Genomic DNA, 230,686 nt, shown 5'->3' with positions numbered 1-230,686 from the left:
AAAATTAACGAGTAGAAGAAATGAATATTAGGGGGATAAAGATAAAAATGCAAATTAAAGATCGAAGTTCGATTCATGAAAATAAAGAAGTAGAAGCGTTTTGGAAGGAGCAATTATCTTCCGAGATTCTCGATTTTTCTGTATTTAAATTTAATAGCGATTACCGACTAAATAAAGAAACACCTTGTGAATACGTTCAAGTCATAGTGAATGTAGAATTTAGTAAAAGTATACAAAAAATAAGTAAGTCTCAAGATTTATTATTATTTAGCTGGTTTCAAGCCGCTTTAAGGGTTTGTTTGGCACATTATACAGATCAAGAAAGAATTACTATTGGTATTCCTATAATTGAAAAGAATCTTGAACAAAGTGATAATCTTAATAAGTTGATTCCTTTAGGAAGTGAAATCCAGCCGCATCACACCTTTAAACAATTAGTAAATGAGATTGAACAAACGACTTTATTCGGGTATGAAAATCAGGAGTATCCGCTCTCTGAATTATTAGTTAAACACAATTTAACTCCTTTTCAAATTGTAATCGGGATGGAAGGATTACATAATGAAAATTCGCTAGAAGAATACGCAGAGAATAATTTAGCCCTATGGATACGAAGAAAATGGAATGAAATACATAATGAATTTGAATTTCAAATTTCTTGCAAGTCCCGTTCATTCTCTTCTTTGCAACATTTTGCCAATTCGTATTGTTATGTTTTAAAGCAAGTTTCACAAAATCCGAATTTGGCATTGAAAGATATTTGTATTATTGCAGAAGAAGAAAAAGAGTTGTTAGAAGGATTGAATACTTTTCAAACGGGCATAGACTTGTTTCAATCATTTCAAGATTTGTTTGAAGCGCAAGTATTAAAAACTCCAGATCAAATTGCTGTTGTTTGTAATGATCAATCTTTGACATATAGAGAATTGAATAAGAAAGCGAATCAATTGGCTTCGATTCTTCAAAGTAAAGGTGTTTCAAAAGAAAGTATTATTGGCGTTATGGTAGATCGGTCATTAGAAATGATTATTGGTATGATGGGGATTTTAAAAGCAGGAGCAGCGTATTTACCAATCGACCCTAACTACCCAACTGAACGAATTGAATATATGTTACAAGATAGTCAAGCAAAATATTTACTTAGTAAGCGAACAGAGGAAGTATTGCCACAATTTGCAGGTGAAGTACTGTATCTTGATAAAGAATATCTTTTTCAAGGTGAAGAAAGTAATTTAGTACGAGAACATAATCCTAATGATTTAGCTTATGTTATTTACACATCAGGATCGACAGGAAATCCAAAAGGGGTAATGATAGAACAAAAATCGCTAGTTCATTTTTTAAATGTAATGAGAGAAAAAGTAAAAGCTAATCAATCATTCTTGTTTCTTGCTAGTGTATCTTTTGATATTTCCTTGTTAGAAATATGTCTTCCTTTAACGCAAGGTTCAAAAGTAGTAATTGCTACAGAGGACCAGTTTGCAACAAAAGAATTGGCTCATTTGGTCAAAAAACATAAGGTGGATTTATGGGAATCAACGCCATCGCGAATGGAAGTGATTTTGAGTGATCCAGAAGGGGCGATTTTTCTAAAAGATTTAAAATCTATTTTATTAGCAGGAGAATCATTTTCCATTGATTTGGTTGAAAAAATTCGTTGTATCAGTGAAGCAACAATTTTAAATATTTATGGTCCCACAGAAACAACCATTTGCGCAACAGTAAAAGACTTGAGCACTTCCAAAGAAGTTACGATTGGCAAACCTAACCCGAATTATCATTCCTATATATTGAATAAGTATGGCCAATTAAAACCATTTGGAATTCCCGGTGAACTCTGCATTGCTGGCGTAGCGGTAGCACGAGGGTATCTTGGTAAAAATAAACTGACAGATGAAAAGTTTGTACCGAGTCCTTTTGCGGCAGGGGAAATGATGTATCATACAGGTGATCTCGTTCGTTGGTTGCCTAATGGAGAACTTGAATATTTAGGTAGAATGGATCATCAAGTGAAAATTCGGGGGTATCGGATTGAATTAAGAGAAATCGAAACTCAATTAAGGGAATATCCAGAAATAAACCAGGCTATCGTTGTTGATCAAGTGTATGGAAATAGGAAATTATTAGCTGCCTACTATGTATCGGATAACAAGGTGTCTTTTGATGAAATCAGAAAATATTTAAGTGATAAATTACCTGAGTTTATGATTCCTGAAAAAATGATTCAGGTAGAAGAGATTCCATTGAATCCAAATGGAAAAGTGGATAGAAAAAGATTGTTGGATATAACACAAACGGATTATGTATCAATTCCATACCTTGCTCCGCGCAATGAAATTGAACAAAAATTAGTGCGTGCATGGGAAAAAGTTATGGAGATCGAGGGAATCGGTATTCATGATAATTTTTTTGCATTAAAAGGAGAATCTATTAAAGCACTTCAGGTAATTAATTTATTAAGAAAAGACGGCTTAAAAATAAGTACAACAGATTTTTTTAAGCACCCCACAATCGCTCAACTGAGTTCTTGTGTAAAGCTAGAGCATAAAGAGGAAAACTTTGAAAGTAGACCAACTCATGTTAAAGATTTGTCTAAGCCATTTTCCTTAACAGAAGTTCAGACAGCGTATATGATAGGACGGAATTCACAGTTTGAATTAAGTGGTATTTCCCCTCAAACATATTTTGAATATGAAACAGCTTTGGATATCAATCGTCTTTCAAAAAGTTTTCAAAAGGTAATTCATCGTCATCCAATGTTGCGAGCTGTAATTTTACCAGAGGGAAAACAGCAAATATTACAAAGCGTTCCTGATTACGAGATTGAAATAGTGAGTCTCATAGATTTAGATGATAGGAATCAACATGCTCGCTTACAAGAAGAGCGTTCTCGAATGACTAACCATGTATTCCCTTTGGGGCAATGGCCTTTGTTTGAATTGAAAGCTTTTCTTTTAAAAGAAGACACGTATTTATTATGTTTTCGATACGATGCTTTATTAATGGACGGAGCAAGCATGAACATTGTTGGACAGGATTTGTTGCATTATTATTATAAACCAAATCAAAAATTAGAATCTTTATCTTTTGATTTTCAAGATTATATGTTTATCTATGATGAAATGGAACAAAGCGAAGAATATAAAACAGCAAAAGATTATTGGACAAGTAAGCTTCCTGACTTTCCGTTTGCACCATCTTTGCTGTTAAAAAAGGATCCAGCAGAGATTGCTACTCCTAAATTCCAATCACTTACAAAAATCCTGGATAATAAAAAATGGACAAAGCTACGAAAGTTAGCACAAGAGAAAGAGGTAACGCCTTCCGCTCTACTTTGTACAATATATGGTGATGTGTTGGCACATTGGAGTAATCAACGTCGATTAGCAATTAACTTGACTGTATTTAACCGTTATCCTGTTCATGATGAAGTAGAACAGATTGTTGGAGATTTCACATCACTTATTTTATTGGATGTTGATGTAAAACCAGAGCAAACTTTCTTTACTAGAGTAAAAGAAACGCAAGCTACTTTATTAGATGGCCTTGAACATCGTCATTACGATGGAGTTAACTTTATTCGAGATTTTACTCGATATCATCAAATGACGCCAAAAGCAGTTATGCCAATCGTTTTCACCTCGATGTTAGCAGGTGCAGGTGCTTTCTCTTGGGAACAACTTGGTTCTCTTCGCTATATTCATGCTCGGACTCCACAAGTGTATTTGGATAATGTAGTAATTGAAAAAAATGGAGAGTTATTAATTAGCTGGAACTATGTTGAAGAGTTGTTTGATGTTGATGTAATAGAAGCAATGTTTTCCCAATTTGTTGACTTATTGGAACAATTGGTGAAACAAAGCGATATAACATCTTTGCAGATGAAAGAATCGGATCAAACTTTAATTAAGCAATACAATGAAACAACAGAAAAAATACCTTCAACTACTCTGTATCAATTATTTACAGACCAAGTAAAACGTACACCGGATGAAGTAGCAGTGGTATTTGAACAAGAATGGTTAACATACTCGGAACTTCATAAACGTTCTAATCAAATTGCCCACTTCTTAAAAGAGCAAGGTATTGGTCTAGGTGACAAAGTGGGTCTTTTAGCAAAAAGGCGAGTTGACACAATTGTTAATATGTTAGGTGTTTTAAAATCAGGTGCCGCTTATGTTCCGATTGATCCCGATCATCCTTTAGATCGCCAAACATATATTTTAAAAAATAGCTCATGCAAGCTTTTATTAGAACCTAGTCTTTATGAAGAAAATCATTTGTCATTTTATACAACAGAAGATATGCCCGCTATTGCTGGTCCAGAAGATATTGCCTATATTATATACACTTCAGGAAGTACAGGAAAACCAAAAGGAGTAATTATTACTCACCAAGCGGTTACAAATACTATTCAAGACATAAATCAAAAATATGAGGTGAATGAAGATGATCGTATTATTGGTATCTCTTCCATGTGTTTTGACCTATCTGTATACGATATTTTCGGAGCTTTAAGCACAGGTGCAATGTTAGTAATGATTCGTGATCCGAGAGACATGCAAGAATTAATCCGCACTGTCGAACGTAGAGGGATTACAATTTGGAATACAGTGCCTGCAATCATGGATTTGGCATTGGAGCAAGTAGGTTCTCATTTTGAATATCCTTCTTTACGTTTAGTTTTACATAGTGGAGATTGGATTCCGCTTTCTTTACCAGAAAAAATAAAACGACATTTTCCGATTGCAGAAGTAGTCTCACTAGGAGGGGCAACAGAAGCATCGATTTGGTCAATTTATTATCCGGTCAAACAGGTGGAATCACATTGGAATAGTATTCCATACGGGATGCCCTTGGCAAACCAAACGTATTATGTGTTGAACTATGAAAAGAAAATGTGCCCTGTTGGTGTAATTGGAGATTTATATATCGGGGGAGTGGGCCTTGCTAAAGGATATTTAAATGATGAAAAGAAAACAAATGAAGCGTTTGTGTCACATCCTGATTTTGGTCTTATATATAAAACAGGGGATTGTGGAAAAATGCATTCTGAGGGATATATTGAATTTTTAGGCCGCCAAGATTACCAAGTGAAAATTCAGGGATATCGAGTAGAGTTAGAAGAAATCTCTCATTGTCTTCTAACTTATAAACAAGTCGAACATGCTGTCGTAATTGATCAAACAGATGAGAACGGAATAAAATTTTTAGTTGCATATGTGGTAACTGAGCAAAATATTAGTACAACAGAACTACGAAAGCATTTGCAAGATCACTTGCCAGATTATATGATTCCTTCTTATTTTGTTTATTTGGACCAATTACCCCTGACTCCAAACGGGAAATTAGATAGAAAAGCGCTCCCTACTCCGGAGAAACAAAAAAATGAAGTATTTATTGCCCCAAAAACTGAAATGGAAAAAATATTAACTAGTATTTGGCAAGAAGTACTCAAAATAGATCAAGTTGGAGTAAATGATCATTTCTTCGCCTTAGGTGGAGATTCGATAAAAGCGATTCAAGTGTCCGTCAGACTGTATCGACAAGGATTCGAGCTTGAACCAAAAAATATATTTTCATTTCCTATATTAAGGGACATGGTTCAATTTGTTAAAAAGCTAGACCAGTTTTCAAGTTCACAAACAAATGATGTAAACATAATGAACGATAATAAAGCTACATTACTAAATGTTAAAGATAAACAACTTAATCAACATACACTTAACAAAATACAAGAAAAAATGCCGGATATAAAAATAGAACGTATTTACCCGTTAGCACCTTTCCAGGAAGTTATTTATGAGCATGCTACGAATGAACCTGATACAAATGCATATTTTGAACAAACAATTTGGGCACTTGAGGGGGAGCTGGATATTAAACTCTTTATTCAGTGTTTCCAACAATTAGTTGATCGTCATGATTCTTTAAGAACAATAATTGTGCAAGATGAACAAGCAAAACCTTGGCAAGCTGTTCTATATGATGTTCAAATAAATTCAGAAATAAAAAACTTGATTGAGATGACGAAACAAGAACAGCAAGAATTCCTAAAACAGTGGATGAATGAAAATTTAAGTCGAGGATTTAAAAATGATGAACTTATGACACGTCTCTGTATATTCCAACTAGGTAATAACGAGCATAAAGTAATTTGGAGTTCCCATCATCTATTATGTGATGGTTGGAGCGTCAGCATTTTGATAGACGAATTATTCCAGCTCTACGAAACTACAAATGCCGGAACTACGGCGGGGTTACCCATGGTAAAACCTTTTGAAACATTTATAGATTGGACTTTGGCACAAGATCATGAGAAAGCACGTCATTTTTGGCGAGATTATTTATCAGGATACAATCAGAAAATTAGTATTCCTAAAAAGAAAGTCCCATCTAAAAGTGAAGGGTTAAACTTCACTTTTATGGATTTAACATTAGACAAGGATTTGACTGATCAGTTACAAACATTTGTAACTAAAAATAATATAACTATGAATACGGCATTACTAGCTGTATGGGGAATATTGCTTGGCAAATTCAACGGAACGAGAGAAGTAGTATTGCCTAACCTAGTATCAGTCAGACCTCCCGAAGTAGAAGGAATTGAAAATATGTTCGGTCTGTTCACAAATGTTTTGCCTATCCGATTAGCATGGACAGAAACGCAATCTTTTGTGGACTTCCTGCAAAAGGTACAACTAGAGACATTGAAATGTAATGAGTATGCATACTATTCATTTGTTGATATACAAAAGCAAAGTGAATTAAAAACTGAGTTGACTGACCATCTTTGGGTTTTTGAAAACTATCCAACTAATCCAGCAATCTTTTCTTCAAATGAAAACAGACATTTTGCTATCACGGATTACGAAGTTGTTGATGAGCCACATGTAAAGTATGGAATTATGTGCTTCCCTGAAGAAAGACTTACAATAAAGTTTGGATATGATCAAACGGTATATGAAACAGAGAAAATACAGGAAATATTAAATCACATCCAGGGGTTAATCAACACGATTCTTCAAAATCCAATACAAACAATTTGTGATTACAAATTATAAAAAATGAAAAGGCGAGCAAGAACTCGCCTTTTTAAATAGAATAGGAGTAAATCAAATGACAAAAAAATTACAGTTATCAGCCGAAGAAATGCGTCAGTTAGGATATCAAGCGGTTGACTTAATTGTTGATCATATGAATCATTTAAAAAGTAAACCAGTTTCAGAAACGATTGATAGTAATATTTTTAGAGACAAGCTAATTGAAACGATTCCGGAAAACGGATCTAATCCAAAAGAATTACTTCATTTTCTTAATAACAATGTGTTTAATCAAATTACTCATGTGGATCATCCTCATTTTATGGCTTTTGTGCCAGGTCCTAATAATTATGTTGGTGTATTAGCAGATTTTTTAGCAAGTGGGTTTAATGTATTTCCTACAGCTTGGATAGTAGGTGCAGGTGCCGAACAAATTGAATTAACGACAATTAACTGGTTAAAATCAATGCTAGGATTCCCTGATTCAGCTGAAGGATTATTTGTCAGTGGTGGTTCCATGGCTAATTTGACTGCACTTACTGTAGCGAGACAGGTCAAGCTGAATAATGACATAGAAAATGCGATTGTTTATTTTTCTAACCAAACTCATTTTTCTGTAGATCGAGCACTTAAAGTATTAGGTTTTAAACAGCATCAAATTTGCCGAATTGAGACAGATGAAGACTTAAAAATTTCAGTTAATACTTTAAGAAAACAAATAAAAGAAGATCGATTAAAAGGGAAAAAACCATTCTGTGTTATTGCTAATGCAGGGACAACGAATTGCGGAGCGGTGGACTCCCTCGATGAATTGGCTGATGTATGTGGTGATGAAGATATATGGCTACACGTGGATGGGGCTTATGGGGCTGCAGCAATTCTCAGTGAAAAAGGAAGGGAGTTATTAAGTGGAATTCATCGTGCCGATTCTTTAACGTTAGACCCGCATAAATGGCTTTTTCAGCCTTATGATGTTGGTTGTGTACTTATTCGAAATAGCCAATATTTAAGTGAAACATTCCGTATGATCCCAGAGTATATTAAGGATACAGAAACTAATATAGAAGAAAAAGTGAATTTTGGGGAGCGTGGAATTGAACTTTCTCGTAGATTTAGAGCATTAAAGGTATGGCTTTCTTTTAAAGCATTCGGAGTTACAGCTTTTCGTGAGGCAATTGATCAGGGCATTATGCTAGCTGAACAAGTTGAAGAGTTTTTAAGGAAAGAAAAAGATTGGGAAGTAGTAACACCTGCCCAATTAGGAATTGTTACTTTTCGTTATATTCCATGTGAGCTAACATCTACAGATACAATTCATGAAATAAACAAAAAATTGGTGGAAGAAATTAATCAAAGAGGATTTGCTATGCTAAGTACGACTAAATTAAAAGAAAAAGTAGTAATTCGACTTTGCTCTATCAACCCAAGGACAACAAAAGAAGAAATACTTCAAATCATGATGAACATAAAAGCATTGGTAGAGGAAATAAATACATCGTCTAAACATCTTATATCTGTTTCTCAACCTTGATATATTAGGCGGATTTTAAATATAATAGCCGATTTCAAATGAGAATCGGCTATTATATTTAAATGATAATAACACTCACAAATGTATACTATTTATGAGTGTTTCTCTTGTAATGGGATTAAGCCTCAACCTTAGATACTCGTTTGAACCCAGTTTTTATTGCTTGTACTATTTCGTTCACAGCATAAATAGACACATCGGCATTTGGATTTAACCCTTCAAACCAGTGATAGGCATTTGGATATAAATGAAACTCGACATCAACACCAGCTTGCGCTAGTTTGCTTATATAGGTTAATGTTTCGCTTCGGAATGGATCTAATTGACCTACAAATGTGTAAGTATACGGTAAGTCACTATAATCCTCAGCTCGAGAAGGCGCTGCATATGCAGGGATTTGATCCATTCCATACATTTCTCCTAAATACATTTTCCAGCCAGCTTCATTTGCCTTTTGGTTCCAAACAAATCCTTCTTTAATTTCATTCGCTGAAGGTGTATTATTTCGGTCATCAATCATTGGATATAGTGGCATTTGTAAACAAATTGAAGGATATTTTCGATCTCGTGCTAATAATGATAATGCTGCTGTTAGTCCACCGCCAGCGCTTACTCCTGCAACTCCAATTCGATTCGAATCAATGTTTAATGACTTTGCATTATCAGCAATCCATTTTAAAGCTGAATAACAATCCTCAATTGGTGCTGGGTAAGGGTGTTCAGGTGCTAAGCGGTAGTCTACAGACACGACCACACAGCTAGCTTCTTTTGCAAACCTCATACAAGTATCATCGTTATCATCTATAGACCCTAAGATATAACCTCCACCATGTATCCATAATAAGACAGGTAAAGATTCATGATTTGATTTTGGACGATAAATTCGTAATGGTAACGGATTATCATCAGGCCCAACAATGACTTTATCTATTAAAGAAAGGGAGTCATCAACAACGGTAGGTGGTCTCATTTGAGCTATTCCTTCTCTGATTGATTGCAAATTTTCTGGGCGTAAATCGAGATCCGGAAACATCTCTAATCCTTGTAATAATTCTGGATTTACTCTAGTTTTCATTTTAGCACCTCTATTTGTAATTGTTTTCAAATAAATGAAGTGTATTCTAAGTAGTTTAATTGTGAAAGAACACCACAATTAAATTGTAAATTGGATATGTTATAACGGTCAACAGAATATTCAGAAATTAAAACCTTTCTCAAGAAGGAGTTTCATGCAATTAATAATACAAGTAGCGGATTTAAGAGCAAAGTGTTTTAATGTCGTTGTAATTATGTACATTAGAAAAATTTCTTTTCTAGACTCATGAAGAATTATAAAAAGCAAAATTTTATAGATAGTTATTTTAAAAATAAACAAAAAGAGAAGAACTAACCAATGTTCTTCTCTCTTTTTCATATGTAATTAGGGTATCCATAAATGTAAATACGGATGGTATAGATTAATGGATGAATAATTTATTTTTAAATTAATAACGTAATAAATAAAGATTTTTGTATGTAATATTGCATATACAGGGACCACTGGTGAAAATGCTGACCAATGCTTTTCCACATGGTAAATTAGTTCCTTAGTTATTTATTTTATTTCATTTTCAATCGTGTAAGGCTTGGGGCTAAGATTTACAAAGGTGACTAGTAAAAAATATAACAATATAAGTATAAGATTTTGTACTTAGTAATGTCACAATTTAAGACCTGTCATTGGATAAGTGCGGGGAGTTCAATCGATTTTGAATAAAATTAATAGTATCAGCTGCAATTTTTTTACGTTTAAGAACTATCCCAGCATGCCCACATGTATAAATATATCGTGTAGGTCTTTCCCAAGATTCCCACAAGTAGTCTGTATCCTCAGAATGCACATATAGATCATGCTTACCTGAAATTAATAAAATATTTTCTTTTTTTACTTTTGGCAATGCTTGACTCGGTTCAGTGATTTTCCAATAATCTATTAAATCATCATACGTAACACCATGATGTTCCAAGTCTTCTCTAATAAATTTACCCGGAATTGTATTCCAAATAGAATAAGAAAGTCGATTTGCATAGAAAATGGATGCTAACACATCAATTTCTTCTTCAACAAGAGAGGTTAAGTTAGTAATAAATCCACCTAAACTAATTCCTATTAGAATCAGGGGACCATTTTTATTTGCTTTAATCCATTTAATCAAAGCTCGTAAATCAGCTACCGCTTGTCTAGTTGCTTGTACTGTTCGTTCAATATTTGCACTTACCATATACTCTCCACTGAAAAAGGATTGATCGGGTTTTCTTTCAAAATGATAGGGTAGAGTGAAATAATACATATTCCACTTCAGGCTGGTCATATGATCGTGGAATATTCTTTTCACACGTTCGTTAGAATCCATTCTCCAACCGTGAACAAAGATAACATGAGGTGCATTTTCATTTTTATGTAAGAATAATTCCCCAGTTACAGAGTCGTTGCGTGAATCACCGGATTGAACTGAGCTTTTATATTTGAATTGCCCAGCCATGTATTCCTTTTCCTGTTTTGAATGCTTAATGTCAAAATGAATATGTGATGGTTTTACTTTATAAAAAGATTCTATGTCCTTTATATTTAATGAAGTGTTAGAAAGGGAAGTATACTGAAACGCTACACTTCTTTTTTTGTGTAAATCATATAAGGCGTACCGATCAATGAGTTTTGAAAAAATCAAATTAACCTCCTCCAAAATACATATTGTTTAAAACATGGACAAAATTTATGTTGTAAATTAATTATAAAATATTCTCTTTTCCTAATAGTAGGTGATAAATTTGTATATCATATTATAAAGCTTGCAATAAAATAAAACTATAAATAAATTATACTAAAATCTAAAAAGCAAGTTAATATTCTTATTCATATAAGAGAATATTAACTTGCTTATTTTCGTATTAAAAGATGCACCTTTTAAAGCGACGTGATTTGTATGAGATACAGTAACTATATTAAATCCCTATATTATAGCTATCCAAATAAGTTTCTCTATATTTATTGTATAGAAATTACACAGTAAATATTTTTTGTGCTACATACATTAAATTAATCTTAACCTTTATATAAATTTATTAAACGGAATAACTCCTTACCAATATTCAAAAACGGCTGCGTTTTTGAATTTGTGTTCTAGCTTTTCTGAAACAGGTAAATAACTACACATAAACTCCTTATATCTCTAGTTAAACTACCGATTAGCTCCATATAAACTCTAGATAACCTATATAGAATACAAGATATCAAGGAGGTAAGAAAAAATGAATTTTATGAAACGAGCAATTCTCAGTATGAAAAAAAGGATAGGAACATCATTAATTTTGATGGCAGTTTTTCTGATTGTTACAAATTTGGTTCTTTCAGGTTTTACAATCCAAAATGCGTCAAAAAAAGCAGCGGATGCTGCGAGAAAAAAACTTGGTGCAGATGTTACTTTAGGTCTTGATTTCGACAAATTAGGTCAAAAAGCTAAGGAAACTGGAGAAATGCCAAATCCACCGCAGCTCGATACAAAAGAAACAGATCAATTAGCGAAATCCAAGTATGTAAAAGACTATAATTACATAGCTAACACTTTTGGTATTTCTGATGGACTTAAACTAGTAGGAGCTTCAGAAGAAGAAGGAAAAGGTAAAGCCGGAATGGCGGCTGTGCGAGGCGGTTCAAGCTCTGGTACAGAAATAGATATGAATGCTTCTTTTATGATTGAGGGAGTTCGCAAGATTGCATTACAAGAAAGCTTTAAAAACAGAAAAAGTAAAATCATTGATGGAAAGCCAATAACAGAGCAAATGAAGGATCAGAATGTAGCTTTAATGGAAAAACGATTAGCGGAATTAAACAATTTGAAAGTAGGAGACAAAGTTAAAGTGCAATCAGGGGATAAGAAGGAAACCCTTGAGGTTGAAATTATTGGTATTTACGAAACAAATGAGCAAGCAATGGGTCAACAGGCTCCTCCTATTATGGATCCGGCTAATAAACTATATATGCCGCATTCAACTATGAAAAAATTAGAAGTAGACCAAGGTATAAGTAGTGTTCAAGTCGTGTATTTCTTGAATGATCCACAATATATTGATGCATTTAAAAAAGAAGCAAAAAAATCTAATATTGATTTTAATTATTATAAATTAGATGCGCATGATTCATTGTACAAGCAAATGATTGGTCCTATTGAAAATATCTCTTCGACTTCTCAAATGATCATTTATATTGTATCGATTGCAGGTGCGATCATTTTAGGATTAATCATTATGCTATCAATTAAAGGGCGTCGTAAAGAAATGGGAATTCTATTGTCTATTGGAGAGAAAAAGTGGAAACTGATGGCGCAATTCGTAGTAGAAGTAGTGTGTGTCGCTATTTTAGCATTTGGATTATCCATAACAACAGGAGCTAAAGTTTCTCAATATATCGGGGATAATTTACTTTCGAATGAAATTGCTACTGCGAGCGAAGAAACAGATACCTCGCAACATGGTACTGTAATGATGGCTGGACCTGGTGGTACTCTACAAAATCAAAAAGAAGATCCAATTGATAAAATTGATGTAAGTGTAACAGGAGAAGATGTAGGAAAAATGGGGGGGATTGGACTAGGTATTGCTATAATAGCAACGCTTCTTCCAGCATTATCTATTCTACGTTTAAACCCAAAACAAATTCTTTTAAAAGATGAATGAGGAGGCTCGATATGGAGACGATTTTACAGTTTAAAAATTTGGATTATTATTATGAAAGTAATGGGAAAAATGTAGCGATACTAGATAATGTTAACTTTTCTTTTCAAAAAGGACATTTCTACACGATTTTAGGACCATCTGGATCTGGTAAAACCACAACTCTGAGCTTAGGTTGTGGACTGGATGTCCCTAAAAATGGTTATGTACTGTATAATGGCAAAGATATTAGAAAGATTGGTTTGGATCGATACCGTAATCAAAATGTATCTGTAATTTTCCAATCTTATAACTTAATTACCTATATGACCGCTCTTCAAAATGTCTTAACAGCAATGGAAATTACAGGTGTTAAAGTGCAAAATAAAACAGCAAGAGCATTAGAATTATTAAAGAGGGTAGGACTCACAGAACTTGAAGCGAAACGAAACGTATTGCAACTAAGCGGTGGACAACAACAGCGTGTAGCAATTGCTCGAGCACTATCTTGTAATGTTGATTTACTGATTGCAGATGAGCCGACAGGAAACCTCGACGAGGAAACCGCAATGGATATAATAGAACTGTTTCAAGAACTTGCACATAAAGAGAATAAATGCATTATTGTTGTGACTCACTCACAGGAGGTTGCTAAAAAATCAGATCGTGCAGTGTATTTAAGTAAGAAGAAGTTAGTCATAAATGAAATCTAATATAAACATCGTAGCTGTTTAATTCACATATTTTTCAAAAACTAGACCTTTCAAAAGCTTATATTTGATTTATAATAAAATCAAGCCATAATCAAAATGGTCTCCCTGTACTGAATGTTAAAATAGTTTGTCGTTCCCGTTTTAATAATATTTTTAAAAGAACTTGTAGGATATTCTACAAGTTCTTTTTATTATAATTGGTTACCTATCATGGGATAATTACACATAAAAAGCGGGACAATACCTAGATATATAATCTAAATGCTGTCCCATTTACCTGTGTATCTGTATAGTTATTGTAGAATCAAACCTACAATCATAATTAAACTAAATACTATCATCCAACCAAAGGCACAATAGCCAAAAATACTAATCCATTTAGGTAATTGATTCATGTTAATTTTATTTGTGGGAACTCCTTGCATAGAAAACATCATTTTTTGATCTCTATCTCTATTATTTTGTTGTTCATACATAATATCATCACCTTTCCAGAACTATTGTGCTTATAGTATATCAGCCTAAATAAAATTATGTACAGAATAAGAGGGGATAACATATATATTATGTGGTGAATTTTATAAATAAAGACATTTAATTGCCATGGTTCTAAGCGCTAATCCGTTATAAATTCTGAAAAAGAGCCCTACATAAATAGGACTCTTTTTCTTCAAATATTAAGTTGCTAGATATACATCAGAACCAAGGTAACGTTCTTTTATAATTTGAAGATGATGAAGCTCATGACCAGCAATGATGTATGCTAATGCACGAACTGTAACTTCAGAATTATTCGCATTTCCTCTTTGTGACCAAGCTTCTTTATCTAAGCTTCTAAGTAAATACAGGGTAGATTGGCGAACAACTATTAAATTCTCAAGAAGATCTTGCATAGATTGCTTATCAAAAGCAGCTCTAAGAACATACATATCATCATTATAGCCTGGAAGTTCTGCTGTCTCGCCTCGAGCGATAGATAGCAATCGATACGCCATAATCCGTTCTGTATCTGCTATATGACCCATTACTTCTTTTATACTCCATTTAGTAGGAGCATACCGGAAAAGTCCCTCACTATCAGAAATTTCCTTTAATAAGAGATTCGTTTCCTTCATTTGTTGTTCTAGAATATGTATGATATTTCCGTCTGATACCAAGTTGGTATACGTTGCATAATAGGAGTTATATTCACTTACTTGTGGTCTTATTTGCATACGAATCATCCTTTATGTTTTATGTTTAATCTTTACATATAGCTTACCATAAAAGAATTTTAAATTAATCTGAAAAATGGAGGGAAATATGCATTTTTCATCTTCCTTTTCAGTTTCATAGATGAAATGCATCTCAAATAAGAGAATCTAATTTGCTGCTAAGCGGAATTTCGTTTTTGCTGTTATAGTAAAAGATAAATATGTAAATTGAATACAGTTTGTCACCACTTATGATAATTACCATTTAAGAAGCAATATATATCATTAAACGAAAAGCCTGTTAATAAGTTTATACTTACCACAAAAACAAACAAACTCGTCCTATTTAAAGGAGAGTTTGTTTGTTTTTGTGTTTAGATAATGGAATACTCATGCAAAATTGTACACTATGTTCCATATTTTTTATTGAATACTTTATATCTAGCGTTTCAAGAATTTGTTTAACAATATATAGCCCCAAACCATTTCCTCCAGTATTTCGATTCCTTGATTTTTCAATTCGATAAAATGGTTTGAAAATTTGTTGTATCTCTTCATCTTTAATATTGACACCTGTATTTATAATTTGCATTTCGATTTGACTTTGTTTAGAATCCTCACTTAACTTTATATAGACTTTTTCATTATGTGGTGAATACATAACCGCATTATGGACAATATTTTTACATGCTTTTTCTAAAAGGGCACAATCTGTATAAATAGCAAGGCCAAAGTCAATTTCTTTTATTATTTCGATGTTTTTTTGAGAAGCAAAAAATTCGAGATCTTTTGTAATTGTCCCTATTAATTTTGAAAGATTAACTTTCTCTACTTTTAGTTTGAAGGTGTGTTGTTCTAATTTCGATACGCTTAAAATTTCACGAACTAATTGTTCCATACTTTCAATAATTTGATGATTCTTCTTTAAATATTGATCGCGATTTTGATAAGGGCCAATATTGTATATCATTCCTTCTAAGTATCCTTTCATTACAGTAAGAGGGGACTTTAATTCATGTGCTACAATCGCAAAAAACTCTCTGCGTTTTGTTTCTATTTCTCTTTCTTTTTCAATATCATTTTTTAATTGTTCATTTGCTTTTTTTAAATCAAACATAGCTTGTTGCAAGTTAATAGACATGTCATTCAAACTATTAGATAATTCTCCTAACTCATCTGTAGAGCGAACCTCAATTTTTTCGGAGAAATCTAAATTTGCCATCTTTTGTGCACCTTCATTAATATAAATAAGTGGCTTTGTAATAAACCTGGAATAAAAATAAGCACTCCCTATACCAATAACGAGCACAATGATACTAATATAGGGGAGAAAGCGTACTAAAACCTGTGAAGCTTCATCAATCGGTTGAAATGTAGCAAACACTACAAGCGTTAAACTACCATCTTGAAATTGAATTGGTTTCGTAGCGTTATATGAATTGCTAAGGGTACTTGCATTCTCGAATCGTGTTGCTTTAGTAACTACTGTTTTTTGCGTACCACTTTGAATAAAAGAAAATGAAGGAGAGTAAATAATTACTCCTTCTTTATTTTGAAGATAAAGCATCGCATTATTTTTTTTTGCGTATTCATCAAAAAGTGGTATCGCATCTTGAAACGTAAGATTTTTAGATTTATCAATGATTTCGTTTATCCCTGTTTGAAGTTGATCTGTTTTATATTGCTCATAAAACGTAGGGAGAAAGAAGTATAAAGTTAAATAAATCAATACTGCAAAGGATAACAAAATGAGAGATGTAGTCATAAAGAGTTTGTAAGTAATTTGCTTCATCTTCATGAGTTTCACAATACTATTCATCAATTTTATAACCAATACCCTTTATTGTTTTAATATAAGGGATAGCTAATTTTTTACGTAGATTTTTAATATGTGTATCAATTATTCGTGTTTCTCCAAAATAATCGTACCCCCAAACCTTCTCTACGATATTTTCTCTTGTAAGTACTTTTCTCTCATTTTGAAATAGTAGTTGTAGAATTTCAAACTCTTTTGTCGTTAATATAATTTCAACGTCATTTACATATACTCTATATGCATCCACATCGATACGCACTTCTTTAAATATCAAATGATTATTTACATTTTTATCATAACTTCTTCTAAGTACAGCTTCGACTCGTCTAATCAAAACATGAAATGAAAAGGGCTTTGTTATATAATCATCGATCCCAAGGTCGAATCCTTTCATTTGATCTTCCTCTTCTTCCAACGCAGTTAGCATAATAATTGGTACGTTTGACTGACTTCGAATCATTTTAGAAACTTCAAACCCATTAAGATTGGGCATCATGACATCTAGAAGAATTAAATCAAATGATTGCTTATTAAATTGTGTCATACCCTCTAGTCCATCTGAAGCGACTACCACTGTATAATGCTGTGTCATTAAAAATTGTTTAATTAATTCCTGAATTTCTTGATCGTCCTCTACCACGAGAATATGATAGTTTTTCATAATATCACCTCTGGTAGTCATTATAGCCGTACTATCTGGAGTTTATGTGGAGATACAGTAGTAAACTTCATAGGACGTTTACTACTAAAAAATATTATTAGCTATATTACTTTTTTATGGAGAAATAATTGTTTTAAAAAACTTATCGTATGAATTGATGTACGATTAATATTTACGAAAAACTAATGTATAATAACGTGAATTGTATGTAGTTTCTTAAAATTCGCGAAAATATACTTTTGCTTCTTTACCAAAAGAGGAAAAGGAATTTCAATATAGAAGAAGCTACCGTAATACTAGAGTGTGTGCCAAGAACTTTGGATTTCTTTCATCTAGTTTCTATTTAATCGTTAATCACTACATAACAATGTTCTTGCTAAACCAAAAGTTTAAAGGTACAAACTTGGAGAGATTTATATAATGCTAGAAAGGTTGTGAAATGATTTGATGGGTTATAAAGCGATGCTGTTTGATTTAGATGATACATTACTTGATAGGGATAAAGCAGTAGAGGCATTATTTTTAATTGTTTTAGAAAAGTGTTATGAAAATGTAGATGGTGCGGCTAAAAGCAACATGTTACAGAAATTCAAAGAATACGATAAAAGAGAATATGGCATAAGTAATAAAACGACAGTTTTAGAATCATTGTTTGATGAATTCACGCCAAGGTATAGATTGCCACGCAATTACATCCAAGATTTTTGGAATAATAATTTCCCTAGATGTTTTTCAATAGACCAAAATACTATTCATTTCTTAAATCAAATAAAGAAGCACTGTAAAGTTGGAATTATAACAAATGGCTCAACTCAGAGGCAAAAAGCTAAAATATTTAACACGAATTTAAATAAGTATTTTGAAACAATCATTATTTCTGAAGAAGTGGGATTTAGTAAACCTGATAAACGTATATTCGAACTAGCATTAAATAAGTTAAATTTACAACCGGAAAATACTTTATTTGTTGGGGATGACTTAGAAAAGGATATTGCTGGTCCTCAAAATGCAAATATAAAAGGTGTGTGGTTTAACCCTCAGAAAATCAAGAATACTACCAAAATACAACCATATGCCGAGATTAACACTTTGGATAGTTTGTTAAGTTATGTTACTCCACAATATTTTTATAACAAGTAAAAGTAATCCCATATATATATTAAAAAATATAAAAAAGAGAAACTATCATTAATTTCATTGACCGTATTAGTAAGAAAAAATAGATATTTACAACAAAAAATAGAAGCGATTTTAATAGCTGTGGCTAATTTAATCTATGATTAATACGAAGTTTTGTAAAACAATTTTACTCATACTGTGTAAATTATAAAGGGGTGGTGTATAGTGATAATAAAGTTATTGAATTTTGATTAAAAAAGATAAGAGCCTTACTACATTCTATATGCAGCAAGGCTCTTTAAAGTTGTTTCAAATTATATCCATCTGCTTATGTAATGCTTAAAAAATGAATAATAAAGTTGTTTACTTCTTATTAAACTAACGCCCCCGTTAGTTTAAGTGTAACTCTTCACAATTATTTGATATTATATAGATAAATAGAAATATAAATCAGAATTTAGTTTATAGTTATAAAAATAAGTTATTTATACCCTTATAATTCTTCAGAAAGGAGAGTGTATGAAAAAGACTATTGTTTTTGTATTAACGATATTTATATTATTCTCAGGATTCGCAACACAAAGTTATGCGTTGTCAGATTCGAAATCTGTGGCAATACAAGCATTGCTAGATGATGCCTGTCGTACGTCAGGTGTGCCTGGAATGTCACTCTCAATACTTGCTGATGGTGAAGTGTTCTACTTTTCTTCTGGGTATGCAGATCTTGAAAAGGGACTGTCTGCAAGTGAAAATACACTCTATGAGTTGGCCTCGGTGAGTAAAGCTTTTACTGGTATGGGGATTTTGCTATTGGAAGAGCAAGGGCTGCTATCAATGACTGACCCTATCCAAAAATATTTACCTTGGTTTACGTTAAAGTATCAAGGTAAACCTGTTGATATGCAAAACCTTACACTAAATAACTTTCTTCACCATACCAGCGGCCTAACAAATATTAGACATCTTCAAAATATTCCACAAGGTAATACGCCTGATATGTTGCAAAAGACTGTGGAAACGCTGGTAGATGCAGAATTGGCGTTCTCTCCTGGTGAACAATATAACTATGGAACCGTTAATTATGACGTATTGGGTTTGGTTATTGAGATTGTATCACGACAAAGCTATGAAGACTTTATGAAGGAGCAAGTATTTCTACCCTTAGGTCTTCACCAGACGTATGTTTATAAAGAAGATGCTCAAGCCACTGGACAGTTAGCACAGGGTTACCGTTCTTCCTTTTTTATAACAACTCCATTTAACGCTCCGTATTATACCGGGAATAAACCTGCCGGCTATATCATTTCTAATACAAAAGATATGGCGCGTTGGATGGGCATACAGATGGGTATCGTGCAGGACATACCCGAAATATTTCACAGGGCCATCGAAAAATCACATAGAGGTGATATGTCTGTTTCGGCTGTCAATGATATGTATTATGCGGCAGGTTGGTCGGTAAACGCCGAACAAACGTTTATAGAACACACTGGGGGTAATCCAAATTTTAGTACCAAAGTAGCCATACTGCCAAATGAAAGAACAGCCATCTGCTTACTGAGCAACGGCGCAAATACCAATATAAACCTGGTACTACAAGTTAAAAATATATTAAACGGCAATCTAACTCAGTCATATGAGATAAGTGGCACACAGCTTTTGGACATCATTTTGTCGTCTACCACAATTATTCTTTGCCTATTAGCCGTTCTGTTATTTTTCTTAGGATTAAGAAAAGGGAAAACGAATGAGCAGCAGCCAATGACAAAAAAGAGAACAATCGTAACAATTATTTTCCTAATCGCTACTATTGCCCAGTGTATAATGTTTTTTGCCTTCGATTGGTCAACGATACTTATTTGGCAAACATATAGTGTTCTTACAGCTTTAATTTCGTCAACATTATTAACAGCAAGCATTACTTGGTTTGTATATACTCACCGATTAGATGCCTCGGTCCGAAAATAAGTACAATGTTAAGTAAATAAATCTTAATTTATCGATATCCTTAATTTAAAAAACAGAAGACACCTCGGTATCTTCTGTAATGTCATCGACACTTCTCCTAGTTAAACCCACTTGCTATTTCTTCCACTAACCTGCCTCGTTAGTAGAAGAAGGATTTTTAAACTACTATATTATTTTTTAAATGACTTTATTGTAAATTAAACAACTTTATTATCTCTGTACAGGTGGGACTATGGAAATAAAGAAAGTAGTAATCGATGGAATCAATATTGCGGTCATTAGAAACGATAAGGTATTAATATCGGATGTTCAGTCTGCATTAGATACTATGGCAACAGTTCAAAATGAGGTAGATGCGAAACATATTATTATCCATAAATCTTTAATAAGTGAAGATTTCTTTGACCTAAAAACACGGCTTGCGGGTGATATCCTTCAAAAGTTTATAAACTATAAGGTAAAGATTGCTATTGTTGGAGATTTCTCTATGTATACTAGTAAAAGCTTAAAAGATTTTATTTATGAATGTAATAAAGGAAATGACATTTTTTACTTAGCAACTGAACAACAAGCAATTGAAAAACTAAGTACATTAAAGTAATAATTATATCCTGCTAAATTCCCCCATTTCACTTAGTTCATAATTATATACGATATAGAAGAACTGATGTTTGTGGTAAACTAAGAGATGAATAAAGGGGGAGTTTTTTTGAACAATTTTAATATTATAATCCAAAATTTAAATAATATAGTTTACAAACCTAACAACTTAATGATTACGAATCTAAAAGAAGAAAAGCAAAACGCAGAATATGCCGGATGTTTATTCCACTTAAATAACAAAACCATTCGTTTTAGAAAATCAAAAGTTACACCTAATAAAATTGGTCAATTTGTTTCTTTTTGGGAGAAAGATGAAAATATGCGAAATAGAGCTTTCTCTTATGAAGCTGCTCCTGATTTATTAGTAATCACTTGTATTGCTGATAATAAACTAGGGCAATTTATTTTTCCTAAAGAGATTCTTCTTAAAGAAAAAATATTGAAAACACAAAGTCAAACAGGGAAAATGGCAATGAGGATTTATCCTGTTTGGGATACCACTGTTAGTAATCAAGCTAAAAAGAGCCAAACGTGGCAACTTCAATATTTTGTTGATTTAAGTGATAGTAATAATTTGCCTATAGATAAACTATTAAATTTATATTCGTAGCTTTTGATTTGCCCCAAAAAGAAGTGATTACAAAAAACATGTGTAATGACACCTCCTATGTGAATCGTAATTTTTGTACCGGTACAGTTAAATGAAATGTACATTGTTACAGTGCCCCTTAAAATTTACAATCAGCATATATTATTTAAACTTATAAATTTTTAAGGGGTGCTAAATATGACAAGTTTACAAGATCAGCTTTTCACAAGATTAAATCTTAAAAAACGTAATGATGTAACGTTTGAAGAATTACCTACCATACTCTTTTCGTTTGCGCATACTATACCATTTGAGAATTTAGATGTTATAGCACGAAATACGAATCAAATCTCTCTGGAAAACTTACGAGAGAAAATTTTAACTAGTTCCCGTGGTGGACTTTGCTACGAATTAAATACTCTTTTTTACTATTTCTTAAGAGACTGTGGCTATGATGTACAACTGGCATTAGGTACGGTGTATAAAAACGATATAAATGCATGGGCACTTGAGGATGGCCATATAACAATTATTTTAACTTATGATAATGTACAGTATTTAATTGATATAGGTATAGCTTCGTTAGTACCTCTTGTTCCTGTACCTTTTACTGGCGAGTCGGTTTCTTCAAAAAATGGTTCGTACCGGGTGAGACGGAAAGATACGAATAAAGGAAATTATGTTTTAGAAAGAATAGATGCTGCTGGAGAATGGAAAGTTTGTCATGCTTTTTATAAACATATTATTGATGAGATAGTAGTAAATGATGTTCAAAGAAGAGTGATAGAAGATGAGAAGTCTATTTTTAATAAAGGACCAATTGCAGTAAAGTTGACGAACTCTGGCCATATTTCATTAACGAATACAAGTTTAACCGAAATTATTCATGGGGAAAAAACTAAGCGTGAAATTACAGAAGATCAATATAAAGAGTTTTTATATACTTTATTTGCTATTAAGTTATGAATAATAAAGATAGCCGGTTCTTATTCAGAAGCGGCTATCTTTATTATTTTTGGTGTAAATGGTTTTCTTCTAATATGTTTCGGAAACTGCGGTATAGTTAATGTTTTTAATGTTTCCTCAGCTTCTTCATATGTATGAAAAATTGGTTCTTTTCCATCATCCCCTTGTAAAACTAGCCCTTCATCTCGGATTACATATGGCATAAAACCACCCCATCTAGTAAAGAATTATGTTCTTTTGCAGCAGAATAATACGATTTAAAGTTTGATTTTCTTAATACATATAATACACTAGAACAGTACGAAAAAGTATGTACAATGAATTTTGAATGTAAAGGAAGATTATTATGTCAGTTATTGATAAATTGAAACTTAATAAGTATACAAATATGGTCGTTATTAACGAACCAAGTGATTATGACATTTTTACAGGTAAAGAAACTGCATTCTCAAAAGAACACGATGCTATCTTTATATTTGTAGAAACGCTTGATGAAATGGTGAAACAAACGAATTTTATTATTAGTAATGAAGAATTACTAATTGAAAAAGGTTACGTATTCTTCGCATATCCGAAAAAAGGTAATGCTCGTTATAGTACGTTTATTCACCGTGATGAGATGTTTCCGGCATTAAACGTTGGAGAAGATGGTTATGTGGGAGAAAGCGATATTAAATTTGCACGAATGGTAAGTATGGATGAAGTCTTTACTGTTGTTGGTTTAAAACGTGAAAAGAAAAAAACAACAAAAACATCTGCTATGAGTCAATGTGTTGCCGATTATGCAGATCGAATTAAAGATGTTGAAGCATTATTAGCTAATCATCCGAATGAACTTAAGTTTTATCAAAGTTTAACGCCTGGATACCAAAAAGATTGGGCACGTAATCTTTTTTCTGTGAAACAAGAAAAAACACGTGAAAAACGTCTAGAGAAAATGATAGAAATCCTTTCACAAGGCTACAAAACAATTGAATTATTCCGTAAGAAGAAAAAATAATGATTAAGGAAGTCACAATGCTGCAACAATTAATTGTGATGAGTACATTGAAAAAAGCATTCCTTCCATTATACTAAGGAATGTTCTTATATTTATATAATTAGCAAAAGAGAAAAGGTGTTTGAAATGAAATCGTATATTGTAGTTGGATCAGGAATTTTAGGAGCGTCTACTGCTTATCATCTTGCTAAGGCAGGTGCGAATGTTACTATCGTGGATCGCCAACAATTAGGGCAAGCAACCGATGCAGGAGCAGGTATTGTATGTCCATGGCTATCACAGCGCCGTAATAAAGCATGGTATAAAATCGTTAAAGGCGGTGCACGTTACTATTCTTCGTTAATTCAGCAATTAGAAGAAGACGGTGAAACTGACACAGGATATAATCGTGTAGGTGCAATTAGTTTACATACTGACGAGAAAAAGTTAGATCAAATGGAAGAGCGAGCTTATAAACGACGTGAAGATGCCCCGGAGATTGGTGAAATAACTCGCTTATCAGCTGAAGAAACAAAAAAATTATTCCCAGCATTATCAGACGAATATAGTTCTGTTCATATTAGTGGTGCTGCACGAGTAAATGGAAGATTATTACGCAATGCATTAATAAGTGCTGCGAAAAAACATGGTGCAACTTTCATAAAAGGCGATGCTATATTAGTCCGTGAAGGAAATCATATTACGGGAGTTACAGTAAACGATGAAACAATTTTAGCGGAAAAGGTTATTGTAACTGCAGGCGCATGGGCGAATGAAATCTTGAAACCATTAGGAATTAATTTCTTAGTTACATTCCAAAAAGGACAAATTGTTCATCTGCAAATTGAAAATACAGCAACAGAAAATATGCCAGTTGTTATGCCACCAAACGATCAATATATTTTAACGTTTGACAATGGTCATGTCGTAATTGGTGCAACACATGAGAATGATACTGGTTTCGATCATCGTGTAACAGCAGGTGGTTTACATGAAGTATTCCATAAGGCATTAGCAGTTGCACCTGGCTTAGAAAATGCTACAATGCTTGAAACGAGAGTTGGATTCAGACCATTCACACCAGGATTCTTACCTGTTATCGGACCGCTACCTAACTTTGAAGGAATTCTCGTTGCGAACGGATTAGGAGCTTCGGGTTTAACAGCTGGTCCATATCTAGGAGCGGAACTTGCTAAACTAGCGCTCGGACAAACGATTGAATTAGATTTAAATGATTATGATGTTGCTGGCGCAATTGAATAATATAGGGTACTGCTAACATTTAGGAAAAACCATGCTAAACAAATTCGACAAGAAATAATCAGTTTTTCCTCTGTTAAGAGTAAGCCTGTTTATGAAAAATAAAATTATTTAAAAATAGAGGGCCGACATTATAAACCTGCATTAATAATGTAGAATTGTGATGGCGGCTCTTTATTCATATTGATTTAAAACTTATTTTCGAGAGGAGGTTAAGTAATGAGAGCGCCATATCAAGTATTGATATTTCCTTATATAAAAACTGCCGATTCTATTCAATATGCCATTTTTAACCGAAGTGATTATGGTTATTGGCAAGGAATAGCTGGTGGCGGAGAAGACGGTGAGATTCCTATTGAATCAGCAAAACGGGAAGTGTTTGAAGAGGCTCGTATTACAAGAGAATGTCCATATATACAATTAGATTCTGTGTCTTCACTATCAGTAGAAGATGTAGTTGGAGGATTCCTTTGGGGAGAAGAGGTTTATGTAATAAAAGAATTTTCTTTTGGAGTTAAAGTCCCTACAAAAAACATATCATTATCTAAAGAACACTTCAATTATAAATGGTTATGCTTTGAGGAAGCAGTAACGTTTTTGAAATGGGATAGCAACAAAACAGCATTGTGGGAATTAAACAAAAGACTATTAAAACAATAAAAGTTTTAGCTAACAAAGATAGTAGTGGAACAAGAATTGAACCATTAACAAACCTTTGCTACACTTCTAAACAATGTTTTATAGATTTGGCATGGGTAATGAACGAAGAGAACTTGTACTAAGAAAAGCCCTATACAGTTGACTCTGAAAAAATGAAAATAATTAGAAATATTTTTATATCGTACGGTTTTTGGCTATGAATAACGGAATAAATATTAAGTATTCAACAGTTTAAATAAAACGAGTTAGCTTTTTATTTTAAGAAGAAAGATGACTCGTTTTATGCTAAAATTCGCTTAGTGTATATTTTCGTTAAAATGTGGGTGGGCCCCCTTTTAGCAAAACCGGAGTGGGAATGATGAGTATAAATAGTTTTGTGGGATTGATAAATGACGAATTATTAAAAGAGGTAAGCATCCGAAGTGAGGATGAATTCGAGCCTGTAGTAGTTAAAGATATTCCTAGACTTTGGAAGTGTTTAGGAACAGGTAATTATGCCGCAGTATTCATGCACAGAGAATACAAAGATTGGGTAGTGAAAGTTTACGTGCGAGAAGGAGAAGGAATTGAAAAAGAGTCAGAAGTATACCGAAGAATTGGAAATCATCCTTCTTATTCAAAGCTTATATATAAAGGAGAAAATTTCATAGTATTGAAACGTTTAAAAGAAATTACCTTATACGATGCTATTCATAAGGGTATTAAAATTCCTAAGCAAGTAATACTTGATATTAATGAGGCTTTAGAGTATGCGAGGGAACAAGGGTTAACTCCTTGTGATGTTCACGGGAAAAATGTGATGATGGAAAAAGGAAGGGGATATGTAGTCGATGTATCTGATTTCTTAAAAACAAAAGAAGATAGTAAGTGGAGAGACCTAGAAAAGGCATATTTCACCTTTTATTTTCCTTTCATATATAAATTACCTTTCCCTATTAAAGTACCGTATTTTATGTTAAACATTGTTAGACGTTCGTATAGAAAATATAAGAAGCTTAAAAAGAAATTCAAATTGTAAAAGGACCACATATGTTCCTGAAAACGAGTTAAATTCACATAAATAACTTTAGAAAAATTTCAAATTTTGTTTAGGGGCTACTCCAAGACCTTGGCTTGCTGGGCATGTGGTGTTACCTCAAAAAATAAAAAGATTAGGAGTGAATCCTAATCTTTTTATTTATACATATTTTTGTTAGTTATATCACTATCAATTCCAAAACGGGATATTCTGAATAAATGAAACCGTCAAAATAAGTGTTGATGCGGAACCAGCAGTTACTAAAGTTACTATTTTTCGTCCATTCTGTTCTTTTGAAGGTTTTATAAGTTCTGTAATTAACAAAATCCATATTATGATAGATACTATTGAAATAATATTTATAGACATATGTAACACATCCCTTCGTGTTTTTACATAAATATTTCTGCTTTTATAAAATAAAAGCAATTTAACAAGAAAATATGTAACGCATTAAAAATCAATATTTCCTTGTTAAACCACCTTTTTTAAATAGAAATACGACTGATAAAACGATAACAACAGCCTTCAAACTGCCCCAATATGGATAAATAGCATGATCTGTTAGACTAGCATGCTGAAAAATATTCTCTAAACCGAAAATTCCTATCATGACTGCGAAAAGGAATGAAGCTGATCCATGCGTCCCTTTACGATAGAGGGTAAATAAATAGACTGCGAAAATTAGTGGTAAGATGATTTGTAGTACGATTATCATAGTTCGTCCCCCAGATTATTTATAATTATATTATATACAAAATTGTAATAAAAAGGAATATAACTTATTTGATACTAACAGAACTACTCTAATCATATTCTTCTATAAAAAAGAAGAAAAAGGGGTGTACAGTTAATTGACAAAAGTTAAAGTTAGTTTCCGACCCATTGTTCAAAACGTAAATTTACCAACCGTATTGAAAACAACGATACTTCCAGGTGAATCGACCGAAAGACTATTTATCGCAACCCAATTAGGAGAGATTTTTTACATAGGGAATGGAGTTATAAAGATATTTTTAGATATTCGTCACCTAATTATTAAATTAGGTACATTTGAAGAAGGTGTTTCTAGTAGCGGTTATGATGAACGCGGATTGCTAGGACTTGCGTTCCATCCACAATTTTATCAAAATAGGTTATTTTATCTACATTATTCAGTAGCCGGAACTCAAGGGCCAGGTGCACTTTCTGAACAATTTAAACCGAATCCTTGTGACCCTAAAACAATAAATTTAAAGTGGGTTAATAGAAATACGCAATATGATCACATTGATACTGTGGAAGAATGGACTTTACAACCTAATGGTCAAGCTCAAAAGCGACGAACATTACTGAATGTAAGAAGACCATTTTTTAATCATAACGGAGTCAATAGTTTAAACTTTTCACCTGAGACTGGAAAACTTGTTTTTACAAATGGAGATGGCGGATCAGGTTATGATCCATTTAACTTAAGCCAAGATGATTTAGAAATAGCAGGTAAAATAATTGAAATCGATGTAAGTAAAAATACATTTATAAATAACCCTCCTGTAGTTACACGCCTCGATGAACTTCCTTTATCTATACAAGAAACACTTACAGTAATTGCAAAAGGAGTACGTAATATAACCGGCATTTCATTTCAAAGGTTTTATAATCAATATATCAAATACGCCGGAAATGTCGGACAAAATATTGTAGAGTCTATTTTTTCATTTGTTCAATATAAACCTATACCGGTTACAGAACTTGTTCAAATGCATTTTATGAGGCTCACTCCCAATCAAGATGGGGTTATCAATTTTGGTTGGAGAGGATGGGAAGGGGATTTACCTACTTCTTTTATACGGCATTGTTCCGAAAATCAGACTTTGGATGAAAGAACAATGACTTATTATGATGAAACAATACAAACTTCAGCGAGGCGTATTCTGCCTCTACTTAGTTATTTTCATCAAGATTCCAGACCCGATAAGTTTGGAGGAACTTCCCTTACAGGAGTTCAGCCATATATGGGAAATGCAATTCCAAATTTAACAGGTAGCGTAGTGTTTACTGACCTTGCTAAGAAAGAAGATTCTCGACCGCCAGTTAAAGGTGTTTTAGCCTATACTAGAGCAGGTACAGACGGTAAACATACTGACTTTCATGCTATTGAAACCAATTATGATTTTGGTACGCAAGCAGCTTATTATATGAGTTTAGGAACAAATTTGAATCAAACTAAATTATATTTAGGAGTTTACGGTTCTATGAAAGTAACTGATTTTAACAAAGGTACCATTTTTGAAATTATTCCCTGATACGATATACACTCGTAGTTTAATAATCCAAGGAATTTATTTTGTTTTAAAACGCACAATTTATCCCCCTAAAAGCCTTTTATTATATAGTAATTCATAACAAGTAGAAAGCAGCTCATAAACCACTAGTGTATGAATAATATAGAAAGTAATGAATGAGGCATCTTTAGGGGGAGATATTGATGAATTGGTTTGTACGTTATTGGTATCAACTGATGATAGAGCATGATACGAGCTTTGTTCATAAAAGAAAATTGTCCCTTGCGAATAAGTTAGTACTTACAGCTTTGATGAGTACATTAGCCACCATGTTTCAAGCAGCAGGAAACCTAGTTCCTGGTATAGGTTTGCTCATTAGTCCATTTTCGACATTACCGATTTTTTTTGCTATTTTCTATTCTATTCGTGAGGGAATACTTTCTTATATTCTTACTATTTTTCTATTATTTATTATTGAGCCAAGTGAACTAATTGTCTTTCCTTTTACTACAGGCTTATTAGGTCTAGCCTTAGGAGTATCCTTTTTAAAATTAAAGAGGAGAATTTGGATTGTTTCCTTTTCAGCAACTTGTCTAATTATTGGTATTATGATTGTTCTCGATGTTTTCCGTTTTCCGGTACTTGGTCCTGCTGTTCATACAACTATGGATATAAAAATTATTTTATCAATATCTATAATGAGCTTTCTATACTGTTGGATTTATGCAGGTTTTTGCAGAATAATGATGAATAGATTATATAAAGTGTTGTATTGACAATGGCATAATGAGGATTGGAGATTGAATTCATGACTAACGTTGCAGTTAGAAGACCGAATTTGAATGATGTAGATGAACTATATTTATTTTTCCGTATCGTTATTACGAATACATACAAAAATGAAGGATTGTCACAATCATTGGATGACATAGAAAATGAAATTAACTCAAAAAAGCAGTATTTGAAAAGTGATTTTGATAGTAACGGAGAAGGTCGTTACTTTTTATTAGCAATTGATACAAGTAACGATAAAATCATTGGAACAATCGAAATCGGTCCAGCAAGTACATTGATTAATAGTTGTACAGGTGGTGTACTTAAAAATTTGTATGAAATAGGAACTGTATTCATACTTCCGGAGTATCAGAGAAAGGGAATAGGGAGTTTATTACTACATACAATGTTTCTTACATTACTTAGCAGAGGGATAACAGAATATTGTTTAGATAGTGGATATAAAAATGCGCAAAGTATATGGACGAAAAAGTTTGGAAAACCTAGCTATGTATTGAAAGATTACTGGGGAGAATCCAGCGATCATATGATTTGGAAGAAAAGTTTACATGATACACCTATAATATTTGAATTATAAAATGAAATATGCCTCTGAACATAGCTTTTCTTACTTATGTATGCTATTATTTATCTTTATAATAAAAGAGGACGTGAATGAACTTGATTAAAATTAATATTCCTGAAGCTGATGTTTCAATTACTGAACGTAAACAAGTTATTAAAGGAGACGAGCCAATCATTACTCCAATTAATGGATTTATCGATTTCCACTTGTTCCCTAGAGATAAAGGCGGCATTTTTATGTTTTACAATATTAATGACGAACTTCTTTTCGTAGGTAAAGCTCGTAAAATTAGACAACGTATTAAGAAGCATTTTGAAGATAATGTTTCACCAATTAAAAATCACCGTGATGAAGTATACCGCATTGATGCATGTATCGTAGAAGATCCAACAGAAAGAGAAATTTACGAAACATATATCATTAATGAATACAAAGCGAAATATAACGTTGATAAAGTATTTTACAAATAATCAACATTAATAAAAAGCAATCCTAGCTAATATGCCAGGATTGTTTTTTATTTAGATTTATTCTTCATATCTTTCTCCTTTTTTCAAATGATTAGCAGCAACAAAACAGATTACACCTATAAATATAAGTACAATACCAACCGTTTTATGTTTTCCCTCAAAGAAAGGAATATCTGAAATAACATTTGTCATACATAGTCCTAAAAATACAAGGATAGGGCCCACCCAAAGTAATACATTACCGAATTTTGTGTGCTTCCACATAATAACCCTCCTTAACCCTCTTTACATATATATCCATAAATGAAAAGTAAATTCATAGAGAAATATAGTTTTTTTCATATCGAAAATTTAACCCTCATATATTGGTACAAGCAAAAGAGAAAGGAGACCATCATGAATTGGTTAGAAGCTTTCATACTAGGTATAATTCAAGGTTTAACAGAATTTTTACCAATCAGTAGTACCGGACATCTTTATTTAGGAAGGCATTTGTTCCGATTAGATGAGGCTGGCTTATTTTTAGATACGATGCTGCATATTGGGACTTTACTTGCGGTTTTTATTTATTACAAAAAAGAATTTATATATTTAATTAAAAACCCATTTTCAAAGCTCATGTTATTACTTATCGTTGGGACGATACCTGCAGTTGTAATTGGTTTATTGTTTAAAGACTTCTTTGAAGATATTTCAAAAACAGGAATCACGATCGGTTGGGAGTTTTTAGTGACCGGATTCTTTCTCTACATGGCAGATAAACAAAAGAATGGTCGTAAAAAAATGGATGACATAACATATAAAGACGCATTAATTATCGGTTCATTTCAAGCTGCTGCTATTTTTCCAGCCATTTCTCGTTCTGGAATGACAATTGTCGCTGCATTATGGAGAAAATTAGATCGTGAAACAGCTGCTTACTTTTCTTTTTTACTTTCGACACCAGCCATTGTTGGAGCTATCATTTTGCAATTTGTAGACGTTTTTCAAGGGAAAGCAGAATCTATTTCTAGTACATCTTTAATTGTCGGAACGTTATCAGCAGCATTTTTTGGATACATAGCCGTTTCATGGATGATTCAATATTTAAAACGTCACTCTTTAAAAGTATTCGCGTATTACGTATGGGGATTAGGTATTTTAATTTTAATGTTGCAATTTACTGATGTATTTTAAGTATAATGATAAAGAAGTTAATTAGTTTAAGATCCTGTTTCATTCATACAAGGCAGGATCTCTTTTTATTAAGGGGGAAAATATGTTTAATAAGGCTATCGTTATTGGTGGAAGTATGGCAGGAAAGTTTGCAGCAAAAGCATTATCAACTTCTTTTAAAGAAGTAATCATTATAGAAGCTGGTGAAAGGTGGGATGGAAAGTCTTCGAGAAAAAGAGTTCCACAAAGTAATCATCCTCACGTGTTATTAAAAGGTGGAGAAAACGCAATTGAAGAATTGTTTCCTAATATTACGAATGAATTAATAGAAGCAGGTAGTATCGTAAATAACTTTACTCGTGATTTAAAATGGCATCAATTTGGTTTATGGAAACAGCCATTCATAGGGGAAGTACATATGATTCAACAAAGTCGTCCTTTGCTAGAATGGCATATTCAAAAACGAATACATCAAATTTCAAATATTACTATTAAATATGAAACATTGGTTAAAGGGTTATTGGTAGATGAAAAGCTTAACAAAGTGTGTGGAGTAAAAGTTAAATATTTAGAGACAGACATACAAGAAGAAGTTCATGCAGACCTTGTAGTTGATGCGAGTGGATTTGGCTCAAAAAGTATAGAGTGGTTACGAGAATACGAAATTGAAGTACAAGAAGAGAAAGTTCGTATTGATTTATTTTACGCAACGAAAATGTTCAAACTTAAAGAAAATGAGAAATTAGACTGTTGTAATATGTTAATGTCTCCGAGTTTCCCTGATAACCCTTATGGCGTTCTTATTCAAACGATAGAAGATAATCGTTATTTTGTTACTTTCAGTGGATACGCAAACGAGAAAGCACCACAAACAGATGATGAGTTTTATGATTTTGCTGAAAACCTATCAATTTCTAATGTTACAGACTTCCTAAACAAGGCTGAGGGAATTACTGATATAAAGACATACAAAATTCCTTATCAAGTACGCCGGCGATTTGATTTAGTGAATAATGTACCAGAAGGCTTATTAGTTGTTGGAGATGCGCAATGTCGTTTTGATCCCGTTTTCGGCCAAGGCGTATCAGTTGCTGCTATGGAGGCTCACCAGTTGCAATTACTTCTGCAAGGTAGAAAACAACTTGATAAAACATTTACACAACAATTTTATAAAAAGGCAGCTAATATAATAGAAACCCCATGGGATATGACAACAACGGAAATATCACGTCATCCGCAACTAAAGAGAGAATTAACTACAAAACAAAAATTTCAGCTATGGTATACGAAACAAATATATCGACTATCCGCAAGTAATTCTGATGTTTATATTCGGTTAGTACGAGTGATGAATTTAATTCGTAGTCCATTTCATCTTTTTCATCCGAAAGTGCTACTATCTGTATTACTTAATCGAAAGTAATAGCAGGAATATAATTGATTAAAAAAGAATGTATAACAGTTAGTAAATCTAGAAGGAGAATACGGGATGGAAATATACATAGAGCAACTAAAGAAACAAGATGCTAAGGATTTATTTACGTTTGAACTTACGAATAAATCTTTTTTTGAAACAATGGTGCCAAATCGTGGCTCAAAATATTTTGAATTTGAATATTTCCAAAAACTACTAGACGATTTATTAATAGAACAAGCAGATGGAGATTCTTATTTTTATTTAATTCGTAATGAAGAAAAAGAAATTGTAGGGCGAATTAATTTAGTAGATATAGATACGGAAACTCAAATTAGTTCGCTAGGGTATCGGGTCGGAGAAAAATTTACTAAAAAAGGAGTTGCTACAGCAGCCGTAAAATTAATTTTAGATGTAGCGAAAAATAATGAAATTACTGAAGTTCATGCTAAAACAACTACTAATAATCTCGCATCACAAATTGTACTAGAAAAAAGCGGATTTTCTTCTTATCAAAACGAATCAGATACAACTTCTGTAGAATTAAATGGAGAACATGTGAAGTTTGTACACTATATTTGGAGAAATACTTCACGCTTATAATAAGGAGGACTTATTCATGAATGATTTACGTTATCCAATTGGCCAATTTACATACAAACGTCCTATAACTGAAGAAATGATTGATACATGGATTCAAGAAATTGAAGATTTACCAAATGAACTAACAAAGGCAATTAAAGATTTAGATCAGAAGCAGTTAGATACACCATATCGCGTTGGAGGTTGGACTGTACGTCAAGTAGTTCATCACGTCGTTGATAGTCATATGAATAGCTACATACGCTTTAAATTAGCACTGACAGAAAAGAATCCCACTATTAAGCCGTATAAAGAAGAGAAGTGGGCAGAGTTACCCGATTCAAAATTACCGGTAGATGTTTCACTAGTAATGCTAGATTCATTACATAAAAGATGGGTTAACCTTTTATATTCTCTAGAAATTGAAGATTTAGAAAAGACATTTAACCATCCTGAAACTGGTGAAACAAAACTTGCTGTTGCAATAGGACTATACGCATGGCACGGACGGCATCATACAGCTCATATAACTTCATTAAGAAAGCGACTAAATTGGTAACATGGAGATTACATTAGAGAAGGCGACAGAAACTGATGCAGAAGTTATATTTCAAATGCAAATAGACTCATTTAGCTCTTTATTACATAAATATAAAGACTATGAAACAAATCCAGCAAATGAAACTATTGAAAAAACTATTTTTAGAATAAATAATCCCAGCAGTAATTTTTATAAGGTGATAATAGATTCGAAACTTGTTGGAGCGATATGTATATCCGCAAAAGAACTACCTTATAAATTTTGGATTAGTCCAATGTTTATTCATCCAATCTATCAAGGGAAAGGAATTGCTCAGAAGGTACTTATTTTAATTGAAGAAATGTTTCCAGAAGCACGAAGTTTTGAACTTGCTACGATTTTAGAAGAAGAAAGAAATTGTTTTCTATACGAGAAAATGGGGTATAAAAGAACAGAAGTAATAAAGAAATTAAATGATAAAACTACACTTGTTTATTACAAAAAAGAAAGGTAAAGCATTTAAAATACGCTTTACCTTTTTATGTTATTTTAGATTAAATATACAAAAATAATGTATGTTCTTCCAAAATACTCGGGTTAGTAATTTCGAAAATGAATAAAGATACAAAAAACACTACTTTGTCGTAAAGGTTACTAGCGCTTTTTGAATGCTTAAAATACTATCGTCACCTTTAAATTCTTTCGTAATTGGTTCCTCCATACTAGACACCCAAATTTTAAGTTCTGCATCTAAATCAAAATGCCCAGCCGTTTCGATGCTATATTGTGTAATACTTTTATAAGGAATAGAATGGTATTCTGTTTTTTTGCCAGTTACTCCTTGTTTATCTACTAATATAAGACGACGATTTGTAAATACGATTAGATCACGAATTAATTTATAAGCATGCTCTACTTTTTCATCGTCTAGCATAATCTTCTCTAAATCACGTTCTACACTTTCAGAACTCGTATTTGATGCATTTCCTAAAATACCGCTAAATAAACCCATATTAAATTCCTCCTTTAATATATGTGGAATGAATTACTTATATTGTAACATGTTACTCACAAAGATATTATGACATTACTTTAGTAGTTTCTGGTTATTGTTGTAATTCATTTATATAACTTCATCCTAATATCTTATGCTAATATGAAATTAAGAAAAGAGAAGCAGAGGGATATAGTATGAAAAATATCGGTTTAGTATTAGAAGGCGGAGGAATGAAAGGTTTATATACTGCAGGCGTACTCGAATATTTCATGGAAAAGAACTTATTCTTCCCTTATGTAGTTGGCGTATCCGCTGGAGCTTGTATGGGAGCAACCTATTTGTCGCGTCAACAAGGGAGAAATAAGAAAGTAAATACAGAGCTAGTATCAGATTACAGGTATATATCTTATCGAAACTTAATTCGAAAACGTGAATTATTCGGAATGGATTTTTTATTTGATGAAGTACCTAATAAAATTGTACCATTTGATTTTCAAACTTTCTTAAACTGTAATGAACAGTTTGTTATAGGGACAACTGATTGCGAATCAGGACAAGCCATTTATTATAATAAAGCAGAACACGGAAATGATATTTTAAAAATCATTCGTGCATCTAGCTCTGTGCCGTTTATAGCACCTGCTGTAGAATATAATAATCGAAAATTATTAGATGGAGGGATTATAGACCCTATACCTGTTTTGAAAGCCCAAAAGGATGGTTATGAAAAGAACGTTGTAATTATGACAAAGCCAGAAGGATATGAGAAGCAGCGAAATAAATTTTCAGGCCTGGCTAAAATTTTATATAGAAAATATCCGAAAATCGCAGAGAATTTAGTAAACCATTATCGTTTTTATAATGAGACGATATTTTATATGAATCAAGAAGAACAAAAAGATAATTTTTATGTAATTCAGCCAAGTGTACAGCTTCCTATAAGCGGAATAGAAAGAAATAAGGAAAAGCTTGTTAATCTATATAATCTTGGGTATATCGATGCTCAATATCATTATGAAAACTTATTAAATTGGATAGAGAAATAAAGGAGGAGAAAGTTGAAGTTAGGAAAACAAATTATTTTTAAGGAATTGCAGAAAATGCATAGTCCACTTCATAAACCGTTTCCTTATCGTGCTACAGCAAAATTGCAACGAGACCTAAAAAGTAAATTTACCGAAGATGACTGTATAAACGCTGATTTTAATCATTATTGGATGCATACAGCAGCTACTTTAAATTCTATACTAAATGGAAACGAACAGAACATTACGTTTCAACAAATAAAGTGGTTAAGAAAATCGTTTTTTGAGTGGTTTCCGTAATATCGTTTTCTAGAAACAGAAATTGTGAATTATCCCATTTTGTATAGAGATTTCATAAGTTATGAGAAGACCAGGAAGCTATTACTTTATTATCTTACTGAATAAAAGCGAAAACGTACAGGTTACATTACTTGTACGTTTTTTTGTTCATAAAACATTCAATATTAACAACTAGTTTATATAGGAATTCTAATGAGAAGAAAGAAGTACATATAATAGAATGATACAGGGAGGAGAGAGGAATAGCTGTTTTACTTTAAGTTATTGTCCAACTCGAATACAGTTAGTTATTTATGTTAATATATTTCGAGTGAAATCAAGCTTTAAACAAAATAAGTCAACAATGTAGAAGGGACAACATTAACATGGAAAACGTATCAAAAATAGATAAATTGGAATCAATAAAATCTTTACAGTCAACAATCCGTAAACTTGAAAATGCCTTATCACAGATGACTCAAAAGGGCTCAAATACTACTTTAGTGAAAAAAAGACTCAAAGCAGCTAGTATCGGCTTAGCTATGTTAGAAAGTGTTTGGAAGCAAGAAACTCATCATTATACTCAGGAAGATTTAGCAGAAGCTCGTAATGTTCTGATTGGTTTGCTTCCATCAATTGAAAAGATTTACGATAAGTCAAAGCTTGGGAGTCCTCAAAGAACACTTTTAGAAAGAAGAATAAAATCATTGGAACTTTCTATTCAAGCGATTGATCATTTCTCTAATCAATAACTTCTCTAAACACATTACTTACGACTACTTTTATATAGGGATTCTAATGAAAAAACTACATATAGAGTACTACAAAAGAGGAAGAGAGGTGACTTCGATCATTAGTCATAAGTTAGAGCAGCTTAAAAATCAATTAAAGAATGGAAACGAAAAAGCTCTTTATACTTTTTTGCATGAAATCAAATCATACACTACTAATAGAACTATGCCCTATAGATAATCAGTATAAACTTATAACGTATATATGGTTAGGCAATCAAAATACTGAAAATGTTTATGTATTCGGTAGTTTTCCTGGTTGGGATCTGTCTGTAAATCAATTACAACGATTGTTACAGACAGATATTTGGTATGTTACGTTTAGAACAAATAAGAGTTTTATTTCAACTTATTATTTTACAGTAAATGATTTTTTCGAAAATAATTGGATAAAGCGTAGTGAACAGTATCGATTAGACCCATTTAATAAAAATACATTTGGAGAAGGTACCAATAAAGCGTCTGTGTTAAAAATAAGTATGGACATGCAGTATAGCAGTCGTTTCCCTTCAAATCATTATCCATCTGGGAGAATTGAAACATATTCTTTTCATAGTTCGATTTTAAATAACACACGTAAAATTCATATTTATACGCCTCATGATTATTCTCACACTCCACATCTTCAAGAACTTCTCATTGTATTTGATGGGAATTCATTCATTCAGAGCCTTTTAATTGAAAAAACACTTAATTATTTAATTTACGAAAAAGAAATCCCATCTTGCATTGCTGTTGCTATAGATCCTGTCGATCGATTAGAAGAGCTAACTTATAACGATAAAATGAATACATTTTTAACAAAGGAATTACTTCCGTGGATTCAATCTAAGTATCACGTTTATCAAGAAAGGAATCATACAACAATTGCTGGTTTCAGTCTTGGTGGCTTAGCAGCTTTTTATGCAGCACTTCAAAATCCACATGTTTTCGGAAATGTGTTGTCAATGTCTGGATCCGTACATTGGAAAAAGGATAATTATGAAAATACAATTCCTTGGATTGAAAATCAAATTTTATCAATAAATTCTAATACGACTCATCTACATTCTTACATAGCAGTAGGTGAACTCGAAAACGAACCTCTTTTAACGGCTAATAGACGGCTATATAAAGCTTTAGAAGAAATGAAACACCACAAACCACTTAAGAAGAGTTTCAAGGCGGACATGATAGCGTATGGTGGCGAGAAAAGCTATTCGATGGATTAAGGGCATTAGAATTTACAAAAACGACATTAGAAAATAAAAAGGAGAGAGAATCTATGAATCAAGAAGAACTAGATAAAAAACTAAAAAAGCAAGAGATTTTAGTAAAAGATGAGAAAGTTTGGTCCTATACGTATGAAGATCATATTAGTTCTATCGTTAAAGAAGCAGAAAAGAAAGGGTCTTTTGATAATTTACCTGGTAAAGGGAAACCTCTTAATCTTGATAAAGATCTTTCGTACAATCCTGAAAAGCAACTTTATAGAACTTTAGCAAATAATCACGTTTTACCTAGGTGGATTGAGCTTTCAAAAGAAATTGACGATTTAAAAGAAAAGCTAAAAGAAAATACAAATACTGCAGAAGCAGCGGATTTAATTCGAACTATTAATAAAAAGGTATTAGAACATAATCTACTTTGTCCACCAAGCGCGCAAAAAATGAGGGTGAAAATGGATTTTTAACGATTTTCAATTAAGCTATCGCTTACTATATAATTAAGTTAGGCATTTTCAATTCATTACTAAAAGGAGGCAAATATAGTGAAGAATACGTATCAACTTCAAATTCCGAAAGAACTAGAACAGTATCGTAGTATTTTAGAAGAAAGTGTGAAACCGTATGTTAAAGTGTCTGGAACGCAAGCAGAGACAACGCTTTTTGAAAGTAAGTTTGGTGGATATCCGTATTTACCTATAGATCAAGAGCATCCTAAAGACTCAAACGGACAACCTATGATGCTACTTGCGCAGTTAAACCTTGAAGAAATACCAAACATTGAACATATGCCTCAACATGGAATGTTACAGTTTTTCATAAGTGCTGAAGAAGATCTTTTTGGAGCAGATTTTGATCATCCCACAACCCAAAAAGACTTTCGAATTGTTTATCATTCTACAATCACAGCGGATTTAACTAAGGTGATTACTGATTTTAGTTATTTAAACACTTTAGATTTAGAGAATTTTATCATACCCAAAGCAGCAAAACTAAAGTTTGAGTTGGCATATCAACCAGTAACACCAAGAGATTATCGATTTGAAATGATTTTTAATGATAACATTGATTGGGAAGAAATTGTTGATGAAGAAAATAATACAGAATTAGGCGAACTGTATGATGATTTATGTAAGGATCAAGGACATAAAATTGGTGGTTATCCATTTTTCACACAGACAGATCCAAGGGAATGGGAAGAAAAATACCAGCAACATGACATATTATTGATGCAAATCGATACAGACGATTCATTAAATATTATGTGGGGTGATTCTGGGGTTGCTAATTTCTTTATACGTAAGGAAGATTTGTTAAATCTAGATTTTTCCAATGTCATTTACAATTGGGATTGTTACTAGAAGATATAAATAAAATAATAGCAAACAAAAAATCTTCCTGAAGGTGAGGAGGATTTTTTTATGTTAAAAATAAGCGTTATGTTAACTAGAATAAAAAACAATGAGTGTAATGAAAGTCAAGTCTAAATGACAGAAATAACAACAAATAATGTAAAGTTGTAAAACATGTGCAAATAGCAATTAATTCATTAAGTAAAACATAAAATAAAATTACTAATTTATATTTTGTATAGAAATAATTTTTCTGTATAAAAATTTCTTGCCAATCAAAAATGTTTTTAATTCGTTAAATCTTAAGCGATTATTGATTAAGATTTGCTGTGATGAATTTATAACAAATAAAAACGATAAAAACTGAAGAAATTTGTTTAGATAAGATTTAATGTAAATCTCACCAAAAATCTCCGTTTCGTCTCATTAAGTATAGTTTACTTGGGTTTTGATACCTGGTATTGCTTTGTTTCTATAACTGCCTATAATATATATTATGTTAACTAACTTTAAATAATAAACTTATTATAGATAAGTTGGTTTTTGTGATTAGCCTCCCCTCGTTCTTTTTAATCATTCTGTGTGATGGATTGTTTAGTTATTTGTTTTATAAGTTGTTGATGAAAATGTCTCCAGATATAAATTATATTTAAGACAATAAAAAATGCAATTCGTTTTAACTGAACACATTAAACGAATTGCATTGATATGATTCATAATAAGTTTTTAAAATTAGTTTGCTACAGCAATTGCTTCGATTTCAATTAAAAAGTTATCGTTAATTAACTTTCTAACTTCTACAGCTGAACTTGCTGGTGGATTTTTAGTATCAATGTATTGATCTGGTATATCTCTAACAGTGGCCATTTGAGAAATATCTGTTAGGAAAAATGTTAATTTTACTACATCATTAAATCTTAATTCCGAAGTTTCTAATGCACTTTTAATATTTTCGAAAACTTGTCGCGTTTGTGTAGCTAAATCACCAATGCCAACTATTTGACCATCAGTGTTAATCGCTACTTGTCCAGATATGTAAATTGTTCGTTTAGCGTTACTAACTTCCACTACATGTGAATATCCAGAAGTTGGTGGCATCGTTTCTGGATTGATAAATTTCTTTTGCAAGGTGTCTCTCTCCTTTTTTATCAAGACAATTGTAAAATCTATGTATTTACTATATTCAATCAATAAAATTAAGAATCCTTTATGATTTAAAAATAAAAAACCTTAGAATAGCTATCTTCATACCTATTCTAAGGTTTTTTAGGATTTTATATTTAGTTATCGCTAGTGGACATTGTTAAATTAATCTTTTCATAATCTCTTTTAAATTGATTATCATTTTTTAGCCAACGTTTGAAAGCCGATTCGCTTATTTCTAAATTTGAACAAGTTATAGCATTACATTTATTTTTCATATATTCTTCAAGGAAACTTTGTTTTCTTTGCTTAACAGCAGTTTGAGTTTGTTTTAATTTTCGATCTTGTAATTGATCTAAACTCAGACTTTCTTTCTGAAACACTTCATATTTTCTATGCAAATAAATATCTTTGTCTTTATAAATCCAATTTGAAAATAGTTGTATTGATTTTCTTCCAGATAAAATAACACGATAATGTTTGTTTTGATTTAGTAAATCGGCTCGTAAATTGCGATTTTGAAGAATTTGATGTAAAGAATTCATAAAGTTATATGATCCACCTACGAAATTAACTGTATAAGTTTCATACTTGACGTAACCATCCCCATCAAAATATCCACGAACAAAATGATGTAAATATTCTTCTGGTACTAAAGGAAATTCAATGTTAAAAGATTTACATGGCATGATTCCGTGAATATTCATTAGATCGTCTTTTATTACTTTACTATTAATGTTTAGCATATATACGCCTGTTTTTTTGTTTTGATAAAGTGGCTGGTTTGTTTTTAGTTCTTTTTTTATATCTTCTAAAATATAACTTTCTTTTTGAGATATACTGACACATTGATTTTCTTTCTGTATAACACCATCTGCTGCTATAAACCCTAAAATATAAGCCATATTGTTTGACCACGTTTTAAAATAATCTTCTGTTATGTCATACTTTCTCTTCCAACTCCCTATAGCGCGTCTTGGTACGTTATTGTCTGATAAAACCATACGAATATACCTTGCAGACACATTAGCAAGCATGGCGATTTCTGAGGTGCTCTTCCCTTCAGTATACAAATGCATGATTTCAGATTTTGATAGTTTACATTTTGATTTCTTTTTTCGCTCTATGTGCACTTACATCCTCTCCTTCCTTTCTTTTATTAGAGACATATTTTCTTCTATAACATACAACGAAACGTATGTTCTTTGTTGCGTATAAGAAGGAATTTACTAAATAAAAACAATTTACATGTACTTAATATTTGTTTTAGCTGCCACTGTGCAATTTGTACTTTATAGATACAAATAATGAATTTGACGAATTTATGAAATACAAGGCAATTTAGATGAAAGGTAAAATAATATAGTTTAAACTACAAATAGCTACAATAACAACATACATAAATTGTTAATCGTAAAAAGGAGAACGAATGAATAAGAAATATACAAATCAAATTCATACTGATATGAGTTTTAAACCGAAAGATATTATAAGTTTAATGACGGATTACTTTAAAATAAAATCAAAGCTGCGTCCTATAAAGGATTTGCCTATCGTTTTATCAAATAAAGATAATGAATCGTTAGAGAGTGTTACATGGTTTGGCCATTCTGCTTCTCTTTTGAAAATAGAAGGTAAAAAACTATTATTAGACCCTATGTTTGGAGATGCCTCTTCCCCATTTCCTTTGTTTAATAGTAAACGCTATAGTGGTACTTTTTCTTTAGAACGTGATGACCTTCAAGAAATTGATGCGATTATCATTTCTCATAATCACTATGATCATTTGAATTACAAAAGTATTATGCAGTTAAAAGATCGCGCAAAGCACTTTTATGTTCCAACTGGAGTTGCACAATATCTTATTAAATGGGGTGTTTCGCCTAGTAAAATTAGTGAACATAATTGGTGGGACGAAATTACGTTTGATAATATTAAGTTAGTATGTGCGCCTGCAAGGCATTTCTCGGGACGTGGTATGACAGATAGAGATCGTTCATTATGGTGTTCATGGCTTATTCTTGGTCAAGAGACTAAAATTTTCTTTAGTGGTGATAGCGGTTATGCCCCTCACTTTAAGGAAATTGGTGATAAATACGGTCCATTCGATCTTACATTAATGGAATGCGGGCAATATGATCCGAGGTGGTCTGCTATTCATATGTTGCCTGAAGAAACGGTACAAGCTCATATTGATGTTAAAGGAGAATTACTTCTTCCGATTCATTGGGGTGCCTTTACGTTAGCATTACACGAATGGAGTGACCCGATAGAACGTATTACGAAAGAAGCTAACCGTTTAGGAGTTAAAATTACAACGCCTCAAATTGGTGAATCTATTACGTTAAAATCTACAAATTATCCTTCATCCGCTTGGTGGAAGGAAATTTAATTTTAAAATATAAAAAGAGCGAATCCTCTTATAAAGAATTCGCTCTTTTTTCTGTATTTAAACTTATTTCACAATATTGGATTTCCCACTATCTAAAACTCTATTTGCTGGTACACTGGACATTTCAATCACTGTATTCATACTTTTATCAGTTAGTTCAATGAGTTCGTTTTCATGTTTTATTTTATTTAAATCCCACACCATCCCATGAAATTCATTATACTGACCACTTACTTTTATAATGCTTTTTGTTTTATTTGAAGGCTGTATTTGAAGATTTGTAAATTGATTCCCACTAATTTCATTTGGCGTAGTTACTTGACTATCCATATAAATCATATTCACACAGTCTTCTAAAGAAAAGTTCATAAAACGATTGGCATTTATCCAAGCTTGTCCGGTGCTCGGTTTTTTTGCTACTAATTTTAGTCCGGTTTCCATTCCTACAATTTTAATGTTTTCGAAGTTAACAAACGAAATTTCATTTTCTTTTCCAGCAGAGTATAAAGAAATTCCGGTACCTTTATTCGTTTCCGTCCAATTGATAATATTTATATCTTTTATTTGTGTTTTGTTCCAAGTGTTATAATATTTATTTTTACCGTCTAAATAAATAACTTCAGAGCTAAATTTAGGATCGTCAATAGCTACATACGCTCCTTCAATGGATGCGTTGTTCTCCAGTTCTAGAACTCTAAAGTTTCCCTCAACTACAAATTGGGATCCATAACCAAATAATAATTTCACACCTTTTTTAACAATGATTGGTGACGTAATTTTATACTTCTTATCATCAAGTAATACCGTTTTAATTTTACTAGATTCTGCTTTATTAATAGCAGATTGTATTTTTATTGAATCATTTGCCCCTTTAAAGTTTTCTACATACAAGTTAGTACTTTTAGCCGCATAGTCTTTTTTGTTGTATTGATAAAAAGCAAAAGTAATTAAAACTATACCAATGAGTAAAACAATTATTTTCTTCATCATACTCACCCCATATCGATTAATCTATGGCTTTTATATTGAGGTTATTATTATTTTGCTTTGTATTTCAGATTACCATTGCTGCTTTGTCTATGATTGAATTATATTATGTAGGATTTAGTAAACTGTTTGCTTTACTAATACATCATTCTTATAATGTATTGATTTATGATTTCATAAAACAAAAGTCTGCTTGTACATAATGTAATTCCTTCCTCTATCCCTAATAAGCTCTTACTGGTGATATAAGATGTACTGCTGCAGATTGTTCTCCTGCTTCAATCAATATCGGTCTCATAGAACCGCCAAAGCTTAAAGTAATCGTTTCTTCTTTTATTGCTCGTAAAGCATCAACCATAAAACGCCCATCGAAAGATATATTTAATTGTTTTTCACCTTGAATCGCATCTATTTGTTGCGTTTCGGATATTTTCCCAATTTGAGAAGCGTTTGAAGAAATTTTAATTGTGGATTCGTTTATGATTTCTAAGTTAACATTGTTATTGGCCCATTCACTTGCTAATAAACTTGATCGGTCTACACCTTGTAATATCTTTTTTCTATCTACGTTAATAATCGTTTTAAAATCATTTGGAATAAGGTTAGAAATATTAGGATATTTCCCTTCAATTAGTCTTGAATATAATGTAGTTGTTCCGAGCGTAAATATAATATGACTCTCTGAAAGGTAGATATATACGAATTTCGAATTGCTGTTCATTAATTTTAGAAGTTCATTAATGGTTGCGCTTGGTACAATACAATTTGCTTTTACATCTGAGGAAAGTCGCGTTTCACGTATCGCTAGTCTATGTGAGTCAGTTGCAGCACAAATTAACTTATTATTAGATAACTCTATATGCACCCCAGTAAGAACAGGTCTAGATTCATTTTTTGCTACCGCAAAAACTGTTTGTTTAAATACTTCAATCAATTGCTCTGTCTCTACTTTGATTTCTGCATGATTGTCTATAAGTGGTACATTCGGAAACTCATCTGCAGGAAATCCATTTAAACTTAATGTGATTTCTTCTGATTGTATCTTAATAATTTGCTCATTCTTACTTTTTATTGCTATATCACTTGGCATTTTCTTTATTATTTCAATGAAATACTTTGCAGGTACAACAATAGTTCCTGCCTTTAAAATAGTTGCAATCTTTTCGTCTTCAATTAAAACAGGAATGAATTTTTCAATAAAAATATTCGAGTTACTTGCAATTAAAGTAATTCCAGATTGATCTGCAGTTATTTTTATACCAGATAATATAGGAATTAAAGATTTTGTTGATATTGCTTTGTTGACTTCTGAAAGTGCTTGAGTGAATTGTTTGTGATTAACGATAAACTCCATGTTTTCCCCGCCTTACATGAGATAATATTTTTATGAAGATTGATGAACGATTGTTCCGTTAAAAAAATAAGGTACTGTTTCTTTCTTTTGTAATAAATCTAGTAAATGTTCTGGTATGCGTAAATATGGAGCTGCTATATGTAATTCCATCCAAGTAATCTCTTCAATTTCTTTTGGCCTTGATATATATGTCTCTCCGCCAATTATTTCACCTAGAAAATTAAAGAAAATTGCATGATGATCTCTTTCCTCGAAAAAGGCTTCGCTGATAGAACAAATCCCTTTTACGTTTATATGTAACCCTGTTTCTTCTTTTACTTCTCGAATTACTGCTTCTTCCAATGTTTCTCCTAATTTAACTGCGCCACCTGGTAATGTATAATAAGAACCATTTTCCCCTTTGTTTTTTACCATTAAAATCTTTTCATTAGTTTTATCGTACAAAATCGCGTATGTAACATTAACTTTTTTCATATGTACCTCCTCTATTTTTAATAAAAGGAATTTTCTGTCTTCTATTCATTCTACCATTAACTCCTTTTAATATATATAAGTTAGTTAAGTCTTGCCTTTACCACTATTGGTGGAGTTAATAAGAATAGGCTACTGATATAAAAAAAGAACGTACCTTAGGAAGATTATCCAAAGTACGTTCTTGCAGTTTTAGAATAAAAATTGATCCAATTAATACTGAAATTAATAATAACCTCGCCCTTATTGCATGTGTATTCCAAATACTAATGTTAACAAATTCTATATACTTTTTAGCCGTTTTTCTAAATAATAATGATTATGTCCTTTCGGATAATCTTCACTTACTCCGATTACTTTATATCCATGCTTCTTATAAAAATCAGGCGCCTGAAAACTAAAAGTATCTAAATTGATTAACCTGCACTCTTTTTCAATTGCAAATTCTTCAATAAGTTTTATTAACTTGGTTCCGTAACCTTCATGTCTATATTCTTCAGAAACCCATAGAAAGTCAACGTGTATATGGTGCCAAAAAGTTATTGCTGTTACCCCACCTACTATTTCTTCTTTTTCATTTCTTACTATGAAACTAACCTTTTCTGAAGGTGTTTTTTCTTCATCTGCGAGATATTTTTGATTGTATTCAATTACTTTCTCTCTTATGTAATCACTATCTTCTTGTACCCACTGCTGTACTATTTTCATTTTAAGTGTCACGCTCCTTTTTACTTATCTATTCAATTTTAAAATGATATTGTCCTGTCTTTAATGAGTTGGTAAAGAAGCAAAGTTAATGGAATAAAAAAGAGCCCTAGTATGAGGACTCTTTTTAAAATTAAGCTACTTTCCGATGTAAATGTTTTAGTTCCTTTTTCTTCTCTGCATTTGGTGGACGGATTAATATTGAAATAATGAAGGAAATAACACTTAAAACACCAATTATAATGAAAGTTGGTTGAAATCCTCCAAGTATCGCTCCAATGAATGATCCTGCAAGCGCACCAAATCCGAAACCTTGGTAGACAATCCCGTAATTTGTACTATGGTTTTTTAATCCAAAGAAATCTCCGACAATAGCTGGGAATATAGTTATATTACCGCCGAAGCAAAAGGCGACACTTGCTACACAAGCAAAATAGATTCCGTAATTTAGCGGAATAAAACTTAAAGTAAAGACTGACAATCCTATAATAATAAACGTTGCAGAGACAATTTTCATTCGCCCGATTTTATCTGATAACGTCCCAAGAATGATTCTACCTACTGTATTAAAGATTGCAATCATAGCAACGGCGTTTGCAGCGGTTGCTGCGCTAAGTCCAACGAGTTGTACACCGATATCTTTTACCATACTGATTAAATACAAACCACCCATACACGAGGTGAATAACATAAAAAATAGCAGATATACTTGTTTCGTTCGCATCATTTCACGCGGAGTATAGTCATTGTGTAATGTTTCAGTTACAGCATTACTTACAATTGCCTCACGTAAGAAGAACGATCCGATTAACACTAAAAGTAACACGATAATACCCCAATATAAGAATGCTTGTGATACACCAAGGTTATCGATAAGATTTCCGTTTATATATCTAAAGATTAAGCTGCCCATTCCATACGCTGATACAGATATACCTGAAATAAGCCCTTTCCGATTTGGAAACCATTTAATTAAATTAGATAGTGATGTAATATAAGCTGTTCCATCCGCATAACCAACAACGACACCAGCTAATAAATATAATAGTGGTAAGGAAGAAACTTGTGAACTAAGTATTAAGCCGAGTCCTAAAACAATTCCTGCAGTAGCAATAAGTTTCCGAAGTCCTAATTTTTTCTGTAACTTTGCTGCAAATAAAGTTGAGAATGATAAAGAAAAACTTGTTATAGAGAAAGTTATCGCTACTGCATTAAGATTCCATCCAAACTTACTTACAAGGGGTTGATTAAATAAACTCCATGTATAAATTGTTCCAAGTCCAATTTGAACAATGATTGTACCTAGAACAATTAGTAACGGATTTATAGAAGTTTGTTTCATACTAACTGTCCCCTTCTTTTATCTTGACATGAATTTTCACAGTTAGTATATCCATCATAAATTGCAAGATACTGTACGGAAAATGGTAATTAAGTTCATATACACAAAAAGACACTTCATAAAGAAGTGCCTTTTGCAGGTTATATCAGATATTTCTAAAGAAAGCTTTGTTAAGATAAGACATTTTCAAATGCTTATGTATATATGTTATCAAATAATTTCTTAAATGTTATGAGACTTAAGACGTATTTTTCATTCATCATATAGTCGGATGAAAAATTAATATTCGATTTCATCAAAATCTTTCGGCTGCGGTACAGTTTGCATATTAGCTGCATCTTTAGGATCGCTATAAATTGCATTTTGCTCTGTATTTACATCTTTTATATTTTGTTTTTTATTTTTGTTCACTTTATCTTTCACTTTCAATCACTCCTTTTTGTTATAGGAGTAATTATGCCCTATTACCGTTACTAAATGTATCAGCGACTAAATTACTAAATTCACGTAAATAATATAAGTAATTATCACCGCCGTAGTTATATCTTTTGTTATACATTTTTGCAACAACTACATTATATTCAGGTATTACTAAAATGGTCGGTCCAGTAATCCCTAATATTTGATACGACCCTTTTGGAACACGTTCACCAAGTTTGCTTAATTGCGCAGGCTCATTTTGGATGAACCAAAACAATCCATTTTGTGGTAGCTCTTTGTTTATATATGTTGGACTCTGCAAACTCGTAGCGATTTTTATAACTTCTTTTGGAACAATTTGTTTACCATCTATCCCACCTTGATTTAAATGAAGATTGCCCCACTGCGCAAATTCTCTAGCTGAGACAAACAAATTTTTTTCAGTACCGTCATCTACCGTACCAATTTCACTAATTGCGTCTTCATTTGGATTATTAACAACGTCAACTAAATTTTCATCTCGCTGAACTCTCCAACCTGTTTCTTGAAAATTAGCAGGCTTAAACACACGCTCCTTTAACAATTCAGGAAAACTTTTGTTATATAGCTGATAAATAAGACGTGTCATCATTCTTACATTAATATCTCTATACGCCCATGATTGCCCCGGTGCAAATTCACGAAAAATTGTCCTGTCATTCGTTTCTTCTAATCCGTGCGAATGTGTTACTAAATGTCTTATCGTCGTTTTACTAAGCAATGCAGGATCAAAGTCTTTAAAATATTTTATCGCTTCATCATCAATAGAGTTTATTTTCCCCTCATAAAGCGCATACGCTATCATTAATCCTAAATAACTTTTTCTAGCAGAAGCAACGTTAAATTGTGAAGATGCTGTTACTCTCTTGGTTGTAGATGTATTTGAGTGATAACCACTATAATGCTCTAGTACGATTTTATTATCTTTTATAATACAAAGTGCTGTAGCAGAACTATGATTTTTTTCTTTTATATCCTCTACCCAAGAAATCAACTTATCATATGTATACAAATAAATCCCCCTTAATACACATCAAAATTACAGCATGAAAGAAAAGTGCAAAATAGTTTTTACACCTTTCTTTCATATAAAATAACTTGAATTTTCTATACTTAAATAATCCACCAGTTCCAGCAATTAAAGCAACTGAAACATCCTGCGCATCCTATGCATCCGCCGCAACGACCTGCACAACCACCACATCTACCGCCACATCCACCGCAACGTCCACCACAACCGCCACATCCGCCGCAACGACGTGCATCGTCTTGAATGTAATAGTATGGATATTGACTTTGTTGTTGATCCCAATACACAACATTGCCAGTTTGATAATCATTAAGGTTTAATGATTGTAGTTCTTGTTGAAACTGATTCATTATGAAACCCTCCATTTATAAATGTAAATTCCGTCCAAATATTAAAGTTAATAAATTCTTTTAAACAAAGTAGAAACAAGACTATAGACTAAATGCGTACATCAACAAAATATGAACTTACACTAGGTGATGTACCTTGTTTTTCAGCCTATTTTCTTTATATTCATTCGATGGACGTATTTACTATAAATAAAGTGATTTAAAAATTACTAATCCAACAATTTAGTAGTTCATCACTTAACTTTCTTTCTAGTAATTCCTTCACTAAAGGCATTGGCATGATTTCATAATGATTTAAGGCTTCTTTATTATAATCTATCCAGTGAAATGCTAAATGAGACTCGCTAGATTTCGGTGTTAAGTCCGTATGTAAATCTTGTGACTCTACTTCAAAAATGTGGTTAATTTCATGATGAAGCACTTCTTTATCTTGCCATTGATTTTCTATGACGCCTAAAAATTGTTGTATACTACAGTTTACTCCAAGTTCTTCTCTTAACTCTCTTTTTAATGCATTCTCTGCTGATTCTCCAATTTCAACATGGCCACCAGGTAAAAAATAATGATGGCCGATATATTCAGCAACTAATAATTTTTCATCTTTTATCATGACTGCTCGTACAATATGATGAAATTTACTTTTCAATTGATATTCCTCCTAGTTATTTAATGTATAGTTTCTCAAAATAGTCATTTAGTATTGGTATAATATAAATCATAGGTGTTTCATACGGATGAATATCATTAATAACTTCAAGAGCATCTTTTACAAGTTCTCGTTTACACTTTATTTCAACTTTACATTCTTGTCCTTCGCATATTTGACCAATTTCTCCATTAAAAGGAGATGCCTCTTCTAAAGGTCTCCAATATCCTTTCACTGAACTATAGGAAAGACAATGGTCATATTCGCCCGTTTTACATGCTCCAATTTTATTTAATTCATCCCTTAATGTTTCAATATATTCTTCAGGAATGAACACTTCAATTTTCACTTCAGTAAATTGCATATTTCATTTCACACCTTTACTTCTTAATAGTTAAACAAATAAACGGTATACTTGCTCACCATCATACTCCTGTCCTAATGATATGAAACCATATCGTTCATATAATTTCTTTGCAGAGAGATTATCTTTATGTACGGTTAATCTTATTTCTTTACACGATTTAAAAGTATTTTTTATTATATCAATACTTTCTTGTAATGCTGCTTTTCCATAACCATTACCTTGTTGCGATTGATCAATAATAAATCCGTTAATCCAATACATATCCGATGTCTCTATTACAACAGCATGCATAACAAAACCAACCATAAGGTCACCATCGTATATAGCGAATGGTATGTACTCTACATTGTCACCATCTGGTTTTATATATACTTTAGCAAGTGAAACTGCTACAGCGGGGACAAATTTTCTTTGATCTTCTTTAACTTGTAACTTTAATGCATCTTCCCAATTGTCTCTCGTAACAACCTTTAACTGGACATTCAATATTGTAAGCTCCTTTATCTAGAGGATGTATTTTTATATTCAACGCATTGAAATAATTCCCTTTTTCGACAGCAACTTATAACATAATTTTTATAAAATCTTGAATGAATTTTTCTGCATCTATTTCTAAAGCTATACGGGCTCCTTCAGATTTAGAGTTAGGGCGAAAATCAGCAAATGTTTGTCCTTTCGTATCTCCGTATGTATCTACATTTACTGTACGATGCACAAATTCAAAAAAACTTGGATTTACTAATCCGCTTATTGCAACCACATCATGTAGCAAAGGTCCTTCCATAGATGGATTAAGTTTTTGGTATGCGGATAGATAGTAGTCATACATTGGTTTCATTATCATATGAAATGGATTCTTTGCATTAGCTTGAATATAGTTAAATACATTTGGTGTTAACACAGCTTTGTTTGTTACATTTAAAGGGAATATGAATAAATTCTTTGCTTGATGGAAAACAATTTTACTTGCTATCGGATCTCCATACACGTTTGCCTCTGCTAATGGCGTAACGTTTCCTACTTCTAAAAAAACACCACCCATGAAATAGATTCCTTTTACATTTAGCATTAAATCATTCCATAAATTAAAAGCAATTGCTAACGAGGTAGATCTTCCTACATCAACAATCGTTAAATCTTTTCCGTACTTTATAAGAATCGCAGCAATACTGCCGAAATTATATATTGGAATAGATAATATATTTCCTGGAACATGGATGGGCCCTAATCCTTCTGCTCCGTGAATTTCAGGATAGTACGTAGTGATTTCTTCTGTCAGTGGTTTTGTTGCACCACTAATGACAGGAATGTTTTGTCTATTTGCTAACTGTAAAATATACGCTGCATTATGTGCAGCATGTATATGCTCAACATTTCCGTATCCGGTTACAATACCGACAATTTCAATTTCGGGATGCAGTAAACCATACATAATGGCAAATGAGTCATCAATACCTGGATCTCCGAAAAATAATACTTTTTCCAAGAAATACTCTCCCTTCATAAAAACATAGAGTCATCAATAACTATGTATATGAAAAAAGCAAGTATATCTATGCGAATTTTAGAATGGATAATGTTTTACAAAACATTAAAAAGGAACTAGCGAATGCTAATTCCTTTCTTCAGTAACCATTCTCAAATTTAATTAATTATCGTATCCTTCATAAATTGCATCATTTATTAGATTTTGTGTTTTTTTATCATCAGGTACAGGCTTCCACCAATTTCCTGTAATAAATAACATAGTTAATAAATTATAACTATCACTAAAATAACTTTCTCTCTTATTCTTCATCCAATCCCAACCACTATTTACCCACTTTTGATTATTGCTACTCGTTATACTTGCAGCAATAAACGGTGAAACAAATACAGCAGTTGGATAACTACCAATATTGGATCCATTTAATTGATAACCATCCACAATTTTAGAAGGATTTCCATTCGTTTTATTTTGAATCCATGAAGAGACTTTATCAGAAATGACTTTACTTCGCTTCTCGCCGTACATCGCATAGTCCATTACAATTCTTAAAGGTACTCGACTAGCATTATAATAATATGCATTTGTATATTCTGACTCATCTAAGAAGTCTTTAGGTGCGGGTTGTGGTGGGTTTTTTACAACGAAATCTGAAATAAGTCCTGTATTTGGAGAGTACTTATTACTAAATTGCGTATAAACATCGTACAAATTATTAATAACAGTAAGCCAAGTTTTATCACCTGTAAATTCATAAAATGCTCTAAGGTGTGACATCATCCAATCAGATGGTCTCGTATCAAGTGAACTTTTAGAATCCCAATCTCCTAAATTTAGTCGGTTATTATTTGTAACATTACTAGCTTTAATACCTTTTGTAATCATGTCTTGTGCTTCTTTCAAATAATTAACTGTTCCATTAGATCCCCACTGCTTATGAGCAAGAAGAAGAGAATACGCAATATCTAAATCTCCATCAGTAGCAGAATCAAAATGACCTTGTGCTTTTTTACTATCTGCGACAACCCATCCCATTAAATTAGGATTTTGAGAGCTTTTAAAAGTTCTTGCTGTTTTAAATAATCCGTCATATATTTTTTGAGCATTCGAATCATAACCAGCCATTAATACTGTAATTATCATCCCATACCCTTGACCTTCTGAAGTTCCAAGTGGCTTAAACCCATCCGCATCACCTGTAATCTCTCCTTTTACGTAATAACCACCAGGTAAAGAAGATAAATCATTTTTCAAATATTTCTTTTTCCAATTATCGTAGTAACTTCTTACAGAAGCATTTAAACTTTCCTGTGTAACATGATTCGGTTTTATAACACCTGCATAATTAACTTGCTGGGGAAATGGTTTCATTTCCTTTGCAGCAGCTACTTGTTGATTAACTACGGGAATAGAATTTTGTATTGAATTGTCCGTTACACTTGCTGCGAAACTAGAATTAGAAAAACTAGCTAGTCCGATTCCTACAATAGAAATACATGTAAAAATATTTCTTTTTCCATTCATTATGTTGTCAGCTCCTTTTAAAATGCTTACTACATAAAATGTAACATACAATATTTAACTGAAATACAAAATATTGTATTTATCAACATAAGAAAGAAACTATATAAAAAAGTATCATAAAATTATTATTGAATTACATTATACGGATTGATTATTTGCTAAATTCCTATGTTTTTCTTTTCTTAATATTGGTATATGAGCAATCACAATTCCAAGTATAGTAATTCCTCCGCCAATTATCGAAACTAAAGTTGGCACTTCTCCTAACCATATCCAAGCAATGAAACACGCAGTTATTGGCGTTAAATATAGAGAACTTGTTGCTTCAGAAGCACCAGCACGAGATATAATATAGGCCAATGCAATATACGGGAGTACTGTTGGAAAGACACCTAAATATATAACGCTCAAGTTAACTTCAAGAGGAGCTGCTAGTATTTCTTGATAAACTCCGGGTAAGAAAATAAGCATACATACAGTACTAGACAAAATTGTATATATGGTAAATGGTAAGAAGCCGTATTTTTCTAAGTAAGATGTTTGGAAAACGAAAAATAGACTTTCTGAAATCGCCGCTAATAATATAAATAATCCCCCGCTATTCAATTGAATAGCATCGCCCTGGCTAAATGAAATTAAGGCAATTCCTGCAAAACTAATTACACCACCAAGCCAACCATTTAATTTCATTTTTTCATTCAAAAAAACAGAAGCAAGAATTGCCGTTACTATTGGAGTGACTGAAATTATTAAACTTGCAGATCCAGCATTTACTGTTTTTTCGCCGTAATTTAATGCGATGTGATAAATAGTAAACCCTAAAGCACCAAATATAAAAATTGCTGGGATATCCTTTAAATCCGGTAGTCGTAGTTTGTATATAAATGAAAATAACAAAAGTATAAATGAGGCGATTAATAAGCGTAGTAAAGTAAGGTGTTCAGGCGTATAAGATTCAAGCCCCATACGAATTGCTGGAAAAGCAGTTCCCCATATAAGAATTGTAAAAGCGTGAGCACATATAATGCGTAAATCCCATTTTTTATTATGCATATTTTCTCTCCTTCCCTAAAAAACCAACCATTTTTAAATTACCAATTATTTCTTTTCATCATATTTAATAGTTGATACAATGTCTTCAACCAGTTATTTATCGGAAAAACCAACCACTTTGAATCTTTTAAATAAACGAAGGAGTTTTTTATATGACGACCGATAAAAAAGTGCCCAAATATCAGCAGATAATAGACTATATGAAAGAAAAAATTGAAAACGGAGAATGGCCAATTGGAAGTAAAATCCCTAGTCAGCGGCAGTTAGCAAAATTATTTCATGTAAATCGAAGTACTGTAATTACTGCGCTAGATGAACTTATAGCAGATGGTTTAATTCAAGGACAAATCGGAGCAGGAACAATTGTAACAAATAATACATGGTCATTATTAGCAACTAATCCTCCGCCCGATTGGAGTGAATATGTAAAAGCCGGTATTCATAAACCAAGTAAGTTAATGGTGCGAGAAATAAATGAAGCAGAAGCAAATAAAACGCTTATCCATCTTAGTAAAGGTGAACTTGCACCTCATCTTTTCCCACTCGAAACTATGCAATCTATAATAAAAAACGTCAGTGAGGAATTAGATTATTTCGGATACGAAGAACAAAAAGGTATTTATCCGTTACGTGAAGCAATAAGCAAATATGTAAGATCATTTGGAATACATGCATCACCGGATTCTATATTAATAGTCTCTGGTGCACTCCAAGCATTACAATTAATATCGATTGGTCTTTTACATAGAAAATCAACTGTTTTACTTGAACAACCTTCTTACTTATATTCACTTCATGTTTTTCAATCAGCAAATATAAATTTATCCGGTATATCAATGGATCATCACGGTATTTTACCTAACGACTTATTAAAACGAATTAAATATAGTCAAAAGAATAATATTTTATATTCAATCCCTTGTTTTCAAAATCCAACGGGGATATTGATGTCCAAAGAGCGAAGAAAAGAAATATTAAAAATATGTGAAAAAGAGCAATTGCCTATCATCGAGGATGATATATACCGAGAGTTATGGCTTGATGAATCACCTCCAGCTCCTTTAAAGTCGATGGATAAACATGGACATGTATTATATATTGGTAGTCTCTCTAAAACACTTAGCCCAGGACTTAGAATTGGATGGATAATCGGACCAGAACCTGTTATTGATAGATTGTCAGATATAAAAATGCAAACAGACTATGGATCCAGCTCTTTATCTCAAAGAGTAGCTGCTGAATGGATAAATGAAGGTTTTTATGAAGAACATGTAGCAAACGTAAGAATGCACCTGAAAGAACGAAGACAAATAATGATACGAGCTTTAAATAAATATTGTGCAGATATTGCATCATGGGATATTCCTAGTGGTGGATTTTTTATATGGCTAAAGGTTATACATAACATTCGGATGAAAAAACTATTTTCAGAGGCACTATCAAAAGGAATTCTTTTAAATCCGGGACGTATTTATGAAGAAGAATCAGATCAGTACATTCGTTTATCATATGGATATGCTACTCCAGAACAAATGACTAACGGAATTAAATTGCTCAGTGAATTAATTCGGAAGTTAACGGCATAAAAAAAAATCCTCTTTTGTTTTTGGAGGATTTTTTTATGTATCTTATTTACCACAATTTCATTTCCTGCCCTAATAAAATAAGCTCTTCATAAGGATCTCCGTCAATATTTAATACTTGAGCAAAAGCAGGTTCTGTTTTTAAACCTTGTTCCTTTAAGCGAATAACTTCTTCCCTTATATGGGGATGCTGCATTAATAGCATGTGCTCCACTATCATGTGTCTATATGCATTTTGATTACGCACTGGCTTCGGTTGAGCAAATAATTCAAATTCAAAACCTTCGAATTCAAAATTCACCTTTATCGATTCAGTACCTTTAATTTTTTTCTTTTTTATGTTGAACCCTCCATAAGAACCATATAAAGATCTCATTTCCTGCTCAAAAACATCAAAATTATATACTTCCATTACAATATCTAAGTCAGATTGAGGAGTATCAATTCTTATAGGGATTGTCCCGCAAAGAACGGGATTATATAAAGCTAAATCCTCCATTATGTTTAGGCTATTCAAAACATCATATATTTTTTGTTGTTTCTCATTGCCAGATTGTAAATATGTAATAGATGTAAACATAGAAGTCTCTCCTTCATTTAACATAATAATCATCTCACTAAATATTAAAATCATTGGGTTTTGTTCTAGGAGTACCTTTATTTCAATATATTAAGCCGAACTAACTATATTTTTCAACTTTTCTCCTATACTGCAATACTATAAAAATAAAAAAGGAGGAATTATTATGAGCATTTTTAACATTCTTTTAACCATACACATCCTATTTGGAACAATATGCTTAATCACTGGTATTGTAGCGATGGTTGCCCAAAAGAAGAAAGGAAAACATACCGAATGGGGCGAAATATATCATGCATCCTATGTTGTCATTACCCTTACGGCAATAATATTATCCATTATCAACTGGGATAAAATCGCATATTTATTTTATGTAGCAATCTTCTCTTATTCATTTGCGATTTATGGATACCTTGCACGAAAAAAACGTTGGAAAAATTGGCTCCATCACCACATTAGAGGCATGTTAGGTTCTTATATTGGTGCAGTCACCGCACTTTTAGTAAATGTCGGCATCCATATTCCCATTATAAATTTACTTCCGCCAATATGGTTTTGGCTTTTACCGACCTTAATTGGTATCCCCCTCGTAGCCAGTGTATCAAAAAAATATAAAAAGCGTAGTTGAAATTAATTACATTTTGATTACTTTCTGATTATTAGAATGAAAAATTATACTCTATGCATCACGAATGATATTATAAGTGCTCGCCCTATGAATATTTAAAATAAAGTGCCGCCCAACTGGACGGCTCTTATTTTCACTTTACAAACGTAACATATTCACCAGAAACCCATTGATTTCCACCAACATTATACCAACCATCTTTATATCCAAACGATTGATATTTTTCACCTTGATACACGTTTTTCACAATGCCGTAATTTGTTCCAGGGCCGGTACGAACACGCAATACATCCGCGATTATAGTAACTACACCTACACCATCATTTGATGATTGTGAAGTTGCTGGTACATTTCCTCCCGTATAACGGATGTATGATGGATCGTTATAAACCCACTGATCGCCACCTAGATTTAACCAACCATTTGTTTGTCCAAATACTTTGTAGGACTCTCCTTTCCCTAATTGACGAATAACGCCATATCCAGTACCAGGTCCTTTTCGTAAATTTACATTACTACCGTTAATATAAGCAACCCCTACATTATCATTCGACGTGGGAGGAGTCACTACGTTTTGAGCACCTTTTCCAAAAGTATCCGTTCCATACCCTTTGTAGTTATATTGCAAATGCGGGCTATCCACAAATCCTTTCCAGTCACCGCCCCATTCGAAACCAATTTGTTTAGCATAACGAATTGCTGAAGCCCACGGTTCTTTATTATAGCCATTCCAATCTTCTGTACCATTCGACTGAATTGGAACAAAATCTAATGCCTGTCCTACTAAGTGATATGAGCGCATCGTTTGTGATGCTCCTTTACGAACATATTCACGTTGTTGCTCGACTGTACGGATTGTTTCATAAATTAATACTTCAATTCCATTGTCGATACAGTACTGATACCACTTAAAAGCTGCAGCTTTCGTATTATCCGCTAATTTATTCAGATTACTTACATTTCTATTGTGGTATTTCAATATGCAACATCTCCTTTTCTATTATCCTATGCAAAACTCGTCTCACGGGTTGTACATATACCTAGAACGATACGAAGTACAAATACATAGGAAGCCAATTCAGCTAAAAAGGTTTTCACTTCTAGCTTCAAACTTTGTAAGTTGAAATCGAAGCAATAAAAAAACCACAACCTAAGTCTTCAAGTTGCGGTTTTTGGTATTTTCTTTTTATATGCTACATGCCTTCTTGCATTGATAATCCTAATATGCAGGTTTTGTAAATTTTTCCTTTATGAATAACACTTCTTATTCATGACTTTTCAAATCCAATAATATTGAATGTAAACGATCCGGATAATTAGTAAACATCCCATCGACTCCCCATGAAAGTAACTTTTTCATATCTTTTTCATTATCTACTGTAAATGGATGAACTTCTAATCCGCTTTTCTTTATTTTCTTTACATAATCTGAATCAATATATTTGTAATTCATACCAAGACCTATGCAGTACGTTTTATACTTTTCTATCTCTAATTCTGTTAATTGAACTGCTTTTTTATAAGGTAATAATTGTACTAAGGATATATTACTATTTAAGCCATGAATCTTTTGTAGACTTTCTTCACTAAACGATTGAATAATAACTTTATCCTGTATTTCATAATGATTAATAATTTCTAATAATTTTTCTTCCATTCCTGGATATTCATTAGGTGATTTTGTTTCGATATAATAGTTCGCATTATGCCCAAACGTTTTAATAATTTCTGTTAATGTTGGGACTTTAACATTTTCAAATTCTTTCTTTGCTAAGTTCGGATATTTTTCATTAAAAAAAGAACCAGCATTTAGTTGCTTTATTTCTTCTAATGTATGCTCTTTCACTAGCCCAGTACCATTTGTTGTACGGTTTAAGGTTTCGTCATGCATTGCCACTAAATGCCCATCTTTTGTCATTTGGAGATCAATTTCTATATAATCTCCATTCATTTGTTGGCCTAATTGATATGCTGCTATTGTATGTTCAGGCGCGAACGCAGAAGCACCTCTATGTGCGATATTTTTTATATGATTTGATTGATTCATAGCTTTAGTATACTTATGTTCATTAATTTTCTGAAAAACAAAGATACTGATTATTATAAAGGCACAAATTATTGTAACGAGATATATCTTTTTCATAACGATTTATAAGCTCCTATATAAAGACAATTTAACTTGAATGATTTACTCAATTAAATGTCGATTTTCCAATACAGTCATTTTGCCGATAGCTTGAAATCCCGATTTTTTATAAATATTGATTCCATCGGTTGAAGCTTGTAATACACAATACGTATTTTTAAATTTTTGTGCTTCTTGCAGTAGGAAATTGAACATAGCAGATCCGAACCCTCGTCCTCTCATTCCTTCTTTCGTTGCTATGTCATAAATACCAATACTATCTTTTGAACATATCAATGAACCAACAGTTACGATTTCACCTTCATAAAACCCTAAAAATAGTTTCATATTCTCACTGTTCCATAAATCAAGATTAGAAATTTGATTATAGAATGCTTGTACATGTATACCTTCTTCTGATGTGCCGAATAGATTAGCTAACGTTTCTCCAAATTTTTTTATTAGTCCAGGTGAAGATGCTTGTTGAATTGTAAAACTTACTGGCATGTGTATTGTTGGAGAAATTGTTTTTAAGTCTGCTACCATCGCAATATTTTGCTCCGCTTCTTTTAAACCGATTTTATTTAACCCGCTTTGTATATCCCGCTCTTGCTCCTCATCCCATAACCAAACACTCATTGGAAATTTCTTTTGATTATAGTATTCTACCTCCTTATATAATTTCTCGACCCTTCCGTTAAATTATTGTTCAGTAGAGTAATGATATTGAATGTATCGGCAGGTAATCCACAATCAACAGCAATATAATCTTTCGTTTCTTTTATACTCATTCCGGGCACAAATTGCGCAACATATGAAGTTTTAAATGCAAAGTTATCTATTAGTAATTGTTTATAATTCATCAATAGTTCTCCTTTTCATAAAAAGTAATACTCGAATCCCTCTATATTAAATATAACATATTAGAAATTTACCTTTTTTTATAAAAAGTACCTCTTTAAATTGTGCTCTATAGTTTAAAATAATTAAAAATGATATAACGTTGTCGGAATGAAAAAAGTGGTATATAATAAATATTAACATTACTAGTAATTATTTTAGGTATTCCTAGAATAAAGGAGCGATACATATGAAAATTACTATTTATTTCGGAAGTCATGAAGATCAAGATGTTCGTACTATGGACTGTCATTTAGATGTAGAAGATACAGAAGAGATTGTTTCTGTATCATAATATAAATAGTTAGGATAAACCCCATTCCCTACAGCGTTTAAGGCACCTTTTATAAGGTGTCTTTTTTGTTATATTTTCATCAAAAACCCTTTACTTTATAGCGTTTTAATAGTAAAATATAAATATACGAACAAACGTTCTTTTTTATTTTAAACGTACATGAAGGGATGATTTTAACAATGGCTCCATTAAAGCGCAGAGGAAGAAAAAAGCAAGCACCTATTATTTCAAATACAGGCTTTATCGGCTCTGTCTTTATTGATACATTGGAGTTACAAAAGAAATCCTATTATTTCGCTCGTAAAAAACTTCAAATTGTTCATCACGTATTAGATGGTCTCTCTGGAGCAACAAGCGCTTTGTTTAAAGAACATAACATTTCAGCATACATGTCATGTGTGTATTTACATAAACAAAAGAAAATTGGCTTTGTTCTTTCAACGAAACCATTTGAACAAAGTGATGGCGTTGCTTATTTTGTAAATTATTTAATCGAAAAGAATTTTTATGGCGGCCATGATGAAGATGTAGAATATCAAGAAGTATTTAATACAGGTTTTATCGGTGTAGTATTCGCTGATTTATCTAGTATAGATCGCTTTAATTTCGAGTTTGAAATGGGTATGCTAACAAAATTAATGAAAGATATGATTATTCCAGTTAAAGAACTCTTTTTACGCCATAATGTACCGGCTTACATCTCCACTTCTCATTTAGAAGAACAAAACAAATTAGGTTTCGTTCTCTCTGTAAAGCCATATGACGAACGCGCTGAAGCAGATTTATATTTTGAAGCATATTTAAAAGAACGAGGATTATTTATTGGTGATGAAGAAGATGAAATTGATAAGATCGTTATTAGAAAAACAGCTGAATTACGATAGAAAAGCGCAGGATGCTGATCCTGCGCTTTTTAAGTTACGTTAAACACTATAATCTTTTGAATGAATTTCTAAATTAAACTTATTTGCTAAAATTTTATTCAAAGTAAAAAATACAATCCCCCCTGCAATGGGAAGCGTGTAGGCTGGAATGAAATTTAATAATAGTCCTGATATTGCAAGTGCTATTGGTTGCATTATTTTACCTAAGCTTAATCCAATACTAAGAACTCTTCCTCTATATTCTTCAGGAATCTCATTTTGCATGAAATACATTAAAGGAATATCAATTTGTGCTATCATAAATCCTAAAAAGAACATAATCATGCAATACGTAGTAACATATACCAAATTATTTACTACAATAGATTTAAATAAAACAGGTATCCCTGAAACTATCATAAAAATTGCCAACATAAAACTTATTTTTTTCAATAGATAAGAATAAGAATAACAATCAGTTATCTTTTTCACTAATATTGCACCAACTATCATACCTATCGGAAAAGTCCCTTGAATCATACCAAATTGCTTAGAATTAAGATTGAGAACTGTGTTAATAATGTATGGCAACGGAACGGTTACAGCAAAGCCTAAAAAGAAATTAAGGGAAATTAAAATACTAAAAGTATTTTTTAAGCTTTTCCGCTCCAATAAGTAAGAGTATCCCTCCTTTATATCTTCAATAAAATTAATTTCTCTAATTGAACATTCCTCATTTATGTTTTGCTCGCACAATTTAAAGTTTATAAACAATATGGATATAGCCGAAAGGATAAATGAAATACCGTTAATAATTATAAAAGTTTTCATATCAAAGACTGCAAAAACAATACCCCCTAACATAGGCCCTAAAATTAAAGATATAGAATCAATAATTTTACTTATAGAATTAATACTCATTAACCGTTCTTTAGTAACCATATTCGGTTTTACGGCCTCTAATCCTATTCCAAAAAACGTTGTAAATACGGTCATAAGAAAGGTAGTAGTATAAATAATGAATAAGTTTAATCCATAATAGTTGCTTAATATATAAACAGTTATTAATAAGCACCCGCTTAATACATCCATGCAAACGACGAGTTTCTTTTTATCAACCTTATCAGCAATGACACCGGCAAATGGATTCATAACGATCATTGGAATCGTTCCTAAAATAAGCGTAATCGCGAAATTTAAAGCAGATCCGGTTATTTGTAATACATACAATCCTAATGCGAAACTATAAATAGAGCTACCAAATAGTGATACTGTTTTTGCAATTGAATATAAACAAATATTTCTTAGTTCTTGGTTTCTATTTTTATTTTCTATATGTAATCGTAAACTTCCCATCATTTTCCCCCCTGCATAACTTTGTATTACGTACATTGTAAGTTCTTGGGTCAGCCCAATAGCAATATGTACGATTTGAAAAGTTTTAAGGGAAAATAAATAAAAGATGGAGTTAACCCCATCTTTTTCCGAAAAATGAATATGTATAAATTTCTTCTCCTTGAACAAAGAAATCCTCGTACTTTCCGCCTCTTTTTAAATAATTTGAAGTGCTTTCATCAATCGATTGAAACTGTAAATTTTGGATTTCTTTCGTTACTTTTGCAGATGTAAAATTCCCTCGGAGTCTAGGTGCAATTTGGCTATTTATGCTGAATTTATTAAATAAAATAAATGAACTTAATAAATAACAATTGTTTTTAAAAAGGGAATTTAATTCGCGCAATAAGAACTCCTCATGTTCAAAACTATAATTACTTGTACCTGATTGATCAATTACAATATCAATAGAACTACTCTGAATAGGTATGTTTAGAAAGTCGGCACAAATAAATACAATATTTCTTTTCACATTTCTTCTCTCAATTACATCTTTTAAAAGTAAAAGTTTATTCAAATCTCGATCAACAGCAATATAAAAACAATCTTCCGGTAGTTCTTCATAAATATTTCGTAAAAAGAACCCAATACCAGACCCTAAATCAAGTAGTATTTTTTCATTTAAATCTAGTTGCATTAGTTTCTTTTTTGACCATTCTCCTCCTCTTTGAACATTTTCCAAAAAAGCAGTATCGGTTTCATGGATATAATCCGAAATAGAATCTTCAAGTGATGTCTTTTCATACGCTTTCAACGAGTTACCAGCTGTTAAAACCCCTGAAATAATCGCGTATTCTTCACCACAATTACAAATTAACTTTCCTTCAATAATTTGATTCTTATTAATAATCCCATCTTCAAGAATTAAATTTCCGTTACACTTAACACATTTAAATAAATGAAGTACTTTTAAATCTACCCCTAAAATTGAACTCGAGATTTCAGTTTCTATAGATAAATTATGTAACGCTTCCTTTAATTTATCCCGTTTCTTCTCCAAAAGTTCTATTTCCTGTTCCATTTCGTCATATTTTAGTTTAAATAAAGATTGGTAAAAGGTAATTTTTTCGTAATTCATAGATTTCGCTAAATTTTTATAAAAAAATAGTTCTTTAATTTCATTCAAGCTAAACCCTAAATCTTTATAATGTAATATAAGTTCTAAATCTCTTTGACAATACTCATCAAAAAAATAGTGCCCTCCTTTTTTTTCAGGAATAATGAGACTGAGATCCATATAATGTCTAATTGTATCAATACTTATGTTATTTACTTCACCAAACTTACCGATTTTCATAATATCCCTACCATTTAAATATTTTTTTATATAGATTTCTATTTTTATCTTTAAAAATCCTTTCACCTTTTTTTATCAGCATTATTTACGGAATAAACAAATAGTATTATTTATATTGTTGTGCCTAATAATATAACATGCAACTTTTGGTTTTATGTATGTTAAATTGTCAGTATCAAAATTATTAAACCTAAATAGATTTATTACTCTCTACTTAATGAAATGTACCTATAAACGGACATTATAGCATCGCTTTATTGAATTGTTGGAGTAGGATTACTGTAGAAGGTTACATAGGGAGAGCGTCAGGAAAATGCCGATTTACAATGATAAGGGAATTCCAAATTAAAAAGCGCAATTTCTCTGCAAATCAAAACAGAGAAATTGCGCTTTTTAATTATTTCATTTCTTTATTGAATTCATTAACTGGAAGAAGTATTCAGGTTTATGAGTCTTATTTAGGTTATACCATGAATGTAATGCATCTGGTGTAAATACATCTATTTTTTTCAGTACCTCCCTTGCAAATTCCAGAGGAGCTATTCCTGATGCAGTAACTAAATTCGCATCAGATACCGCAGATCCCAACTCATAAAACTTTTCTCCTTTATAGTTAGGACATACCATTTTAGTATATTCTAAGTTATTACTTGTATGCTTTCTAGTATCCAAGTATCCCATATTCGCTAGGGCATCAGTTGCACCACAAATTGCAGCAACAATAGTGCCAATCTTTAGAGCTTGGCCAATTCTTTCCAAGATAGGTTGATGAATTTCTTCGCTCCAAGTAGTCCCTCCTGGTAAAATTAAAAGATCTTTACTCTCAAGAGTACATTCATCAAGGGAAATATCTGGTTTTATGCTCAGTTCTCCCATAGTAGTAATCATTTCTTTATTAGCTCCTACTGTAATTACTTTTAAAGGTGCTAAATCTTTTTTGAAATATCTTCCTGAGTTTAGTTCAGCAATTAAATATCCATATTCCCAGTCCGACATTGTATTAAATACATATAGAAAAACTTTTTTTGTTTGCATCCAATAACACTCCAATCACAATTTATACAGCTATTATAATATAACTTCCCTGACAGTTAACGTCAGGGAAGTTATCATACTTGATGAAATTTTATTAGTTCCGACAGAACTTCAATAAGTCTTTTCTTAAGACTTATTGGCTCAATAACTTTAATAGATTTATTGTACGATAAAAGTAAATAAGGTACATATGTATGTATCATATCTTTTTCAAGAAGAAAAACAGCTTGATTTGAAGTCCGTTCTTGTAAATAATGTCCTAAAAACCAATGTTGGCAAATATCAGCTAATACATTTTTATCCCCATTAATAACCAAAGAAATAATATCTTTCTTATCTTCTATAGTTGGAAGAAGACTTTTTATAAAAAAGTCCCGTGCTGAAAAATTTTCTGGCCGGTTAAACTTATTTTCCGTTAACATTAAACTTTCAATTCGATCTACTCTAAAACTACGGATATCATTCCTAAGATGACAAAATCCAATCACATACCATTTATTATTCCAATAGATAATTCTGTATGGATCGACCAATCTATAATTTAATTTCTTTTCACCATTTTTATGGTAAAGAATTTTTACTGAGTACCCGTCAGCTACGGCCTGCTCCAACTCCTTCAAAAAAGTTTCTATAGAGAGCGGACTTAATCGACTTATTACTTCAAGACTAGTTAAATGTTGATTTATCTTTGTTTCCTGCTCTTGATTTGAGTATTTACTTAGTTTTGAAATGGCCCTATTTAATGCTTCACCTCCATAATACCCGGCTTCTTCTGCAAAAACAGCAGCATGAAATAGTGAAGTTTGCTCCTCAAAATCAAAAAAAAGAGGGACTTCAATAAAATTGTTCAATAAAGTGTATCCGCCGTTATGTCCTGGTTCTGAAATTATAGGTACTCCACTAGTTGAAATTGTATCAATATAACGATACACAGTCCTTATATTCATCTCTAACTTTTCTGAAATTTGTTTTGCAGTAATTTTTTCACCTGAACGAAGCATCCAAAGAATTGCTAACATATTGTCAATTTTAGGCATATAATTTCACCTCTATATGAAACTTATTTTCTATTATAAATTTCCGATTTTCGGTATAACTCATCAATTGTTCCTTAAACTTTTTCTTCAAAAATAATATCCATTCTGATTTCGTTCAGTTGCTGAAATTGCCTTGAAGAATTCTGTTTAATTGAACTGACACGTATAATAGCATAAATGGTACTGCAAGCGTAACTAGTTTCCTTACTTTTATATTAACCTTTCCCCTTGAAACTAAAGATATATCTTTTATATACTATTGGTTAAATTTGGATGGATGAATATTATTTTATATTGAAAAAATAAATACGTCAAAATTATTTTACGGAAATTATAAAAATCATATTATATATAGATTAGTAAACTACTGAAACAATGCCCCCTAAAAGCGAAAAACGTGTTTCTATCTGTGAATTTATAAGAAAGGATGACGTTTTTATTTCTATTTGTATGTGTGATAAATTACACCTATTTCCTTGAGAATTTTAAAAATCCTCATCCCCAATACCATACGAGTTGTTGCTACGGGTCTTGGTTTTGTACAAAAAATCGATAGAAACCAAGAAAATGATTTTATATCTTTTTATGTTTAGAGGAATTAAAAAATCACTACACCTCCTTCATATACGTGTAATATACAGGGATTTATAACTTGATATAGAACATAAAAAGGAGATGTTTATATTATAAATAAAATGATATACATAAGTGGAGGGTTAGAAAATGAAAATTGCAATAGTCTGCTTCGATAACTTTACTGATATAGATGTTTTTCTACCATGGGATTTATTAAATCGTGTACGTTTAGTCGGTGGTCTTTCTGATTGGGATGTACAGCTTTTAGGAACAGAAGAAACTCATATATCTATGTCTGGCTTGCGTATTCCCATGACAGGAAGCATATCTGATATCCCTTTTGCCGACGCTGTAATATTTGCAAGTGGTAAAGGTGTAAAGGATTTATATAAAAATCAACAATATATTAATAGCATTCATGTAGATCCTCAAAGACAATTAATAGGATCTATGTGTTCTGGTTCACTACTATTAGGGGCTAAAAAATTACTAACTGGTAAAAAAGCTACTACATATCCCTCAGCAGTAGAACAACTTAAAGAATTTGGTGTAGACGTTATTGAGAAAAGTTTCGTAAACGAAGGAAATATCTCGACTGCTGCAGGTTGTTTTGCTGCTCAAGAACTATCAGCTTGGATTATAAGGACCCTACTTAATGAAGAAATGGTTGATATTGTACTAGAAACTGTTCAGCCAGTAGGAAAAGGTTTATATTTTTAATCTCAAATCAAGTCAAGAAATTGTGGTTGCTCCCCAAAAATGATAAAATAAGATTTTTGTTTCGAGTTAACACAAATTTCGTTCTAGAGCGCTATAAAACTTCAACTTGATGGTGGCGTGGTATGCACCATTTATAAATAAAAAAACCCGCGTATCATTCACGGGTTTTCTTCTTAATAACTAATTGCTATTGTACCTTCACCTGCATGAACTGCAAATGAAATTGGTAATGGATATAGTTTGAAATCCATTTCAGGGAATGCTTGTCTAATATCTGCAATCCATTCTTCAGCTCCATCTTTATCGTTAGCATGGAACATGTGAAGTACTTTTGGCAATTCTTTTTCAAGTTCATTTTTAATGTATTCTCGGCATTTTTGGATTTTACGTACTTTCTTTTCAAGTAAAAGCTCTCCACCTTTTACTTCTAATATTAAGTTGACACTTAATAAACTTCCAAGTAAAAATTGAACTCCCTTTACACGTCCACTTGCATAAAGGCCTTTTAAACTTTTCGGGAATACATGGAAAGGTCTTCTTTTTTCATCTACTAATGTTTTGTGTATATCTTGTAAAGTCATACCATCATTGTATAACGATTTCGCTTTTCTAATTAGTTCATCCATTGGATAACTTGTTGTTTCGCTATCTAATACCGTTAATGGGAAACCTGCCATTTCTGCAGCTAACTTCATGTTTTGATAGGTTCCACTTACTTTTCCGCTAATAGCAACTGCAAATCCTTCTTCATATTCTTCTTTGCATTTCGAAAATAACTCTACCATTTCCCCTATGTTAGGCTGTGATGTAGTGACAGTTTTACCTTCGTTCAAAGCATTATAAACGCGCTCACGCACACCTTCTTCACAATCTTTGTACGACACACCATCAATAATAACTTCAATTGGGATAACAAAGTTATCTCCTTCTGTTTTAAAACTCGCAGTTGTACTATCAGTAATCCAAGCAACACGATTCATGTTGTTCCTCCCTTAATTCAATTCCTCTTTTCTAATTTTTCTATATATTTATGTTATGAAAAGAGAATATCCCTGTAATAGTAACAGGACTTTATTGTTTTGGCTATAGTAGATGCATATTAAATGTGACTATTTCTTGTCTATTTCACAAATAAAAAAGAAAATCAAGGAATTTGCTCGATTTTCTTCTTATCATATACTATTTAAAAGTTTCATTATCTAAAATTACTACATAATCATTCGTTAATCGTCCAGCTTCTTTTGTATAACTAACAAGCTTTTGTATATTATCACAGCAAATTTTTGCTCCCCATACGAGTAACGGTACGCCAATAAAATCAATATGGAACCTTCTAGAAAACAGCCCACCGAAAGTCATCGGTAAAGGCACTGTTGGTGATGTATTAGAAAATATAATCTTTTCATGGCTTTGATAATGTTTTTGCAAGATTTCTCCTAAATGCTTCATCGCAGGTACAACAACTTTTGATGCGCCGCATCCAATCGTATATACAGGATGACCATGTTCATCGATTCCATGAAAAATAATTTTTCCCATATCTTCTGTTTTCAATTTATTAAAGTAATCTACATTCAAAATTTCTTCTTTCGTTAACTTACGATCCGTTGGTAGTTTATTTAAATGATACGCTGCAGCTAGTGAGGTAGTATGTGTTCCACCAAAATCTGTGTAAATGTATATCATATTATCATCCCTTGTTGTAAAAGTTCAATGTTAATTAGTATTACCGTTCTTAGCAATGTTAAACAAGGGATGTTATTTGTCCCATATGAATAATGGACTGGATTGTTACAAAGCACAACAAAGCCGGAATGAGCCAAATACGGTTTATTTTCACTTTTCGTTCTTTACTTTGCATCAAAACAATAATAAGAACAACAAGTAAAATATCCATTTAGAATCCTCCTATAAACTTGCTTATCTTTAAAGATTATATTCTCCTCTTTTCACTCCATACTTGAAATACGATAGCTACTTTCAAGTGTAAGATGGAAAATGTGATTTCTCATCAGCCTTAAGCATTATTTATAAAAATAAAAAAGACGTACTTTTTACTCGTACGCCTTTAATAACTCGTTTAAACTCCTATTTATCAACTAATTCCACACCTTTAGAATTAGTTTTACCCAACACTCGAATGTTAAATTTATTAATGGCTTTTAAAAAGATATTATAAATACAATATCCAAAAATAGAACCTAGAACATTACAAATCACATCATCAATATCAGTAATACGTCCCACTCCACTAAATAAAGACTCAATTAATTGTAGCAATTCAATACTAGCTGATATAGAAAATCCTAATAAAATTGTATTTTTGAATTTCTTATATTTATCCCATAGGATAGGTGCTAAAAATCCTAAAGGCATTAATAATAAAATATTCCCGCCTACATTTCTTACAATTAGCCCAATCATAAATAGGGCATCTCCATCATAAGCACTACCAATTTGATTGATGTCTTTAATAATTGATGCAAATGGTATTATATTGACCGAGCGATTCAGATTTTCAATATTAGAAGGAAAACCGATTGGTAAAGGGAATAAAGTTACTGCAACAACCATACAAATGTAAACCACGAATAAAAAACTTACTATTTCTTTCCACCAAATCACATGTTTTTTATTTTTGGTACCAATTAATATTCCACGTACAATTAAATAACAAATAACCCCTAAAATAATAAACAAACTACCGTTGATCATATACAAATTGTTAACACATCCTTTCATATGAATTAATAATTTAAATTTACAATTATATAGTAATATTTTTTAATTTAAAAATCCATATAAACATATGTAATTGTGCAGAATTACAAAAACCCCTTATTTAATAAATAAAGGGTTCCTCGTTAACTAAAATATTTTTCAGAACAGAAACAATCATAAACCCGTTTAAATTATTTTCGTATCTCTTCTTTTATATCCATATAATTAAAAAGCTCTTTCTATTTCTGTCATTAATTTTTCAGGTCCTGCCTCTTTATTCGATGGAATAACTAAAGTGATTCCTAATTCTGGATATATGGCCGAGCGAAAACTGACGCCTGGATCATATCCCATTACATGATATTTGAATACCTTGTTTTCTCGTGTTTCAATCCATATTCCATATCCGTAAGACTGTTTATCATTTACATGAATGTGGGGAGTTAAAAGTAACTTTGTATATTCCTTTCCTAAAATTTCATTATTAAATAGTGCCGCCCAAAATTTCAACATGTCTGGTGCAGTAACATATGCACCTCCATCAGCCCCTCCTTTTATTGGTATAGAGTAAGCGTTTGTTCTCCAATTTTGGTTGGTTTCGTCCTTTATATATCCTAGAGCTGTATGTCTTGGTAATTTATCTAACGAAAAATAGCCAGAATCATTCATGCTAATCGAATTAAAAATGTTTGTTTCTATATACTCCGTAAATTTAAGTCCCGTCTGTTCTTCTATTATTAATCCAAGTATGATAAAACCTGCGTTGTTGTAGTGAAACTTACTCCCAGGTGCAAACATCATATTACTGTTTTGGAATAATGGTAAAAAGTCTTTTAAGCTCTTTAATAGATACATAGGTGTTTGTTTCCAAAGATCCTCGAAGTTATCTATAATACTTTCATCAAAATAATCTGGTATACCAGAGCTATGCGTTAGTAGTTGATGTATTGTAATATCTTCATCGAAGTTTGGAAGTTTTATCTCTAGACAATCCTTTAATTTTGTATGAAAAGAAATAACACCTTTTTCAACAAGTTGACAGATTCCAATTGCAGTGAAAATTTTACATCCTGAGGCAATGCCGAATCTTGTTTGTATCGTATTGTTTATACATTCACTTTTGTTTGCGTAACCCATTGCTTTTTCATAGATTAAGTCTTTTTCTTTTTTTACTAAAACTACTCCAGAGAAATCTATTTTCTTTTGTATTTCTTTTACAATTCTATTAATTTCATCTTTTGTTTTTATCACGACAACCACCCTTGTCTTTCGGTATTGTTCTTTACCCTTATTAATTTTTCCATATAAAAGAGAAAGAACCCTTTTATTAAATACGATAAATTGTTAATGAGAACACAAAGTTCATTTCGAATGTATTCCGCTATTTGTGGGCAGTAGGACCCCCATCTCAAAATTCAGCGAAAGCAAAGAAGTTAAGTGGGGACCCTGCTGCCCGTAAAAGCCCGATTGGTGAGGGCTGATAATCAGTGGGGGATGCTCCCCTGATTAAAATTTCACTTTATTGACTCAGTAGAATACAACTTAGATTGTGATGGGAATAAAGTAAACACACACAAGACGATAGTAATAAATAACATTATTAATGACCCTACAATAACTACAAGTTGTATAGAAATGAACTGAGTCGCAACACCAGATAGTATTGTAATAAAGATTGTTACTAACGCAATAACAAGTCCATATATGCTCCCGATCCGTCCCATTATATGAACGGGAACATTATTTTGGTAAAATGTATAAAATCCTGTATTTGCATATGCCATAGAGAAAGATAAAATAAAGAATCCAATAGCAGCTATTAAAAATACATTTGAAAAAGCATAAATTAAATAACCAATTGCGATGAATAATGATCCTATTCCAATTAGAAATGAAGGTGCTAATTTTTTTGACAAAATTGTATTTGTTATGGCACCTAAAATAAATCCTGCACCAGCTATACTAACTAGAAAACCGTATTCACTATCTGTTAGTAGTAATACCTCTTTCGCAAACGATAGTTCAAGTGAATCAGTAGCAGTTGCTAATACGAACATACTTTGAAATAAGAAATACACACATACGACATACACATGTTTTCTACTAAAATTTATAACAGTGTTCCAATCTTTTTTTAATACTGTAAGTGATAATGTATTACTAGTTGTATCCGAATCTTCTTTCTTATCAAGATTCGGTAAAAGTAATGTAATGAATCCTGATAAGAGAAATGCTATAGCATTCATATATATAGCAAACTCTGGTGTACTCGCAATTAATAAAACCCCCGCTATCGCTGGACCAATTAAAAATGCACCAGATCCTATTAAACTGCGTAATGAGTTGAAACGTTGTCTTTGCTCTACTGGAATTAATTTCGTCATATATGTCATAGCAGTTGGCTCATAAATTGCACTGGCCATACTTATAAAGAATACGAATACATAAACAATCCAAAGTGACGGAAGTAAAGGTAAAATAGCGATAAATAACGCACGATATATATCGAGGTGAATCATTAATTTCCGTTTATTTAAACGATCAATCATACTCCCAGACCAAGCGTTTGTAAATAAAGTGGCTAATGGTTTTATTACATATAAAGTAGCAACAGCTAAGGCTGAGCCACCCATATTATAGACAAGTACATTCAGTGCTATTAAGTAAATCCATGCCCCTAAATTCGCAATACCAACTCCGGACAATAGTAATAAAGGATATTTCCAATCTTTAAGTAAATTTTTCATTTTTGGCCCCCGCTTTCAAAATTGTTTTACAACAATAAAAAAATCCCACCCCCAAGACTTTTAATCTTAGGGACGAGATTTATCATCGCGGTGCCACCCTAGTTTGTTAATATGTCACCATACTAACCTTATCAGGTACTGCATTCTAATTCATGCTTATACCATAGCTCTATAACGGGAGCTCCCGTCACACCATCCCCTAATAATAGGTTCCGATGAGCTGCTCAGAGGCTTGGTTCAATAAAGAATTTTTACTCCTTTTCAGCTAAATGGAGCTCTCTGTGAAAAATTCATTTTATTTACTCTTCTCTTCACTGCATTTGATTTTTTCCATATTATCACATATACATTTAACTGTAAATAAAAAATAATCAGATATTTATATTTTCGTCATTTTTGCTTTACGACCAATTTGACATACGAAACGCATTAGCTTTTTATGAAGATAAGGAAATAAAGTGAAGAATACGTCCATCGTTTTTTTTAATGGCATTGGACAAATTACTAATTTATTTTTATGAATAGCTTTCAGTGCAATTTCAGCGAATTTGTCAGCTGAAATTGGCTTATTTGTTTTTAGTTGTTTTATAATTTGATTCTTATTCATATTAATTGCAATTGATTTTTCAAATATGGGTGTATCTACAAAAGTTGGACAAAGCACACTTACATTTACACCGTATTCTTCCGCCTCATAATGTAATGAAGTTGTTAAACCTACGATAGCATGTTTGGTTGTTGCATACGCGGTACAAAGGGGAGCTGGTCCTAAACCAGTTGCAGAAGCAGTATTAATGATATGACCAAATCCTTGTTTTTTCATGAATTGGTAAGCCAATTGTGTTCCGTAAATTACTCCTAATAAATTTATTTCAATAATATGTTTCCAATCATCCAAAGACATATCGAATACTTCTCCATACATAGCAATTCCTGCATTATTAAACATATAATCAATTCTACCAAACTCATTAACTATTTTTATAATAAGTTCTTCTACGGATCCAGCGTTAGTAACATCTAAATATTCGAACCTAGCTAGTTGATTATTATTTTTTATATTATTCACAAGGTCTTGGCCACAAGTTTCATTAATATCAGCGATAATTACAAATATATCTTTATTTGCTAATTGAATGGCTAAAGCTTTACCAATACCAGAAGCGCCGCCAGTTATAATTGCGATTTTTTGCTCATCCATATAAATAACCTCCTGTTGTTTATACATATAATGAAAACGGACGAGTGTAAGGATTTGAACAATCGTTCTAATTCGCGTGTCACGCTACATAAATTTGTTTGAAATAGAGAGTAAAAAAATTTTAATAGCTTCTTCAAATAAAACTTCTAATTTCTCCATTTCAATTGAATGAATGAATTGACATAATCCACCTAGCCATGAACCTAATAAAAGGCATGAACCCTCAACATTTTTCATATAAAACTCACCACTTTTTATACCTTCATCTAAAATTTGTTGATATGCCTTTAAAGGGACAACAGCTAAACCATAAAGTTGTTGAACTGTAGAAGGATTCGTGCTCGGATCAGAGGCAAGTTCTTGCCCCGCTCTTAATAACGGCGTTTTGTAATTATAAAGTACAAATTTAGCCATTCCATATAATTTTTCAGTTGCGTTTGTATACTGTTTTTCCGCTATTTCCCATTTATCATGCCAGTTTTTCATACTGTCTTTAGCTAAATAAACAAATAATTCTTCTTTATTTTTATAATGATAATATATATGTCCTTTACTATAACCAGAGGCTTTAGCAATGTTATCAATGGAGGTTCTTGTATACCCTTTTAAGGAAAATAACTCTATCGCTTTTTCTGCTATTATTTCTTTGGCTAAATCACTATCATATCGTCTTTTATTCAATGTAGACTCCTTCCATCGTTTAATACAAAAATTGAACAATCGTTCTAATTTCAATATATGTAAGTTTTTTTGTTTTAGTAACTGTTAAGCATTTTATTTATTATTTTTTCTGAAAAATACGGTGCGTGAAATTACTCATAAATTTTTAAAAAAGAACCTATTGGATGTAGGTTCTTCAACAAGTTTGAATTAATTCGTATTTGCCTCAGCTAACGGTTGTAACGGCGGTTCTAATTCTAGTTCTAGTGTATCTCCTTCTCGTAAATCTTGTCCTTTTTCAATACTTTGGCTCGTTACATAACCCGTACCCGAAGTTTTCAAATCTAATTTCAAAAGCTTGGAGAAATACATAATATCACGCATGGACCAACCTTTTACATTTGGCATTTGTGCGTTATTCCCTAATAAAAATATACGATCACCTTCACTCATTACCTCGCCAGACTGTGGATATTGTTTTATTATTTTTCCTTCTCCTAAAATTACTGGCTGTAGCTTCTCTTTTTCTACACTTTTCTCTACTGTACCCATCGATTGATTTACATAATTTTGTACTTTTAATTGAGATTGTTTCGTTGCATCAGCTATTTGTTTTTCTGTATACGGTTTCACCTTTAAATATTCAAGGCTGTTTTTTATAACAGGTTTAAATATTTCAGCAAGAGGCTGAGCTCCATACTCATCTCCTTTTAACTTTGGCTGCTTAATAGCTAAGTATACGATTAACTCCGGATCATCAATTGGAGCCATTCCTAAAAAGGAGAAAATGTAATTCTCTTTCCCTTCCATATATCGACCGTTTTCAGGATTCGGTATTTGTGCTGTTCCTGTCTTACCTCCAATTGGATAACCATCCACTTTATACATTGTACCAGTTCCTTTTGAAGATGTTATAACACGCTCCATTAAGCTTCTAACTTTGTCCGCTGTTTCTTTTTTTATCGGATTCCCAATTTCTTTCGGTTGATTTTCCATAATAACTTCCTTGTTTGTTGGATTTACAACTTTATCAACGATATATGGTTGCATCATTTTCCCGTCATTTGCTATAGCAGTAGCCGCTTGGATTAATTGAATTGGAGTTACTGTAGAACCTTGACCAAAAGAAGTTGTAACCTGTTGAATTTGCGTATTTAATAATAAAGTATTTTTACTTTCTCCAGGTAAATCTATTCCTGTTTTTTGATTGAATCCAAATTTATTCATATATTGCTTAAATTTATTTGGTTTCAGTAACTGATCTTCTAAAATAGAAAAAGCTACGTTTGATGACCTTTCAAAACCTTCATCAAATGTAATTGATCCCCATCCAAATCCACCATTATGATCTTTTATATCAGATGAACCAACGGAATATTTTCCAGATTGAAAATATTCTTTGCCGTTATATACACCTTCATTAATGGCAGCTGCTAACGTAAAAACTTTCATTGTTGAACCTGGTTCATATGCATTTGCAATCGGATCATTTAAAAAGTATTCGATATCACCTACATTAGGATTGTAACTAGGTTTACTAGACATCGCTAAAACCTTTCCTGTTTTTGGATCAGCAATAATTCCAATTAACATAGACGGATCATAATGCTCTTGTGCTTTGTTCATCGCTTCTTCTAAAAAGCTATTAATTTGTTTATCAAGTGTTAAATATACGTTATTTCCATTTTTAGCAGGTTCTACTTTACCTATATCATTTGTAAGCGGAATCCCTCTTCGTGTACCCACATATTCTATATTCCCGTTTGTAGAGCGCAAATATTTATCCAAACTCTTTTCAAGCCCAAACTTTCCTTCCGTATTCCCTTTATCATCTGGTCTAGCAAAACCAAGTATATAGGATGCAAAGTCTTCATTCGGATACACTCTTGCTTTTTCCGACATAAAAGATACACCTGGTATTTTTAAATCATTAATTTTTTCCTTCTTTTCCCTAGATAAGTTCCGACCAATTTTCCCAATTTCAACTTGCGTACGCCCTTCATGAAAGTTTTTTAATACTTCTTCTTTATCAATTTCAAGCGCATCGGCTAATTGTTGTGCGGTTTCATCTTTATTTTTCACTTTATCTTTTCCTTTTAAATTCACAACAACTCGATACGTTGTAGAATCTTGTACTAACACCTTTCCCGTTTGGTCATAGATAGTGCCACGATTCGCTTCTAAAACACCTTTTTTATTATGTTGTTCATTCGCGAGATCCTTTACATTCACATTATGCACGACTCCTACTGCCTGAATATAGAATATACGCAAAATCATAATAAGAAACAAAACAATAAAAGCAATCATCATATATCGAGCGCCTTTATTCGTTTGGATTTTTTGCATACTTATCTCCTCTCTTTTGGAATGGATTCGTACGAAGATCCGTTTTAAAATTTGTAGTTTTTGTTTGCGATACTATATGTTTCGAAGTTTTCTTTTTAATTCCTTTAAAACAATGCAAAACTAACTGTTGTTATTTTGTGTCATTATTTTATATATTTTAAATACGGTGCGTGAAATTTCAGAATATTAATTAGTACAACTTGATTACAGAGCACTCTAAACTCTTTTCGTATTTCCTATAAAAAAATTCCCCTCTGGATGTCCAAAGGGGAATTTTTATAGGAAAATTATGCGATATGGTTATATTTCGCTAAGAAAGGAATTCGTCTCGCTACTAATGCATACATTTTGAATACAAGTTTCGCTATTGGTTCAAACATACGTGTACTTTGCATTACTAAAGCGCTCGTAATAAGTGTTAAGAATGCTGCACCCAGTATATCTAAAGGATAATGAACACCTACGTACATACGTGATATACCGACTAGTACTGCCCATAATAGCGCGATATATTTCAGTTTTTCTCCTCTAAAAATAAATACGAAGGCGATTGAAAATACAAGTACAGAATGATCACTAACGAATGATGAATCTGCTGCATGTGGTACTAATTGATGTACATCATGTGATACGAACGGACGCGGATGGTAATATACCGCGTGTATAAGAACATTTACTAATAATGCAATAATAACCGAAAGCGTCGTATATAAAACTGTATATTGTTTTCTAATTGCCTTTTCTTTCTTTCCATTATTAAACCATAAGATAAACATAAATAGAACGGCTACGTATGCAGCGCTATTTGTAATAGCAATCATTAACGTATCTAATAGTTTGGATGAATCAGCAAAATTATTAAACCACTGAAATACTGTGTAATTCATTAAACTCTCTCCTTACATACAAGTGTTCTTGATTTACACAGTATACAATACCATTATGAAAATAGGCTTAAACTTTTTTCATCTAATTCTCATTTTACTATTACTCATATGACAATTATAAAACAAATTTTATACGCTATTTATGTATAAAGCCGGTAAGCCTTTATAATAAGGCGGTTCGTATTTTTTTCATATTTGAAATACATAACATGTTCATTTAAATATACTAATTGCAAAATCATATTTTTTAATTCATTTGAAGTACAATATTTCCAAATTGTTCTCCATGTTCCATACGGCTAAGTGCTCGAATTGCCTCTTCTAACGAGTAAACTTTATCAATAATTGGTTTAATTTGATGTTTTTCTATAAACTTTATCATCTCATTAAATTCCTTACGGCTACCCATGGATGTTCCCATAATATCAATTTGATTGTAAAATAGCGCGCGTAATGGTAATTCAATTTTATCTCCTGAGCTTGCACCAAAATTCACGATTCTTCCGTTTGGTTTTAATACATCAAAATATTTCAAAAAAGTTGCTGGACCTATACTATCTATTATTAAATCTACTTTTTCACCTTGTAAGCTCTCTTCCCAATTTCCAGAACTATGAAAAGAAATATCTGCACCATATTTTGCAGCAAGTTTCCTTTTATTCTCTACCCTTGAAGTAACACTCACTTTAGCGCCAATTGCTTTCGCGAATAACATGGCAAATGTAGCAACACCACCGCCTATTCCCGGAATTAAAACGTGTTCACCGCACTTCAATCTCCCTTTTGTAAAAAGCGCTCTATATGCAGTTAATGCAGATAAAGATAAAACACCTGATTCTTCCCAAGTAAGATATAACGGCTTTTCTACTACATTTTCAGCTGGTACAATTACATATTCAGCAAACGTTCCATCTTTCGGCCCACCTAGTACTTCCGGTAACTCCGGTACTTCAGTAGCATGTTCCCATCCAATACTAGGATTAATAATAACTTCTGTATGTAGTGTAATATTTGAAACTCCTTCTCCTATTTCTGTAACAATTCCTGAGCCATCTGAACCTATTACTAATGGTAGATCCATTTCTTTTCTATTGTTTATAATAAATAAATCCCTATGATTTAACCCTGCAGCTTTTAACTTTATTTTTACTTCACCTGCATTAGGACTTATCTCAGGTGAAAATTTATATTCTAACCCCTCTAATCCTTTTTCATATTGATGTACAATAGCTTTCATTGCTTAATTCCCCCTTAATATTTCCAATGTACTAGAAATATCAAAATAAATAAAATAGTTTGCCTCCAATAATTAGAAATTATATATTTTGTTATGAAAAAATCCTCTCCCTATAAAAAGTATAGGAAGAGGTTTCAAAACTAGTTAGATAAGAATCTATAAATTTATTGAATTCTAGCCAATTCTAATATTTTTCGAATAAACGGTGCTTTTGCCTTTGTATATGAAACACGATCAAAAGCATATGTAATAGCAAGCCTCTCTTTTAATTCTCTATATTCTTTACGTGCCCATTCATGGCTTATTAGAAAGTCACGAAATAAAATATTGTTTCTCCACTCATCACTATTATAAATATAAATATGCAAATGATGAGTACCCGCTCTCCATTTTCCCTTTCTAAAAAAACGCCAATTCGTTGCATCTTTTGGAACATACTCATATCCAATTTCCGATAGAACTTCAATCCACTTTTCAGCTATTTGCAATTCTGTTACGCCAATCATCATATCAATAAGAGGTTTAGCTCCTAATCCTTCTACTGCTGTGCTCCCTATATGTTCAACAGCAATTATTTCTTGTCCTAACAAGGAACAAAATTTCTCTTTTTCTTTTATATACTCTTCACCCCAGTCTTTTTGATATGCTTTAATAACAATTTGTTGATCCATTGTATTCACCTCTTTATAAGTATTTATCATTATATTTATAAAATTTTATATTATTAGCATAGGATTTCCATAAAATATGTCGAATAGTGGAATGTACAACTTAATTATATTAAATGTGAGGTAATCTATGAAAGATAATTCAGTCGAAATTCAGTTAAATAACGTAACATTCCAATTAAAAGAATATCATAATTTTGATTGGCTTATTAAATTAGGGACCGTATTTGCAGTTTTTGACCAGCAAGACTCAGGTAATATAAGTTTTGGTGTAGAAAAAGATGGGCATAAGAAATTTATCAAATACGCAGGAGCACAAACAATTGCATTTGAAGGAACAACGGGTCACGCTATTAAAAGGCTAAAAAATTCAGTTACTATCTATGAAGATTTAAAGCATGAATCGCTCATAAGACTAATTGATCATTTTCCAGTCCAATCTGGATATGTATTAATTTTCGATTGGTTTGATGGTGAATGTCTTCATTCGCATTGGAGTTTCCCACCTCCTGAAAAATATAAAAATCCAAACTCACCATTTTATAAATTTAGACATTTATCTGCTATAGAACGAATTCATTCCTTACATTCCCTTTTTTCTTTCCATACTTATGTAGAAAAGAAAAACTATGTAGCAATAGATTTTTATGACGGTAGTATTCTATATAATTTTAATACAAACGAGACAAAAATTTGTGATATAGATTTATACAGTAAGAAACCTTACATAAATAAAATGGGCCGGCTATGGGGTTCCTCCCGTTTTATGTCACCAGAGGAATTTGAACTAAACGCAACAATTGATGAAAGAACAAATGTATTTAATATGGGAGCAATGGCTTTCTCACTTTTAGGCGGTGAAAAAGATCGTTCTTTTATAAAATGGGAAGCAAGTAAGGAATTATATGAGGTAGCGTATCGTGCTGTAAATGCCAATCGAGCAGAACGGTATGCATCAGTTATAGAATTCTATGAAGCGTGGTTAAAAGCGGCTAATGCGGAAAGGATATAACCCTAAATTATTAAAAGAAATATAGAGTTTATACTATTATCATGTATATTAAAAATGGTTTTATGAACGTTTCGTACTAATTATAACTCGAGTTAATGACTATAACATGAATAGAGTTAATAATGATGTGAGAACTCGAAATGTAAATACGACAAATGATTTAAATGATAATCAGAATAAAAATAATAATTGGGCTTGGCTTGGTTTATTGGGACTACTAGGATTATTTGGTCTTAGAAAAAAAGACAAAGATCCAGAAACATGTTAATGTAGAACATTGTATTTAATTTTAAAAGATATTTATTTATCAAAAGAATGCAAAATGAACCGCCTTTAATAAGGCGATTTTTTATTTTTTAAAATCAATAACAATCACAAAAAACGGATGCAATTAATCGGAAACAATGAATTTCTTAACTTAATAGTAATAGAGCATTACATCTATTGGACAAACTACGCTCTTTTTTATACCTTTTCTTCACTTACCCATATCTTATATTTTGTGTAACTAATTTAAATGCTACAGCCCTTGATATTCATAGCTTCATAACACTTCCTCTTTTGAGTTACACAACACATTAAAAATGAGTAACTGTATAGAATGGGGTAGAATAACATAGTCATCAAGTTAAAAGTTTAATGTACCAACAATTAGGAAGCTTTGTATGTTAGAGAATTTCAACCTAAAAAAGTCGGATTCCTATACGTTAAGTAAAGTGAATAAAGTCTGTTACACTCTCTTCTTTAGGAACGTTTCCATAATATCCTTCTTGAACCATTCATAATCAAACTGAAAAGCTACATTATGCGTTTTATAGCCTGGATTTGTAACAAAACGAAAGTCTGCAATGCTTTGACCAAATCCTTCCCCTTGATCAGGAATTACTTTAATGGGTACCCTTGAAAGACTAACAGCCTCTTGATTCAGCAAATACCATACCGTTACAAAATCATGCATAGGACTTCCACTTATACCAGGATTAGACTTGGAGTAGAAATTATAATAATAATCTAACATAGGTTTGATGATGAGTCCTGCAAGATCCTGTGTATTCCGATGAAATGCATCAATTTGTTGGACCATTTCGGGTGTAACAATCGCATGTTGAGTCACATTTAAAGGAATAATCGTCAAGTTCTTTGCATGCTGTAAAATTAAGTTTGCTGCATAAGGATCTGCGTAAAAATTAGCTTCAGCCACAGCAGTTACGTTACCTGGATAGAAAAAAGCTCCCCCCATGCAAATGCATTCTCTTACATTTCGCATTGTTTCTAAATTTAATACAAAAGTCGTAGCTAGCGAAGAAAGTCTTCCTAAATTGATAATGGTAAGATCTTCTAAATTTGATTCTATAATTTGATAAATATCATTTAAAGGATAAACTGGATATGAAATTTCAGGTGGAATAATAGGTCCTAATCCAACTTTTCCATGTACCTCAGGGAAATACTGAATTAATATACCTGTCAACGGTACAGAAGCACCAAGGAATACAGGTATTTCTTCTCTTCCCGCAATGTACTTTAAATAGTTTATATTTCTTATTACATTTTCTCTTGATACATTTCCATAATCGGCCACAATTCCTACAAGTTGAATGTCTTTACGAAAAAAGATGTACAGTATAGCAAAGGCATCATCAATCCCTAAATCTGTAAACAGGAGAACCTTTTTTTGCATATCTCTTCCTCCAAAAAATTTATAGAATTCTACTTTCACCAATGATGTAGTGATTAGACTACGCTTGTATATATATTTTTTATGTATTCTTAAAGAATGGATTCTATTCACTTGAAATAGCTTTGCTCATCTAAATTTTATTTTATGTTCTTAAGTCGTTTGGTCTATTGGGAAGTATTTTAAATCCAAAGTCTCAATACCATCTACAGTAAGTTCTCCACCAATTGGCTTACATTGAAAACAATGAGTGATAGTCTGAGCTTTATCTCCGTTCGGAAACTCACCAGAATATTTAGAATAGACACCTATAAGATGTTCAACTTCAACATTTAATCCTGTCTCCTCAAATATTTCTCGTTTAGCGGTTTCTTCAAGAGATTCTCCAAGTTCCATAGCACCACCTGGAATACCCCATTCATTTCTATCTCCCCGTTTTTGTAAAAGAATTTCATTTCGTTCGTTATAAACAATACCTCCAGCAAAATTAAGAAATATTAAATCATGCCCTACTTTTCCCCGGATATAACGAATGTAGTCCTTATTTGTAGTCATAAATTCCCTCCTAATTTATATATAAGATACAAATTAATTATATATAAATATAGAAGAAAATGGTAACGAAAATGATAATATTCCTTATTCTCATAAGGGATTTTCCCTTTACTTTTTATCAATCTATGCGTTTATTAACCATTTCTATTCTAATACCTTCATTTCCCAAATCCCCTTTCAAAATAAAGAGAACACCATTTCTTAAAACAATTTTATCGCAGTTCTAAAAATTGGTGTCCTCTAGTTTTCTAGCCGGACTATATTCTATTTTCAAGCCCATCTCTACCTCCCTATGAATAAAACTCAACGTTCTGTTTATACTACAACTACATCTAGAGACACATCACTGTTTAGAGCGGCTAGGTTTTGTTAGCTGCTCTTTTGTGTTTTACACAAATAAAATCAATAACTCAGCATATAATATCTATGTAGCTAGACTATTACCTCTGTATCGAGCAGTTAGGCTGGGCTAAATGCTCTTTTATTTATGACAAAATAAAACTTTTAAACAAAATTACTTTCGTATAACATTTTCAATCTCGCCTACACTATAACTGTAACTTTAAATTACACATCTATTACTTGTAGGGCCTAATTTTCTTTTGTGGAACAGGTGGTTAGCTCATAAAGTTAACCACTTTGTTGCGTTAAATATTTTTTATTTCTCAATACTTAATACCTGGAATTAATTCTAATTTATTGGTATTAAACTATTGACATTGATTTTCCTCATATGCAATTTTTGAAAAGGCCTTTTCTCTCATATCAGGCTCTTTTATTTATTAAAAAAAGATTATTTTATATAGATTACTATAAGCATCCATAAAGCCAAAGCACCAATGATAGCGAGTACTATACGTGTTGATAGGTATCCTTACTTCAAAGTCTGTTTTCTTGGAGGGTTCAGGATATGCAATTATGTAAATTCCCTTTAATAATGCAAGCCATGCAATAACCGTTAGGAATCCCTGCCAGTTGAATACCCATACATTATGTAGAATTACAGTACCTAATCCTAGGAAAATCGATAGAAAACCATACATAATACCAAATCCTCTGTCTTCAACCACTAATTTTTTTAAGTCACGTAGCACAGATGGACGGACGAAAAGTAACCGTCATCCATCCCCAGAACAGCCCTAAAAAAGTACTAGTTTCCATTATTATTTCACTCCCCTCAATTATATTTATATTTCAGATATTCCTTCCTTTAGAACAATTCCAGCACTTTTCACATTTACAATAACTAAATATCCCCATCTTACCAGTTTTAAAATCTTCATTGTCATGACTATTAATAAGTTTATATCTTTGTATACATTTAGGTTATTTTAATTTACCCAACCAATTTCCTAATATAAATTAATTCCTTTCCTCTCGAAGATATTCTTTCTATTCCCACCCTCTTAAGGATATATCGGAAAATATCTCCAATCATTGTAACGTGGTAGCTTGTTTTTCTTTAAACAAAAGGATTATTTTGTTTAAAAATTCATTCCAATTTATAACCACTATATTTTTCTTATATTTTCCATTGAAATTTAATAGCAATATTTTGATAACAAAGGAGCAACCTATGAAGCATAATATAAATCTATGGTCTTTTTTTCATTAGTTTGCATTGCTTTTTTTCTTTTATATCTTGAAGTATGCACACCTGAAATGAATACGTCGTTTATAAATATCGTTTATTTTCACCCTTTATTTTTTGTACTCATTTTTTCAATAGGAACTTTTTTTGCTGGTATTAAAGGATTCTCTAAAGCAGGTAATTGGATAGCAATGCTTAGAAGCATAGTAACAGTTCTGCTAACATTGTTATTATCAGTGTTTTTAACACTAACTTTAATCGTTGGTTATGCATTAAGTTAAACGTAATTCTTCACGAATAAAACTAAATATTACGTCAATACTATATATGACATTAGATTTTCTCCTTGTTCCCCCTTGGAGAAGAGCAGTTAGCTTTTGCTAACTGCTCTTATTTTCTACAATTGGTTTCATTTACCTGATGTATTTAACGTAATATTAAGTTACAATATAAACGAATAAAATATATTTGGCTGTTATACCATTACCCTAGGAAACTAGGGTTTTTATTTCTATAAAATGAAATTTTTATTGTAATTACTCACCCATAGTTTTATATTTTTCAAATATTCCATTCTTCCGGAGAGTATTTACTAGCTGCCTTATCGTTAATTCCGTTCTTCCTAATGCTAAAGCAATTCCCTTCATCTTTCCGAATCCATAATACTTACATATGTAGGCTAATTCTTTCGTTGTATACGGCTTCTTATGATTCGGATGGTAATCGGTTGGTACTTCATTCGGCCCTGCGCATCGTATTGAACTTCCACCTTGATCACTTTCCTTTCAAATGAAGTTTTTATTAAGCTACTTGATAAGCTTTACAAACCCATGATTCATCTTCGTCTGCGTCAATCCGCAAAGAATATTTCTACCTTCAATTTCAAACCATTCTTCATTACGGCCGTCGCCTCAAATACTCCGCTTATATGATCAAATTTCTTGATATCCTCGTCCTCTAACATTCCGAATTCTTCTGGGAGACTATCGTAGAATTTTTCTACTACATTTTCTAAATCATACTGACTTTTATATGTTTGTTCGTGAATTAACTGGACCTCCATTTTCATCCTCCTTTTCTAATAAAATAGCGTTTTTGTTTAGTTTCACTCTAAAAGTAAAATTTTCATTTTTTCATTCAACCAAGTTCATAACATATTCTTTTCCCCCGATAAAATAATGATTAGGTGTCCCATGCGCATTTTATTCATTGGAAATAATACCTTTCACGTACTTACGTATTAGAAACTTCATTTCTGCTTCTTCTCCACTAGCAATTTTGTTCACTTTTTTGATACATTTATGAAACATTCACATGTTATCTTCAATATGTTCTATTCTTTTTGAAAAACCATGTGAGAATACCAAAATAAGAAGCCCTAGAGCCCTAACTCTAGGGCTTCTTGTTTTCAAATAAGGATTTTGCTAAAAAACTACACATTTATTAAGAACATGCATAAAATATAATGTGGTATTCTTTTTCAATATTAATGTTTATCCGAGAGCGCCTTGAATGGCGCTCTTTAATTTCCAAATAACATTTTTAGATAATTACGAGAGCGGATTTTATTATGTTGTACAAGCACTACTTCACTTTATTAAATAGACTATATAGATATTTAAAAGAAGGGAGCTTTAAATTCATATGGCTGATTACTTTTATAAAGATGGTAAAAAATATTATAAAAACCAATCACATTCCAACAATCAAAAAAATAACTGTTTTATTGAAACTCATACGATAGCTGGTTCTGCAGAAAATGAAAATGGAAATATACCTGTGTCAGTTTTCCTTGAAACCACCGCTCCACAAACTGTATTTGAGGATTTTACAAACAATCATAACAAAACATTAATTCAGTTATTCGTTGTCGGTATGAGTGCACCCGTTCAAGTAACTATTCTAACAAGAAGATCTAGCGTACCAATTACTACTACATTACAACCTGTTCAAACAAAAATATTTCAAGTTGAAGATTTTCAAGGTCTTACTCTTACAAAGCAGGAAGGTTCTACTAGTGTAGTTAGTTTATTTGTTCAAAAAACATTTTGTATATGCTGTAACGATAATAACGATTCATGTGATGAATATTACCAAGAATGTAATTGATAGATTAAATCACCAGAAAAACCCTTTATATAAAGGGTTCTTTTCCTTTTACTCCCCTCATTTTCCCGTTTTTTATTAAAATAACGATTTTATTATGTTTCCTAACTTACAGTAATGTCCTTAAAAAACATTCATATATATTTATCAGATGCACTTTTAAATCCCAGAGTATCAAATACTTTTAAGAGTTGACTGACCAATAATATTCGAATTATCTTTAAAAACTTATTAAAAATAACTTAGATACAAAAAAGCTACGTTTTATATAGGATAAAAAATTATCTTACGTAAAGGAGCTTGATTATTTGTGAATTATCAAAATGATAACAACCCTAACATTCACAAACCTTGTTCTTGTCCATCTCCCACGGCTAACAGTTTAAATGTTGTTCAAACTACCCCATCAATAGTTTCTGTAAACTCTGCGATTCCACTAGATACTGTGGTAAATTCTAATGGCACGGCAATCTCATTCACACCACCAACAACTGTTTTACTTGAAGGTGGAAGAACCTATTTGGCAATCTATGAAGTGCAAGTTATCATTCAACCAGGAGGTAATTCGGCAGGTATCACTATGTATCTGAATAATAATCCAATCATTGGATCAGGTACTTCTCTAGGATATACAGCCGGATTCACTTCTGTATCAGCCCCCGCAATTTTCACTACACCTCCAGGTATAACAAGTACTCTTACTGTTAATGTAGGACCATATTCTAATACATTAAATACATTGGGCTTAACTCTTGCTGTTGTAGCATTAACATAATAAAATGTAAAACTCTCTAAAATGATTCTATTTGTCTCTTATTTGTCTATTGGGCTAGCCTCTAAGAACTCCACATAACTACATATAGAAAAAGAACATTATTTGGTTCGATAGTACTAGGTGACTCGACTAGCACAATTGCTGAGTCACCTATTTATCTATAACAAAATAAAGCTTTTATTTAATTTATTACTTGTTCTTTTTAATGCATTATTCTATTACAATTCATTTTCATGTTATAATTACCAACAGTACATATTTTAATAGGCACAACAAATCTCATAAATATAGGAGGACCTTAATGATCCTAACTCAAGAAAAGAACATAAAATTAATTATGCATTTTCTTACATTATTATCTTTTTTTATTCTTATTTTCTTTAGTGTCACAATTTTTTATATACCTTTGGTTTTCTATTTTGTATGTAAACCACAAAACATTCGGAAAAATATCCTTGAAGCTGTTTTTTACCAACTATTCATTTGGATAATTACAGTAATTTGGAATCTTTTCATAATAAGAATCTTAATGCTATTTTGGTCTAATTTAGACTTGGCTTCAAATAACACTTTGATTATTTTCGGGGTAGCTCCTTTATATCTAATACTGTTTCTCTTGTTAATTTTTGGACCTATAAAAGGAATTTTATATGTGCTACAAGAAAAGGACTTTCATTATCCTATTATTTCTAAATGGATTAACAAATAAAAATACGTGTAGAAGAATTCTGAGTTTGACTGAATTCTTTTTTTATGGATCTTTCAAAATCTTTTACAACTTCCTTCATTCCTTCTTTTTAATAAACTTCAACTTTTATTACAATAACGCTTTTTTTTAATACAATCGTTTTTCTATAAACTTTGTAACCTTCATTTCCTTTCCTATGATTACAATTTCCTCCTAGCAACCAAGTATTGGCTATATCCCCCATATGAACACCTCAATTTTATTGGCATATACTTTGAAGGAAAAAACATTTCAATTAAACATATACCTACAAATTCAGTTGCTAATAATTTACCAAAAATTACTTAACATTTAATTTTTTTAAAGGAGGTATTTATGAGATATAATCGAAAATCAAATTCATGTGATAAATTTCAGCAACCCTGCTTTGTTTCTATATCCCCTTGCGATCAAAGTAATTGCTGTACACCTGTTTTTTTCTCGAATGCTCAACAACAAGAATTATTGCAAATAATAAATCAATTAAATCAAGCCATCCTTTCTTTTTTCACAACATCAAATCCAACAACTATACAAATACTCCAATCAGCATTACAGGCATTAAATGATTTATTAATAGCAGTACAACCAAATACACCAAATAGAAATTTAGTTATAAGAACTATAAATCAATTAATTAATTCTTTACCTACCGCATCTCTCACTCAAATCTCAGCATTATTCCAATTTCTATTCCAAAGCTTGTCTTCACTTATAAGTTGTTCAAATATATCGGACCCCTTATTACAGCAAACATTCAACTTAATTTTACAAGGAATCTTAAATAGTTCGCTATTAAGTAACATCGGAACACCGGGGCCGACTGGAGCCCCCCTGGACCTAGAGGATTTCCTGGACCTAGAGGCGCTCAGGGTTCTCAAGGTGTGCAAGGAATTCAGGGGCCGGAAGGACCAGAAGGACCGGAAGGACCTCAAGGTGTACAAGGGATTCAAGGACCACCAGGACCACCTGGGCCTACTGGTTCAGGGACCGGAATGGGAATTCCTGGACCACCGGGACCTACTGGGCCTCAGGGTATCCAAGGGATTCAAGGACCGGAAGGACCGGAAGGGCCCACTGGACCTCAGGGTGTACAAGGAATTCAAGGGCCGGAAGGACCACCAGGAGCCACTGGACTTCAGGGTGTGCCAGGAATTCAAGGGCCGGAAGGACCACCAGGAGCCACTGGACCTCAAGGTGTGCAAGGAATCCAAGGGCCGGAAGGACCACCGGGACCTACCGGAGATTGTGATTGTCCACCGGGACCTACTGGACCGACCGGACCTACTGGGCCAACCGGACCTGCATGTAATTTCCTAGTATATGCTACAAATGCAGGACTCATAGATGACCCTACAAATGATACAGTATCTGTAATTAACACCGGAACAAATATAGTAGTTGATACAATTACTGTAGGTAATGCACCACTTGAAGTAACGGTTTCACCAAATGGAGCTCGTGCCTATGTTACTAATATTTTTTCTGATACCGTTTCCGTTATTGATACTGCTTCGAATACTGTTATCGCTACCATTCCCGTTGGAACTGATCCAATCGGTGTAGCTGTTTCTCCAGATAACACAACTGTTTATGTTGGAAATCATGGTAATAATACTGTTTCTGTTATTAATGCAGCTACCAATGCAGTTATCGCTACCATTCCTGTTGGCCTCGCTCCACAAGGAATCACTGTTTCACCAAATGGGACCTTTGCATATGTTGCAAACGAATTAAGCAACACAATTTCTGTTATTAATACTGCTACCAATGCAGTTATCGCTACCATTCCTGTCGGTATTCGTCCTAGAATAATCGTCTTCACACTAGATGGTACTCGTGCTTATGTCACAAATCAAAACAGCAATACTGTTTCTGTTATTAACACCGCTACCAATGCAGTTATTAATACAATTAACGTAGGTATCGAACCTGTTGGTATAGATATTACACCGGGTGGAAATCTTATTTACGTTGTAAATAAAGTTAGTAATAATGTATCTGTAATAAATGTGGCGACAAATACTGTAATTGATACAATTTCTGTTGGTTTATCTCCTGATCAAGTAACCATCATACCTGATGGCACTCGAGCATATGTTACAAATCAAGCTAGTAATACTGTTTCCGTTATTGATATTGCTACGAATACTATTATCACTACTATCCCAGTAGGTGTCGCTCCAACCGGAATAGCTACTGGAACTATTTGTGAATAAAATAAAGAAATGAAAGCCACAGATAGTTTTTATTAACATTGATAGTATGTGATATTCTTTCTTTAACTACGTTCAAACAACCAGGATAAACCTCTATATTCTGTTAATATTCTTTTCTGTTTTGTCTTACAGAACCTGCCGAGCCGCTAGCTGTTGTTAGCTGCTCTCTTTCTATAAAATCCAAATCAAATACCAATCAATTTACTGAAATTGATTTTTTTGGAATTACATGATAATATTTACCTATAAAATTATTACCCTTATACAAAGAGCTATGAGCCTTTCCACTCATGGCTCTTTTTTATTACGATTTTCACTTCACATCTACACGATCAACTTTACCGTTTATCCAAACCGCGACTTGCTCACCAAATCCACTCATTGGTGGATTGACTACTGTTACATTTCCGCCCTTCACTATTAAAAGTTTGTTGCTACCAACATCAATTTCTACTTTTTTCAAATGTCCATCTCCCTTTTACTACCGCATGTACTCGACAACATCAGTTTTAAAGCCACTTCCCAAATAAACCCTTACTGGAATTATTTCTTTTTTATCCCTCACTGCCTTACACAATTCTTCAGCTGTATCCCAATTGGAAAACTTGTCTACAACTCTTTGAAATCTCCGTGTATTCATTAACTCTTAGGATTTATTCTCATGTTTTACCGAGCATGCAGGAAGAAGGAGTAAAAAATTTTGGTGAAAATATCTTTGGATAGCTAACGTTTGCAGAATGTTTGCATTTTATATCAAAAAGCCAAACAAATCTTGTATTAACAAGGTTTATTCACTTTAACATATGTTATCATGTATAATACATATGTTAAGTAAATTCAGAATAACGAGGCAAATATTATGGACTTTGTTTATATTAATCAAAACGTGTTAAATAATCTTCTATACATTCTATGTAGTATATTTGTTTTTTATTTCATATATGATAGCCGGCACTATTTAAAGAAATATAAAATACTACTGATTACCCTTTGTTCTAGTATTCCGCTTATTTTATGTATGCGATACCCTATCTATATGGATGAAAGTTGTATTCATGATTTAAGACAAATTCCGGTCATAATAGCTACGCTTTATGGTGGATTCCCTGTCGGTATCATATTGTTTACAATTTTATTAATTACAAGATTTATATTTTATGGATTTAATATGCTAACAGTCGTTGTTTACGGAATAATGTTCATCGTTACAGCACTCGCATCTTCAAAATTTAATACATATAATAGAAAACTTAAAGTAGCTTTTTCCATGTTTTTAACCTTTTTCCTAGCAATATTTACAACTTTAATTGTATTAACTTTATCAGATTTTGAAGTGAATAATTTGTATATTATTTATTTCATGGTATTACCGACTACTTTAATGTTATTTATTGTTTATATAAATGAAGTTATAAAGGATGCTGTATTAATGCGCTCTAAATTAATTAAAATGGAAAAAATGGAGATTGTTAGCCAACTCGCTGCAAGTATATCGCACGAAGTAAGGAATCCCTTAACGGTTGTAAAAGGATTTACACAGCTTTTAAAAACACAAAATTTAACTCCTGAATCAAGAGACGAATATATTAAACATATACTTGAAGAGTTAAATCGTGCCCAAGAAATTATCGATGATTACTTAACGTTTGCCAAACCTGCTCCAGAAAAATTAGATCAAATTTCAGTAAAACAAGAGTTAAATCGAGTTATTAATATGATATTGCCATTGTGTAATATGAATACGATACATATTACACAGGATTTTTCTGAGGCAACCATTGTTGGTAATAAACAGCACTTTCAACAATGTTTTTTAAACTTAATAAAAAACAGTATTGAAGCAATGCCTAATGGTGGTACCTTAAATATTTCCTCATCTATCAATAATAGTAAAGTTGAAATACGAATTGAAGATAGCGGAGTTGGAATGTCACAGGAGCAAATACATCGATTCGGTGAACCGTATTTTAGTACAAAAACAAAAGGAACTGGTTTAGGTACAATGGTTGCTGTTAAGATTATTGAGACGATGCATGGAAGTTTAAAAATCCGAAGTATCGTTAGTAAAGGAACGACTTTAACGATTACGTTCCCGAAATATAGTGAGAATACGCATTTAAACAAATAAAAAAGGAGCATAGTTGCTCCTTTTTTATTTGTTTCGATACATAAGTATCTTCAATGTTTTTTTAGTTTACATTTGTGAAGACTAATTAAAAATTAGTATCCTCCGCCCCAGCAGCTGCATCCTACAATTATTAATAGAATGAATAACACAACTAGTAAAGCGAAACCTCCACCAAAACCACAAGAACCACCGTAACTCATATTTTCTCCTCCTTTTGGTTTGAAAACTAATAGGTAGTTGATCATTTTAACTGGTTCGTATTATACATTATGTATATATCCCTTTTTTGAGCATGTCTACATAAAAATAAGTAAAAGCACTCGTTTAAAGAGTGCTTTAAAATGGATACCAAAAGTTTTGAAATACGTTTAATTTTAAATATACCGCAACAATAAATATGAAAATACCGGCAAATAAAGCGATGAAATCTTCACGTTTCGCCTTACTTGTATAAAACCATGTACGTTTATCCTTCTTTCCAAATCCTCTTAAATCCATTGCATTTGAAACCGTATCTATTCTTTCTAGAGAATGAATGATTAGTGGCCAGAAAATTAAAACACGGTTCTTCATACGAACCCATAAACTTGCTTCTCCTTTTTCAAAAGCCACTCCTCTCGCTTCTTGCGCGTGTTTAATAATTTTATACTCAGACTGGATGTCAGGAATATAACGTAGTGCAATATTTATTGCATATGTAATCTTATAATGAATACCAAGTTTACTTAAGCTACTTACAAATTCGCTTGGATCTGTCGTGTAAATAAAAAGAAGTGTAAATGGTAATAACGTAAAATACTTTAATGAAAGTGTAGCTGCATAAAATAATGTTTCATATGTAATCGTTGCATATCCAACATGTAAAAACGCGGTATATGATTCAGTTAATTCAGATCCATGAGTTGGTGTAATAAATAAAATCATGACAGAGTTTAATAAACTAAATGTAAATATGACACTAAAAACAATTAAAATTTTACGAAATGGAATTTTAGCAATGCTGAGTCCGATACACCCAATAATAAATAATATTAGCAACACCCGAAAATCAAAAAACAAAAAAGTAAGCGTCATACAAAAAATAAATAAAAACAATTTCACTACCCCATCCATACGATGAAAATATGTACTATGCACCTTCCTCCCTCCTATTACTGTCTAAATAAAGCTCCATAAATTTTTCTGGACATGCAATCCCACTAAATTTAATAAGCTTGGTTAAAGAACTCTCTCTTAAGTTGGCTCTTTGTAACGTTTCTTGATCGCCTAATACATCAAACACTGTATTATCCGCAATAATTTTCCCTTCATGTAGAACTACTGCACGGTCTGTATATTCTAGCGCGAGATTCATATCGTGAGTGATAACAACAAATGAAATTCCCTTTTTAGCTAGGTTTTTAATAAACGACATAAATTGTTTATAATGATAATAATCTTGTCCCGCTGTCGGTTCATCTAATATGATAAGCTTAGGATTTGTTGTTAATACAGATGCGATTGTTAGTCTCTTTTTTTGCCCATAGCTTAGTGCTTGAATTGGCCAATTACGAAATGGATATAAACCACAAATTTTTAAAATCCCTTCTACTTTATTCTTAATTTCTTCCTTAGAAAAATTATGTAATGTTAATGTAAATGAAACTTCTTCAAAAACAGTAGGCTGTGTAATCATATGATTTGGATTTTGCATCACGTAAGATATGATTTCCCCACGTTTACGAATAGACCAAGAACTAATATCTTCACCTTTTAACGCAATTTTCCCATTTTTCATTTTGTTTATACCTATAAGACTATGAGCTAATGTTGATTTCCCTGCTCCATTATGTCCTAACAGTGCCACAATTTCTCCTTCATATATTAAAAGGTTTACATTTTCTAATACTTTTTGTTTATTAGGGTATGAAAATGATAAATTCTCCACTTTAAGTAATTCCTTGTTTTTAGCATTCCTTTCTAATATGACTTGTTTCTCCATCCACTCTTTTATAACGTTGCTTACCTTTTCTTTTTGAAGGTTTTCCATTGGATATATTACGTCATTATTACGATCAAAATGTAATCTCTTTAATGCTTCGATGTAAATAGGCTCTCTTAAGCCAATACGTGGTAATATATTTGACGCTAAGATTTCTTTTGGTGTTCCCATCGCAATGACTTTACCTTCATCAATTAATATAACTTTGTCTAAATCCAGTTTTAAAATTTCTTCTATCCTATGTTCGATAATAACAATCGTTTTATTATACTGCTCATGTATATCTTTCATAAGTTCTATCGTATGTATGGCGCTTAGTGGATCTAAGTTCGCTAATGGTTCATCGAACAATAATATATCCGCATTTGTTGTTAATAAACCAGCAAGAGAAACTGTTTGCTTTTGGCCTCCTGATAATTCATGTGGACTTTGTTTATGAAACGTATGCATCTTCACCTTTCTTAATGAGTCCGAAACAATCTTTTTCATGTTATCTTGCTTTACACATTCATTTTCTAAATAAAAAGCTACATCTTCTTCTACTGTCAGACCAATAAATTGAGCATCTTGATCTTGTAAAATTGTTCCTACCTGTTTACTTTGTTCAAAAATACTTCCTTCCCTTGGGTCTTTACCGGCAATTAAAACGTTACCTGTGCTATTCCCTTCGTAAGAAAATGGGATTAGCCCATTTATACAATGAGCTAATGTCGACTTTCCTGAACCACTTCGTCCAGCAATTAGCACTTTTTCCCCAGGGTATATATGAAAGGTAATATCACTTAAAGTAGGCTGCGCAGCATGCCCATATTGAAAGGTGAATTGTTCAAACGAAATAATTGGTTGCATGTTAACATCCCTACTTTTCAATTTTTAAATGTGTATGTTTCTTATTGGATTTCGCCAAACCAATTGTAAGTGGCAATCCAAGTACTAAGAAAACGATGACATCGGAAATTGTTGCTCCTAATACTTGTATAACAATTTTGTCAAATGGTTCTCCCATCACAATAATATCGAATGCCCCAGCAAATATAATAGCAATGACAATACCAACTAGCCCAGTAATTGCTAAATAAGAAATATCCCCCTTGTTAAACGACCCGTTTTTCACACTAAAACCAACTCTTTTTTGAATAAGCCCCATTGAAAAACCAATAATTCCTGAACTAATAACCCATCCCCACCAAATACCCCATCCAGCAATCGTATCTGTTACGGTATGACCGATAAGTCCGATTAACAGTCCTGCCACTGGACCAAATAATGCTCCAAAAACAGTTAATATAGCTAATGCTGGTTTAATAAATGTATTCGGTGCAATAGAAAATCCCCAAAGTCCTAATATCCCGTATAATGCTGCTCCAATACCGATTGCTACTACTAACTTTGTTGATAATTTATTCATGACAATTCCCCTCTCATATTAGTCAACTTTTATTACTCTATATTTAATTTAAAAATGAATTATGCATCGACACTCCCTTTCTATACAACAAAAAAATGACCTCTTACATAAGAGGTCACTTTCTTTCACTTTCAAGAATCCTCTTATCTTTCAAAAAACACATCGTGTCCTCTGCGGAATTAGCACCTTCCTATAAAATTGCATAGGGGTTGCTGAGGTTTCTTAGGGCCGTTCCCTCCACCTCTCTGGATAAGTATTAATTTGTAATTCGTATTATGGCACTAAAGAATGTAAATTTCAACACTTTTCTTACTATTTTTATTTTTTATTAAATAGCACGTTTAAATCATTGTATTCTTATCGGAATTATGAAATAATGAATTCAAAATCGTTTCGGGAGGAATGCATTATGAAAGTTATTGGTTTGATTGGAGGATTAAGTTGGGAATCTACATCATTATACTATAAACATATTAATACACTTACACTCTCTCAATACGATCAAAATGCGAAGCTAATTTTATATAGTATGGACTTTGGTGAAGTAACTACTTTATTACAAAACCATCAATATGAAGAAGTGAAAAATGAACTAGTTACAGTTGCAAAGAAAGTTGAAAAATCTGGGGCTGAATGTTTATTAATGTGTTCAAATACTGTACATCTATTTGCCGAGGAGGTAGAACAAGCAATATCTATCCCGCTTCTTCACATTGGTGATGTAAGTGCTAAAGAAATGGTAGAACAGAATATAAAACGTATCGGACTATTAGGAACAAAACAAACGATGGAGCAAGATTTCTATAAATCACGATTAGCGAAATATAACATTGAGACAATTATCCCAAATGACGAGGAAAGAACTTTTATCCACCATGTCATATTAGATGAATTAAGTAGAGGGATCATTTCAGAAACATCTAAAAAAAGGTTATTACAAATTACAAAATCATTAATTCAAAACGGTGCTGAAGGTATATTATTAGGCTGCACTGAAATACCTTTACTCATCTCCCAAAATGATCTTACTGTTCCCGTTTTTGATACTGCTTTTTTACATGCAAATACTGCTGTACAATTTGCTGGATAAGAATACACAAGCATAAAGGTGAGAACCTCTATGCTTGTATACAGTTACGACTATTTATCCCGCTATTTGCAGGCAGTAAAGCCCCACCAATTAAAGTTTTACTTTATTTAAAAGAGATTCAATAACTGCAATCGCTTCTTTTGAACCACCACATTCTAAAAAGCTATCATTAAGTTTTCTTATACCATATTTATACTTTTCATTTGAAAGTACATCTGTTACGGCCTCTTTTAAAGTGTGTACATTAACATGTTCTTTCAATAGTCTATGTGCCGCTTCAAGCTCAGTTAATCTTTGCGCTATCATTGGCTGATCTTTATCATGCGGTATTATTACAAATGGGACATTATAATGAATGGCATCGTGTACACTATTCATACCACCATGTGTAATAAAAACATCTGCTTCATTTAATATTTCTGATTGAGGTACGTATGGAGCAATTATAAAATTATCTGGTGCTTCCTTAATTTTAGAAATATCATTTCTATCACCAATTGCCATTACAACTATCCCATCAAAATCTGAAAAAGTATCAATACAAGTATTAAAGAATGGTTCGAGTCCTTCAAGCAGTGTTCCCATTGAAATATAAATAACTTTCTTTTCTTTAAGTGATTCCAGTGGAAACTTTATATTTGTTTTACGCTTTGAAATACTCGGTCCAATAAAAATGTTATTTTCCCCGAACGATTCGCTATTAGGTTGGAAATAACGACTTGTGTATACGAGACAAACATCACCCTTATTATTCATAAATTGAAGATTATTCTTTGGTTTTACTCCAAATTTATGTTCCATCTGATTTAGTAATTTTTCAGAGATTTCCTCTGGTTGAAATGGCATATCTGCATTTGGATGAAAAGGTAATGTCTTCAAAAATTCTGGCGGAATTAAAAATATAGGTGAGGACACTACACCTGGAACTTGTAAATATTCCTTTACTAACTCTCCTGCGCCAAATATATCATAAATTACGAAATCAAAATTTATACTTTCATATAATTGTTTCGTAATTTCTAATATATATAAAGAAGTTTGAACATGCACATGAAAGAAAGCATTTAACCCAGATGAGGTTTCAGCATCAATAGAAATCTCTTTTAATAGATCCGGATGAGTATGTACAGTAGCTCCTAAATCTTCAATTCTATCCTTAAAGTTTGCCGTTGTAATATAATGTACGTTATCCCCTCGTTCAGTAAAGGCTTTTACTAAATTTAATGTAGGGTTTACATGCCCCTCTGCTGGAAAATTAACTACTAAAATATTTAGCACTTATTCCTCACTCCTTACATTTCACTGTTTTAATTAAGCATACTGTTATTTGTACAAGTAATCTTCCCCTAATAGTCCTAATATGCTTGCTACATTATATTGATAAATAATTTTCAGTCATCAACATAAAAAAAGCATCTACCTATGTAGATGCCTAACCGTGATAAGGAGTGTTCTGTGAGGTTAGAACAAGCGTTTCTGCTTGTCCTATGCTATCAATATATGATTTATTTTATAAAATGTGAATCGTTAATAGAATTATTTTATCCATTTTATATGATCAAATGGATAAAATACCATTTCTACTTTACCTATTATATTTGATTCATCAATAAGTCCAAGTGTATTCCTACTATCTTTACTATGATTACGATTATCACCTAACACAAATAATTTATGCGTAGGAACTTTTATTTCTCTAAAATTTGAAAAACGATTGGATACTTGTGACATATCTAAATGTATATACGACTCATCACGCTTTTTACCGTTAATAAATACCTCATCCTCTTTTAGTTGTATGTTATCCCCCGATAATCCAATAATTCGTTTCACATAGTAAGTAGGCGCGTCTTCTTTTTTTATAATGACAACATCTCCATGATGAAAAGACGATAAACAGACGTTTACCTTATTAACAAGTATATAATCTTTTTCATTCAAAGTAGGTTGCATCGAAATTCCTTCTACCATACAAAATAAAAAGGACTTATTAATAAAAATAACCCCTATTATAATGAATATGTAGCTACATATGTTCCTCCAATATTTTAGAATAAACAGCTTCATATATACCCCATTTCTAATCTATTCCCAGATAAAAACGCCTCTAGTTTACAGGAATGCTAGAGACGTTTCGTACATTTTAATTCTCTTTAGAGGCATCTGTTTTTGGCGCTTCACCAGTTAATCTCTTATTTTTCAAATCAAAATAAGCATCTAAAACTTCTTTTCCAATATCGGAGTTAATGCCCGATTTATCATTTTCAACCCATGGTACTACAACAGAAAATGCTACTTCTGGATCATCATATGGCGCATATCCAGCCAATGTTAAGTTATAACATTCTCTACGATCACCTTTCGCATTTCGCCCAATTTCATTTTCTCCACCATATACAGTTTGTGCGGTCCCTGTTTTACCAGCTGGTTTATATGGTGCTTTTTGGAATGCTCTTACTCCCGTTCCATCTCCCTCTTGAAATACTTTTCTAAATCCTTCTTTTACTTGATTAATATATTCTTGTTTCATATCGATTCTATTTAAAACAACGGGTTCTATTGATTGTACTACTTTACCAACCTCATCTTTTTGAACGGTTTGTTCTCTAATCTCTTGAACAATTTGTGGTTTCATTCGATACCCTCCATTTGCGATAGTCGAAATATATTGTGCAAGCTGAAGTGGTGTATACGTATCATATTGTCCAATAGAATAATCTAATAAGAAACCAGGCTGATTATCTTTTCTTCCAATTTGTCCTGCGGTTTCATTTGGTAAATCAATACCAGTTTGTACGCCTAGTCCAAATTGCCTGAAATAATACCTCATTTTATCAAAATATTCTTGTTTAATATCTAGTGAACTATTTTTCACATAACCCACGCCAGCAATTTTTAATGCTATATTAAACATATAAACGTTTGAAGAAACTTGTAACGCTCTTAGATCGTCTATATCACCAAAATTTTTCCAAGACTTCTTTTCCTTAGTTCCTTTAAATTTCATAGGTGCATCATAAAAATGTGTTCCAGGAGTTATTGCATTTGTTTCAAACCCTGTTAACACTGTCGCACCTTTAACCGTTGATCCAAGCTCATATGAACTTGTCAGCGTGCCTAAAGCATAATCTTCAACTTCCATTTTCCCGTCTTTTTCTACAAGCCTTTTCCCAGCCATCGATAATACTTGGCCATTTTTCGGATTCATCATTACTACGAAAGCACGGTCTAACATTGATTCTGATCCTTTATATTGTTTTAATATTTTTTCTATGCTCTCCTCTACTTTTTTTTGCAATTCCATATCTATTGTTAAAGTTAAATTTTTACCGCTTTTCCCTTCCGAAACCGTTTCCGTTCTAATAGTATTTCCTTGTTTATCAGCAATGCTTCTTACTTCTTTTTTTGTACCATGAAGTACATCTTCGTATTGCTGTTCGATATAACTTTTGCCGACCCTATCATTTCGGCTATAATCACGCACTAAATAATAATCTAATCGTTCACGTGGCAATCCTTCATCAGCATTTGAAACGTTACCAAGGACAGAACGGAATAATCCATCATTTACATAGATTCTCTCCCAATCAACTGATGCGTCTACTCCTGGAAGGTTCGCTAAATTTTCACTAATCACCGCATATTCCTGTTCACTAACGTCCTTTTTAATAATTTGAGGTGCCATTTGAAAACCTGAGGTCATTTTACTTTTAATAGCTAACACTTCTATATCTTTAGCCGTTAGTTCTTGAAGATTTTTATCTGTAACGCGTTTCCTTTTTAAATCTTCTATTTTTTTGTCTAGCTCTTTTCCGGTAATATCCTTATCTCGGAACTTATCTATTTCTTTTTTTGATACTAAGTCTTGAGCAAGTTCTGGATTTAATTGCATCCAAAAGTCTTTCTTATCAGTCTCAGTTAACTTATCTATATCTTCTTGCGGCATTTCAATAATATCTGCAAGTTGTCTTGCTGATTTTAATATTTCTTCTTGTTTTACACCTTTCACCTTTGTATATGTAATCGTACGTAAAGACTTATTATCAACTACTGGATTTCCTTCACGATCAAATATTTTCCCACGTGGTACAGAAAGGCCCACGGTTGCATTTTCTCTCTTCTCTACTTCATTTTTATATGTTTCTCCATCAAAAATTTGCACTTTCCCTAACTGAATAATAATGCCAGAAAATAAAAAAAATACACAAAGGAATAAAATATTTAACCGGAGAGGTACTACTCTACCACTTTTCTTCTCTTGCTTTTTCACCTTGTCATAATCTCCTCCTTACAATATTTCAAATAATAATCACATTTCTATATTAAAAGTAATGTACAATTTCTATACATTGCTTTGTACAAATATTAATATAATGTTTAAAACTTAATAGAAATTAAAACAAAGGTAAAGAAAAGGTAAAGTTTACTAAATTAAATATAAAAAATACCCAATAACAAAAAGCTTAGTTTTCACTAATCGCTTTGTTATTGGGTATTAATTGATTTAAGAATTACTACTAGTGCGTATTGCTATACATTTGTCGTCACAATTAGAAAGAGATTGTTTACTTAGTACTTTCGGTAAGTAAATAGTTACTGTTGTCCCGACACCAACCTCGCTCATGATACTAATTGTCCCTTGATGACTTTCAATAATTTTATAACTTAACATTAATCCAATACCAGTCCCTTTTTCTTTCGTACTATAAAAAGGTTCACCTAATCTCTTAATTCTTTCTTCAGGTATTCCTATTCCTTCATCTATTACATGAATGATGACACCATCATCATTTATTTCTTTTATGTGAATTGAAATTTCCCCACCATTTGGCATAGCTTCGATTGAATTTTGCAAAATATTAATAAATACTTGTTTCAATTGATTTTCTGAGCATTCAATAATTATATCTTTGTCATCCGTAAATAGTTCAACTTGAATATTTGTCATAATTGCTTTTGTATTCATTAACGATACGACATTTTTAAAAATTTGATAAATATTTTTCTTTTCTGTATTTATCTCATCTGTTTTAGCAATTGCCAGAAATTCTTGCAGGATCGCTTCTATCCTTTCAATTTCAGAGAGCATAAGATCAAAATATTTTTCTTGATCTTCTTTATTAATTTGAAATAACTGTATAAAACCTTTAATTACAGTTAAAGGATTTCTTACTTCATGAGCCACGCCAGCTGCTAATTGACCAATTGCTGCAAGCGTATCTGATTTATTTAGCAATTCTTCTGTCTTTTTTCGCTCTGTAATGTCGCGTACAATAATCATAATTTTATCATGTAATAATGGTAAGCACCTAGCCTCAAAGAAATCAATACTTCCATTAAGTGTGAGTGGATATTCTACAATTACATTCGTTCCTTTTTCCTTCACTTGATTAATGGATTCCTGAAACTGCTGTGCTACTGACGTTGGTAATACTTCGTAAAACTTTTTTCCCATAAAAGCTTCTGCGGGTACGTAAAACTTTGTAGGAGATCCTGCCTTGTAATCTATAATTGTGCCATCATCTTCTGTTAAGAAACATAAATCTGGTAAAGCTTTAAAAATTAATTCCAGTTCAGATGTTTGTTGTTTTAACTGCTCTTCTATCGCTTTTAAATGTGTAATATCTACACCAACAGCCCAATAACTATATCCTGTTACAGGAAACTGTTCTGATATATTCGACCACATTATTGTTTTGATTTCACCATTTTTACATGTTAAGTGCATTTCCCAATCTCTGAAATTTTTTCCACAAGTTAAAAATTTCTTTTGTATTTGATGGCGATAATTATGATCAGGATACAATAATTGCAGTGCATTGGGATTTCCAATTATTTCTTCAGCGGTATAACCTGTTACAATTTCGCATTCTCGATTCCACAAAACAAAATCTCCATTATAATCAAGCGCATCGACCATAACAGGCATGTTTTGTAAAATCGTATGTAGTTCCTCCTCTTCCTGAGAAAGCAACGTTGTATTTTTACTTTGAAATACTTTTATTGCACTATCTAAAATTAAACTTGAGAGCATTTCAAAGTATTTTTGACAACTGAAAATTTCACTTTTTTTGGACCATACAACAAAAGATCCTAAATGTTGATTGTATAAGAAAATGGGGATTTCAATCTTTGGAAGTTTACTCTTTTTTATCTCATTCATTCCGAATGAAAAAACACACTCTTTTTCAGCATCAAGAAGTTGATGTGATATGTTAGTTAATTTATAAAATTGTTCTGCCATGGTTTCTATTGTACTCACATCAATAAGTTCCATTAGCCGCGAATTCATTCCTTTTTCACCTCAATATGTAAAATTAATACAAATCTAAAATTCATACTTCTCCATTATACGAAGAAAGCTAGTGTAGGTATATAGCTGTAGAATAATTATTCGAACAAATTTTATTTTTCAATTAAAACAAGAAAAGAATATATATACTGAATATACCTTTAATTAGTATATATTTCGTTGATTCCTCACTTATTATCTAGATAACTTGAATTCCTCCTTACATTCACTGAATTTTTACTCGAGAGTCATACACGTTACTAATAGCGGTATAAACATGCAATAAGTATAAAGTTCATAAAATATTCACATTTCCCATGAAAAATATAAACATTTATTCCAATATATTCTATATAATAAAATGTAATAAGGCTTCTATGAATCTCATAGAATACCTTACCCCTAATAAAAAAGAAAAAAGAATCCATTTGGATTCTTTTTTCTTTTTTTAATTACATTACATATTTATATAAAGCATGTGCCACACCATGTTCTTCATTTGATAACGTTTCGTATTTACACATTGCTTTTATTTCTTCAACTGCATTTCCCATTGCAATTGATATATTCGCTTTTTCCATCATAGAAACATCGTTTAGTCCATCACCTATCGCTACAGTGTTTTCAACCGGAATATTAAGATATTCTGCTAAAGTATATAATCCATTCCCTTTTTGAGCATCTCGATGATTAATCTCTAAATTGTGCCAATATGAAGATGTAATTGCTAAATCTGTATTATGAAGAAATGTTTCTTTTAGTTTTTTTAATTTCTCAATATCATAAGAAAATGGTAATAGTTTATGCACATGTATGTCTGTTTCTACAATTGGTTTACAACTTTCCGCACTATGAAACGCTGTATGCTCAAGATATAATGCTGCGATTGTTTCTAACTCTTTCAAGTCGAAATTTTCTTTTGAATTCTTCACATACTCAATTTCATTACGTACACTCTCTACTCCATAATCCGGTACATACACACCTTTATCAGTATAAAGCTGATAATATAAACCATTCTCTTCAAGATATGCTACAATTTCAAGTGCCTGCATATTTTGAATTGGATATCTCTTCATCATTTTTTTATCCTTATATATAAGAGCCCCATTTTCTGCAATGATTGGACACTCTAAATTAACTTCTAACAATAATCGCTCAATGTCAACAATAGAACGTCCTGTACAAATTGCTACAACATGGCCAGCTTCTTGACATGTTCGAATTGCTTCTGCATTTTCTTTACTTATCATTTTATTCCCTGAAAGAAGAGTTCCATCTAAATCAATTGCGATTAATTTCATTATTTCTTCACCACTTTCTATAAATACACGAGTTCTAATTAATTATTAGGTATCGTTTTCATACAATCCTCGTGTGGTACTTCTTATTTATAATTTATGAAAAGCGTTTCAGGTCAAGAAATAATTAAAAATAAAATCCAAAGCTTTTCTTTTTAAAAAGCTTTGGATTTTAAACTATGAATTATAACTAATGTATTTTGTCTCATACATGTACACATTTTTTTCTTCAGTTGGGATATATACTTTAAACTTTTCTAACCGTTTTCCATAGACATGAATCGTAATAACGCTTTCATTTGTGCTAATTTCAAGAATATGACAATCTGCTGGTGGAATTACTTTATCAGTTTCTCCTTCTCCCAAATAAAGATTCCCTGTATGTGTTAAATAAACAAGTGAATTTCCAAGTTGTTTCGTTTGTATAAAGTTCTGCACCATTATCCTTCCTGAAAAAACGCCTTCTACTCCCCATGTGCCGTCATGATCATGTAAAGGTGTAGATTGTCCATCTTTCCATACGAGAGCTAGTACTTCAAAACGTTTGAGCGGATCTTCATACAATAAATGTCGTGCATATTGAGTCAAATTGGCCTTCTGTTTATCTAACGGAAGCCATGTTTTCTTTTCTAAAAGTTCTTCTAGTAACTTTTCAATGCCACACACTATTTCTTCTTCAAATAAACCGTTTTCCATAAGATCTGTAACACCTTTAATAAACTTTTGAAATGATTTACTTCCATTACAAGTCAACATAAGAATCCTCCTCTACGTTTTATACAATTCCATATTAAGGTAATTTCGGAAAACTCACAATTGAGAAACAAAAAACAAGATGCAAATGTATGCACCTTGTTAAGATTTTTATTTAGCTTTCAATCGAATAGGTAAGTATTTTAATGTTTGTTCATTTTCCAATATACATTTTTCTAAACAGAAAGATGGAGATAGTTCTATTTTTTCAAAAGTATTTATAAAGGTAGTTAATGCAATCTCAGCCTCTAAACGTGCAAGTGGTGCTCCTAAGCAAAAGTGAGGACCTTTCCCAAAGGTTAAATGCTTTTCATTTCCTGTTCGAAGTACATTAAATTGAGAGGCTTGTGAAAATTTTTTCTCGTCTAAATTCGCTGCACTAACCCACGCAACAATCATCTGATCCTTTTTCATTAAAGGACCAAATATATTTGTATCCTCTGTAATCCTCCGGGCCAATGTAACAGGAAAGCGATAGCGTAATACTTCCTCAATCGCTTTTGAAATTAAGTTAGGTTCTTTTCTTAACTCTTCATAAATTCCAGGTGAATCTACTAAAAAGCAATAAAAGCTATTAATAATTAAATTTGTAGTGGTTTCATTCCCAGCCGCTAGTAAACCTAATGAAAAGGTTACAATTTCCTCATCGGTTAATCTTTCGCCTTCATATTCAGCTCGAATTAAATCAGATATGATATCATCTGTTAAATGATATCTCTTTTCCTGAACAATCGGTAGAAGGTATGCTTTGAATTCATTTAATGCTATCCCTTTCTCGGCATCCAGATCATTAAACTTTTCTTTACTATACGGCATAAATAAAATATCAGACCATTCTTTAATTTTTTTACGATCTGTTGTTGGGACTCCTAATAAATCGGAAATAACGGTAACAGGTAAAGGTGCAGCAAACTGTTCAACGATATTAACTTCACTACATTTTTCGATATGTTGTACAAGTTCATCTGCGATAGCCTGTATTCGAGGTTTCCACTGTTCTAAACTTCTTGGAGTAAATGCCTTAGAAACAATGGAACGTACATTGCGATGTTCTGGTGGATCTGCAGAGTTTATATTTATTCTAGTTTCTAAAGGAGGGATTGAGAATTGTCTGCGCTCCCTTCTACTTGAAAATAAGCGATAATCTGATAAAACACGATTTACATCATCATATAAAAAAACATTCCATACATCCTGCTCTTCATCATAATGAACTGGGTGATTATCCCTCATCAAACGATACCATTCATATGGATTCCATAATTCTTCTTTTGTTTTTAGCTTTGAAATTTCATGAACTAAAATAACATTTTCAGGTGAAGCCATAGTTCTTTCCTCCCTTTTCTTTTACAATAAAAGTGATAGGTCGGCAGTCCAAAGTTGTATAAACTATCATATGTTATTTTAACATATACCAAAGGGGATTTTTCATTAGAGAACTTGAGAAATATATAAGGGGGATTTTTATGTACGTTGACATTTTACTACTAGCAGAATTAACGACAGGACCAAAACATGGATATGAAATTAAAAAAAATGTTCAAAATCGTTTAGGTGAAAATTTCGAATTAAATCACAACATGCTTTATCCAGCCCTTCGGCGCTTTGAAAATATGGGTGCTATAACGAAAAAAATACATAAACAAGTCGGAAAACCAAACCGAAATATGTACGATATAACAGAAACAGGAGAAGAAATTTTTTCTGAAATGTTACGAGAGTTTCCCGAAAAACTTGCGACAAACAATACAGAATTTCTTGTTCGTATTGCGCTATTTGAAAAACTTGACTATGAGGATAGAAAAGAGATTTTGACTGTACGTCAAAACGTACTACATAATCAGCTTACTGCTATTCAGTCTCTAGATGTTACCTCATCTTTTATTACTGAAGTCATTGAATTTAGTAAATCACGAATTGAACATGAATTGAGTTGGATTACATCACTTATGAAAAAAATATGAAAAAATAACAAGAAAAGTTAAAAACAATGAATGAAAATGATATTTATTATCAATACTATAATTAATAAAAGGGCAACCACGATTTGGCTACCCTTCAAACATTTACACTTCTGGATCGAAAGTTTTGCAATCTGTTTCTTCCGTTGTAGATGCATGTTTACCTTTATGACTTACTACGTAAATTGCCTCTGCACTACATTTATTACCGTTCGCCCAAAATTTACAGTTATTTACTTCACATAAAACGTCTTGTGCCATAGTATCACACCTCCTTGTTCTATTATCATTAACAACATTCGGAGGTATGATACTCTTTGTCATGCATTTTTTATTCCCTTTTTAGCTTTCTTAATGGTTCAATATCTCCTCGTACAATCACATCTATATTTTCAGTTATTTTTTCAATATCAAAATGCCACCATTGAATTTGCAATAATTCTTGAATTATTTCATTTGAAAATCTCTCTTTTATTTTATTTGCAGGGTTTCCACCAACAATTGTATATGGTGCGACGTCTCTAGTCACAACAGATTTAGCTGCAATGATTGCACCATCCCCTATTTTTATTCCGGGCATAATTGTTGTATCCATACCAATCCAAACGTCATTTCCTATAACTGTATCACCTTTATAAGGTAAATCAGACAAACTAGGTGTATACTTCTCCCACCCATTTCCAAAGATATTAAATGGATATGCCGAAAATCCATCCATCCGATGATTGGCTCCGTTCATAATAAAGTTAACTCCAGATGCAATACAACAAAACTTTCCAATAATAAGGCGATCTCCAAGAAATTCATAATGATGTAATACTCGATTTTCAAATGTTTCTCCATCTTTTGCATCAAAATAAGAATAGTCACCAACAAGTATATTAGGTTTTGTTATTATATTTTTTATAAATTGAACGTTTTGATTTCCTTCAATAGGGTATTTAACATTTGGATTAGGATTCATTTTGTACGGCACTTCCTTTACCACTTATTTCACTTTCTACCGCTATTACTGGCTTTAAATTGTATATAGGTAAAATAAACAATAATCCAATTATAAAAAGTAAAGCCGTCCCTTCATACATCATACTTAATGAAAACATCTCTTTTAATGAACCAGCTATACTCATCGTTACTACCATTGAACCGGTAAAAAGCGGACTTAAAATACCATTTACACGACCTATAAAATCGGTATCGCTATTTTGAATAATAAGCGTATTAATACCAATTTGGATACAAGGAAGAGCTAAACCACTAAAAAGCTGCGCCGTAAGTGTCACCCATAAATTTGTAGAATATCCTATAATGCCAATACCAATTGCTTGACCAAGCATACCGATAATTAACATCTTTTGCGGAGCAACATTTTTCGCAAATACCATTGCTAATGCTCCGCCAACAATCATTCCCGCACCATTTACTGTTAGTAGCCACTGTAAACTCTCTTTTGATAATCCTAGCTGCTCAGTCACAATAAATATACCTAATGGTTGAATTAATCCTATACCTAGTCCTGCAGCCATAAAGCAAAGCCCTAGCAAAGTTAATGCTTTTTTCTTTTTGACATACTTAATACCATCCTTCATCTCCTGCAGCAGAGTGATATCTTTCTTTTCTACGTCGTTTTCAAGATCTTTCGGAAGAAATAACAATACAACTGCCGCAAGTAAAAACGAGATACCTGTTATGATGATTGAAATATAAATTCCAAAACTATGAAAGATAAATGTCCCTAGAATTGGTCCTAATACCATAAATATTGCAAATATCGTTTGATATATAGACATCGCTAATTGAATTTGTTCCGTTGATAAATGTTGTTTAAACAACTTCATTCCAGATGGTTGTGAAAACTGTGAAAGGATTGCAGAGATGAGTGTCACAAAAAACACAATTTTCCACGTTCCAAACATAAGCGTAATTAATACAGCGAATACTGAAATGGAACTTAACGTTTCACACCATATCATTGTCTTCTTTGGCTTCCACCTATCAGCAAAGGTACCGCCAATAAATGAAAAAATAAAAATTGGAGCGAATTCAGCAACTGAAATCATAGAAATAGCAAAAGCATCACCTTTTGTCATTTCCATTACATATAGTAATACCGCAAAGTTTCGAACCCATATTCCTATTTGTAAAAATAATGCTGATGCTAAAATCCCTTGTACAAACCGATTTTTTAATACTTGTGATACCCCATTGTTTTGTTTCGTTACTACATTTGTCGACATAAAAAAGCCTCCTATTTCATGTTCTGAACAGGAGGCAGCACAAATCATATAAAAAGACAATATATTCGCAGAGCGAAATACATCCCTTTTCTATAAATGTACAGACTAACCCTATTCAGAAGAATATTTCGTTTTTTAACGAAGATCTCTTACAAATAGAATTAGTTGATCATTGGGATGTCTTCACCCTTCCGTTTCAAATTTAAATAACACATACATACTCTATGTAAATCATTTTCGATGTATGCATGTCTCCTTTTAACTATTCTAGAAAGTTAAAGGCAATTCCTCTAAAGAACGCATTAAATAGTTACCTTGCCATTTAATTTCTTCACGATTCCCTTTTATTTGTAGTTCAGGCATTCGATTAAACAAAGTAGTAATAGCAATCTTTGCTTCTAACCTCGCAAGTGGAGCTCCTAAGCAGAAATGACTACCATGACCAAAGGCAATGTGACGGTTGTTCTCCCGTGTAATATCAAATATTTCTGGATTTTCAAATACTGTTTCATCACGGTTCGCTGAAGCCAATGCAATAATAACCATATCTCCTTTCTGTATTGTTTGATGGTGAATTTGAAAAGGTTCCGCTGCCCATCTTGCAGTTGTAACCTCAACTGGAGAATAATAACGCAATCCTTCCTCAATAGCCGAATCAATTAGTTTTGGATTATCTTTTAATAACTGTAATTGATTTGGATTTTCAAGAAGTGCTAATACCGTATTTGTAATTAAATTCACTGTCGTCTCATGTCCTGCGACAATTAATAGCATTATCATTGAATATAGTTCCCGAGCGCTAAGTTTATGCCCTTCACTCTCTGCAAGTATTAAAGCACTCACCAAGTCTTCTTTTGGCTCTTTTCTTTTAATATCAACTAAATATTGAAGATATGTAATAAATTCAGATAGTTGTTTTTCAGTCTCTTTTATTTCTTCAGGTGTTTCTGGTGATGCAATAACAGCATGAGACCAAATCCTAAATTTCGCTTGATCTTCTTTCGGAATACCGAGCATCTCGCTTATTACAATAATTGGTAATGGAAATGAATAATCATCCACAAGATTTAATATACCTTTTCGCTCTATATCACTTATCAAATCATCTGCTATTCTCTGAATTCTTCCGTCTAATTGTGCAATCATCTTCGGTGTAAAAGCTTTTTGAACTAAAGATCGTAAACGACTGTGGTTAGGTGGATCTGAATTTAGCATATGTGTTGTTAAGTGGTCACTATTATCAACGGAAAGATACATGTTCTTTATATCTTGAGAAAACACATTTGTCCAATCTTTTTTTAAACGATTATCTTTTAAAAGTGGCAGAGCATCTTCATATCTAGTAATGAGCCATTCTTTACCGATTTCAACTTGGTTTACAAATAATATAGGTTGTTTTTTTCGCGATTCTTTATAAATTTCATACGCATCTTCTTTAAACTGAGCTGAAGCTAAATTAATGCCATCCTCTATGCTTAACCCAACTTTGTTTTTCATTGACATTGTATTCCCTCACTCTCATTTGTTTTTGAAAACCAACCAACATATGCATTATACTCTAATAAAAACGTGAAAATTGTAAATTTTTAATCAAAATCTTACTTCGTATATTGAAAAATAAAAAAGTGAGAGAGTACAATCGTTTTACTCTCCCACCTCTCTTTATGCGAAGCACATAAAATTACTAATTTGTTGATAGCGATAACTTACTTTACGACGACGACCACCTTGCCAAGTGTAACCTGATACTCCGTTTCTTCTCACTTCAGTCGGAAAGAACCATAAATCCCTTCCAAAAGGTCCAGGACGATGTAAACGTAAATAGCCCCATCTTCCTAAACAGTTACACATCCATGATTTCATATTGCCTGGTTGTGCCGGAGAAGCAAATGTAGACGGTAACGATGGCGCTTGTGACGGTGGTGGTGACGTTGGAGCATCCTCCGCATCATCTGGTCTGTAATCTTCTTGTTCAATATCTCTCACTTCATTTGTAGGTTCATACCCGTAGTTTTGTGGATTATAATACATCGCTTGATCATATGGATAATTTTGTTGGTTATACATATTAACAAATCACCTTCTTTTCATTCATTACCTTTATCATTCATATGTGATATGCCCTCTCTAGGAAGCTTATGTATAGCCCAAATTCAACTTAAAAAGCTCGTATTATTAAAAATACGAGCCTTTCAAAAATAGAATGTGTTTATTATTTCCTTAACTTCACACTATAAAAACGCATTTCATCTAACGAACCTTCAAATTCAAATACTTCTTGTTTAATTAATTGTTTCAAGCGATATTCTAAGAATGTATCTCCAACCAATTGTTCAACAAGACCAAGTGCTTCACCAATTACTCTAGGAGCTTTGAGGAACTCTCGATCAGCACCCACACTTTTCGCGCATTCAATTATAAATTGATCAAAATAATCTTCTTGTACAAAATGCACTTCATTTTCTTTCCACACTCTTAAACATTCTATGCTTTCCGATAATCTATCCCACTCATGTTCAAACTTCATTCGCTTCTCTTCAGTTAAATAAGGTAACTTTATAAAACTTTTTTGGAATAGAGCTAAACTTTCAGGTGGTAATTCTCCCGTTCCACGAATATCATACTCTTGTTTTAATATTTCTCTACTTGCTTCAGACGTATTAATAACTCGAATGTTTTTCTTATCCTTTAATTGTGCTATTACAAAACTTAGGCCTACATGTTCATGTGCATTATCAGCCTTCCAAATTGTAATAGGTGTTTCAACAGGAATAGTATGTAGTTCTTCTATAGTTGCTATAAATCTTGATAAATATTCTTCTTCAAAATAACTATCATAAGCAGTTAAGTTATTTATTAACCACTCCTGTCTTGCTAGTTGCCCCTCATTCGTATGCAACCTATATATCGGTCCAATTGAAAAAAATTCCGAAAAAGCAACAACACTCTCTTCAAATAATTCTTCTTGACTTAACATATATTTTAAGCAACCAGCCGTTGAATCATCAAAAGCAATATGTACGTGCGTACTGTCTTTTACATTCCTTTTATAAGTAGGATTACTTGTTAATTGTTTCGGAATATCCATCAAATTTTTAATTGTATCTTCACTATAGTTTTCTTCTAATAAGTTTAACTGTATGAGAATACTTTGAAGTAAATCTTTAGCCTCATCTTCGTACATATCCTCTACAGCATTTTTAATTTTATCTATCACACAAATCCCTCTATTCATTTCAAAAATAACGTAGATTATAGTGTATCATTTTAGTATAGTTCTTTAAAGTCAAATCCAGATTACTACAGCAATCTGGATTTTCAACAAAAGCTCTCCTTATATTTTTGAATTGCTAAATATTTTTACTTTGAAAATCCTTGTATCTAAATGTATAATTATATAAAAACAAAAATATAGGAGCTATATTTATGGATAAAGTACTTACAAATTATAAACATTACTTAAAAAATTGGAGATTTATATTTATTTGCATACTACCTGCTATTGCCTTATTCGTTACTTTCGATGTCATCTTTGAACTACTGTTTCATCAAAATTTCTACTTATCTAACTTAATTTCTGCTATCATATTATTTTTAATATTTATTAACGTTAAAGATAAATTTAAAATTAAAGGCTAAAAAACACTATTTCAAAATAGCCCTTTATTATTGCATCCTACTATAAAATAAGGCTCATAGTAGATTTTCATAAAAAATAAGAGCACCCTGCAATTAGCTGCTCTTATGTGATTAGAGGTTTTTTCTGAGTATTAAGTAGGACACGAAGATCTTGTCCTACTACATAATATATGCTTGTGCTTATTATTTCGTGCATGTATTAAGCAACATGTTCAGGTACTTAATATATGCACAGTCATTGCTAAAAAATCTACTCAAAATTTCACTGCACAATTTCATATTTATAAATTAAAAAACATCCTCAATGGATGTTTTTTATCTAAAGATTTTAAGCTTCCATAAACTTAGCCGGTACACCAATTTTTTCAACTACAGAAGATATATTAGTAGGATTAATCATTACATTTTCAATACATACTAATTTATTTTCTAATATCCCATTCTCTGTAGTAATAAGTTCTTCAAACCGATCTAAAGTCATTGAGAATTTATGTTCACTTCCACCATTCATACTAACTTTTACATACTTCATAGTGTCACCGCCTTTCATAATAATTTACATTTCGACAAGAAGGCGCTTACATCCTTTTTATTTACCTCTTAGATTTCTCACGTTTATATATATTTTGAGAACGGAAACTACTATTATTCACTCACAAAATTATTGCTAATAAGAAAGATAAAGATAAAAATGCACAAAGTGGAATATATAAACCGGTATCCATTCTTGCAAAGTGCGTATCTTTTTGTCGTTTAAAGATACCAAAATAGTTAAATTCACCAATTACTCTAATAGAAAAGACGATCATACAAATCCAGGAACCGACTTGAATAATAACATTAGGAACTGCAAAATGAACAATATTTGCTTGTTGCAACAAAATTATTGCTGCCATACTTAATAATAATGCAATGACCAATGTCATTCCGGCACGAGGTGTAAACGCCTTTTCCCCTGCTTTAGTTGGAATAACACTATTTGTCCCCCAATTACCTCCGAAAGCCCAATATACATGTAAAAAACTAACTAAGAATAATATACAAGCAGATATATATGTAATGATAAGCATTTTATCCTCCCCTTATTTCATTTTGGTTCCCACCTATAAAATATGCTGTTCCCCCCACATTAGCAACCTTCATTTCATTACATAAAAAAACCGTAATGATTTATCAATATTAAGATAAGTCATTACGGGGTTATTAAACCTCATTATGCATTATACCTATTTCTTCGGCGTTCCATCCTTGTTTGACCTTGAACTGCATTTTCTTTGTATGGATCTATTTGCTCTGTCATTTCATATGTTGCAACTGGTTCTTCGTACTTATACTCATGGATCTTTTCTGGCATTTTACTTTTAGATTCTTTCCCACCAAACTTAAATAGTTTCATCTTTAATTTCGGCAATCTTGGAAGTCGAATCTTAATTGATAATCTTTTGCGTTTCTTTTTTGGTCCAAGTAGATTTATATTTTCTTGATTATCTTTCTCTTTGCGGTGAATGAACATCGCAAGTAATCCTCCTAATACAAGTCCTCCAATTAATAGTAATATATATACATAATGGCTTGTCATTAAACTCGTTATGCGTTCAAGTATGACTAACGACTGTACTTCTTTTATATCCCATAGTAAAGCGGCCCATAATGAGAATAAGCCCAAAGTAAGTCCATATGTACGAAAACGGAATAAACATGGAATTAACGCGACACATGCAGCAATTTTAGCATTTGCTATGATTGAGCTTGTTGCAATATCTTGATGCCAAATAACTAACAGTAGTGTTATAAATGGCGCATACGCTATCCAACTGCATATACGTGAATACATCTTTTTAGCAAAATAACTACCGAAACTAGTAAAAAATAAAAGCCCTCCAATATATATAGATTGTTCTAGAGGGATTTGCTTTGTAAGTCCTGCAATTGGAAAGAGGCCGCTCAATAGCATTAAGAGCACATCTAATTTCTTCACAATTCCCCATTCCTTTCAAATTTTTTCAATTAATAAAAATCGTTTTTCCATATGAAATAGTTTTTGTATTTCTAAAAAACATATTAATCCTGTCTGCACATAAAGTAAATATGTAAACGAAAAGATACTTGACAAAGGATATCCTTATTTACATAAAAAAATGACAAATCCTGATCGATATAACGAGCAGGATTTGTTTACTAGTATTTAAAGTAGAATAATTGAATCTTTCTTTTCTACTTTTACTACATCTACATCCAATTCATCATCAAATTCTTTAAACTCTCTTGCATCTATGTCAGTAATATAACTCTTTATTACTTTTTCCATATGCATGGAATATGTAATGTGTACATTCTTTTTCGAAAGCATACTAGAATTACAGCACATGTAATGTATCATTTTAGCGATATAATCCCTTTCTACAGGTTTTACACCCAATGGTAAAATTTCAAGTATATATCGCTGAAAAATCCCACTACAATTAAGTGAATATTCACCAGTGCTATAATACATCCCTTTTTGATCTGTATATAAGCCAATGCTATCTAGAGCATCATCAGATTCTATTACACCGTAACTTGGTACATCAAAACCTGTATTTATTCTAATAATATTTAAATTTGGAACCTTTAACACCTCTGGAACAATATCAGGTAAAATATCTGTATTAATTTCTTTATTTTGTAACTCTTTTATCCAATACCTTCTCAAATTTGCATCTACAATGAAATAAACTTGTTCATTTTGTTCTTTTGCATATTGTACAATTTCCATTAATGTTTCGGAAACATATTGTTTAAAAAGAGCTCCCATATCATTTCTCTTTGATGGTTGTGGTAAAAATGCATTATGTTTATTTATATTTAATAATACGTAATCAATCGTTTGCCATTCTGTATTCCCATATAATTTATATAAAATTTCTTTTCCTTTTATTTTTGAAAGAATAGGTAAGAAATCAAATTTCGATATTCGTTCAATTGATAAATTAACATATATACAAGGTAAATTTATCTTATTCCAACTACGCTTCAAAAATCCTTTTTGCTCTAATAAACTAAAAACACTATTTACAATTGTTTTACGAGATACACTTTGGCCTATAAATAAATTAATAAATGTTGAAATACGGTTTGCTCGTGCAAATCCCTCTCTAATGATTTGTTTTGGATTAATTTTTTCTCGTCCATCACAATTTTTCAATGCGATTAATGCTAATGTCGCATCACTGCGCTCGCCCGCGGTAGCATAGACAGCTTTCGTAACATCATCTACAAGATTTGTTTTATATTTTTGGCAATATTGCATTTTATATGGATTTTGTAACACCTTTTCAATATTGTATCTCACAATCTTTAATAACACTGGAAAATCTGTATTCAATACATAAGAATTTTCACCAACTTTAGTCAAAACAATTTGACTCTCAAGTAATGTTTGTTCTATTTCCAGCACTATATCTTCAGACCAAACTTCTAATGTTAATGTCTCTAATCCTTTTGGGGCAAATAAAGGAAATAATTCATTTTTGTTATTTGTAGCTACCTTTTTACATTCTGGAAGTATTGTGAAATAAGAGAATTTACGCTGAAATTCTTTAAATAAATACTCTCTTTCCTTTACTGTTATACCCGGTTCTATTTTAGTACCTTGAACTTTATAAATTCTCTCATTGTATGGAAATAACACCCTTTTATTTTCTCCTACAATATAATCTTTCGGATATTGGAGAATATGGTCTAAATCCACCTCTCCCCCTATTTGAAAATCATCTTTTAAATTTCTAAATATCTTAATCCATTTCATGCCGGTTGTAGCTTGTTGTATTTTTAGTTTTACAAACCGTATTTTTTTATTATTTGACGCAAACTCTGAGGTAGAAATCAATATCATGCCTCGTTTCCGTCTTAAAAGTAAAGGAATATCTGGGTGATTATATTCTTGATATTAAGACGGTTTTTATGAGCTTTTCGTATAAGTGTGATTTAACTGATTAAAGCTATTTTTTAAGAAGACATATCAGCGATAATTTATGTCTATTCTGTATAAGTGTTAGCAAGTTCGTTTGCAAACTTGTTAGCACTTTTTTATTTGATTAAACCAATGATTATTTACCACTTCGTTTAATTCATCCGCTAATGCATCCAATCTTTCCATTTCTTTTTCACCAAACTCTTCTACGGAATTTTCACGATAATCTTCCGTCATTCGTTCTAGCGATAAATATAACCAATAAGCAATTTGAGAACCACTTACTTCATACTAGTGTTCGTATTCGTTCTATTGATTCAACCAAAACTTAATAAGTATAAGGAAATTAGAGATTCATTGAAAAATGAAATTGGAATTTTTGGTATCCGAAAACATAAACGTGAATATATAGGAGAGAAACGGAAAATTAATGGGTAATAAACATCCAAATACAACGGGGTTATTGAATTACGCTTCTAAAAAAAGAAGAAAACGCAATATCGAGTGAATAAAGTAATACAGTTAATCATTAAAGAAGAAAAAAAATTACTTTTAATTCAGTTTCAGAAAAAGCACGGGTTTCAAAAGCATATTTATATAGAGAACCCTTAATAAAGCAGGCTTTGAACACTTTTATTTTAAGAAATAGAATTTAAATCATAATGATACATATTAAAATCTTTTGCAAATACCTCTTGAACCAATTGAATCGTTTCTGCGTCATAAAAACTATCACAAGTAGGGAATCTTTGGAAAATAGGAGTTGTAATATCAGCTTCTGCATAAACTCCTTTGTAAATCATCTTACTCGCTTGATAATGCCAAGATTTTGATAATAGATCTAATGGTGATTTTTTTAATTTATACTCCTCTTCTAGTTTTGAAATACCTGTGTTGAAATTTTCTAGATAAATATAGTTTGTAACAAATTCTTCTTCTCCTTCGATATATTGTTGAGTATAGTGAGGGTCAACCTCATCCAATTTGGTCATATGAGCTTTTAGGTAATACAAAAATAATTTAAAAGAGATTGGTTTGTTGCATGTCTCATCCCCATAAAGGAATAATCGAATAGGCCTCCATGCAGGGTGAGAAATATTTGGAGGAGAAATGAGAGAAGTAAAAGAACTTACTGCTCTTCTATAAGGGTTTCTTACTAATTTGTAAGTATCCTTTTCTTTTATTTGTAATGCGGTAGCTACTTGTATTAAATAGTTTGTAGAATTTTTATATACATCATACTCATAGTTATTGATGAACGAGTCATATTTTATTGCTTCTTTAAATAAATTTATTTGATAAAAAAACCAATGTGCTAGTGAGGTGCAACCGCTTTTTTGACTCCAAAACAAGATAAGAGGAAAATCTTTATAAAAATGAGGTACACGCCCTTGCTTGAGTACAAAATTATATAGTTCTGTATGATCCATTTTGAACCTCCATTCTTATATACCAAAAACATAAAATTTTTTTAATAAGCGATAACTAGCTTTAATCCACTAACACCAATAATGATAGCTAAAAATATTTGAAGAGGCTTAACGGGTATCTTAGTGGAGAATTTACTACCAAGTATGACACCTGGGATAGAACCAATGAGTAAGTGAATTAATAAGGGGTAATCTACGTTTCCTAAATTCATATTTAATATGCTTGCAACCGTTACTAATAAAAAAGCATGTGTAATATCTGTTCCTACTAATTCGGATGGCCTCAGTTGATATAAATATATCATTGCAATAGCGAATAAAGAGCCTGATCCAACAGAAGTAAGTCCCACGATAAAACCAAGTATTGCACCAATAAGAATTGTTAGGTTCTTTTTTTGTACCATGGTCTGTTTTTGGAAATAATTTTGGCTAGATTCATTATAGAAAAATGTTTTTATAAAAATAGAAATTGCCGCAAGGATTAAAACATATCCTAATATATATTTTATAATTCCCTCTCGATTATCATGAAAAATTGGTAAAAAATGAATTGTTACTACTGCGATAATCGCACTAGGTATACTCCCAACAGCTAGATATTTTACTAATCTAAAATTGATGGTCTTCTGTTTCCAGTGTTGGGATATTCCAAACATTTTAGTGATAGAATTATATACTAAATCCGTTCCAACAGCTACAGAAGGACTTATACCTAATGTTAGAAGAAATGGAGTCAGTAATGCAGCACCACCTATCCCTGTTACTCCAACTAATATTCCTATAATAAAACCCATTAATATAATAGAAATATTCATTATATTTATCCTTCCATACTAAGAGTTCTTACTATTCGTTACCATTTTTAAATAGCTGTGTTACATATAAGGGGTATTTGGTAAGAAATATCATTTCTCTTATACTCATACACACAAAAAAAGATTAACTAAATGGAAAATGGTAACTACTCATACCATTGTATTAAAATAATCCTGTAAAGTTACTTAATTTTATGGGTGACATTTTAATACATTGAAAATAATTCATATATGACTGAAATTTCTCGACATATTGAACCTTATTAGGGAGTACAGCTGATATATATAAATTGTATTATAAAGAAAAATTAAAAATTAACCTGAACAATAAAAGGATCTTGTTGTATTCCAAAAAATTTTCCGTTGAGTGATTTCTTTTTCAATATCGATTCCCTATTGGTTTACTAGTACAGTATCAAATTTAGGGACAGGTGAGCGTATTCTGCGTAAGTTAAAAAAGTTTTTATAACTGATTTTGTAAAAGTGTTAATTCTATTTTGACAGTGTCTACACATTGAATTAATCGTTGATGTATCATGTCTGTCATATCTTTATTATAATGTTGAAAAGCGTATAAAATTCTCTGTAAAACTTCCTGTAAAGCCTTTTGATATTCTGTTTTATTTTGTAAAAAACCATAATTTTTAGATACGGTTATGAGATGTGTCAAATCTTCGATACCTTCTAATAATTTCATATTTGATTGTAATTGTTGACCAGAATGAATACGAAAAGAGCTTAATGGTTCTGAGATATATGTTAAATTTCCTTTTGATAATAAATGTATCCATGATGCCATATCTACACAACAGTTATATTCTCTTCCATTTAAAGATCCGAAAGCTTCTGTTAAATGTTTTTTTTTGAATAATGGTGTAGTGGGTTCCCCAATATAATTGCAACAATTCATTAACATTTGATTTCCTACATCCATTCCAGATAATTTGGTAGTAATTTCGCATAATTTGATATTGATAGGGCCATCAGGTATATGTTCCCCCTTTTCATCAATCAAATTCCTATATGATGTTACAAGAGAAAGACTTTTATCTGTTAAAAACAAGTTCATCATTTTTTGTATTTTATCTGGATGTAATAAGTCATCATCCATTAAATAATTAATATAGGTCCCCGATGCTTTTTCAAATAAAAGTAAGCCATTTTGAAATTGCCCCAAAGAAACTGCATTTTGAATATAAACAATATTTTTATATGTCGGTAAATAAGATCGCGTAATTAACTCTTGAGTTTTATTATCATTACTATCATCTCCAATAATAATTTCAATATGTGGGTATGTTTGTGCTAACGCTGAATCTAAAGCTAATTGAAAATAATCAGGTCTGTTGTATGTCGGAATTAAAATAGAAACAAGTGGATATGTGTTAAGGATCATATAAATCACTCCCATTTTTAGTGAATAATATTTCATTTTTATTATAAACTTATGAAGTATGTTCAAATATATATTCACAATATTTTAGATTAAGGGCTTTTTCATCCATATTCCTAAAAAGGCCACAACCAAGATATATGAGGATGTTTGAGGGGGAGTTATTTTTGTTATAATTCAAAGAAATATATCTTGAATTAGCATCAGTATTTTTTATAGAAAACTTATTTTAAAATTAGATGAAAATAAGAGATGATATTATGGATATTCATGTAGATTTTTCATTTTCGGGATATTACTTATCAAATTTTTAAAATATAAAAATCTATTATAGGAGAATTATGTATGAAGATATGTGCGAACAGATTGAGCGTGGACTTATGCATTCAATGCAAAATAAAGAGGAAATATTGATTTCATACTATCGTGACGGAATAATTCATGACATGTACATAAATGTATTACATATCGAGCCAACGATGCGAACTGTATATTGTACAGGTGCATTTGGCCTAAATACAGAATTCAAATTCGATGAATTAGTAAATATATATTAAAAAGAGCCGCCCAACAGGACGGCTCTTGTTTTTACTTTTCAAACTTTACATATTCACCTGAAACCCATTGATCACCACCAACATTATACCAACCATCTCTATATCCCCATGTTTGATATTTTTCACCTTGGTACACATTTTTTACGACACCATAGTTAGTTCCTGGGCCAGTACGAACACGTAATACATCAGCTGTGATAGTCACTACACCAATGCCATCATTTGAAGATTTAGAAGGTGCTGGTGCATTTTCTCCTGTATAACGAATGTATGATGGATCATTATAAATCCACTGATCCCCTCCAAGGTTTAACCATCCGTTTGATTGTCCCCATACTTCGTAGGACTCACCTTTACCTAGTTGGCGAATAACCTCGTATCCAGTCCCTGGACCTTTACGAAGGTTAATGCCATTTCCTTCAATATATGCAATACCTGTCCCGTTAGTTGATGGTGGAATAGGCGTAGGAGTTACTTTACCACCTCCATTGTACGCATTTTTCACTCTTTCAATAAAGCTATCCCATCGACCTTCCGCTAACATACGATGAGGACAGTATTTTCCGCTCCATGATTGGTGTGTACGAACTTTACTAATTGGAATATTGTATTGTTTCATGAGTTGAGCTACAACGATAGCTGCATTATCTTCTGCTTTATAATATCGATCTCCACCGTTTAAAGAGTAGCAAATTTCAACTCCGATAGATTTACGATTTCCGTTACCACCACCATCGCCGCAATGCCAAGCGTTACGTTCTAGAGGTATGCCGTGTACAGCTTCCTTATCATCTACCGCAATATGAAACGAGACTTGATTATCATTGCGAATCATATAAGATACTTCATTTTCTGCTGTAGCATCATTATACGTATTGTGAACTGTGATAAATTCTGGATTCATTGTATAAGGACACTTTGTACCATATTTACTTGGATCAACTAATTTTTTTCTAATTTCCATTATTGAACATCTCCTTTTAGTGTAAGTTATTTTTTTCTAATACATCTTTTTGCTGTAGTCCCTTATTGCTCAAATAATTGTTCTTCCACGCCATATACAAAGTGAATGCACCTGTAATTACGGCTACTAAATCGTTTGTGATTTTGTCATCAATCGTTTGGTATCCGACAAGATTTAAGACACTATTAATCACAGCAATTACTAATACGACATAGCGACTAATTGATGCTGCATCAAGATTCTTCACATTCTCACCTCCTTTCAATAAAAAAAGTGACCGTATATACGATCACTTTCCTGCGAATTTAAAAAGAGCCATTATCCCACCAGTGATAATGGCTCCAACTACTGTAGTACCAATCCAAAATACTAACTTATCTAATCGATCAATTCGTAAATGAGCACTTTTCGCTGATTGCTGCGCTTCAATCGCAACATCCTTAACGTTACCAAGTGTGTCTAACTTTGTTTCTACCCTTGTTAACCCTACTAATAGTTCTTTAAAATCATCATGTTTTTGCTCTGGCATTGGTTCAACTCCTTTCCAAATAAAAGCCCTATTTTATACAAAATAAAAAAAGCCTGCTTATGCACGCTTGACTTGTAATAACTAAATTAAAAAGCTCATCGCAATATGAATGACATTTCCACTTTGAACACCATTCAAGAAAATTCCACCATCACTTTTAACTGTAACTTCACAAACTGTTGGTCCATTGCCATATGCAAGTGCTGGGAAAGCAATATGTTGTACAGGGCGAAATCCAGCCGGAAGGGTTGCAAATACTGTTGTATTTCCTAGATATTTAACTGATCCAATGACAGATATTTGTTCCCCACTTCTCTTGTACTTCAAAATTCTATCAGGAACATTCTCTACTCCAGTTGTAGGAAGATTAATCCAACCTGTATCATTTGCTTGTCTAATTGTCCCATCTGTCCGAAATTCTACTCGTTTGGACCAATCCCAAGAATCACCTTGTTCTTTTGTAGAAGGTGCAAATATCAGCTCTCCCTGTGAACCCTTATGAATAACTGATTTAAAAGAACGACTTCCTAGCACAATTGCGTTATCGATCTTAAATTCAAGTAATCCATTTATAATGTCGCCAGCTTTCTTAACAAGGTTTGTATTAGCGGAAACATTAAAGGTTTTATTGTTACGATTATAATCCCAAACACCTTGATTTCCTTTAACATCCCTAATCCCGTAATAACCATCCCCTGTTTGGTAGAAGTTGAGCTCTTCAACTCCTGTCGTAGAAAATGCTATTTTGTTAGTATTGGCTGTACCTGCCCTGTCAAACAAGAGGTTGCCAGGCATGGTGTCTCCGCTTTTCCTAACAACATCCATAGCATTTAATTTCTGCTGCAACTCATCTAATGTTTTCTTAATAATCTCAAACTCAGAAATATAGTTTTCCATTTTAATATTTCCTTCTTTCACATCACGTCTTAATGTAATCCGAATGTCTGGTGTACTCATTCGTTCTGTACTTTTTTCCATAACAAAATAAGCTGTCCAATCATCCGATGTGGAAACAGCTTGCGAGGACAATGTGTATGAAAACACGCCATTCTTTGCATCAACTATTTGGGCATCATCCCGAACAAACAGTCCGACTTGATTAATCGCTTCGTACTTCACTGCATACCCTGTTAAATCAACAAGTTGCCCCTTTTCTCTTACATTTACAGTAATCTTCAATCCGTTTTTATCATTTTGCCTCGAACGAATTGTTTTGGTAAACACAGGATCTGCTAAATCTATAATAATTTCCTCATTTCGCATGACTACACCTCTCTCTAACTATTCCTTTTCACGCGTCTAGGCGGTCTTCTTTGACGTTTTACTTTGTTCCTGTGTTTTATATTTCCTTTAGGCTTTATCGGCTCTAATTCTTCGATTCTAGCATCTGTTTTAGCTACATACTCCTGAAATGCTTTAACAGTCTGCGAAATCATTCCATATATGCCAACACCATTTTCTTTTGATTCATCCGGAAGTACAATTCCATAATGAGTTGTAATATCCTTTGTTGTAAGGATTGGATCTCCTTCTTTACGTTTCATACGCATATCATACAACTCGGCTACTTCTGTCTTAAGGTTATACTGTTTAATTTCCCATCCCATTACCTTCTCTAACGCATCAAATTTAATATCACGTATATTCGTTTTATATTTCTTTTTAGAAGATACTTTAAAATCTGCTGCTAAAACACCGTTGAAATAAGTTCCCCCAGCACTTTTCACTTGCACATAGGTATTTTCATAATTTCTGTTGTTCCGTAATAAAATGTTCTGAAATACGATGTCACTATCTCCACCAGGTGTCAACTTCAAATCAACAACTCGATCTCCATTTTGGCGGAAATTAAACCCTTCTTTTGCAGTGAAATAAGCACCACCTGTTCTACTTTCCAGAAAAAGATTATTTTTGCTTCTCAAAGAAGCATAGGACTCTTTTGACTCTAGTTCTAGGCTTTGATCCCCTCTTAGTTCTGCATGTCCATTTTGATTAAACGCAAGGGCCGCTGAAAAATAGACTCTGTTTGGATCACCATTTAGGTATCCATTTGATATTCCGATTCCTCCTGACTTGGGAGAACCTTCGAGTTGGTAAACTAACACTGCACCCTGCGTTGCTGTTATATCATTGTTGCCACCTAATACAATAGTGGGTTGCATGATATTACTTTGATTTATATAATAGCCCATGAAAATCCGAGTGATATACGATTCCATTAACCTAATAAACTGTTTGGAAATAGAGACATAGTTAGAATCATTGGCAGTTCTAAGAGTAGTTCCTGTTATTTCTCCGCCTCGAATCAAATTTCCATTCAATACTCCAGTTGTAATAAAATCCGCAACAATACGCCCATCTTTTGTCATTGCTATTTCATAAGGACCATTTACCCCGTTTGATGAATACCCTAATCCGTTTATGTTCCACTGCCACACTTTTGAAGCTGTCATTTCATTTTTTGTATCCATAATTAGAATTCGGTCTGGATATACACGAACATTTCCACCAAATCCTGAATTGATTAGTTTTGTTGCATTTTCTTTCGCTGCATCAAGTAAAGACCCTGGCATATTGGATAAATCTTGTTGAATTTGATCTACTTTACCCGCCATGTCTGTAAAAGATTCTTTAAAGTTACCAATGGTTACATTGATATATTCCTTTTTAATTGGATCATATTTATACGCAATGACTTTTGCCTGAATATCAATACCATCTTCCTCATGTTTAACTGTAACAATATCGCCCATCCAGACACGCTGCAAAATTTTATATTCTTTATACTCCTCTGTTTGAGACAACTCTTGAAATTCAACCTTATATGTCGCTTTCGGTTGATCTACCATCTGAATATCAAACATAGCTTTAGCGGCTTGACGTAACCTTGTATATGCTTCTTCTACAGGTAATGCGTCTTCATCATTTGCATTTTTACCAATAGCTGCTTTTATATGATTAAATTCAATCACTCGTATTCTCGGATGTGGATACTTATGAATCAGTGGACTATCTACATATTTTTCTGGTAATAACAATCCGTCAAACCCTTGCGGCATAATTCTGGTAGTAGGGCTTTTCCAGTCCACACTTCTTTCATAACCTAACAAATCTTTTTTATGCCTTATTACTACTCCACGATTAGCTCCTCGGCTTTTCAGCATCTTAACATCGAAGTTGTCTCTTTTTAATTCCCCACCCCATCGATTCACGAATGAGTTATCTTGGCTCGTATCCAACATTGCTTCCACTGGATTCTTTCGAACAATACGTGCGGTGGATATATTCGTTACGTCAGAATAAAAAGTAAACGGATGCTTATATTGACAACCTGATGATAACCTAGCCATAGCCCCAGTACCATTTGTAGGCTGTATAAATATATCTTCAATCAAGTTTTCCGTTAAATCATAAAAAATGTGATAACAAACCGCTTTGATTTCTCCTATGCTCACTTTAGGAGTCACCACGCGAAATAACTGATCCCCATCAGGAGTAGGAACTTTTATGATGCTCATTCCGTCAATTTTCGTTCCATATGGAGCAAATAAAGGATAATTAAAATTAAAAACAAATAAACCGTTGAGTTCTTCCTCAACAGTTGCACTATAAATATGTTTATCTAAAACACCAATTCCGTTATGCGTAAAATCTGTTTCATTTGGTTTATATAAAGTAATCATTATTTATATCTCCATCTTGGTTGAATTGAAATAAATTGAATAGCACCTGACCACTCTATTTTATTTTCTCCTATTTGGAATTCTGGAAAACCACCAATCATCTTATCATTCATTGATACTGTACCACTGTATGCCTCTAATAATTCTGAATCTATTACAACAGAACCATTTACATCTTTAATCTGAAAAGAAACATCATTAATAAAAATTCGAAATGTACCATTCCCTGCAATGAACAACATTGGAGTTGATTCCATTGTACCTGGATTATAAATAGTTCCAGGAGTACTCAACATTATGTTTGCATCTTCTGTATACTCAAACGGATCAAGCGTAAAGTCGACTTCAAACTCACCGTGTTCTTCTATTTCATTTGCAATATCACCTACTACAACATGTTTAATTTTTCGATACACATCATCATCTGTAAAATATAGTGTCTTGCCATTCATCAACCAAGCCTTCATGCGCCGAACTAATGGCTTAATATTCTCTTCTTCAAGCATATTGAATTTTATTTTTAAAGGGACGTCTTTAAACGCCCCTTTTTTTGTAAGTGAACCATGTCTACCCGGCAATTCAATATGTTCTACTTCCTGTTCTGCTGTAGGAATAACAGGGCGTTCTACCATACATATTCCATAGTCACTTGCTAACTGATTATCGATACCTATGTCTAGCAATTTAAGTCCTCCCTATCCCTATTTTTGAATTACGCCCTTTTTGAGCAAGTGCATCATCTATTTTTCCGACCATGCGGTCGATGTCACGTTCATCTCTTACAGAAGGATTGTAAATATTGACTACAATTGGTTCACCTCCAACTTGTTGTACAATCGGTTGAACTGCCCTTGTCGCTAATGTGGACAGATTAGAAGCGATGTTATCTTGTTTATTTATTCCATATAAATTTAATTTTTTAAAGGTATCGTCCACCAAGTTAGAAATATTGTCGAAAGCGGATTGCAATATATTACCTTTGGTTGACTTTTGGTTTGGAGCATTATAAAAATCTCTAAAAATTTGCTCTCTGAAACCAGCTACTTTCTTACCTATCTCTAACCACTTTCCAGACTCTACAAATTCCTCTTCTAATATCTTTTGAAAAGGATCTCCACTCTCTAATACACTACGAATATAACGAGCAACAGGATTATTTTCGCTCATACCACTATTAACATCATAACCTTCAAGCTCTTTACCAACTTTTTTAAGTGCATCCCTCATGTCTACAGGCAAATGGGTAATCCAATCATTAAGATAATCACCATCTTCCAGTATTGCCTCAAAATAACTTCGAAGAGGATTATTGTTATTCATGTCGTTTAAAGTGGAGCTATTGAAAGTATTTAACGTAGTTTCTAATACCGTATACACTGAATTTGCTAAGTTTTTAGCTGCCGCAAGAACTGTTGACATTGATTGTTCCATACCAACAGCAAGCCCGGCACCAACTTGTTTACCAACCTGATCTCTCATTTTTCGAGATGGACTATGAATATCAAAGAATCCAGTAAAACCGTCAAGAATACTGCTACCAATAGATTTCACCTTATTTAACACTTTACCGGCCATACTACCTAGACCGTCTATCAATCCACTTATAATATCTTTACCTATCTTGAATAAATCAATCTTCTTTAATGTATCAACAATCTTCGGTACAATATCTGTCACGATTGTAGAACCTAATTTTCCAACCATACTCACAATACCTTTTATTAAAGCCCAGATCAGTTGAACACCAGCTTCAAGGATTTTAGGTAGATTCTTAATTAACTCTCCTGCTAAAGTAACAATTAGCTTTAATGCTGCTGCAATTAATTCCGGTATCACCTTTACAATCCCAGCAATCAACATAAGTAAAATTTTCACACCAGCTTCAAGGATCTTCGGCAAGTTCGCAATTAATGTGGATGCTATTTTGACAATTAAATCTAATGCTGCATTAATAAGCTGTGGTAACACTTGTACAATTCCATCAATAATGGCCATTAAAATCTTTACACCGGATTCAATTATTTTAGGTAAGTTTGTTAATAAAGTATCCGCCACTTTGGTTATAAGATTTATCGCTAAATCAATAAGTTGCGGTAGCATTTTAATGATTCCATCTATTAAGCTAGTTAAAACCTTAACACCAGCTTCAATAATCATAGGTAAATTCGCTGTAATGGCTTCAATTAAAGTTGTAATGACTGTAATAATCGCTAAAGCAATCATTGGTAAAGCTTGTGTGATTCCTGTAATTAATGAAACTAATAAATTTATTCCCATTTCAATTAATTGCGGTAAAAATGACATGATTCCGTTAATAATAGTTTGAATAATTGTTACAGCTATTTGAATTAACTGCGGAAGCATCTGCATAATACCGTTTATTAAGGTTAGGATTAATTGAAGTCCTGTTTCTATCAGTGTAGGTAAGACTTGTACAATTCCAGAAATTAAAGTTTGAATGATTTGTATTCCCATTTGAACAATCATTGGAAGATAGGTAGCAATCATCTGTGAAATTGTATTTATAATCCCAACAATAGCTTCAAGCATAATTGGAGTCGCTACAACCAAACCATTCACAAGATTTAAAATCATTTGTGATCCCGCTTCAAGAAATTGCGGTAATACTGTTGTTACGAAATTGGCTATGTTGGTAAAAATATTTGTAATAGTTTCAAGAATAATTCCTGAGTTTGCATTCAAATACTCCGCAATGGCTGGCAAATAACGAGATACAGATACAAGAACACCTGGAAGTCCTCCGATAATTGCTCCCGCTATACTAGGACCGATCATCTTAAAGATTTCGCCTAACTGGCTAAAATCTCCCGAAAAAACAGCTTTTACTGCATCAAAAAGATGAAGGCACGCTTCGCGTATCTTACTGACTGCCAAGCCTATTATTTCAGCCGCATCTTGAAATCCTTTTGGCAAATGAGTAATCCAATCATTTAAATAATCTCCATCAACAGCCGTATAGAATAGATATTTACCTAATGAAGATAATGCGTGTCCAAAGTTTTGAACGCTTTCAATTACATTCGTAATGCTATTTTTGAACCCTTCATTGGTTTGCCATAAATTTCGCATCCAAATAATCAATCCAGCAATAGCCGCCGATGCAGCTATCACTCCACCTGCTACTAATGCAACTGGACCAGCAACAGCCCCAATACTCACACCCAATATACCAGCTATACTGGATAAGGTGACAAATACTGGGGCTAACGCCATACATGCTCCAACAAGAATCCCAAGTGCAGTTACAATTGTCGTTATAGCTGCTGATAACGCTGGGTGTTCCGAAACGAAGCCCGCAAAAGCACTTATTACATCAGCAATGACTCCCAAAACAGGTTCAAGTGCCATTTTTAAGTCATTCATAGCTTTTTGAAACTTTACAGCTGGGCTGGCATCCATTTTCTTAATCATTTCATTTAGCTGTTCTTGATTCTTGTTTAAATCTATAACTTTATCTTGAGCTCCAATAAGTGTATTGGTGATATTCTGGCCTTGATCTTCATACATCGTTCCGAAAAGCTTAACACCAATCTCATTTCGCTTTGTTTCATCTTCAATACTAGCCAATGCTTTAGCAATCTCTGTCATAGCTGCTGAACCTTCTTTACCGCCTTTAGCGACAGATTGCCCCCACTTTTCTAACTGATCAGCCGATATTTTAGTACCTTCAAGAGCTTCTTTCATAGACTTGTCGACACCTTGACCAAATTCAGCCGCTTTAACACGGCCTTCTTTTAATCCATCTAAGAGATTATCAATCATTTGTAGTCAACGTGATTCGCAACATCACGCCCGTTCTCTTATGAACTGCTATACGTCACCGCATAGATTAGACTATATCTTCAACTACTTGAGTTGCTCCCCGTTTCGAGTGTCGTTTGCTTACACCCTACGTCTCTCGACTAGTCGTTGCACGTTCCTTAATTAAAAGGCTTCGCTCAGTATTGTCTCATTTGAGAGTTCCACTGAATTAAAGGAGTTTTTCATTGTATGTCGCCATACAAGGGAACTATAATCTAATTCCAGGTACCTGTATCAACACCAGCCTCCATAATCGCTTGTACTTCTTCAGCATTGTAACCCGCTCGTGTTAGCTGCCCACCATATTCAGCAATAATGTCTAATTGCTCAGGAGGAAAGCCAATTTTCAACAGACGATTCGTTAGCCCTAAAGCCGTATCACTAGTTATCCCTAATTCATTACCAATTTCATTCGCTTCTTGAATTAACTCAGTAAAATCTATACCTGCATAAGCACTTGCAATGGCTCCTGCTCCTTTTACAATAGAAGCATTAGCTTTATCACTGACCGTTTGATTTAATGCCCATTGTCTACGTGTACCCTCCAGTGCTTCTTCTACATCAACACCATAAGCTTCTACACCGCGAACCGCTTCTTCTACTGATTTTTTAGAGGATGCTGGAACTTCAAAAGAAACATCAATTTTTGTTTTTAATTTAGAGGTATCAAGTGCTTGCTCAATGGCTCCTGAAATACCACCACCAGCCATTAATCCACCTAGAATATTTTCTAAACCAATATCTAATTCTTTGAAACTGTGCGATGCTCTCTCCGCTTCTCGTGAAAGGTCCCTCAAATCATTTCGAACTTGTTGTAATGAGTTCCCATCATCTATAGAACGAAGAGATCGCTGTAATTTCTCAATATCTGCTTCTGAACCTAATGCTTCACGACCAATGATTTTAATCGCTTGTTCTAACTGCCTAGCCGTTGCTGTACCATTTCGTATTGCATTTGTAAGGTTATTCCCTAATGCATTTGCAAAATGGTCTACACTCGTTTCAGTCGCATCAAAAAATGTCTTTAATTGTTTCGTTGCGTTTTCTTGTTCCTGTAAACTTCTATTCGTCGCACTTAATTGATTCTGCAACTGCTGTTCTGCTGTCCGAGCTTGTATAAGCTGCGTTTCATATCTTTGGATTTCACTAGCATTTTCACCATACTGCTGTTTGGCTTGATCTAACTGTTTCTGATAGTTTTGTACTTTACTAGCTGCGACAGTATGTTGCTCTCCAAGATTATCTATTTTTAAACGTAATTTCTCTATTTCTGAAGCATTCTCACCAAGCGTCGCTTTTTGTAACTCGAATTGAGCATTCAACTTAGAAAGAGAAGATTTCAACTGCTCTTCTTGTCCTTTTAGCTCTTTCAGTTTTTGAGCTGCTTTAGCTGTTTCACTTGTTCTTGCCTGTTCAGCATCTCTTGCCTGTTTTAAACTTTCAGAAGTTTGTTTAATACTATTCGCTAACTGTTGTTCTGTTATTTGTTGGCTCCGTAACTTTGATTCCAACTTTGCTACAACAGTAGAATTTTCTCCGTACAGTTCTTTAGCACGTTGTAAATGTTCAGCCGTTGCTTGCGTAGCCCTTTGTGCAACTGCATATTGTTGAGAAAGATTTTGAAGTTTTGCTTGTAGTTTTTCTGAATCAGTAGCATTTAACTTCATCTGTTCTTCTTGTAATTTCATTTCTTGACGAAGTTTTTTAGTTTCCTGATTCATTCCCTTCATAGCATCATTAAAATCTTTATTTTGCGCTTTAAATATAACTTCAACTTCCGAATTATTTCTTGCCATTTTCTCACCTACCTTTACTTGGGATTGTTACGCCATGCTTCAAACGCTGTAATCCCTGCGTAAATACGCTCAACAGACGAAATTGGCTCATGCCAAAAAGTCTCTGGATCTATCCCAGAGACTAGACAATATAAGACGTATTTATCTTCCACACATTCGATTTTAATGTCTGGATTTTTTACTTTTTTTCACCGTTACCACCGCTATTTGTACTTTTTTTCAGTGCTGCGGCAAATTGATTTGGATCTTGACTAATTACATCAACAACCAGTTTCGTATATAGTTCCATAGATTCTGCTAAGGAATCATGATACTTCTTTAGAAATTCATCAAAAGTTGAGTTTTCTTTAGGATTTGCTCCTTTAAATGCCATATAAATTACTTTATGAATACTTGTTTGGTCAATTTGTTCTAATGCCGATAAGTCTTTATTACCCTCATTTCTTAGCCCATCTAAAGCTTGAAACTTTACAATATCAGCAATAATCGAACTGTTAATAAGCCCTTCTTCTTGACCTTTTTTCAAAGCATAATTCGTTAAAAATGCCGGGTAGTCCTGTTCATTAACAAAACGCTGTTCATATTCACCATCTACTTTTACAAATTCCACTTCTTTTAATGTTATTTTTTGAACTTTCATCGCTATTTCCTCACTTTCATTTTTCTCTTATTTAAATCCAAAAGAAAAAGCCCTGTATGAAACTAGGGCTTTAAGCTGAAGTTGTTCCTTTCACAAGAGCTGAATTAAATTGTGTATGCCACTTTTGAGCGACTGTTGCATCTGCTAATTCATCCACAAACGCCTCATAAAAGAAATTCTTTAAATCATCTGGTAGAGCTGTAAATTCTAATTCCATCATCGCTAGTTCCTCTTCACCATTTGCAATTGAAAATTTAAACCCTGTACTATTTGAGCAATTTGGGAACGCAATAAGTTTTACTAAATCTTCAAATTCATCTACAACATCGGCTGTAAATACAAAATCATATCCTTTAGATTCACTACCGTACGCCCAAACACCTGGCTTTAACCCTGTTGTATCAAAACCAAAATAATCCCTTGCTACTTTAACAGGGATGTGCGCCGAAACAGTTATCTTAAGTTCAGTAGTTTTTGATTTCTTTTTAACAGTTGTTCCACCACATAATTTTTTAATTTCCTTAATTTCTGGTTCTCCTTCAATCGTTCCAACACATCCGAATTTCGTTCCTGGCTCTTGCGTTCCTTTCTTTTTAAATTGAATACTTGCATTTGCAATCGACACGGAATCAAATTCTTCAATTACTTTAACCATTTAAAATTCCTCCTCCAATACTTTATCTACACCTTTGTGTAGCTCTCCTAAAATTCTTGGTCTAGCGTTTACAATCCCACGCTCCGCAAATCGTTGTTCTAAGGGATTATGTGAACCTCTTCCTTCGTTCGGGAAGACTAGATAACCAAACGATCCTTTTTTATTAGCTGCTCCACCACGGGCCAATATCCTAAAACCTAAATTCATCTTTTCGCTTTTTGACCAGTTACTATCCTTGGCATGTGTCTTATTTCGAACACTCCATTTAGAACGAGATACTGGAATCAGCTTTGTAATCTCTTCTATCGCAATTCGTATACCATCCGTGTGGAGAATGGTATTGATTGTAGGTTCCATCTTATTTGGTAAAACCCGCATCTTTTCTTCAAGTTTTTCTATCGCTTCATAATCAACCTCAAATGCACTCAAGTGGAATCACCCTCTTAAATGTAAAAACAACACGATCAATAAAACGATCTGTATCTTTCACTTGAAGGCGATCACTTTTAGAAACTACAAAGGATACCATTTTCACCTTGCCAACCCACGAAATAATATCAATGACCTGCTCATCTAAATTCGATTGATTTTCCGATAAATAACTAACATATATGCTTTGAGAAATTGTACGATCATTAGAAGACGGTTGAAACTCACCATATTCCAAAATAAAACAGTTGTATCCCTCTTCTGAACGCTCTGTTTTTTTATATCCGTATTGTAGAAATCCGTCATTTAAAGTTTCTCTATACGATTTTAGAACCATTGACAACACCAACTTTTCCTAATGCCACATCTAAAATAAGCCTGGATAATTCATTTTTATAATTTTTTTCAAACTCATCACCTGCATTGTTATAGACATACCGACAACGTTCTAACAGCAAATCTTTCGGGGTTAGCTCCTTTGAAAAATCAAAAGACGCATTTGTTAAACCCAACAAATACGCCTCTCCTTTTTCTAAAAGTTTTATTAAACTAGCATCCTCTTCATTCCAGGTGATTTTAAGAACATCTTTTAGTTCATTCAAAAGCTCATCCATTCGCATCACCTTCTAATAAAGTGATAAGTTCAGCCTTTGTTGCATTAGACTTGTATTCAATACCACTTTGATCTAATAAAGACTGAATCTCTACCTTGGTTAATGCTGAATAATTCCTCTCTTCAACAGGAGAGGATGGATTAGGGCGTTGTAGTGCCTTCTTTCGGTTCTAGCGCTGTAATGTCAAATACAGTGAACGAATCAGGATCTAACGGACGACCATTTGCAAGTTGACGAACGAGATATAAACGTTGATCTTCAATTAAACGGATTGTATCGTCTGATTCTAAACGTTGTTCTGAAGCAACTCCCATAAAGTAATCTTTCGGTTTACCAGAGATCATTGTATTTAGTGGGACGGCTGGCGACTGGACCATCGTTAAACCTGGCACTCCAAAATTATCATATGTCCAAGTACCATCATCTTTACGTTTTGCACCAATCGGGAAAAATTTTGTTGCATAATCCAAAGGATTCACAATAAGCGTTACCCCTGTATAGCGTTTCGTTCCTCCTTTAGTAGTAGGAGCTAAGATTTTTTTACCGATTGTTACAGGAGTAAAGTCTTCTAAAACAACTTTCTTTTTATCTGGATAAATACCATCTGTTACTGATCCTTTTAAATCTTTGATCATACCAATTGGTTGTTTTTTCCCTGTCCCCATAACAATAACTTTTTCTAATTCTTCTGCTACAACTTCTTTCATAAATGCACGCACATACTTATCTAACCACTCAGGACCTAGTTCAAACATAGCTTTACATACAACTAAAAACCCGCTAAGTTTGTACATGCCTTCTTCAATTGTTTCAAAACCTTCGTCAATCATTTCTCTAATTGAGTCACATACATCGCCCCAAAACGCTGTCGTAGTGCCCTCTTTTCTAACAACCCATTGTGTTTTTGCTCCTACGGTTTGGAAATTAACAAGAGAAAGTAATGGATGTTCCTTTTCTAAATCCTCAAAAACTCGTTCGAAAACAGTGGGCGGCATCAATTGATGTGTTTCACTAAATGATTTAACTTCAATTGCTGCATTATAAAATTTCTTTTCTTCATTTGTTAAAACACGCACACCGCGAGAGGCCAACACTTGAGCATCCCAATTTTCATTTTTGGCTTGTTGTGCTTCATTAATTACATCGTTCATCATATCCTGAAAATGCTGCATATTGTTCTCCATGTTTGCAACAATACGTGCCGCTACCGCTTGTGCATCACCTGTTTCAAGCGCCTCTTTTACATTATTAATTTGTTGATCTTTATTTTCGATTACCGGACGATCTAAATTTTTAATAGTCATCTTATTCCCTCCTGTTTTTAAGACAATAAAAAAAGCACTGCTTTACGCGCGCTTAAATTTGTTAAGTATATTTTCAGTTGAACCTACTGCTACTGGTTCATTCTGCTGTTTATTTTTATTTCGGAATTTCTGAAGTACATTATTTTTAAATTCCTCTGGATCTACCACATCGTCATCTTCTACATGTTCATTTACTTTATGAGCTAATCCAATTTCTACTGCCTCATTGGCGGTAAACCATGTTTCATTCGCAATCATTGTCTCAATTTCTGAACGTTCCCCTTGATAACGAGTCATATAAATATCCGCAAGCGATTTGTCAATTCCCTCAAGAGCATTCAATGTCTTACGAATATCTAATTTTGTCCCCCACGTCCATGTAGAAGCTTCATGAATCATTAACATAGAACCTGTATTCATAATTAGTTCGTCTGCTGCCATTGCAATAATAGATGCGGCGCTTGCTGCCAGTCCATCTACGTTAATGATGATTTTTGCCAGATGGTTTTTAAGTTGGTTATAAATCGCAATCCCATCAAATACATCCCCACCAGGACTATTCAGATTGATATTAATAACATTAGCCGAAGTAGCTTTTAATGTTTTCTCAATATCAACTGCTGATGTAGAATCACTCCACCATGATTCGCCAATATCACCATAAATCGTTATGTCCAACGAATCAGCTTTTGCTTCTGCTTTAAATGCATGTTGGACATTAGCTAGATGATTATACTGTTCATTTTTATAACGTCTCATTCTTTTCACCTCCCTCCAAAGAATCAGCTTCTTGATAGTTCTTTGTAACAAAGCGTTTATTTGCCCATTCTTCTTCAATTGGCTCTCTACCTAGAATAGTTAAGATATCATTGATAGATAAGCCACCTATTGCAAAGAGCTTATCTAATGCTGTCGCTAGTTTGGTAATATCAACAACTTTAATTTTCGTTGTATCAATCTTTAAATAGGACCGTTTCAAGAAATCCTTTTTCTTGTACATCTTACGATTAAATTCATCTTGGATTAGTTTCGCAATGGGATTAATACAAAAAGCTAAAAAAGAATCCATTTGTTTTTCAATATCTGCAACGTCACCCTTCAAAATACCTACGGGAACATGGAAGGCTGTCGCAACATAATTGAAAATATCATTAATTAAGGCTGCTATATCCCTACTCGTTCCGTTACTTGAGGTACCTTTCTGACCATCGCTAAAATCCTCAAGACTATAACCATCTTGTAATTGAAATGTAGATGTTTCTTTATTTGGATCTAACCAATTTTTAAGTTGATTATCAAATAACTCATCTACTTGTTTTTGTGTTTCGTCATCTTGTGCTCTAAAAAAGTTCCCCTTTAGTAAGAACCGCTTACTGTTCTTTCGTTTGTAATAATTAATGGACGATATTAATAATTTCCCTAAACTTTCATACATTCCATCGATTACTTGCATAATGTTTTCATCATTTAATTTAAAATATAAAACCTCAGACTCTTTATATTCTCGCCTCAAACTTAAATCACCAATAACAACATTCTTGTATTCATTTTCTTTAAATGCATAATGATCTACCGTAAATTCATCAGCAATATACAATTGGTCATTTGACATAATAACCAAACACTCATTATCATCGATTAAATGATGCACAAGACTATGCATAAATTCAGAAGCATTTTGATTTTGATTCGGTTGAACATTTAGTAGATAGTAATTTTCTCCACGAATTTCTTTTCCCTTATCAAACGTTTGTATTTCACACATTGTAAGTGCATTTGCAATCAAATCAATACAACTTTCCACTGCTAACTTCTTATAAAAATAATCTACTTTTAATTCATAATCACAACCATCTACAGTTCTAAAATTTTTACCACTCAAAAACCCTTTAAACCAATCAATTACCCCCATTTCACACCTCCTTTTAACCACCGAATACTCTAAACATTTTCTTAATTGTCTCTTTTGTAATAGGGATTCCTTCTTTTAACATTCCATCTAGAGTTAGGGCATGTATTAACGCCATAAATCCATCCGTTTTACGTAAATAAGGTTCGATTTTTTCATAACTAATATTTCCTTTTGAATCTTTATCTACATACACATTATTGGTGTACCAACGCATCATACGATCTGCACCGTATACAATGCTCTCCGTTGCAAACATTTCTTCCACTACAGGTTGTAGCTTGGTATGTGTTACCTTTCCACTACGAGCTATCTCAAGATGAAAACCTGCTTCTTCAAAGATTTGTTTAATATAATTAATCCTATATAAGTCTGAAGCGATTGATTTTATATTGTATATTTTCGCTTGTTTAATAAACCATCCTAGAATATGCTCTGGTTTATTAATGACATCATCGATAATCGTTACAAGCCCTTCATCTATCGCTACTTGAATATCAATTTTAAAGTTTTTATTCTTTAATGCTTGACGATTAATAAAAGTATGATGTTTCCAGTACCTTTTCCCTTTATATTTAAATAACAAACCTACACCAACAAAATCATTAATATCCGAGAAATCAATACCACCTACACAAGTCTGTCCTTTTAATTCCTCCAATGGAAACTCTTGATCAGTAGCTTTTATTTGCTCCCAACTTGCTACAGAGAACATCGTTTCTTCTTGTGGTAAATTCATACGTTTTGTCATGAATTCAATCCGTGCGGAAGATCTCGTTTGCATGTTCTCATATTCTGTTTCCATCTCTTGCTTCAAATGAGGAAAATAAGGTAATGAAGGGTTTGCCTTCTCCCACATTTCAAAATCATCCACTTCACTTTCATCATCTAATTTACAGAGAAACGGAAACATGCGTGAATTAGGGAGTTCCCCATTCAATATTTGCCTAGCCACATCTTTAAAATCATCGAGTACACCGCCACGCACATCTCCATCTGTAGTTAAATAAAAACGGCGTGGATGTTGTACCTTCCCTAATGCTGATGTAAATACTTTGATGTTGTCATAACTTTCGTAGGCATGAATTTCATCAAAAATAACAACCCCAGGACGTAAACCATCTTTTGTCTTAGCGTTGTTCGTATAATATTTAATTTTCGATTTTGTTTTCTTGTATACTATTTTTTCTAACGTCCATTTAAAGAATTTCTTCATTCTCTTTTTGTACTCTTCTAATACATCATGAACATCCATAAACGACGTTAAAGCTTGCTCTTTTGAAGTAGCTACAATATCAACGTTATATCCTCGAATCCCTTGTTTGCTAACTAAGTAGAAAGCAAGCGCTGCAATGAAACCATTTTTCCCAGCACCACGGCCCATCAAAATTAAAAACTCATTAAACACAAGCGTTCCGTCATCATAAAACAAACCTACACAGCAAGCCAAAATAAAATCTTGATGTGGTAATAATTCAAACGGAAAATACCTTTCAATAAATTCTTTTGCTTTTGTAATTTCATCATGATTGATAACGATGTTGTTTTGGCTGAGTTTCTTCTTTAGAAGTCCCATTAATAGTTTGACTTCTTTCGATGACTTCACCTGGCCGCTTTCGACCATATTTATATAGTTATCAATATAGGGATGATACTTATAATTCGTCATCGTCATCACCTGTATTTGGATTTTGCAAATTCATCTTTTTAATTAACTCTGTCATACTACGAATAGTTTCCCGGTATTCCTTTCCGGCTGGATTAGGTTTAATTCCTTTTTGCCCTCCACCGTTATCCCATGTAACCATACGTTCTTTCTTCCATTCTCTTTCCAATGCTTTTGATGCATCCCACAATGCCATGTATTTATCGACCAAATCAATGTACACCGCACTGTCCATTTCTTCATTTTCCAATTGTTGTAATAAATCTTGTTTAACTTGCATCTTTTTAGAGAGTTTTCGCAACTATACCCCCCCTTTACTTAAAAAATAAAAAATATATTTTCTCACCACCTCCCCCCGTTGAATGGTCCTCCTAATAAAAGCCAAACTTTTTGACCGGGGGTGTTTAAGAAACTAATTCAAAGTAAGTTTCAATGAAATCCAAAATAAAAAAGACTTCTTCACTAGAAATCTTTAGCATGTCTGTTGTAAATATTAAATTCTCTTCTTCTTGCAATCTTTCTCTAACATCATTAAGTTTAAGTCGTTTGCACTTTCTTGGGTTCACATAGTCCCTTATTTGGCAGTAACGCCAGTAAGAATACTTTCGGAACTGATTAAGCATGTCGCGTTCATATGACGTACGCTCGTCCTTCTCAGTGTATTGAATCATTAAGTCACTATCAAATGTCCAACTACCATCAACTATAATCATTGCTACCACCGTTCCTCATTCATGAACTTAGGTTCACTCTTGCTAATCATCTTATCCTTACCATCAGCAATGTTATGGCAACGAACACAAAGGTATTCAAGGTTGTCTAAGTCTAAGGCGAGATGTGGATGCGTCTTAACTGGTTTGATATGGTTCACATCCATTTTCATCTTACTCCCACGCTTGTCAAGTGTATCTCGTGTCGTTACCTTCCCTTTTTGTTTGCAATGCTCACATTCATTATTAGCTCGTTGGATTGCTTTTAATCGTAAAGCTCTCCACTCTTTAGACTTATAGAACTTCATAAGCTTATCTTCTTTTATAAGCTGGATAAGGTAATCTGTTCGCATTTCCTCCCCCCTATTAACATGCGTTCTGTCTGTTCCAACCGCGAAGTCAATCCCTATAAGTGTTTGTTTATCTATTTGTATATCATCCATCTAGTCTCGTAAAGTTTTAATTACTCCGTTCACCTTCAATGGGCTTCAAATCTTGTAATATCCTTGCTTCATTAGTACTTAACTTTCCCTCTTTAATTTTCTTTTGGATAAGTTCAGCTTTAACCATCTAGCTTTCCTCCTTTTGAAAGAATATTCCTGTTATACACTTGCAAATAAATACAAGTTATTAAAATAAAATTAACATTGCCATGGAGGATGAGACTTGCAAACCAACAAGTTTCCTCCCCTTTTTTATAGTTAATTCTTCAAGGAATCCTCCTCTAACAAATTATCTATCAACTTATTGATTACACTTGTTATAGCTTCTTTTTTGTTTTCTTTTGTTTTGTTCTCTTGTAATTCATCTAACACTTTAATTAAAGCTGGTAATCTTTCTAAACCCACATACTGTTTTATCTTCATTTTACTACGAAGAGCACGAAGGATTATGCCGATGATCATCGCTTTCTCAAGTTTATTTAATTCCACACTCTCTCCTCCAAAATAAAAGCACCCGAATAGGTGCTTTTTAAAGTTTTGCAAATTATTTTAATCATCTATTTTTAAATCAAAAATTTATAATAGCACTCCAACTATGTTCCCTTGCACATTTATATGTTCCTGTGACAGTTTTCCCATCATCTTCTACTTTACCTACATAAGTACAGGTAGTAGGTCCATTTTCTTGTTCTTTACGAATAATAAATATATCATTTCCATTCCGTGTAATTGTTAAAATAGCGTGATAATCAGGTTCTCCAGGTTTTGCCCATTTTCCATCAAAAGTATTACTTAAGCCTCTTCGCGTCCACTGTCCTATCCATCCTGCTTCTTGTTCTATCCAATATACACCCAAATTTTCAATTCGGCTTATACGAGGAGGTAAAATATTTTTAAGTAATGTTAAATTAAGCTCTGGAACTTTACATAATGCAGAATTTACAGAACAAGACCGACTTGCTTCCATAATAATTTGTAACTGACCACTTATCTCATTAAAACGTTCGTTCACTTGTTCTATATTTATTTCTGGGAATTGAAGTTGATAGTCTAATGCATACGTTAAATCGTTTTGATATTTGGTAAAGCGTCGATATAAACTTCCCAATTGCTCTAAACATGATGTTTGGTATGAAACATCTAGTGAAGTTAAGTTTTCACGAGCAATATGGTTGTATGGAATTATTAATGCCGTACGAGGAAAACCATTATCGCCAGCAACTGCTTGTGGAAATTTCAAAGCTTCTTGTATCATGCCTTCAGGTGTCACTTCTTCTAAAACACTATTTCCCCCCTGACGATATACAGTAGCTTTCATCTCATAAGATGATGTTATTTTCTCCAATGCTTGTTGAAATGATCCGCTCATTGAGCCAGTGTATACGCCATAAGTAGCTTGACCAGAAAGACCTGCCCTAATTTCATTTAATTCAGCAGTTGTTGAGCTGCTAATTTCAAGAACTCCTATAAATTCTCCTCCTGTAATTAGACCATATACAAACGAATTACCATATTGTTCAATAAAGGCACTTTGGTCCTGATTATATAAAGATACAGCTTCCGATTTTAATTTAACATTCGCTAAATCTAGTAAAATTTGTTTGTTTGTCACAGTTACTTGAACGATAACATAGATACTGTAGCTGTTTTGTTTAAATGAATTAGAGAAAGCGACTCGAGCTGACCCCTTACCACTCATTCCATATTTAAGTGATGCTTTAGCTGATACATTCATTTTTTCAGTAATACTTTCTGTACTACTAGCTAATTCCACTTTAAAGAAAATTTCTTGTCCACCTGCAGATGGAACTTCTCTAGTGCTATTTACATCAAATAAAGCAGGCGAATGTATGTCCTCTGTAGCCGTGTTAAAACCTATCCCCAGGTTCATACCATTAATATAATCCACTTCGGAATTCACTAATAATACCTCCATTTTTTTACATCAATTTTTGTATAAACTTTCATTAAACACATAAAATAATTCATTTATCTACCTTTTTTCTATACACTCATCTTAATTATCCTCACTACACAATATGTTAACCGTTTTAATCCAATTAATACATTTCAGCTCAGTTTATATCCTTGATCCATATCTATAATAACGGTAATACAATTATAATGTATTAAGCATTCTGAACTAGTTATACAAGTATTGTTATAATTCATATACAAAACCCATTCTATATTCAGACGAAAATCAACTATAATTATCATTAAGTACTAGCTAGTCATTCAACTATCTTTTGACTTTATTCAAAATAAAAGGATAAAGGAAGTTTTATTCTTCTTCCAATCCCTTAATGCAGTTACAAAAACCTGTTTGCACATTATTAAGTAGCTGGAAGAAGAGCAAAAGCTCTCCCTAACAACGGTACCATTCAATCGTTACCATCTGCTGGTTTCGGATTTTATTTGCCGCTATTACGAAACCGTTTAAACAACATATATTATAAAGAAATTTTATGAGTTGTGTTTTCCGCCACTTCTCACAATACAAATATATCATGTCAAAAACCAAAACGTGTCCGTAAATCGTTCGCAAATAGTCCGCAGATAGTTCACAAATAGTTCGCGTTTTTTATTTCTGCTTTTTTTCACATCGTTTTTCAGCCTCTTTTCGCATAGTTTTGAATAAATATGTTCTTTAATCCTAGAAAATGAATTAGCTATAACCTGGATTGTGTTAAATTCACCTATTCCGTTTAACCTTAGATATATCAATCTCTTTCGCATTTTATAAAAATGAATTTGCCACTTTCAGTTTAAAGCTAATTCAATAAGTGATAAAAAAATAAAGGAGCTAGATTCTAAACTTCCTTTGATAATCATTTAATGTATCTTGCTCCATTCCAATGTATCTCAATGTTTCTTTCTGATCTGTATGATTTAACATCTTTTGTAAAGCAACTACATCCTTAAATTGTTTGTAATGATGATACCCATATGTTTTTCTGAGCGAATGAGTTCCTATACGTTCTAACCCAAACTCTTCTGCTGCTTGATTTAATATTACATAAGCCATAGCACGAGTAATTGGTTTATTCTTTCCGTTCCTACTCTTAATCAGGTATTCGTTCTTTGGCTTTCCTTTAGTATAATTTCTGATGGCTCTCTTCAACTCTGAAGGCATCTTCACATCTTTGATTTTCCTTGTTTTCTTTTCACGTATCATAATATTCCAGCCTTCTACATCACCAACACGCAAACGTAATATATCCGATATTCTAAACCCCGTATTAATACCAAGAAGAAACAGAATGTAGTTCCTCTCATTCTGCTCCTTATAAAACTCTTTTATTTCTTGTATTATTTCTTTATCTCGAATTGGCTGTACAATATTCATATACTTTGCCCCTCTTTTTGTCTACGCGTTTTTTGAAACACCTCTTTCTTTAGATTGAACGCTAACCGCAATATCGCTCGTCCTTTTAACTTATAATATTTTGTTTTACCTATTCCTAAATCCATCCAGATATCTTGATCATATCCAGAATCATGTTCCATATAAAATTTCACAATCACTTCACGTTCATCATCTCTTAGACGATTCACACCATCATACAACCAACTCATAAATTTATTTCGTTCTTGTTCATACTCTATTCTTTCTATTGCAATATTTTCAGTCGAACTATTAAACTCATTTGTATTCGATGGAGGAACAATAGAATACGACGCTGTCACTTTTGGCAGCATATCACATGGCATAGTTGCTAAATATCTACGATACTCATTAAATACTTTTTCGATTTCTTGTTTTGTTCTTTTTCCATCCACAATTGGCATCTTAAATGATAGTTGTTTATTCATATTAAATTCCTCCATTGTTATTATTTTTGTCTTACTGCCCCACGTCTTCGTTCATAACGTGGACCATGAATTCCCATTAAATCCTCAATGTCGCGTGTGCTTAATTTCTCTTTTTGTTTTTTCTTATTTTTCTTCTTTACTTTTTTTGATTGTTTTTTCCACTCGCGTAGCTGATCCTTTAGTACCTTCATTTCCTCATCTCCCTTGTTTAAAATAAAAAGGACACCTATTCCTAAAACAGCTTGAATTGCCGCTTTAATGAATTGGTGTCCTCTAGTTTTCTAGCCGGACTGTATTCATTTTCAATCTCGAATTTTGTCTAAAATTTGTATTTTTTATTTATTTAGATGCTACATTTGTCCTGTTATAATAAATGTAACATTGCCACTCGAAAAAAGTGACTTGTCCCCAATACAAGTTGCTTTTTTCTTTTTTATTTTAAAAAGATTATTTTGTTACATTGCTTAAAATCTTAAAACCTCTTTCTTTATTAAACTCCTTCATCCACTCATCTTTATAAACTTCCTGCAAACGACCATATGAGTTTACAGTCATTTTCTCTCTTGCCATCGGTAATGAAACACTCATGCTATTAGGAAGGCCTATAGGCAATGAGGCCTCTTCAATTGCTAATGTCATACATCCATCGCAAAAATCAACATTAATTTCTTCATTGTTTGAATCACATGTTTCCTTGTTGCACATTGGGCAAATTTGAACCATTTCCCTCTACCTCCTTGAATAAATCCATAAACCTTGTCCATACTATAAATACACTTGAGTTCTGAACTTCCTTCTTAATGCTTTTCTGGAGAGCAGTTAGCTTTTGCTAGCTGCTCTTTTATTTGTAAAAATGCACTTAATTGACTGGGCACACATATAATATTCTCAGTTCCTTTCTCTATAAAATAGTCATTATAGAATTGATCTCGTCACGAGGGCACTTTACTAAGTGCCCTTTTTATGTTCCAACTTAATACAAAATGAAATTTTTATTAGATTATTTTTGCATATCATTTTCAACTCTGTTCATACTATAGTTGTAATTCGCAATTACAACAGCAACATTTGCTAAGCACCGTTTTCTTTTTTTACCAGGACAGCTAGCTAATCATGCTAGCTGTTTTATTGAATAAAATGCAGTTTTTATTTAACTTTCTTGCATAACATTTTCACTTCTACTCATACTATAGTTGTAACCTTAAGTTACAATGTATTGTGGGTATTGTTCTTGTTGGACGATAAAGCAGTTAGTTCATTGAGCTAGCTGCTTTATCATTTTAATAAACATCAACATTTACTCAGTACAAAATAGTGTTTTTATAAAAAACTTTGCACCCTTAAATCAGACAAGCATATATTATTGTATGGGGCACTCCAGTCCATACGTACACACCTTTTAGTCTAGGAGCACACTTATATGTGTGCTCTTTTTTTATTTACTTTCAAATAACCATTTTGTCTAAACTCATGCACGAACCTCATATTGTTACATACTATTATTATTACCTTTCTGTATAATGTGAGTTCGTCACTTCCATTATGATTAGGTGTAAAGAGCGCCCTCAATCAGCGCTCTTTTGGCATTTAAATGTACTAAATAAAAATTTGATTCAAACTTGCACATAAACTGAAAACATACATAAGATTTAATTGCCGATACCTTTCGATTTTAATCTTGTTCAAAGAGCGCTTTCCCGTGCGCTCTTTTTTCTGTTGAAATAAGGATTTTATTTAACTTTTGTTCATTTTTTTGTTTATTTTGAATACATTACTATTAAATCAAGCAATGCAAAGGTTTCTCTAACCCAGTTCCCTTGTATTCCTTGAACTCCTTGTACACAGGACCTGTTAGTTATAACAGGTTCTTTAATTTTTTCATCATACAATAACTATTTTGTTAAAAATCTTTCTTCATTCTTTTTAGATCAAGTAACATATCTTACTAGATAAGGATATATTCCACAAAATTTTGAAAGGAGGATTTTTTATTAAAACAACTTTAATTTCTCATTTTTATAACGAAGAGTATCTGCTTCCGTGGTGGTTAATGCACCACACAAAATTATTTGATCATGGCATTCTTATTAATCGTGGGTCTACTGATCGTTCGGTTGAATTATGCAAATTATTTGCACCTCATTGGGAAATCCGTGAATCAAAGGTATTAGAGTTTGATGCCATTTTAGTTGATCAAGAAGTAATGAACATAGAAAAAGAAATTACGGGATGGAAAATGGTGCTAAATACCACTGAATTCCTTTGCTGTGTTGATAAGGAAGCCTTTTTCTCATCTCTTGCTACTTTAGGGAAAAACATGTATTCCATTAGGACTATTCTGATGGTGGATGACCCTACTCACGGTTATACGAATCCGAGATACGGAATTCCCCTTGTCAAACAGCGTTATCATGGGAGAATAATCCACCCTAATCCACCTGCTCCATACTATGGCGGTAGATTAATCCACCATTATTCGCATGGTAACTATTCGGCAGGGCGGCATTGGTCACCTCATCCATTTATCGTTTACATGTATCCTGCTTTCATTTTAAAATTCTTTTACAGCCCCTGGAATACAGCTATGAAAAACCGAAAATTACAAATTGGGCCTACTCTTTCTAAACATAGCATCCAGCGTGGCTTAGGTACTTATCATCTGGCAACACTAGATAAATTAGAAAAAAATTATATACACTTTACAACCTCAACTACTGATCTTCGGTTAAACCCGGAATATCAAGTTTTATTTCCAGATTTATGTTTTCCTAACTTACAGTAATGTCCTTAAAAAAACATTCATATATATTTATCAGATGCACTTTGAAATCACAGAGTATCGAATACTTTTATGAGTCGACTGACCAACAATATTCAATTTATCTTTAAAAATTTATTAAAAATAACTTAGATACAAAAAAGCTACGTTTTATATAGGATAAAAAATTATCTTACGCAAAGGAGCTTGATTATTTGTGAATTACCAAAATGATAATAACTCTAACATTCACAAACCTTAAAATAATTGGCATTACTGAATGGAGGGCGAAAATGTCTTTTGCAAATATGATTAAATACGGGCGCGTTCCCAATTTTAATCCTAATTTCCCGTTGATTTTATTTTGGAGCCAAAAAAGCGGTTGTACTTCCCTGGCGCATTGGTTTTTTTATCAAATTAATTTATTTAAACAAGCCATCAAATACGATCCTTTCATCCATAATTACGAAAATGATATATACAAAAACTCTTCATACTATTTTCTTGAATTAGCTAGAGCTTTATATTCAAAAGAAAAAGATTGCTATAAATTAGTAAGAAATCCATATACAAGGGCAGTAAGTTCATTCGTATCACTAATCGCTCCTCATAATATAGAAAATCCAGTATGGGAGCCTATTCGAAGGTTTTATTACGGTAATAATACTTGTAATAAACCAATTTCATTTAAAATTTTTCTTTATTATTTAAAAACACAAATGAACGATTTAGAACAAATAGATCCACATTACTTACAACAATATGTGCAAGGTGAGGAAGAATTTGTTACAAATTATATTTACCTTGAAAATTTCTCTACTGAAATTAAAAATCTCGAAAAAAACTATCAATTAAAAACCTCTCCTCTACACATATTGACTAAATCATGGCACCATCAAAAAGACAAAGCAATTTTTAAAGGTAACTATGCAGATGCTGATATTACCAATCCTCTATTTCCACGACTCCCAACATACGATAGTTTTTATGATGTGGAAGCTACCCAATTAGTTAAAGAAATTTTCAACAAGGATTTCAATACATACAAATACCCCTTAACTCCACTTTAAAAAATGGGCATTTTTCTAATCACAAATTCATAATTATTACAGAGAAACTTAAGCCACCTACTTAAGTTTCCTCATAATACTTCTGCAAATTGAAGTTGGGCACTATTCTAATAGTGCTCTTTTTCGATAAAATTCAAATTTTATACCATTTAATTTACTTTTATTGTATTTATTTGGATATTCGTGATATTATTTATTTATAAAGTCATTACGACTTTACCCTTATACAATGAGCCATGAGCCTTCACAACTCGTGGCTCTTTTCATTACAAACTCCATTTTTTAATAAAATTCAGATTTTAAAAGAATGCTAGTTGACCACCAGGTCTTTCTAACAATGAAACAAGTTCCTGCTTTGGCGTTTCTTTAACTTCTTCTAGTTCCTCTGCCAATTCCTCAAAATTAGCAAACCAATGTATCGGAAAACATCCACATAATTTTTCACGTTCTCGATCATGCCAGAAGAAACAATGTGTACCTTTAGGCTTTAGAATGTATTCCTTAAGTGGTTTATCTTTATAGCCTTTTGTTCGCCAAATCAATTGAGCTTTATAGAATTTACTTTCATCTAAATTCGGCATATTAATTTGCGGCTCTGATCTCCAAACCTCGTTTTCCACCAATTTAAATCTCTCTGCTGGATAACATCCAAAATGTGATTCCTTACGATCAAATTTGCTGACATAGTAATGATTAGGCTTAGCTGGGAATAAAAAATATTCTTCATTTATTTCCAGTAAAGCTGAATGATCCACATCTATGCACATACCTTTCATTGTTTAATACCCGTTATTCTGACGTTGATGATTTACTTCATTCTTCTTGTAATAACCTTGCTCAATCTCTTCAAATGTGAATCCTAATTTCTTACCTAATCCTAAGTAGGAATATAGCAATTCTTCGTACAACTCCCTATCTTGAGTTGCACGAAATTCCGAAACAGCTTCATATACATTGTTGAACTGACTGACTAACGAACTTGCAGAAAAAACATTTGCGTTGTGATTTAAAAATTCCGCACTATATCCATTAGGATTAAAGCCAATACCGTTGCCTAATGAGGCTATGAAATGTAAACCGTCAACATATTCCATCAGAATAACTTCTTTTTCACTTGGCCCTTTATTGCTCCAATGCTTAAAACATCTAGTTTCATTTGCAAGTTCTCCAATTTCAACTTGTAGAGCAAGGATCATATTGTAAAATAAATTTTTGCCTTCCAATCCATGTTCCTTAACAATTCTTGTATCCAATACCTTTTGCATTCCAAATATTTTAGTTAAATTCATTTCCATTCGCTCCCTCACTAATTTAATTAAGCTACTCTTTTTTTCGTATCTATTAAACAATTAAGCATGTATTCTAAACCGAACTGATCCAGTATTAATGTTGCTATTTCAATTTGATGTCTTCTTAGTTTATTTGATATATCTTCAAGGCAAAGTTGCTTCATCCACAAAGCCTTAAACCGTTCTATATCGTCCTCATTCCAAATGAAATTTACTTCTTCTAAAGCAATGTAGACGTAAGGCGGTGTTTCTTTTTTCTTTTTATTCCGAATACTTTTGTCGCCAATTTCTCCTAAACCCATTTTTCGTTTGGAGATTTTAAACTTATCCACTTGATCTAAAATAAGTGCCGCTACTTCTATTTGCTTTCTTTTGAATTTTTTAGAAATCTCTAAGAGTGTGTAGTTACTATTCCAAAGATCTCGGAATTGAAATACCTCTCTTTGATCTCATAAGAAATCTACTTCTTCTAAAGCAATTCGAACTTTAAAAGCCGACATTTCAAACACTCCTTTAAAAAGTTAATTACTTTATCATTTCATTGGAGGTAGTTTTAACATGACCAACTTTACCGTTAACCCAAATTACAACTTGTTCACCATAACCACTTGCCGGTGGGTCAAAAGAAAGGATTTTCCCATCCGTAACCACATATACTTTATTACTTGTAACATCCATCTCTTTTTTCATATGTTCCTCTCCCTTTTTCTCACTTCATGTACTCGACAACATCTGGCTTAAATCCACTTCCTAAGTAAATCCGTACCGGGATTATTTCTTTTTTATCTCTTGCGGCCTTACACAATTCTTCGGCTGCATCCCAATTAAAAAACTTATCTACAGCTCGCTGAAATCTCCAAATTGCCATTGTATAGTGTTCAAAGATGTCATAACGATCATCTTGTTTAGTTGTACGTGGTAATTCATCCGTGCATTTAGCGTTCTTGGGAACACGAACGCGTACATCTGCATATGTAACCCGACCAGGTCCCCTCTTTACATTTGCTTTCATTACATCGAACTCACAAATCGCTGGCTCTACATCAAAAATATTTAACTGCTTAAGCATGTTCCATCACATTCTTTTGAAGAAGGTCCAACAACTCACTTGCCCCTTCCTTACTCAAAACCATTCGGCCGCCTAACAATTCGATGTTGGATTGAGACACTTCCCCCGTTACAAAGCATGACTTTTCTTGTTTTTTCAAAAGGATGTTGTCTCCATAAACATGAAAGTCTAGTGCTGTCCCTTCAGCAATCCCCAAAGTTCTGCGTAACTCTACTGGAATTACTACACGACCTAACTCATCGACTTTTCTTACAATACCTGTATTTTTCATCTTTAACTCCCCCTTAGTATTTTTTTCAGACAACTTCATTGCTAAATTCATGTAAAATAAACATATATTTGGAAAGGAGGTAAAACTATGGCTTATGAATCTACCCAAGAACTAATTCTTCAAATCATTAATGAAAATAGGAATTTATTACATCCAGATTCTCAAAAACACTTGAATATGAACTTTTTATTATCAGATGGAAGACTCCAACATCTTTCATCTGACACCATGCTTAAAGTTGTAGATCAATTAATTGAATCAGGTAAAATTCGTTGTGTGGTAAAACGTAACCCTGCCGAAAATAACAAACTTTTAAAATTTAAAGTTACAAAAATTTATTAATTCTAACCCTTCGTAGTTGGCGCTGCGAGGGGTTAATCTTGCCATTTCTCTACAGATTCACCCAAATGGATCATCGCTTTTCCCATTGCATCAATGTAGTTGTTGATTGTTTTTTTTATCATTTCACAATCCTCATGTACCAACTTTTCATATTCTTCAAACGTATTTGCACATCCGTAGTTAAAAACTCTTAATTCATTAAAACAATCATTAATTGCTGGCATTGCCCTTGTATGAATGGTTTCCGTACTAAATTCTTCTCTGTTCAGATGAATCAAATTTACAACTCTTTTATTTTCTATTTTGACCTTCAATAAAGTATTGAATGCCGGTTTATTTAACTTTTCTAAACCAAGTTCTTCTCTTAAATCATTTAAGGATTTCTTACCTTTTAACAACTCCTCTTGAAACTGTTCAGCTTTCATAATCGTTGTATTTTTCATACCTTACTCCCCCTTAGTATTTTTATATTTGTTTAAAATCTCATCCAAACGTTTCCTATCATCCTCGAGATCCTCTTTTGGGGTTTGCTGCGGTTGTTGCACTGGTTCATGTTCTTCTTGCTGATGTAACCAATCTGGTACAGCTTCAGTTCGGTTAACATACCCTTTACCAGTACGCTTTTTACTTAGTTGTTGTCTTCGAAATGCTGCTTGTGCTGCTTCTACATCTTGAATTGTTTTAAAGCCTTGTTGATGCCAATCTTTTAAAATTCCTTTTGTATAAGACCAATTACGTTTATTGTTTTCTAAAGTAATTTTCATTGCTTCCACTACTAAAGATTGATTAAGTTCATCTATCCATTGATTAATTTCTTCTCCCATGAATGGAGAGATATGTCCGAAATTTTTCATATAAAAATCGATTGCGAGATTTTCTACTACTAAAGGTCCTTCTTTTTCTTCTTTTTCTTCTTTTTCTTCTTTTTCTTCTTTTTCTTCTTTTTCTTCTTTTTCTATTTCTTTTTCTTGTTCTTCTTCTTGTCCCCCAATCGTGCCACGGTTCGTTAACGTATCGTTATACGAGTCGTGAATAAACGTTTCAATTAGCTTCTTTATGGACTTTTGCTCTATATGTTTGCAGATTGGAATCAACAAAGATATATTTTTCACTTCTTTTAATTCTTTCTTAATTAAATCTTCAACTGGTTTTCCAGCTTTTTTTAGGTTGTATTTTCCCCAATTAAAAATGACTAATTCTCTGGTTTCATTATCGTATTTTATTATCTTGTGATAGTCTTCAAAACGTTGCATCAAAGCCTTTATAGTTTCATGTGAATAACCTGTTTCAAAAGCCATTTGTTTTTTTGTTATTTGATACACACCAATTTGTTTAGTTTGTGGATTAGTTAATAAATATAAGAAAAAGTACTTATCTTCTGGTGTGAAATCTTCTTGCACTTTCACATCATTCCAAAATGAAGTGTGCACTTGTCTAAATATGGCCATCTTTTTACCTCCTAGTACAAATTGCAATATATGCTTGTCCGCTTTTGATAATTCGTTGAATTCTATAATGCGGATAACAAACACTGAAATATTGCTGTATCATCTGTTTTAATTCATCTTTGCTTTTTGCTAAGTCCCAAAACTTATTAGGTAATAGCACTTGATATTCGATTAAATCCATGTACTATTTCCCTACTTTCCGTGGTATACTTAGAACAACTTATTTTTTAGAAAAGGACCCATTGCCGTGGGTCTTTTTATTTTGTTCTACGTCACTCCAAGCCCATTGTTTTATTGGTTTGTAAGTAATGTAAAGCAACCATGCACTACATGCGATAAACATTGCGAATATAACTAATGATGTTGTATCTTTCACTAAATCACCTCCTTTTGTGCCTCAAGCCAAGCTTCTAAATCCTTTTGCAGAAAAAGTAGTTTACGCCCTTCTCTTATCACTGGAAACCTAGGGTGATTTGCTAATTCATACATTCTGCAAACCGCAATGTTGAGATAAGCTGCGGCTTCTTTTACTCGCATAACCTTATTTGGTTGTGATTGTTGTTGTAAGTCAGCTATTGCTGATCTAATTTCCTCTCTTACAATTTCACGAATAGATTCTTTAATAAATTGTTCTAAACCCATTTTCTTTCACTCCTTTTAAATAAGTTTCTTACAATGAAACTTATTGTTTAAAATTTTTTTCTTGTTCCTTAAATAATATAGTTGTTTCCTTTCCCAATACTTTAGATATATTAACTGCTACATCATAGTAAACCCTTAAATTCCAATTGATTATTTTATAGCAGTATGACTTCGATATCCCTACCCTTTTAGCTAGTTCATGATATTTAAGTCCAGATTCTTCAAATGCTTTTTGAAGTTCTGTTTTAGGTGTATCGGTTTGCATCTGATCACTCCCTTCTGATGCTTACAAGTTCATTATATGTTTCATTGTATGAAACTTCAAGTGTTTTTTATAAAAAATTTCAGAATAGGAAACTTTTTTATTCTTTACGTTTCTTGTCAGGAAACTTTATAATAAACTTAATAGGATTTAGGATTATCGAAAAGTCTTAATAAGGGGAGTTTTTTTATGGATATGAAAGATAGAATAAAACAAATTCGTTTAGAACATAAAATGAACCAAGAACAATTTGGTAAAGAAGTAGATCTTACTAAGGGTACCGTTTCAAAATTCGAAAATGGAAAAGCCTTCCCGAGTCGTGAGACAATAGAAAAAATAGCGAAAAGATTTGCCGTTCCTGTGAACTACTTATATGGAGAAAATAACGAAGCAAACAAGGATGATAATAAATACGAGAAATTTAAAGAAATTATGGCATGGCTAGAACCTCTTCCAAAAGATAAAGAAGATATGGCATTAGACCAGATGTTAGCTATTGCCCAAGCTCTGAATAAACATCATAAGAAAATGGAAAAATAGCCTCTCGAATTAGGATAGGCTATTTTTTTTAATCTCTGCAATATATTCCTCTAATTTTTCAGGAGCCAATTCCTTTACTGTATCTAAGAATAGCATTACAATTTCTTCTTTTGTCACTACTAGTTCCCCCTTGCATCCTGTTATTTATACGTGGCCTTTCTAAAAGTGGAAAGTTTTTGTCGTTCCAGTCAAAATGTTTCCATTCCCTTTAAAGCAGAAATGACACTATCTATTAGATAGTGTCATTTCTTGTATTTATATAATTATCCGCCTCCGGGACCTGGATCAATCATGTATAGAATTGTTTTTTGTTCTTTAGCGCTTTGTACTTTATCTTTTTCTGTCACTTGAAAAGTTGTGATAGAAAAACAAGCTACAACTACAATAGATAACACTACTTTTACAAACTTATTTTTCAAGTGCTTCACCACCTTTTATGTATAGTTTAATTATAACATTTCAATGCTTCTTTTGGTAGAAACATATAGAAGAAATCACCTGATTTAGAAAAACTTTCAAGAGATAGTTCTAAGTATCTTTTCCCTTCTTTGCCTCCAACCGCGAGCCCCATATAATACAATTGAAAACTACTAAGATAACCGTTGTTACTTTTTAAGGTCTGTAAAATTCTAATTGCTTTTTCATTCTCACCTAACCTTACATATAAAAAGGCTCTCTCGGCTTCATCTAAATCATCAAAGTTAATAGTATGTAAATCTCTCTTATGGTATATCCTTAAAAACAAAAGTGTATTAAGTACTTTTTCTCTCCTTAATTCTAGTTTCTTATTAGGTGGATCACCAATAATTTTTAGTGACTTTTCCATGTACTCTTTAGCTTTCTGATAATCGGAGAAAACATAACTTTCTCCAATTTTACAATACGCTACCGCCTTAGTACTGACATAACAATTTGTCTCGTCGTTTATTATATCAAAACATTGTTGACGAGATTCTCTTAACTTATTTTCATGAAGATTCACAAAAATCTCCATTTCTTTTATTCTTAACAAAAATGAATCTCTTAAAGAGCGACATTTAATTTTTATAATATCAGGTAATAATTGTTGAATATATTCATTCACCATCTTGTAATTACCCAAATCAAAAAAAGAATATATTGTGTTTAGAATCAACATTATTACAAGTTCATTATCAATATATTTTTGATTTTTTCTCATTTTATCAACTTTCTCAAAGAACACCTTAGGTGTAATCGTATTTTCACTTCTTTCTCGCAATGTTTGATATAAAGGAACCAAGTTTAAGTTTATTCGTACTGTTTTCGAAATACCTTTTTTCATTTCTTTTTCGGTCTCTGTTTGGTTGCTCTTAAATTTATTTATCTGTTGCATAATCATATCTTGAAGTTCATATTCTCCAAACATATCTAACACTTCTAATGCCAATTTTAAATTTTTGTGTGAAAGTGTTGGTATGCACTCTTTGATGCAGTTTCTTCTAAACTTAATATCTTTAGGCTTATATAACCTAAGTGCATCCACAAAGTGCATAAAATCAAATTTACCCTTTTTATTAAAATAACTATTTACAGTTGTGTGTGTTACTTTAAAACGCATAGCTAACTTCCTATTTGTATAACCGGATAATTTTAGACTTTCTTGCATATCGTTAAAATCCAATAAAACTTGCACAATCTTTGTCCTCCTTATGGACAAAAGACACGTCATCCCTAGTTTTTACATTTACAGAGAAACGTGTCATTATATCTAAGTTGTGTGTTATACTAATGTACGAAGACTTATGACAGTTGTTTTCCCTACTGTGGTTAGGGAGACGGTGTAGGGGTGTTGCAGCACCACTTACACAGTCATGGGTCTTTTTTATGTCCATTTTTTAGTTATTTTCATAATATCACAAAAATTAGGAATTTTATTTATTTGCTAATCTGAAAATTATTGAGAAAGTTTAATAATTAATATAACAAAGTATTCTCTTATATTGGATAACAATAATATCTCTTCCACTCATTAAACTTAATATATAATGGTTAGCTAGTATTTTAACAACCCCATCACATGTACTATTGCAGCTATTTATCAAACGTTTTTAATTTTATTTCCATGAATACAGCAAAAAAAGAGGCCCTATGGCTTTTTTTTATTCCTTAATAACAATCTAAATATGGTAAAATATACCCATCGCTGATATGTCCAAACATGTAATTTTTATAGCAGCAAAATTACAACCAGACTTATACAACATGATTCAAAACAAATGAAGGAGTGTTTTAAGTGAAAGGACATATTCGAAAAAGAGGAAATAAATACTGTATCGTTATTGATATCGGTCCTGATCCAGAGACAGGAAAAAGAAGACAAAAGTGGTTTTCTGGGTATAAGACAAAAAAAGAAGCACAGGCTGATGTGGCAAAGAAAATTACAGAGTTGAATGAAGGAACTTTTATAGAGCCATCTAAAGTTACACTAAAAGATTACCTAAATCATTGGCTAGAAATTAAAAGTATGAGCATAGAAAAGAGTACCTTTGCTGGCTATAAGGCATTTATCAACCAACATGTTATACCTAGTATAGGAATGATTGCGCTCCATAAATTAAATGTTATACACATTCAAAAATGTTATAAGACTGCGATAGATAAAGGGATTGCAAACAATTCTATTCTGCTTATGCATAGAATTTTAAAGAGCGCTTTAAACCTAGCCGTAAAACAAAATATTATTTCTCGAAATCCAGCAGATTTTGCTGAGATACCTAAAAAAGAAAAAACCCCTATCCAGACTTGGACAGAGGAAGAAGTAAAAAAGTTTTTAGCTCATTCACAAGAATCACGATATCACATTGGGTATCTACTTGCAATAACTACAGGTATGCGTCTGGGAGAAGTTCTAGGGTTACGATGGCAGGATATTGATTTTGAAAAACATACTGTTACAATAAATCAAACATCCGGTCATGACAATAAAATCAAAAAAACTGCAAAAACAAATTCATCAAAACGTACAATTCCTGTACCTAATGAAACAATAGCAGCCTTAAAAAAACATAAAAATTTAATCAATAAAGAGAAATTAAGGCTTGGCTCTTCTTATCTAGATCAAGATTTAATAAATTGTAATGAGTTTGGAAGAATAATAAAAAGAGCACATTTCAGAAAATGTTTCATTAGGATGACACACAAAGTAGGTATAAAAGAAATTAAATTCCATGATTTAAGACATACACACGCAACTCTGCTATTGAAACAAGGAGTTAACCCTAAAATCATCAGTGAGCGATTAGGTCATACAGATATTTCAATGACATTAAGTGTCTATTCTCATGTTTTACCGAATATGCAGGAAGAAGCAGTTAAAAACTTCGGTAAAAGTATCTTTGGATAACCTATGTTTGCAAAATGTTTGCATTTTATCAAAAAAAGTCAAACAAACGTTGTCATATCAAGGTTTGTTTGACCTATCATCTTATATTCTTGATAAAATCTCCGAATCCCTATTGAAATATTTAATAATGGAGCGTTCTCACCACCGCGGGTTATGCATTCGAATCGATATACATAGGAGAAAAAATCTTGTGTTTTTTCATCTTTTATCGGCCCTGACATCGCCTCACAAATATTTTGTGATCTAAGAGGGGAAAAATAGATTTCTTCTTCATTTGTATTTTTTAAATATATAGGACGCTCACAAAAAATATGTGAGATTAAAGCGGGCACCCACTTAGAATACGTTTCATTATCATGTAGTACTGGCAAATTAGAAATCAAATCGGATTGCCATTCATATTTTGGTGGTTCTACTAATCTATTTGGTTTCCAATCATGAATAATCTCATACCAACTTTGAAAAATATAATCGAGCTGCTCTTGTCTAATAGGTTCTTTCGATACAATCCATGGTGTATTTTCATTTAATACGTATGGGTTATGCTGAATAAACAATATATCCGAAAACATATCATACAATCTTTCATTCAAACGTTTCAACTTACTCGTTAATAAAAATGTCTTATAATGTATCTCTACGATGTCCAGCCATTCAATAGGAAAGTATATAAATGATACCTTTTCATTTAAAAGGGGTTCTACTATATTTTCAAATGTTAGCAGCCTTAATTTTTTCATAAAATGATTCCTTCCTTTCTTCAGTTGTCTTGATTATCAAAAAGCTAGAACAATAGTTACTTAATCTAATCCATTTAAATCAAGTATTTAAAAGAAAAGTAAAAACTATTTATCTGAATAAAACATTATCAAATCGACTCTTTTAACAATTAAAAGTAATTATCATATACAGCACCTCTTATATTTATATTTTAATACATTTAAATTATACAATTTATATAATGTATTGTACTTATCATTTACAAAAAATTTACAAAAAACTAAAAAAGAACACCTTAAATCGGCGCTCTCTTTACAAATATTAAGCGTTATGTAATTGAACATATAGATAACAGTAATCCTCCAAATGAAATTGTTCCTAGTAAACCTACTACAAATCCTGTTAAACAAATACAATCAGCAAGACAAATAGAAGACTGCGATAATGGAACGAATGACCTACTTGTACCCGAACCATATTGTTTTATCTTCTCATAATTCATATCTAACATTAAATGTAGACATGTTACACCCTCCTCAATAGTATGTACAGATTCTTTTTCTAATTGCTCCAATAATTTACTATCAAAAGCAACTGCTAGAGGATACTGCTTATCCGATTTCATATTTTGATAAATTAGTTGCAAACGAGATAATATATTATTTTTCTTCTTTTCAGATGTTACTGTACATTTCATTTTATTAAATTCATTTAATAACAGTGTCAATTCATCTCTTTTTCCGTATAAATCTTTAGCTATTTTTCTCTTTAGTTTATACGAATGGATAATAGATTTTAGTTCAATCATATTCATACACTTCCTAATTACATAGTATTTACCCGATTATTTTATAGATAAACAGTACTTTTTAATCTTATTTAAATTACACTCAAGCATCTTCATTTACTATCGATTAACATTACATTAACCTTACAAAGTTGTAATAAATTCGTTAGCTAGAAGGAAGCAATGCCCAAACTAGACAGATATTTAATGACAAAACCATAAGAAAAAAACAATGATTAGATTTTAAATCTAGTCATTGCTTTATCCATCACATCTTGATTACATCTATATATCTTATTGTTACTCTTTCACTTGAATGATTGAATATATCCATTAATAATGGCTATATTCTTTGTCGGCACGTACATATAACTAATGTTTTTTTATTGATAAAGTGAAACTTTAATCAGCTCTCACCAATCGGGCTTTTATGGGCAGTCCGCCACCTAACTTCTCTTTGCTCTCGCTGAATTTTTGGGGGATGTTACTGCCCGCAACTAGCAAGATAGATGTTATCAATATTCATACGTTACAATAGTACCGGTAGTATCAGTAAAACCATCAAAACAGTTAGAGCAACCACCACAGCCGCCACAACCGCCACAGCCTCCGCAACCAAAACAACCGAAGCAACCAATACAACGGAAGCCACCACAACGGAAGCCGCCACAACGACCTCCACCTCAACCGCCACAACGACCACAACCGCCACAGCGACGAGCAGCATCTTCAATATAGTAATATGGATATTTGTTTTGCTGGTCCCAATAGACAATATTTCCAGACCGGTAATCATTAAGGCTTAACGCTTGTAGTTCTTGTTGAAACTGATTCATTTTCATAACCTCCGTTTATAAAATACAACCTCATCGATACTTCCCTATATTCCTGTTCGTTACATCTAAGTAGAAATAGCGCTATAAACTAAGTTCAATACGTGCACCAACAAAGTATGACTTATCACTAGATGATGCACCTTGTTCATATACCTATTTTTACTATGGGCTCATTTTTATAAAGTGAAACTTTAATCAGTGGGGTTTTGTTCATCCCCTACCTAACTTCTTTGCTTCCGCTGAATTTTGAGGTGGGGGGCTTACTGCCCGGCAAATAGCGGGATAAATAAAAATTAAAAAATATGAATTCTAGCGTCATATCTTCATACTTACTAAGTTCAATTAATTTCTCAATAATTATGATGCCATGTCCTATATATTTCCGTCTGCTGCTTAGATTTTTCTGTACTGTAAATGGCTTTCGCTATAACACCTCCAAGTGACCGGTTTCTATGACGGATATGAAATTCCAACAAAAAAAGCCCTAATTAGGGCTTTTCATTCTATTTCTCCAGCAAAACTCTCTATGAAATTGCTAATTGAAAAAAGACACACTTAGATTGATGCGTCTTTTTGTGATGCCTCTTTTGTGAAATCATATAAAGCAATTGCGCCTAAAAGAACAAGTATACCTTGAGGAACATCTAGCAAAATAGTTTTCCAAATTTCTGGAATTACCCATTTGATATCTGCTGCTGTTTCAAGATATGTTTGAAAATAGCTGATTGTAAAATTAATGATTCCTAAAAATACAAACAACGATAAACCAAATCGAATTAATTTCTTATTTGTAAACATATAACACCTCTCAAAATTCATTGGATATTCCTGCTTTTGCTTCTTTATATTTTCATATCTTTATATCTAATTTTAACACATAAAGAACTCAAAAAAATACGATATGCATATTTGCATATCGTATTAACAACACTCCATGATAATATAGAAATTCCTGCAAAGAAAAAACAACTCCGTTACAGCTAACAGCTCGGGTTTCTTTTCTTATTTAACTTCATACCACCAACATTTACGTTCTTTGATTGTAAAATAAATGTGACAGAAGTTTATCCAGTTAATGCGTAGACAAGTAAATGAGCTAAATTATCGATATTCTATTTCGCCATTCCCGTAGCACTAATGACTTTACGCAAATTTGACAAGAAAAAATATATAGATAGGTATGATCCATACCTATCTATAACATTACTTCTATTCTTTATCCAATTACGTCTTTTACGTCTGTATCCACTGGCCACTTTTCTAATGTATAAGCCATTTCCCAAAATGAATATTCATATTGACTGCTAATAATAAAATGCTGTTTCATACGTTTGCGATCTGCCTCTGTTACTTTTTCAGCGATAGTATCTAAACGTGTAATTTGTTCTTCAACTAGCGTACGGAACCAATCAGATCCATAAGCAGAAATCCATTCGTTATAAATTGGCTCTTCCGGCTGGCACTCTTTTAAGCGTTCGCCAATTTCATAATACAACCAATAGCAAGGTAAAATTGCTGCAATGGTATCTCCTAAATGCCCTTCATACGCAGCACGATACATATGTGAAGTATACGCATATGCAGTTGGCGCAGGAATAAAATTATCTTTTTCTTCTTTCGTTATCCCTAGTTTTTTAGCAAAATTCTCATGTAAAGATAACTCGGCCTCATATGTATTTTGAGCATGATGTGCCATACGAGCTGTCGTCTCTAATTCAAGAGCTTTTGCAGCTCCTAAAGTTTGTACTCTAGCAAAATGACTCAAATAATATGAATCTTGAAGCACATAATAGCGAAAACTAGCTAAATCTAATGTTCCTTCACCAAGTTTTTTTACAAAAGGATGGTTAAAACTCGCTTCCCAAATTGAATCTACTTCTTTACGTAATGATTGTGAAAAAGTCATTTAAATCCCTCCAATAATGTATAAAATATAAGTATTTATCCACAATTATTAAAGCTGTAAAATAAAAAAACTTTCTTTACAGGCGTAAAGAAAGTGAAATTGACAGTATTTATTTACTCATTAAATAGCAACGTCTTTCCCACTTCCCTACGCTGGCATTAACCAGATCAGGTACTAAGAGTCTCAAAATCACATTTGATCTCAGCCTATAAAAGGCCCCCCTAGTGGATAAATATTTTGTTTTTATAATGTATTCATCATAGCATACTTCGTGAAACTGTCAAAAAAATTCGTTATATAATTCCCTTAAAACCCTTCTTCTTTTCTAACTTTTAATGATGTTTCAATAATCATATCTAATAGTTTGCTATAACTAATCCCCGCTGCTTCTGCACTTTTTGGCAATAAACTTGATTGTGTCATCCCTGGTAATGTATTAATTTCCATTACATATGGAATTCCGTCCTTCACCATCATATCAACTCTTGCATAAACACTACATTTTAATGCTTTATAACAAGCAAGTGACCCTTTATTTACACGTTCCTTAATTTCTGCTGGAAGTTCGATAACTTCCTCAACTGTACTAGTATCATCATATTTTGCATTGTAGTCAAAGAACTCGGCTGCATGTCGAATTGAAACTATAGGTAACTGTTTTCCATCCAGAATTGAACATGTAATTTCATCACCTTTTATATACTTTTCAATTACTACTTCAGAATCCCATTCGAATACAGTTTCTAGCATTGAGATCAATTCATTTTTATTATAAACGATTTTCACTCCGACACTCGATCCGCCAGAGTTTGGTTTTACTACTAATGGAAATCCTAACTTATCTAACTCATCAAGATTTAGATCCTCCATTTTTGTAAGTTCAATCCAATCTGGTGTTTCTACACCTTCATAACGTAAAATCTTTTTCGAAATATTTTTATCCATACATATACTGCTAGATAACATATTACTTCCGCTATAAGGAATCCCTAAACTCTCCAGTGTTCCTTGAACTGTCCCATCTTCTCCGTATTTTCCGTGTAATGCGAGCAACGCAAAGTCAATGTCTTTCGCTTTTTCAACTAAATCTATTTTTTCATTTAATGTAATTGGAACTATTTCATACTTATTTTTATCTAAATGAGCAATCATTTCATTCCCCGTCATAATTGAAACTTGTTTTTCAGACGATACCCCGCCCATAATAACACCGATTTTCATTTTCTCAACTCCAAATTTCATTTTTTAATGTATCACCAATTATTTTAATTCCCCGAACTATTTCTTCTTCTTTCAAGCGCGAAAAACCTAATCGGAAAGTGTTCGCTCCTTCTCCATCAGAGTAAAAAACATCTCCAGGTGAAAACGTAACGCCTTTCTCATAACACTTTTGTAAAAGTGTGCGGGCATTCATATGCTCTTCTAGCTCTATAAATAAATGCAGCCCACCATCTCCAGTCATTCTTTTAAAAGGAATGTACTGGTTACATGCCCCGACAGCTAACTCATATTTTTTCTTATAAACAGATCTTGCCTTTTTTAAATATTTTTCAAAATATCCCTCATGTAAATATTGAAACAGAACAGCTTGATCTAGCGTAGATGTGTGAATCGTTCTTGCTCTTTTTACGCTTTCTAAATAATGAATCAGCTCTTTATCTGCAATAATCCAGCCTACACGTAAACCAGGGAAAAGTACCTTTGAAAAGCTACTAATATAAATCACATTATTGCCAGCTCCCGCAAAAGTTAATAATGGAGCTAAATGTGAACCTGAATAACGTAATTCTTCATTAAATCCGTCCTCTATAATAGGAACGTTGTATTTTGAAAATAACCTCATCAATTCCGTTCTTTTCTCTGAACTCGTAACAATACCGGTTGGATTATGATAAGAAGGAATTAAATAAGCAAAATCAAAATCTTTTTCACGCAAACTTTTTTCAACTTCATTCGTATCAATACCATCCTCATGCATATCAATCCCATGAACTTCAAGTCCATGTAAACGGAAAAGCTTAAGTGCAGCATGGTGAGTTGGATTCTCACAAATGACACGACCGGATTTTTTTGATAAAGAAGAGAGTACAATATCCAATCCTTCTGTAAATCCATTTGTAATTAGAATATCTTTATTCGAAATGTCTACACCTTTCATTTCCATGTAATGAAGTAAATAATTCATTAACGGTCTATATCCCTTTGCATATCCGTAGTTCAATACGATGTCCCCTTCAATGGACATACGAGTAAGAAAAGCTCTTTTGAAATTTTCAACATCAAATAGCTTCTCATCCGGGGCTATACTATTAAAAACAATCATTCCCTTTTCCCAACGAACACCATGTTTCATTAAATCTAATTCGTCCGCTAATGCGGTCACTGTATTAAGTTTATTTTTCCAATCTATTTCAACAGACGAAGTGTTAGATATATCCACCTTCGCAACAAAGTTCCCTTTTCCTTTAACTGCATAAATGAGTCCTTCTTGCTCTAAATCTGCATAAGCAGCGAGTACAGTGTTTCTACTCACACTTAGTAATTCACTTAGTTCCCTTGTTGATGGGATTTTTTGATCCCCGAGCAAATGCCCTTTCATAATCATTTTCTTCAAATAATCTTTCAATTGAATATAAACGGGACGTTCTTTAACAACTTTAAAATCCTTAAACAATTTCTTACCCCCTGCAATCATTTTTGCATATTTATTTCATTCTCAAAAGGTCCACGGCATATGTATTTTTTATAAAGGGCGGTACGGTCTTACAAATCTTTTCGATATAAGTTTATTACATCTTTTAAAGCTGCAGCTGCAGCGCCTCTTGGATTAGAAGCTCCACCAATTGTAGTAATTTGTCCCATCGTATCTGTAAAGAACGTAATTCCTTTTTCGGTTCCATTTACTTTTGCTAATGGATGATCTTTTTCTATTTGGCACGGTTCAACATTTAAATTCACATTGCCTCCCTCATCCTTATATGTTGATGCTATTAATTTAATAATTTTATGTTGTTCCTTAGCATTTCGAATTTGCTGTTTTGTAACGTGCTCGATTCCTTTTATATGTATATCAGTAAGTGTTTTCTCTGTTTCCATTAAGCTGTTTGTCAAAAGTAACAATTTACACGCACTATCTGAACCACTTATATCTAATATAGGGTTTGTCTCAGCAATTCCTTTATTTTGTGCTTCTTTCAGTGCTTCTTCAAATGTCATATCTTCCTCATACATTTTCGTAAGAATATAATTAGTTGTTCCATTTAATATTCCTTCTATTTTTTCAATACTGCAACCGGCTAAACTAAATTGTCCGATATCTAGTGTCGGTAGTGCAGCGGCTGTTGCACCGCTATATCGAATTCGTATATTTGCGCCTTTTGCTGCTTCATTTATTTCTCTCCAATTTGTAACGAGCGCACCTTTAGAAATTGCTACTATATCCATCTGTTTCTCAATCGCTTGTTTCATATATTGTTTCCCTGGATTTCCATCTTTAAGATTTGTAACCGTTGATTCTACCAATACAGTACCACTTATGCTAGTTGTTGCACGTTCCTTCGGATGATACTCTAAATATTTTTCAATTGCAGCGGTACCGCCACCATACATCAATAAATGATGAAGAGATAAGCCTTCTTCATTATGTATTGCGATATTTCTCCCTAATACGCCGCTTACAACTAATTGAATCCCATATGTTTCATATATATATGAATATTTTTCATTTAATAATTTTATAAACTCTCTACCTACTGTTCCGTATCCTGATAATACAACTTGAATTTTCATAATATCCCCCCATATTTTTCTACCAAATCCCTCTTTCAATATAATATAAAGCGCTCTCGAATTCCATCGAGAGCGCTTTATTATTACCTATTTCGGTAAACGTGATAGCTTTTCAGCAATTGTTCTATAAAACTCTTGAATGCTAGAAAAACCTAACGAGTCTGAAACACTTAACCCTACCATGTCGAGATGGTCCCAATTCGCTTTCGTTTCAATATGATTCCATTTTCCAATCTGTAATGACTCATTATTATTTACAGTAACATTAGAAGATGGTGCAATCATAGAATTTGTATTTACTACACCATCATTTTGCCACCAAGAAGTATCAACTAGCGGACGGTTTTCTTCATATCTCGCATAAGAACCTAAGAAAAATGCATTTCCCATTAACACTTTATTCATCGTTATATGAGGCAAATGTAAACCTGTTATAGGTGCTGCTTGTGATGCATGTCCACTATAGGATAAATAATACACATCTGGTTGCGTCTTTACCCAATTATTTAACTCCTTTGCACCATCTGTACTTAAATCCCATTGACTTATATCTTTTGTATTTTTCCAAAGTGAACTATTTAGAATACGATTACTATATTGGAAAAAGGACTCTCCAGCATTCTTCTTTATACCCCATTGATCCAATTTAAAATCATATAATGATAAATTATTGTTTCCCCCAAAGCTTGCAGCTGTAATGAGTAAATCTTTAACGAACGGCAGTAGAAGACTACCATCCGCAAGTGTTGTACCGTTGTGAGGGGTTGCTAATGTTGTAACACTATGAACATATGATTTTCCGCCTTCAAATAGTGGTGATATTTTGGTGTCTGGTTGATTTTTCACATAATTCTTTTCTTCAAAACTACCTTCTTTTAATAGCTGTACTAATGTTCTAATCGTTTGTCCACCCATGCTATGTCCAACTAAATGAACTTTATTTGTTTCACTCCAATTCGGCGCAAAACCACTATAAGTTCTGCCAAAACGATTATGTCCATGTTTCTCAGCATGTACTGCACCATAGTCTACTGTCCCACCGCTAATTTGTGCATACAATTCACATGCACGATCCCAGTTACTAGAAACAGGTCCAACAGCTGCGGTATGTACCGTATAACCATTTCGTTTCAAATCTTCCTGTATATCATGAACACCACCCCAATATTTTACGCCAAGCATTTCTTCTCTACCCCATCCAGCAAATCCATTCACCAATATGATAGGATAATTATTTTGTTGCCTCTCTTCAGCGTATGATATTTTCGCTGCGAATGAACATACGGTCACTAATGCAAAAAAACATATTTTTAAAAATAACTTCCCCATACTTTCTCCCCCCTAATAAAACGTTTACACTTTTCTTTTTAACGAATTAACAGAATAATTTAACAACTTAAACATAATGTAAAGTATTTTATATACTTTGTATATATAGAAAACATATACAAATGTTGATAAATATTAATTCAAGTAAATATTTACTTTTTACAATATAACTTGTAAATCTATTTATTTAGATTTATAATTAGATATAGTTTCCTCATGTTAAAAAGATTTAAAAACCATAAGAAAACTAATCTCATTGCTTGAAAAGGAGGAAAAATCATGCAAATCGGATCAAATATTCATACATTGTCTCAACCTACTAAAATAACTCCATCTAATCTTGAGCATAATACTATCTCTTCTACTAAACTTGAAAGTAAGAAAATAAATGATCCTATCAAGTTTGATATTCGTTTATCTGAAAAAGAAATGCAACAGCCTGAGCATAAATTTAATGAATTAGATTTATGGAAGATGTTAAAGGATAAAGGTGTTCCCTTATGGATCATCCTTGAAATGCTACAAAAGGCTCGTAAAGAAAAAGAAGCACAAAATAATTCAGTTCAAAATTCAAATGCGATTGAAGAAACGAGTGAGACTCGATTAAATGAAGTAATGTAAGTTATTTAAACGGTATTAAAAAGAGCTCGAGGTTGATAAAGTATCCATCAACCTCGAGCTCTTTTTTAAGATTTTTCTCCAATCGTTACAAACTGAATTGATACCTCATCTCTATAACCTTCAATTAACTTTCTTACTTTTACTTTTTCATTAATCAACGTATTATCTGTCGATATTTTAGGGTTTTCATCACCTAATGACTTTTTCAAGTGTAGAAGTTGCATATTCGTTTCATTTGCTTTTATTTCTTTATACACACTATTTTTCGCCACAACGATATACCATAGTGCTCCATAGTCACGTTTATTGCCAAGCCAAGCATCACTACCATATGTAACAGGTATCTTGTTTCCTTCTATTTCAATACTTTTTATATTCTTTTCTTCTTCATTTATAAATAATAGGGAACTTTCTTTTGGAAAATTCGGCAACGCATCTAACGTTTTAGAAAGGGATGCTTGATCACGTTTACGAAAAAGCTTTGCATTCATCATCGCTTGTGCAGTAGATTCATTTATTATCAGAACCCTTTTTTGGTCAAATCTACCTGTTTTCACTGCAAAAGCTTCCTGTTCTTTCGTGTTTTCCTTATAACGATTCATAATTGCTCCAGTATGATTCTCATCTCCAATGATTAATACACCGTTAGCTGGAAATCTGTTTTCGTTTTTAGAGCATGCACTTACACTTAATAACAATAATATACTTAATATGAAAATAGATAATTGTTTTTTCATCACAGTTCCTTCCATAACTTCAAATTGTTTTTTACATGCTTTTCTGCAATCTTACTTGCTGATTTTCTCTATTGTTCCATTGTCTTATGAAGCTTTTGTAAATAACGCCAACGAGTTATAAAGAAATATAAAACTTGTATACACATAAATGAAATTAAAATGACGATAGAGCTATTTAGAATAGAAAAATCGACTAATTGTTGTAATGCCATATAAGCGACTACAGTATGTATTACTGCAACGACAATTGGTAAGAAAAACATTAATAATAACTGTCTCGTTACAACTTTCTTTAGCTCCCGTTTACTTAACCCCATTTTCGAAATCATTTTATACTGCTGTTGATCACGATTCAAATCAGTATATAATCGGAAATAAATAAAACTAGCAGCAAATGTGAAGAAAACGATTCCGACTAAAACACTAGCCATAAGTAATAACCCATTCGTTTGTTTTGCACTTAACAACTCTATTGTTAGTGCTCTAAATTCAAAATGTATATCTCTAGGTTCTTGATCAAATATATTATTTAATTGGTTTGAAACCTCTTTCGTTTTTATCCAATCATCTACAACAAATCCGTAAGTACGATATTGAATAATATCTTCATTATCTGGACCACTATTAAGTGGAATTCCATCATATACATGATCTTGAATAGCAATATATATCCCTTTCGTATCATGTGGCAAAACTAAATTATCGACAGTTTTTTTCACATGAAATGTCTTTGTCCAATCGCCTTGAATGACTTCAATATTCTTCTTATAATCACCATTTTTAAATTCTTGTTTTTGTGATACCATTCCAGGAATTAATAACATTTCATCTTCTTTTTCAATCGTTTCTTGTTGATACCCTAGCGCTCTCGCAAGTTCGTTATATTCACTTAATTTCATTACATATACATTACTTTCTGTATATATATATGAAGATGAAGCCATTCGATACGGAATATTAGCATCAGCCAGATGGTTTTTTATAATAGAGAGATGTTTATCCGCTATTTTGTTGTTTTCAGGAGCCATGTATAGTAATGTATACGGATTCGTCATCCTTACTAAATCTTTATTTCCAAGAGCAGCTGTCGTGCCAATTGCTGTAAAAGCAACTGCTGATATAATAGATACTATAAAAAACATTGTTGCATTATCTTTCATACGATAAATTAATTCTGAAAATGTTAGTATATTTGTTCTCTTTAAAAAGAAAGTTTCTCTCCTTTTAGCAAGATGCAATATATAAACGCTACACTGTGTATATAAAAAGTACGTTCCAATAATCACCAGGAATACTCCTATTCCTAGCACAATAAAACTATGATTTGGGATAAAGCGAAATACTAAAATATAGCCATACCCTATACTAAATAAAGAAAAAACTGATAATAAAATTGACGATTTTGGTTCAGGTTTTGGCTTTTCTCCTGCTTGAATCAGTTCCACAAGCTCTGTAACTTTTATCATTTTAAATGTTACTAGCGAAACAATTAAAAATAAGAACAGAAATGTAATGATTGTTAATAATACAGCCTGTACTGGTATATAAAAAGGCAAGCCGTTACTAATCATTAATACACTTGCGCTTATTAATAAAACTAGTTTAGAAAATATGAGTCCAATAAGAATACCTATACATATTGAACCAAAACCAATTAACATATTTTCAATTAACAATAACTTTTTAAGCTGTCTCATTGACATACCTTGCATCATTAAAATGCCAAATTCTTTCTTACGCATTTTTAAAAATGAACTAACTGAATATAAAATGAAGAAAAATGAAAATACAAATATCAACCCTTGTGAAACTTTAAATCCTAATGTACCAAATGCACTGATTGTTGTACTTGTCGATTTCAACTCCCCTTGTAGATCAGGATGAAATAATAAAAGTGCATACGTAAAGAAAATCATAATTGAAAATGCACTACTTAAAAAATGACCTGCATATGTACGCTTATTACGAAAAATATTATTAAATGCGAACTGACGAAAAGTCATGCCTTTTCCCTCCTAACAAAGAAAGAACATCCATAATCTTTTGATAAAAGGCTTGTCTGCTTTCACCACAATAAATTTCGTTATATAGTTGACCATCTTTAATAAAGATTACTCGGCTGCAAAAACTCGCTGCATACGGATCATGAGTAACTAACATCATCGTAGCTTTTTCTTCTTTATTTAGAGTATCAAGCATCTCCATTACATCATTTGAAGATTTAGAGTCTAAATTCCCTGTAGGTTCATCTGCAAGTAATAATTGCGGCTTATGAACGATCGCACGAGCGATTGCTGTTCTTTGAGCTTGTCCCCCTGATATTTCAAACGTTCTTTTATTCAAGATATCTGTAATATTTAACTTCTCTGCAATCTCTTCCAATCGCTTGTTCATTTCTTGCACGGAAATACCATCTAAAGTCATCGGCAATACGATGTTTTCTTTTACAGTAAGTGTGCTAAGAAGATTAAATGATTGAAAAACAAATCCTAATTGTTTTCTGCGGAATAACGCTAAATCTTCTGATGATAATTGGAAAGGATTTGTACCATTTATTAAAATTTCTCCCGATGATGGAGAATCAATAGTAGCTACCATATTTAATAACGTTGTTTTTCCACTACCAGATGGACCCATAATTCCCACAAATTCACCTTCTTGAATTGATAAATCAATATCTACTAATGCTTTATAAGGTACTTTCCCTTTATATACTTTACTAATACTTTTTGCATGTAAAATTTCCATGTATATTCTCCCTTCATTTGCACGTCTCATAACAGAGTGTAAATGAATTGTCTTACAGCTCATATTGATTCGTCTTTCATTTATCTTACACGCTTGTAAGATTTCTGAAAAAAACTGATAATAAAACCATTTTCAAACTAAAATTAACGCATAACTATCTTATAATAATTGTATAGTAGTAGGAAATATAATGTATAATAAATCTTTATTATATAAATGAGTAAAAGACCGATTGCTATCGGTCTTTTACTACCCAACGTTATATTTTTATCCACTCAGATTTTCTCAATATATAATGATTATATATTTGATTTTCTATCCTCTGTTGGCTCTTATAAATAAACCCGCATTTTTCAATAACTTTATTTGATGCTACATTGTTAATTAAAGCAATTGCGTTAAGGACATTTAAATTTGTTTCTTTAAACAAAAAGTCAATTAAACCTTTAGTCGCTTTTGTAGCATAGCCATGATTTTGATGTTCATTTGAGATAGCATACATTATCTCTCTGTTTGGTGAAGGGAGTTCTTCTTTCATACCTGTGCAGCACCATCCAATAAATTCATTTGTGGTTTTCTTAAATATTCCTAGTCTTAATATGTGATCATCTATGTTAGTCGTAGTTCTCACTGCATGAAGAAACGCTTTATTTTCTGGTATTTCATAATTTACAACCCAATTAACCCTTTGTTCTTTCGTCGATTTCCAGTCCGGTAAAAACTTTTCTATTTCCGGTTGATTGGATATGTTATAAATACTCTCTGCATCTTTAGTGGAAAACTCTTGTAAGTAAATTTCACCACAATCTAGCCTAAATAACTTAGCGGAATTTTCTATTTCCATGACCATCCCCCATTGCCATCAACCTAAGCTTTTGAGATACCCCCATACCGAAATTTTCACCTTTTTACAGTTATTTATGAGAATTCAGCTCATTTTTTCGTTTTCGGGAACAATCAATTTCTTAAGTTGATAGGTATGTGATAATGCATCCATTTGAACAAATTTTCCTTTTCCATACCGATCACACACCTTTTGTAGAGTAATAGTATCAGCATATCCCAGTTTAAGAAGCTGATTACGAAATATTTAGAATTTTTTCGCGAGAATCCTCCGAAATGTAATACGGACTTTAAATATTTTCATTTATAATTCTCTATTTGTCTATACTTTTCATACCGCTGTTGTATAAGCTCTTCCGAGGATAATAGTATCAATTTTTTCAGAGATGATTCGATTACAGATTCAATCACTTTTGCCTGTGATTTTATATCATTTTGTGCTCCACCTTTAATTTCAGGAATGATTTCATCAATAATTCCTAAATGTTTTAAATCTTTTGCTGAAATTTTCATATGTTCAGCAGCTTCTGGAGCATACTTAGCGTCCTTCCATAGGATAGATGCTGCTCCTTCTGGCGAAATTACCGAGTACCATGAATACTCTAACATATGGATATGGTTACCGACACTAATGCCAAGAGCTCCACCACTTGATGCCTCTCCAATTACAATACAAACAATTGGCACTTTAAGTGTAGCCATTTCAAATAGATTTCGAGCTATCGCTTCAGAAATTCCACGTTCTTCAGACCCTTTCCCTGGATAGGCGCCTATTGTATCAATAAATGTAATAATAGGGCGATTAAATTTATCAGCTTGTTTCATAAGTCTTAGCGCTTTTCTATAACCTTCTGGATGTGCCATTCCAAAATTTCTTTCTATATTTTCCTTTGTATTTCTACCTCTTTGATGACCAATAACCGTAACGGGCATCCCTTTAAATTTTGCAATACCACCTATCATTGCTTTATCATCACCATATAATCGATCACCATGAAGTTCGAGAAAGTTTGTAAACAATAAAGGTATATAGTCCAATGTCGTGGGCCGGTTACGTAGCCTTGCAATTTGAACTCGTTGAAAAGGTGTAATATTAGAATGAATTTTATCTTGCATTTTATTTAAACGTTTTTCTAATACATGAATTTCTGGCGATAAATCTACATTATTTTCTTTCATAATTTTCTTTAATTCATCAAATTTCTCTTTTAATTCAATAATAGGACGTTCAAAATCCAAACTCATTTTACCCTCCAAATGTTATGATTTACCTCACTCTAATCAAAAGACTTAGAAATAGAATCAATAAATAATTCAAAACCATCCACAACTATTTTTTGTTCTGATTCTGATAAATTATTGAGAATACTTTGATAAAATGTAATGGATTGCTCTCTTAAGCAATTAACAGTTATGTGACCTTTTTCTGTGAGGTGCAGAAAAAGTTCTCTTCTATTTTTTTCATTTACTTCACGATAAATAAGCCCCTTTTTTACTAACTTATCTACCAATCTACTTACAGTTGAAGTCTCTAATCTAAGTTTATTGGATAGTTGCCAAACAGTTAATTTTTCCACCTCTAGTTCCTCTAACGCCATCATTTGAGAAGTTGGTAAAGGTTTTTCAAATGGCCCATTGGGCAAATTTTGAGATTCAAAAACCCCAGTTATTATAATCATTTTCTTAATATCTGTTCTTAGTTTTAAGGCATCTTCTCTTTTCAAATAGGTCACCCTCCTACAACTAATGTATCATACATCAATTGTATTATACATGAATATATTTTTTTCACAAGCTTAACCTAAGCCAATATTACAACAATGGTACGTTAAAAAAGCAAACGGAATACATCCAGCTTGATATGACACAAATGCTGTCTGGTCTAATCCCTGGTGAAACGATGGAAATCCCCGAGGCATACATTGGTCAAAATCAGAAACTTCCAGCACGTGTTATTATCCATCGTTTAACCGATGATCAAACGCAAATACGTCTGAAAAACCAAGCAATACGTGAAAAGAAGAAAGGCATTGTCATGAAGGATAAAAGTAAACGTTTAATGAGCATGAATGTATATATCACGAACACGTCGCTAGAAGAAGTACCGACGAACTACGTGCATTCATTATATTCACTTCGTTGGCAGATTGGCGTGTCCAGATAAGGACACATTATCTAGTTGGTGAAAGTCCAATCGGGAGAATAGACTCCACTCCCGTAGCCTGAGAGGCGCCATGAAGTGAAAGCGACATGGTGAAGCCCTCTGACATCACATGCAAAAGGCATGTGGGCAAATCTCCAGGTTGTAACGTACAGTGAACGTAGATGTAGCCTCGTTACACGCAATTCCGGTGGCTGAGACGGTCGATAACGTGCGAAAGCAACAAGAACTGACCGAAACGAGTCTGGAACGGCAGTTCTCACCGGCGGGGTATCAGCGGCGACATGGAGAGAAAGATAATGTGGAAACTGGAGAAGCCCTCGACACCCGATGAAGAAACCTCATCGAGGAGACCGTCTCTATAACCGCGATCGGGAAGTGAGAACGGTAGGTGTCAGGGTGGCGGAACGGATCGTAGTACCAGAGATCTGCGTGCAGCAAAACGCGCGGGGAGGAAAGGGTCCGAACCTGTAAACATTTCGTATGACTAAAGGAGGCAAGGGTGCCATGACAAAAACACCCATCACTTTGCAGGAACTAAGGCAACGAATCTATCGAAAGGCGAAGTCTGAACCTACGCACCGGTTTTGGGGGCTATTTACCCACATTACCAAAATGACAACCCTTCACGAAGCATATCAACAAGCGAGGAAAAACAACGGTGCTCCAGGCATTGATGGAAAAAGTTTTGCTGATATAGAACTAGAAGGAGTTATCCCATTCTTAACGGGTATTCAAGAGGAATTGCAAGCTGGAATATACCGACCACAAGCCAATCGAAAAGTAGAAATCCCAAAGGCAAACGGCAAAATGCGAACTCTGCAAATTCCGTGTATACGAGATCGTGTAGTACAAGGAGCGCTAAAACTCATATTAGAAGCAATTTTTGAAGCTGATTTCTGTCCAAACTCGTATGGGTTTCGACCGAAACGCTCTCCACATCAGGCATTGGCAGAAGTACGACGTAGTATATTACGCCGTATGACCATAATAATTGATATTGATTTGTCACGCTACTTTGATACAATCCGACACAACATATTATTGGAGAAAATCGCGAAACGTGTCCAAGACCCACAGGTTATGCATCTTGTAAAACAGGTAATTAAGGCAGCAGGAAAGATCGGTGTCCCGCAAGGGGGGCCATTTTCTCCACTAGCCGCGAACATTTACCTCAATGAAGTGGATTGGACATTTGATGCCATTCGACGCAAAACAGCTGAGGGCAATTACGAAGCTGTAAACTATCACCGTTTTGCCGACGATATAGTTATCGCTGTAAGCGGACACTCTAGTAAAAGTGGATGGGCTGAACTGGCATTACGACGACTGTGGGAACAGTTAAAGCCTTTGGGAGTTGAACTGAATCTGGAGAAGACTCAGATGGTCAATGTCCTAAAAGGAGAATCCTTCGGATTTTTAGGATTTGACCTGAGACGAATACCGAACCGAAATAAGAATGGATTCTTCGTTTTCATGATCCCGAAGAAGAAAGCTCGCACGACAGTGAAAGCAAAAATTCGCGAACTCATTCAAAACGCAGGAGCGAAGCCAGCACAAGACTTAATAAAACAAATCAATGCCGTACTAACTGGATGGGTGAACTACTTCCGGATTGGGAACTCTAGTCAAGCTTTCAGTGAAGTACGTGATTATACGGAGATGAAAATTCGCACATTGTTAACGAGAAGGAAACGAAGACGAAAGCGTAGCATCGGATGGCAGAGATGGAGTAACGAATATCTCTATGGTGTACTGGGGCTCTACTGGGACTGGAAAGTCCTTCCCCTGAAAAGTGCAGAGAGTTTTCGATGAAAGTGTCTGTCATTTGATAGGTCTCATAACCCTTTTGATGAAGTTTATGGGGTGAGCTGCTTGAGGGAAAACCTCACGAGCAGTTCTTATGGGGAGAGGCTGGAAACGGGTCACAATTGATACCGCGCCAGTCTTTTACCCGACAAATTTTGTTTAAAACGCGGAAGTCATTCTTTGAAATTGATGAATGTAAAAATATAAAAAGAGAACACCTAGAGTGTCATTTATATGGGCAACTCATAGGTATTCTCCTTTGTTCTTCTACAATGTTTCAAATGCGACAGTTTCTGCTTGAAAAGAAAAAGCAGGAACTGAGTGAATACAAAGCGATTTATATGATTAAAGATTACTTTCCTTTACTGTTTCAAGCGATAGCGGTTGGCACAGAAGAACTTTTAAAAATTCTGCATCACCTTTATCAACTGCTCAAAAAGAACGGTCGTAAATATCATAGACATAAGAATATGACCGTCTTTGATATTCTAGGGATTGTGTATAACACGACGGTGAAGCATAGACAAGCTGCCTAGCGAAAAATCACTTTTTAATAGGCTTCTTTAGCATGCCTACTTTTTTATCACTTACTAGTTTTGAAACAAGAAGCATTTCGTATCTAGTAATTTACTTGATTAGCTTGATGGGAATGTAACCATCCCCCTTAATCACGTTTACAAATACATTATAGTGCCTTAATCTGCTTCGTAAGTTCCATAAACCGTTCATCCAGTGCTTTATATTCTTTGTCGTTAGAAGTTAAAAAGCTTAATTTCCCTAATACTTCTTGTCTCTCTGTTTCTAACGTTAAACGTAGCTCTTCAATATCATCTCTTGTTTTCGTAGGTTCTTCTAGCTGCTTTTGTATCGTATTGTTTGAAAACACGAGTTTTGTGTTAGTTGTTTTCTCCAGAAAATATCGATCGTGAGATACAATTACTAATGTTCCGTTATACTCAGCTAATGTATTTTCAAGTTGTTCACGTGAAGGTAGATCCAAGTGATTCGTCGGTTCGTCTAAAATGAGTACATCTTTTTCATCTAAAATATAAGCCATTAGCTTACATTTTACTCTTTCTCCCATACTCATATGCTCAATCGGCTCTTTCCATTGAGAAGCTTGGAACCCTAAATGTTTCATTAAATTTTGGACTTTTCCTCTTTCTTCAAACGTCTCTTTAAAAAATAAATTTTCTGGTGTTTTATCAAGCGGTAAATCAAAAACTTCTTGTGTTAAATAGCCGATGTTCGCAGATGGTGAAATCCATATTTCTCCTTCAGCAGTTTCCGTTCCCATAATCATCTTCAGTAATGTTGTTTTCCCACTACCGTTTGGTCCAACAATCGCAACTTTCTCACCGTGCTGAATTGTAAAATTAACGTTTTCAAATAATACTTTCCCATGAAAGTCTTTTTTTAATTGCTTCACTTCTAAAAAACGTTTTCCTACTTTTTTGTTCGCTTGAATAGAAAACTCAACTGAATACTCTTCTTTCACACGTTCTACTTTCGCTTTCTCCAGCTCTTTTTCAAGTCGTTTTCGTTTTGACTTCACTTGTGCATCCATTCGCTTCGCTTTTACACGATAGAATTCTTTCACACCTTCTTGTTTTGTAGACTGCGCGTGTGCCTTTTGTGACCATGAACTCAATTCTTTTATATGTGTTTCTACTTGTTCTATCTTTTTTTGCTGCTTTTCATATTCACGCTGCTGCGACTTTCTTTTTTGCTCACGTGCTTTCATGTAGCTCGTATAATTACCACTATGCTCAATTAATTTTTTGTCCTCAATTGACCATATTTTTGTTGCGACAACATCTAAAAAATATCGATCATGCGATACAACGATAACTGTACCTCTCATGTTTTTTATTTGTTTAATGAGAAATCCCGTACTGATCTCATCTAAATGATTTGTCGGTTCGTCTAATATTAAGACATTAGGATTTTCAGCAAATCCTTTTGCTAATCGAATTTTCAGCTTTTCACCACCACTTAAAGTATGAAAATCGTTCGTTGGCACGCCCCATTTCGCAAGAAGTTCTGCTTCTTTTGCAATTACATCATTACTAATAAAAGATTCTATTTCTTGCTCAACATATGCTGTTGTCATATTCATTTGCATCCATTCAACAGTACCTTTTGAAGGTTCAATCTTCCCATTTATTAATTGAAGTAACGTTGATTTACCAGCACCATTTTTACCGATTAATCCGATAACATCCCCTTGTTTTACTGTCACATTCATTTTCTCTAACAACATATTTTCTTTTATTTCAACATAAACATCATTTAATTTTAATAGTTCTTTCATAAATATCGATCCCTTTCATTAAGGGAGAATAAAAAAATCCTCCCAAATAAATTTGGCAGGATTAGTCATTATATTATTTATACCCAAATAAGCTATTGCGCAATATAAATAGCAATACCGTTGTTTGGAATTGGGCAGACTAATCCTATTTTTTAGAAATTGAAATTTATTGAATTTCAACATTTAAAAATAAGATTAGTTAATCATCGTCCACCCATCATTCCTTTCCGTCATTAATAACCATATTGTACCATACTAGTACTGTATGAGTAAATGCAATTATTTGTGCTGTTAAAAAGATTGCTTTCTTTTAGGTTTATTTATCATTCCTTAACTTCATGTTGAATAAGCACAAATTACATTGATTGTACTACGTCCTTTAGATTTCCCCAATAGTAAACTTCTAAGCACTCTCTCTTATATAAAGTGAAACTTTAATCAGTGGGGGTTTTCTTCATCGCCACTGATTATTAGTTGAACCAATCGGACTTTTATGGGCAGCCCGACCCCCACCTAATTTCTTTGCTTTCGCTGAATTTTGAGGTGGGGGTCTTACTGCCCATTAAAGCGGGATAAATTTTGTATAAAAACAAAATATTATTCATTACCCAACAATAAATTATTGTTTATCGATAATTTATTGTTGATTATCCCCTTGTAATAAGCTATTATATTTTTACAGAAAATATTAATGTAAGGATTGATTTTATGGACAGGACATTAAAAATCACAAAGTTAAATATGTTTTTAATGATTTTTCTCATCCCGATTATAGTAGGGATAATTGTTGGTATACTAACTAAATTGGGGCAAAGTATACTTCCTGGACATTGGAATTCATTAGCTAATCTAGGAAGCGTTTGGTTAGTTCCATCCTTTTTTGTGGCTAGCTTTAGTTATTCTAAGCGTACAGCTATACTTTCTGGTATCCTTGCACTATTCGGAATGGTATTAGGCTACTATGGTTATGCAATAGTTATTAAAAATATAGCTCACTCTATTTATTTTATATCTGTATGGATTGTATGTGCATGTATAGGAGGAACTATCTTTGGAATTGCAGGTTTTCTATGGAAAGATACTACAAATCCACTTCATAAATTCGGAAGCTCACTTATTAGTGGAGTTTTTGTAACGGATGGACTTCACATTCTTTTAAATTTTGAAGACTATAGTCACATGTTACCTGTTGGATATACCGAAGTCATAGTCGGGATTATCTTGATTCTTGTATTAGAACGCTCTAATGCTCATCGAATTTCTTCTTTCTTAATGATGATTCCTATCACTATTTTGGGATTAATTGGATATAAATTATTAAGTTTGTTTACTTAATTAAAATTCATAAAGCTAGCTCTTTTAAAGGGCGAGCTTTTTTCTTACAATAAACTATTTATATATTAATAAATTATTAAATCCCTCTCATTTAACAGCCTTATTTATTATTGTGTCATTACACATACTTACACGACCTTTTATTAGAATCATACCAGTCTTGTATATCATTTCATTTAATCCATATAAAGTAAGGCTAAAAAACTTATTTCAAAAGTTCTTTAGCCTGAGTCATTTTACACATTAAAAAATATAATACGTACAACGGTACCTTTACCAACTTCTGAATAGATTTCTACACTATGTCCTAATTGCTTCGTAATTTCATATACGAGATATAGCCCCATTCCAGTTGATTCTTTAAAATCTCTACCGTTTTCTCCTGTAAAGAAAGGTTTGAATACTCTTGGTAAATCTTGCTTCGGTATACCTACACCATTATCAGCAATTTCAAGTATAACATTATTACCTTCCTTACAAGCTTTCACTTTAATTTTCTCTCTACTACCTGATGAATATTTAATCGCATTCGATAGTATTTGTCCGATTAAAAATTGTAACCATTTCGCATCACTTTCTACAGTAATGTCCTTATCAATTTCAAGCTCTGGATATACAAAATTCCGGATAAAGAAACGTTTATGCTCATGTACCGAATCATTCACTATTTTATGTAGTTGTACTCTTTCTACATAAAAATCTTGTGTAAATGCTTCTAAACGCGCGACATACAGAGCCATTTCTAATCCCTTTTTTAATCGATCAGTTTCCTCATTTATACTTTCAAAACGTGAATCTACTTCATCCTGTGTAATTAATTCTATTACAGATAAAGGTGTTTTCATTTGATGAATCCACTGATTCATAAAGGTTAAATGGTCATTATTTTTTCTCTCTTGCATTTGCAGCTGATTTTGATAATGTCGATATTGCACCTCAAGTAGTTCTTGAAGAGCAGCCGATACAGCTGCAAAATCAGATTTTTGAACAGATTCATCCAAAGATTGCATCGGGTTTGCTAGGCGCTCATAAAAAGAACGATGTGTAAAATAACGAAACACTAAATAACTTCCCATAAAGAAAACACCTAGAAACATTGCATATAACGCCGTTGTAATATGATTATGCCCATCAAACCAATATACGAGAAATATAGCTAGTAGTTGAATTATGGTAAAGCAAATAAGTGGTATATGATCACGTATAAACAACCTTATCATTTTTCTATACCATTATCCCAAGTAATATGAAATCTATATCCAACACTACGAATCGTTTCAATCGCACCTTCTATATGCAACGTTTGTAACTTTTTACGCACACGTGTTGTATTTACACTTAATGTATTATCATCAACATAAGATTCACTATCCCATAATTTATTAAGTAACACTTCTCTACTCACAACACGCGGATAATTTTTCATTAATGTCTCTAATAAAATGGCTTCGTTTCTCGTTATATCAATCTCGTCATTTCTAAGTTTCAATACAAGTCTTTCGGGATATAAACAAAGACCTTGTTGTTCAATCATTCGTTCTTCTAATTTCGGTGCATAATCTCCATATGCACGTCTTAAATGACTACGAATTTTCGCCACTACAACTTCATAATGAAAGGGCTTCGGAATAAAATCATCGCCACCGTTTTCTAACGCCATAACTTGATCCATCGTGCCTTCACGGGCCGAAATGAATAGTATCGGACATGTTGAAACTCCCCGAATTTGACGACACCAAAAGTACCCATCAAAACTCGGTAAATTAATATCTAATAAAACTAACTCTGGTTGTTCTTCTAAAAAAATGTTTAATACATTTTGAAAGTCCGATACAATAACTCCTTGATAACCATATTTCGCAACATGTGTCGATAATAGTTCTGCAATTTTCATATCGTCTTCTACAATCATAATTTTGACCATTATTGAACTCCTTTTTAATCCACAATCTCAAATATACTTATATAAAATAAATACTACCTCTTTTCACAAAATCAGTAAATTAAAAAAAGGATGCTTTTATACAAAAGTATCCTTTTTCGTCCCTTATCTATTTAATATGAAATTTACTAAAAGTAAATCCTAGTTTCTCCACATAATCCATTCCTAGTTCCATACGCGCTGTTTTCAGCGGATCCACAACTTGGCAAACTTTTAAATTACCTGCTGCCGATAATAAAAGCGTTGCATCAGCTTTAGACATTGCTAATTCTTCATGTAAAAATGTCACCATATTACGTACAGCACGATTTGCTGCATCATCTAACAATTTCTCTGAAGCAATCGTCATCATTTTTTCTTTTTGAATAGCCATTGGTAATGGCCATTGTTTTCCTTTTATAATTTGAACTGTTACCGTTACCTCACCAGCAACCTCTACACCACTAACACCAATTTCACCATCACCCATTGCTGCGTGTAAATCACCTAATGCTAATAGTGCTCCTGGGACATTAACTGGTAGTAGTAATGTTGTTCCTTCTTTAATTTCTTTACAGTCCATATTCCCGCCGTGATCATGCGGTGTGCCACATGAAATGCTCTCTTCTTTCGGTGCAGTACCAATTACCCCAATCATTGGATTAATCGGGATTTGTAGTTCACTTGAAAACAAAACATATTCATTATGTATTGGGACAATTTTCACTGTATTTTCATTTAACTCATCACCCATTACACCAAGGTTTGCACCTGTAGTTAAAACGCCCTGCTCTGCAATTTCAATTTTTTCAATCGTTACGACTAATATATCGCCAGGTTCTGCTCCTTTAACATATACAGGTCCAGTCGCTGGATTAATTCGGTTCCAATCTAATTCTTGTAACACAACATCTTCAGAATCGATTTGATTTTCAAAGCAATCATATGTTTCAAATACAAGACTGCTCCCAATTTCTACTTCCATACACGGCTCATTTTCTGGTGACATTGAGTAAATGATATGGTCTTTATGAATTCGATACATAATACCTCTCCCTTTTATATTTATCTACTATTACTAATTAGCTTTTTTTATACAAGCTCCTCTTAAAATTAAATGTTATTTTTATGTAAAAAAGCACGCAGATTGTTTTATAACATACACTCTTTACTATAACAGAAAGGTGGTATCACTATGCCCCTTATTCCATACAACGAAAGTGATGTTGATTTACTAGCTCGATTAATTCGTGCTGAAGCTGAAGGCGAAGGTCGCCAAGGTGAGGAGTTAGTTGGATGCGTTGTAGTAAACCGTGTATTTTGTGATTGCTTAGATTTTAAACAACTCCGTACCGTACGAGACGCTGTATATCAAAGCCCCGGCGGATTTGAAGCAGTACAATATGGATATTTTTATCAACGCGCTCGTGAATCAGAAAAAGAAATCGCACGAAAAGTTTTACAAGGTCAATGGCGCTGGCCTGCACGATGGGCTCTTTGGTATTTCCGTCCAGTTGGAGCTTGTCCGCCTGAATGGTATAATCAGCCATTTGTAGGACAGTTTAAAAGCCATTGTTTTTATGAACCAAGTGGTGATGAATGTCCGAAAATGTATTCACGATAGTAAAATTTGCAACGCAAGTACTTAGAAATTTTGGTACTTGCGTTGCTTTTAACTGTGTTTTAGAAATCTAATAGTGTGATGAAATTTTCTATGCCTACTACATGTATTAATAATGGTATACGAGGACCATTTGATTGATTCATAATGAGCTTATATATAATAGTGAATAATTGTTTTTGATTTTCTTTCATTATTTTTTTATTTTCATGATGACAAATCGCATATAATTGCTCCATTAAGTTAGAGTAATCTTTATTAGAACGAAGTATTTTACAAACTTCTACTAGCCATTCTTTCTGCCTTTCATCTAATGTGTAGTAAAACTCTGCATTTTTCTCCTCATTTACCGCGATTAATTTTTCAAATTGAAAGTTTCTTATCCAATACTCTGCGCGATTACTTATCGCTCTCATTTCATCTAATGCATAGCTCCTATCTATTTTCTTTAATATCCCCTGTAAAATAGTTGAATCAAAATTTAATAATGGTAACGTTCCTGCTACTTGATTAAATTTCGGATATTCTTTAATCTCACTATCAACTCTAGAGATTTTAATTGCATCAAATAAATCTTCATTTTTGAGCGTTTTATTTTCATAACTATCTTTCAATCGCTCATACTCTGTATAATTACGAATCACATCTTCATCCAACCCAATATGAAAAGCAGCGCCTGGTTTGTATTTTGCAAACATAAAGAGAATTACTTCTGGTATATACACTCTCAATAAATTGCTTGGTGTAATACTATTCCCTGAAGAACTAGACATTTTTTCATGATTCCCTTTAATACCAATAAAATCGTAAGCAACATAATGAGGCGCTTCTCGATTGAATATTTCCCTTGCAATTTCTTTTGATACATTATAACTACCCGTTTCTGATGAATGATCTCTACCGCCCGGTTCAAAAATAACATCCTCTATCATCCATCTCATCGGCCAATCGATTTTCCAGTTTAGTTTCATTTTATTTGTATTTAATACGGATAACTCTTTTTCATTTCCGCATTCACATTCATACCGGACTGTTTTTAATACTTCATCAAAATGTGTAATAGTTGTTGTATCTTTTCCGCATCTCTCACAATATAATGTAGCTGGATAAAAGCTCTCTCGTTCTTCTTCACTACACTCTCTAGTTTTAAAACCCATTAAAATATCATATATTTCTTTTCGTTTATACAAGGCCTCTAATATATTTTCGTTATACCTTCCGCTTCTATATTCATCATGTTGATAAATAAATTCTACTTCAATTCCAAATGCTTGAAGCGATTTTTCAAACTCTTTTTCAAAATGCTCCGCATACGAGTTATGACATCCATACGGATCTGGAATATCACAGTATGGCATACCAATATACTTTGCAAAAGATGGATCAATATTTTTTGGAACTTTTCTAAACCTATCATAATCATCCCACGAAAATATAAAACGAGTCTTTTTCCCTAAATCTTGAAGTGCTCTTACTACGAAATAAGTCGTTACGATTTCACGAAAGTTCCCAATATGAACAGAACTTGACGGACTAATTCCAGATGCACAAACAAACATTTCTTTATTTGGATGTTTCCTAATTAATTCATGTGCTACTTCATACGCCCAATGCATATATTACTCACCTCAATTATTTTTTGTTTCTCATTTCCAGTTTTATGCAACAAAAAAACTCCCACCCCCCAAGATTATTCATCTTGAGGACGAGAGTTGTTAGCTTCGCGGTACCACCTCAGTTTGTTAATATGTCACCATATTAACCTCTTCAGGTACGGCAAAATATGCTTATACCCTATCTCTATAACGGGAGAACCCGTCGCACCATCCCTAAATAAATTAGTTCCTTGCGCAGCTCCAAGTCTTTTTTCATTAAGATGTATACCGCTCTTTCTCAGCTACCAGAGCTCTCTGTACGTATTCTTTCTTAACTACTCTTCTCTTCTATGCCTTAAATATTAGTTTTTTAATATGATAATTTATAACACTTTTATTGTCAAACTTTTCCGAATCGAAATCGTAAAATTATCTAAAAAAATTCTTTATCGCTTCTAATTGAATTTTGTGGCTACACTCATCACAACAATATGCCCCTTTTGGTTTCTCTTTAAATCGCTTATATTTTTCACTGCCTTCGTAAACACGAAATATATTCTTACAAGAAAAGCAAACAATCTCATAAAACATCATATGCATTTTCCTCTCCTTGCTTATACACTTTTTTAATCACTTGAGAAGGTCATTTTTCTACAGTATAAATTTTAATATCCTTTGACTAAAAGGTTTACCTCTATTCTTATCGAATTATATTAATATCTTATAACGCGAGGTGAACATCTTGTTCAGTAATATAGAATTAGTTTTAGATGCTAAAGCAAGTTTAGCTGAAGGACCATGTTGGAATGGAAAAAAGCAACTTTTATATTGGGTTGATATTATGGAGAGAAAATTATGCATATATAATCCTACCGCTAATACGAACCGAGTAATTGTTCTCAATCAACAAATTGGCTGTGTTGTTCCATATTTAGAGGATGTACTACTCTTAGCTATGGAAAACGGCTTTTATTCTATTAATGTAAATACAGAAAAACTGACACATATTTTTGACCCTGAACCACATTTAATAGAAAATCGTTTCAATGATGGAAAATGTGATCCAGCTGGTCGTTTCTGGGCAGGTTCTACAGATACATACGGTATGAATGCTGCAGGTTCCTTGTATTGTTTACATCATAATTTAAGTGTAGAGAAAAAAGTTTCACATGTAAATACATCAAATGGAATTGCTTGGTCACCTGATCATACATACTTTTACTTTATAGATACACCTACTAAAAAAGTGGTTCGCTATCAATATAATATACGTACTGGAGACATTCATAATCCAAGTGATGTAATCAATTTCTCTGAAAATGATGGTCTACCTGATGGTATGACAATTGACGAAGAAGGTTGTTTATGGATTGCACATTGGGGAGGTTCAAAAATAACTAGATGGAATCCCTCTACTGGAAAACAAATATTAAGCATTCCAATTCCCGCGTTATATGTAACATCATGTACATTTGGTGGGCCTAATTTAACAGATTTATATGTTACAACAGCCAGAACAAGAATGAGTGATAACGAATTAAAAGAGTATCCACATGCTGGTGGTATTTTTCGAATTCAAACAAATGTTAAAGGCTGTCCCACCTATTCATTTTGCAATAAAAATATTGGAGCTGAAACAATGTGAACCGTATCGATTACATAAGACAAGAAGAAAAGAAATATCACGACCTTTGCTATGAACAATATAAACTGTTTGAAGCTGGCTCTTGGCTTTTCAAACCAGTTAAAACGGTTATGGACTTGATGAACCACTTTGACGGACAAAACAACTTGCAAGTACTTGACCTTGGCTCTGGCGTTGGGAGAAATAGCATTCCAATTGCAAAAAAAATAAAAAATACTAGCGGCACCGTTACATGTGTTGATTTACTTAATTCCGCTTTAACAAAGCTACAAATTTATAGCAAAGAACATGATGTATTCGAGGCTATAAAAACAGAAGAAGCAGCAATTGAAAACTATCATATTGACTCTAACGCTTATGATTATATCGTTGCAGTATCAAGTTTAGAACATGTCAGATCAGAAGAAGATTTTAAAAATGTACTCCACTCTATGAAAAGAGGTACAAAAAACGGCGGTATTAATTGTTTAATTATTAACTCTAACATACAAGAAATTGATTCAATAACGAATGAAGAATTAGAAGCTTTAATTGAAATTAATCTTTCAACCGAAGAAATGATAAGTACTTTAAAAAGCATTTATAAAGAATGGAAAGAACTAAAAGTTGAAATAAAAGAATTAGCTTATGATATTGTTCGAAATGAAAGACACATTCAATTAAAAACAAATGCTATATCGTTTGTAGTTCAGAAATAATCGTATAATAAAGATATGATTATTTCTCTCAGATTTATTTTTATTGCACGAAATTTGCAACTATAAATATTTATGAAACAAAAAATAAAAGAGCACTTGTTTCCGCAAGTGCTCTTTTGGGGATTTTGAGATACCCTATTAACGAAAGTTAAGGTTACTTAAAGTTAAAAGGTATTTATATTATATGCTTGTCCTTTTTATTTGTGCATAATCAATATATAAACATCTTTAATCATTCTTAATAACTTTTAGTTATCGTTCTTTCTTACATTTTATCATTAAGAAATTGATTGAAGGTTTATTTGCCATGTTCTTATTTGGTTCATCAATTTCCGAAACTTTTACTAATCTATATTGATTAAAATCTTTTTTTATAGATTCAGAATCATAAAAGAACATTTTTACACCTTCCATTATCTCATAATAATCTTTATCCAACTGTTTTCCTTTTCCGTACATGGGAGCTTTTTTAGAAACAGTTGTAAAAACCATATATCCGCCTGGTTTTAACTGATTATAACAATCTTCAATAAATTTCTCTCTTTCCTGTTCATTCAACAAATGAAGAAGTGCATGACTAAATATCCCATCATACAGTTTATTATCAAAAGGCATTTCGTTTACTGAACCGTGATACATACTAACATCTTCTAGTCCGTTTTCTCTTGCTAAATCGATCGCTGTTTTCGAAATTTCAATACCTGTTACATTTATACCATTATCGATAAAAACCTTTGCATTTCTTCCATATCCAATACCCGGAACTAATATATTCTTAACGTTCTTTTCAAGAAAAAAATCTTTTGTCAAAATTGCAGATTCTGTAGGTTCAAATCCCCACATCGTTTGTTTTTCGATAAAACTTGATTCCCAAAATTCCATTATGTATCTATCTCCTTATTTTCAATCCATTTTTAGTATCACATTAAAAACTTATAAATTTTAACGCTGCGTCTACCTATGCCAAATTAGTTTTTTACCACATTCACTATAAGTCCATTGAATATAGCACAATTATAAGCCTATATCTATTATAATGATTGGTTTAAAATCCACCCTATTTTATTAATCCTTACGTTTGTAGAAAAATAAAAAAGCCAATACTTCCGTTATAGTATTGGCTTTTTCTCACGAGAAATTATCTTTTTATATTGTACCGATCTAATACTTTTTCTAACATTTCTAAAGTTATTGGTTCTGCTTCTTTTATTAATTGATAACCAATACGACCATTCGGTTCCGCTGTAACTTGCTGTAAACTCTTTACGTCATGAATCCCTTTTTCTCTTAATTGCATATAAAGTTGTTGTTCCGACATTTTTGCCTGCATCAAATTCTCTTTTACAATCTCTCCGTTTTCACCAATTATAATGCTACTTCCATTTAAAAATTGTTCCACCTTCCTTAATTTCAATTCAAAGAAATGAATGATAAGTAATATGCTTGCAAATATGATAGCCGCGAATATAGATGGGACTACTTTTCTACTTAATACAGGTTCTACAATAATACGGCCAATTGATACAACTATAATGATTTCAGCTCTTGTCATTTGGCTGACAGATGTACTACCTGTCATTTTCAAAACAATTATTCCAGTAAAAGTTAATATAATACTTTCCCAAATTATATTCATAATAACCCAATCCTTTAATGGTGTATTTTACTATCATTCCCATTAAAGGTGTGTTTTACTTACCTATTAAGTTGTTAAATCCTTCAGACCATGATGGAAATAAAGGTATCCAACCATACTCTTTACGTGCTTTATTATTGGAAGCTCCTCTTTCCCAACTATTTTTCCCATCTTGAACTTTAGGCTTAGGTGCCCCTATCGCTGCTGCATATATTGGTAACCATTCTTTACTAGTTGCTGGATAATTATCTACAATATTTACGATTCCTGAAGGCCAATTAAGGGATAGCATAGTAGCTCTTGCAGCATCTTCGACATGTATAAACGAGATTATCCCGTCTGATGCAATAATCTCATTATTACGAACTTGATTTGCTATTAATCCGTTTTCCGCATACCATGTTCCTGGTCCGTATAATGTGCCATAACGAAGTATTACCGATTCAGGTAATTCAGTAACAGCTTCTTCTAATTTCAATATGCCATTAACAGTGACTTGTCGAGGCATGGAAGCAGTAATATGTAGTGAATCTTTTTCAGTCGCAAATGTATCCCCTGGTTCATACGCCCATGAAATACTTTGAGCGATTATTTTCTGTACCCCTACATTTTTAGCTGCATCGACAAGGTTACGAGTGCCTTTTGTTCTAATTTTTGCATTATCCTCAAAATCCCATGAAGATAATGACGTTAATTGATGAATAACTACATCGGGATTTGTTTCTTCTAATACAGAAAATACAGCCTTTCTATTAAATACATCAGCTATTACTGGTATGGCACCAACCTTTTTCATTGCTTCTACTTGCGAAGTATTACGGATCATCGCAAAAACTGTATGCCCATTTTTTATTAACATTGGCAATAAAGAACGTCCTATTACACCCGTTGCACCTGCTACAAATATTTTCATATATGTTCCTCCTCATTTAGTAATCATAAATGTGACGAAACATTTGTAAGGTATGTGACAAATATTTTCTCATTTTTTTCGTTATTCATATGAAACATATACTTTTAATGGTTTAATTATCCCTAAACTCAATTCATCAAAGCATTGTATGAGTGAAGTATAATGTATTTCATGTTGAAAGATCTCTTCTATAAATGGTGTTTTTCCTATTTCTTCAAAAAACCAATCTGCATGCTTTTGATAATCGTATCCATCACTTGATCCAATGATTTGCAATTCTTTCTGATAAAAGTTAGCAGTTAATGTTAGTTCTTCTATATTGCCATCAGACAGTATACATATTTTACCATTAGTTTTAAGAGCTTTTTGCAAAGTATGGAACCCACTATTTGTAGCAGAACATTCGAAACCATAATCATATGTTTCTATTATTTTCTCTTCTGAATCATATATGTTTTTCGTACCAAACTTCTTTGCAAAATCTCTTCTATTTTTATTAGGCTCAACAACATCCACGTGCTCAATGCCTACATAGTATTTTAAGAAATAACAAGCGAGTAAACCAATAACTCCCATTCCAATTATAAGTACTTTTTCATCCTGTCGCGGGTTTAGTTTCAATACTCCTTTAGCGGCATCACATGAAAGAATAGATAATAAAGCAATTTTAGGTTGTATAGAACTAGGCACTCGAATTACTTTATGTGCCTTAACTATCCCTATCGTTTCATGTCCATAAAAAGAAACTACTTTATCACCTACGTTTACATGTGTTACTTGATTACCAACTTCAATCACTTCACCATAACTTTCATATCCAGTTTTTCTTGGATAAAAAGGATGCGGATCTGTAACATCGGATCCATTATACTGTGGTAACTCGGCCCCAATGCTTATCGATCCTGCGATTGTTTTAACGATAATTTCATCGTCCTGTATGTCCTTAATTTCATTTGTTTCCCACTCAAGTTGTTTAGGCCCTTTTACAATTAACTTATATTGTTCCATTTATATCCTCTCTTTTTATAAAGATGTTATAAGTAATATTGTTATCCATCTAAATTTCGACTAAATTTATTTACCTAATAGATGATAAATTACCCTTGCCCACGTTTATACCTTTAATGCTCCTGTACCTTTCTGTTCAGCGTCTAATACTTCAAGATTACTATTCTGATAACATTTTAAGAAAAGTCGTTGCCGCCCAAATGAAATACGCAAGTTGCGTCACGATATACATCGTAATTTCAAAACCTGTAAGCTTTCTTTCCCTTTTTATTTTCTTTAAATATCTATAAAAACAAAATGAACATAAGATCAGTAAAACAATAGACATTTGATATAGATTATCCACTAAAAGAACTGCCATTTATTTCATCACCTTTCCAATAGAAAGCGGGCTATAGTTCAAGCATACCATAAAAAAGGAATTAATTACCATGTAGTCCAGAGCAAATATTACCCAATTAAAACCAGTCACCTTTTTGAATTTATTCAATACAATGTTATGTAATCAACTACACACGATATAATAGGAGATTACTTTCTTTCACTGCAAATGCTTAGGAGGAAGTTGTACATGCAATTGATTCATAACATAAGAAAGGCATTTAATAACCTATGTAACTACGATACGTTCAATTTAATACACACTATTCAATCATTAAATATTTCACTTCATAAAATAGCTCCTTTTATTACTTCACCAGTTAATCTTGAATACGGAAGGAACGTTATCTATCAGTCTGAATTCGTAGAGATTTTAGTATTAAATTTCCCCAGCAAAGCAAAGACCTTTGTGCACGATCATGGAATATCTGTAGGATGTATACTAATAGTCAATGGTACGTTACAAAATATAACGTACGAAAATAATAGCGAGCGGATTGAAGAGTTTACAGAGGGAAATATTTTCACAGTAAAAAAAGATACTGTGCATAAAATGTATAATGCTACAGATTCAGCAGTAATAACTTTCCACGTATATTCCCCACCATTAAAAGATGTCCAAATATATGAATAGTCTTTAGAAGGAGGAAATATGCAAAATTTGAAAGATTACTATATAAAGAGCTTACAAGATGGTCGTAACGTTTGGCTCTATGGACAAAAAGTAGATGTAACTACAGACAAACATTTTGCAGGAACATTAAGTACCATTTCTAATTTATTTACATTGTTTGATGATCCAATACGAAGAGATTCTGTTGGATATGTTAGTCCAAAAACGAAAGAATTTGTCCATACAGCCTTTTTAGTTCCGAATTCCTATAACGAATTATTAATGAGGAGAACCGCTTTTGAAACGTGGAGTTATGCTACAGACGGTGTAATGAGTAGACTATCTGATTACGCAAGATCGAGACTTACTGGCTGGTACGTATCAAAATATTTTTATAAAAAATTCGATGCACAGTTTCCAGATAAAATTACATCTTATTATGAAGAAGCAAGAGATAATCACTTATTCTTAAGCGTAGTTCAACGTGATCCACAAATAAATCGATCTACAGAATCAATGTTGAATACAAACGACTTAGGATTACTAAGAGTTACGAAAAAAACTTCTGATGGAATTTATTTAAGTGGTGCTAAAATGATTGGTACTGCTTCTCCTTATTCAAATGATTTATTAATCTATCCATTAGCAAAACTGACTGATACTCAAAAAGATTTAGCTCACTTTCTCATCGTGGCAGCCAATTCCCCTGGATTACATATGGTTTGTAGAGAACCATTTGCGAATACACATTCAATTACAGTTGATTCCCCTCTTAGCTCACAGTACGATGAAATGGATGCACTATTAATCTTTGATAATGTATTTGTACCATGGGAACGAGTCTTACTATATAACAACCCTGAAGCGTTATGGGCAATAAAGTCAGATGTAGCTTCTAGTAGTTTAGCTTATCACCAAGCAATTGTACGATTAGTAGTAAAGCTAGAATTTATAACTGCAATTGCTTGTGAAATTGCTGAAGCGATCGGTGCTACTACTTATTTGCATGTTCAAGAGAAGCTTGGGGAATTAATTATGCAAATCGAAACAATTCGCGCACTTTTAATTGCTGCAGAAGTTGAAGGTACTACAAATGAAACGAAAACTTATTTGCCGAATTTTAAATATATCGAAACTGCAAAGAATCTTGGTTCCAAATATTATCCCCGTGCAATAGAAATTTTACAATTAATTGGAGCAGGTGGGTTCATTCAACTTCCTTCGAGCTCGAATGACTTCCAAAGTCCGATAGCTAATTTATTGAAAAAGCACTTTAAAGGAACGAATATAGATGCCGAACAACGCACAAAATTATTTAAGTTAGCCTGGGATATCATTGGAAGTCCATTAGGATCTAGACACGAATTGTATGAAAGATTTTATGCCGGAGATCCAATACGAAATACAGCTACGCAATATGTAAATTATGATAAAAATCATTTTAAAAAGATGCTATGTAAATATTTACATTAATGAAAAAGAGCACTCTTTTCTAAGAGCGCTCTTAAAAAACATATAGTTATTCAGTTACATATATAGTTGCTCCGTCCACAACTGCTACTTTTCTCTGTAATGGTTTCATTTTATTCACCTTTAGTTTTCTTCTTACACATGATTCTTATCATATTTTCTCGTATAGACTTCCCCATTCTGAGTAACTAATTTTAATGCAATTTCACCACAAACTCCATGTGGTATTTCAAATTCACCTTGTGCATTTGAAATACTACGCATCTTACTTTCAATTGAATCTTCATAAATTTTCACATTAGTTATAGGTTCGTTATTTTAATCTACGATAATACCTCTTGAATACTTTGCAACTGCTATGCATTAATCCTCTTTTTTTATAATATGTAATCACAACAATTGCACCTGCCACTATAGCGCTACATACAAACAAGAGAATGATTTTGCGCCTCACAACGAACCTCCTAATTCAAATTATTCTTTTCTAAACTGAAAATTAAACTGTCTTAATTGCTTGATTTCCTCAATTACTTTACGAATACCTTCTTCAATCTTATCTTCTTTTACATTCGAAACATTTAACTTTAACAGTTTTTCTTTAGGAAAATTCCTCATATAATTCTTATCAATAGTATCGACACTTATTTGCCTGTCACCTAATTTTTGTATAAGTGTTTCTGTAACTGTGTTTTTCTGCATTTCTAAACAAGTGTGTATTCCAAATGTGTTTTGTCTATTATATGTAAATAATGATGGATCTTCATTTTGCACTTTTTCTAATGTTTCTGCTAGTTTTATTGATCTATTATAGTAGGAAGAATTAATTTTACTTTTATGACGTTCAAACATACCGCTCTTTATATAAATTTCTAAAGCCGCTTGAGAAATCATCGGACTATCAATATCTAGTATCTTTTTGTATGTATAGAACGCATTTGCAATGGATGGTGGAATGACCGCAACTCCAACCCGTAAACCCGGAAAAATAATCTTCGAATAACTTTTCAAATATATGACATGACTACAATTATCCAAGCTATATAATGGATCTGCTTTTGAATCAGTTTCTAAATCTGCTAAATAATCATCTTCCACTATAAATACATTGTATCTCTTAGCCAATAGTGTGATTTTTTCTTTCTCATCTTTAGAATAAGACGTTCCAAGCGGATGATGATATCTCGGTATCGTATAGAAGAATTTTATTTTTCCGGTTTGAAATATTTGCTCCAATTCATTCAAATCGATACCTTCATTCGTACGTTTAATACCGATTACAGGAACTTTATTTATTTCTAGATAATCAATATATAGATGATATGTTGGTTGTTCAATTAATACAGTTTCATTTCCATTCGGAAATGGTATAGAAGTTAATATAGCAAGTGCCTGCTGAACACCTGATGTTATAAAAATATTTTCTTCTTTTGTAAAGACTTGATAATTTGCTAGTTGTTTTTGAATAACTGGTATTAAAGATGGTAAGCCTTTCGGCGTTCCATATACAAACAAATCATTTTTATACGTATCAATAGCCTTATTAATACAATGTTGAAAATCTAAATACGGAAAAACATCTGGATCTGGTGCTGAGGAGGCAAAATCAATTATCTCGTTATTTTCTATAGTACTCTCTGATTTTTTAACAACGTAGTATCCACTTTGAGGGACAGAATATATAATGTGACGCTTTTCTAATTCATGAAGCGCACGTATAACTGTTGCCTTATTACATTCATATTGCGTAACGAGTGACCGTATAGACGGTAATTTCTTTCCTTCTTTTATATCTCCATTTTGAATCTTATTTTCAATGTCATTTAAAATATGTAAATACTTATACATATTACACCTCCTCCAGCAATTCTATATTTGATTCCATCGGTTTTCTATTCATATAGCATTCATTCCTCAATTAGTTAATTTTCCGATCATCTATATCGTAAATCCCAATAGCATATGAATCATTTTCAATCCATTTCTTTACTGCTTCTGTTTTAAGTACAACTTCAACTTCTTTTTCTATTTTCTGTCCAAGTTCTCTCGCCCCTACTTCATCATCGCTAATCTTAGTTTTTATATCAATGGTAACAGGTTGATTCTTTTTATAATTTATTTGCTGAATACCAAACCCTTCATTTCCATTTTTTCTGAATACGTCATCAAATATATGTCCAAAAACTAACTCCCATCTATGTTCTGCATTTACAATCTCCTTGTTTCTTTGCGATATATTTACTTTATAGGACATAACGCCTTGAATTTGCAATCTTTTATTAATTTCTTTTTTTATTTCGTTAGCATTTTCGCTATCAGCAATCTCTAAATCTACTATTCTTGCTTTTTCATCTCTTATAGCAGCACTAAAAAAAGATTCCTCCTTTACCGCTGCTGTGGCAATATCCATCACTATAGAATCTTCACTTTTAGCATCTTCAATGTCATTCTCACAGGCACATAATAAAGCAAGTGGAAATAAAAATACAAGTAACTTCTTTCCCTTTCTCATGCAGCACCCCTCCATATATTTTCATTTACGATAAACTTTTTACTTTGACATATAAATACCTTCTTTAATTATTAAATTTAACATTATTTCACATTTACCCCACTTAACAAGGGAATTACAATTAATAAATAGAATATCTCTATGAATAAATAAAAAGTGAGGGATATATAATGCAACGTGTAAATACGATTGATATTAGTAATGTACTACAATTGGAAAAAACTCTTTCGACTTTATTAAATAAAATGATTTCTTCAAAACTAGACCTTGAAAATTGGTTAAAAGAGCAGTCAAAAGTAATTTGGGACATCGAAGAACAATTAAGATCACATTACATCGCCTTTCAATGTAATACGGATGATGAAGAAATAAAGGATACTTTTGAACATGATCAACAATTTGTAAAGCCACTTTTAAAGCGATATCAAAATTTATTGGATAATAAATATTTAGAGTCACCTTTTCGAATGGAATTAGATTCTAATGTATATGGTTTATTAGATACAAAAATAAAAAATGCTCAAAAGTTATTTTGTGAGGAAAATATCGAATTAGAAATAAAGGAAGACAAATTAGTCACAGAGTACTTTGAAATCACTGGAGGATTAAGTGGAATTTGGGACGGAGAAGAAAAAACGATAACAGAATTACAATCCTATTTACAAGATTCGAATCGTGACACCCGTAAAAAGGCAAAAACCATTATTTCTGAACAATTTTTATCTGTTGAAAAAGAACTCCAAAACATATTAAATCAATTAATTGAAATTCGCCATCAAAAAGCAAAAAATATTCAACTAGAGAATTATCGCGATTATATGTTCAAAAAATACGAGCGTTTTGATTATTCAGCGATAGATTGCTATGAACTAGCTGAATCCATACGTAAGTATGTTGTGCCTCTTAAAGATAAAATATTGTTAGAGAAAAAAGATAAACTGCAATTGGATACGCTTTGCCCGTGGGATGTATCAGCTGTAACTCCAGATCAAAAAGTACTTAAACCTATTGCAAATGAAAATGATTTAATTGAAAAGAGCACTCATATCTTTAATAAACTAGATGTTGAATTTTCAGCACTTTTAAACCGAATGTATAAACACAATTGTCTTGATTTAACAAGCCGCAAAGGAAAAGCAGCTGGTGGCTTTTGTGAGTACTTACCCGCTTCACAATTATCTTATATTTTTATGAACTTAAATTATACACAAGATGATATTATAACTTTTATACACGAAATGGGGCATAGTATTCATAACGAACTCATAAAACCATTAAAATTACGACAGTATATAGAAATTCCAGCTGAAACAGCTGAGCTAGCCAGTATGACAATGGAGTTATTCTCGCTTAATTATTGGGATACCTTCTATACAGACAAAAAAGATTTAAAACAAGCAAAAATTAACTTCTTTAAAGATGTTATTTCATATTTACCTATTATGCTTATTGTCGATCAATTTCAACACTGGCTGTATGAAAATCCAAGTCATACTTCTGAAGAAAGAAATGAAAAATACTTACAACTTCAAAAACATTATCAGTCTAGCGTCATACATATTGATGGCTACGAAAACTGGATAGCAACGAGTTGGTTACCTGTACTCCATATTTTTGAAGTACCATTTTATTATATTGAATATGCGATCGCCCAACTTGGTGCATTACAAATGTATAAACAATATAAAGAGGATCCTAAGCAAGCGCTAGAAAATTATAAAAAGGCATTATCACTAGGAAGCTCGCAATCTATAAAAGAAGTGTATGATGCAGCCGGTATTCGTTTTGATTTTTCTGGTGAAACAATTAAAGAACTAATGCTATTTGTAGAAAAAGAATTAGAATTACTTGAGCAATTATAAGAAGAAAGCTGCACCTATATTTTTGGTGTAGCTTTCTTCTTTATTTTATTAATCAGCTCTATGTACTGAGTATCTCCATATCCGATTGTTGGAAAAAGATAAAACAACTTTATTAATAATTCACGAGTTGATAAATCTTTATTTTTAGAGATGAATTTCATTACTGCATTATCTTCTGTTAACATTTCTAAAAATAAGTCTATAGCCTGATACATTACAGGTGGTACCTTATGAGAGGTCTTTTTATGGTTTACTAATACTTCATTGTATATAGAAGAATACTTCCCCAATTCAAGTTCAATTTGATTTACTTTAAATTCATCCTCTCTAAAGCTATTTAAGTATACCTTCCCTTCATAAACAGACTGTTCAAGGTGAGAAAGTATGGTAAGTAGGTTCATTTGACAAAACATATCTTCACCAAACCATAAAACAATACATTTATAATTTTTCGTAAAAAGTTTTTCTAACGGATCTATAACCTTTTTTGTATAACTTTCTACGGAACTGTTATGTCCTTCCGCTCTTGTTTTAATAAACTCTTCATTAAAAACTTGAGTAGTAGCAGGGTTCACACACATTGCCTCATTAAATGGTGCATAATCAGAATCACCCATTAGCTTTTTATTTTTAAATTCTTCATACATAACTTGACCATTTAATATGTTAAGTACCTCTTTATCAAATAGCTCACTCTTCCTATTTCGTAACTGTTCAACCTCTATTTTTCTAGAAATATTCATTTTAAACGCCCCTTCTTTATTTAAATTTAGTTTAACAAATGATTGGATAGGCATTTTGTTAAGTTGATATTCTCTTGGATTCATTCCAAAAACATTTTTACATATTCGATTTAGCCGTTCCTATTTATAGTGCGATAGAATATTCATTTGCTGGAAATGGGAATATCGTTGACTATGAGTATTCTATTACAAAAGCACTATTTGAAGGCTACCAAGAGGAAAATGAGCTACCAAAAGAGATGAAAGACAAGTTTCCGTTATTTATTAAATTAAAGGAGATTTTTGAATATAGCTTAATGCATATGTATTGGGATAAAGAAGAATTAACGGAGGAACAAGTACGGATTATGAACCTTTATAGGATGAAGATCGAAAATAAGAATACCTATATCAATATTTAAGAATGCCGTTGTTTAACTGCAAGGAAACTTTGGTTAAACAACAGCATTTATTAATTAGCTGACAACCTTTTTTATGACTTATAAATACTGATTCAATAATCTTCTCAAATACACTTCATTTTGCGGTGATACTTTTTCAGAAAATCTAGCTGCAATAATTATAGGAGCCCATTGAAAAACTTCATCTCTTGATAAGCCGGTACGACTGCAATATATATGTAAATACATCTCAGCTAATTCTACCGAAGATTGTGAGTACAACAAATATGTTCGAAATACATCTGCGCGAATATCCCCTGAACTAGCATCTACCCAGTCTATAACTTTCACTTTCTCTTCCTTACTCAAAATTAAATTAAATGGATGGAAATCTCCATGACATAGCCTAAAATCAAATGTAATAGAATCTAATTTTAGTAATATGTTTTTCTTTTTGTTTTCATCCAATTTATGTACAGATTTAATTTGACTCTCTAACCTTTCCCTCATTAACTCCATTTCATCTGTATTTACATGTATAGCATGGATTTTTTTTTGCTCATTAACACAAAGGCCGATATAACGCTCTGCCTCATTTAAATTATTAAGCAGAAGATCACCAATGTTGTCCCCTTTTACATGTTCCATAATAATTGCCTGTCTATTTTGTATCTTTATTACTTCAAATACGTTTGGAACTGGCAGCCCGCATGAATACGCATATTTTTGTTTTTTTGCTTCATTCATAGACTCTGTATCTGGGAGGTAATCTTTAAATAATTTTACAACCTTATCATCAGTTAAATAAATTTCTGCAGTATTCCCTTTTGCAATTGGATTACCTAAAACCACTTCATTTCTCCCCTTAACATAAATTAAAATAACACCTTGTACTTCTCTTTAAATTCACTGTAACCCTAGCTAAAACCTTCTTCACGAATATACAAAAAACTTACCGCTTTTCATCCTTAAATAGAAAGCGGTAAGTTTAATTGTTTAGGAATATCAGAATGAAACTCTGATGTATGCACAATTGAAAATGTATATCCTTGCTCAATAAATGATACTTCATTACGTTTACATTCAAATGATACACTATTTTTCTTAAAGTTATTTTGGATTCGCTGTAAAAATGCGACGTCTGGTGTTCCGAAAGAAACGTATACTTTCGGTGATAGAGCTTTCATCGCGATTGGAATCCAAGGTCGCTGCCACCAAGTCGCGACGATATATGCAGTGCCACCTATAACAAAGTTAAAAATATCCCCATCTTCCATCGTTTTCATATTTAGATTTGATTTTAACCATTCCGTAAAAACAGGTACACTTTTAACAGGAAGACCAATTTCCCTTACGTATAAAATGTTTAAAGGTGAGTGTGGTACTAATACATCCTCTTTAACATAACTATGTGCGATAATTTCGAGTAGATTTCCATCTCCGTCTTTAAAGTATAAATTGAATAGACCATTCTCTTCACCAATTACATTTCCATTTTGCCATTTTACAATGAGTAATCCAGAGTCCTTTAACCATTTTGCTGTTTCATGGAATTTTGAATATGGGATTTCAAAAGCAAAATGTGCAGGTGCGATTGGTTCATACACTTCTTGAAAACTAATTGTTGTATAAGGTGTTACTTCAAATTGAATGAAGGATGCTGTTTCTTTTTTTATTGGAAAAGATAATATGTCCTTATAAACTTGTTTTACCCCTTCTATGGAAACCGTTTGTAGTTTTATATCTGATATATGTGTAATCACTTTACATTCCCCCTCATTTCTTATTATCTATTCGTATTGTATTACACTTATAAATAGATAAAATCAAACGGAAGGATGGATTTTTCATATAGAAACTACAACTTTAGTATGAATATGTTAGCTCCAATTATTTTTTATTTCCGCTATAACAATTTCTGGTTTATCCCAGTGCAACATGTGTGTAGTATCAGGAATTACTTTTACTATACTGTCCGTTTTCTCTTTAAAAACATTTGCTGTCTTATCTCTATAATCCGCCCAAACTTGTGGGACTGTAGCTCGAAGTAATACAATATTAGCCGGTAGCTTCTCATATATATCTATTGTTTCATCTTTATGCATACCTCTTATTATATTACTAGCTGTATTTCCCCTGGCATGCCACCATACTTTATTATCCATTTCGATCCCTAGATCCTTTACAGCAACTTCTAACAATGAAGACCACCTAGTATAAGCTGCTTTTTCACTTTTGAAAAATTCGTCCCAATTATTAAAAACGTATTCATCAAAGTCCTTTTCATAATAAGCAATTTCTTCTTCCAACGTTTCTTCTTTAAGCCTTTTTGTTTGATATCCACCATCAATAAGAATACTTCCTTGTACTTTTTCTGGATGATTTAACAAATAAAATAACGCTACAAAACTTCCCCATGAATGTGATAGAAAATAGAAGTATTCGATTCTCAATTCATTTATTATTTCATTTAACCAATTTGCTAAATTGTGCATCTCATAATCTTCTGTTCTTTCAAATGGGGGTGTTTTACCATGTCCAGGTGCATCAACGGAGATAAATCTATACTCTTCTTTTAATTCCTCAGCAATTTCTATAAAACTTAAACTCGTACTACCTAATCCATGTAAACAAAAGATAACGGGCTTCTCATTATTCCCCCATTCAGTAATATGTACATTTATTTTTTCATTGCTAATATAGTAACGTTTCAAAACATTTATCCTCCATATTTTGATTTTTTAATTTACACTTTATTTATTTCTATTATTTTCAAGTATTTCCTGTATTCTTTTCCACACAAAAAGCTGCTTTTCTTTAAATGAAAAGCAGCTTTTACACTAAAATACATTATAATTTAACAGCAATAATCATAAATCTTTTTGAATTAGTACGAATCCCTTTTTCAGAACTATACGTATCAATGAACTTTTGTAAAATAGTAAAATCCTCTTCCTGTTCTCCGAATCTAGGAATAATAGGGGTATGTTTTAATAAGAAAATGAGATCTTCAGACCTACTGTAATAATCAGTAACATCATATTCACGTACTTGCACGAGATCAAATCCTGCACTAATAAGTTCATTCATATAATTTTCTTTTAAAGTACCATCCCGTTCACCTAAGCATTGTCCTCTACCAAATGCTTCTTTCAGGTTTAATTTATCATTCTCACTTACTTGTTGTGTTAAGAAAAAGGCACCCTTTTTCATTACTTTCGCTAACTCAGATGCCAGAAACGGGGCATGACAACTTGAAGCAATATCAAAATGTGCATGTGGAAATGTTAAAGCTTCAGAACCCATTTGAAGAAACTCAACATTTTGTACACCTGATTTTTTCAAGTTAGAATGTGCCGTTGCAATCATGCCGTTAGAATTATCAATTCCAATCAACAATTTAGCTGATGATGCTATGTTAAGTACATTTTCTCCTCCGCCTGTACCAACATCAAGTAAAATATGTGATGGTTTACACCTTTCTTTTACCTCACTATAAAAGTCCCTTGTATATCCTACAGTTTCACATTTTATTTTGCTAAAATCCCATCCATTTAATCTTCCTACTTTATCATAGAAGCTTTTATACTCTAATTCGTTCATCTTATTACTTCCCCTTTGTAAAAATAAATTAAATATGTATAATAACCTACGACACTCCTTAATTATATATTATAAAATACAAATTATTAAAACAACATTTCCCTTCACACTACAATAAGTTTACATAACATTTTTATGGTTTATCTTTATCTATATATTCTAAATGCCCTCTTCCCCAACTACACATACTATCCAAAACAGTACTGACTGTTTTTCCATGTTCAGTTAAGCTATATTCTACTTTAGGTGGTATTTCTTGATAAATTTCGCGTTTTATTAGTTGATCTTGCTCTAATTCACGTAATTGCTTCGCTAACGTCCCTTGAGATATATCTGGTATCAATCGCTTTAATTCACCAAAACGTTTCATTCCATCTGTTAGCAAAATAAACAAAATAAGTGACTTCCATTTCCCACCGATTATTTGTAATGTTGCTATTACCCCTTTTAACTTCGTTTCTTGTAAATCCATTTTTCTCACCTCTCCTCAGATATCATAAAGTGAAACTTTAATCAGTGGGGGTTTTGTTCATCCCACACTGATTATTAGTTGAACCAATCGGGCTTTTACGGGCAATTGATCTCTTACCTAACTTCCTTGCATTTTCCTAACTTTGAGGTGAGAGTTTTACTGCCCGTTAATGCGGGATAAACCATATTTAGAAATTTTTCCTATTACTTATCCGCATGTATAGCGATTAGTACGAAATTTGCGACTATGTACATATAAAGTGCGTACTTTTCACTTGCTCCCTTTTAGCGAATAATAAAAGCATAGCACAGTTAGTTATATTCTAAATTTTTTATTAAAGGAGTGGCTAAAATATGTCTATTACTACATTAAAAAATAGCCGTATTGTTATCATTGGCGGGAGTTCTGGTATTGGATTAGCAACAGCAACACAAGCAATTAAACAAGGCGCACATGTTATTATTGCCGGACGCTCGGAAGAAAAATTAAAAGTTGCTCGAGAAGTAATAAATAACAATCGTCTCCAAACTTACGTATTGGATAATCAAAATAAAGAGCAATTACAAAATTTTTTCAAGACAGTTGGGAACTTTGATCATTTATTCACACCGGGAGCCTCTTACACACTTGGACCAATTACCTCTACAGAGGAAATTGCTGAAAGTAGCTTCATCGGAAAGTTTTGGCCTCAATATTATGCCGTAAAATATGCAATTCCTTTTCTTTCAGAATCTGGATCAATCGTGTTAATGTCCGGTGCATTTAGTCAAAGACCACTTAAAGGCGCACCTGCTTATGGCGCTTGCAATGGTGCTATTGAAAGTTTAGGGAAAGCTTTAGCTGTTGAATTAGCTCCTTTAAGAGTTAATGTTGTTTCTCCTGGAACAATACAAAGAGAAAATGAACAAAATGAAAATAGACTAGTTGCTTACGAAGCTTATAAATCTCTTTCACTTGTACAGCGAGCTGGATATAATGATGAAATTGCACATACTGTCCTATATTTAATGCAAAATAGTTTTACTACGGGTAATGTATTATTTCCTGATGGAGGGTACACATACCATTAAATTATTTAAGAGAAAAGCCCCTTATTCCGGTGGATTTTGTTACTAATGTAAACATTGCTGAAATTTCCAAAAAGATGGTTGCATTTCTTTATTACCAACAGGTTGGTTTTTAGAAGATTCATTAAAGGAATCCATTATAATCCGCTCATTTTGTACATTTGCAAATTCAATCGTGCTAGTAGTTGACGAATCAAATCAAGAAGTAATTTATCTTGATATTTATGGATAAGTTTATAAAGAAAAAAGACATATAAATAATGCCTTTTTTCTTTATCTTCATTTAACTGGATAACAAACTTCTGTAACCCACTTATTAGGATCCGATTCCATCGCTGGGCTCACATGATAAATATTAAACATCGGGCCTGCTAATTTGTAACCTTCTGTCTCAATCCACTTTGCCGCAGCCTCATTTACAGCTGTCATCTGTTCATAACTTCCATTAACTGTTATAGAAGCTACATTAGTCGATTCCATATTTTTAAATGTAACGTCTTTTGTATTTTCGTGCTTACCTAGAATACTTAGCTGTATTTCTATATCTACATCATTTTCTTTGTATTCACGATCATGGAAAACTGCAATACTATAACTCGGTTGGGCAATACTAATATTTTTCATTTGAATTTCTTGCATTAATACACTCCATAAATCACCTTCGCAATTATACGATGGAATAATCTTTCTAACACTAGCTACAGTTCTTTCTGGAATTTCTTTTATTGAAACATGATAATTCATCTCAACAACATCCTCTCTCATCGTTTTCATTGAGTCTTCGAGGAGACGTAATTGTTTTTGGAGGTTATTCATGTCTTCTTTAATTTGAGCACTACGATTTAAAAATTGCTCTTTTATGCTATCTATATTATCGCATTCTATTATTTCTTTGATGGTAGCAATATTAAACCCCATAGCTTTTAATGTTTGAATTTGATTTACCTTTTTTAATTGGTCAGCTGAATAAAATCGATATCCACTCTGCTCATCGACTTTTACTGGTTGTAATAATTCCACTTTATCGTAGTGTCTCAACATACGTATACTAATGGAAGATAGTTTCGAAAAATCCCCTATTTTAAACATGATTTCCTCCTATAAGTTACATCTACTTTGAAGCTCAACTTCATCATAAACAATGACATTATGTGAGGGTCAACTATTTTTAACGATTTAAATAACAATTTAACATGTTATATTTATATAATTAAAAACCTATATTCCTGTTTTTATGACTACTGCAATTGACAATCCATCACTAGTTATTTTTCTCCAGACATTCATAAACCGCCATCATATCTCGTTTATCCAACTCACGTATGCGATTAAAAATTGATATTTGCGCAACAGCTTCTGTTAATAAGCTTTCATCCACAACATCACTTACTTTTCCAGTTAACCACGTTTGTACATCCACGCCCTCAACAACTTCTTTTAACCCTTCGTCATTAATACCACTTGCATTACAAGTTACACATGGAATTGTTAGTTTAAAGACACCATCATGTAGATTATCTTCGGTTATCACTTTCTTACCTTTACAAAATGGACATGGATTACTTTTTTTAATTTTATTAATTTGAGTAACTAATTTTTTGTATCCAAACGCTTCGTATACATACGTAAGTTTTTTATATTTACCATTTGTGAAATACTTATCTATAATGGCTTCTCTCGTTTCATAAACATTAGGGAAATCACAAACAGTTACCTGATTATTAACACTAATGGATTCGATATTTCCTTTTATTTCGCTCCAGAATGGTAAGACATTTTGTAACACCATTTCATAGTTTGAAAAGCTTGCTTGTTCTAATTCAAACATTTTCAATGCAACTTGTGCTTTTCTTGGCAATAAAGAAACATCTTCCGTCAATACCATATCGCCACCAACAATAGACTTCAATGTAACAAGTGCCGGTAAATCACCAACTGTTTTCAATACTTTATTAATAGGCTGATTGATTATTTCACGAATATCTACGTTACCAAATTTAAGTGGCTTATGATGATTTAAAACCGTCCCCTCACAAATTGGACATTTCATCATTTTTTTTGAACTCTTAATTTCTTCTTTAATAGGTGCTTTTGAAATAACAATATATCCACCAATAATTGTATTAAATCCTACCCATGTTCTGCGTGTCTTTCCTTTTTTATCATAAAATGATTTTTCAAAATATCCGTACCAAAACGTATGCTTTTCTTCTTCTGACATATCATTATAGCTCTTTGATAAATCGTGACCAAGCTCATTTTTTATTTCTTCGAATAGAAATTCTATTTTTTCATGCTGATAAAATTTTAATACCTTCATGATTTCTGGATCGAATAGCCCATCCCAAAATGGAACACTTTTATCTTGAATGGCAATATCTTTATCAAAAACTTCAATTTGAAGACGTCCAGAACAAGATAGACAATGATTGTCCTGTGAATAGAAATCAAAACTTCTCGTATCTTTATTAATTGGATGAGCAGCTACAATATGATTAATTAATCCACCAATCTCATATAAGAAACTATATTGACTATATAAATGTCTTTCAAGATCAATAGCAATAACAGGTGCGATTGTATCAGATTCATATTCACCATAAATTAACCTAGCCATTGATGATAAACTTTTTAAAATACCGCCCTTATAAACATTTTCGGCATTTTTAAAATAGTTAATATGATTTTCTTCTAAATAGTGAACTCCTTTTTTCTGCTTAAGCATTGAAGAGATATTTATTTTCTTTGTGCTATTCACATTACTTTTTTGACGATAGTAATCCTCATGATTAACAACATCCAAATGCTCTACAGATTCATTCTGCCTTTTTCCAAAATCAACTATATAATCAGAGCTTTCTAACATGTAACGATTATGCTCAATCATAATGATAGAAACTGATTCATCTTGCAGAATACCTCTAATACTATCGATAAATTGATTTAAAATATTTTGTGATAAACCTTTTGAAGGCTCATCAAAAATGAATAATGTATGTGGATTTCTAGTGTTTGCAAATAATTCCGAAACTAAATGAACACATTGAAACTCACCTGTCGATAATGTTTGTGTTTTTCTCTCTAATGTTAAATAGCCAAGTCCTAATTTAATTAGTAGGCTCAAACGTTTATAAGCGATATCTTCATTTGGAAGTTCATCAATAATATCCTCAATCGAGCGCTCAAAAATATCATCAATGTCTTCACTATACTTTGTCAGTTTCTTTTTAATATCTAGGAAAGTTGCTACAGTTGATCGACTTGTAATTGATTGATTTCGGTCTTGTCCTACCATAACTAATTTATCTTTTGGATATCGTTTCAAAAAATCTGTAGCTAGACATTCGTTGACAAGTGTAGATTTCCCACATCCTGATTCTCCTGTAACTGTTACAAGCCTGTTTTTAGGAATTTGAAACTCCTCCATTTGGATATTACGGCAATATAAATCATAGAATGTATAAAATTCTGTTGGTATTTCTTTATTTCGATCCCACAGTATTGACTTTGGTCTTGGTGATTCTTCCACAATTTTCCCGCCATATTTTCCGCTACCAGGTCCAAAAAACAATTGCTCATCAGATGTATCTAGTACTGTATCTGAATGATCAATAAGCCAAATTTGATTTTTACACCCTAATCGTTTAATCTCTTCTAAAATTTGTAATAAAGTTTCATGATCAAGTCCAACTGAAATCTCATCAATAATAATTACAGCATTTTCACTTACTGCCATGAATTCGGCCAAATAAAGTCGTGTTAACTCTCCACCTGATAACGTACCCATAATTCGATTTAATGTTAAATAACCAATGTTCATATTAATAATATTTTGCAGTATATGCTGTTTTTCTTCACTAATATTTAACTCTTTTGCTAGTGAAAGAATAGATTCAACACTTAAATCATTAATATTTGAAATTGAATGTGGCTTGGCCAACAAATCAATTTCATATTGTTCAATTTCTTCACTATAACGTTTTCCCTTACATTTTTTACACTCAACATTTTTTGTAGTACCACGGCCTTTACAACCAGTACACCAGCCTAATTGATTATTAAATGAAAAGACCTCTGGAGAAAGATTAAAAACTTCAGCAAGTTTTTCCCGAATCTCTGTAAAAACACCAGTATGAGTACCAATCGTTGAACGCGGATTAGACGAAATCGATGATTTTCCTAGAAAAAGTACTAAAGGCATTTCTTCCATCTTAATGGCACTAAAATTTGTTTCCATAATGTTAGGAAATAAATATTGATATTCAGCCTTTGGTAATAAAGAAACTAATCGTTTTTTTGATTCTTCACCAATTGTTTGGCAAAAAGTTGTTTTACCCGATCCAGATAAACCAGCAATTCCAAACGATTTATTAAACGGTATAGTTGCATCTAATTTATTTATGTTATTAGCAATTAATTGATTTACTTTCATATTAACCTCTATTCTTATTTATTCACAAAAGCATTTTTACAATATAATAATTACATAATGAATATTACCTATTATGCAATTATCCTCTCACTTCATGAATCTTATCCTTGTATATTTCAAACCACAGTTGCCATTCATCTTTAGAAAATTCTTTCTCTTCTCCTTCTAAAACGAAAGAAAAAAGATTTAAACAAATATGCCAACCAGCTACATCTCTCGGTGTATGATCTGTTAATTCATGAATGTACTCTTTAAGAAGTAAAAGAGTACCATTTTCCTCATTATGTATTTCAAATCTGACACGGTCTTTATCCCAAGTAAATTCAAGTACTGAGTTTAGTTGACACTCTAAAATATCAATATTTATGAATGAACCGTCCATCATGTCGAACTTTATTATTCCAGCAGTTTTAAGGCTTTCAATCTGTAAATTGGGCATCCATTTTTTCAGCTTACTGTTTTCTGTTAATACAGACCAAACTTCTTCTGCCGTATATGGAAATTGGCGTTCAAATTTTACAATATATCCATCAGTTAGTTTCCTAATTTCAGCTATCATTTTGATTGTCTCCTTATATAGAATATATGTTCCCATTTCATTTTACACGAATATAAATATAAAATAAATATTTATGTCAACGAAGTGTTAATTTAAAGTGAATGGTGCTGAGAAAAACTTAAATATTTTCTAAATCGAATTATATAATATTGAAAATTAAATATAGATTTATGTACAAATAAAAAAGCCGCATTTGCGACTTATGAAATCATAGGATTAACTCCTTTTTTTGTTGAATGATTAGCGCTTAATCGCATCGACAATTAGCGATGGAAAACCAAGTTTATCGCCTTTATTTCTAGAATCATACCTTTTCGAACGGAAAATAACACCGTCGTTTGCATCCCATTCGTTGTAATAAAACCGACCATTTTCATCACAATATTCAAGTAAAACTACCTCGAATCCAGCAGTTTCAAACATTTTCGTTAATGTTATATAATTATGAACGATTTTATGACTTGCTGCTGGATGATCTTTCGGACCGGGGCCCCCTATTTGAACTATATTTTGATATGCCTCATCCTGAAAGAATGCATCAGGGACTCCGCACCGAATATGACCAGATGGTTTTAAAAATTCATAACAAATTTCAGCTGCTCTTACACCTTCTTCAAAAGTAAGGTGTTCCCATACATGCTCAGCTAAAATAGCTGAAATAGAGTTGTATTCAAATCTTTCTTCCCACGTAGCTTTATCTAGTAAGTTAAGTTCATCTTCTTGCGTTTGAATCCAACCTGGATTATTATTAAACACTCCAGCTCCGACAACTACTTTAATTTCGTCTTGTTTTATTGCCACCATGTTCACCTCTTAAATATTTTAATTCATTAATATATTCTATGTTTACTATTATCCTTCCTCCTTTAACAAATTTAGTACCATGAGTCCAGTACAATACCGAACTCATGTCCTAAAAACTCTCTAACGTAACGATCTGTCTAACTCTATAAAATTAGTTCATAATATACGATTTTTCTTACAGAAATATAGCACACCAAACATTAGCATAATACCAATTACGTAAAAAATTGTTGTTCCGCTCCCACCAGTATTAGGAATTACCCAATTATTCTTCGCATTTTTCACTGTTATTTTTTGTGTCTTTACTGCTTCTGTAATTTCTATTTCTATTGGATCCCTAAGTAACATATATCCGTTTGGCGCTTTTATTTCTTTTATCGTATATTTTCCAAGTACTAATTGACTGGAAATCACCTTTCCTTTTTCATCCGTTGTTAATCTAGCCACTTCTTTACCCTCTTTATCTAAGACTTGAAATATAGCGCCTTGTAGTTTTAAATTGATATCCTTATCATCAACTTTCTCAATTTCAAATTGTCCAGTCGGATCTGGTAATTTCTTATTTCCTATTTTAATTTCTACTACTGCATCTTTTTCTACTTTTACAGTTATTTTTTCTTTTAATAATTCGTAACCTTTAGGTGCTTCTACTTCCACTAAGGTATAGTTTCCTATTGGTAAGTCTTTTGATACTACTTCTCCTTCTTCATTTGTTACTAGTTCTCCAACTATTTTTCCTTTTGAATCTTCTATATGAAACTTTGCCCCTGCTAGTTTTTTATTTTTATCACTTATGTCTACTTTCACAAGCTTCATTTTCCCCATTGGATCTGGCAATTTCTTATTTCCTATTTTAATTTCTACTACTGCATCTTTTTCTATTTTTACAGTTATTTTTTCTTTTAATAATTCGTAACCTTTAGGTGCTTCTACTTCCACTAAGGTATAGTTTCCTTTTGGTAAGTCTTTTGATATTACTTCTCCTTCTTCATTTGTTACTAGTTCTCCAACTATTTTTCCTTTTGAATCTTCTATATGAAACTTTGCCCCTGCTAGCTTTTTATTTTTATCACTTATGTCTACTTTCACTAACTTCATTTTTCCCATTGGATCTGGCAATTTCTTATTTCCTATTTTAATTTCTACTACTGCATCTTTTTCTACTTTTACAGCTATTTTATCTTTTAATAATTCATAGTCTTTTGGCGCTTCTATTTCTACAAGGGTATAGTTTCCTTTTGGTAAGTCTTTTGATATCGCTTCTCCTTCTTCATTTGTTACTAGTTCTCCAACTACTTTTTTATTTGAATCTTCTATATGAAACTTTGCTCCCACCAATTTTTTATTATCATTATTACTATCAACTTTTTTTATTTTTACTTTTCCAGTACTAGGCTTGTTCCAATGTTGCCAGTTAAATTTGAAATTGTGAAATTCAAATCCACCAGTTTGTTGTACCGCGCCGACAAATGCTTGTCCATTAATCGAGCCGCCTTTTGTTTCTAATACAGCATTTGGGGCAAACACACTCCCAACGACACCATATCCCTCTGTTGTAATTTTTTTCGCATTTGGAAAAACCCAAATCACTTTCCCGTATAGCTCAGTAAACGAGGAATTAGGAGAATATGGTTGTGATGTAGGAACTATATCTGTAGCCCTTCCAATATTGTTCGTGTCATATAGAATAGATCCATTTTTAAATGTAACCTCTGTTGCATCCGAATACATAACAATAAAATCTTTGTCCTTAGCATTTGGTAAAAATACATCTCTTATATCTAAATTAATTTTCCCTGTCAATTCTGATGAAACATAAATATTAGGATTGTTTATATCTTTTCCGATTCCATGACTCATATTTGGAATTGGGGTATTTGTTTGATATTGACCTGCATTTTTACTGACTTGGTTCACTATATTGCGAAATTCATTAAATTTCGCGTCAATTTCTAGTTTTTCTTTATAAACGATACGATCATAAGAGGATTGTATGATGCGATCTGGATCACTCTCTTTTGTCATTACTACTATTCCGTTTTGAATGATAAAAGATTCTTCTCTTGATTTCTTAAATTTTCCAGACAATAACAAGGACGGATATCCCTCATCAACCCATTTTTCACCTACTATATTAGATGTTCCCGCTGCAGCACCTACAATTGTATACCCCGATGCATCCATATCACCTTGAACTGCAATTGCTCCTTCAATGTCGCCACCTATTGCTTTATGGTTACCAAAGACAACTGCATTATAACGCGATATATCACCTAGACCTTCTAAGTTTGTCGTGGATCCATATGCTTCTTGTGGTACATATACGACAAAACTTACACTTAACATTAACAAAACAATAAAATGAATACTTACCAGCTTTAATCGTAGCCTCAATTCCTTTGTTCCCACCTTTACCGTATTTTTTCTATAGTCGAATAAAATGACATGTTTATCAATGAGGATTTACTTCATTCCCTATATACCTTCTTTACTTATCTCTGAATTTCCGGTCCCAATGTCCATTAATGCAGGATAAATAAATACATTCTATCGAGTTAACCTTTTCTTATAAATTACGACTAGAAACACACATAACAATAGGATTGGAACTATTACAGTCCACTTATTAAATATAAATATCTCTGTAGTCATTTTTTGTTTTTCTTTCTCGTTTAACTCCACACGCACACCTCGAACTAGCAATCTATTGGTGTTTACTCCATAAGGCGTACACGTAATTAAAGTTGTATAATCTTTATTTTCTACAATTTGTAGATCGTCCGTTTCGTGTGGTAACACTACTTTAATTTGATCTACTTTATAAGCAAGAACTTTGTCTAAAGAATGAATATAAAAGAGATCTCCTTCGCTCAACTTATCTAAATCTGTAAATAATTTTGCTGATGGTAAACCACGATGCCCTGTTAAAATAGTGTGCGTATTTTCTCCACCTATCGGGAGCGAAGAAAAATCTAAATGACCTATCCCGCGGCTCAATACTTCCTCAGATGTCCCTTGATAGATTGGCAGTTTTATATTAATTTTCGATATTTCAATATACCCCATTACATCTCCTAAATTTAACGCATCAGCATATGCTTGATGATTACTTTTTTTTTCAGAAAATGGATCAGTAAATGTTTTCGTGGAAGTGTGAACTTGTTTATTATATTCGGCTGCTTCTTTTTCCCTACGTTCGACTTCTTTCTTTTGTAGCGCTTTGATCTTCTTATCGTAAGAGCTAATCTCAGAATAATGTGCACGAGTCGCCAACCAATTACTAATAGTAGGATATAAAAAAACACCTAATCCAAATAAAAAAATACCTCCCAAAACAAGATTTCGTTTCATATTTCCACCTCTGTATATGCTTAAATATCGAAAAGAGGGAAGCATTTTGCTTCTCCCCTTTTCCCATAGTTACATGTTCCTAAAATCTTAATTATTAGCAAACTTTTTTCTAAAGAAAACAAATGCCGCTGTAACCATTAACGTAAGGCCTATTACAGTAAAAAGAGTCGTTCCTATGCCACCCGTTACCGGAAGAACCCATCCACTTTTATTATTTTCAATCGTTAATTTAACCGTTTGATTATTTTCGCTAATCTTTACATCAATGGGATCTTTTAATAATTGATAAGAAGCTTTTGTACCATCTTCTTTTGTATATGTTGGTGCTTTCGTTTCAAAAATTTGATAGTCTCCATATGGAATGTTAGACCATTTAATAACACCATTTTCATCTGATACACCTGTTACTTCTTTTCCTGCTACAACAACTATTTTTCCATTTTTATCTTTAAGTACATACTCTGCACCTTTTAATTTATTCTTATTAGCACCGTCAATTTTTGTTAACTCAATTATTCCAGTTGTCGGAACAACAACTACAGGTTTAGATTCCTTTTCTCCAATTACATCATTTTTATTTGTAAAATCAATTTTTGCTGTATTTAAAATTTCCGAACCAGATGGTACTCCTTCTTTTACTTGAGATTTAATTTGCAAATGAAATTCGTTTTTACCATCTAATTTTGTGAAATCTTTTACTGTAGCTGTTACTTTTTGACCTTCTATAGCTACCTCTACAATGCTTGCATTTACTTCTGCTCCATCAATTTTCACGATTGGCTTTCCTTGAATCACTAAACGATTATCCAAAGTATCTGTTACCACATATTTTTTGTATTCCTTAATGTCTTCTGGAATTAATGTTTTAATATCATAATTATAATTAGTTAACGGATTGATTGGTAACGCTTCCAATTTTCCGTTAATCTTTTTATCAATTATTGGTTCTTCATAGTTTTTCACTTCTAATTTAACTACTGTACCAGAAGTAATAGTTCCATCTTCATTAATTGTTCCGGAGTTCTTAACAAAAAACTCACGTTTAGTTGGATCTATTACATAGCCTTTCGGAGCTTTTGTTTCTTGGAAATAGTATTCTCCATACACCAATCCTTGCACGCGAATATGACCATTAGCATCTGTTACTAACTCTTTTTTCACTTCTGTACCGTCTTTTTTAAATAAAGAGAATACTGCACCTGCTAATGCTTTTTCATTTACACCAGTTTTTATTAAATCCACTGCACCACGTTTAACCTCATTTTTAGGATACATGTGAACATCATAGTTTAGCACCTTACCCTCTTTATTCGTTAATGGGATATCCACTGTATACGTATTGGGATTTAGATTAACATGTGGAGGTCCTGCCACTTCTTTCACCTCATAACGTCCTAGCGGAAGATCTTTTAATACAGCTTGTCCGTTATCATCTGTTACTACTTGATTTGGAGTGGCTCCCATTACAGGTTTCACATCTTCTTTCACGATTTTCCCATCGTTTGAAATTTTTTCAAAAGAAGCAACCCTTTTCACTTCAAACGTTACACCTTTTAATGGTTTCGCATCTTTTGGCACCTCTTGATTTGCAGAACCGTCACCTTCTAGTCCCTGCGCTCCATCTTTTTCTTGTTCATACTTATGAATCGTTAAAGTACCTTTAGATGGTGAATCTGCCTTTACTAATACACTAGACCATGTAGAAAATGTTAAGAATAACACTAAAAGCACACTAAATATTTTTTTCATTTCTCTTATCCCCTTTACTACTTCTATCATTTTAAAAATCTCTTTATTACTATTACCTTCTTAAAAGCAATAGTGTGCCAAGTATCAGATTTAAACGAATAACATAAAACATAGTCGTCCAACAATCCATTGTTTACAATCACTTATTCACTTTTCTTATCTTCTATTATTACGTTGTCTCTCCACATGATATATGTAATTTTCTCCCCTAAATTACACGTATATCTCTACTTCAAAAATCATTACATTTGTTACATAATAGCTTTCACTGCTAATTTCGACTAGTCACTTACTGTCAATCTATTCATTTCTCACTTCCTATCCCTATTTAAAATCCAACCTTAATCATTTTTAATACATATAAGTAATAACCAACAAATAAGTGTGACGATTCATATTTTACGCTACTGTCCAAAACTATTACCTGTATATTCAAATAATATGTGCTATTCATGTTAAATTATGGTATTATTCTTAGAAGTTTATAACTTTTATTTATATTTTTTATTAATAAAGATTTTCCGTTTCTACTTATGAAAAAAGGAATATATGTTTATTTAACTATTACGCATAACTGTAAGGAGGAAGAATATGACTAAAAAGCTCAGTCTAGTTGAGATAGAGTACATTTGCAATATGTTTTTCCAATATTTTGAAATTCCAGTTTGTTTTTTAGATTGTAACAAAAATATTCTTTTAGAATTCACATCAAAAAGTGATTCACATTCGTTGTATACATCAAAAATAGAACAGTTACATGTGCTTTTTCAGAGAAATGATACATATAATTTCCCCATCTTCAGAACTCACGAACATCTAGGGCACTTCATTTTAATTCACATAAAGAGCGATTATATGGTGAACGGTACTGTTATTATTGGGCCCTTGGCACATGTAAATTTTTCTACAAGTAAAACGGATAGTAACCTTAATTTCATTCCAAATTATAAAAGAACAAGAAACCATTATTTTTCATTGTCAGTCAAAGATCAAAATTTCTTTGTAAATATGGCAATATTGTTCTATAACATTTTCTATAAAAAAATTTCAGATGTAAGCACCTTTTCAAATAACAGTGACTCACTTCATATAAGTCATAGCAGAATCTTAAACGAAGATGTATATATTTCAATGCAAAAAGACGAATCCGTTTATCATAATTTATATATAGAGCAGCAACTGCTTGGTTCTATAGAAAACGGGGATAAAGAAACCGTACTCAAATATTATTACGAATTCCAACAAGAGACTCTTTCATCTTTATCTTCATTCCATCAATTAAGACGTCATAAAAACATTTGTATTTCATCCATCACGCTCGCTACTAGATATGCGATAAAAGGGGGACTTCCATCTGGGATTGCTTACAAAATTTATGATTTACATATTCAAAGAACAGAAGATTTAAAAGACAAAGAATCTGTTTGGGATTTATTAAAAAATGCTTTTTGTACCTTTGCAGACCGTGTAAAGGCACAAAAAACACAGCAACATTCACAGACTATCGCTATTTGCAAAAACTACATTTTTAAAAATATTTACAATCCAATATCTGTTAAACAACTTGCTAAATTTGCAAATGTGAATTCAGATTATTTATCTATATTATTTAAAAAAGAAGTCGGTATTTCATTAATTGAGTACATTCAACGTGAACGAATCGAAGAAGCAAAGAAATTATTAACTTTCACCACCTATCCTTTATCAGACATATGCGCTTCGCTTAATTTTAGCGATCAAAGTTATTTCACTAAAATTTTTAAAAAATTCACCAATGAAACACCTGGTAAATATCGGAAATCTCATGTTGTCATTTAGAGTGAAACTTCCATTAAAACAAAATGTTTTCAGTAACTCATCAATGGCAGATTAGAAGCACTCCCAGATTCATGAACTATAGGATTTATGCTTTTTCCAAACCAAAAAACACGTTACTATTCTTTTATTTTAATGAGAATAGTAACGTGTTTTTTTATGTAATGTAGTTTTGTAGACAGAACATGATCCAACTACAAATTTTTATAGAAGCCAAATGCACCGCTTAACTACTAAAATCTTATTAAGTAAAAAATCCATATTTTGTTTTACTTACTTTCTACTTTATTTCTTTTGAATAATGAACTCTTTTCTTCAAACGAATGATCCCTACTATTATTTTTGTATCTTTCTAAATTTGCGAACAAAAGTGAGTACTGTGCCTGTAATAATCATCAATATGCCGATTGCTGCACTGTTAGTTGTACTTACACCCGTCTTTGGCAGCTCCTTATATGTATATTCTTTTTTATCGCTATTACTGTTGTTTGAGATATTACTCTTATTTTCCTTATTAGCAAGGCCATTAGCTTTGCTAGTTTCTTTATCTTTCACTAATACTTTTTGTATTGCATTTACCTCATTACCCACGGAATCTCTAACACTATATATTATTTCATAAGTACCAGCTTTAGTTGTATCTATAGTTCCTTCATACGCTACTTTAGAAATAAGGTCACCGTCCTCTTTATCCGTAGCTGATACCCCTACCAATGGATCAAATTGATCACCCTCTGTAATTGAAGTTGTAGCAGGTACTTTTAGTATTGGTTTATCATTTTTAACTTCTTCTCTAACTTTGACCGTTACAGTTTGCTTCGCCGTTACTTCATGACCTTTAGAATCTGTAACCGTGTACGTTAATACGTAAGTACCGGCTTTAGTTGTATCTACTTCACCATCAACTTTGATTTTAGAAGTGAGATCACCGTCTTCTTTATCGATAGCTAATACTTCTGCCATTGGAACAAATGAATCTCCTACATGAATTGTCGCTCCAACAGGCACTGTTAATTTAGGTTCTAAATCTGATGTTTCTCCATTTCCCTCTACAATTACAGTCTGTGTTGCCGTTGCATTCCGCCCTTGAGAATCAACAACCATGTATTCCACAATGTATGTACCTGGTTTTGAAGTATCTACATCGCCTTTATGCTTTACTTTATTTGTTAAATCACCATCTTCTTTATCAACAGCTTTTACATTTCTCATTGGATCAAACGTATCACCTACACGTAGTGTAATCGTAAACGGTACAGTTAACTCTGGAGCTTGGTTTTCTGCTGTTTTTTCGTTCTCTTTCACCGTTCCTGTAATTTTTGCCGCATCAAAAGCATTTTGGACTGCTTGAACTTCAATTGAGTTCGCTCCATATTTATTAGTTGCCACTTTAAGGCATGCCAATTTCAATTCAGAGAAATTAGAAGTCATATTTAATTCATCAGTATTTGCATAATAGAAAATATCAAACATTCTATCTTCACCAATACCATTTACATTTACACCGTTATGAGTACCACCTTGTGCCATTAAATACGCAACTTTATTAATAATACTTGAGTTAAAATGAACGCCTCCATAATCCTCTCCATTTAAATCATTATATTTACTATAATCATCCGGATACGGTAGTCCTTCTGAAAAATTAATTGCAGTTGGATTTTTCATATTACGAAAAGTCGATCCAGTTTGTTCTCCTATTGTCCAGTTAAATTCCCCATTATTTATGTATTTCTCTATAGCCGTTCCCATAATATCAGATAATGCCTCGTTAATTGCCCCAGATTCTCCTGAAAATTCAAGGTTAGATTCACTTGATGTAACTGCGTGTGTAAATTCATGACCGGCTATATCGAACGCTTTTACCATGGGATCTCCATATAAAAGCATACTAATGTTATTAATATTAGTACTAAATGCATTCTCCCAATTTTCAGGATCATTTGTTCCTCCAGAATCCCATGCATGTACAACTGAAACTACTTTTTTTCCTTTATTATCAAAACTATTACGCTTATATTTTTCTTTATAAAAATCGTATACCTTTGTTGCTAAGAAATGAGCGCTTACCGCCTTTGGATCATTAAATGTTGTTGAAACACTAGTTGCTAGTATACCAGGATAATAACTTTCTTCATTTGTAATATCTCTATAATTTACATCATATGTCTCAATTCCTTGTCCTCTTGTGTAATCAGCAAGCGCATAATTCCCACTGGTCTGTTTAGAAATACCAAATGTACGAGTTACGCCTAAATCATCTTTTCCTGTTCCAGTTAATGATGTAAAATTGCTAGTTTTATTTTCCTTAACGGATTCAACATACTCTTCACTTATTTTCAAACTTGATTCTTGTACCATATCTTTTAACATTTCACCATTATGAGCATTCACTAAATAAGTTCCAGATACATAATTTGGTGTTGTAGCAGCAAATGTAACTTGATATGCATTGCTAGCCTGCCCATGATTTTCATCAACAAAAATAACTGCCTTAACTTCTGGCTCAGAAATAAATTTAGTATCGTTTCCGTACTTTTTATAAATATATTGTTTTGCTTCTTCTTTTGATAAATTAATAGGTTTCTTTAAATCTTCTTGTGTTAAATTTTGTGCGCTAGCTCCTGAAATGCTTTTAATAATACCTTTTTTATCTACGTGAGCAGTCAACTGGTGGCCATATACTTCTTTTCCTTCATATATTTGTTGCATGCGCACAAGTGTAGTTCCATCATAAGAACCACGTTTTTGAAGAACCTTGTAATCTACTCCTGTTTCTGCACTAACTTGTTTTGGAGACAAAGCATGCTCCGTATTTTCCTTAAGTGCATCTTTCACTACATTCTCTGGTACCTTTTTTGATGGTTGTGTCAGATTACCTGTACGGAACGAATCCTCTTGAATTTCAACTTGCATTTGACCAGGTTCCTCTGCATGACCTACTCCATATGGTGTTACACTTGTTAAAACGAATCCTGTAGTTAATGCAACTATAGCTATTTCTTTTTTATTTCCCATGATATTTACCTCGTATAAATTTCTATTATTTATATAAAACTGCTAAAATGTATACAATCTATTCCTAACATAAAAAGATGACTTTTGTAATCAACAAAAGCCACCTCTTTAATATGTAATATCCCTAAAATGTTTTTAATACATAATTTCTATACAAAAAAGAAAAAAGCATTCATTAACGAGCATTTTGCAATACTTTTATTAGGTCATTTATATTTTCAACTTTTTGCTGAAACTGATCAAGTCTGCTATGTAGCAATGAAGGATTTTTATCTTCAGTTGAAATAACTTGTTTTAATTCGTTTTCTAATTTTTCATACATATCAAAGAAATTATCAAATTCTACACTTACAAGCTCTTCATTTTCGCGATAGAATCTTTTTGCTTCTATATAAGTCATATATGATTTATTTAAAAATCCTAATGAAATTAAATATTTAGAAGTGTTTTCTTGATAAATAGCAATATCACACGCTATTTTAATATCAGAATAAGTCTTTTGAACGAGACAATGCAATTCAAAAATCTTAAACTTTAATCCATTATTCATTTCATCCCCTCCCATCGTATCTATTCTACATAAAATTAGAATATTATACAAAGAAAATTATTAGCATGAAATTGACAATTTAAAAAATAACTTAAGGATAAACAAAATCCCTCTCATTATAAATTATAGTTGCGGAGCATTTACCAACATAACAGCAAAATAAAAAGCGAAAAGAATAAATCTTTCCGCTCTTAGAGTAATAAATACATTTCATATTGCGCTAAAGAATTCTTTTCAAATCCACATTTCTTAAGAAAACCTTCCAGTAAATTATTGTTAGGAAACCCAATTGATAAACTTGATAAATTTAATTCTTCTCTTGCTACTTGTAATAATTTCATCCCAACACCAATATTTCTATAATCTTTGTCTACGAAAATAAAACTAATTTTACCTTGTTTATTTACACATAGAGAGCCCTTTAAGTCATTATCGACATATGCACCATAAAATACATTATTTGTTTTTTTGATATAATCAATATCATTTTGCCAATTTATATGGAAGTTTAACCATTTCTGAATTTCATCTTTAAAAGTTGGAAATTCTAATTGTTTTACTTCAATATCCTTACAATCTTTATTCATTATTTTAGTCAAATCATTTAAATTATAATAAGAAAGATCGTACACTTTTTCATAGCCCAACTTATTATAAAAATGAATCGCTCGGTCATTTCCTACAATGACTTCGAGAAAAAGTTGCTTACATCCATGTTGAATCGCCTCTTCTTTATGCAGTTCAAATAATTTTTGACTCACACCAATACCGCGGTAATTAGGATGAACCGCTAATGTTCCACAGCGCATAGTCTTAATACTTTCATAATCCTTTATACCACCTAGTATTACGCCAACAGGTTTGCCTTCTTCTAAAGCAAGAAAAGAATGTTCTAGCAAATTACCTTCTGGTCCCAAAAAACGTTGTATAAAATCCCCTTTTGAAACTTCCTTTTTAATAATGTAATCTGAAAATCCAACTTTAAAAGCTTCATATACTAAATCAATATTTACATCACTACACCTTTTATATTGAATCATAATATAATTATGCCTCCAATTACTTATGTTAAAACCCTCTAACTATCTATTATTTACTACATTAATCTCATAAACACGTAAAAAGGCAATTAAATGCTCACATGCTCTTTCGCATGCTAGCATTTTAAAGATTTTTTGTTCTTCTTTCGTTTTATCATTTGCTTGATCTGAAGCAGCTTTTAAACAGAGAAATGGTTTTTTATTTATTTGACACACATAGGCGAAAGCTGCTACCTCTTGATCAACTGCCAATGCTCCATATACGGTATGGAGTAAATATCTCATTTCTGAACTACGAATACGTTGATCTCCGGATAAAAATGTACCGAAATGTATTGGATCATATGATCGTATTTTTTTTATTCTTCTTACAAGTGATTTTGTTGTTTCAATAGGTGCTGTTCTACCGTTATATAAATTAAAAACATCTTCCCCTGAGCCAGCTGCAGTAACATCGTGTTGTATTGCGTTTAGTGCCACTACAATATGACCGTTTTTCACCTTGTTTGATAAACTTCCGCATATTCCTGTCATAAACAACTCATCTGGCTGAAACTCACTAATTAACAATTGTACACAACTAGCGCAGCTTACTTTACCGACACCAGTAACAACTGATATAATTTCCAGCTCATTAATAGTATGAAAATGAAATTCCCAAGCTGCTCTTTTTTCAACACGTTCACTCGGATAATGTTGATGCAAATACGTCAGTTCTGGTTCCCATGCAGATACAATTGCAATACGTTTCATTACACGCTTCACTTCCCCTATTGTCATTTAAATAAGTTATCTATACTTTCTCGTTCATAATCTGGAATCCATTCTTTGTATTTCTTATATGAATCTCGTATTATTTCTTTATTCTTCGCAATTACTTCACATCCTCTATCATCATACATAAACATCACAATATCTTTCTTTGCATTTATGAGAAATACATCTGGATAAGAGATTTCTTTTTTTCGTCCAAATCGAAGATACAGATCAGAAAAATCCTCATGATTAGCAGCTTGTATCAGCGGTTCATATTTAATATCTTTCGCAAGACATTTAAAAGAAAATTGATATGTACAATATAAAGTGAAACTTTAATCAGTGGGGGCTCTTACTGCCCGGCAAATAGCGGGATAAATCTGCTTCTTCATCTTCAAATAAAAACGGTAACGTTTCTTATCTTATATGAAATCTTAAATCTCTTTTCTTAATATATTTATTGTATATATTTATTTTCTGTGGAGTTTTTATGTTTTCCTTTTTAAATCTATAAACATTTGTCACTACAAACACTACATTTTCTTTTGAAAATATGTCTTCAAAGTTGAGAAAAGTATTCCATATTTAAATCGTCGGTTCCTTCTACAATTTGATATTTATCTTTTCCGAAATCAAAATGTAAATGATTTTCCCACTGAGAATATAAGTAGGATCCTAATGTAACTCCTGGAAATGTTTGATTCATATATTCTTTTAACTGCATTTCCTTGTCCTTTCTACTGTACAATTCTTTTTAAATCCCAATATGCTTCTTCTAGCCACGGATGTATAACTTTCAATGTATCTTTCCTTTCCCACAAATATGAAATATATACAAAAGCTGCTTTTTCCAAAGATTTTCCCAATTCTTTTTTTATTTCTATTAAATATGGTGGTGTCCCTTTTTGATCCCATTCTATTTTATCTGCAACAAATAATACTAAATCCATCTTCGTTGCATGTTTACGCAACGTTGTATGGCAACAAATTGCATTTAAAATCTCTTCATCTTCGACTTTAAATATTTCTTTTGCGATTACCCTCGATAATTTTTGATGAATAATCATAGGAAACTTTCTTTCCGCTTCCACTATTGCTACACCAAATTCTTCAGCAACTGCAATCCGCTCCTCGTTTGGAAAAATGCCACTAATATCATGTAAATATCCTGCAATTGCTGCTTTTTCTTTATCTACGTGAAACTTTTCTGCAATCTTTTTTGCCTCATTTGCCACACGAATTGAATGTTTATATGTAAACTCTTTATTATATTTTAGTAGAAAAGCTTTAATATCATTGTCTATTTTTCCAGTTGGAGTAAATGAATATATATCATTACATAACATAGAAAATCCCCCTTATAACTAACTTTCATTATAATGTAGAATCTAAATATCCTTGTTATTTTATATTCGTTATTAATCTTTTTACTCCTTTTTAATACGTTACATGAAATTTTATACAGAATCATCGCTACAAGTACATAAATGTTTGATATTATAGTAATGTTGATGATTTGTAAGGAAAGGAACTACACAATGAATAAAAATATATTAATTATTGATGATGATAAAGAAATTGTTGAATTACTTGCTGTTTATTTGCGAAATGAAGGCTATAACATTTATAAAGCTTATGATGGCGATGAAGCATTGCAAAAGGTTTCTACATATGAAGTTGACCTTATGATTTTGGATATTATGATGCCAAAACGAAACGGATTAGAAGTTTGTCAGGAAGTGCGTGAAAATAATACTGTACCAATTCTAATGCTTAGTGCAAAAGCAGAAGATATGGATAAAATATTAGGCCTTATGACAGGTGCTGATGATTATATGATCAAACCATTCAATCCATTAGAATTAGTAGCTAGAGTGAAAGCTTTATTACGAAGATCCTCTTTCCAAAATGCTACTTCGCAAAAGAATGAAGATGGTATTATTCGTATTCGCTCTGTTGAAATACACAAACATAATCATACAGTTAAAGTAAATGGAGAGTACATTAAACTAACCTCTATTGAATTCGATATTTTATATTTACTTGCGAGTAATACAGGAAGAGTATTTAGTTCAGAAGAAATTTTCGAACGCGTTTGGAATGAAGATGGTTATGGTTCAAATAAGACGGTAATGGTCCATATTAGCAACTTACGAGATAAACTTGAAACAGTAATAAATGGAGAAAAATTTATTCATACTGTTTGGGGAGTTGGCTATAAAATTGAGAAATGAAGCATTTGATATATTAAAAGATATTCCTAAATGGAAACTTATTTTTTGGCTTTTATTAGCTATCACACTCACTCCTATTACTGAACTAATTATTTATCGCCTCGTTACGAGTGTAATTGAAAGTTCACTTACTCTAACCGAACTCGGTAAAGAATTCATTCGAATTTTTGGTTATGAAAAGTATAAAGGGATTAAAGAGTCTTTATGGATGATGATTGTATCTTATTTGTTTTTATTTTCTATTTTTTCATCCTATCTTTACATTTTTTATCGTCACGAGAAAAAACTTTATTATGAAACTTGTATAAAAAAAATGATAGAAGAAATTCGTTATATTGCAAATGGAAACTTCAATCATAAAGTTTCTATTGTAAATCATAATTATCTAGAAGAATTAGCAATCGGGGTCAATGAAATTGTTGAACAATTAAAAGTCTCAATTGATGAAGAAAGACAAGCGGAACAAGCAAAAAGTGAACTTATTACAAATGTATCACATGACTTACGCACTCCCCTTACTTCTATAGTTGGATACGTAAATTTAATCCATCATGATAATTATAGAGATGAAGTGGAATTGCGATACTATATTCAAGTCATTTACGATAAAGTAACTCGTCTTAATGCATTAATGAATGACTTGTTCGAATATACACGTGTTCAAAATAAAGAATTAAGCTTGTATTCTGTTCCTATTGATATTGTAGAGTTACTTGGACAATTAACTGTTCAATTCCGCATACAGGTTCAAGAAGCTAATATAGAATGTCGGCCTTCTTTCCCGTCTCAAAAGCTCATGGTATTAGCTGATGGTGACAAATTAGTGCGTGTGTTTGAAAATCTTATTATAAACGCTATCGCTTATGGAAGCGAAGGTCGCTATATTGACCTTACTGCTTATGAAAGTAATAATATGATTACAATTGATATAACAAATTACGGACAACCTATTCCTAGTACGGATTTACCTCATATTTTTGAACGTTTTTATCGCGTTGAGAAATCTCGCTCTACAAACACTGGTGGATCTGGACTTGGATTAGCAATTGCAAAAAGTATAGTCGAATTGCATAAAGGAACAATTGAAGTATATAGTGATGACGAAAAAACAACATTCACTGTAAAACTACTCCCATACAAATGTTAATGTTACAAATAAAAAGTTCAATTTCTTACCATATAAGAAATTGAACTTTCTCCATAATTACCCTAAATTTAATAATCCTTTATAATTCTTTAGAAATTCTTTACCTTTTCTTTCTTCCTAATTAAGCATTCCTTTTTACAATACTATTATTGATGTCATAATAGGAGGATCGCTTATGCAATTCTTAAAGAAATTCGCTATTTTATTATTATTTTTTTTTATTACTGCACTTATCGTTTTATATTTTTATCTTTATGTAAATGGTCCGATTATTCAAGCTAAATCAGCTATTTTAATAAATGCTAATTCAGGTGAAATTGTTTATAAAAAAAATGAAGAAACCCCAGTACAATCAGCTGCTTTATCTAAATTAATGACAGAATATATCGTATTGGAGCAACTAAATGATAAAAAGATACAGTTAGATGACTTCGTACAAATAAGTAACGAAGTTTTCCGAGTAGAAACAAGCCCTATACAAGTAACATCGAATGATAAAACAACGGTTCGTGATTTACTTCATGCATTGCTACTGGCAGGGAATAATCGTTCTGCACTCGCTCTAGCAGAACACATTGCTGGAAATGAAGATAACTTTACAGTATTAATGAATAAAAAAGCAAAAGAACTAAAGTTATTACAACCATCTCCATTTCTAAACTCTACTGGAATTAATAATAATACAAATAAACAATCAACTACAACAGCGATAGACGCAGCTAAACTAGCAGCACGATTAGTAAAAGATTTTCCAGATGTATTGAATATTACGAAACTAACCTCTTACCAATTTACCTTCAAAGATTCCCAGGTTTTCAATACGAATAAAATGATATATTCCCTTAATGAAAACATTAAACTTCAAGGTGTTGATGGCTTACAAACTAGTTTTTCAACTAACGGTAATTATAGTTTTGTCAGTACAGCAAAACTTGGAGATACTAGACTAATTTCAGTAATATTAGATGCAGATGAAGAAAACATTTCATTTATTGAAACAAAAAAGTTGCTACAGTATGGTTTTGATCCTTCCTCGTACTCTGCACTCCAAGCTTTTAAAGACGCCCTTACATCTTGGACAATATTGCTTCAGTTTAAAAATTTAATTATACAAACTATAATGATTTTTTTAATCATTACCACCTTAATGTTTTTACATATACGTCAGAAAAAATCCGAGGATTTCAATTAAGAAATCTTCTTATATATAGAACCGACTTGCGCTTGAGATGCAAGTCGGTTTTTAATTCTATCATCCTCTTCCAAGCAAATTTGCTGAAACTGGTTGCAAGTTTAACTCTCTCGCCCATATAGATAGCTGACCAATATGATAAATTTAATATCCCATTACATGTCTTAAAACCTATGTTTTTTGAGGCATACATCCATCTCTGTTTCCTTTCGTTGTGTTCGTTTGTTTAGTTTAAATGGGTTAATCTATTAATTCTATTAAATCCAACAATTGAACTATTACACTTTAAAGTTCTACTCATATACTATAGTAGATTACTAGAAAGGAGGCTTAACTATGGATAGTTGCGTTGTATTTGTAAACGGACAACCTTTTTTAGTTCTTTCAGTAGCTGGTATTGAAATTGCTAGATTAGAGATTTCCCTTCAAGTAGCATTAGCTCTAAGAGTGCTTGGGATACCAATCTGTGATTAATTACCAAATTAATAAAAAAAGAGGGCATTAGCCCTCTTTTTTTATTTTCTTCTCACCTTTTCTTAAAAACAAACAAAATTTAAATTTTATTTTTTATATTGTAATGAAAATCCGAAAAATTAACCCATTTTATTCAATAAAAAAGAGCTCCACCCATACCTCATTATCCGTTTCTAAAAAATTAGAATTCGATTAATTACAAGAAAATTTAAATATACGAACGTTACATAAAATACTTGTTAGAATAGCTGTCCCTCACACTATTTATTTCGCCGACGTTATATAATCAAAGCACACAATGATTAACTTTTTATACGGCTTATTTTAAGTGTGCTAGCATTCTAGGCTAGATGATCATGACTGCAAAAAAAACTTCAAGTTCTCGTTTATATAAATCAGATAACGCTTTCACTTTTTGAATCGATTGATAATCTTTAAATTGCGGTTCTCTATCTTCTTATCCTTGAAGAGCACTAATCCAACTATACTCTACATCTACAATATGAAATAATGTTTCTAACATACCCCCAGTTTGCAAAGTAAATCTTCCTCTGAAAGTTGTTCACACCACTTAAACCAATCATCTCTTACTTGCCAATTATATTGAAATAAAGTGTACACATTTATCTCTCTCTTACTTCAATTATCCACCTAACAGCATCTGTTATACATTTAACCATTGACAATCACTTCTCTTCGGCCAAGTTCCTCTACAGCGTGATTAATTATTTCACTTACAGATAAAGAACCATCCAATATGATATCTGAATTCGGCTTAACAGTATGAATTGCCTCTAAATAAGCTTTTCTCGCATATGTCATGTAATGTTCCAAATCATTATGTATTTCATCTATTGTACCTTCCTTAAAATCTCGCAAAATCCTTCTAGCCATCGCAATATCTAAAGGCGTATCAATAAATATAGTTACATCAATGAATTTTCGCATCTCACTATTTAAGTATGCAAAAGGATAATCTACAATAATATAGTCTAAGGTATTATTTTGTATAAGTTGCTCAATATCATGAATTAATGGTGTTAATACCCACTCGTCGTAATTCGCCCCATCATCAATCCATTTACAAATATCAGCAGGAGAGTTATCAAATGTATAACTATCAAAATATAGAGCTTTTGAGTTTTTAAACTTATGCTTTAATCTTTCTGTAATTGTAGTTTTACCTCCTCCCGAAACAGCTGCAATTGAAATTATTTTTGTTTTATTATCCACTATACCCACCAAACCCCTTTATTAACATAATATAATTATAAATTACTATCGTTGCTACTTCTTCCATTCATATTCTAACATACTCATTTCCCATAAATTCCAATACGTTTCTCCTACTCTTTTTGACTCTCTTAATAAGCCTTCTTTTACAAACCCTATTTTTTCGTAACATGAAATGGCCGATGTATTAAAATCATACACACCAAGAGTTACTCTATGTAGTTTTAATTCGTCAAAAGCAATATGAAGTACTGCTTTCATCATATGTTTTCCTATAGAACGTCCTCTCATCTTCGTATTACCAACTAATACTTTTCCAATTCTAGCGGACTTATTAATATTATCTATTTGCCCAAGCGAAATATGTCCAATAACGTCTGAAGTCTCTTCATCTACCACTTTGAAAGCGAGTGTATTTGCACTTTCTATATACTTCTCTAATTGCTGTTCGTCTAAAGGAAATGTGAATGCATTTCCTGACCATTGTATTAGAAATTCTTCGGAATTAATCCAATTTATTAATTGTTTAAAATCAGATTTCTTAAAGCTTTCTAGTTTAATCACTTCCTTGCTCCTTTCGTACATCATGCTTTATAACCTCAAACTTATTTCTATATAAAGAATATATTCTCCTTTTATATAAAATTAAAATAAAGCCATTCATGTGAATGGCTTTACAAAAAAGCAGCATAATTATGCTTTGTTTGCTACATCAATACCATTAAAATCAAAGTCAGCAGTAACCGTTGTAACCGGTGGGAAAATTGCTTCAATTTTGCAAATGGAAATAATTACTCCAACCGATCCAGGAATAGCCGCAAGCCTAACTACATCACAACTTACAGACGAAACAGTACCTACATAAGTACGTCCCTCTGTATTAATTTGAACTGTTCGATTAATTAATTTCTTAAGTTCATCTCTAATTCCTTGTACACAAGAATTATCACATTTCTCATGCTGTTCTTTTTTACACTCTTCGAATACTTCCCAACAATCATCTTGTTTACATGTACACTTCTTTTTACAATTATTAAATCGAGAACCCAATACCTCACCCCCTAATCCTTTCTATTAGTAAAGTATGTCCACTAGCTTAAAAGGGTACGAGGCAAACACATAAAAAGAAAAAAACAAACAATTGTACCAAACTTTCTTTTCATTATTCATTATAAAAACAGACTTCTCCTAATTAAAAGCTTTTTAATGAGCGGCCGTGAATTTAGTCCTACTCCATTTAATGTTTAGACACCACTTTCTAAAACAAACCTTTTTTCTTTTAAATAAGACGCCCCTTAAAAACACACTAGATTTCCCCTGGAGTGAACCCTGAGAATGAGACGATAAAAAACACCTCTCTAAATCGTAAGTATCAGTTATGATTTTAATGGAGGTGTTTTTCGTATGGGGAAAAAGGTGCATTATCCCGCCGAAATAAAGTGGAAAGTAGTTGAAATGAAACACCAAGGATTCAAAAACAAAGAAATTATGGATGCCTTAGGAATTAGACATGTGGCTCAAATTAAAACTTGGATGAAATGGTATCGTGAAGGCGAAACCTATCGGTTTGAACAATCTATTGGAAGACAA

The 230,686-nt window shown here is 32.5% G+C and carries 218 protein-coding genes, 23 pseudogenes, 2 riboswitches and 2 other annotated features (1 of these 245 cut by a window edge); of the genes and pseudogenes, 69 read left to right on the top strand and 172 right to left on the bottom strand.

Features of this window, described 5'->3' with window-relative positions:
* The 3 genes in view from ACUN13_RS15350 to ACUN13_RS15340 are tightly spaced (at most 55 nt apart) and all read left to right on the top strand, a layout consistent with a single transcriptional unit that may run on beyond the window.
* Positions 1-15 carry the 3' portion of a SagB/ThcOx family dehydrogenase gene (locus ACUN13_RS15350; protein ID WP_001290968.1) on the top strand. 963 nt of this gene lie to the left of the window's left edge, so only the last 15 of its 978 coding nucleotides appear in the window; its start codon lies beyond the left edge, outside the window; the stop codon is at positions 13-15.
* Positions 16-47: 32 nt separating this feature from the next.
* Entirely contained in the window at positions 48-7,064 is a 7,017-nt protein-coding gene (locus ACUN13_RS15345) for an amino acid adenylation domain-containing protein (RefSeq protein WP_445423876.1), read from the top strand.
* Positions 7,065-7,119: 55 nt separating this feature from the next.
* Positions 7,120-8,574, top strand: a complete 1,455-nt coding sequence (locus ACUN13_RS15340) for a pyridoxal phosphate-dependent decarboxylase family protein (RefSeq protein WP_409532078.1) — start codon at positions 7,120-7,122, stop codon at positions 8,572-8,574.
* Positions 8,575-8,692: 118 nt separating this feature from the next.
* On the opposite strand, the gene ACUN13_RS15335 is transcribed toward ACUN13_RS15340, so the two are convergent.
* Together ACUN13_RS15335 and ACUN13_RS15330 are read right to left on the bottom strand one after the other, a co-directional pair.
* Positions 8,693-9,649, bottom strand: a complete 957-nt coding sequence (locus ACUN13_RS15335; protein ID WP_000857931.1) for an alpha/beta hydrolase — start codon at positions 9,647-9,649, stop codon at positions 8,693-8,695.
* A gap of 631 nt (positions 9,650-10,280) precedes the next feature.
* Positions 10,281-11,282, bottom strand: coding sequence for an alpha/beta hydrolase (locus ACUN13_RS15330; RefSeq protein ID WP_025689863.1), 1,002 nt, complete (start codon positions 11,280-11,282; stop codon positions 10,281-10,283).
* 580 nt (positions 11,283-11,862) lie between these two features.
* On the opposite strand from ACUN13_RS15330, the gene ACUN13_RS15325 reads away from it, so the two are divergent.
* Positions 11,863-13,287 (top strand): ABC transporter permease, encoded by a 1,425-nt coding sequence (locus ACUN13_RS15325; protein ID WP_025687722.1) that lies wholly within the window; start codon positions 11,863-11,865, stop codon positions 13,285-13,287.
* 11 nt (positions 13,288-13,298) lie between these two features.
* Positions 13,299-13,976 carry an ABC transporter ATP-binding protein gene (locus tag ACUN13_RS15320; RefSeq protein WP_000447856.1) on the top strand — a complete coding sequence of 226 codons (678 nt, stop codon included), beginning with the start codon at positions 13,299-13,301 and terminating at the stop codon, positions 13,974-13,976.
* A 293-nt stretch (positions 13,977-14,269) separates the two neighbouring features.
* On the opposite strand, the gene ACUN13_RS15315 is transcribed toward ACUN13_RS15320, so the two are convergent.
* From ACUN13_RS15315 to ACUN13_RS15300, 4 genes are all read right to left on the bottom strand, one after another.
* Positions 14,270-14,452, bottom strand: a complete 183-nt coding sequence (locus ACUN13_RS15315; RefSeq protein WP_000273239.1) for a hypothetical protein — start codon at positions 14,450-14,452, stop codon at positions 14,270-14,272.
* A 201-nt stretch (positions 14,453-14,653) separates the two neighbouring features.
* Positions 14,654-15,190, bottom strand: coding sequence for a DinB family protein (locus ACUN13_RS15310; protein ID WP_257116077.1), 537 nt, complete (start codon positions 15,188-15,190; stop codon positions 14,654-14,656).
* Between the two features lie 325 nt (positions 15,191-15,515).
* A complete protein-coding gene (locus tag ACUN13_RS15305; protein WP_033695141.1) occupies positions 15,516-16,967 on the bottom strand; it encodes a sensor histidine kinase in 1,452 nt (483 codons plus the stop codon).
* Between the two features lie 13 nt (positions 16,968-16,980).
* The gene (locus ACUN13_RS15300; protein ID WP_000800727.1) at positions 16,981-17,646 is read right to left on the bottom strand and encodes a response regulator transcription factor; all 666 of its coding nucleotides are present in this window, start codon (positions 17,644-17,646) and stop codon (positions 16,981-16,983) included.
* Between the two features lie 447 nt (positions 17,647-18,093).
* Between ACUN13_RS15300 and ACUN13_RS15295 the strand changes: the two genes are divergently transcribed.
* The 5 genes from ACUN13_RS15295 to ACUN13_RS15275 all read left to right on the top strand — a co-directional run bounded on the left by ACUN13_RS15295 (position 18,094) and on the right by ACUN13_RS15275 (position 22,891).
* Complete coding sequence (locus ACUN13_RS15295; protein ID WP_000540712.1) at positions 18,094-18,786, top strand: HAD family hydrolase; 693 nt, start codon at positions 18,094-18,096, stop codon at positions 18,784-18,786.
* Between the two features lie 498 nt (positions 18,787-19,284).
* Positions 19,285-20,733, top strand: a complete 1,449-nt coding sequence (locus ACUN13_RS15290) for a serine hydrolase domain-containing protein (protein ID WP_025687846.1) — start codon at positions 19,285-19,287, stop codon at positions 20,731-20,733.
* A 232-nt stretch (positions 20,734-20,965) separates the two neighbouring features.
* Complete coding sequence (locus ACUN13_RS15285) at positions 20,966-21,334, top strand: DUF4180 domain-containing protein (RefSeq protein ID WP_000403456.1); 369 nt, start codon at positions 20,966-20,968, stop codon at positions 21,332-21,334.
* Positions 21,335-21,421: 87 nt separating this feature from the next.
* The gene (locus ACUN13_RS15280; RefSeq protein WP_409532074.1) at positions 21,422-21,946 is read left to right on the top strand and encodes a MepB family protein; all 525 of its coding nucleotides are present in this window, start codon (positions 21,422-21,424) and stop codon (positions 21,944-21,946) included.
* A gap of 177 nt (positions 21,947-22,123) precedes the next feature.
* The gene (locus tag ACUN13_RS15275; protein ID WP_000202746.1) at positions 22,124-22,891 is read left to right on the top strand and encodes an arylamine N-acetyltransferase family protein; all 768 of its coding nucleotides are present in this window, start codon (positions 22,124-22,126) and stop codon (positions 22,889-22,891) included.
* A 20-nt stretch (positions 22,892-22,911) separates the two neighbouring features.
* Here the strand turns inward: ACUN13_RS15275 and ACUN13_RS15270 are convergent, their stop codons facing one another.
* Positions 22,912-23,094, bottom strand: a complete 183-nt coding sequence (locus tag ACUN13_RS15270) for a hypothetical protein (protein ID WP_001147158.1) — start codon at positions 23,092-23,094, stop codon at positions 22,912-22,914.
* Positions 23,095-23,237: 143 nt separating this feature from the next.
* Between ACUN13_RS15270 and ACUN13_RS15265 the strand changes: the two genes are divergently transcribed.
* The 4 genes from ACUN13_RS15265 (at position 23,238) to ACUN13_RS15250 (ending at position 26,808) form a co-directional block, all read left to right on the top strand.
* Positions 23,238-23,891, top strand: a complete 654-nt coding sequence (locus ACUN13_RS15265; protein ID WP_000110844.1) for a YdeI/OmpD-associated family protein — start codon at positions 23,238-23,240, stop codon at positions 23,889-23,891.
* A 126-nt stretch (positions 23,892-24,017) separates the two neighbouring features.
* On the top strand, positions 24,018-25,133 hold the full coding sequence (locus tag ACUN13_RS15260) for an NAD(P)/FAD-dependent oxidoreductase (protein WP_025686884.1): 1,116 nt from the start codon (positions 24,018-24,020) through the stop codon (positions 25,131-25,133).
* A gap of 216 nt (positions 25,134-25,349) precedes the next feature.
* A complete protein-coding gene (locus tag ACUN13_RS15255) occupies positions 25,350-25,790 on the top strand; it encodes an NUDIX hydrolase (RefSeq protein ID WP_445423875.1) in 441 nt (146 codons plus the stop codon).
* A 358-nt stretch (positions 25,791-26,148) separates the two neighbouring features.
* Entirely contained in the window at positions 26,149-26,808 is a 660-nt protein-coding gene (locus ACUN13_RS15250) for a serine/threonine protein kinase (RefSeq protein ID WP_025686885.1), read from the top strand.
* A gap of 189 nt (positions 26,809-26,997) precedes the next feature.
* On the opposite strand, the gene ACUN13_RS15245 is transcribed toward ACUN13_RS15250, so the two are convergent.
* Positions 26,998-27,177 (bottom strand): hypothetical protein, encoded by a 180-nt coding sequence (locus ACUN13_RS15245; RefSeq protein WP_000026314.1) that lies wholly within the window; start codon positions 27,175-27,177, stop codon positions 26,998-27,000.
* Positions 27,178-27,268: 91 nt separating this feature from the next.
* Positions 27,269-27,526, bottom strand: a complete 258-nt coding sequence (locus ACUN13_RS15240; RefSeq protein ID WP_025686886.1) for a hypothetical protein — start codon at positions 27,524-27,526, stop codon at positions 27,269-27,271.
* Between the two features lie 136 nt (positions 27,527-27,662).
* On the opposite strand from ACUN13_RS15240, the gene ACUN13_RS15235 reads away from it, so the two are divergent.
* The 4 genes from ACUN13_RS15235 to ACUN13_RS15220 all read left to right on the top strand — a co-directional run bounded on the left by ACUN13_RS15235 (position 27,663) and on the right by ACUN13_RS15220 (position 30,902).
* Positions 27,663-29,093, top strand: coding sequence for a PQQ-dependent sugar dehydrogenase (locus ACUN13_RS15235; RefSeq protein ID WP_025687465.1), 1,431 nt, complete (start codon positions 27,663-27,665; stop codon positions 29,091-29,093).
* 182 nt (positions 29,094-29,275) lie between these two features.
* Positions 29,276-29,848, top strand: a complete 573-nt coding sequence (locus tag ACUN13_RS15230; protein WP_001103998.1) for a hypothetical protein — start codon at positions 29,276-29,278, stop codon at positions 29,846-29,848.
* A gap of 32 nt (positions 29,849-29,880) precedes the next feature.
* Positions 29,881-30,444, top strand: a complete 564-nt coding sequence (locus ACUN13_RS15225) for a GNAT family N-acetyltransferase (RefSeq protein WP_000185966.1) — start codon at positions 29,881-29,883, stop codon at positions 30,442-30,444.
* A gap of 77 nt (positions 30,445-30,521) precedes the next feature.
* Complete coding sequence (locus ACUN13_RS15220) at positions 30,522-30,902, top strand: nucleotide excision repair endonuclease (RefSeq protein WP_001048941.1); 381 nt, start codon at positions 30,522-30,524, stop codon at positions 30,900-30,902.
* A 57-nt stretch (positions 30,903-30,959) separates the two neighbouring features.
* Here ACUN13_RS15220 and ACUN13_RS15215 read toward each other — a convergent pair whose 3' ends face one another.
* The gene (locus ACUN13_RS15215) at positions 30,960-31,166 is read right to left on the bottom strand and encodes a hypothetical protein (protein WP_000265477.1); all 207 of its coding nucleotides are present in this window, start codon (positions 31,164-31,166) and stop codon (positions 30,960-30,962) included.
* A gap of 132 nt (positions 31,167-31,298) precedes the next feature.
* On the opposite strand from ACUN13_RS15215, the gene ACUN13_RS15210 reads away from it, so the two are divergent.
* From ACUN13_RS15210 to ACUN13_RS15190, 5 genes and pseudogenes are all read left to right on the top strand, one after another.
* Positions 31,299-32,078, top strand: a complete 780-nt coding sequence (locus ACUN13_RS15210; RefSeq protein ID WP_001104298.1) for an undecaprenyl-diphosphate phosphatase — start codon at positions 31,299-31,301, stop codon at positions 32,076-32,078.
* Positions 32,079-32,160: 82 nt separating this feature from the next.
* On the top strand, positions 32,161-33,480 hold the full coding sequence (locus ACUN13_RS15205; RefSeq protein ID WP_409532068.1) for an FAD-dependent oxidoreductase: 1,320 nt from the start codon (positions 32,161-32,163) through the stop codon (positions 33,478-33,480).
* 66 nt (positions 33,481-33,546) lie between these two features.
* Positions 33,547-34,074, top strand: a complete 528-nt coding sequence (locus tag ACUN13_RS15200; RefSeq protein ID WP_000409236.1) for a GNAT family N-acetyltransferase — start codon at positions 33,547-33,549, stop codon at positions 34,072-34,074.
* 16 nt (positions 34,075-34,090) lie between these two features.
* On the top strand, positions 34,091-34,612 hold the full coding sequence (locus ACUN13_RS15195; RefSeq protein WP_000999070.1) for a YfiT family bacillithiol transferase: 522 nt from the start codon (positions 34,091-34,093) through the stop codon (positions 34,610-34,612).
* 1 nt (position 34,613) lies between these two features.
* Positions 34,614-35,087: pseudogene (locus tag ACUN13_RS15190) on the top strand (GNAT family N-acetyltransferase); the annotation flags it as partial.
* A 120-nt stretch (positions 35,088-35,207) separates the two neighbouring features.
* Here ACUN13_RS15190 and ACUN13_RS15185 read toward each other — a convergent pair.
* Positions 35,208-35,585 (bottom strand): PH domain-containing protein, encoded by a 378-nt coding sequence (locus tag ACUN13_RS15185; RefSeq protein ID WP_000522476.1) that lies wholly within the window; start codon positions 35,583-35,585, stop codon positions 35,208-35,210.
* A gap of 179 nt (positions 35,586-35,764) precedes the next feature.
* On the opposite strand from ACUN13_RS15185, the gene ACUN13_RS15180 reads away from it, so the two are divergent.
* From ACUN13_RS15180 to ACUN13_RS15160, 5 genes and pseudogenes are all read left to right on the top strand, one after another.
* The gene (locus ACUN13_RS15180) at positions 35,765-36,616 is read left to right on the top strand and encodes a patatin-like phospholipase family protein (RefSeq protein ID WP_409532064.1); all 852 of its coding nucleotides are present in this window, start codon (positions 35,765-35,767) and stop codon (positions 36,614-36,616) included.
* Positions 36,617-36,628: 12 nt separating this feature from the next.
* A pseudogene (locus tag ACUN13_RS15175) lies at positions 36,629-37,000 on the top strand (YxiJ-like family protein).
* A 260-nt stretch (positions 37,001-37,260) separates the two neighbouring features.
* A complete protein-coding gene (locus ACUN13_RS15170; RefSeq protein ID WP_000432659.1) occupies positions 37,261-37,626 on the top strand; it encodes a hypothetical protein in 366 nt (121 codons plus the stop codon).
* 88 nt (positions 37,627-37,714) lie between these two features.
* Positions 37,715-39,337: pseudogene (locus ACUN13_RS15165) on the top strand (DnaJ family domain-containing protein).
* A 78-nt stretch (positions 39,338-39,415) separates the two neighbouring features.
* Entirely contained in the window at positions 39,416-40,231 is an 816-nt protein-coding gene (locus tag ACUN13_RS15160; protein ID WP_088344348.1) for a DUF1963 domain-containing protein, read from the top strand.
* Positions 40,232-40,954: 723 nt separating this feature from the next.
* On the opposite strand, the gene ACUN13_RS15155 is transcribed toward ACUN13_RS15160, so the two are convergent.
* Together ACUN13_RS15155 and ACUN13_RS15150 are read right to left on the bottom strand one after the other, a co-directional pair.
* On the bottom strand, positions 40,955-41,350 hold the full coding sequence (locus tag ACUN13_RS15155; protein WP_409532062.1) for a RidA family protein: 396 nt from the start codon (positions 41,348-41,350) through the stop codon (positions 40,955-40,957).
* A gap of 152 nt (positions 41,351-41,502) precedes the next feature.
* Entirely contained in the window at positions 41,503-42,498 is a 996-nt protein-coding gene (locus ACUN13_RS15150; RefSeq protein WP_000546829.1) for an LAGLIDADG family homing endonuclease, read from the bottom strand.
* A 296-nt stretch (positions 42,499-42,794) separates the two neighbouring features.
* On the opposite strand from ACUN13_RS15150, the gene ACUN13_RS15145 reads away from it, so the two are divergent.
* On the top strand, positions 42,795-43,757 hold the full coding sequence (locus ACUN13_RS15145; RefSeq protein WP_001037060.1) for an MBL fold metallo-hydrolase: 963 nt from the start codon (positions 42,795-42,797) through the stop codon (positions 43,755-43,757).
* A 63-nt stretch (positions 43,758-43,820) separates the two neighbouring features.
* Here ACUN13_RS15145 and ACUN13_RS15140 read toward each other — a convergent pair whose 3' ends face one another.
* The 14 genes from ACUN13_RS15140 to ACUN13_RS15075 form a co-directional block, all read right to left on the bottom strand.
* On the bottom strand, positions 43,821-44,744 hold the full coding sequence (locus ACUN13_RS15140; protein ID WP_025687532.1) for a hypothetical protein: 924 nt from the start codon (positions 44,742-44,744) through the stop codon (positions 43,821-43,823).
* A 223-nt stretch (positions 44,745-44,967) separates the two neighbouring features.
* The gene (dnaN, locus tag ACUN13_RS15135; RefSeq protein ID WP_025687533.1) at positions 44,968-46,098 is read right to left on the bottom strand and encodes a DNA polymerase III subunit beta; all 1,131 of its coding nucleotides are present in this window, start codon (positions 46,096-46,098) and stop codon (positions 44,968-44,970) included.
* Between the two features lie 30 nt (positions 46,099-46,128).
* On the bottom strand, positions 46,129-46,572 hold the full coding sequence (locus ACUN13_RS15130; protein ID WP_000757601.1) for an NUDIX hydrolase: 444 nt from the start codon (positions 46,570-46,572) through the stop codon (positions 46,129-46,131).
* Between the two features lie 279 nt (positions 46,573-46,851).
* Positions 46,852-47,277 (bottom strand): GNAT family N-acetyltransferase, encoded by a 426-nt coding sequence (locus tag ACUN13_RS15125; RefSeq protein WP_025687534.1) that lies wholly within the window; start codon positions 47,275-47,277, stop codon positions 46,852-46,854.
* 130 nt (positions 47,278-47,407) lie between these two features.
* Positions 47,408-48,616, bottom strand: a complete 1,209-nt coding sequence (locus tag ACUN13_RS15120) for an L-lactate MFS transporter (RefSeq protein ID WP_025687535.1) — start codon at positions 48,614-48,616, stop codon at positions 47,408-47,410.
* A 279-nt stretch (positions 48,617-48,895) separates the two neighbouring features.
* Positions 48,896-49,039: a hypothetical protein gene (locus ACUN13_RS15115; RefSeq protein WP_000653680.1), complete on the bottom strand. Its 144-nt coding sequence runs from the start codon at positions 49,037-49,039 to the stop codon at positions 48,896-48,898.
* A 31-nt stretch (positions 49,040-49,070) separates the two neighbouring features.
* On the bottom strand, positions 49,071-50,087 hold the full coding sequence (locus ACUN13_RS15110) for a serine hydrolase domain-containing protein (RefSeq protein ID WP_409532059.1): 1,017 nt from the start codon (positions 50,085-50,087) through the stop codon (positions 49,071-49,073).
* A 101-nt stretch (positions 50,088-50,188) separates the two neighbouring features.
* The gene (locus ACUN13_RS15105; protein WP_001071389.1) at positions 50,189-50,455 is read right to left on the bottom strand and encodes a heterocycloanthracin/sonorensin family bacteriocin; all 267 of its coding nucleotides are present in this window, start codon (positions 50,453-50,455) and stop codon (positions 50,189-50,191) included.
* Between the two features lie 199 nt (positions 50,456-50,654).
* The gene (locus tag ACUN13_RS15100; protein WP_000836832.1) at positions 50,655-51,101 is read right to left on the bottom strand and encodes an NUDIX domain-containing protein; all 447 of its coding nucleotides are present in this window, start codon (positions 51,099-51,101) and stop codon (positions 50,655-50,657) included.
* 16 nt (positions 51,102-51,117) lie between these two features.
* Positions 51,118-51,465: a divalent cation tolerance protein CutA gene (gene cutA, locus ACUN13_RS15095; RefSeq protein ID WP_001160791.1), complete on the bottom strand. Its 348-nt coding sequence runs from the start codon at positions 51,463-51,465 to the stop codon at positions 51,118-51,120.
* Between the two features lie 30 nt (positions 51,466-51,495).
* A complete protein-coding gene (locus ACUN13_RS15090) occupies positions 51,496-51,954 on the bottom strand; it encodes a GNAT family N-acetyltransferase (protein WP_001102671.1) in 459 nt (152 codons plus the stop codon).
* A 76-nt stretch (positions 51,955-52,030) separates the two neighbouring features.
* Entirely contained in the window at positions 52,031-52,954 is a 924-nt protein-coding gene (locus tag ACUN13_RS15085) for a nucleoside hydrolase (protein ID WP_342761894.1), read from the bottom strand.
* A 162-nt stretch (positions 52,955-53,116) separates the two neighbouring features.
* Positions 53,117-54,478 carry a glycosyl hydrolase family 8 gene (locus ACUN13_RS15080; RefSeq protein ID WP_001013617.1) on the bottom strand — a complete coding sequence of 454 codons (1,362 nt, stop codon included), beginning with the start codon at positions 54,476-54,478 and terminating at the stop codon, positions 53,117-53,119.
* Between the two features lie 138 nt (positions 54,479-54,616).
* Positions 54,617-55,531: a DMT family transporter gene (locus tag ACUN13_RS15075; RefSeq protein ID WP_000551622.1), complete on the bottom strand. Its 915-nt coding sequence runs from the start codon at positions 55,529-55,531 to the stop codon at positions 54,617-54,619.
* Positions 55,532-55,683: 152 nt separating this feature from the next.
* Here ACUN13_RS15075 and norG point away from each other — a divergent pair, with 152 nt between their 5' ends.
* The gene (gene norG / locus ACUN13_RS15070; RefSeq protein ID WP_409532056.1) at positions 55,684-57,117 is read left to right on the top strand and encodes an efflux pump transcription regulator NorG; all 1,434 of its coding nucleotides are present in this window, start codon (positions 55,684-55,686) and stop codon (positions 57,115-57,117) included.
* Between the two features lie 46 nt (positions 57,118-57,163).
* Here norG and ACUN13_RS15065 read toward each other — a convergent pair whose 3' ends face one another.
* Entirely contained in the window at positions 57,164-57,694 is a 531-nt protein-coding gene (locus tag ACUN13_RS15065) for a DUF4269 domain-containing protein (protein WP_000495197.1), read from the bottom strand.
* Positions 57,695-57,860: 166 nt separating this feature from the next.
* Between ACUN13_RS15065 and ACUN13_RS15060 the strand changes: the two genes are divergently transcribed.
* Positions 57,861-58,322 carry a DUF2306 domain-containing protein gene (locus ACUN13_RS15060; RefSeq protein WP_438906194.1) on the top strand — a complete coding sequence of 154 codons (462 nt, stop codon included), beginning with the start codon at positions 57,861-57,863 and terminating at the stop codon, positions 58,320-58,322.
* A 133-nt stretch (positions 58,323-58,455) separates the two neighbouring features.
* On the opposite strand, the gene ACUN13_RS15055 is transcribed toward ACUN13_RS15060, so the two are convergent.
* The 3 genes and pseudogenes from ACUN13_RS15055 to ACUN13_RS15045 all read right to left on the bottom strand — a co-directional run bounded on the left by ACUN13_RS15055 (position 58,456) and on the right by ACUN13_RS15045 (position 61,310).
* Entirely contained in the window at positions 58,456-59,301 is an 846-nt protein-coding gene (locus tag ACUN13_RS15055; protein WP_000873738.1) for an SH3 domain-containing protein, read from the bottom strand.
* A 285-nt stretch (positions 59,302-59,586) separates the two neighbouring features.
* Entirely contained in the window at positions 59,587-60,465 is an 879-nt protein-coding gene (locus ACUN13_RS15050) for a glycerophosphodiester phosphodiesterase (RefSeq protein WP_242278185.1), read from the bottom strand.
* A 45-nt stretch (positions 60,466-60,510) separates the two neighbouring features.
* Positions 60,511-61,310, bottom strand: a pseudogene (locus ACUN13_RS15045) (GNAT family N-acetyltransferase).
* Between the two features lie 511 nt (positions 61,311-61,821).
* Here ACUN13_RS15045 and ACUN13_RS15040 point away from each other — a divergent pair.
* Positions 61,822-62,526: a hypothetical protein gene (locus tag ACUN13_RS15040; protein WP_000035356.1), complete on the top strand. Its 705-nt coding sequence runs from the start codon at positions 61,822-61,824 to the stop codon at positions 62,524-62,526.
* 39 nt (positions 62,527-62,565) lie between these two features.
* On the opposite strand, the gene ACUN13_RS15035 is transcribed toward ACUN13_RS15040, so the two are convergent.
* The 4 genes from ACUN13_RS15035 to ACUN13_RS15020 all read right to left on the bottom strand — a co-directional run bounded on the left by ACUN13_RS15035 (position 62,566) and on the right by ACUN13_RS15020 (position 67,269).
* Positions 62,566-63,861 carry an MFS transporter gene (locus ACUN13_RS15035; protein ID WP_025687543.1) on the bottom strand — a complete coding sequence of 432 codons (1,296 nt, stop codon included), beginning with the start codon at positions 63,859-63,861 and terminating at the stop codon, positions 62,566-62,568.
* Positions 63,862-63,973: 112 nt separating this feature from the next.
* Positions 63,974-65,197 carry a methyltransferase domain-containing protein gene (locus ACUN13_RS15030; RefSeq protein ID WP_409532054.1) on the bottom strand — a complete coding sequence of 408 codons (1,224 nt, stop codon included), beginning with the start codon at positions 65,195-65,197 and terminating at the stop codon, positions 63,974-63,976.
* Positions 65,198-65,599: 402 nt separating this feature from the next.
* Positions 65,600-66,232 carry a type 1 glutamine amidotransferase family protein gene (locus tag ACUN13_RS15025; protein WP_409532052.1) on the bottom strand — a complete coding sequence of 211 codons (633 nt, stop codon included), beginning with the start codon at positions 66,230-66,232 and terminating at the stop codon, positions 65,600-65,602.
* Positions 66,233-66,306: 74 nt separating this feature from the next.
* The gene (locus ACUN13_RS15020) at positions 66,307-67,269 is read right to left on the bottom strand and encodes a helix-turn-helix transcriptional regulator (protein WP_075677076.1); all 963 of its coding nucleotides are present in this window, start codon (positions 67,267-67,269) and stop codon (positions 66,307-66,309) included.
* A 723-nt stretch (positions 67,270-67,992) separates the two neighbouring features.
* Between ACUN13_RS15020 and ACUN13_RS15015 the strand changes: the two genes are divergently transcribed.
* Positions 67,993-68,565: a DJ-1/PfpI family protein gene (locus ACUN13_RS15015; protein ID WP_000684454.1), complete on the top strand. Its 573-nt coding sequence runs from the start codon at positions 67,993-67,995 to the stop codon at positions 68,563-68,565.
* Between the two features lie 173 nt (positions 68,566-68,738).
* On the opposite strand, the gene ACUN13_RS15010 is transcribed toward ACUN13_RS15015, so the two are convergent.
* The 12 genes from ACUN13_RS15010 to ACUN13_RS14955 form a co-directional block, all read right to left on the bottom strand.
* Complete coding sequence (locus ACUN13_RS15010) at positions 68,739-69,545, bottom strand: DegV family protein (RefSeq protein WP_075677074.1); 807 nt, start codon at positions 69,543-69,545, stop codon at positions 68,739-68,741.
* A 199-nt stretch (positions 69,546-69,744) separates the two neighbouring features.
* A complete protein-coding gene (locus ACUN13_RS15005; RefSeq protein ID WP_409532049.1) occupies positions 69,745-70,251 on the bottom strand; it encodes a DUF3189 family protein in 507 nt (168 codons plus the stop codon).
* Between the two features lie 58 nt (positions 70,252-70,309).
* Positions 70,310-70,462, bottom strand: coding sequence for a hypothetical protein (locus ACUN13_RS15000; RefSeq protein WP_000353713.1), 153 nt, complete (start codon positions 70,460-70,462; stop codon positions 70,310-70,312).
* 191 nt (positions 70,463-70,653) lie between these two features.
* Positions 70,654-71,286 carry a VanZ family protein gene (locus ACUN13_RS14995; protein ID WP_048519293.1) on the bottom strand — a complete coding sequence of 211 codons (633 nt, stop codon included), beginning with the start codon at positions 71,284-71,286 and terminating at the stop codon, positions 70,654-70,656.
* 225 nt (positions 71,287-71,511) lie between these two features.
* On the bottom strand, positions 71,512-72,537 hold the full coding sequence (locus tag ACUN13_RS14990; RefSeq protein WP_409532047.1) for a serine hydrolase domain-containing protein: 1,026 nt from the start codon (positions 72,535-72,537) through the stop codon (positions 71,512-71,514).
* Positions 72,538-72,800: 263 nt separating this feature from the next.
* On the bottom strand, positions 72,801-74,033 hold the full coding sequence (locus ACUN13_RS14985; RefSeq protein ID WP_409532046.1) for an MFS transporter: 1,233 nt from the start codon (positions 74,031-74,033) through the stop codon (positions 72,801-72,803).
* A 65-nt stretch (positions 74,034-74,098) separates the two neighbouring features.
* Positions 74,099-74,357: a binding site (T-box leader), on the bottom strand.
* Positions 74,358-74,412: 55 nt separating this feature from the next.
* The gene (locus ACUN13_RS14980) at positions 74,413-75,234 is read right to left on the bottom strand and encodes an SDR family NAD(P)-dependent oxidoreductase (protein ID WP_000344275.1); all 822 of its coding nucleotides are present in this window, start codon (positions 75,232-75,234) and stop codon (positions 74,413-74,415) included.
* 84 nt (positions 75,235-75,318) lie between these two features.
* Entirely contained in the window at positions 75,319-75,915 is a 597-nt protein-coding gene (locus tag ACUN13_RS14975) for a TetR family transcriptional regulator C-terminal domain-containing protein (protein ID WP_001042674.1), read from the bottom strand.
* A 189-nt stretch (positions 75,916-76,104) separates the two neighbouring features.
* Positions 76,105-78,243, bottom strand: coding sequence for a penicillin-binding protein (locus ACUN13_RS14970; protein WP_409532045.1), 2,139 nt, complete (start codon positions 78,241-78,243; stop codon positions 76,105-76,107).
* A gap of 287 nt (positions 78,244-78,530) precedes the next feature.
* Positions 78,531-79,130, bottom strand: coding sequence for an undecaprenyl-diphosphatase (locus ACUN13_RS14965; protein ID WP_025709367.1), 600 nt, complete (start codon positions 79,128-79,130; stop codon positions 78,531-78,533).
* Positions 79,131-79,377: 247 nt separating this feature from the next.
* The gene (locus ACUN13_RS14960; RefSeq protein WP_409532044.1) at positions 79,378-80,367 is read right to left on the bottom strand and encodes a zinc-binding dehydrogenase; all 990 of its coding nucleotides are present in this window, start codon (positions 80,365-80,367) and stop codon (positions 79,378-79,380) included.
* A gap of 164 nt (positions 80,368-80,531) precedes the next feature.
* Positions 80,532-81,038, bottom strand: coding sequence for a GrpB family protein (locus tag ACUN13_RS14955; RefSeq protein WP_000372673.1), 507 nt, complete (start codon positions 81,036-81,038; stop codon positions 80,532-80,534).
* A 127-nt stretch (positions 81,039-81,165) separates the two neighbouring features.
* Between ACUN13_RS14955 and ACUN13_RS14950 the strand changes: the two genes are divergently transcribed.
* Together ACUN13_RS14950 and ACUN13_RS14945 are read left to right on the top strand one after the other, a co-directional pair.
* Complete coding sequence (locus ACUN13_RS14950; protein WP_000654534.1) at positions 81,166-82,047, top strand: protein kinase domain-containing protein; 882 nt, start codon at positions 81,166-81,168, stop codon at positions 82,045-82,047.
* A 79-nt stretch (positions 82,048-82,126) separates the two neighbouring features.
* Positions 82,127-82,315 (top strand): annotated as a pseudogene (locus ACUN13_RS14945) (WGxxGxxG family protein); the annotation flags it as partial.
* 462 nt (positions 82,316-82,777) lie between these two features.
* On the opposite strand, the gene ACUN13_RS14940 reads toward ACUN13_RS14945, so the two are convergent.
* The 3 genes and pseudogenes from ACUN13_RS14940 to ACUN13_RS14930 all read right to left on the bottom strand — a co-directional run bounded on the left by ACUN13_RS14940 (position 82,778) and on the right by ACUN13_RS14930 (position 85,441).
* Positions 82,778-83,728 (bottom strand): nucleoside hydrolase, encoded by a 951-nt coding sequence (locus ACUN13_RS14940; protein WP_001170283.1) that lies wholly within the window; start codon positions 83,726-83,728, stop codon positions 82,778-82,780.
* Between the two features lie 159 nt (positions 83,729-83,887).
* A pseudogene (locus ACUN13_RS14935) lies at positions 83,888-84,280 on the bottom strand (NUDIX hydrolase); the annotation flags it as partial.
* Positions 84,281-85,073: 793 nt separating this feature from the next.
* Positions 85,074-85,441, bottom strand: a pseudogene (locus ACUN13_RS14930) (hypothetical protein).
* A gap of 415 nt (positions 85,442-85,856) precedes the next feature.
* On the opposite strand from ACUN13_RS14930, the pseudogene ACUN13_RS14925 reads away from it, so the two are divergent.
* A pseudogene (locus ACUN13_RS14925) lies at positions 85,857-86,152 on the top strand (hypothetical protein).
* A gap of 255 nt (positions 86,153-86,407) precedes the next feature.
* Here ACUN13_RS14925 and ACUN13_RS14920 read toward each other — a convergent pair.
* Positions 86,408-86,640, bottom strand: a pseudogene (locus ACUN13_RS14920) (DNA-entry nuclease).
* 32 nt (positions 86,641-86,672) lie between these two features.
* A pseudogene (locus ACUN13_RS14915) lies at positions 86,673-86,934 on the bottom strand (hypothetical protein).
* Positions 86,935-87,515: 581 nt separating this feature from the next.
* Here ACUN13_RS14915 and ACUN13_RS14910 point away from each other — a divergent pair.
* The 4 genes and pseudogenes from ACUN13_RS14910 (at position 87,516) to ACUN13_RS14895 (ending at position 91,698) form a co-directional block, all read left to right on the top strand.
* Complete coding sequence (locus tag ACUN13_RS14910; RefSeq protein WP_000796392.1) at positions 87,516-87,980, top strand: hypothetical protein; 465 nt, start codon at positions 87,516-87,518, stop codon at positions 87,978-87,980.
* A 307-nt stretch (positions 87,981-88,287) separates the two neighbouring features.
* On the top strand, positions 88,288-88,752 hold the full coding sequence (locus ACUN13_RS14905) for a hypothetical protein (protein WP_001109239.1): 465 nt from the start codon (positions 88,288-88,290) through the stop codon (positions 88,750-88,752).
* Between the two features lie 301 nt (positions 88,753-89,053).
* Complete coding sequence (locus tag ACUN13_RS14900; RefSeq protein WP_445423874.1) at positions 89,054-89,461, top strand: DUF4870 domain-containing protein; 408 nt, start codon at positions 89,054-89,056, stop codon at positions 89,459-89,461.
* 354 nt (positions 89,462-89,815) lie between these two features.
* Positions 89,816-91,698 (top strand): annotated as a pseudogene (locus tag ACUN13_RS14895) (YVTN family beta-propeller repeat protein).
* A gap of 313 nt (positions 91,699-92,011) precedes the next feature.
* Here the strand turns inward: ACUN13_RS14895 and ACUN13_RS14890 are convergent.
* Positions 92,012-92,161: a DUF3954 domain-containing protein gene (locus tag ACUN13_RS14890; RefSeq protein ID WP_000754941.1), complete on the bottom strand. Its 150-nt coding sequence runs from the start codon at positions 92,159-92,161 to the stop codon at positions 92,012-92,014.
* Positions 92,162-92,557: 396 nt separating this feature from the next.
* Here ACUN13_RS14890 and ACUN13_RS14885 point away from each other — a divergent pair, with 396 nt between their 5' ends.
* Positions 92,558-93,826 carry a LytS/YhcK type 5TM receptor domain-containing protein gene (locus ACUN13_RS14885; protein ID WP_000348330.1) on the top strand — a complete coding sequence of 423 codons (1,269 nt, stop codon included), beginning with the start codon at positions 92,558-92,560 and terminating at the stop codon, positions 93,824-93,826.
* A 92-nt stretch (positions 93,827-93,918) separates the two neighbouring features.
* Here ACUN13_RS14885 and ACUN13_RS14880 read toward each other — a convergent pair whose 3' ends face one another.
* The 4 genes from ACUN13_RS14880 to ACUN13_RS14865 form a co-directional block, all read right to left on the bottom strand.
* The gene (locus ACUN13_RS14880) at positions 93,919-94,026 is read right to left on the bottom strand and encodes a YjcZ family sporulation protein (protein WP_000120182.1); all 108 of its coding nucleotides are present in this window, start codon (positions 94,024-94,026) and stop codon (positions 93,919-93,921) included.
* A 136-nt stretch (positions 94,027-94,162) separates the two neighbouring features.
* On the bottom strand, positions 94,163-94,963 hold the full coding sequence (locus ACUN13_RS14875; RefSeq protein WP_000556372.1) for an energy-coupling factor transporter transmembrane component T family protein: 801 nt from the start codon (positions 94,961-94,963) through the stop codon (positions 94,163-94,165).
* The gene (locus ACUN13_RS14870) at positions 94,956-96,656 is read right to left on the bottom strand and encodes an ABC transporter ATP-binding protein (protein WP_001182511.1); all 1,701 of its coding nucleotides are present in this window, start codon (positions 96,654-96,656) and stop codon (positions 94,956-94,958) included. Before ACUN13_RS14870 ends, ACUN13_RS14875 begins: the two co-directional genes overlap by 8 nt.
* A 10-nt stretch (positions 96,657-96,666) precedes the next feature.
* Complete coding sequence (locus ACUN13_RS14865; RefSeq protein WP_001038210.1) at positions 96,667-97,215, bottom strand: ECF-type riboflavin transporter substrate-binding protein; 549 nt, start codon at positions 97,213-97,215, stop codon at positions 96,667-96,669.
* Positions 97,216-97,355: 140 nt separating this feature from the next.
* Positions 97,356-97,471, bottom strand: a riboswitch (SAM riboswitch).
* A 153-nt stretch (positions 97,472-97,624) separates the two neighbouring features.
* Here ACUN13_RS14865 and ACUN13_RS14860 point away from each other — a divergent pair.
* Positions 97,625-98,305 (top strand): aspartate/glutamate racemase family protein, encoded by a 681-nt coding sequence (locus tag ACUN13_RS14860; protein WP_000864372.1) that lies wholly within the window; start codon positions 97,625-97,627, stop codon positions 98,303-98,305.
* A gap of 90 nt (positions 98,306-98,395) precedes the next feature.
* On the opposite strand, the gene ACUN13_RS14855 is transcribed toward ACUN13_RS14860, so the two are convergent.
* From ACUN13_RS14855 to ACUN13_RS14825, 7 genes are all read right to left on the bottom strand, one after another.
* On the bottom strand, positions 98,396-99,583 hold the full coding sequence (locus ACUN13_RS14855; RefSeq protein ID WP_000932156.1) for a macrolide family glycosyltransferase: 1,188 nt from the start codon (positions 99,581-99,583) through the stop codon (positions 98,396-98,398).
* Between the two features lie 258 nt (positions 99,584-99,841).
* The gene (lepB, locus tag ACUN13_RS14850) at positions 99,842-100,372 is read right to left on the bottom strand and encodes a signal peptidase I (RefSeq protein ID WP_033666239.1); all 531 of its coding nucleotides are present in this window, start codon (positions 100,370-100,372) and stop codon (positions 99,842-99,844) included.
* Between the two features lie 76 nt (positions 100,373-100,448).
* A complete protein-coding gene (locus ACUN13_RS14845; protein ID WP_071740570.1) occupies positions 100,449-102,575 on the bottom strand; it encodes a peptidoglycan D,D-transpeptidase FtsI family protein in 2,127 nt (708 codons plus the stop codon).
* A gap of 234 nt (positions 102,576-102,809) precedes the next feature.
* The gene (locus tag ACUN13_RS14840) at positions 102,810-104,597 is read right to left on the bottom strand and encodes an ATP-binding protein (RefSeq protein WP_445423873.1); all 1,788 of its coding nucleotides are present in this window, start codon (positions 104,595-104,597) and stop codon (positions 102,810-102,812) included.
* A gap of 452 nt (positions 104,598-105,049) precedes the next feature.
* Positions 105,050-105,901 (bottom strand): Cof-type HAD-IIB family hydrolase, encoded by an 852-nt coding sequence (locus ACUN13_RS14835; protein ID WP_000766391.1) that lies wholly within the window; start codon positions 105,899-105,901, stop codon positions 105,050-105,052.
* 174 nt (positions 105,902-106,075) lie between these two features.
* Positions 106,076-106,654 (bottom strand): cysteine dioxygenase family protein, encoded by a 579-nt coding sequence (locus ACUN13_RS14830; protein WP_000954438.1) that lies wholly within the window; start codon positions 106,652-106,654, stop codon positions 106,076-106,078.
* 108 nt (positions 106,655-106,762) lie between these two features.
* Positions 106,763-107,977 (bottom strand): cytochrome P450, encoded by a 1,215-nt coding sequence (locus tag ACUN13_RS14825; RefSeq protein ID WP_000168006.1) that lies wholly within the window; start codon positions 107,975-107,977, stop codon positions 106,763-106,765.
* A gap of 140 nt (positions 107,978-108,117) precedes the next feature.
* Here ACUN13_RS14825 and ACUN13_RS14820 point away from each other — a divergent pair, with 140 nt between their 5' ends.
* A complete protein-coding gene (locus ACUN13_RS14820) occupies positions 108,118-108,615 on the top strand; it encodes a PadR family transcriptional regulator (RefSeq protein WP_000289124.1) in 498 nt (165 codons plus the stop codon).
* Positions 108,616-108,717: 102 nt separating this feature from the next.
* Here the strand turns inward: ACUN13_RS14820 and ACUN13_RS14815 are convergent, their stop codons facing one another.
* From ACUN13_RS14815 to ACUN13_RS14790, 6 genes are all read right to left on the bottom strand, one after another.
* Positions 108,718-108,873 carry a DUF1540 domain-containing protein gene (locus ACUN13_RS14815; protein ID WP_000046095.1) on the bottom strand — a complete coding sequence of 52 codons (156 nt, stop codon included), beginning with the start codon at positions 108,871-108,873 and terminating at the stop codon, positions 108,718-108,720.
* 70 nt (positions 108,874-108,943) lie between these two features.
* Positions 108,944-109,576, bottom strand: coding sequence for a Vat family streptogramin A O-acetyltransferase (locus ACUN13_RS14810; RefSeq protein WP_001069244.1), 633 nt, complete (start codon positions 109,574-109,576; stop codon positions 108,944-108,946).
* Entirely contained in the window at positions 109,566-110,849 is a 1,284-nt protein-coding gene (locus ACUN13_RS14805) for an MFS transporter (protein ID WP_000106396.1), read from the bottom strand. Before ACUN13_RS14805 ends, ACUN13_RS14810 begins: the two co-directional genes overlap by 11 nt.
* A 267-nt stretch (positions 110,850-111,116) precedes the next feature.
* Entirely contained in the window at positions 111,117-112,352 is a 1,236-nt protein-coding gene (locus ACUN13_RS14800; RefSeq protein ID WP_086404447.1) for a cytochrome P450 family protein, read from the bottom strand.
* 159 nt (positions 112,353-112,511) lie between these two features.
* Positions 112,512-112,916: a hypothetical protein gene (locus ACUN13_RS14795; RefSeq protein ID WP_000282687.1), complete on the bottom strand. Its 405-nt coding sequence runs from the start codon at positions 112,914-112,916 to the stop codon at positions 112,512-112,514.
* Positions 112,917-113,061: 145 nt separating this feature from the next.
* Entirely contained in the window at positions 113,062-114,066 is a 1,005-nt protein-coding gene (locus tag ACUN13_RS14790) for a DUF1835 domain-containing protein (protein WP_000565681.1), read from the bottom strand.
* Between the two features lie 209 nt (positions 114,067-114,275).
* Here ACUN13_RS14790 and ACUN13_RS14785 point away from each other — a divergent pair, with 209 nt between their 5' ends.
* Positions 114,276-114,488: a hypothetical protein gene (locus tag ACUN13_RS14785; protein WP_000362067.1), complete on the top strand. Its 213-nt coding sequence runs from the start codon at positions 114,276-114,278 to the stop codon at positions 114,486-114,488.
* A gap of 328 nt (positions 114,489-114,816) precedes the next feature.
* On the opposite strand, the gene ACUN13_RS14780 is transcribed toward ACUN13_RS14785, so the two are convergent.
* From ACUN13_RS14780 to ACUN13_RS14745, 8 genes are all read right to left on the bottom strand, one after another.
* Positions 114,817-115,020: a hypothetical protein gene (locus tag ACUN13_RS14780; RefSeq protein ID WP_000878369.1), complete on the bottom strand. Its 204-nt coding sequence runs from the start codon at positions 115,018-115,020 to the stop codon at positions 114,817-114,819.
* Positions 115,021-115,141: 121 nt separating this feature from the next.
* The gene (locus tag ACUN13_RS14775) at positions 115,142-115,558 is read right to left on the bottom strand and encodes a DUF3995 domain-containing protein (RefSeq protein ID WP_000905568.1); all 417 of its coding nucleotides are present in this window, start codon (positions 115,556-115,558) and stop codon (positions 115,142-115,144) included.
* A gap of 143 nt (positions 115,559-115,701) precedes the next feature.
* Positions 115,702-116,466 carry a DUF3959 family protein gene (locus tag ACUN13_RS14770; RefSeq protein WP_000732180.1) on the bottom strand — a complete coding sequence of 255 codons (765 nt, stop codon included), beginning with the start codon at positions 116,464-116,466 and terminating at the stop codon, positions 115,702-115,704.
* Between the two features lie 207 nt (positions 116,467-116,673).
* Complete coding sequence (locus tag ACUN13_RS14765) at positions 116,674-118,356, bottom strand: RNaseH domain-containing protein (protein ID WP_409532034.1); 1,683 nt, start codon at positions 118,354-118,356, stop codon at positions 116,674-116,676.
* Between the two features lie 189 nt (positions 118,357-118,545).
* Positions 118,546-118,677 carry a hypothetical protein gene (locus ACUN13_RS14760; RefSeq protein WP_276570641.1) on the bottom strand — a complete coding sequence of 44 codons (132 nt, stop codon included), beginning with the start codon at positions 118,675-118,677 and terminating at the stop codon, positions 118,546-118,548.
* 401 nt (positions 118,678-119,078) lie between these two features.
* Entirely contained in the window at positions 119,079-119,870 is a 792-nt protein-coding gene (locus ACUN13_RS14755) for a sulfotransferase family 2 domain-containing protein (RefSeq protein ID WP_445423872.1), read from the bottom strand.
* Positions 119,871-119,911: 41 nt separating this feature from the next.
* Entirely contained in the window at positions 119,912-120,685 is a 774-nt protein-coding gene (locus ACUN13_RS14750) for a sulfite exporter TauE/SafE family protein (protein WP_445423871.1), read from the bottom strand.
* 463 nt (positions 120,686-121,148) lie between these two features.
* Positions 121,149-122,081 carry a glycosyltransferase family 2 protein gene (locus ACUN13_RS14745; RefSeq protein ID WP_409532028.1) on the bottom strand — a complete coding sequence of 311 codons (933 nt, stop codon included), beginning with the start codon at positions 122,079-122,081 and terminating at the stop codon, positions 121,149-121,151.
* A gap of 335 nt (positions 122,082-122,416) precedes the next feature.
* Between ACUN13_RS14745 and ACUN13_RS14740 the strand changes: the two are divergent.
* Positions 122,417-122,635: pseudogene (locus ACUN13_RS14740) on the top strand (YolD-like family protein); the annotation flags it as partial.
* Positions 122,636-122,666: 31 nt separating this feature from the next.
* Here ACUN13_RS14740 and ACUN13_RS14735 read toward each other — a convergent pair.
* The 27 genes and pseudogenes from ACUN13_RS14735 to ACUN13_RS14605 form a co-directional block, all read right to left on the bottom strand.
* A complete protein-coding gene (locus ACUN13_RS14735; RefSeq protein WP_409532026.1) occupies positions 122,667-123,599 on the bottom strand; it encodes an N-acetylmuramoyl-L-alanine amidase in 933 nt (310 codons plus the stop codon).
* Positions 123,600-123,615: 16 nt separating this feature from the next.
* The gene (locus ACUN13_RS14730; RefSeq protein WP_098356600.1) at positions 123,616-123,846 is read right to left on the bottom strand and encodes a phage holin; all 231 of its coding nucleotides are present in this window, start codon (positions 123,844-123,846) and stop codon (positions 123,616-123,618) included.
* A 42-nt stretch (positions 123,847-123,888) separates the two neighbouring features.
* The gene (locus ACUN13_RS14725; protein ID WP_001115042.1) at positions 123,889-124,128 is read right to left on the bottom strand and encodes a hemolysin XhlA family protein; all 240 of its coding nucleotides are present in this window, start codon (positions 124,126-124,128) and stop codon (positions 123,889-123,891) included.
* Positions 124,129-124,209: 81 nt separating this feature from the next.
* Positions 124,210-125,391: a BppU family phage baseplate upper protein gene (locus tag ACUN13_RS14720; RefSeq protein WP_445423870.1), complete on the bottom strand. Its 1,182-nt coding sequence runs from the start codon at positions 125,389-125,391 to the stop codon at positions 124,210-124,212.
* Positions 125,392-125,405: 14 nt separating this feature from the next.
* Positions 125,406-127,811, bottom strand: a complete 2,406-nt coding sequence (locus tag ACUN13_RS14715) for a phage tail spike protein (RefSeq protein ID WP_445423869.1) — start codon at positions 127,809-127,811, stop codon at positions 125,406-125,408.
* Positions 127,811-128,494, bottom strand: a complete 684-nt coding sequence (locus ACUN13_RS14710; protein WP_089148544.1) for a phage tail domain-containing protein — start codon at positions 128,492-128,494, stop codon at positions 127,811-127,813. Before ACUN13_RS14710 ends, ACUN13_RS14715 begins: the two co-directional genes overlap by 1 nt.
* Before the next feature lies 1 nt (position 128,495).
* Complete coding sequence (locus ACUN13_RS14705; protein ID WP_445423884.1) at positions 128,496-131,339, bottom strand: hypothetical protein; 2,844 nt, start codon at positions 131,337-131,339, stop codon at positions 128,496-128,498.
* A 509-nt stretch (positions 131,340-131,848) separates the two neighbouring features.
* Positions 131,849-133,429, bottom strand: coding sequence for a hypothetical protein (locus ACUN13_RS14700; protein ID WP_445423868.1), 1,581 nt, complete (start codon positions 133,427-133,429; stop codon positions 131,849-131,851).
* 178 nt (positions 133,430-133,607) lie between these two features.
* A complete protein-coding gene (locus ACUN13_RS14695; protein WP_325856272.1) occupies positions 133,608-134,069 on the bottom strand; it encodes a hypothetical protein in 462 nt (153 codons plus the stop codon).
* A gap of 70 nt (positions 134,070-134,139) precedes the next feature.
* Positions 134,140-134,724, bottom strand: coding sequence for a phage tail protein (locus ACUN13_RS14690; RefSeq protein ID WP_445423867.1), 585 nt, complete (start codon positions 134,722-134,724; stop codon positions 134,140-134,142).
* Entirely contained in the window at positions 134,725-135,153 is a 429-nt protein-coding gene (locus ACUN13_RS14685; RefSeq protein WP_409532018.1) for a hypothetical protein, read from the bottom strand. It lies immediately after the preceding gene.
* Positions 135,140-135,490, bottom strand: a complete 351-nt coding sequence (locus ACUN13_RS14680) for a hypothetical protein (protein ID WP_445423883.1) — start codon at positions 135,488-135,490, stop codon at positions 135,140-135,142. The genes ACUN13_RS14685 and ACUN13_RS14680 overlap by 14 nt, the downstream gene beginning before the upstream one ends.
* Positions 135,471-135,767, bottom strand: coding sequence for a hypothetical protein (locus ACUN13_RS14675; RefSeq protein ID WP_409532014.1), 297 nt, complete (start codon positions 135,765-135,767; stop codon positions 135,471-135,473). The genes ACUN13_RS14680 and ACUN13_RS14675 overlap by 20 nt, the downstream gene beginning before the upstream one ends.
* A pseudogene (locus ACUN13_RS14670) lies at positions 135,760-135,870 on the bottom strand (hypothetical protein); the annotation flags it as partial. The gene ACUN13_RS14675 and the pseudogene ACUN13_RS14670, both read right to left, overlap by 8 nt.
* 37 nt (positions 135,871-135,907) lie before the next feature.
* A complete protein-coding gene (locus ACUN13_RS14665; RefSeq protein WP_021727584.1) occupies positions 135,908-137,071 on the bottom strand; it encodes a phage major capsid protein in 1,164 nt (387 codons plus the stop codon).
* 42 nt (positions 137,072-137,113) lie between these two features.
* Positions 137,114-137,830 (bottom strand): head maturation protease, ClpP-related, encoded by a 717-nt coding sequence (locus tag ACUN13_RS14660; RefSeq protein WP_409532011.1) that lies wholly within the window; start codon positions 137,828-137,830, stop codon positions 137,114-137,116.
* Complete coding sequence (locus ACUN13_RS14655; protein ID WP_088029337.1) at positions 137,817-138,983, bottom strand: phage portal protein; 1,167 nt, start codon at positions 138,981-138,983, stop codon at positions 137,817-137,819. The genes ACUN13_RS14660 and ACUN13_RS14655 overlap by 14 nt, the downstream gene beginning before the upstream one ends.
* A 13-nt stretch (positions 138,984-138,996) precedes the next feature.
* Positions 138,997-140,649 (bottom strand): terminase TerL endonuclease subunit, encoded by a 1,653-nt coding sequence (locus tag ACUN13_RS14650; RefSeq protein WP_445423866.1) that lies wholly within the window; start codon positions 140,647-140,649, stop codon positions 138,997-138,999.
* Positions 140,636-140,947, bottom strand: a complete 312-nt coding sequence (locus tag ACUN13_RS14645) for a hypothetical protein (RefSeq protein WP_021727588.1) — start codon at positions 140,945-140,947, stop codon at positions 140,636-140,638. The genes ACUN13_RS14650 and ACUN13_RS14645 overlap by 14 nt, the downstream gene beginning before the upstream one ends.
* A 103-nt stretch (positions 140,948-141,050) precedes the next feature.
* Positions 141,051-141,359, bottom strand: coding sequence for a hypothetical protein (locus ACUN13_RS14640; protein ID WP_445423865.1), 309 nt, complete (start codon positions 141,357-141,359; stop codon positions 141,051-141,053).
* Between the two features lie 2 nt (positions 141,360-141,361).
* Positions 141,362-141,709 carry an HNH endonuclease gene (locus ACUN13_RS14635; RefSeq protein ID WP_445423864.1) on the bottom strand — a complete coding sequence of 116 codons (348 nt, stop codon included), beginning with the start codon at positions 141,707-141,709 and terminating at the stop codon, positions 141,362-141,364.
* A gap of 348 nt (positions 141,710-142,057) precedes the next feature.
* Positions 142,058-142,288 carry a hypothetical protein gene (locus tag ACUN13_RS14630; RefSeq protein ID WP_445423863.1) on the bottom strand — a complete coding sequence of 77 codons (231 nt, stop codon included), beginning with the start codon at positions 142,286-142,288 and terminating at the stop codon, positions 142,058-142,060.
* Between the two features lie 79 nt (positions 142,289-142,367).
* Positions 142,368-143,720 (bottom strand): hypothetical protein, encoded by a 1,353-nt coding sequence (locus ACUN13_RS14625; RefSeq protein ID WP_445423862.1) that lies wholly within the window; start codon positions 143,718-143,720, stop codon positions 142,368-142,370.
* 885 nt (positions 143,721-144,605) lie between these two features.
* On the bottom strand, positions 144,606-145,148 hold the full coding sequence (locus ACUN13_RS14620) for a tyrosine-type recombinase/integrase (protein ID WP_061884220.1): 543 nt from the start codon (positions 145,146-145,148) through the stop codon (positions 144,606-144,608).
* Entirely contained in the window at positions 145,145-145,615 is a 471-nt protein-coding gene (locus ACUN13_RS14615; RefSeq protein WP_061884219.1) for an ArpU family phage packaging/lysis transcriptional regulator, read from the bottom strand. The genes ACUN13_RS14620 and ACUN13_RS14615 overlap by 4 nt, the downstream gene beginning before the upstream one ends.
* A gap of 20 nt (positions 145,616-145,635) precedes the next feature.
* Positions 145,636-145,806, bottom strand: a complete 171-nt coding sequence (locus tag ACUN13_RS14610; RefSeq protein WP_000866143.1) for a hypothetical protein — start codon at positions 145,804-145,806, stop codon at positions 145,636-145,638.
* Between the two features lie 256 nt (positions 145,807-146,062).
* Positions 146,063-146,338 carry a hypothetical protein gene (locus tag ACUN13_RS14605; protein WP_409531998.1) on the bottom strand — a complete coding sequence of 92 codons (276 nt, stop codon included), beginning with the start codon at positions 146,336-146,338 and terminating at the stop codon, positions 146,063-146,065.
* 1,327 nt (positions 146,339-147,665) lie between these two features.
* On the opposite strand from ACUN13_RS14605, the gene ACUN13_RS14600 reads away from it, so the two are divergent.
* Together ACUN13_RS14600 and ACUN13_RS14595 are read left to right on the top strand one after the other, a co-directional pair.
* Positions 147,666-148,397 (top strand): glycosyltransferase family 2 protein, encoded by a 732-nt coding sequence (locus ACUN13_RS14600; protein WP_409532166.1) that lies wholly within the window; start codon positions 147,666-147,668, stop codon positions 148,395-148,397.
* Between the two features lie 269 nt (positions 148,398-148,666).
* Positions 148,667-149,443: a sulfotransferase family 2 domain-containing protein gene (locus ACUN13_RS14595; protein WP_409531996.1), complete on the top strand. Its 777-nt coding sequence runs from the start codon at positions 148,667-148,669 to the stop codon at positions 149,441-149,443.
* A 299-nt stretch (positions 149,444-149,742) separates the two neighbouring features.
* Here ACUN13_RS14595 and ACUN13_RS14590 read toward each other — a convergent pair whose 3' ends face one another.
* The 6 genes and pseudogenes from ACUN13_RS14590 to ACUN13_RS14565 form a co-directional block, all read right to left on the bottom strand.
* Positions 149,743-150,219 carry a hypothetical protein gene (locus ACUN13_RS14590; protein WP_409531994.1) on the bottom strand — a complete coding sequence of 159 codons (477 nt, stop codon included), beginning with the start codon at positions 150,217-150,219 and terminating at the stop codon, positions 149,743-149,745.
* Between the two features lie 3 nt (positions 150,220-150,222).
* A complete protein-coding gene (locus ACUN13_RS14585) occupies positions 150,223-150,738 on the bottom strand; it encodes a dUTP diphosphatase (protein WP_375035914.1) in 516 nt (171 codons plus the stop codon).
* A 20-nt stretch (positions 150,739-150,758) separates the two neighbouring features.
* Positions 150,759-151,232 (bottom strand): annotated as a pseudogene (locus tag ACUN13_RS14580) (sugar ABC transporter substrate-binding protein).
* Between the two features lie 25 nt (positions 151,233-151,257).
* Positions 151,258-151,422 (bottom strand): DUF3954 domain-containing protein, encoded by a 165-nt coding sequence (locus ACUN13_RS14575; protein ID WP_445423861.1) that lies wholly within the window; start codon positions 151,420-151,422, stop codon positions 151,258-151,260.
* A gap of 19 nt (positions 151,423-151,441) precedes the next feature.
* On the bottom strand, positions 151,442-151,801 hold the full coding sequence (locus ACUN13_RS14570; protein ID WP_000917701.1) for a hypothetical protein: 360 nt from the start codon (positions 151,799-151,801) through the stop codon (positions 151,442-151,444).
* A complete protein-coding gene (locus ACUN13_RS14565) occupies positions 151,794-152,072 on the bottom strand; it encodes an AbrB/MazE/SpoVT family DNA-binding domain-containing protein (protein ID WP_375035911.1) in 279 nt (92 codons plus the stop codon). The genes ACUN13_RS14570 and ACUN13_RS14565 overlap by 8 nt, the downstream gene beginning before the upstream one ends.
* Positions 152,073-152,159: 87 nt before the next feature.
* On the opposite strand from ACUN13_RS14565, the gene ACUN13_RS14560 reads away from it, so the two are divergent.
* Positions 152,160-152,414 carry a hypothetical protein gene (locus ACUN13_RS14560; RefSeq protein WP_375035910.1) on the top strand — a complete coding sequence of 85 codons (255 nt, stop codon included), beginning with the start codon at positions 152,160-152,162 and terminating at the stop codon, positions 152,412-152,414.
* 32 nt (positions 152,415-152,446) lie between these two features.
* Here ACUN13_RS14560 and ACUN13_RS14555 read toward each other — a convergent pair whose 3' ends face one another.
* The 5 genes from ACUN13_RS14555 to ACUN13_RS14535 form a co-directional block, all read right to left on the bottom strand.
* A complete protein-coding gene (locus ACUN13_RS14555; RefSeq protein WP_409531990.1) occupies positions 152,447-152,857 on the bottom strand; it encodes a hypothetical protein in 411 nt (136 codons plus the stop codon).
* 3 nt (positions 152,858-152,860) lie between these two features.
* On the bottom strand, positions 152,861-153,862 hold the full coding sequence (locus tag ACUN13_RS14550) for a DnaD domain-containing protein (protein ID WP_445423860.1): 1,002 nt from the start codon (positions 153,860-153,862) through the stop codon (positions 152,861-152,863).
* Positions 153,863-154,082: 220 nt separating this feature from the next.
* Positions 154,083-154,238, bottom strand: a complete 156-nt coding sequence (locus tag ACUN13_RS14545) for a hypothetical protein (RefSeq protein ID WP_409531988.1) — start codon at positions 154,236-154,238, stop codon at positions 154,083-154,085.
* Positions 154,238-154,504: a helix-turn-helix domain-containing protein gene (locus ACUN13_RS14540; RefSeq protein ID WP_000522182.1), complete on the bottom strand. Its 267-nt coding sequence runs from the start codon at positions 154,502-154,504 to the stop codon at positions 154,238-154,240. The genes ACUN13_RS14545 and ACUN13_RS14540 overlap by 1 nt, the downstream gene beginning before the upstream one ends.
* Positions 154,505-154,544: 40 nt before the next feature.
* Complete coding sequence (locus ACUN13_RS14535; RefSeq protein WP_001192731.1) at positions 154,545-154,769, bottom strand: helix-turn-helix domain-containing protein; 225 nt, start codon at positions 154,767-154,769, stop codon at positions 154,545-154,547.
* A gap of 186 nt (positions 154,770-154,955) precedes the next feature.
* On the opposite strand from ACUN13_RS14535, the gene ACUN13_RS14530 reads away from it, so the two are divergent.
* Entirely contained in the window at positions 154,956-155,306 is a 351-nt protein-coding gene (locus tag ACUN13_RS14530) for a helix-turn-helix transcriptional regulator (protein ID WP_000367267.1), read from the top strand.
* Between the two features lie 263 nt (positions 155,307-155,569).
* Here ACUN13_RS14530 and ACUN13_RS14525 read toward each other — a convergent pair whose 3' ends face one another.
* Both ACUN13_RS14525 and ACUN13_RS14520 read right to left on the bottom strand, forming a co-directional pair.
* Positions 155,570-155,725 (bottom strand): hypothetical protein, encoded by a 156-nt coding sequence (locus ACUN13_RS14525; protein ID WP_000790840.1) that lies wholly within the window; start codon positions 155,723-155,725, stop codon positions 155,570-155,572.
* A gap of 26 nt (positions 155,726-155,751) precedes the next feature.
* Positions 155,752-156,960 (bottom strand): AimR family lysis-lysogeny pheromone receptor, encoded by a 1,209-nt coding sequence (locus ACUN13_RS14520; protein WP_409531987.1) that lies wholly within the window; start codon positions 156,958-156,960, stop codon positions 155,752-155,754.
* Positions 156,961-157,560: 600 nt separating this feature from the next.
* Here ACUN13_RS14520 and ACUN13_RS14515 point away from each other — a divergent pair.
* Entirely contained in the window at positions 157,561-158,670 is a 1,110-nt protein-coding gene (locus tag ACUN13_RS14515) for a site-specific integrase (protein WP_445423859.1), read from the top strand.
* Positions 158,671-158,708: 38 nt separating this feature from the next.
* Here the strand turns inward: ACUN13_RS14515 and ACUN13_RS14510 are convergent, their stop codons facing one another.
* From ACUN13_RS14510 to ACUN13_RS14465, 10 genes and pseudogenes are all read right to left on the bottom strand, one after another.
* Complete coding sequence (locus ACUN13_RS14510; RefSeq protein WP_063536437.1) at positions 158,709-159,410, bottom strand: pPIWI_RE module domain-containing protein; 702 nt, start codon at positions 159,408-159,410, stop codon at positions 158,709-158,711.
* A gap of 308 nt (positions 159,411-159,718) precedes the next feature.
* Positions 159,719-160,204: a homoserine dehydrogenase gene (locus tag ACUN13_RS14505; protein WP_078404550.1), complete on the bottom strand. Its 486-nt coding sequence runs from the start codon at positions 160,202-160,204 to the stop codon at positions 159,719-159,721.
* A gap of 209 nt (positions 160,205-160,413) precedes the next feature.
* Positions 160,414-160,548: pseudogene (locus ACUN13_RS14500) on the bottom strand (site-specific integrase); the annotation flags it as partial.
* 144 nt (positions 160,549-160,692) lie between these two features.
* Positions 160,693-161,013 (bottom strand): annotated as a pseudogene (locus tag ACUN13_RS14495) (heterocycloanthracin/sonorensin family bacteriocin).
* A 555-nt stretch (positions 161,014-161,568) separates the two neighbouring features.
* Positions 161,569-161,832 (bottom strand): DUF3937 domain-containing protein, encoded by a 264-nt coding sequence (locus tag ACUN13_RS14490; protein ID WP_002082716.1) that lies wholly within the window; start codon positions 161,830-161,832, stop codon positions 161,569-161,571.
* A gap of 397 nt (positions 161,833-162,229) precedes the next feature.
* On the bottom strand, positions 162,230-162,919 hold the full coding sequence (tenA, locus tag ACUN13_RS14485; RefSeq protein WP_000144518.1) for a thiaminase II: 690 nt from the start codon (positions 162,917-162,919) through the stop codon (positions 162,230-162,232).
* A gap of 127 nt (positions 162,920-163,046) precedes the next feature.
* Positions 163,047-163,152: riboswitch (TPP riboswitch) on the bottom strand.
* A gap of 73 nt (positions 163,153-163,225) precedes the next feature.
* The gene (locus tag ACUN13_RS14480) at positions 163,226-164,140 is read right to left on the bottom strand and encodes a D-alanine--D-alanine ligase (protein ID WP_242278131.1); all 915 of its coding nucleotides are present in this window, start codon (positions 164,138-164,140) and stop codon (positions 163,226-163,228) included.
* A 4-nt stretch (positions 164,141-164,144) separates the two neighbouring features.
* Entirely contained in the window at positions 164,145-165,593 is a 1,449-nt protein-coding gene (gene pdxR, locus ACUN13_RS14475; protein ID WP_000471644.1) for a MocR-like pyridoxine biosynthesis transcription factor PdxR, read from the bottom strand.
* 89 nt (positions 165,594-165,682) lie between these two features.
* Positions 165,683-166,708 (bottom strand): homoserine dehydrogenase, encoded by a 1,026-nt coding sequence (locus tag ACUN13_RS14470; protein ID WP_242278129.1) that lies wholly within the window; start codon positions 166,706-166,708, stop codon positions 165,683-165,685.
* 87 nt (positions 166,709-166,795) lie between these two features.
* The gene (locus ACUN13_RS14465; RefSeq protein ID WP_242278127.1) at positions 166,796-168,037 is read right to left on the bottom strand and encodes an esterase/lipase family protein; all 1,242 of its coding nucleotides are present in this window, start codon (positions 168,035-168,037) and stop codon (positions 166,796-166,798) included.
* Between the two features lie 279 nt (positions 168,038-168,316).
* Between ACUN13_RS14465 and ACUN13_RS14460 the strand changes: the two genes are divergently transcribed.
* Positions 168,317-168,658: a DUF3914 domain-containing protein gene (locus ACUN13_RS14460; RefSeq protein WP_242278125.1), complete on the top strand. Its 342-nt coding sequence runs from the start codon at positions 168,317-168,319 to the stop codon at positions 168,656-168,658.
* 65 nt (positions 168,659-168,723) lie between these two features.
* Here the strand turns inward: ACUN13_RS14460 and ACUN13_RS14455 are convergent, their stop codons facing one another.
* The 6 genes from ACUN13_RS14455 to ACUN13_RS14430 form a co-directional block, all read right to left on the bottom strand.
* Positions 168,724-169,395, bottom strand: coding sequence for a lipoprotein BA_5634 family protein (locus ACUN13_RS14455; protein WP_242278123.1), 672 nt, complete (start codon positions 169,393-169,395; stop codon positions 168,724-168,726).
* Positions 169,396-169,463: 68 nt separating this feature from the next.
* Positions 169,464-171,398, bottom strand: a complete 1,935-nt coding sequence (locus ACUN13_RS14450; RefSeq protein WP_242278121.1) for an ABC transporter permease — start codon at positions 171,396-171,398, stop codon at positions 169,464-169,466.
* Entirely contained in the window at positions 171,373-172,143 is a 771-nt protein-coding gene (locus ACUN13_RS14445) for an ABC transporter ATP-binding protein (protein ID WP_242278119.1), read from the bottom strand. Before ACUN13_RS14445 ends, ACUN13_RS14450 begins: the two co-directional genes overlap by 26 nt.
* A gap of 259 nt (positions 172,144-172,402) precedes the next feature.
* Positions 172,403-172,987 (bottom strand): GNAT family N-acetyltransferase, encoded by a 585-nt coding sequence (locus ACUN13_RS14440; RefSeq protein ID WP_063245445.1) that lies wholly within the window; start codon positions 172,985-172,987, stop codon positions 172,403-172,405.
* 299 nt (positions 172,988-173,286) lie between these two features.
* Positions 173,287-174,231 (bottom strand): acetyl-CoA carboxylase carboxyltransferase subunit alpha, encoded by a 945-nt coding sequence (locus ACUN13_RS14435; protein WP_000050722.1) that lies wholly within the window; start codon positions 174,229-174,231, stop codon positions 173,287-173,289.
* A gap of 32 nt (positions 174,232-174,263) precedes the next feature.
* A complete protein-coding gene (locus tag ACUN13_RS14430) occupies positions 174,264-174,710 on the bottom strand; it encodes a MarR family winged helix-turn-helix transcriptional regulator (protein ID WP_016122572.1) in 447 nt (148 codons plus the stop codon).
* An 83-nt stretch (positions 174,711-174,793) separates the two neighbouring features.
* Here ACUN13_RS14430 and ACUN13_RS14425 point away from each other — a divergent pair.
* The 3 genes and pseudogenes from ACUN13_RS14425 to ACUN13_RS14415 all read left to right on the top strand — a co-directional run.
* A pseudogene (locus ACUN13_RS14425) lies at positions 174,794-175,141 on the top strand (IS4 family transposase); the annotation flags it as partial.
* Between the two features lie 513 nt (positions 175,142-175,654).
* Positions 175,655-176,962 carry a group II intron reverse transcriptase/maturase gene (gene ltrA, locus ACUN13_RS14420; protein WP_153579992.1) on the top strand — a complete coding sequence of 436 codons (1,308 nt, stop codon included), beginning with the start codon at positions 175,655-175,657 and terminating at the stop codon, positions 176,960-176,962.
* A gap of 143 nt (positions 176,963-177,105) precedes the next feature.
* Positions 177,106-177,492, top strand: a pseudogene (locus tag ACUN13_RS14415) (IS4 family transposase); the annotation flags it as partial.
* A 149-nt stretch (positions 177,493-177,641) separates the two neighbouring features.
* Here the strand turns inward: ACUN13_RS14415 and abc-f are convergent.
* Positions 177,642-179,270, bottom strand: coding sequence for a ribosomal protection-like ABC-F family protein (gene abc-f / locus ACUN13_RS14410; RefSeq protein ID WP_048538120.1), 1,629 nt, complete (start codon positions 179,268-179,270; stop codon positions 177,642-177,644).
* A gap of 708 nt (positions 179,271-179,978) precedes the next feature.
* Here abc-f and ACUN13_RS14405 point away from each other — a divergent pair.
* Positions 179,979-180,605, top strand: coding sequence for a DUF6518 family protein (locus tag ACUN13_RS14405; RefSeq protein ID WP_000376264.1), 627 nt, complete (start codon positions 179,979-179,981; stop codon positions 180,603-180,605).
* 236 nt (positions 180,606-180,841) lie between these two features.
* Here ACUN13_RS14405 and ACUN13_RS14400 read toward each other — a convergent pair whose 3' ends face one another.
* From ACUN13_RS14400 to ACUN13_RS14390, 3 genes are all read right to left on the bottom strand, one after another.
* Positions 180,842-181,825, bottom strand: coding sequence for a sensor histidine kinase (locus ACUN13_RS14400; RefSeq protein ID WP_002183605.1), 984 nt, complete (start codon positions 181,823-181,825; stop codon positions 180,842-180,844).
* Positions 181,822-182,529 (bottom strand): response regulator transcription factor, encoded by a 708-nt coding sequence (locus ACUN13_RS14395; RefSeq protein ID WP_000238994.1) that lies wholly within the window; start codon positions 182,527-182,529, stop codon positions 181,822-181,824. The genes ACUN13_RS14400 and ACUN13_RS14395 overlap by 4 nt, the downstream gene beginning before the upstream one ends.
* A 127-nt stretch (positions 182,530-182,656) precedes the next feature.
* Complete coding sequence (locus tag ACUN13_RS14390; protein WP_242278115.1) at positions 182,657-183,571, bottom strand: acetamidase/formamidase family protein; 915 nt, start codon at positions 183,569-183,571, stop codon at positions 182,657-182,659.
* A gap of 150 nt (positions 183,572-183,721) precedes the next feature.
* Here ACUN13_RS14390 and ACUN13_RS14385 point away from each other — a divergent pair, with 150 nt between their 5' ends.
* The gene (locus ACUN13_RS14385) at positions 183,722-184,150 is read left to right on the top strand and encodes a cell wall hydrolase (protein WP_001128402.1); all 429 of its coding nucleotides are present in this window, start codon (positions 183,722-183,724) and stop codon (positions 184,148-184,150) included.
* 59 nt (positions 184,151-184,209) lie between these two features.
* On the opposite strand, the gene lysS is transcribed toward ACUN13_RS14385, so the two are convergent.
* Both lysS and ACUN13_RS14375 read right to left on the bottom strand, forming a co-directional pair.
* Entirely contained in the window at positions 184,210-185,763 is a 1,554-nt protein-coding gene (gene lysS, locus ACUN13_RS14380) for a lysine--tRNA ligase (RefSeq protein WP_445423858.1), read from the bottom strand.
* Between the two features lie 82 nt (positions 185,764-185,845).
* Positions 185,846-186,102 (bottom strand) — a binding site (T-box leader).
* Positions 186,103-186,171: 69 nt separating this feature from the next.
* On the bottom strand, positions 186,172-186,342 hold the full coding sequence (locus ACUN13_RS14375; protein WP_000551042.1) for a DUF2197 domain-containing protein: 171 nt from the start codon (positions 186,340-186,342) through the stop codon (positions 186,172-186,174).
* Between the two features lie 142 nt (positions 186,343-186,484).
* On the opposite strand from ACUN13_RS14375, the gene ACUN13_RS14370 reads away from it, so the two are divergent.
* Positions 186,485-187,387: an SMP-30/gluconolactonase/LRE family protein gene (locus tag ACUN13_RS14370; RefSeq protein WP_025687951.1), complete on the top strand. Its 903-nt coding sequence runs from the start codon at positions 186,485-186,487 to the stop codon at positions 187,385-187,387.
* Positions 187,384-188,085 (top strand): class I SAM-dependent methyltransferase, encoded by a 702-nt coding sequence (locus ACUN13_RS14365; protein ID WP_001079450.1) that lies wholly within the window; start codon positions 187,384-187,386, stop codon positions 188,083-188,085. Before ACUN13_RS14370 ends, ACUN13_RS14365 begins: the two co-directional genes overlap by 4 nt.
* A gap of 252 nt (positions 188,086-188,337) precedes the next feature.
* Here ACUN13_RS14365 and ACUN13_RS14360 read toward each other — a convergent pair whose 3' ends face one another.
* From ACUN13_RS14360 to ACUN13_RS14340, 5 genes are all read right to left on the bottom strand, one after another.
* The gene (locus tag ACUN13_RS14360; RefSeq protein ID WP_000397611.1) at positions 188,338-188,967 is read right to left on the bottom strand and encodes a class I SAM-dependent methyltransferase; all 630 of its coding nucleotides are present in this window, start codon (positions 188,965-188,967) and stop codon (positions 188,338-188,340) included.
* Positions 188,968-189,223: 256 nt separating this feature from the next.
* Positions 189,224-189,721, bottom strand: coding sequence for a DUF421 domain-containing protein (locus ACUN13_RS14355; protein ID WP_445423857.1), 498 nt, complete (start codon positions 189,719-189,721; stop codon positions 189,224-189,226).
* Positions 189,722-189,776: 55 nt separating this feature from the next.
* Positions 189,777-190,634, bottom strand: a complete 858-nt coding sequence (locus tag ACUN13_RS14350; protein ID WP_000689433.1) for an NAD-dependent epimerase/dehydratase family protein — start codon at positions 190,632-190,634, stop codon at positions 189,777-189,779.
* Between the two features lie 81 nt (positions 190,635-190,715).
* Complete coding sequence (locus ACUN13_RS14345; protein WP_000438848.1) at positions 190,716-191,642, bottom strand: zinc-dependent alcohol dehydrogenase; 927 nt, start codon at positions 191,640-191,642, stop codon at positions 190,716-190,718.
* A gap of 160 nt (positions 191,643-191,802) precedes the next feature.
* Complete coding sequence (locus tag ACUN13_RS14340) at positions 191,803-192,003, bottom strand: hypothetical protein (RefSeq protein WP_000279689.1); 201 nt, start codon at positions 192,001-192,003, stop codon at positions 191,803-191,805.
* Positions 192,004-192,213: 210 nt separating this feature from the next.
* On the opposite strand from ACUN13_RS14340, the gene ACUN13_RS14335 reads away from it, so the two are divergent.
* Together ACUN13_RS14335 and ACUN13_RS14330 are read left to right on the top strand one after the other, a co-directional pair.
* The gene (locus ACUN13_RS14335; RefSeq protein WP_001176009.1) at positions 192,214-192,657 is read left to right on the top strand and encodes a cysteine dioxygenase; all 444 of its coding nucleotides are present in this window, start codon (positions 192,214-192,216) and stop codon (positions 192,655-192,657) included.
* Positions 192,658-192,675: 18 nt separating this feature from the next.
* Positions 192,676-194,109 carry a 4-hydroxyphenylacetate 3-hydroxylase family protein gene (locus tag ACUN13_RS14330; protein WP_025687949.1) on the top strand — a complete coding sequence of 478 codons (1,434 nt, stop codon included), beginning with the start codon at positions 192,676-192,678 and terminating at the stop codon, positions 194,107-194,109.
* Between the two features lie 132 nt (positions 194,110-194,241).
* On the opposite strand, the pseudogene ACUN13_RS14325 reads toward ACUN13_RS14330, so the two are convergent.
* The 3 genes and pseudogenes from ACUN13_RS14325 to ACUN13_RS14315 form a co-directional block, all read right to left on the bottom strand.
* Positions 194,242-194,560 (bottom strand): annotated as a pseudogene (locus ACUN13_RS14325) (hypothetical protein).
* Positions 194,561-194,580: 20 nt separating this feature from the next.
* Positions 194,581-195,951: an aminotransferase-like domain-containing protein gene (locus ACUN13_RS14320; protein WP_025687948.1), complete on the bottom strand. Its 1,371-nt coding sequence runs from the start codon at positions 195,949-195,951 to the stop codon at positions 194,581-194,583.
* A gap of 70 nt (positions 195,952-196,021) precedes the next feature.
* On the bottom strand, positions 196,022-196,615 hold the full coding sequence (locus tag ACUN13_RS14315) for a DUF4030 domain-containing protein (RefSeq protein WP_409531983.1): 594 nt from the start codon (positions 196,613-196,615) through the stop codon (positions 196,022-196,024).
* Positions 196,616-196,785: 170 nt separating this feature from the next.
* Here ACUN13_RS14315 and ACUN13_RS14310 point away from each other — a divergent pair, with 170 nt between their 5' ends.
* Positions 196,786-198,477, top strand: a complete 1,692-nt coding sequence (locus tag ACUN13_RS14310; protein ID WP_409531982.1) for a M3 family oligoendopeptidase — start codon at positions 196,786-196,788, stop codon at positions 198,475-198,477.
* Between the two features lie 14 nt (positions 198,478-198,491).
* On the opposite strand, the gene ACUN13_RS14305 is transcribed toward ACUN13_RS14310, so the two are convergent.
* Entirely contained in the window at positions 198,492-199,304 is an 813-nt protein-coding gene (locus tag ACUN13_RS14305; protein WP_409531981.1) for an AraC family transcriptional regulator, read from the bottom strand.
* On the opposite strand from ACUN13_RS14305, the gene ACUN13_RS14300 reads away from it, so the two are divergent.
* A complete protein-coding gene (locus tag ACUN13_RS14300) occupies positions 199,295-199,621 on the top strand; it encodes a hypothetical protein (protein ID WP_002006075.1) in 327 nt (108 codons plus the stop codon). The genes ACUN13_RS14305 and ACUN13_RS14300 overlap by 10 nt on opposite strands.
* A 78-nt stretch (positions 199,622-199,699) precedes the next feature.
* Here the strand turns inward: ACUN13_RS14300 and ACUN13_RS14295 are convergent, their stop codons facing one another.
* The 5 genes from ACUN13_RS14295 to ACUN13_RS14275 form a co-directional block, all read right to left on the bottom strand.
* Entirely contained in the window at positions 199,700-200,452 is a 753-nt protein-coding gene (locus ACUN13_RS14295; protein WP_409531979.1) for an aminoglycoside phosphotransferase family protein, read from the bottom strand.
* 116 nt (positions 200,453-200,568) lie between these two features.
* Entirely contained in the window at positions 200,569-201,363 is a 795-nt protein-coding gene (locus ACUN13_RS14290; protein WP_000627924.1) for a VOC family protein, read from the bottom strand.
* Between the two features lie 117 nt (positions 201,364-201,480).
* Positions 201,481-202,314, bottom strand: a complete 834-nt coding sequence (locus ACUN13_RS14285) for an alpha/beta fold hydrolase (protein ID WP_000833454.1) — start codon at positions 202,312-202,314, stop codon at positions 201,481-201,483.
* Between the two features lie 136 nt (positions 202,315-202,450).
* A complete protein-coding gene (locus ACUN13_RS14280) occupies positions 202,451-203,203 on the bottom strand; it encodes a class I SAM-dependent methyltransferase (RefSeq protein ID WP_409531977.1) in 753 nt (250 codons plus the stop codon).
* A gap of 133 nt (positions 203,204-203,336) precedes the next feature.
* Entirely contained in the window at positions 203,337-203,675 is a 339-nt protein-coding gene (locus ACUN13_RS14275) for a winged helix-turn-helix transcriptional regulator (RefSeq protein ID WP_000365541.1), read from the bottom strand.
* Between the two features lie 353 nt (positions 203,676-204,028).
* Here ACUN13_RS14275 and ACUN13_RS14270 point away from each other — a divergent pair, with 353 nt between their 5' ends.
* Positions 204,029-204,745, top strand: a complete 717-nt coding sequence (locus tag ACUN13_RS14270; protein ID WP_445423856.1) for an SDR family oxidoreductase — start codon at positions 204,029-204,031, stop codon at positions 204,743-204,745.
* A 276-nt stretch (positions 204,746-205,021) separates the two neighbouring features.
* On the opposite strand, the gene ACUN13_RS14265 is transcribed toward ACUN13_RS14270, so the two are convergent.
* The 7 genes from ACUN13_RS14265 to ACUN13_RS14235 form a co-directional block, all read right to left on the bottom strand.
* Positions 205,022-205,831 (bottom strand): MerR family transcriptional regulator, encoded by an 810-nt coding sequence (locus ACUN13_RS14265; protein ID WP_025688582.1) that lies wholly within the window; start codon positions 205,829-205,831, stop codon positions 205,022-205,024.
* A gap of 172 nt (positions 205,832-206,003) precedes the next feature.
* Complete coding sequence (locus ACUN13_RS14260) at positions 206,004-209,174, bottom strand: ATP-binding cassette domain-containing protein (protein WP_342761847.1); 3,171 nt, start codon at positions 209,172-209,174, stop codon at positions 206,004-206,006.
* Between the two features lie 79 nt (positions 209,175-209,253).
* A complete protein-coding gene (locus ACUN13_RS14255) occupies positions 209,254-209,733 on the bottom strand; it encodes an SRPBCC family protein (RefSeq protein WP_025688578.1) in 480 nt (159 codons plus the stop codon).
* A 240-nt stretch (positions 209,734-209,973) separates the two neighbouring features.
* Entirely contained in the window at positions 209,974-210,537 is a 564-nt protein-coding gene (locus tag ACUN13_RS14250) for a class I SAM-dependent methyltransferase (RefSeq protein WP_000225721.1), read from the bottom strand.
* A gap of 156 nt (positions 210,538-210,693) precedes the next feature.
* Positions 210,694-212,931, bottom strand: a complete 2,238-nt coding sequence (locus ACUN13_RS14245) for a SpaA isopeptide-forming pilin-related protein (RefSeq protein ID WP_445423855.1) — start codon at positions 212,929-212,931, stop codon at positions 210,694-210,696.
* Between the two features lie 153 nt (positions 212,932-213,084).
* A complete protein-coding gene (locus tag ACUN13_RS14240) occupies positions 213,085-213,888 on the bottom strand; it encodes a class C sortase (RefSeq protein WP_088344674.1) in 804 nt (267 codons plus the stop codon).
* Positions 213,889-213,975: 87 nt separating this feature from the next.
* The gene (locus ACUN13_RS14235; protein WP_242278105.1) at positions 213,976-215,637 is read right to left on the bottom strand and encodes a SpaA isopeptide-forming pilin-related protein; all 1,662 of its coding nucleotides are present in this window, start codon (positions 215,635-215,637) and stop codon (positions 213,976-213,978) included.
* Between the two features lie 591 nt (positions 215,638-216,228).
* On the opposite strand from ACUN13_RS14235, the gene ACUN13_RS14230 reads away from it, so the two are divergent.
* Positions 216,229-217,455 carry a helix-turn-helix domain-containing protein gene (locus tag ACUN13_RS14230; RefSeq protein WP_025689561.1) on the top strand — a complete coding sequence of 409 codons (1,227 nt, stop codon included), beginning with the start codon at positions 216,229-216,231 and terminating at the stop codon, positions 217,453-217,455.
* A 333-nt stretch (positions 217,456-217,788) separates the two neighbouring features.
* On the opposite strand, the gene ACUN13_RS14225 is transcribed toward ACUN13_RS14230, so the two are convergent.
* From ACUN13_RS14225 to yqeK, 6 genes and pseudogenes are all read right to left on the bottom strand, one after another.
* Positions 217,789-220,470: a M4 family metallopeptidase gene (locus ACUN13_RS14225; protein ID WP_088344636.1), complete on the bottom strand. Its 2,682-nt coding sequence runs from the start codon at positions 220,468-220,470 to the stop codon at positions 217,789-217,791.
* Between the two features lie 175 nt (positions 220,471-220,645).
* Positions 220,646-221,020 carry a hypothetical protein gene (locus tag ACUN13_RS14220; RefSeq protein WP_001059024.1) on the bottom strand — a complete coding sequence of 125 codons (375 nt, stop codon included), beginning with the start codon at positions 221,018-221,020 and terminating at the stop codon, positions 220,646-220,648.
* Positions 221,021-221,211: 191 nt separating this feature from the next.
* Entirely contained in the window at positions 221,212-222,060 is an 849-nt protein-coding gene (locus tag ACUN13_RS14215) for a GNAT family N-acetyltransferase (protein ID WP_025689564.1), read from the bottom strand.
* Between the two features lie 42 nt (positions 222,061-222,102).
* Positions 222,103-222,840, bottom strand: a complete 738-nt coding sequence (gene mtnN, locus ACUN13_RS14210; protein ID WP_000151939.1) for a 5'-methylthioadenosine/S-adenosylhomocysteine nucleosidase — start codon at positions 222,838-222,840, stop codon at positions 222,103-222,105.
* Positions 222,837-223,540: pseudogene (locus tag ACUN13_RS14205) on the bottom strand (DUF3885 domain-containing protein). Before ACUN13_RS14205 ends, mtnN begins: the two are co-directional and overlap by 4 nt.
* A gap of 13 nt (positions 223,541-223,553) precedes the next feature.
* A complete protein-coding gene (gene yqeK, locus ACUN13_RS14200; RefSeq protein WP_025689453.1) occupies positions 223,554-224,162 on the bottom strand; it encodes a bis(5'-nucleosyl)-tetraphosphatase (symmetrical) YqeK in 609 nt (202 codons plus the stop codon).
* 192 nt (positions 224,163-224,354) lie between these two features.
* Between yqeK and ACUN13_RS14195 the strand changes: the two genes are divergently transcribed.
* The 3 genes from ACUN13_RS14195 (at position 224,355) to ACUN13_RS14185 (ending at position 227,389) form a co-directional block, all read left to right on the top strand.
* On the top strand, positions 224,355-225,050 hold the full coding sequence (locus ACUN13_RS14195) for a response regulator transcription factor (protein ID WP_001038807.1): 696 nt from the start codon (positions 224,355-224,357) through the stop codon (positions 225,048-225,050).
* Positions 225,040-226,197 carry a sensor histidine kinase gene (locus ACUN13_RS14190; RefSeq protein ID WP_001243312.1) on the top strand — a complete coding sequence of 386 codons (1,158 nt, stop codon included), beginning with the start codon at positions 225,040-225,042 and terminating at the stop codon, positions 226,195-226,197. The genes ACUN13_RS14195 and ACUN13_RS14190 overlap by 11 nt, the downstream gene beginning before the upstream one ends.
* 175 nt (positions 226,198-226,372) lie before the next feature.
* The gene (locus ACUN13_RS14185) at positions 226,373-227,389 is read left to right on the top strand and encodes a D-alanyl-D-alanine carboxypeptidase family protein (RefSeq protein ID WP_445423854.1); all 1,017 of its coding nucleotides are present in this window, start codon (positions 226,373-226,375) and stop codon (positions 227,387-227,389) included.
* 60 nt (positions 227,390-227,449) lie between these two features.
* On the opposite strand, the pseudogene ACUN13_RS14180 reads toward ACUN13_RS14185, so the two are convergent.
* Positions 227,450-227,560, bottom strand: a pseudogene (locus tag ACUN13_RS14180) (DinB family protein); the annotation flags it as partial.
* A gap of 165 nt (positions 227,561-227,725) precedes the next feature.
* Here ACUN13_RS14180 and ACUN13_RS14175 point away from each other — a divergent pair.
* A complete protein-coding gene (locus tag ACUN13_RS14175) occupies positions 227,726-227,863 on the top strand; it encodes a DUF3956 domain-containing protein (protein WP_000376554.1) in 138 nt (45 codons plus the stop codon).
* Positions 227,864-228,221: 358 nt separating this feature from the next.
* On the opposite strand, the pseudogene ACUN13_RS14170 reads toward ACUN13_RS14175, so the two are convergent.
* The 4 genes and pseudogenes from ACUN13_RS14170 to ACUN13_RS14155 form a co-directional block, all read right to left on the bottom strand.
* A pseudogene (locus tag ACUN13_RS14170) lies at positions 228,222-228,484 on the bottom strand (DinB family protein); the annotation flags it as partial.
* Positions 228,485-228,535: 51 nt separating this feature from the next.
* The gene (locus ACUN13_RS14165) at positions 228,536-229,105 is read right to left on the bottom strand and encodes an AAA family ATPase (protein ID WP_000513268.1); all 570 of its coding nucleotides are present in this window, start codon (positions 229,103-229,105) and stop codon (positions 228,536-228,538) included.
* Positions 229,106-229,150: 45 nt separating this feature from the next.
* Positions 229,151-229,684: a GNAT family N-acetyltransferase gene (locus ACUN13_RS14160; protein ID WP_000990082.1), complete on the bottom strand. Its 534-nt coding sequence runs from the start codon at positions 229,682-229,684 to the stop codon at positions 229,151-229,153.
* Between the two features lie 105 nt (positions 229,685-229,789).
* Positions 229,790-230,146: a hypothetical protein gene (locus ACUN13_RS14155; protein WP_000535577.1), complete on the bottom strand. Its 357-nt coding sequence runs from the start codon at positions 230,144-230,146 to the stop codon at positions 229,790-229,792.
* 354 nt (positions 230,147-230,500) lie between these two features.
* On the opposite strand from ACUN13_RS14155, the pseudogene ACUN13_RS14150 reads away from it, so the two are divergent.
* Positions 230,501-230,686, top strand: a pseudogene (locus tag ACUN13_RS14150) (helix-turn-helix domain-containing protein); the annotation flags it as partial.

This window comes from Bacillus cereus group sp. Bce041 (assembly GCF_052646455.1).
The sequence above is the reverse complement of the archived record's forward strand: the minus strand, read 5'-3'. Positions and strand labels throughout refer to the sequence as shown.

Bases quoted from the DNA above. Each gene is read 5' to 3' on its own strand.
- ACUN13_RS15345 (WP_445423876.1), top strand. From the start codon at position 48: ATGCAAATTAAAGATCGAAGTTCGATTCATGAAAATAAAGAAGTAGAA.
- ACUN13_RS15340 (WP_409532078.1), top strand. From the start codon at position 7,120: ATGACAAAAAAATTACAGTTATCAGCCGAAGAAATGCGTCAGTTAGGA.
- ACUN13_RS15335 (WP_000857931.1), bottom strand. From the start codon at position 9,649: ATGAAAACTAGAGTAAATCCAGAATTATTACAAGGATTAGAGATGTTT.
- ACUN13_RS15325 (WP_025687722.1), top strand. From the start codon at position 11,863: ATGAATTTTATGAAACGAGCAATTCTCAGTATGAAAAAAAGGATAGGA.
- ACUN13_RS15320 (WP_000447856.1), top strand. From the start codon at position 13,299: ATGGAGACGATTTTACAGTTTAAAAATTTGGATTATTATTATGAAAGT.
- ACUN13_RS15315 (WP_000273239.1), bottom strand. From the start codon at position 14,452: ATGTATGAACAACAAAATAATAGAGATAGAGATCAAAAAATGATGTTT.
- ACUN13_RS15310 (WP_257116077.1), bottom strand. From the start codon at position 15,190: ATGCAAATAAGACCACAAGTAAGTGAATATAACTCCTATTATGCAACG.
- ACUN13_RS15305 (WP_033695141.1), bottom strand. From the start codon at position 16,967: ATGAAGATGAAGCAAATTACTTACAAACTCTTTATGACTACATCTCTC.
- ACUN13_RS15300 (WP_000800727.1), bottom strand. From the start codon at position 17,646: ATGAAAAACTATCATATTCTCGTGGTAGAGGACGATCAAGAAATTCAG.
- ACUN13_RS15295 (WP_000540712.1), top strand. From the start codon at position 18,094: ATGGGTTATAAAGCGATGCTGTTTGATTTAGATGATACATTACTTGAT.
- ACUN13_RS15290 (WP_025687846.1), top strand. From the start codon at position 19,285: ATGAAAAAGACTATTGTTTTTGTATTAACGATATTTATATTATTCTCA.
- ACUN13_RS15285 (WP_000403456.1), top strand. From the start codon at position 20,966: ATGGAAATAAAGAAAGTAGTAATCGATGGAATCAATATTGCGGTCATT.
- ACUN13_RS15280 (WP_409532074.1), top strand. From the start codon at position 21,422: ATGAATAAAGGGGGAGTTTTTTTGAACAATTTTAATATTATAATCCAA.
- ACUN13_RS15275 (WP_000202746.1), top strand. From the start codon at position 22,124: ATGACAAGTTTACAAGATCAGCTTTTCACAAGATTAAATCTTAAAAAA.
- ACUN13_RS15270 (WP_001147158.1), bottom strand. From the start codon at position 23,094: ATGCCATATGTAATCCGAGATGAAGGGCTAGTTTTACAAGGGGATGAT.
- ACUN13_RS15265 (WP_000110844.1), top strand. From the start codon at position 23,238: ATGTCAGTTATTGATAAATTGAAACTTAATAAGTATACAAATATGGTC.
- ACUN13_RS15260 (WP_025686884.1), top strand. From the start codon at position 24,018: ATGAAATCGTATATTGTAGTTGGATCAGGAATTTTAGGAGCGTCTACT.
- ACUN13_RS15255 (WP_445423875.1), top strand. From the start codon at position 25,350: ATGAGAGCGCCATATCAAGTATTGATATTTCCTTATATAAAAACTGCC.
- ACUN13_RS15250 (WP_025686885.1), top strand. From the start codon at position 26,149: ATGAGTATAAATAGTTTTGTGGGATTGATAAATGACGAATTATTAAAA.
- ACUN13_RS15245 (WP_000026314.1), bottom strand. From the start codon at position 27,177: ATGTCTATAAATATTATTTCAATAGTATCTATCATAATATGGATTTTG.
- ACUN13_RS15240 (WP_025686886.1), bottom strand. From the start codon at position 27,526: ATGATAATCGTACTACAAATCATCTTACCACTAATTTTCGCAGTCTAT.
- ACUN13_RS15230 (WP_001103998.1), top strand. From the start codon at position 29,276: ATGAATTGGTTTGTACGTTATTGGTATCAACTGATGATAGAGCATGAT.
- ACUN13_RS15225 (WP_000185966.1), top strand. From the start codon at position 29,881: ATGACTAACGTTGCAGTTAGAAGACCGAATTTGAATGATGTAGATGAA.
- ACUN13_RS15220 (WP_001048941.1), top strand. From the start codon at position 30,522: ATGAACTTGATTAAAATTAATATTCCTGAAGCTGATGTTTCAATTACT.
- ACUN13_RS15215 (WP_000265477.1), bottom strand. From the start codon at position 31,166: ATGTGGAAGCACACAAAATTCGGTAATGTATTACTTTGGGTGGGCCCT.
- ACUN13_RS15210 (WP_001104298.1), top strand. From the start codon at position 31,299: ATGAATTGGTTAGAAGCTTTCATACTAGGTATAATTCAAGGTTTAACA.
- ACUN13_RS15205 (WP_409532068.1), top strand. From the start codon at position 32,161: ATGTTTAATAAGGCTATCGTTATTGGTGGAAGTATGGCAGGAAAGTTT.
- ACUN13_RS15200 (WP_000409236.1), top strand. From the start codon at position 33,547: ATGGAAATATACATAGAGCAACTAAAGAAACAAGATGCTAAGGATTTA.
- ACUN13_RS15195 (WP_000999070.1), top strand. From the start codon at position 34,091: ATGAATGATTTACGTTATCCAATTGGCCAATTTACATACAAACGTCCT.
- ACUN13_RS15185 (WP_000522476.1), bottom strand. From the start codon at position 35,585: ATGGGTTTATTTAGCGGTATTTTAGGAAATGCATCAAATACGAGTTCT.
- ACUN13_RS15180 (WP_409532064.1), top strand. From the start codon at position 35,765: ATGAAAAATATCGGTTTAGTATTAGAAGGCGGAGGAATGAAAGGTTTA.
- ACUN13_RS15170 (WP_000432659.1), top strand. From the start codon at position 37,261: ATGGAAAACGTATCAAAAATAGATAAATTGGAATCAATAAAATCTTTA.
- ACUN13_RS15145 (WP_001037060.1), top strand. From the start codon at position 42,795: ATGAATAAGAAATATACAAATCAAATTCATACTGATATGAGTTTTAAA.
- ACUN13_RS15140 (WP_025687532.1), bottom strand. From the start codon at position 44,744: ATGAAGAAAATAATTGTTTTACTCATTGGTATAGTTTTAATTACTTTT.
- dnaN (WP_025687533.1), bottom strand. From the start codon at position 46,098: ATGGAGTTTATCGTTAATCACAAACAATTCACTCAAGCACTTTCAGAA.
- ACUN13_RS15130 (WP_000757601.1), bottom strand. From the start codon at position 46,572: ATGAAAAAAGTTAATGTTACATACGCGATTTTGTACGATAAAACTAAT.
- ACUN13_RS15125 (WP_025687534.1), bottom strand. From the start codon at position 47,277: ATGAAAATAGTACAGCAGTGGGTACAAGAAGATAGTGATTACATAAGA.
- ACUN13_RS15120 (WP_025687535.1), bottom strand. From the start codon at position 48,616: ATGAAACAAACTTCTATAAATCCGTTACTAATTGTTCTAGGTACAATC.
- ACUN13_RS15105 (WP_001071389.1), bottom strand. From the start codon at position 50,455: ATGAATCAGTTTCAACAAGAACTACAATCATTAAACCTTAATGATTAT.
- cutA (WP_001160791.1), bottom strand. From the start codon at position 51,465: ATGCAATTTACTGAAGTGAAAATTGAAGTGTTCATTCCTGAAGAATAT.
- ACUN13_RS15080 (WP_001013617.1), bottom strand. From the start codon at position 54,478: ATGAATGGAAAAAGAAATATTTTTACATGTATTTCTATTGTAGGAATC.
- ACUN13_RS15075 (WP_000551622.1), bottom strand. From the start codon at position 55,531: ATGCATAATAAAAAATGGGATTTACGCATTATATGTGCTCACGCTTTT.
- norG (WP_409532056.1), top strand. From the start codon at position 55,684: ATGACGACCGATAAAAAAGTGCCCAAATATCAGCAGATAATAGACTAT.
- ACUN13_RS15065 (WP_000495197.1), bottom strand. From the start codon at position 57,694: ATGTTTACATCTATTACATATTTACAATCTGGCAATGAGAAACAACAA.
- ACUN13_RS15060 (WP_438906194.1), top strand. From the start codon at position 57,861: ATGAGCATTTTTAACATTCTTTTAACCATACACATCCTATTTGGAACA.
- ACUN13_RS15050 (WP_242278185.1), bottom strand. From the start codon at position 60,465: ATGAAAAAGATATATCTCGTTACAATAATTTGTGCCTTTATAATAATC.
- ACUN13_RS15040 (WP_000035356.1), top strand. From the start codon at position 61,822: ATGGCTCCATTAAAGCGCAGAGGAAGAAAAAAGCAAGCACCTATTATT.
- ACUN13_RS15035 (WP_025687543.1), bottom strand. From the start codon at position 63,861: ATGGGAAGTTTACGATTACATATAGAAAATAAAAATAGAAACCAAGAA.
- ACUN13_RS15030 (WP_409532054.1), bottom strand. From the start codon at position 65,197: ATGAAAATCGGTAAGTTTGGTGAAGTAAATAACATAAGTATTGATACA.
- ACUN13_RS15025 (WP_409532052.1), bottom strand. From the start codon at position 66,232: ATGCAAACAAAAAAAGTTTTTCTATATGTATTTAATACAATGTCGGAC.
- ACUN13_RS15020 (WP_075677076.1), bottom strand. From the start codon at position 67,269: ATGCCTAAAATTGACAATATGTTAGCAATTCTTTGGATGCTTCGTTCA.
- ACUN13_RS15015 (WP_000684454.1), top strand. From the start codon at position 67,993: ATGAAAATTGCAATAGTCTGCTTCGATAACTTTACTGATATAGATGTT.
- ACUN13_RS15010 (WP_075677074.1), bottom strand. From the start codon at position 69,545: ATGAATCGTGTTGCTTGGATTACTGATAGTACAACTGCGAGTTTTAAA.
- ACUN13_RS15005 (WP_409532049.1), bottom strand. From the start codon at position 70,251: ATGATATACATTTACACAGATTTTGGTGGAACACATACTACCTCACTA.
- ACUN13_RS15000 (WP_000353713.1), bottom strand. From the start codon at position 70,462: ATGGATATTTTACTTGTTGTTCTTATTATTGTTTTGATGCAAAGTAAA.
- ACUN13_RS14985 (WP_409532046.1), bottom strand. From the start codon at position 74,033: ATGAAAAATTTACTTAAAGATTGGAAATATCCTTTATTACTATTGTCC.
- ACUN13_RS14980 (WP_000344275.1), bottom strand. From the start codon at position 75,234: ATGGATGAGCAAAAAATCGCAATTATAACTGGCGGCGCTTCTGGTATT.
- ACUN13_RS14970 (WP_409532045.1), bottom strand. From the start codon at position 78,243: ATGCAAAAAATCCAAACGAATAAAGGCGCTCGATATATGATGATTGCT.
- ACUN13_RS14965 (WP_025709367.1), bottom strand. From the start codon at position 79,130: ATGAATTACACAGTATTTCAGTGGTTTAATAATTTTGCTGATTCATCC.
- ACUN13_RS14960 (WP_409532044.1), bottom strand. From the start codon at position 80,367: ATGAAAGCTATTGTACATCAATATGAAAAAGGATTAGAGGGGTTAGAA.
- ACUN13_RS14955 (WP_000372673.1), bottom strand. From the start codon at position 81,038: ATGGATCAACAAATTGTTATTAAAGCATATCAAAAAGACTGGGGTGAA.
- ACUN13_RS14950 (WP_000654534.1), top strand. From the start codon at position 81,166: ATGAAAGATAATTCAGTCGAAATTCAGTTAAATAACGTAACATTCCAA.
- ACUN13_RS14940 (WP_001170283.1), bottom strand. From the start codon at position 83,728: ATGCAAAAAAAGGTTCTCCTGTTTACAGATTTAGGGATTGATGATGCC.
- ACUN13_RS14910 (WP_000796392.1), top strand. From the start codon at position 87,516: ATGGCTGATTACTTTTATAAAGATGGTAAAAAATATTATAAAAACCAA.
- ACUN13_RS14900 (WP_445423874.1), top strand. From the start codon at position 89,054: ATGATCCTAACTCAAGAAAAGAACATAAAATTAATTATGCATTTTCTT.
- ACUN13_RS14885 (WP_000348330.1), top strand. From the start codon at position 92,558: ATGGACTTTGTTTATATTAATCAAAACGTGTTAAATAATCTTCTATAC.
- ACUN13_RS14880 (WP_000120182.1), bottom strand. From the start codon at position 94,026: ATGAGTTACGGTGGTTCTTGTGGTTTTGGTGGAGGTTTCGCTTTACTA.
- ACUN13_RS14870 (WP_001182511.1), bottom strand. From the start codon at position 96,656: ATGCAACCAATTATTTCGTTTGAACAATTCACCTTTCAATATGGGCAT.
- ACUN13_RS14865 (WP_001038210.1), bottom strand. From the start codon at position 97,215: ATGAATAAATTATCAACAAAGTTAGTAGTAGCAATCGGTATTGGAGCA.
- ACUN13_RS14860 (WP_000864372.1), top strand. From the start codon at position 97,625: ATGAAAGTTATTGGTTTGATTGGAGGATTAAGTTGGGAATCTACATCA.
- lepB (WP_033666239.1), bottom strand. From the start codon at position 100,372: ATGAAGCTGTTTATTCTAAAATATTGGAGGAACATATGTAGCTACATA.
- ACUN13_RS14840 (WP_445423873.1), bottom strand. From the start codon at position 104,597: ATGAATTCGCGGCTAATGGAACTTATTGATGTGAGTACAATAGAAACC.
- ACUN13_RS14835 (WP_000766391.1), bottom strand. From the start codon at position 105,901: ATGAAATTAATCGCAATTGATTTAGATGGAACTCTTCTTTCAGGGAAT.
- ACUN13_RS14830 (WP_000954438.1), bottom strand. From the start codon at position 106,654: ATGTTGACTTGTAATGGAAGTAAATCATTTCAAAAGTTTATTAAAGGT.
- ACUN13_RS14825 (WP_000168006.1), bottom strand. From the start codon at position 107,977: ATGGCTTCACCTGAAAATGTTATTTTAGTTCATGAAATTTCAAAGCTA.
- ACUN13_RS14820 (WP_000289124.1), top strand. From the start codon at position 108,118: ATGTACGTTGACATTTTACTACTAGCAGAATTAACGACAGGACCAAAA.
- ACUN13_RS14815 (WP_000046095.1), bottom strand. From the start codon at position 108,873: ATGGCACAAGACGTTTTATGTGAAGTAAATAACTGTAAATTTTGGGCG.
- ACUN13_RS14810 (WP_001069244.1), bottom strand. From the start codon at position 109,576: ATGAATCCTAATCCAAATGTTAAATACCCTATTGAAGGAAATCAAAAC.
- ACUN13_RS14805 (WP_000106396.1), bottom strand. From the start codon at position 110,849: ATGTCGACAAATGTAGTAACGAAACAAAACAATGGGGTATCACAAGTA.
- ACUN13_RS14800 (WP_086404447.1), bottom strand. From the start codon at position 112,352: ATGTCAATGAAAAACAAAGTTGGGTTAAGCATAGAGGATGGCATTAAT.
- ACUN13_RS14795 (WP_000282687.1), bottom strand. From the start codon at position 112,916: ATGTATAACCAACAAAATTATCCATATGATCAAGCGATGTATTATAAT.
- ACUN13_RS14785 (WP_000362067.1), top strand. From the start codon at position 114,276: ATGGATAAAGTACTTACAAATTATAAACATTACTTAAAAAATTGGAGA.
- ACUN13_RS14780 (WP_000878369.1), bottom strand. From the start codon at position 115,020: ATGAAGTATGTAAAAGTTAGTATGAATGGTGGAAGTGAACATAAATTC.
- ACUN13_RS14775 (WP_000905568.1), bottom strand. From the start codon at position 115,558: ATGCTTATCATTACATATATATCTGCTTGTATATTATTCTTAGTTAGT.
- ACUN13_RS14760 (WP_276570641.1), bottom strand. From the start codon at position 118,677: ATGACGGAAGATTATCGTGAAAATTCCGTAGAAGAGTTTGGTGAAAAA.
- ACUN13_RS14755 (WP_445423872.1), bottom strand. From the start codon at position 119,870: ATGGATCATACAGAACTATATAATTTTGTACTCAAGCAAGGGCGTGTA.
- ACUN13_RS14750 (WP_445423871.1), bottom strand. From the start codon at position 120,685: ATGAATATTTCTATTATATTAATGGGTTTTATTATAGGAATATTAGTT.
- ACUN13_RS14745 (WP_409532028.1), bottom strand. From the start codon at position 122,081: ATGATCCTTAACACATATCCACTTGTTTCTATTTTAATTCCGACATAC.
- ACUN13_RS14735 (WP_409532026.1), bottom strand. From the start codon at position 123,599: ATGGAAATTAGAAAAAAATTAGTTGATCCAAGTAAATATGGTACAAAG.
- ACUN13_RS14725 (WP_001115042.1), bottom strand. From the start codon at position 124,128: ATGCCAGAGCAAAAACATGATGATTTTAAAGAACTATTAGTAGGGTTA.
- ACUN13_RS14720 (WP_445423870.1), bottom strand. From the start codon at position 125,391: ATGCGAAATGAGGAAATTATTATAGATTTAGCAGATCCTGTGTTTACC.
- ACUN13_RS14715 (WP_445423869.1), bottom strand. From the start codon at position 127,811: ATGATTACTTTATATAAACCAAATGAAACAGATTTTACGCATAACGGA.
- ACUN13_RS14705 (WP_445423884.1), bottom strand. From the start codon at position 131,339: ATGTATGAAGATCAAGGCCAGAATATCACCAATACACTTATTGGAGCT.
- ACUN13_RS14700 (WP_445423868.1), bottom strand. From the start codon at position 133,429: ATGGCAAGAAATAATTCGGAAGTTGAAGTTATATTTAAAGCGCAAAAT.
- ACUN13_RS14695 (WP_325856272.1), bottom strand. From the start codon at position 134,069: ATGAAAGTTCAAAAAATAACATTAAAAGAAGTGGAATTTGTAAAAGTA.
- ACUN13_RS14690 (WP_445423867.1), bottom strand. From the start codon at position 134,724: ATGGTTAAAGTAATTGAAGAATTTGATTCCGTGTCGATTGCAAATGCA.
- ACUN13_RS14680 (WP_445423883.1), bottom strand. From the start codon at position 135,490: ATGGTTCTAAAATCGTATAGAGAAACTTTAAATGACGGATTTCTACAA.
- ACUN13_RS14675 (WP_409532014.1), bottom strand. From the start codon at position 135,767: ATGGATGAGCTTTTGAATGAACTAAAAGATGTTCTTAAAATCACCTGG.
- ACUN13_RS14665 (WP_021727584.1), bottom strand. From the start codon at position 137,071: ATGACTATTAAAAATTTAGATCGTCCGGTAATCGAAAATAAAGATCAA.
- ACUN13_RS14660 (WP_409532011.1), bottom strand. From the start codon at position 137,830: ATGAGACGTTATAAAAATGAACAGTATAATCATCTAGCTAATGTCCAA.
- ACUN13_RS14655 (WP_088029337.1), bottom strand. From the start codon at position 138,983: ATGGGGGTAATTGATTGGTTTAAAGGGTTTTTGAGTGGTAAAAATTTT.
- ACUN13_RS14650 (WP_445423866.1), bottom strand. From the start codon at position 140,649: ATGACGAATTATAAGTATCATCCCTATATTGATAACTATATAAATATG.
- ACUN13_RS14640 (WP_445423865.1), bottom strand. From the start codon at position 141,359: ATGATTATAGTTGATGGTAGTTGGACATTTGATAGTGACTTAATGATT.
- ACUN13_RS14635 (WP_445423864.1), bottom strand. From the start codon at position 141,709: ATGCGAACAGATTACCTTATCCAGCTTATAAAAGAAGATAAGCTTATG.
- ACUN13_RS14620 (WP_061884220.1), bottom strand. From the start codon at position 145,148: ATGAATATTGTACAGCCAATTCGAGATAAAGAAATAATACAAGAAATA.
- ACUN13_RS14615 (WP_061884219.1), bottom strand. From the start codon at position 145,615: ATGAATAAACAACTATCATTTAAGATGCCAATTGTGGATGGAAAAAGA.
- ACUN13_RS14610 (WP_000866143.1), bottom strand. From the start codon at position 145,806: ATGAAGGTACTAAAGGATCAGCTACGCGAGTGGAAAAAACAATCAAAA.
- ACUN13_RS14605 (WP_409531998.1), bottom strand. From the start codon at position 146,338: ATGGTTCAAATTTGCCCAATGTGCAACAAGGAAACATGTGATTCAAAC.
- ACUN13_RS14600 (WP_409532166.1), top strand. From the start codon at position 147,666: ATGCACCACACAAAATTATTTGATCATGGCATTCTTATTAATCGTGGG.
- ACUN13_RS14595 (WP_409531996.1), top strand. From the start codon at position 148,667: ATGTCTTTTGCAAATATGATTAAATACGGGCGCGTTCCCAATTTTAAT.
- ACUN13_RS14590 (WP_409531994.1), bottom strand. From the start codon at position 150,219: ATGAAAGGTATGTGCATAGATGTGGATCATTCAGCTTTACTGGAAATA.
- ACUN13_RS14585 (WP_375035914.1), bottom strand. From the start codon at position 150,738: ATGGAAATGAATTTAACTAAAATATTTGGAATGCAAAAGGTATTGGAT.
- ACUN13_RS14575 (WP_445423861.1), bottom strand. From the start codon at position 151,422: ATGAAAAAAGAGATGGATGTTACAAGTAATAAAGTATATGTGGTTACG.
- ACUN13_RS14570 (WP_000917701.1), bottom strand. From the start codon at position 151,801: ATGCTTAAGCAGTTAAATATTTTTGATGTAGAGCCAGCGATTTGTGAG.
- ACUN13_RS14565 (WP_375035911.1), bottom strand. From the start codon at position 152,072: ATGAAAAATACAGGTATTGTAAGAAAAGTCGATGAGTTAGGTCGTGTA.
- ACUN13_RS14560 (WP_375035910.1), top strand. From the start codon at position 152,160: ATGGCTTATGAATCTACCCAAGAACTAATTCTTCAAATCATTAATGAA.
- ACUN13_RS14555 (WP_409531990.1), bottom strand. From the start codon at position 152,857: ATGAAAAATACAACGATTATGAAAGCTGAACAGTTTCAAGAGGAGTTG.
- ACUN13_RS14550 (WP_445423860.1), bottom strand. From the start codon at position 153,862: ATGGCCATATTTAGACAAGTGCACACTTCATTTTGGAATGATGTGAAA.
- ACUN13_RS14540 (WP_000522182.1), bottom strand. From the start codon at position 154,504: ATGGGTTTAGAACAATTTATTAAAGAATCTATTCGTGAAATTGTAAGA.
- ACUN13_RS14535 (WP_001192731.1), bottom strand. From the start codon at position 154,769: ATGCAAACCGATACACCTAAAACAGAACTTCAAAAAGCATTTGAAGAA.
- ACUN13_RS14530 (WP_000367267.1), top strand. From the start codon at position 154,956: ATGGATATGAAAGATAGAATAAAACAAATTCGTTTAGAACATAAAATG.
- ACUN13_RS14510 (WP_063536437.1), bottom strand. From the start codon at position 159,410: ATGAAAAAATTAAGGCTGCTAACATTTGAAAATATAGTAGAACCCCTT.
- ACUN13_RS14505 (WP_078404550.1), bottom strand. From the start codon at position 160,204: ATGAATATGATTGAACTAAAATCTATTATCCATTCGTATAAACTAAAG.
- ACUN13_RS14490 (WP_002082716.1), bottom strand. From the start codon at position 161,832: ATGAATTTTGAGAGGTGTTATATGTTTACAAATAAGAAATTAATTCGA.
- tenA (WP_000144518.1), bottom strand. From the start codon at position 162,919: ATGACTTTTTCACAATCATTACGTAAAGAAGTAGATTCAATTTGGGAA.
- ACUN13_RS14480 (WP_242278131.1), bottom strand. From the start codon at position 164,140: ATGAAAATCGGTGTTATTATGGGCGGGGTATCGTCTGAAAAACAAGTT.
- ACUN13_RS14470 (WP_242278129.1), bottom strand. From the start codon at position 166,708: ATGAAAATTCAAGTTGTATTATCAGGATACGGAACAGTAGGTAGAGAG.
- ACUN13_RS14465 (WP_242278127.1), bottom strand. From the start codon at position 168,037: ATGGGGAAGTTATTTTTAAAAATATGTTTTTTTGCATTAGTGACCGTA.
- ACUN13_RS14460 (WP_242278125.1), top strand. From the start codon at position 168,317: ATGCAAATCGGATCAAATATTCATACATTGTCTCAACCTACTAAAATA.
- ACUN13_RS14455 (WP_242278123.1), bottom strand. From the start codon at position 169,395: ATGAAAAAACAATTATCTATTTTCATATTAAGTATATTATTGTTATTA.
- ACUN13_RS14450 (WP_242278121.1), bottom strand. From the start codon at position 171,398: ATGACTTTTCGTCAGTTCGCATTTAATAATATTTTTCGTAATAAGCGT.
- ACUN13_RS14445 (WP_242278119.1), bottom strand. From the start codon at position 172,143: ATGGAAATTTTACATGCAAAAAGTATTAGTAAAGTATATAAAGGGAAA.
- ACUN13_RS14440 (WP_063245445.1), bottom strand. From the start codon at position 172,987: ATGGAAATAGAAAATTCCGCTAAGTTATTTAGGCTAGATTGTGGTGAA.
- ACUN13_RS14435 (WP_000050722.1), bottom strand. From the start codon at position 174,231: ATGAGTTTGGATTTTGAACGTCCTATTATTGAATTAAAAGAGAAATTT.
- ltrA (WP_153579992.1), top strand. From the start codon at position 175,655: ATGACAAAAACACCCATCACTTTGCAGGAACTAAGGCAACGAATCTAT.
- abc-f (WP_048538120.1), bottom strand. From the start codon at position 179,270: ATGAAAGAACTATTAAAATTAAATGATGTTTATGTTGAAATAAAAGAA.
- ACUN13_RS14405 (WP_000376264.1), top strand. From the start codon at position 179,979: ATGGACAGGACATTAAAAATCACAAAGTTAAATATGTTTTTAATGATT.
- ACUN13_RS14400 (WP_002183605.1), bottom strand. From the start codon at position 181,825: ATGATAAGGTTGTTTATACGTGATCATATACCACTTATTTGCTTTACC.
- ACUN13_RS14395 (WP_000238994.1), bottom strand. From the start codon at position 182,529: ATGGTCAAAATTATGATTGTAGAAGACGATATGAAAATTGCAGAACTA.
- ACUN13_RS14390 (WP_242278115.1), bottom strand. From the start codon at position 183,571: ATGTATCGAATTCATAAAGACCATATCATTTACTCAATGTCACCAGAA.
- ACUN13_RS14385 (WP_001128402.1), top strand. From the start codon at position 183,722: ATGCCCCTTATTCCATACAACGAAAGTGATGTTGATTTACTAGCTCGA.
- lysS (WP_445423858.1), bottom strand. From the start codon at position 185,763: ATGCATTGGGCGTATGAAGTAGCACATGAATTAATTAGGAAACATCCA.
- ACUN13_RS14375 (WP_000551042.1), bottom strand. From the start codon at position 186,342: ATGCATATGATGTTTTATGAGATTGTTTGCTTTTCTTGTAAGAATATA.
- ACUN13_RS14360 (WP_000397611.1), bottom strand. From the start codon at position 188,967: ATGGAATTTTGGGAATCAAGTTTTATCGAAAAACAAACGATGTGGGGA.
- ACUN13_RS14355 (WP_445423857.1), bottom strand. From the start codon at position 189,721: ATGAATATAATTTGGGAAAGTATTATATTAACTTTTACTGGAATAATT.
- ACUN13_RS14350 (WP_000689433.1), bottom strand. From the start codon at position 190,634: ATGAAAATATTTGTAGCAGGTGCAACGGGTGTAATAGGACGTTCTTTA.
- ACUN13_RS14345 (WP_000438848.1), bottom strand. From the start codon at position 191,642: ATGGAACAATATAAGTTAATTGTAAAAGGGCCTAAACAACTTGAGTGG.
- ACUN13_RS14340 (WP_000279689.1), bottom strand. From the start codon at position 192,003: ATGGCAGTTCTTTTAGTGGATAATCTATATCAAATGTCTATTGTTTTA.
- ACUN13_RS14335 (WP_001176009.1), top strand. From the start codon at position 192,214: ATGCAATTGATTCATAACATAAGAAAGGCATTTAATAACCTATGTAAC.
- ACUN13_RS14330 (WP_025687949.1), top strand. From the start codon at position 192,676: ATGCAAAATTTGAAAGATTACTATATAAAGAGCTTACAAGATGGTCGT.
- ACUN13_RS14320 (WP_025687948.1), bottom strand. From the start codon at position 195,951: ATGTATAAGTATTTACATATTTTAAATGACATTGAAAATAAGATTCAA.
- ACUN13_RS14315 (WP_409531983.1), bottom strand. From the start codon at position 196,615: ATGAGAAAGGGAAAGAAGTTACTTGTATTTTTATTTCCACTTGCTTTA.
- ACUN13_RS14310 (WP_409531982.1), top strand. From the start codon at position 196,786: ATGCAACGTGTAAATACGATTGATATTAGTAATGTACTACAATTGGAA.
- ACUN13_RS14305 (WP_409531981.1), bottom strand. From the start codon at position 199,304: ATGAATCCAAGAGAATATCAACTTAACAAAATGCCTATCCAATCATTT.
- ACUN13_RS14280 (WP_409531977.1), bottom strand. From the start codon at position 203,203: ATGAACGAATTAGAGTATAAAAGCTTCTATGATAAAGTAGGAAGATTA.
- ACUN13_RS14275 (WP_000365541.1), bottom strand. From the start codon at position 203,675: ATGGATTTACAAGAAACGAAGTTAAAAGGGGTAATAGCAACATTACAA.
- ACUN13_RS14270 (WP_445423856.1), top strand. From the start codon at position 204,029: ATGTCTATTACTACATTAAAAAATAGCCGTATTGTTATCATTGGCGGG.
- ACUN13_RS14265 (WP_025688582.1), bottom strand. From the start codon at position 205,831: ATGTTTAAAATAGGGGATTTTTCGAAACTATCTTCCATTAGTATACGT.
- ACUN13_RS14260 (WP_342761847.1), bottom strand. From the start codon at position 209,174: ATGAAAGTAAATCAATTAATTGCTAATAACATAAATAAATTAGATGCA.
- ACUN13_RS14255 (WP_025688578.1), bottom strand. From the start codon at position 209,733: ATGATAGCTGAAATTAGGAAACTAACTGATGGATATATTGTAAAATTT.
- ACUN13_RS14250 (WP_000225721.1), bottom strand. From the start codon at position 210,537: ATGGTGGCAATAAAACAAGACGAAATTAAAGTAGTTGTCGGAGCTGGA.
- ACUN13_RS14240 (WP_088344674.1), bottom strand. From the start codon at position 213,888: ATGAAACGAAATCTTGTTTTGGGAGGTATTTTTTTATTTGGATTAGGT.
- ACUN13_RS14235 (WP_242278105.1), bottom strand. From the start codon at position 215,637: ATGAAAAAAATATTTAGTGTGCTTTTAGTGTTATTCTTAACATTTTCT.
- ACUN13_RS14230 (WP_025689561.1), top strand. From the start codon at position 216,229: ATGACTAAAAAGCTCAGTCTAGTTGAGATAGAGTACATTTGCAATATG.
- ACUN13_RS14225 (WP_088344636.1), bottom strand. From the start codon at position 220,470: ATGGGAAATAAAAAAGAAATAGCTATAGTTGCATTAACTACAGGATTC.
- ACUN13_RS14220 (WP_001059024.1), bottom strand. From the start codon at position 221,020: ATGAATAATGGATTAAAGTTTAAGATTTTTGAATTGCATTGTCTCGTT.
- ACUN13_RS14215 (WP_025689564.1), bottom strand. From the start codon at position 222,060: ATGATTCAATATAAAAGGTGTAGTGATGTAAATATTGATTTAGTATAT.
- mtnN (WP_000151939.1), bottom strand. From the start codon at position 222,840: ATGACAATAGGGGAAGTGAAGCGTGTAATGAAACGTATTGCAATTGTA.
- yqeK (WP_025689453.1), bottom strand. From the start codon at position 224,162: ATGTTATGTAATGATATATATTCATTTACTCCAACTGGAAAAATAGAC.
- ACUN13_RS14195 (WP_001038807.1), top strand. From the start codon at position 224,355: ATGAATAAAAATATATTAATTATTGATGATGATAAAGAAATTGTTGAA.
- ACUN13_RS14185 (WP_445423854.1), top strand. From the start codon at position 226,373: ATGCAATTCTTAAAGAAATTCGCTATTTTATTATTATTTTTTTTTATT.
- ACUN13_RS14175 (WP_000376554.1), top strand. From the start codon at position 227,726: ATGGATAGTTGCGTTGTATTTGTAAACGGACAACCTTTTTTAGTTCTT.
- ACUN13_RS14160 (WP_000990082.1), bottom strand. From the start codon at position 229,684: ATGATGTACGAAAGGAGCAAGGAAGTGATTAAACTAGAAAGCTTTAAG.